General features: G+C 42.4%; 194 protein-coding genes, 4 pseudogenes and 1 other annotated feature (2 of these 199 cut by a window edge). Of the genes and pseudogenes, 154 read left to right on the forward strand and 44 right to left on the reverse strand.

The annotated features are described in order from the left end of the window. From NSQ91_RS15300 to NSQ91_RS15320, 5 genes are all read left to right on the forward strand, one after another. Positions 1-41: the 3' portion of an RNA polymerase sigma factor gene (locus NSQ91_RS15300; RefSeq protein ID WP_076302019.1), read on the forward strand. Its footprint begins 550 nt before the window's first position; only the last 41 of its 591 coding nucleotides appear in the window; its start codon lies beyond the left edge, outside the window; the stop codon is at positions 39-41. Beyond that, positions 19-1,644: a DUF4179 domain-containing protein gene (locus NSQ91_RS15305; RefSeq protein ID WP_076305510.1), complete on the forward strand. Its 1,626-nt coding sequence runs from the start codon at positions 19-21 to the stop codon at positions 1,642-1,644. Before NSQ91_RS15300 ends, NSQ91_RS15305 begins: the two co-directional genes overlap by 23 nt. 89 nt (positions 1,645-1,733) lie before the next feature. Beyond that, positions 1,734-1,961: a hypothetical protein gene (locus NSQ91_RS15310; RefSeq protein ID WP_076190427.1), complete on the forward strand. Its 228-nt coding sequence runs from the start codon at positions 1,734-1,736 to the stop codon at positions 1,959-1,961. A gap of 129 nt (positions 1,962-2,090) precedes the next feature. Then, positions 2,091-3,251, forward strand: a complete 1,161-nt coding sequence (locus NSQ91_RS15315) for an alanyl-tRNA editing protein (RefSeq protein ID WP_076305509.1) — start codon at positions 2,091-2,093, stop codon at positions 3,249-3,251. A gap of 68 nt (positions 3,252-3,319) precedes the next feature. Continuing rightward, a complete protein-coding gene (locus NSQ91_RS15320; RefSeq protein ID WP_076305508.1) occupies positions 3,320-4,462 on the forward strand; it encodes a copper amine oxidase N-terminal domain-containing protein in 1,143 nt (380 codons plus the stop codon). Between the two features lie 74 nt (positions 4,463-4,536). Here the strand turns inward: NSQ91_RS15320 and NSQ91_RS15325 are convergent, their stop codons facing one another. Then, positions 4,537-5,337 carry a polysaccharide deacetylase family protein gene (locus tag NSQ91_RS15325; RefSeq protein ID WP_076305507.1) on the reverse strand — a complete coding sequence of 267 codons (801 nt, stop codon included), beginning with the start codon at positions 5,335-5,337 and terminating at the stop codon, positions 4,537-4,539. Between the two features lie 367 nt (positions 5,338-5,704). Between NSQ91_RS15325 and NSQ91_RS15330 the strand changes: the two genes are divergently transcribed. The 4 genes from NSQ91_RS15330 (at position 5,705) to NSQ91_RS15345 (ending at position 7,651) form a co-directional block, all read left to right on the forward strand. Next, positions 5,705-6,106 carry an NUDIX hydrolase gene (locus tag NSQ91_RS15330; protein WP_076125824.1) on the forward strand — a complete coding sequence of 134 codons (402 nt, stop codon included), beginning with the start codon at positions 5,705-5,707 and terminating at the stop codon, positions 6,104-6,106. A 190-nt stretch (positions 6,107-6,296) separates the two neighbouring features. Next, positions 6,297-6,722, forward strand: a complete 426-nt coding sequence (locus NSQ91_RS15335; protein ID WP_076190424.1) for a DMT family transporter — start codon at positions 6,297-6,299, stop codon at positions 6,720-6,722. A 31-nt stretch (positions 6,723-6,753) separates the two neighbouring features. After that, on the forward strand, positions 6,754-7,212 hold the full coding sequence (locus NSQ91_RS15340) for a DMT family transporter (RefSeq protein WP_076125820.1): 459 nt from the start codon (positions 6,754-6,756) through the stop codon (positions 7,210-7,212). Positions 7,213-7,333: 121 nt separating this feature from the next. Then, complete coding sequence (locus NSQ91_RS15345) at positions 7,334-7,651, forward strand: iron-sulfur cluster biosynthesis family protein (RefSeq protein WP_076125818.1); 318 nt, start codon at positions 7,334-7,336, stop codon at positions 7,649-7,651. A gap of 101 nt (positions 7,652-7,752) precedes the next feature. Here the strand turns inward: NSQ91_RS15345 and NSQ91_RS15350 are convergent, their stop codons facing one another. Next, positions 7,753-8,361 (reverse strand): TetR/AcrR family transcriptional regulator, encoded by a 609-nt coding sequence (locus tag NSQ91_RS15350; RefSeq protein WP_076190423.1) that lies wholly within the window; start codon positions 8,359-8,361, stop codon positions 7,753-7,755. Positions 8,362-8,618: 257 nt separating this feature from the next. On the opposite strand from NSQ91_RS15350, the gene NSQ91_RS15355 reads away from it, so the two are divergent. The 8 genes from NSQ91_RS15355 (at position 8,619) to NSQ91_RS15390 (ending at position 17,490) form a co-directional block, all read left to right on the forward strand. After that, on the forward strand, positions 8,619-9,386 hold the full coding sequence (locus tag NSQ91_RS15355; protein ID WP_076305506.1) for an SDR family NAD(P)-dependent oxidoreductase: 768 nt from the start codon (positions 8,619-8,621) through the stop codon (positions 9,384-9,386). A gap of 211 nt (positions 9,387-9,597) precedes the next feature. Further along, the gene (locus tag NSQ91_RS15360) at positions 9,598-10,398 is read left to right on the forward strand and encodes a GNAT family N-acetyltransferase (protein WP_340918646.1); all 801 of its coding nucleotides are present in this window, start codon (positions 9,598-9,600) and stop codon (positions 10,396-10,398) included. 35 nt (positions 10,399-10,433) lie between these two features. Further along, positions 10,434-11,117: a response regulator transcription factor gene (locus tag NSQ91_RS15365; protein ID WP_076125811.1), complete on the forward strand. Its 684-nt coding sequence runs from the start codon at positions 10,434-10,436 to the stop codon at positions 11,115-11,117. Beyond that, a complete protein-coding gene (locus NSQ91_RS15370; RefSeq protein WP_076305504.1) occupies positions 11,118-12,119 on the forward strand; it encodes a sensor histidine kinase in 1,002 nt (333 codons plus the stop codon). 95 nt (positions 12,120-12,214) lie between these two features. Next, positions 12,215-12,898, forward strand: coding sequence for an ABC transporter ATP-binding protein (locus tag NSQ91_RS15375; protein WP_076125806.1), 684 nt, complete (start codon positions 12,215-12,217; stop codon positions 12,896-12,898). Further along, on the forward strand, positions 12,895-15,498 hold the full coding sequence (locus NSQ91_RS15380) for an ABC transporter permease (protein ID WP_076305503.1): 2,604 nt from the start codon (positions 12,895-12,897) through the stop codon (positions 15,496-15,498). Before NSQ91_RS15375 ends, NSQ91_RS15380 begins: the two co-directional genes overlap by 4 nt. 143 nt (positions 15,499-15,641) lie before the next feature. After that, positions 15,642-17,036 carry a protoporphyrinogen oxidase gene (locus tag NSQ91_RS15385; protein WP_076190419.1) on the forward strand — a complete coding sequence of 465 codons (1,395 nt, stop codon included), beginning with the start codon at positions 15,642-15,644 and terminating at the stop codon, positions 17,034-17,036. 187 nt (positions 17,037-17,223) lie between these two features. Next, the gene (locus tag NSQ91_RS15390) at positions 17,224-17,490 is read left to right on the forward strand and encodes a CD3324 family protein (protein ID WP_038570858.1); all 267 of its coding nucleotides are present in this window, start codon (positions 17,224-17,226) and stop codon (positions 17,488-17,490) included. Between the two features lie 192 nt (positions 17,491-17,682). Here the strand turns inward: NSQ91_RS15390 and NSQ91_RS15395 are convergent. Further along, positions 17,683-18,322: pseudogene (locus tag NSQ91_RS15395) on the reverse strand (DUF2935 domain-containing protein). 326 nt (positions 18,323-18,648) lie between these two features. Between NSQ91_RS15395 and NSQ91_RS15400 the strand changes: the two are divergent. After that, the gene (locus tag NSQ91_RS15400) at positions 18,649-19,200 is read left to right on the forward strand and encodes a GNAT family N-acetyltransferase (protein WP_076184532.1); all 552 of its coding nucleotides are present in this window, start codon (positions 18,649-18,651) and stop codon (positions 19,198-19,200) included. Positions 19,201-19,390: 190 nt separating this feature from the next. Here the strand turns inward: NSQ91_RS15400 and sleB are convergent, their stop codons facing one another. Continuing rightward, positions 19,391-20,032 carry a spore cortex-lytic enzyme gene (gene sleB, locus NSQ91_RS15405; protein ID WP_076184533.1) on the reverse strand — a complete coding sequence of 214 codons (642 nt, stop codon included), beginning with the start codon at positions 20,030-20,032 and terminating at the stop codon, positions 19,391-19,393. A gap of 175 nt (positions 20,033-20,207) precedes the next feature. Here sleB and NSQ91_RS15410 point away from each other — a divergent pair, with 175 nt between their 5' ends. Beyond that, positions 20,208-20,759 (forward strand): YdhK family protein, encoded by a 552-nt coding sequence (locus tag NSQ91_RS15410; RefSeq protein ID WP_076184534.1) that lies wholly within the window; start codon positions 20,208-20,210, stop codon positions 20,757-20,759. Between the two features lie 91 nt (positions 20,760-20,850). Here NSQ91_RS15410 and NSQ91_RS15415 read toward each other — a convergent pair whose 3' ends face one another. Together NSQ91_RS15415 and NSQ91_RS15420 are read right to left on the reverse strand one after the other, a co-directional pair. Beyond that, a complete protein-coding gene (locus NSQ91_RS15415; protein ID WP_076184535.1) occupies positions 20,851-22,485 on the reverse strand; it encodes an MDR family MFS transporter in 1,635 nt (544 codons plus the stop codon). 29 nt (positions 22,486-22,514) lie between these two features. Next, complete coding sequence (locus NSQ91_RS15420) at positions 22,515-22,943, reverse strand: MarR family winged helix-turn-helix transcriptional regulator (protein WP_036678010.1); 429 nt, start codon at positions 22,941-22,943, stop codon at positions 22,515-22,517. A gap of 268 nt (positions 22,944-23,211) precedes the next feature. Between NSQ91_RS15420 and NSQ91_RS15425 the strand changes: the two genes are divergently transcribed. The 7 genes from NSQ91_RS15425 to NSQ91_RS15455 all read left to right on the forward strand — a co-directional run bounded on the left by NSQ91_RS15425 (position 23,212) and on the right by NSQ91_RS15455 (position 31,240). Beyond that, positions 23,212-24,273 (forward strand): AAA family ATPase, encoded by a 1,062-nt coding sequence (locus tag NSQ91_RS15425; RefSeq protein ID WP_076190418.1) that lies wholly within the window; start codon positions 23,212-23,214, stop codon positions 24,271-24,273. A 2-nt stretch (positions 24,274-24,275) separates the two neighbouring features. Continuing rightward, entirely contained in the window at positions 24,276-26,075 is a 1,800-nt protein-coding gene (locus NSQ91_RS15430; protein ID WP_076305502.1) for a vWA domain-containing protein, read from the forward strand. 36 nt (positions 26,076-26,111) lie between these two features. After that, on the forward strand, positions 26,112-26,573 hold the full coding sequence (locus NSQ91_RS15435) for an NUDIX hydrolase (RefSeq protein ID WP_076125878.1): 462 nt from the start codon (positions 26,112-26,114) through the stop codon (positions 26,571-26,573). Positions 26,574-26,645: 72 nt separating this feature from the next. Then, a complete protein-coding gene (locus NSQ91_RS15440) occupies positions 26,646-27,716 on the forward strand; it encodes a stalk domain-containing protein (RefSeq protein WP_076305501.1) in 1,071 nt (356 codons plus the stop codon). 172 nt (positions 27,717-27,888) lie between these two features. Next, positions 27,889-29,754, forward strand: coding sequence for an acyltransferase family protein (locus tag NSQ91_RS15445; protein WP_076305500.1), 1,866 nt, complete (start codon positions 27,889-27,891; stop codon positions 29,752-29,754). Positions 29,755-29,844: 90 nt separating this feature from the next. Next, positions 29,845-30,351 carry an RNA polymerase sigma factor gene (locus NSQ91_RS15450; protein ID WP_076125785.1) on the forward strand — a complete coding sequence of 169 codons (507 nt, stop codon included), beginning with the start codon at positions 29,845-29,847 and terminating at the stop codon, positions 30,349-30,351. Between the two features lies 1 nt (position 30,352). Continuing rightward, complete coding sequence (locus NSQ91_RS15455) at positions 30,353-31,240, forward strand: DUF3298 and DUF4163 domain-containing protein (RefSeq protein ID WP_076305499.1); 888 nt, start codon at positions 30,353-30,355, stop codon at positions 31,238-31,240. A 306-nt stretch (positions 31,241-31,546) separates the two neighbouring features. Here the strand turns inward: NSQ91_RS15455 and NSQ91_RS15460 are convergent, their stop codons facing one another. The 3 genes from NSQ91_RS15460 to NSQ91_RS15470 all read right to left on the reverse strand — a co-directional run bounded on the left by NSQ91_RS15460 (position 31,547) and on the right by NSQ91_RS15470 (position 33,711). Next, a complete protein-coding gene (locus tag NSQ91_RS15460; protein ID WP_143766647.1) occupies positions 31,547-32,473 on the reverse strand; it encodes an IS3 family transposase in 927 nt (308 codons plus the stop codon). Further along, the gene (locus NSQ91_RS15465; protein ID WP_076305695.1) at positions 32,422-32,739 is read right to left on the reverse strand and encodes a transposase; all 318 of its coding nucleotides are present in this window, start codon (positions 32,737-32,739) and stop codon (positions 32,422-32,424) included. The genes NSQ91_RS15460 and NSQ91_RS15465 overlap by 52 nt, the downstream gene beginning before the upstream one ends. 387 nt (positions 32,740-33,126) lie before the next feature. Then, positions 33,127-33,711 carry an AAA family ATPase gene (locus NSQ91_RS15470; protein ID WP_076303792.1) on the reverse strand — a complete coding sequence of 195 codons (585 nt, stop codon included), beginning with the start codon at positions 33,709-33,711 and terminating at the stop codon, positions 33,127-33,129. A 231-nt stretch (positions 33,712-33,942) separates the two neighbouring features. On the opposite strand from NSQ91_RS15470, the gene NSQ91_RS15475 reads away from it, so the two are divergent. Beyond that, the gene (locus tag NSQ91_RS15475; protein ID WP_036677991.1) at positions 33,943-35,499 is read left to right on the forward strand and encodes an ABC-F family ATP-binding cassette domain-containing protein; all 1,557 of its coding nucleotides are present in this window, start codon (positions 33,943-33,945) and stop codon (positions 35,497-35,499) included. 275 nt (positions 35,500-35,774) lie between these two features. On the opposite strand, the gene NSQ91_RS15480 is transcribed toward NSQ91_RS15475, so the two are convergent. After that, positions 35,775-36,641: a helix-turn-helix domain-containing protein gene (locus NSQ91_RS15480; protein ID WP_076190411.1), complete on the reverse strand. Its 867-nt coding sequence runs from the start codon at positions 36,639-36,641 to the stop codon at positions 35,775-35,777. Positions 36,642-36,872: 231 nt separating this feature from the next. Next, the gene (locus NSQ91_RS15485) at positions 36,873-38,540 is read right to left on the reverse strand and encodes a ribonuclease J (RefSeq protein WP_256715769.1); all 1,668 of its coding nucleotides are present in this window, start codon (positions 38,538-38,540) and stop codon (positions 36,873-36,875) included. A 123-nt stretch (positions 38,541-38,663) separates the two neighbouring features. Between NSQ91_RS15485 and NSQ91_RS15490 the strand changes: the two genes are divergently transcribed. The 6 genes from NSQ91_RS15490 (at position 38,664) to NSQ91_RS15515 (ending at position 44,909) form a co-directional block, all read left to right on the forward strand. Further along, on the forward strand, positions 38,664-39,140 hold the full coding sequence (locus tag NSQ91_RS15490; protein WP_076125777.1) for a GNAT family N-acetyltransferase: 477 nt from the start codon (positions 38,664-38,666) through the stop codon (positions 39,138-39,140). Between the two features lie 117 nt (positions 39,141-39,257). Further along, complete coding sequence (locus NSQ91_RS15495; protein WP_076125775.1) at positions 39,258-39,791, forward strand: TetR/AcrR family transcriptional regulator; 534 nt, start codon at positions 39,258-39,260, stop codon at positions 39,789-39,791. Positions 39,792-39,804: 13 nt separating this feature from the next. Next, positions 39,805-40,131 (forward strand): DMT family transporter, encoded by a 327-nt coding sequence (locus NSQ91_RS15500; RefSeq protein ID WP_076125773.1) that lies wholly within the window; start codon positions 39,805-39,807, stop codon positions 40,129-40,131. A 17-nt stretch (positions 40,132-40,148) separates the two neighbouring features. Next, positions 40,149-40,508, forward strand: coding sequence for a DMT family transporter (locus NSQ91_RS15505; RefSeq protein ID WP_076125771.1), 360 nt, complete (start codon positions 40,149-40,151; stop codon positions 40,506-40,508). A gap of 290 nt (positions 40,509-40,798) precedes the next feature. Next, complete coding sequence (locus tag NSQ91_RS15510) at positions 40,799-44,311, forward strand: discoidin domain-containing protein (protein ID WP_076303791.1); 3,513 nt, start codon at positions 40,799-40,801, stop codon at positions 44,309-44,311. A 256-nt stretch (positions 44,312-44,567) separates the two neighbouring features. After that, entirely contained in the window at positions 44,568-44,909 is a 342-nt protein-coding gene (locus tag NSQ91_RS15515; protein WP_036677965.1) for a DUF1801 domain-containing protein, read from the forward strand. Between the two features lie 80 nt (positions 44,910-44,989). On the opposite strand, the gene NSQ91_RS15520 is transcribed toward NSQ91_RS15515, so the two are convergent. Then, positions 44,990-45,412 carry a MarR family winged helix-turn-helix transcriptional regulator gene (locus tag NSQ91_RS15520; protein WP_172628892.1) on the reverse strand — a complete coding sequence of 141 codons (423 nt, stop codon included), beginning with the start codon at positions 45,410-45,412 and terminating at the stop codon, positions 44,990-44,992. A 276-nt stretch (positions 45,413-45,688) separates the two neighbouring features. On the opposite strand from NSQ91_RS15520, the gene NSQ91_RS15525 reads away from it, so the two are divergent. Next, entirely contained in the window at positions 45,689-47,212 is a 1,524-nt protein-coding gene (locus NSQ91_RS15525; protein WP_076125763.1) for an MDR family MFS transporter, read from the forward strand. Positions 47,213-47,291: 79 nt separating this feature from the next. Here the strand turns inward: NSQ91_RS15525 and NSQ91_RS15530 are convergent, their stop codons facing one another. Beyond that, positions 47,292-48,377, reverse strand: coding sequence for a helix-turn-helix transcriptional regulator (locus NSQ91_RS15530; protein WP_076278428.1), 1,086 nt, complete (start codon positions 48,375-48,377; stop codon positions 47,292-47,294). 128 nt (positions 48,378-48,505) lie between these two features. Here NSQ91_RS15530 and NSQ91_RS15535 point away from each other — a divergent pair, with 128 nt between their 5' ends. From NSQ91_RS15535 to NSQ91_RS15580, 10 genes are all read left to right on the forward strand, one after another. Further along, positions 48,506-49,585 carry a saccharopine dehydrogenase family protein gene (locus tag NSQ91_RS15535; RefSeq protein ID WP_076303790.1) on the forward strand — a complete coding sequence of 360 codons (1,080 nt, stop codon included), beginning with the start codon at positions 48,506-48,508 and terminating at the stop codon, positions 49,583-49,585. Positions 49,586-49,620: 35 nt separating this feature from the next. Beyond that, positions 49,621-50,187: an adenylyl-sulfate kinase gene (gene cysC / locus NSQ91_RS15540; protein WP_076303789.1), complete on the forward strand. Its 567-nt coding sequence runs from the start codon at positions 49,621-49,623 to the stop codon at positions 50,185-50,187. A 165-nt stretch (positions 50,188-50,352) separates the two neighbouring features. Next, complete coding sequence (locus NSQ91_RS15545) at positions 50,353-51,123, forward strand: flavodoxin family protein (protein WP_076184551.1); 771 nt, start codon at positions 50,353-50,355, stop codon at positions 51,121-51,123. Between the two features lie 76 nt (positions 51,124-51,199). Then, positions 51,200-53,584 (forward strand): polyprenyl synthetase family protein, encoded by a 2,385-nt coding sequence (locus NSQ91_RS15550; protein ID WP_076303788.1) that lies wholly within the window; start codon positions 51,200-51,202, stop codon positions 53,582-53,584. Positions 53,585-53,750: 166 nt separating this feature from the next. Continuing rightward, positions 53,751-54,248 (forward strand): RNA polymerase sigma factor, encoded by a 498-nt coding sequence (locus NSQ91_RS15555; protein WP_076303801.1) that lies wholly within the window; start codon positions 53,751-53,753, stop codon positions 54,246-54,248. 17 nt (positions 54,249-54,265) lie between these two features. Continuing rightward, positions 54,266-55,747 carry a DUF4179 domain-containing protein gene (locus NSQ91_RS15560; RefSeq protein ID WP_076303787.1) on the forward strand — a complete coding sequence of 494 codons (1,482 nt, stop codon included), beginning with the start codon at positions 54,266-54,268 and terminating at the stop codon, positions 55,745-55,747. A gap of 58 nt (positions 55,748-55,805) precedes the next feature. Next, on the forward strand, positions 55,806-56,432 hold the full coding sequence (locus NSQ91_RS15565) for an HAD family hydrolase (RefSeq protein ID WP_076303786.1): 627 nt from the start codon (positions 55,806-55,808) through the stop codon (positions 56,430-56,432). 223 nt (positions 56,433-56,655) lie between these two features. After that, on the forward strand, positions 56,656-58,023 hold the full coding sequence (gene nhaC, locus NSQ91_RS15570) for a Na+/H+ antiporter NhaC (protein WP_076184555.1): 1,368 nt from the start codon (positions 56,656-56,658) through the stop codon (positions 58,021-58,023). Between the two features lie 94 nt (positions 58,024-58,117). Next, positions 58,118-59,338 (forward strand): GNAT family N-acetyltransferase, encoded by a 1,221-nt coding sequence (locus NSQ91_RS15575; protein ID WP_076184556.1) that lies wholly within the window; start codon positions 58,118-58,120, stop codon positions 59,336-59,338. Positions 59,339-59,422: 84 nt separating this feature from the next. Continuing rightward, complete coding sequence (locus NSQ91_RS15580) at positions 59,423-59,746, forward strand: hypothetical protein (protein WP_036677934.1); 324 nt, start codon at positions 59,423-59,425, stop codon at positions 59,744-59,746. A gap of 44 nt (positions 59,747-59,790) precedes the next feature. Here NSQ91_RS15580 and NSQ91_RS15585 read toward each other — a convergent pair whose 3' ends face one another. Both NSQ91_RS15585 and NSQ91_RS15590 read right to left on the reverse strand, forming a co-directional pair. Beyond that, positions 59,791-60,666 carry a deoxyribonuclease IV gene (locus NSQ91_RS15585; RefSeq protein ID WP_076303784.1) on the reverse strand — a complete coding sequence of 292 codons (876 nt, stop codon included), beginning with the start codon at positions 60,664-60,666 and terminating at the stop codon, positions 59,791-59,793. A 200-nt stretch (positions 60,667-60,866) separates the two neighbouring features. Then, positions 60,867-61,898: a M23 family metallopeptidase gene (locus NSQ91_RS15590; protein WP_076303783.1), complete on the reverse strand. Its 1,032-nt coding sequence runs from the start codon at positions 61,896-61,898 to the stop codon at positions 60,867-60,869. Positions 61,899-62,089: 191 nt separating this feature from the next. Between NSQ91_RS15590 and NSQ91_RS15595 the strand changes: the two genes are divergently transcribed. From NSQ91_RS15595 to NSQ91_RS15630, 8 genes are all read left to right on the forward strand, one after another. Then, positions 62,090-62,845, forward strand: coding sequence for a response regulator transcription factor (locus tag NSQ91_RS15595; RefSeq protein ID WP_076125728.1), 756 nt, complete (start codon positions 62,090-62,092; stop codon positions 62,843-62,845). Further along, entirely contained in the window at positions 62,842-64,593 is a 1,752-nt protein-coding gene (locus NSQ91_RS15600; RefSeq protein WP_076217552.1) for a sensor histidine kinase, read from the forward strand. Before NSQ91_RS15595 ends, NSQ91_RS15600 begins: the two co-directional genes overlap by 4 nt. A 195-nt stretch (positions 64,594-64,788) precedes the next feature. Next, positions 64,789-65,655, forward strand: a complete 867-nt coding sequence (locus NSQ91_RS15605; RefSeq protein ID WP_076303782.1) for an SDR family oxidoreductase — start codon at positions 64,789-64,791, stop codon at positions 65,653-65,655. A 214-nt stretch (positions 65,656-65,869) separates the two neighbouring features. After that, a complete protein-coding gene (locus tag NSQ91_RS15610; protein WP_076278438.1) occupies positions 65,870-66,415 on the forward strand; it encodes a CueP family metal-binding protein in 546 nt (181 codons plus the stop codon). Positions 66,416-66,829: 414 nt separating this feature from the next. Further along, positions 66,830-67,342 carry a DinB family protein gene (locus NSQ91_RS15615; RefSeq protein WP_076125721.1) on the forward strand — a complete coding sequence of 171 codons (513 nt, stop codon included), beginning with the start codon at positions 66,830-66,832 and terminating at the stop codon, positions 67,340-67,342. Positions 67,343-67,621: 279 nt separating this feature from the next. Further along, positions 67,622-68,530, forward strand: coding sequence for an NAD(P)/FAD-dependent oxidoreductase (locus tag NSQ91_RS15620; RefSeq protein WP_340918681.1), 909 nt, complete (start codon positions 67,622-67,624; stop codon positions 68,528-68,530). Positions 68,531-68,831: 301 nt separating this feature from the next. Beyond that, positions 68,832-70,313: an Lsa family ABC-F type ribosomal protection protein gene (locus NSQ91_RS15625; protein WP_340918684.1), complete on the forward strand. Its 1,482-nt coding sequence runs from the start codon at positions 68,832-68,834 to the stop codon at positions 70,311-70,313. A gap of 180 nt (positions 70,314-70,493) precedes the next feature. After that, positions 70,494-73,283: a glycoside hydrolase family 3 C-terminal domain-containing protein gene (locus NSQ91_RS15630; protein ID WP_340918687.1), complete on the forward strand. Its 2,790-nt coding sequence runs from the start codon at positions 70,494-70,496 to the stop codon at positions 73,281-73,283. Positions 73,284-73,512: 229 nt separating this feature from the next. On the opposite strand, the gene NSQ91_RS15635 is transcribed toward NSQ91_RS15630, so the two are convergent. The 5 genes from NSQ91_RS15635 to NSQ91_RS15655 all read right to left on the reverse strand — a co-directional run bounded on the left by NSQ91_RS15635 (position 73,513) and on the right by NSQ91_RS15655 (position 82,502). Further along, complete coding sequence (locus NSQ91_RS15635) at positions 73,513-76,101, reverse strand: ABC transporter permease (protein ID WP_076306443.1); 2,589 nt, start codon at positions 76,099-76,101, stop codon at positions 73,513-73,515. Next, complete coding sequence (locus NSQ91_RS15640) at positions 76,098-76,784, reverse strand: ABC transporter ATP-binding protein (protein WP_076125710.1); 687 nt, start codon at positions 76,782-76,784, stop codon at positions 76,098-76,100. Before NSQ91_RS15640 ends, NSQ91_RS15635 begins: the two co-directional genes overlap by 4 nt. Before the next feature lie 82 nt (positions 76,785-76,866). Then, the gene (locus tag NSQ91_RS15645) at positions 76,867-77,856 is read right to left on the reverse strand and encodes a sensor histidine kinase (RefSeq protein WP_076280659.1); all 990 of its coding nucleotides are present in this window, start codon (positions 77,854-77,856) and stop codon (positions 76,867-76,869) included. Continuing rightward, on the reverse strand, positions 77,843-78,529 hold the full coding sequence (locus NSQ91_RS15650) for a response regulator transcription factor (RefSeq protein WP_076278442.1): 687 nt from the start codon (positions 78,527-78,529) through the stop codon (positions 77,843-77,845). Before NSQ91_RS15650 ends, NSQ91_RS15645 begins: the two co-directional genes overlap by 14 nt. Positions 78,530-79,022: 493 nt before the next feature. Next, the gene (locus NSQ91_RS15655; protein ID WP_340918692.1) at positions 79,023-82,502 is read right to left on the reverse strand and encodes a sugar-binding domain-containing protein; all 3,480 of its coding nucleotides are present in this window, start codon (positions 82,500-82,502) and stop codon (positions 79,023-79,025) included. A gap of 476 nt (positions 82,503-82,978) precedes the next feature. Between NSQ91_RS15655 and spoVB the strand changes: the two genes are divergently transcribed. Beyond that, on the forward strand, positions 82,979-84,535 hold the full coding sequence (spoVB, locus tag NSQ91_RS15660) for a stage V sporulation protein B (RefSeq protein ID WP_339174202.1): 1,557 nt from the start codon (positions 82,979-82,981) through the stop codon (positions 84,533-84,535). Between the two features lie 1,211 nt (positions 84,536-85,746). Here spoVB and shc read toward each other — a convergent pair. Then, the gene (shc, locus tag NSQ91_RS15665) at positions 85,747-87,639 is read right to left on the reverse strand and encodes a squalene--hopene cyclase (protein WP_076303776.1); all 1,893 of its coding nucleotides are present in this window, start codon (positions 87,637-87,639) and stop codon (positions 85,747-85,749) included. Between the two features lie 135 nt (positions 87,640-87,774). Next, positions 87,775-88,221: an OsmC family protein gene (locus NSQ91_RS15670; RefSeq protein WP_076125698.1), complete on the reverse strand. Its 447-nt coding sequence runs from the start codon at positions 88,219-88,221 to the stop codon at positions 87,775-87,777. A 191-nt stretch (positions 88,222-88,412) separates the two neighbouring features. Between NSQ91_RS15670 and NSQ91_RS15675 the strand changes: the two are divergent. The 11 genes and pseudogenes from NSQ91_RS15675 to NSQ91_RS15725 all read left to right on the forward strand — a co-directional run. After that, positions 88,413-88,580, forward strand: a pseudogene (locus NSQ91_RS15675) (formylglycine-generating enzyme family protein); the annotation flags it as partial. A 115-nt stretch (positions 88,581-88,695) separates the two neighbouring features. After that, complete coding sequence (locus NSQ91_RS15680) at positions 88,696-88,920, forward strand: hypothetical protein (RefSeq protein WP_076280656.1); 225 nt, start codon at positions 88,696-88,698, stop codon at positions 88,918-88,920. A 330-nt stretch (positions 88,921-89,250) separates the two neighbouring features. Continuing rightward, entirely contained in the window at positions 89,251-90,606 is a 1,356-nt protein-coding gene (locus NSQ91_RS15685; RefSeq protein WP_076278447.1) for an ABC transporter substrate-binding protein, read from the forward strand. Positions 90,607-90,663: 57 nt separating this feature from the next. Further along, entirely contained in the window at positions 90,664-91,563 is a 900-nt protein-coding gene (locus NSQ91_RS15690; protein WP_038570951.1) for a carbohydrate ABC transporter permease, read from the forward strand. Continuing rightward, positions 91,563-92,402, forward strand: a complete 840-nt coding sequence (locus tag NSQ91_RS15695) for a carbohydrate ABC transporter permease (protein WP_076125690.1) — start codon at positions 91,563-91,565, stop codon at positions 92,400-92,402. Before NSQ91_RS15690 ends, NSQ91_RS15695 begins: the two co-directional genes overlap by 1 nt. 103 nt (positions 92,403-92,505) lie before the next feature. Continuing rightward, the gene (locus NSQ91_RS15700) at positions 92,506-94,272 is read left to right on the forward strand and encodes a cache domain-containing sensor histidine kinase (protein ID WP_076303775.1); all 1,767 of its coding nucleotides are present in this window, start codon (positions 92,506-92,508) and stop codon (positions 94,270-94,272) included. Continuing rightward, positions 94,262-95,866 (forward strand): response regulator, encoded by a 1,605-nt coding sequence (locus tag NSQ91_RS15705; protein ID WP_076303774.1) that lies wholly within the window; start codon positions 94,262-94,264, stop codon positions 95,864-95,866. The genes NSQ91_RS15700 and NSQ91_RS15705 overlap by 11 nt, the downstream gene beginning before the upstream one ends. 201 nt (positions 95,867-96,067) lie before the next feature. Beyond that, positions 96,068-96,460: a hypothetical protein gene (locus NSQ91_RS15710; protein ID WP_076303773.1), complete on the forward strand. Its 393-nt coding sequence runs from the start codon at positions 96,068-96,070 to the stop codon at positions 96,458-96,460. Further along, positions 96,447-96,932 carry a nitroreductase family protein gene (locus tag NSQ91_RS15715; protein WP_076184571.1) on the forward strand — a complete coding sequence of 162 codons (486 nt, stop codon included), beginning with the start codon at positions 96,447-96,449 and terminating at the stop codon, positions 96,930-96,932. The genes NSQ91_RS15710 and NSQ91_RS15715 overlap by 14 nt, the downstream gene beginning before the upstream one ends. 18 nt (positions 96,933-96,950) lie before the next feature. Continuing rightward, on the forward strand, positions 96,951-98,690 hold the full coding sequence (locus tag NSQ91_RS15720) for an ABC transporter ATP-binding protein (protein WP_076303772.1): 1,740 nt from the start codon (positions 96,951-96,953) through the stop codon (positions 98,688-98,690). Beyond that, a complete protein-coding gene (locus tag NSQ91_RS15725; RefSeq protein WP_076303771.1) occupies positions 98,677-100,536 on the forward strand; it encodes an ABC transporter ATP-binding protein in 1,860 nt (619 codons plus the stop codon). The genes NSQ91_RS15720 and NSQ91_RS15725 overlap by 14 nt, the downstream gene beginning before the upstream one ends. Positions 100,537-100,854: 318 nt before the next feature. Here NSQ91_RS15725 and NSQ91_RS15730 read toward each other — a convergent pair. Then, positions 100,855-101,076, reverse strand: a pseudogene (locus NSQ91_RS15730) (TetR-like C-terminal domain-containing protein); the annotation flags it as partial. Positions 101,077-101,196: 120 nt separating this feature from the next. On the opposite strand from NSQ91_RS15730, the gene NSQ91_RS32060 reads away from it, so the two are divergent. Then, positions 101,197-101,424 carry a dihydrofolate reductase family protein gene (locus tag NSQ91_RS32060; protein ID WP_051490997.1) on the forward strand — a complete coding sequence of 76 codons (228 nt, stop codon included), beginning with the start codon at positions 101,197-101,199 and terminating at the stop codon, positions 101,422-101,424. A 76-nt stretch (positions 101,425-101,500) separates the two neighbouring features. On the opposite strand, the gene NSQ91_RS15735 is transcribed toward NSQ91_RS32060, so the two are convergent. Next, positions 101,501-102,631, reverse strand: a complete 1,131-nt coding sequence (locus NSQ91_RS15735) for a glycosyltransferase family 61 protein (protein ID WP_081391795.1) — start codon at positions 102,629-102,631, stop codon at positions 101,501-101,503. 352 nt (positions 102,632-102,983) lie between these two features. On the opposite strand from NSQ91_RS15735, the gene NSQ91_RS15740 reads away from it, so the two are divergent. Next, the gene (locus tag NSQ91_RS15740) at positions 102,984-103,964 is read left to right on the forward strand and encodes an aldo/keto reductase (protein WP_076303769.1); all 981 of its coding nucleotides are present in this window, start codon (positions 102,984-102,986) and stop codon (positions 103,962-103,964) included. Between the two features lie 460 nt (positions 103,965-104,424). On the opposite strand, the gene NSQ91_RS15745 is transcribed toward NSQ91_RS15740, so the two are convergent. Then, positions 104,425-105,288: a helix-turn-helix domain-containing protein gene (locus NSQ91_RS15745; RefSeq protein ID WP_076125669.1), complete on the reverse strand. Its 864-nt coding sequence runs from the start codon at positions 105,286-105,288 to the stop codon at positions 104,425-104,427. Between the two features lie 143 nt (positions 105,289-105,431). Between NSQ91_RS15745 and NSQ91_RS15750 the strand changes: the two genes are divergently transcribed. Beyond that, the gene (locus NSQ91_RS15750) at positions 105,432-106,928 is read left to right on the forward strand and encodes a glycoside hydrolase family 43 protein (RefSeq protein WP_076303768.1); all 1,497 of its coding nucleotides are present in this window, start codon (positions 105,432-105,434) and stop codon (positions 106,926-106,928) included. Positions 106,929-107,420: 492 nt separating this feature from the next. Here the strand turns inward: NSQ91_RS15750 and NSQ91_RS15755 are convergent, their stop codons facing one another. Continuing rightward, on the reverse strand, positions 107,421-108,329 hold the full coding sequence (locus NSQ91_RS15755; RefSeq protein WP_076184576.1) for an AraC family transcriptional regulator: 909 nt from the start codon (positions 108,327-108,329) through the stop codon (positions 107,421-107,423). Between the two features lie 156 nt (positions 108,330-108,485). Here NSQ91_RS15755 and NSQ91_RS15760 point away from each other — a divergent pair, with 156 nt between their 5' ends. The 25 genes from NSQ91_RS15760 (at position 108,486) to NSQ91_RS15880 (ending at position 140,663) form a co-directional block, all read left to right on the forward strand. Continuing rightward, positions 108,486-109,076 (forward strand): SDR family oxidoreductase, encoded by a 591-nt coding sequence (locus NSQ91_RS15760; RefSeq protein ID WP_076190384.1) that lies wholly within the window; start codon positions 108,486-108,488, stop codon positions 109,074-109,076. A gap of 15 nt (positions 109,077-109,091) precedes the next feature. Continuing rightward, positions 109,092-110,075: an aldo/keto reductase gene (locus NSQ91_RS15765; RefSeq protein WP_076303767.1), complete on the forward strand. Its 984-nt coding sequence runs from the start codon at positions 109,092-109,094 to the stop codon at positions 110,073-110,075. Between the two features lie 289 nt (positions 110,076-110,364). Beyond that, positions 110,365-112,179 carry a hypothetical protein gene (locus NSQ91_RS15770; protein WP_076303766.1) on the forward strand — a complete coding sequence of 605 codons (1,815 nt, stop codon included), beginning with the start codon at positions 110,365-110,367 and terminating at the stop codon, positions 112,177-112,179. A 170-nt stretch (positions 112,180-112,349) separates the two neighbouring features. Next, entirely contained in the window at positions 112,350-114,710 is a 2,361-nt protein-coding gene (locus tag NSQ91_RS15775; protein ID WP_081387770.1) for a glycoside hydrolase family 95 protein, read from the forward strand. Positions 114,711-114,889: 179 nt separating this feature from the next. Continuing rightward, positions 114,890-115,783, forward strand: coding sequence for an ABC transporter permease (locus NSQ91_RS15780; RefSeq protein WP_076190487.1), 894 nt, complete (start codon positions 114,890-114,892; stop codon positions 115,781-115,783). An 18-nt stretch (positions 115,784-115,801) separates the two neighbouring features. Next, a complete protein-coding gene (locus NSQ91_RS15785; RefSeq protein ID WP_076184580.1) occupies positions 115,802-116,665 on the forward strand; it encodes a carbohydrate ABC transporter permease in 864 nt (287 codons plus the stop codon). A gap of 171 nt (positions 116,666-116,836) precedes the next feature. Further along, positions 116,837-117,862, forward strand: a complete 1,026-nt coding sequence (locus NSQ91_RS15790) for a response regulator transcription factor (RefSeq protein WP_076125647.1) — start codon at positions 116,837-116,839, stop codon at positions 117,860-117,862. After that, complete coding sequence (locus NSQ91_RS15795; RefSeq protein WP_076276513.1) at positions 117,862-119,688, forward strand: cache domain-containing sensor histidine kinase; 1,827 nt, start codon at positions 117,862-117,864, stop codon at positions 119,686-119,688. The genes NSQ91_RS15790 and NSQ91_RS15795 overlap by 1 nt, the downstream gene beginning before the upstream one ends. Before the next feature lie 208 nt (positions 119,689-119,896). Then, positions 119,897-121,459, forward strand: a complete 1,563-nt coding sequence (locus NSQ91_RS15800) for an extracellular solute-binding protein (protein ID WP_340918708.1) — start codon at positions 119,897-119,899, stop codon at positions 121,457-121,459. A 56-nt stretch (positions 121,460-121,515) separates the two neighbouring features. Continuing rightward, a complete protein-coding gene (locus NSQ91_RS15805; protein WP_076276514.1) occupies positions 121,516-122,718 on the forward strand; it encodes a glucuronate isomerase in 1,203 nt (400 codons plus the stop codon). Positions 122,719-122,734: 16 nt separating this feature from the next. Continuing rightward, entirely contained in the window at positions 122,735-123,766 is a 1,032-nt protein-coding gene (locus NSQ91_RS15810; protein WP_340394309.1) for a glycoside hydrolase family protein, read from the forward strand. Between the two features lie 47 nt (positions 123,767-123,813). Then, positions 123,814-124,980: a glycoside hydrolase family 88 protein gene (locus NSQ91_RS15815; RefSeq protein WP_076309416.1), complete on the forward strand. Its 1,167-nt coding sequence runs from the start codon at positions 123,814-123,816 to the stop codon at positions 124,978-124,980. Next, a complete protein-coding gene (locus tag NSQ91_RS15820) occupies positions 124,974-126,776 on the forward strand; it encodes an alpha-L-fucosidase (protein ID WP_340918716.1) in 1,803 nt (600 codons plus the stop codon). The genes NSQ91_RS15815 and NSQ91_RS15820 overlap by 7 nt, the downstream gene beginning before the upstream one ends. Before the next feature lie 238 nt (positions 126,777-127,014). Beyond that, the gene (locus tag NSQ91_RS15825; protein WP_340921490.1) at positions 127,015-127,758 is read left to right on the forward strand and encodes a metal ABC transporter ATP-binding protein; all 744 of its coding nucleotides are present in this window, start codon (positions 127,015-127,017) and stop codon (positions 127,756-127,758) included. Then, positions 127,751-128,593, forward strand: a complete 843-nt coding sequence (locus tag NSQ91_RS15830; RefSeq protein ID WP_036677866.1) for a metal ABC transporter permease — start codon at positions 127,751-127,753, stop codon at positions 128,591-128,593. The genes NSQ91_RS15825 and NSQ91_RS15830 overlap by 8 nt, the downstream gene beginning before the upstream one ends. After that, entirely contained in the window at positions 128,590-129,510 is a 921-nt protein-coding gene (locus tag NSQ91_RS15835) for a metal ABC transporter substrate-binding protein (protein ID WP_036677864.1), read from the forward strand. The genes NSQ91_RS15830 and NSQ91_RS15835 overlap by 4 nt, the downstream gene beginning before the upstream one ends. A 213-nt stretch (positions 129,511-129,723) precedes the next feature. Beyond that, a complete protein-coding gene (locus tag NSQ91_RS15840) occupies positions 129,724-130,614 on the forward strand; it encodes a hypothetical protein (protein ID WP_340918721.1) in 891 nt (296 codons plus the stop codon). Between the two features lie 221 nt (positions 130,615-130,835). Further along, a complete protein-coding gene (locus NSQ91_RS15845) occupies positions 130,836-132,758 on the forward strand; it encodes a BglG family transcription antiterminator (protein ID WP_340918724.1) in 1,923 nt (640 codons plus the stop codon). Between the two features lie 143 nt (positions 132,759-132,901). Continuing rightward, entirely contained in the window at positions 132,902-133,219 is a 318-nt protein-coding gene (locus tag NSQ91_RS15850; protein WP_036677859.1) for a PTS sugar transporter subunit IIB, read from the forward strand. A gap of 23 nt (positions 133,220-133,242) precedes the next feature. Next, positions 133,243-133,566, forward strand: coding sequence for a PTS lactose/cellobiose transporter subunit IIA (locus NSQ91_RS15855; protein WP_051490993.1), 324 nt, complete (start codon positions 133,243-133,245; stop codon positions 133,564-133,566). 59 nt (positions 133,567-133,625) lie between these two features. Next, the gene (gene celB, locus NSQ91_RS15860) at positions 133,626-134,924 is read left to right on the forward strand and encodes a PTS cellobiose transporter subunit IIC (RefSeq protein ID WP_038571015.1); all 1,299 of its coding nucleotides are present in this window, start codon (positions 133,626-133,628) and stop codon (positions 134,922-134,924) included. Positions 134,925-134,966: 42 nt separating this feature from the next. After that, positions 134,967-136,439, forward strand: coding sequence for a glycoside hydrolase family 1 protein (locus tag NSQ91_RS15865; protein WP_076278465.1), 1,473 nt, complete (start codon positions 134,967-134,969; stop codon positions 136,437-136,439). A 216-nt stretch (positions 136,440-136,655) separates the two neighbouring features. Then, positions 136,656-136,976: an ArsR/SmtB family transcription factor gene (locus NSQ91_RS15870; RefSeq protein WP_038571021.1), complete on the forward strand. Its 321-nt coding sequence runs from the start codon at positions 136,656-136,658 to the stop codon at positions 136,974-136,976. Between the two features lie 2 nt (positions 136,977-136,978). Further along, positions 136,979-137,395, forward strand: coding sequence for an SRPBCC family protein (locus NSQ91_RS15875; protein ID WP_340918728.1), 417 nt, complete (start codon positions 136,979-136,981; stop codon positions 137,393-137,395). A 103-nt stretch (positions 137,396-137,498) separates the two neighbouring features. Further along, positions 137,499-140,663, forward strand: a complete 3,165-nt coding sequence (locus tag NSQ91_RS15880) for an ATP-binding cassette domain-containing protein (RefSeq protein ID WP_340918731.1) — start codon at positions 137,499-137,501, stop codon at positions 140,661-140,663. A gap of 68 nt (positions 140,664-140,731) precedes the next feature. Here NSQ91_RS15880 and NSQ91_RS15885 read toward each other — a convergent pair whose 3' ends face one another. Both NSQ91_RS15885 and NSQ91_RS15890 read right to left on the reverse strand, forming a co-directional pair. Continuing rightward, on the reverse strand, positions 140,732-141,127 hold the full coding sequence (locus NSQ91_RS15885) for a cupin domain-containing protein (RefSeq protein WP_076184592.1): 396 nt from the start codon (positions 141,125-141,127) through the stop codon (positions 140,732-140,734). Positions 141,128-141,148: 21 nt separating this feature from the next. After that, positions 141,149-141,469 carry a carboxymuconolactone decarboxylase family protein gene (locus NSQ91_RS15890; protein WP_076190372.1) on the reverse strand — a complete coding sequence of 107 codons (321 nt, stop codon included), beginning with the start codon at positions 141,467-141,469 and terminating at the stop codon, positions 141,149-141,151. Positions 141,470-141,638: 169 nt separating this feature from the next. On the opposite strand from NSQ91_RS15890, the gene NSQ91_RS15895 reads away from it, so the two are divergent. The 3 genes from NSQ91_RS15895 (at position 141,639) to NSQ91_RS15905 (ending at position 145,322) form a co-directional block, all read left to right on the forward strand. Beyond that, on the forward strand, positions 141,639-142,064 hold the full coding sequence (locus NSQ91_RS15895; RefSeq protein ID WP_076190371.1) for a MerR family transcriptional regulator: 426 nt from the start codon (positions 141,639-141,641) through the stop codon (positions 142,062-142,064). Between the two features lie 208 nt (positions 142,065-142,272). After that, on the forward strand, positions 142,273-144,231 hold the full coding sequence (locus NSQ91_RS15900; protein ID WP_076190370.1) for an RICIN domain-containing protein: 1,959 nt from the start codon (positions 142,273-142,275) through the stop codon (positions 144,229-144,231). 158 nt (positions 144,232-144,389) lie between these two features. After that, positions 144,390-145,322 carry a VanZ family protein gene (locus NSQ91_RS15905; protein ID WP_340918735.1) on the forward strand — a complete coding sequence of 311 codons (933 nt, stop codon included), beginning with the start codon at positions 144,390-144,392 and terminating at the stop codon, positions 145,320-145,322. A gap of 16 nt (positions 145,323-145,338) precedes the next feature. Here the strand turns inward: NSQ91_RS15905 and NSQ91_RS15910 are convergent, their stop codons facing one another. Continuing rightward, positions 145,339-146,397 (reverse strand): PocR ligand-binding domain-containing protein, encoded by a 1,059-nt coding sequence (locus NSQ91_RS15910; RefSeq protein WP_076302072.1) that lies wholly within the window; start codon positions 146,395-146,397, stop codon positions 145,339-145,341. Between the two features lie 203 nt (positions 146,398-146,600). Between NSQ91_RS15910 and NSQ91_RS15915 the strand changes: the two genes are divergently transcribed. Both NSQ91_RS15915 and dhaK read left to right on the forward strand, forming a co-directional pair. After that, complete coding sequence (locus tag NSQ91_RS15915; RefSeq protein ID WP_076099237.1) at positions 146,601-147,737, forward strand: glycerol dehydrogenase; 1,137 nt, start codon at positions 146,601-146,603, stop codon at positions 147,735-147,737. A gap of 1 nt (position 147,738) precedes the next feature. Further along, positions 147,739-149,499, forward strand: coding sequence for a dihydroxyacetone kinase subunit DhaK (gene dhaK / locus NSQ91_RS15920; protein ID WP_340918743.1), 1,761 nt, complete (start codon positions 147,739-147,741; stop codon positions 149,497-149,499). Positions 149,500-149,568: 69 nt separating this feature from the next. On the opposite strand, the gene NSQ91_RS15925 is transcribed toward dhaK, so the two are convergent. Continuing rightward, positions 149,569-150,348 (reverse strand): GNAT family N-acetyltransferase, encoded by a 780-nt coding sequence (locus NSQ91_RS15925; protein ID WP_340918746.1) that lies wholly within the window; start codon positions 150,346-150,348, stop codon positions 149,569-149,571. A gap of 176 nt (positions 150,349-150,524) precedes the next feature. Between NSQ91_RS15925 and NSQ91_RS15930 the strand changes: the two genes are divergently transcribed. The 7 genes from NSQ91_RS15930 to NSQ91_RS15960 all read left to right on the forward strand — a co-directional run bounded on the left by NSQ91_RS15930 (position 150,525) and on the right by NSQ91_RS15960 (position 156,885). Continuing rightward, positions 150,525-151,199, forward strand: coding sequence for a hypothetical protein (locus tag NSQ91_RS15930; RefSeq protein WP_256721502.1), 675 nt, complete (start codon positions 150,525-150,527; stop codon positions 151,197-151,199). A 173-nt stretch (positions 151,200-151,372) separates the two neighbouring features. Further along, complete coding sequence (locus NSQ91_RS15935) at positions 151,373-151,930, forward strand: RNA polymerase sigma factor (protein WP_076125863.1); 558 nt, start codon at positions 151,373-151,375, stop codon at positions 151,928-151,930. After that, positions 151,927-152,832: a hypothetical protein gene (locus NSQ91_RS15940; protein WP_249267687.1), complete on the forward strand. Its 906-nt coding sequence runs from the start codon at positions 151,927-151,929 to the stop codon at positions 152,830-152,832. Before NSQ91_RS15935 ends, NSQ91_RS15940 begins: the two co-directional genes overlap by 4 nt. Before the next feature lie 176 nt (positions 152,833-153,008). After that, entirely contained in the window at positions 153,009-153,983 is a 975-nt protein-coding gene (locus NSQ91_RS15945; RefSeq protein WP_076125617.1) for a helix-turn-helix transcriptional regulator, read from the forward strand. A gap of 130 nt (positions 153,984-154,113) precedes the next feature. Next, positions 154,114-155,103: an ABC transporter substrate-binding protein gene (locus NSQ91_RS15950; protein WP_076141218.1), complete on the forward strand. Its 990-nt coding sequence runs from the start codon at positions 154,114-154,116 to the stop codon at positions 155,101-155,103. A 68-nt stretch (positions 155,104-155,171) separates the two neighbouring features. Further along, entirely contained in the window at positions 155,172-155,765 is a 594-nt protein-coding gene (locus NSQ91_RS15955) for a chloramphenicol phosphotransferase CPT family protein (RefSeq protein WP_340918750.1), read from the forward strand. A gap of 109 nt (positions 155,766-155,874) precedes the next feature. After that, complete coding sequence (locus tag NSQ91_RS15960; RefSeq protein ID WP_076125612.1) at positions 155,875-156,885, forward strand: helix-turn-helix transcriptional regulator; 1,011 nt, start codon at positions 155,875-155,877, stop codon at positions 156,883-156,885. A gap of 99 nt (positions 156,886-156,984) precedes the next feature. Here NSQ91_RS15960 and NSQ91_RS15965 read toward each other — a convergent pair whose 3' ends face one another. Beyond that, entirely contained in the window at positions 156,985-158,067 is a 1,083-nt protein-coding gene (locus tag NSQ91_RS15965) for a GntR family transcriptional regulator (protein WP_076125610.1), read from the reverse strand. Between the two features lie 308 nt (positions 158,068-158,375). Here NSQ91_RS15965 and NSQ91_RS15970 point away from each other — a divergent pair, with 308 nt between their 5' ends. From NSQ91_RS15970 to araA, 3 genes are read left to right on the forward strand one after another with little or no spacing between them, the layout of a single operon-like run. Further along, positions 158,376-159,983, forward strand: coding sequence for a xylulokinase (locus NSQ91_RS15970; RefSeq protein ID WP_076190364.1), 1,608 nt, complete (start codon positions 158,376-158,378; stop codon positions 159,981-159,983). 16 nt (positions 159,984-159,999) lie between these two features. Then, the gene (locus tag NSQ91_RS15975) at positions 160,000-160,695 is read left to right on the forward strand and encodes an L-ribulose-5-phosphate 4-epimerase (protein ID WP_036677359.1); all 696 of its coding nucleotides are present in this window, start codon (positions 160,000-160,002) and stop codon (positions 160,693-160,695) included. 32 nt (positions 160,696-160,727) lie between these two features. Continuing rightward, the gene (gene araA / locus NSQ91_RS15980; protein ID WP_076303752.1) at positions 160,728-162,152 is read left to right on the forward strand and encodes an L-arabinose isomerase; all 1,425 of its coding nucleotides are present in this window, start codon (positions 160,728-160,730) and stop codon (positions 162,150-162,152) included. Positions 162,153-162,234: 82 nt separating this feature from the next. On the opposite strand, the gene NSQ91_RS15985 is transcribed toward araA, so the two are convergent. Together NSQ91_RS15985 and NSQ91_RS15990 are read right to left on the reverse strand one after the other, a co-directional pair. Beyond that, a complete protein-coding gene (locus NSQ91_RS15985) occupies positions 162,235-163,377 on the reverse strand; it encodes a glycosyl hydrolase family 8 (RefSeq protein ID WP_076303751.1) in 1,143 nt (380 codons plus the stop codon). 48 nt (positions 163,378-163,425) lie between these two features. Next, a complete protein-coding gene (locus NSQ91_RS15990) occupies positions 163,426-164,400 on the reverse strand; it encodes a glycoside hydrolase family 43 protein (protein WP_076303750.1) in 975 nt (324 codons plus the stop codon). 327 nt (positions 164,401-164,727) lie between these two features. Here NSQ91_RS15990 and NSQ91_RS15995 point away from each other — a divergent pair, with 327 nt between their 5' ends. After that, positions 164,728-165,627, forward strand: coding sequence for a glycerophosphodiester phosphodiesterase (locus tag NSQ91_RS15995; RefSeq protein WP_076125603.1), 900 nt, complete (start codon positions 164,728-164,730; stop codon positions 165,625-165,627). 121 nt (positions 165,628-165,748) lie between these two features. Here the strand turns inward: NSQ91_RS15995 and NSQ91_RS16000 are convergent, their stop codons facing one another. Next, the gene (locus NSQ91_RS16000) at positions 165,749-166,234 is read right to left on the reverse strand and encodes a nucleoside deaminase (RefSeq protein ID WP_076218115.1); all 486 of its coding nucleotides are present in this window, start codon (positions 166,232-166,234) and stop codon (positions 165,749-165,751) included. A gap of 150 nt (positions 166,235-166,384) precedes the next feature. Between NSQ91_RS16000 and NSQ91_RS16005 the strand changes: the two genes are divergently transcribed. The 5 genes from NSQ91_RS16005 to NSQ91_RS16025 all read left to right on the forward strand — a co-directional run bounded on the left by NSQ91_RS16005 (position 166,385) and on the right by NSQ91_RS16025 (position 170,167). Continuing rightward, entirely contained in the window at positions 166,385-166,834 is a 450-nt protein-coding gene (locus NSQ91_RS16005) for an OsmC family protein (protein ID WP_038571065.1), read from the forward strand. Positions 166,835-166,871: 37 nt separating this feature from the next. Then, complete coding sequence (locus NSQ91_RS16010; protein ID WP_076303749.1) at positions 166,872-167,234, forward strand: hypothetical protein; 363 nt, start codon at positions 166,872-166,874, stop codon at positions 167,232-167,234. Beyond that, complete coding sequence (locus tag NSQ91_RS16015) at positions 167,215-168,162, forward strand: LLM class flavin-dependent oxidoreductase (protein WP_076303748.1); 948 nt, start codon at positions 167,215-167,217, stop codon at positions 168,160-168,162. Before NSQ91_RS16010 ends, NSQ91_RS16015 begins: the two co-directional genes overlap by 20 nt. 18 nt (positions 168,163-168,180) lie before the next feature. After that, positions 168,181-169,206, forward strand: coding sequence for an AraC family transcriptional regulator (locus tag NSQ91_RS16020; protein WP_076303747.1), 1,026 nt, complete (start codon positions 168,181-168,183; stop codon positions 169,204-169,206). A 166-nt stretch (positions 169,207-169,372) separates the two neighbouring features. Beyond that, complete coding sequence (locus NSQ91_RS16025; RefSeq protein ID WP_076303746.1) at positions 169,373-170,167, forward strand: SDR family NAD(P)-dependent oxidoreductase; 795 nt, start codon at positions 169,373-169,375, stop codon at positions 170,165-170,167. A gap of 45 nt (positions 170,168-170,212) precedes the next feature. On the opposite strand, the gene NSQ91_RS16030 is transcribed toward NSQ91_RS16025, so the two are convergent. Continuing rightward, on the reverse strand, positions 170,213-173,272 hold the full coding sequence (locus NSQ91_RS16030) for an ATP-binding response regulator (protein ID WP_340918767.1): 3,060 nt from the start codon (positions 173,270-173,272) through the stop codon (positions 170,213-170,215). Positions 173,273-174,093: 821 nt separating this feature from the next. On the opposite strand from NSQ91_RS16030, the gene NSQ91_RS16035 reads away from it, so the two are divergent. From NSQ91_RS16035 to NSQ91_RS16055, 5 genes are all read left to right on the forward strand, one after another. Beyond that, positions 174,094-174,441, forward strand: a complete 348-nt coding sequence (locus NSQ91_RS16035) for a VOC family protein (RefSeq protein ID WP_076125591.1) — start codon at positions 174,094-174,096, stop codon at positions 174,439-174,441. Positions 174,442-174,786: 345 nt separating this feature from the next. Further along, on the forward strand, positions 174,787-175,350 hold the full coding sequence (locus NSQ91_RS16040; RefSeq protein ID WP_143763841.1) for a hypothetical protein: 564 nt from the start codon (positions 174,787-174,789) through the stop codon (positions 175,348-175,350). A 97-nt stretch (positions 175,351-175,447) separates the two neighbouring features. Beyond that, entirely contained in the window at positions 175,448-176,329 is an 882-nt protein-coding gene (locus tag NSQ91_RS16045) for an aminoglycoside phosphotransferase family protein (RefSeq protein ID WP_076303742.1), read from the forward strand. A 602-nt stretch (positions 176,330-176,931) separates the two neighbouring features. Next, a complete protein-coding gene (locus tag NSQ91_RS16050; RefSeq protein WP_076280622.1) occupies positions 176,932-177,381 on the forward strand; it encodes a DUF1569 domain-containing protein in 450 nt (149 codons plus the stop codon). Positions 177,382-177,501: 120 nt separating this feature from the next. Beyond that, positions 177,502-177,742: a binding site (T-box leader), on the forward strand. 47 nt (positions 177,743-177,789) lie between these two features. Next, on the forward strand, positions 177,790-178,599 hold the full coding sequence (locus NSQ91_RS16055) for a GNAT family N-acetyltransferase (RefSeq protein ID WP_076303741.1): 810 nt from the start codon (positions 177,790-177,792) through the stop codon (positions 178,597-178,599). Positions 178,600-178,646: 47 nt separating this feature from the next. On the opposite strand, the gene NSQ91_RS16060 is transcribed toward NSQ91_RS16055, so the two are convergent. Further along, positions 178,647-179,360, reverse strand: coding sequence for a MerR family DNA-binding transcriptional regulator (locus NSQ91_RS16060; protein WP_076184616.1), 714 nt, complete (start codon positions 179,358-179,360; stop codon positions 178,647-178,649). Positions 179,361-179,517: 157 nt separating this feature from the next. Between NSQ91_RS16060 and NSQ91_RS16065 the strand changes: the two genes are divergently transcribed. The 3 genes from NSQ91_RS16065 to NSQ91_RS16075 all read left to right on the forward strand — a co-directional run bounded on the left by NSQ91_RS16065 (position 179,518) and on the right by NSQ91_RS16075 (position 182,267). Then, the gene (locus tag NSQ91_RS16065) at positions 179,518-180,399 is read left to right on the forward strand and encodes an alpha/beta fold hydrolase (RefSeq protein ID WP_076303740.1); all 882 of its coding nucleotides are present in this window, start codon (positions 179,518-179,520) and stop codon (positions 180,397-180,399) included. Between the two features lie 251 nt (positions 180,400-180,650). Further along, the gene (locus tag NSQ91_RS16070) at positions 180,651-181,286 is read left to right on the forward strand and encodes a glycoside hydrolase family 11 protein (protein WP_076190353.1); all 636 of its coding nucleotides are present in this window, start codon (positions 180,651-180,653) and stop codon (positions 181,284-181,286) included. Between the two features lie 153 nt (positions 181,287-181,439). Next, positions 181,440-182,267 carry a formylglycine-generating enzyme family protein gene (locus NSQ91_RS16075; RefSeq protein ID WP_076303739.1) on the forward strand — a complete coding sequence of 276 codons (828 nt, stop codon included), beginning with the start codon at positions 181,440-181,442 and terminating at the stop codon, positions 182,265-182,267. A 104-nt stretch (positions 182,268-182,371) separates the two neighbouring features. Here the strand turns inward: NSQ91_RS16075 and NSQ91_RS16080 are convergent, their stop codons facing one another. Then, positions 182,372-183,226, reverse strand: a complete 855-nt coding sequence (locus NSQ91_RS16080; RefSeq protein WP_076303798.1) for a LysR family transcriptional regulator — start codon at positions 183,224-183,226, stop codon at positions 182,372-182,374. A gap of 131 nt (positions 183,227-183,357) precedes the next feature. Here NSQ91_RS16080 and NSQ91_RS16085 point away from each other — a divergent pair, with 131 nt between their 5' ends. Further along, entirely contained in the window at positions 183,358-184,347 is a 990-nt protein-coding gene (locus tag NSQ91_RS16085) for a zinc-binding dehydrogenase (RefSeq protein WP_036677456.1), read from the forward strand. 23 nt (positions 184,348-184,370) lie between these two features. On the opposite strand, the gene NSQ91_RS16090 is transcribed toward NSQ91_RS16085, so the two are convergent. The 5 genes and pseudogenes from NSQ91_RS16090 to NSQ91_RS16110 all read right to left on the reverse strand — a co-directional run bounded on the left by NSQ91_RS16090 (position 184,371) and on the right by NSQ91_RS16110 (position 189,269). Further along, positions 184,371-184,940: a hypothetical protein gene (locus tag NSQ91_RS16090; RefSeq protein ID WP_076303738.1), complete on the reverse strand. Its 570-nt coding sequence runs from the start codon at positions 184,938-184,940 to the stop codon at positions 184,371-184,373. Between the two features lie 142 nt (positions 184,941-185,082). Next, entirely contained in the window at positions 185,083-186,330 is a 1,248-nt protein-coding gene (locus NSQ91_RS16095; protein WP_076278484.1) for a sensor histidine kinase, read from the reverse strand. Continuing rightward, entirely contained in the window at positions 186,327-186,608 is a 282-nt protein-coding gene (locus tag NSQ91_RS16100; protein ID WP_340921494.1) for a winged helix-turn-helix domain-containing protein, read from the reverse strand. The genes NSQ91_RS16095 and NSQ91_RS16100 overlap by 4 nt, the downstream gene beginning before the upstream one ends. 75 nt (positions 186,609-186,683) lie before the next feature. Beyond that, positions 186,684-186,911, reverse strand: a pseudogene (locus NSQ91_RS16105) (response regulator); the annotation flags it as partial. 273 nt (positions 186,912-187,184) lie between these two features. Then, positions 187,185-189,269, reverse strand: coding sequence for a subtype B tannase (locus NSQ91_RS16110; protein WP_218641819.1), 2,085 nt, complete (start codon positions 189,267-189,269; stop codon positions 187,185-187,187). A gap of 252 nt (positions 189,270-189,521) precedes the next feature. Here NSQ91_RS16110 and NSQ91_RS16115 point away from each other — a divergent pair, with 252 nt between their 5' ends. After that, entirely contained in the window at positions 189,522-190,025 is a 504-nt protein-coding gene (locus NSQ91_RS16115; RefSeq protein WP_036677310.1) for a DUF1572 family protein, read from the forward strand. Between the two features lie 70 nt (positions 190,026-190,095). On the opposite strand, the gene NSQ91_RS16120 is transcribed toward NSQ91_RS16115, so the two are convergent. Beyond that, complete coding sequence (locus NSQ91_RS16120) at positions 190,096-190,965, reverse strand: helix-turn-helix domain-containing protein (protein ID WP_036677307.1); 870 nt, start codon at positions 190,963-190,965, stop codon at positions 190,096-190,098. Positions 190,966-191,088: 123 nt separating this feature from the next. Here NSQ91_RS16120 and NSQ91_RS16125 point away from each other — a divergent pair, with 123 nt between their 5' ends. From NSQ91_RS16125 to NSQ91_RS16160, 8 genes are all read left to right on the forward strand, one after another. Further along, entirely contained in the window at positions 191,089-192,147 is a 1,059-nt protein-coding gene (locus NSQ91_RS16125) for a Gfo/Idh/MocA family protein (RefSeq protein WP_076125574.1), read from the forward strand. Beyond that, complete coding sequence (locus NSQ91_RS16130) at positions 192,144-193,001, forward strand: sugar phosphate isomerase/epimerase family protein (protein ID WP_076125572.1); 858 nt, start codon at positions 192,144-192,146, stop codon at positions 192,999-193,001. The genes NSQ91_RS16125 and NSQ91_RS16130 overlap by 4 nt, the downstream gene beginning before the upstream one ends. Positions 193,002-193,025: 24 nt before the next feature. Then, a complete protein-coding gene (locus tag NSQ91_RS16135; RefSeq protein WP_076278486.1) occupies positions 193,026-193,919 on the forward strand; it encodes a sugar phosphate isomerase/epimerase family protein in 894 nt (297 codons plus the stop codon). 144 nt (positions 193,920-194,063) lie between these two features. After that, positions 194,064-195,197: an amidohydrolase/deacetylase family metallohydrolase gene (locus NSQ91_RS16140; RefSeq protein WP_076125570.1), complete on the forward strand. Its 1,134-nt coding sequence runs from the start codon at positions 194,064-194,066 to the stop codon at positions 195,195-195,197. A gap of 13 nt (positions 195,198-195,210) precedes the next feature. Further along, entirely contained in the window at positions 195,211-196,263 is a 1,053-nt protein-coding gene (locus NSQ91_RS16145; RefSeq protein WP_370510742.1) for a DgaE family pyridoxal phosphate-dependent ammonia lyase, read from the forward strand. After that, complete coding sequence (gene dagF, locus NSQ91_RS16150; RefSeq protein ID WP_076276547.1) at positions 196,256-197,011, forward strand: 2-dehydro-3-deoxy-phosphogluconate aldolase; 756 nt, start codon at positions 196,256-196,258, stop codon at positions 197,009-197,011. The genes NSQ91_RS16145 and dagF overlap by 8 nt, the downstream gene beginning before the upstream one ends. Beyond that, positions 197,004-198,020: a sugar kinase gene (locus tag NSQ91_RS16155; protein ID WP_076303736.1), complete on the forward strand. Its 1,017-nt coding sequence runs from the start codon at positions 197,004-197,006 to the stop codon at positions 198,018-198,020. The genes dagF and NSQ91_RS16155 overlap by 8 nt, the downstream gene beginning before the upstream one ends. A gap of 213 nt (positions 198,021-198,233) precedes the next feature. Continuing rightward, positions 198,234-200,171 carry a hypothetical protein gene (locus NSQ91_RS16160; RefSeq protein ID WP_340918788.1) on the forward strand — a complete coding sequence of 646 codons (1,938 nt, stop codon included), beginning with the start codon at positions 198,234-198,236 and terminating at the stop codon, positions 200,169-200,171. 104 nt (positions 200,172-200,275) lie between these two features. On the opposite strand, the gene NSQ91_RS16165 is transcribed toward NSQ91_RS16160, so the two are convergent. Further along, complete coding sequence (locus tag NSQ91_RS16165) at positions 200,276-200,815, reverse strand: GNAT family N-acetyltransferase (RefSeq protein ID WP_076125562.1); 540 nt, start codon at positions 200,813-200,815, stop codon at positions 200,276-200,278. A 294-nt stretch (positions 200,816-201,109) separates the two neighbouring features. Between NSQ91_RS16165 and NSQ91_RS16170 the strand changes: the two genes are divergently transcribed. The 23 genes from NSQ91_RS16170 to NSQ91_RS16280 all read left to right on the forward strand — a co-directional run. Continuing rightward, on the forward strand, positions 201,110-202,003 hold the full coding sequence (locus NSQ91_RS16170) for a LysR family transcriptional regulator (protein ID WP_076278492.1): 894 nt from the start codon (positions 201,110-201,112) through the stop codon (positions 202,001-202,003). 119 nt (positions 202,004-202,122) lie between these two features. After that, entirely contained in the window at positions 202,123-202,629 is a 507-nt protein-coding gene (locus NSQ91_RS16175; protein WP_076133225.1) for a GNAT family N-acetyltransferase, read from the forward strand. A 13-nt stretch (positions 202,630-202,642) separates the two neighbouring features. Then, positions 202,643-203,500: a transporter substrate-binding domain-containing protein gene (locus NSQ91_RS16180; RefSeq protein ID WP_076125557.1), complete on the forward strand. Its 858-nt coding sequence runs from the start codon at positions 202,643-202,645 to the stop codon at positions 203,498-203,500. A gap of 33 nt (positions 203,501-203,533) precedes the next feature. After that, the gene (locus tag NSQ91_RS16185; RefSeq protein WP_076218974.1) at positions 203,534-204,319 is read left to right on the forward strand and encodes an amino acid ABC transporter permease; all 786 of its coding nucleotides are present in this window, start codon (positions 203,534-203,536) and stop codon (positions 204,317-204,319) included. Continuing rightward, the gene (locus NSQ91_RS16190) at positions 204,316-205,026 is read left to right on the forward strand and encodes an amino acid ABC transporter permease (RefSeq protein ID WP_076125553.1); all 711 of its coding nucleotides are present in this window, start codon (positions 204,316-204,318) and stop codon (positions 205,024-205,026) included. Before NSQ91_RS16185 ends, NSQ91_RS16190 begins: the two co-directional genes overlap by 4 nt. Beyond that, positions 205,023-205,775 (forward strand): amino acid ABC transporter ATP-binding protein, encoded by a 753-nt coding sequence (locus NSQ91_RS16195; RefSeq protein ID WP_076125552.1) that lies wholly within the window; start codon positions 205,023-205,025, stop codon positions 205,773-205,775. The genes NSQ91_RS16190 and NSQ91_RS16195 overlap by 4 nt, the downstream gene beginning before the upstream one ends. 11 nt (positions 205,776-205,786) lie before the next feature. Then, a complete protein-coding gene (locus tag NSQ91_RS16200; protein ID WP_076303734.1) occupies positions 205,787-206,803 on the forward strand; it encodes an LLM class flavin-dependent oxidoreductase in 1,017 nt (338 codons plus the stop codon). Between the two features lie 53 nt (positions 206,804-206,856). Then, on the forward strand, positions 206,857-208,038 hold the full coding sequence (locus tag NSQ91_RS16205; protein WP_076218973.1) for an amidohydrolase: 1,182 nt from the start codon (positions 206,857-206,859) through the stop codon (positions 208,036-208,038). Then, positions 208,035-209,207 carry an N-methyl-L-tryptophan oxidase gene (gene solA, locus NSQ91_RS16210; RefSeq protein ID WP_076309430.1) on the forward strand — a complete coding sequence of 391 codons (1,173 nt, stop codon included), beginning with the start codon at positions 208,035-208,037 and terminating at the stop codon, positions 209,205-209,207. Before NSQ91_RS16205 ends, solA begins: the two co-directional genes overlap by 4 nt. Next, the gene (locus NSQ91_RS16215; RefSeq protein ID WP_076125545.1) at positions 209,207-209,686 is read left to right on the forward strand and encodes a DinB family protein; all 480 of its coding nucleotides are present in this window, start codon (positions 209,207-209,209) and stop codon (positions 209,684-209,686) included. The genes solA and NSQ91_RS16215 overlap by 1 nt, the downstream gene beginning before the upstream one ends. A gap of 75 nt (positions 209,687-209,761) precedes the next feature. Continuing rightward, a complete protein-coding gene (locus NSQ91_RS16220; RefSeq protein ID WP_076125544.1) occupies positions 209,762-211,108 on the forward strand; it encodes an LLM class flavin-dependent oxidoreductase in 1,347 nt (448 codons plus the stop codon). 207 nt (positions 211,109-211,315) lie between these two features. Further along, on the forward strand, positions 211,316-212,209 hold the full coding sequence (locus tag NSQ91_RS16225) for an ABC transporter permease (protein ID WP_081383282.1): 894 nt from the start codon (positions 211,316-211,318) through the stop codon (positions 212,207-212,209). Positions 212,210-212,215: 6 nt separating this feature from the next. Next, a complete protein-coding gene (locus NSQ91_RS16230; protein ID WP_036677267.1) occupies positions 212,216-213,112 on the forward strand; it encodes a carbohydrate ABC transporter permease in 897 nt (298 codons plus the stop codon). A gap of 30 nt (positions 213,113-213,142) precedes the next feature. Next, positions 213,143-214,828, forward strand: coding sequence for a hypothetical protein (locus NSQ91_RS16235; protein ID WP_076184637.1), 1,686 nt, complete (start codon positions 213,143-213,145; stop codon positions 214,826-214,828). 102 nt (positions 214,829-214,930) lie between these two features. After that, entirely contained in the window at positions 214,931-216,721 is a 1,791-nt protein-coding gene (locus NSQ91_RS16240; protein WP_076309431.1) for a cache domain-containing sensor histidine kinase, read from the forward strand. Next, positions 216,721-218,325, forward strand: a complete 1,605-nt coding sequence (locus NSQ91_RS16245; RefSeq protein ID WP_076309432.1) for a response regulator — start codon at positions 216,721-216,723, stop codon at positions 218,323-218,325. Before NSQ91_RS16240 ends, NSQ91_RS16245 begins: the two co-directional genes overlap by 1 nt. Positions 218,326-218,335: 10 nt before the next feature. Further along, complete coding sequence (locus NSQ91_RS16250; RefSeq protein ID WP_340918800.1) at positions 218,336-221,143, forward strand: glycoside hydrolase family 2 TIM barrel-domain containing protein; 2,808 nt, start codon at positions 218,336-218,338, stop codon at positions 221,141-221,143. Positions 221,144-221,983: 840 nt separating this feature from the next. Then, positions 221,984-224,632: a glycoside hydrolase family 2 protein gene (locus NSQ91_RS16255; protein WP_340034570.1), complete on the forward strand. Its 2,649-nt coding sequence runs from the start codon at positions 221,984-221,986 to the stop codon at positions 224,630-224,632. Next, complete coding sequence (locus NSQ91_RS16260; RefSeq protein WP_340918804.1) at positions 224,625-226,730, forward strand: hypothetical protein; 2,106 nt, start codon at positions 224,625-224,627, stop codon at positions 226,728-226,730. The genes NSQ91_RS16255 and NSQ91_RS16260 overlap by 8 nt, the downstream gene beginning before the upstream one ends. 211 nt (positions 226,731-226,941) lie before the next feature. Continuing rightward, entirely contained in the window at positions 226,942-227,874 is a 933-nt protein-coding gene (locus NSQ91_RS16265) for a carbohydrate ABC transporter permease (protein WP_197740348.1), read from the forward strand. 5 nt (positions 227,875-227,879) lie between these two features. After that, positions 227,880-228,764 (forward strand): carbohydrate ABC transporter permease, encoded by an 885-nt coding sequence (locus NSQ91_RS16270; RefSeq protein WP_051490964.1) that lies wholly within the window; start codon positions 227,880-227,882, stop codon positions 228,762-228,764. 142 nt (positions 228,765-228,906) lie between these two features. Then, entirely contained in the window at positions 228,907-230,337 is a 1,431-nt protein-coding gene (locus NSQ91_RS16275) for an ABC transporter substrate-binding protein (RefSeq protein WP_081383668.1), read from the forward strand. A 101-nt stretch (positions 230,338-230,438) separates the two neighbouring features. Then, on the forward strand, positions 230,439-230,686 hold the 5' portion of the coding sequence (locus NSQ91_RS16280) for an alpha-L-rhamnosidase-related protein (protein ID WP_076184643.1). The gene runs 2,215 nt beyond the window's last position; only the first 248 of its 2,463 coding nucleotides appear in the window; its start codon is at positions 230,439-230,441; the stop codon falls past the right edge of the window.

Raw genomic sequence — 230,686 nt, forward strand, 5'->3', positions numbered from 1 at the left:
TCCAGGAGGTGAAGACCGATGAGGTGCTTAAATTCCTATGAGATCGAAGAATATATTTTAAGCAAATCTATCTTTCGAGATCAAGCCGTAGCTGAACATATGGCAACTTGTACGCATTGTAATATGATCTACGAAGCAGAGCTTGAGGAACAAGCTGAATGGTCGCAGGCTATGTATGAAGAGCGCTTACCAGATTCATTTACTGCTCAAGTAATGGCTTCTTTGGAACAAGTAGAGCTTGAGGAATTTACTCCAACACAAAGGAATCGCAAGCATCCGAAGCGCAATAAGTTGCTGAGATTATTTATGGGTGCGGCGTTGTTACTGGTTGTGCTAAGTGCCGTGATCTTATATTCCGTTCCTACACTGGCAGAGACTTTACGTTCTCTTTTTGTAAAAAACAACATGGACATTGGCCTTCTACGAGCACAAGAATTTGGGTTGGTAGAGCATCCTAATATTAAGGTGAAGGATAAGGGCTACACAATCAAAATAGATGAAGCAGTTGCAGATCCTACACGGGTAATTGTTGCGTTACAGTTGTTTGGACCAGATGGAAAGCATGATAAAAAGCGGTTGGCCCTTAATGATGGGAACAGTATTGCGATTAAGGATGATCAAGGGAAGGTTGTTGGGGAGTTATACGATATAGGATTTACCAGTGACTTTTACTATTTGATCGCTAATTTCACTGAACCTCTGCAAACTGATCGAATTACGGTCGAAGGTCATATTACTGAATTGGGAAGTGAACGCAAGAACATCCCTACTCTTAAAGGCGATTGGAATTTTAATTTTTCGATGGATATGACAGAAGCGAATAAACAAACAACCTCCATGCCACTAACGGGTAGCTACACCTCCCCGGACGGTTTAACTGTGACCTTGAAAAAATTAACTCATATGGTGCAAGGTGTTCGTTTTGAGTTTGATACGCAATTGAGTGAAGAGGCATTGACCCGTTCTCCTGGCGAACTATGGAAGCAACAGGGCTTGAAATTCCATTTTGAGGATACAGCAGGAGAAGAGATTCACAGTGTTAATGCTAGAAAGTTTCCTAATAAGAATAGCGTGATGTCCTACTCTAACCTTCCCGGGGCAACAAAGGGACTTATGCACTGGAGCTATACGTTTAAATATTTACCTCAGGATACGCCTTATACTTTCGTATTGGATGGATATTTCATCCCAGAGAAGGATGGTTCTAGTGTGCAATTTGAGCCTGCCAAGTTGAAAGAACAGCCGATTCCCTTTGCATTTGACGGGGATGAACTGATGTTAAATGATTTTACAGTGGAGTCATCTCCCGATAACAATGTATCAGCGAAGGAAGGTGTATTACATTTTAGAGGAAGATTGAGAAATGAGTTTTTAAATAGTGAATGGATATTTAAGACACTAGATGGCAAGGAGTACAAACTCACTGAACAAGGAGCTTTTACTACTAAAGGGGTAGGATGGAAAGATGGTTATATTGAATTTATCGAGTCTCAGTCAAATAATCAAAAGAAATATTTCCAATTCCGTGCCGATGGCCTTACACAAATTCCCGAGCAGCTTCAATTAGTGCGCACGATAAACAATCGAATGTATTCTAATGTAGACTGGTCCGTTCCTATCATGGAAGCTAGCAAAAAAGAGTAAATATAGTTATTTGGTTTCCGGATTGTACAAGCAAATAAGGGGGAATAAGCATCTCATATACTATCACAATCGAAAAGAGGTGGTAGTTTATGACTGCTGCAGAGAAGAGAAAAATTCAAAGAGCTTTGAACGCATTGCGTAAGCAAAGAGTGGTTCTGAAAGAAAGTCTTAAAAGAATTGAAGCCATTCTTTGCAGGTTGCCTATTGGCAGTCGTGAAAGATTTGAATTGTTAGCAGTAAGAGACTCAATAGTAGAAGCGCTTCGACTAAATGCAATTGCCATTAGAAATTTAAAAGATGCTACTTGTTCTTGTTAATTACCCTAATACCAGTTCTACGCAGTTTTTGCGTGGAGCTGGTTTTTTTGAAATAATAAGATTCAAACTATCCGTTATGATACTATAAACTTAATATGTCGATAACGTAAAAAAGAGAGGAAACCATTTATGACTAACAAACTATACTACAATTCTACATACCAGACTGATTGGCAAACCCGTGTGACTGAAACCATAGAACGAGAAGATGGGCTTTATGTTCTTTTAGAAGAGACGGCTTTTTATCCGCATGGTGGTGGACAACCCTGTGATCTTGGAGCTATTCAGGGAATCCCTGTGCTTGATGTAATCAGTGAGGAAGAGCTTGTACTGCATAAGCTGGAACGTTTACCTAATGAGGAATCGGTAACTTGTCAGATCGATTGGAATAGAAGATTTGACCATATGCAGCAGCATAGTGGCCAGCATTTGCTCTCAGCGGTTTGTCTAGAAAAACATAACTTTATGACCTTAAGCTTTCATTTAGGTGAGGACTATTGCACTATTGATATAGAAGTTTCAGAACTGTCTGCTGATCAACTGTACTCCATAGAGAGAGAAGTTAATCGGCAGATTTACTTAAATCACAATATTCTCAGTTATTTCGTAACAGGGGAAGAGGCTGCACAGCTTAAATTGGTTAAACAGCCAAAAGTGACAGAGAACATCCGGATTGTTGAGATCAAAGATGTTGAATACAACGCTTGTGGGGGGACACATGTGTCCTCAACGGGTGAAATTGGAATGATTAAGCTTTTAAAAGCTGAGAAAATAAAAGCGAACACGCGGATTTATTTTAAATGTGGATATCGTGCTTTAGAGGAATTTAATACTAGTCAGCAAATCCTTGGAACACTGTCTTCCAAATTCAACACAGGCAAAGATGAGATTATTGATCGAATTGAAAAATGGGAAAATGAACAAAAGCTGCTGCAAGCTGAAATTTACCTGCTTAAAGAAAAAAATGACGACTATGTTGTGCAAGAGCTTTTAAATGAGCAAGCGGGAAAGATGATCGCACAAGTATTTGAAGATAAATCGCTAAAAGATCTACAGAGCTTAGCTAATAAGCTGACTTCGAAATGTGATCTTCCTGTATTATTAGCTACTTCTGCGGAGAATAAGGTTGTGTTTGCGCAGAACGGGAGCACGGAGATTTCCTGTGGAGCTTTTTTCAAAGCTCATCTAGGCAGCTATAATGGTAAAGGCGGGGGCAGCGATAAACTGGCGCAAGCAGGATTCCCAACTTGGGAGGATGCTTTGGCATTTTATGAGTTTGCTAGAGGGTGAGAAGAAACTTTTTCCATTATCTTCCGTCTAATTACATATGATTATAAGGTCGAAGGAGACGGATAGAAATGAATAAATGGAAGGTAACACTAGGGATCTTTGCAGTTTTGATTTTAAGTACTGGGTATGGAGCGGTATCTGCGCAAGCAGACAAGCAAATTCAATTCAACTATAAAGAAATTGGAATCAGCAGTAAACAAGTGATCGCGGAGAATACAACTTTTGTACCCTTGAAATCACTTGCAGATGCTATGGGTTATACGTTATCGCGGGATCAAAAGTCCAAAATGGCCAAGCTGGTACGTCCAGAGCGTGAAGTCATCTTCACCGCGGGTGCTGCAACGTCAAAAGTGAACGGGGCAGCGATGGCATTAACAAAATCTCCGCGTATCATAAAAGGTTCGTTGTACATGCCCTTGGTCTCTGCAGTCAGTGTACTTGGGGGTAAAACCGCGTTTAATAAAACGGATGGGGTTATCCAAATCGTAGATGAACCTAGATTTGTTGCTGCTTCTGTAGAAGGTAGATCCTATTGGATATCTCAAAAAAACGCAAATTTATATTACCGGGCTACGGCAGCTGGGAAACCAGTAATTATTGGCCAACTACCCCTTAAGGAGTCAGCTTACAATCATGGATTTGAGATTAAAAAACTTGGAAATGGCACGGACTTACTTCAATTAACGGACAATCATTATGCAATGTTTTATGATTTCAACAGCAGCTATCAGGTACTAGTTCAAGCAGGTACAATAATTAAGCAAATGGATTATCAATATATGATTCCGGCTTATCCACACGCGCCTCAAGTGCCTTCCACTCAGGTGTATATGACCGATGGGAAGAACGTTCAGTATATTACTAAGGATGGCGGTTTGGGCAAGTTGTTTGAGATGGAGAAATTAACCGGGGCAACCGGTGATTTCATAGTGGAGTACGCCGCGGAGGATGTGGCACTCGTTCGCTTATTAGATACAACTCAATTATATATTGTCTACAGCAGTACAGGAGAAATCGTCAATCTCAGTGAACAACTGATTACTAGTGAGGATCGTAAAGAATGGGATAAAGTAAATGATGGCAGAGATCAATACATTCTGAGCAGAATGTTAGGGATGAAAAGCCGTAAGGGGAATGTACTGACATTCACCTATACGCCAATCCTTGAAGAAAAAGCAAAAACAGTGACATATACACTTCAAGCGAAATAATTCGGAATCACATCAATATAATTAGTACAAAAAAAGAGCGATGTTGAACATCGCTCTTTTTTATGTATTTATGATTATTTCGTTGTCATCATACTTCCACCCTTAATCTGAACGGGTTGATCATTTATAGATACCCAAACATCTATGGCAGAATTGTTGCGGATAATCGTTTTGTCGGCACTTAATTTCAGTGAATACAGGGCAGTGACATAATCATAAATCTCAATATTAGTAGCGTACCAAATATCTGAATGTCCACCTGCTTGTTGGCAAAAAGTTTCGATTAGCTCCCAATTGTTCTGCTGTGCGAACTCATAGCTATGGCCCCAAACATAGCAGAGTCTTAGTTTCTGGGAGGGTCCTTCCATTGTGAATCGCTCCCAAACCTGATGCAGATCTTCAATATGGTGGCAGGTTGGATGCCATTCCATGAAATTAAGAGGCATATCAAATTGTTTAGTAGAGTGAACAGTGCGGCTGTATTCAATTCCAACGGACTGAAGTGGTGCAATTATCTCCTGAGAGTATGTACCGTAGGGGTAGGACATGCCTCGCACTGGATAATCCACCAGCTTTTCCAATCGTTTACGGTCTTCGAACAGCTCTTCAATTACCATCGGTAAATGAAGACGCTCTAGATGTGGGTGAGTAACGGAATGGGCGGACACTTCATGATTCCTGAGCGAATGCTTAACATCAGCGGGCGATAAGAACCCAGGTGCATTGATCATTGCACTATTTAAATGGAAGGTCCCTTTGATTCCATATTGATCAAAAATACCAGCCAAGCGGATATCGTGTTTCTGGCCGTCATCATAGCTCATAGTGAGCGCCTTAGATAATCCGCCTGGGAATAAGTTGAATTGAAGTTTCATGAATTCACACTCCTATAATTTGGTAATCTCGAAATTACTTCTTCCAATTATAAACAATTGACGTTATAATCAGATTCCACGTTTGAAAAGGAAAGAGTTTTCAGTGAAAAATATACACTTAAGGAGAGATGCTATCTGCCTGACTTTCTCTACGTTGTAAAGCTACTCTATGTAAAAGACAAAAGAAACTCACTTTTATATTTTATCACTAACCTGCTGAGCCCACCAATTCTATTTGCAGAGCTGTTCATAACGAAATATGTGGTTGACCTAAGCTGCACATACAAAAATCAAATATAGACGTTGTATAAATAGATGGTCTTGGCTGTATGATATAATTATTAGAAAAAAATATGGGGAGAACTGTATGACTACAATCATTGATAAAATTGCATGGATTCATATTCAGAATGGACAAGTTTTGTGTGCGCGTTCCAAAGGGAAAGATACCTATTATTTGCCTGGAGGAAAAAGAGAAGCTGGAGAAACAGACGAGGAGACGCTCGTGCGCGAAATCGAGGAAGAGATCTCTGTTCGTATTAAACCAGAAACCATCTCCTATTTTGGAACCTTTGAAGCGGAAGCTCACGGTAAAGCTGAAGGCGTCATAGTTAAAATGACATGTTATATCGCGGATTTTGAAGGTACACTTAGTCCTGCGTCGGAAATTGAAGAGTTATCCTGGTTATCTTATAAGGATCGAAATCGTGTTTCAGTCGTTACACAGATCATTTTCGATCAATTGCATGAGCATAAATTACTTTCCTAATTCACAATTTAAAGTTCTGAAAGCCCGTTTTAAGCCTAAGAGATGGCTTGAGGCGGTCTTTTTTTTGAAAATATACGAAAGGCTTATAGGGGCAACAACATCGTTTATTTTGGTTTAGGACAGATGTCCTTTTTTAAAGGCCTGAATTGCTTTTTAATATGTAAGAGATCGAAGTTGAGGAGAGAGAGAAATGAGAGGAATTATATTTGCGTTTTTAGCGGGGGCTTGTATCACTCTGCAAGGAGTATCTAATGCTCGAATTAGTCAAGATATTGGGACTTGGCAAGCTGCGACAATTACACAGTTAACAGGATTTATCATGTCGTTACTAATCCTTTTATTTGTTAGAGATGGGAAATGGCAAGGATTAAAAGAAGTAAAACCATTATATCTAATTGGCGGATCTTTTGCCGCAGTCGTTATTTTCAGTGAAGTCACTGCCATTCAACAGATTGGCGTTACTTTTACTATATCGACATTGCTCATTGCACAGCTATGCTTGACCTTCTTAATTGATATTAAAGGCTGGTTTGGGATGGAAAAACGACAAATGAGACTCCCACAGTTTATTGGAATAGGGTTGATGATTGCTGGAGTAGTGATTTTGAAATTCTGAGAATACAATCAACAACTGGAGGAGTTACGTTATGATTTTAGGGTTAATATTAGCGCTTGTCGCGGGTTCATTCGTTAGTTTACAAAATATTTTTAATACGAAGGTTAATCAAAAGGTTGGATCTTGGGCCACAACGACGTTAGTATTAGGGTTGGGTTTTCTGGCTTCCTTTATTATGAGTCTTATCTTTGAAGGCGGCCGAATATTTACTTTGCGAAATATGGAGCCTTGGTACTGGATCAGCGGATTAATCGGGGTGGGTGTAGTAATCTGTCTCGTACAAGGCACCAAACGTCTTGGGCCTACCTATGCGATCTCGATCGTATTAATCTCTCAGCTTGGGTTTGCTTTATTGTGGGATTCCCTCGGCTGGTTAGGGCTTGAAAAGGTTCCATTCACCTGGAAGCAGTTGGTCGGAGTACTCGTGATTGTTGGCGGTATTCTAGTGTTTAAGCTAGGTGGTGCCCGGGAGACTCAAAAGTCGGCTTAATTTATCCTCAGACTCATGTTTGTCAAAATAGAAGTGATGGCAGTCACACGAGAGTGAAAGCAAATCAATCTATACTTTGGGAAAGTAGTAACTCAATTATAAATAAGGAGCAGATCATCCAATGTTCATACAATTGAACTCTCTAACTACAGAAAAGTTAAATGAAAACCTTGGTGAACGACCAGGTTATTTTAAATTGTTCTTCGATACAGAGGGCTGTGGTTGTAATGGCGTGATCGTAATTCAGATTATTAGTGAACCCCATGCTACAGATATTGAAGTTCAGAAAGAGCCCTTTACTTTTTTTGTGGACCGTCAACAGGAATCTTTATTTGACGAACAGATGCGACTTGAAGCAGATGAGAATTACCCGTCATTCAGATTAAGTAGTGATTCGGGCCTGTTAGGAAGCAATATTCGAGTAAAAGATATTCGCTGAGTAGAGCACTGCTATACTAAAAACCAGAGCATTTGAGATCATCTCTCAATGCGCTGGTTTTTTAAATTTCGTTCCTATATATGGCACTTGCAATTCGTTTCTTACCCATTGGATTTTTTCATAAAAGCTATATGGTCTATTTTGCTGTTCACCAGTGTAATTAACTGTTCTGCCATGTAGCTCGCCGAATATTTGAAATTGACTTCAGCCCAGTGCATAATGACACCTACTGTAGCAGACATTTGGTAACTCAACATAATTTCATAATCCACAGGAGCAGCATCAGCTTCTATCTCAATTCGCATATCCTCACGCATGGATTCCCGTAAACGGTCGAACAGTTCAACAGTCATTTTCCCTCGTTCCACTGCGGATAAGGCTAAAAACTCCGCTTTATGCCCCTCAATATATTCGAACAGCTGCAGAATGGAAGGGAAGACCTCCGTTGCCTCAATACGTTCCAATCCCTCATAAGGGTCTAATAGCGCCTCTCCTATACCCTGTAGAAATTCATCATGTATTTCCTTAAGCAAAGCCTCTTTACTCTCAAAATGTTTATAAAAAGTCCCTCGATTGTAATCCGCTCGATTAGTCACGTCCAATATCGTAACTGAATCATAGCTATTTTCCAATATTAGCTCAACGAATGCAGATTTCAGAGCTTGGCGTGTTCTTCTGGTTCTTCTGTCTTCATGTTCTTCCTGTATCAAAAAAACTACCTCCAGCTATGATCTTTTTATCGTTCATTTATAGTTCTTACTTTAAAAGTAACAAAAGATCAGCTAATGTTCAAGATTTAGACATAAGTAAACACGTAGAGCAAGTATGTTGGTTAGGCGACATTACTTAAAATTCTGATTATTGAACAGGTTAACTAATGGGGTGTACTCTAGTAATAGAGATAGGTTATCCCATCTCCTAAGACTATAATATATAGCCAATTCATAACAAAGGATGCGAACATACAATGAGTGAATCATATGTAAAAACTGCTGTAATTACTGGAGCTGCAGGTGGAATCGGTAAAGAGCTTGCCCGTCGATTGTCTGATCGTAAACTGAATCTTGTACTTGTCGATCTGAATGAAGAAGCGATAAAAAATGTCATCCAAGATTTAGGCTTAAATGAATCTAACTCTTTAGCTGTAGCTGCGGATGTCTCTAATGAAGAAGACGTTCAGAATTATGTTAATAAAGCGGTAGAAAAATTTGGAACCATTGATTATTTTGCAAACAATGCCGGAATTGAAGGTCCAGCAGGTCAAATCGAAGAGCTTAACGTTAAAGCACTTGATCTTGTATATAACGTCAATGTACGTGGTGTATTTCTTGGACTACATTATGTAATTCCTGTGATGAAAAAACAAAAATCAGGTGCTATTCTGAACACTTCTTCTCTGGCAGGACTCATGGGTGCACCAGGTATGGCCCCTTACATTATGTCTAAGCATGCTGTAATTGGTCTGACTCGCGTAGCTGCAAATGAGCTTGCACCACTTGGTATTCGTGTAAATGCGGTACTCCCAGGAACGATCAATACACAAATGATGCGTAAAATTGAAAATAATTTTGGAAGCGCAGAAGAATACAAGGCAGCTAACGAAGCTGCAACACCTATGGGACGCTACGGAGAACCGCAAGAGGTTGCCGCTGTGATGAACTTCCTTCTGTCGGATGAGGCTTCATTCGTAACGGGTTCTCTATATACAGTCGACGGTGGTATGATAGGTCAATAATGCAAGCTGATTTCGATCATTAAGGATACTCCAAATAAAGGATTGGGCCTGTGCGTCAAGCATTGGGTCCAATTCTTTTTTATTTAGGATACCCGGATCGGATTTTATAATAAGCAATTTGCTGAATTATCTTATAGAATATACAAAGGGGATTTAATCTTTTTAAGTATTGATCAGTGATTTAGATAAATTGTTGGCGAGGAGTGTTCATATGCATGAATTATCTCAACAGGATTTTAATGAAGTGAAACCGTTACTTACAGGTGCTCCTATTCATCCTGAAATTCTCTCCATTATCGAGGGAAATAATCCGGGCTGGATTTTTGTAGATCAACTTGTAACACCAAAAAGCGCGTTGGTATGGAGTAAGGGGATGCAAGGATTTTATATTATAGGCGATCACACCAATGAGATATTTATTAAAAGCTTAGATAGTTATGTATCCAGTCAGATTGTACCGAGGATGAAAAAGCTTGGGCTGGAGTATTTTGAAGTCTCAGGTCAACACAATGAATGGAATCTGGCATTGATGTTTCCTTCTAGGAAGCTATATCCTTTTGAACAAATGGTGTTCAAGTTATTTCACAAGCCCGTTGAGTCCCTTAATAATGCGATTAGAATTATAAATCTTAAAATGCTGGACTGGGAGGACTTAGATCTAAAGAATATAGAATTTGTACATGATAATATTGATTTATTCTGGTCATCGAAAGAAGACTTTAGGGCAAAAGGCTATGGATATGCTGCTGTTGAGGGAACTGAGATTATGGGTGTATGTTATTCTAGTTTCGTTACGGAGGATACACATGCTATCGGAATTGAAACTCTCTCCAAGTATCAGAATAGAGGAGTGGGGACTCATTTAGCGGCCTTAGTAGCGGAGGATATACTTACAAATGGTTTTACACCTTACTGGGACTGTTCATTAGATAATGAAGCTTCCCGAAAGCTAGCGCTCCGTTTAGGATTTCAGCAAATTCATCAATATAAGTGTAGTGCTTTTTCAATATGACGGTTTCGCAAATTATTAGGTTAGGATGAACATTGATGAGAATATTGCTCGTAGAGGACGATAGAACGATTGCTTCAGGACTTGAATATTCCTTGCAGCAGGATCATTTTGAAACTATTTTATGTTATGATGCAACCTCTGCTAGGAGGGTGTTGGCGGAGCGGTTATCTGAAGTAACACTTTGCATTTTTGATCTCTCTCTACCGGATGGCAGCGGATATGATCTGTGTAAGATCGTGAAGGAGCGGAGCGATATTCCGGTCATCTTTTTAACTGCGATTGATGACGAAGTTAATGTAGTGATGGGACTTGATATGGGAGCAGACGATTACATAACTAAGCCATTTCGGATTCGCGAGCTGTTATCACGCATTAAATCGGTGTTAAGGAGATATAACAAGCAGGCTCAAACTCCATCTAATTTTGAACTAGAGAATATACGGATTAATACGCTTGAAGGAAAAGTTTATAAGAACGGCGATGAAGTTCTGCTAACAGCATTAGAATATCGTCTGCTTCTGATATTTGCTAATCATGTGGGACAAGTCCTTTCCAGAAATCAGCTGTTAGAGCGGATTTGGGATGTCGCCGGAGAATTTGTAAATGATAATACATTGTCTGTGTATATTAAACGCTTAAGGGAAAAGTTAGAGGATAACCCGCAAGAACCCACACTGATCAAAACAGTACGCGGTTTAGGGTATAAGGTTGGTGATTAGATGTTACGAAACAGAGAATTTAGATGGTTATTACTAACGATGACTACGATCAGCCTTCTGGCGATTATAGGAACGGCATTTATTTCATCAGCAGCGATGGGGATCACGGCGGTAACTTCAGTTCTGCTTATAGGTTGTTGTTTATTATTTACCCGCTGGAGATACCGCGAAATTGAGAAGCTTTCAGGGTATCTACGTCAAATTAGCAGCGGTAATTATTCGCTCGATGTTCGTGATAATCAGGAAGGCGAGCTTAGTATCCTGAAAAATGATATTTATAAGGTGACGTTGATGTTATCGGAGCAGCGTTTGCTTTTGCAAGAGGATAAAATAAAGCTTACCAATGCGATCTCCGACATCTCCCATCAGCTCAAAACACCACTTACCTCCATGACCGTGATGGCAGATTTATTAAGCGATCCTGATCTGGACGTTGAGAAAAGAATAGAATTTACGCGGAAAATCAGCCTTCAGCTCGATCGGATTGGCTGGCTGGTTTCTTCATTATTAAAGTTCTCAAAGATCGATGCCGGAACCATTCAATTTAAAAAAGATTCAATAAAAGTAAAGAAGCTTGTTCAGAAATCTATGGAGCCCATACTGATTCCAATGGATATTAAGGAGCAACGGATCCTAATCGAAGGTGAAGACGCTACCTCATTTATAGGCGATTACAATTGGACAACTGAGGCGATGATTAATATTCTGAAAAACTGTGTAGAGCATACACCTGCTGGGGGAGAGATTGCGATTTCTTTTGCAGAAAACACGCTGTTCACGGAAATTGTCATTACTGATAATGGAAAAGGAATTCCTAAAGCAGAGATCCCCTATATTTTCAAACGATTCTACAAGGGTACAAATGCAAACGAAGACAGCGTTGGAATTGGACTTGCCTTGGCGCAAAGTATTATCACTGAACAAAACGGCACGATTGATGTGGTGAGTGAAGTAGGAAAGGGTACACAATTTCGGATCAAATTTTACAAGCAAGTGATTTAACAATTATGGCTTAGTGACTAGAATGTCACTTAAGAGTCACTGAAGAGTCATTGTAGACAGATATACTGATCTCATCAACAAATGGGGGTCTAACAATGGATATTTTAAAGATTGAACATCTGTCTAAAACATATGGTAAAGGCGAGACCGCAGTAAAGGCTCTGGATGATGTATCTTTTTCAATTAAAAAAGGTGAATTCGTAGCGATTATTGGACCATCCGGCTCAGGAAAATCAACGATTCTGCATTTATTAGGTGGGGTGGATAGACCGACAAGCGGTAAAGTATTTGTAGATAACACGGATATTTATGATTTGAATGAAACACAGCTGGCGATCTTTAGACGCAGACAAATTGGTCTTATTTATCAGTTCTATAATCTCATACCGGTGCTGACGGTTGAAGAGAATATCACACTTCCGTTGCTGCTCGATCAGCATAAAGTGGATAAGAAGCAATTTGCAGATACCGTGAAGGCGTTAAATTTGGAAAATCGTTTAAACCATCTGCCGAATCAGCTATCAGGCGGACAGCAGCAGCGGGTATCCATAGGCAGAGCATTAATTAGTAACCCTGCAATTATGCTGGCAGATGAGCCAACTGGTAATCTAGACAGCAAGAATAGCAGTGAAATTATTGAATTATTAAAAATGTTTAATAAAACGTATAATCAAACACTTATTGTGATTACTCACGATGAACGTATTGCCTTGCAAGCAGATCGGGTCATTACTATTGAAGATGGAAGGATCGCTAAAGATGAGGTGATTCGTCCGTGAATATCGTAAACAAATTAACTATAAGACATTTGAAACAGAATAAGCGAAGAACATTGGTAACTATCATTGGAGTTATCATTTCAGTAGCTATGGTAACGGCTGTGGCGACGTTAGGTTTTTCTTTTATGGAATTAATGAAGAAGCAAAGTATCTCTACAAATGGAGAATGGCATGTCCAATATAGAAATGTTACTAAAGCTCAGCTCAAAGCGATAGAAACAGATGATGCGACAAAAGCCCTAGTGATCTCCAACGATCGTGGCTACGCCCCTTTAGAGGGTGGGAAGAATGAGAATAAACCCTATTGGTATATCAAGGAATATAATGCAGCTGGTTTTAAACAATTCCCGATTGAACTGCTGGAAGGTAGACTCCCGAAGACAAACCACGAAGTAGTCATTTCTGAGGAGATTGCAAAGAATGCAAAAGTCTCTTACAAGATTGGTGAAACTTTAACGCTTGATGTGGGTGAACGTGTCACTAGCGATGATGAAAATAGTGGCCAACCCCTATCTCAGAATGAACGATTACGGACTGAAGAGGATACCTTGCTTGAAAAGATTATTCATAAAAAATCAATGAACTATACGATTGTGGGAGTGATAAAACGTCCTACTTGGGAACCAACATGGTCTCCGGGTTATACTGCCATAAGTTATGTGGATGAAAGCATGATTGGAGCAGCTGAAAAAACCACAGCGACGGTTGTATTAAAAAAGGTGGACAGCTCCATATACAAGCATGCAGAGGAATTGGCAAAAGAAAATAAGATCGAGTCGATCTCTTATAATAATAGTCTGCTCCGCTATTATGGTGTGACGAATAACGATGGCTTACGTAACACACTTCTTTTATTGTCAGTAATTATTATGGTTGTGATTATCATTGGTTCCGTTTCTTTAATCTATAATGCTTTTGCAATCTCTGTCTCGGAGCGTGCACGTCATTTAGGGATGCTCTCCAGTGTAGGGGCTACAAAGTGGCAAAAGCAGAATTCAGTGTTTTTTGAAGGAATGATTATCGGTTTAATTAGTATTCCAATTGGGATCATTTGCGGTATAGCAGGCATCGGGATCACTTTTATGTTTATCAATTCGATGATTAAAGATGTATTAGGGATAACTGAGAGATTAATGTTGATTGTTACACCTCTGTCTCTACTAACCGCTTGTTTAGTTTCAATACTGACAATTTTTATATCCACCTATCTTCCAGCCAGAAAGGCTTCAAAGATCTCGGCAATTGATGCGATCAGACAAACAACCGATGTTAAGCTCTCAGGTAAAGCGGTGAAAACATCCAAGTTCGTGCGCAGATTGTTTGGTATTGAAGCAGAAATTGGTTTGAAGAATTTAAAGAGAAATAAACGCAGGTACCAAGCAACCGTGTTCTCACTTGTCATTAGTATTGTTTTATTTTTATCTGTATCAGCGTTCACTTCTAATATGAGAAGATCGGTAGAACTCTCACAGGATGGTTTGAACTATGATATCCAAGTATATATGGGGACTGAGGACGCTCAAAAAGTGGACCGGTTGACGAACTCGATATCCAAATTACCTAATATAACGGAATATAATGTGACTAAGGAACTCAGTGTGAGTTCATGGATTGATGAGAAAAATATGGCAAAAGAATTGCAAGAGATTGTGCAGGCGGATAAGAGTGTTCTAAAGAACGGGAAATATCCTTACTATATTCAGATCTATGCACTAAATGAACAGAGTTTGAAAACCTATGCAGAAACGGTCGGTATAAATTATGAACAACTAACGAAGCTTGATCAGATGACTGCTATTGTGAATGATACGGTTACCTTTGAGGATGAGAAAGCTAAAAAAATTGTTGAGACTAAAGCTTTTCACTCTGAAGTCGGCCAAAAGCTTGAGCTTATTTATACGGATTGGGATACCAAAAAAGAGACGAATTTATCACCAGTAAAAATTGTCGCTCTAACTGATAAACGTCCAATGGGAGTACATTCAGCAATGGTTGGTGGAATAAACATCATCGTCTCTGAACAAGTCTTCGATAAACTAACAAATGATGCGATGAGCAAAGATATTCAAAGCCGGCTTAACTTGAACAGCACAAACCCATTAGCGACACAACAAGCCATAGAGGAAATGAAAGAGCGGAATATCTATGTTCAAAATGTGTATCAAAATAGACAAAATAGTGAGCAGATGATCATGTTAATGTCTATTTTCACCTATGGTTTTATTGCTTTGATTACTTTAATATCAATTGCGAATATTTTTAATACGATATCAACTAGCATATCTCTTCGTAAAAGAGAGTTTGCGATGCTGAAGTCTGTGGGCATGACGCCAAATGGTTTTAATAAAATGATTAATTACGAAAGTGTTTTTTATGGAATAAAGTCACTACTATATGGGCTTCCGATTAGTATAGTTATTATGTACTTGATCTATAGATCAATGATGAGCAGCTTCTCTTATGGATTCACACTTCCGTGGATGAGTATCTTGTGTGTCATATTGGCAGTGTTTATCATCGTTAGCGCAGCTATGTTATATTCAAGCTCAAAAGTGAAAAAAGAGAACATTATCGATGCATTGAAACAGGAAAATATATAACTATTAGCCCATCATTGCCGCGTTTAACGCGGCTTTTTTGTGTCATATCTGACACGTTGGTATGTAAATTCTTATAAATTCCTATGATATAATGTACACAATTGAATTGAACAGATTATAACCACGAGGTAGGTGTCAACGAATTGAGAACAGTTGTCGTGATTGGCGGGGGAATTACTGGATTGTCTACCGCTTACTATTTACAGAAATCTATAGAGCATAACAAGCTAGATGTAAAAATCATTTTGGTTGAAGCCAGCGATAGACTGGGCGGCAAAATCAGAACACTAAAACAAGAAGACTTCATTATGGAGTCTGGGGCAGATTCTATTGTCACTCGCAAAACGAATGTTGCACCTCTGATTGAAGAGTTGGGTATTCAAAATGAGGTTGTATATAACGCGACAGGAATATCCTTTATTTATACAGAAGGTAAACTGAAGCAAATTCCTAAAGATGCAGTCTTTGGCATTCCGCTCAGTATGGAGTCGCTTGCTACAACAGAACTGATCTCAGCTGAAGGAAAGGTTGAAGCACTCAAAGATTTCTACACTCCCAATAATAAGTTTACGAAAAACGATTCCGTGGGTGATTTTCTAGAAGCTTTTTTTGGTAAAGAACTTGTCGAGAAGCAAATTTCACCGGTTCTTTCAGGTGTATATTCCGGGAAGCTAAGCGAACTTACAATTGCCTCAACGCTGCCTTATTTGATTGATTATAAGAATGAATATGGCAGTATTATTCAAGGCTTATCCGCAAATAAAGCCAAATTTCAAGGGAATGGTGATAAGAAGTTCATGTCATTCAAGGGAGGTGTATCTGCCTTGATCGACTCTATGGAAGAACATCTTTCTAATTCGGAGATCATCAAAGGGATTCGTGCCGAAAGAATTGAGAAGCGTGGAGAGCAGTACCAGGTAACTTTGGCAGATGGACGAATCATAGACTCCGATGTTGTCGTACTTGGAACGATGCATTCTACTGCACAAGCGCTACTTCAAGACGAAAAACTAAATGAAGATTTCAATCAGTTATATAATAGTTCTATGATTAGTGTATATTTAGGATTTGATATCCCCGACAGTCAGCTGCCTGCGAATGGCACAGGGTTCATCACTGCCAACAGCGATGATGTTCTATGTAATGCGTGTACGTGGACAAGTCGCAAGTGGGAGCATACGTCAGGACAACAGCGTCTGCTTGTCAGACTCTTTTATAAAAGCTCAAACCCTCATTATGATTCGTTGATCAAGCTATCTGAAGAGGAACTATTGAAGGTGGCTTTGAAAGATATACAGACCAGTCTCGGGATAACAGGACAGCCAGCTACCTACGATGTGACCAAATGGCATGATGTAATGCCAAACTACCATAAACTTCATCATCAAATTGTAGTATCCTTAGAGAAGAAGATGACAGACAGGTATCCTAATGTTATCCTTGCTGGATGCTCCTATTATGGTGTAGGCATTCCAGATTGTATTGCGAATGGAGAAAAAACAGCAGAGCGTATTCTGAAACAAGTAATTACACATTAAAAAGGAGGGTGTACAATCGTGAGAAGATTAGCGATCAGCTCTATGCAAAGTCTAGACTTATAAACAACGGCGGTTGTTTGTATAGAGCGAAAAATTGATTTTACCGCTAGTGCAGTGTGCATGGGTTGTTTAAAGAATAGACTTTGCTACCTTCAAACTCATAAAAAGTTTAAGGAGCAGAGCGATTATGAAATATGTAAATGCAGATACGATTTTCCCAAAAGAATTATTAGAGGAAATTCAGAAATATATCAACGGGGGTATGGTTTATATCCCTAAGCCTGAAGAATCACATGTAAAATGGGGCGAAAAGTCAGGGAGCAGAAAATACTTAAGATCTAGAAACATCGAAATCTGTCTAAGGTTTGCTGTGGGTGCAACGGTTGACCAGCTTTCAGATGAATATTGCCTATCTAGGGATAGTATTAAGAAAATTGTTTATTCAAAAAAATAGCTTATCATCCAAAAAAACCACGTTAGAGGAAACTCTGACGTGGTTTTTGGAATTTAATTATAATTCATCCATCTTTTTATTTGCGGCATTAATAGCTGTACTAGAAACCTTTGTTTTGTTTAGTGCTTCTTTCATCATTGTCATTGCTTCTAATTGCAACATTAATCGCTTTTAAATAGATTTCATGTAATGCTATACGATTTGTTTATTCATATTCAAAGAGGCTTCAAATGCATCAATTATATACAGGAATCGTTCTGCTTCTCGGAATACATGATCCGCAAGCAATGGATGGATGATGCTCTTTATTCGGCATTCCTCAATAAGATCACGTGCCGTTTTCTTAAAGTCACGGAGAGATTTAACTGAGACTTTATTCTCGTTAAGTTGCTGACTGAGCAGGGGTTTGGTTTTCATTAATAATTGCGTCTGATAAAAGATCTAACCTATCTTGATTCAGTTCTTCCAGTCGATTTCGAAAATAGTTGGCTTCCCTACTGACATGATCCACTAATAAGGGGAAGTTCGTTCCGCCTGGAAGCTTACATTGTAGAATTAGACCTAGTATTTTTCTTTTAAACGCCCAGATATGTGAAGCTGCACTATGAACTTCCTCATTAAACTTCCGTATTACAGCTGGATCAGAATCCACAGTAAATCCGAGTGATCTATTCTCTATGGCTTCGAATGTGGCATAGAATTGGTTTGCTTCATTAATTAGTTGCGTGTCTTCACAACGAAACCCTAATTTAAGAAAAAAAGAGTGTTCTTTCATGATTCGTGACCAGAATCTTATTTCATCTAGAGATCTCGAATCAAAAGGATCCGGCATATCTGAGCGCACCTCCCATTTTTATACAATTATAATATGCGTGAGGTTTGTACTGTATCCGCAAAAGTTAAGACGAGTATATAGAAGTACAGTAGGTACGGTTAACTTAATTATCAAATATAAATGGTGACATTATATAAAAATTAATTCTAATCGAATATGGCATATAACTAGAGTGAGGTCCTAATTATACTGAGAAAAGAAGTAATTATTGAGAAGAAATTGTGGAGGTATGATGGAGATTAAGCTTGTTCCAGTAACCATAATATTTGAGTGATCTCCATAAATATATTCAGGAATTCGACAGAAGGTAAGGAGGGAACGACATGAATATTACAATAACCTTAACTGACAGTGCCTCGAAGTTTATTATTAACAACCTTTACCCACTATACTTACACGATCTATCAGAAATATGGGGGACGATTCCTAATCGATATGGGATATTCGAGGAGGACGAGACACAGTCACTGCAGGAACAGAATAAAGTCTTCGACATTTGGTGGGAGAAAGCTGGCATTTTGTATCCTTATTTAATAAAAGAAAATGATATTCCAGTAGGGTTTGCATTAGTTGCTACACCACCATACACACCGTCTGCTTGTGAATTCTATTTGAATGAATTTTTTATTCTACGGCCCTTCCGTGGTAAGGGGATCGCTGAATATGCGGCTAAGGAAGTCTTTAAGCTTCATTTGGGTAACTGGGAGCTGCAAACGAATCCCACGGATACAAATAGGAGAGCACAGCATTTTTGGAGGAAAACTTTAAAAGAATACACTGGTGATAGTTATTTAGAGGAATGCGGGAAGTCATATGATGATGAATTAAAGATGATTTTTACATTCAATAACCAAACAAAATTATCGAATCCATAAAAGGGGATTTCGAAGTTATGTTTAAGATTTCATTCTTAAAAGCGAAAGCTTATAAGTACAATTGACTGCAATATTTGGTAGCTTTAGTGCTTGGAATGGATGCTATCACTATCGAATAGGTTTAATAATAAAAGCCGATCTAACTATCGTAGTTAGATCGGCTTTTGTTGATCTTAGCTATTTGATGCGTTTAACTTGCAAATATATGCTTACCAATTTTTAAGTTTTGCGGACGTGACCAAATCCATGCACTAGTTGCTGTATCGGGATTGAAATAATAGATTGAATGGTTTGTCGGGTCCCAACCTCGAACAGCATCAAGAGCAGCTAAATAAGCTGTCTGATTTGGTGTAAGCCAATACTGGCCGTCAGATACGGCTGTGAAAGCTCCTTTTTGGAATACAACTTCTTTGATATTGTCAGGAAATTGACTAGATTGTATACGATTCATGACTACTGCACCCACTGCAACTTGTCCAACATAAGGCTCACCGCGAGACTCACTGTAGATAACTTTAGCCAAAATATCCATTTCATTAATATTAAGCGTGTGTTTTTTTAAAATATTCCAAGTTTTTGTCCCCGAAATCCCATCAGCGCTTATGCCATAGGCCTTTTGAAATTTAGCAACCGCTGCTTTCGTCTGTGATCCGTATACCCCATCTAAGGGCTCAGTATAGAAATCAAGGGTTTTTAATCTATATTGTAGATCCCATACATCTCCTGAAGAACTTCCTATGGTTAATACCGGAGCTGCATTAGCAGAACCGATCATAGTAGCCATGCTCACCAGACCCAAAAGAAGCAACAAAGTGAATATTTTAGTCTTCATTATAGCAGCCTCCTTTCAGAAAACATTATAAATATAGTTTAAGCATTGAGACAATACTCATTTAATGGAAAATAAATTACTGTTTTACAAACTGTGAATCCTTAGTTCCGTTTGTGATTTTCTGAAATGGGTAAAATAATACTTATAGGCAGATAAAATTTCGGAGGTCTTTTATATGAAAAAGCAATTATTTCTACTAGTCGTCGCAGCTGCTTTCAGCTTAAGTGCTTGTAGTAATGACAATAGCTATGGCAATCAGATGTCTTCTAACGATACACAAATGGAACATAACTCACATTCAAGTTCAGGTGAAGTTCCAAAAGATCTGAGGGTAGCGGAGAATCCTACTTACAAAGAAGGAAGTGAAGCTGTGATCCAAACTGACCATATGGAAGGGATGAAGGGAGCCATTGCGACAATTGTGGGAGCTTATGAGACGACAGCATATAATGTTTCCTATAGACCTACTACAGGAGGTCAGCCGGTCACAAATCATAAGTGGATTATTCATGAAGAAATAAAAGAAGCAGAGGATATATCCTATCAACCAGGCTCAGAGGTCATTATGGAATCTGATCATATGAAGGATATGAAGGGTGCAACGGCTCAGATTAACTCAGCAGAAAAAACCACTGTCTATATGATTAATTACAAACCTACTACGGGTGGAGATGAAGTGAAAAATCATAAGTGGGTAACAGAAGATGAGCTTTCACCTGTAAAATAATAGATCAACACAAAAACTGCAACTTACTCAGTTACGCATGAGTACGTTGCAGTTTTTGTTGTTTTATAGTCAGTTTCAAAGTAATTTGCGGTTAGGCTTTATCCACTGCAAGTTTTGAAGATTTCATGTTTGACGGGTCCTGTTCAGCTTCTTCAGGAACTGGCATTTGGTTAGAAGTACGAAGTGGAAGCTCCTTCAGGAAGAAGACAAGCACGAAAGCTACAACAAGCACAATGGTCCCGGTTAAGAACACGGATGATAATGTCTGTCCTAAAGCGTCACGGATACCCTCAATCATTTGTAAGAAGACAGGCTGCACATCGGCTGGCAGACTAGCTTGAGTCTGTTCAAGCAATGGTTTGTTCATTAATGCCTGTGGATTAGCGAAGGAGAGCATTTGCTCAGCAAGTTTTGGATCAATCTGTGTGAAATCCGGTGCTGATGACGATTGCAGAGCTTCCTTCAAGTTTTTGGTAAGACTATTGGACATAACGGTACCCATGACTGCGATACCGATCGTACCGCCTAAATTACGGAATAATTGTGAGGAGGCCGTTACTACACCCAGTTCGGTGTGTGAAACCGCATTTTGAGTAGCTAGTGAGAATACTGGCATCCCCAATCCCAACCCAAGACCAAACACAATCATACTTAGGACAGCCATCGGTACATTATTCATAAATACCATAATTGTCATACCAGCAATCATAATGGGTATTCCAATTAATGCGTAACGTTTATACTTCCCTTTTTTCGCCATCTTTTGTCCGGTAAGGGCACTGGCTACAACCATAACGATCGACATTGGCATAGTAACATACCCTGCATATGTCGCGGAGATCCCCAGAACACCTTGTACGAAGAAGGAAAGATAGATCATAGCTCCCATCATACCGAAGTTCATAATAAAACCAATAATATTAGATATGGTAACTACACTATTCTTAAATAGATGAAGCGGGAGTATTGGATTTTTAGCTTTGGATTCGACAAAAATAAAGAGAAGTGCCGAAACGACTGTTCCCGCCAACAGGCCGAGAATTTGCGAAGAACCCCAATCATATTCTGTACCTGCCCAGGTGAAGGCAAGCAGTAGAGGAACGATGGTAGTTGTCATTAACAAGGAACCTAAATAGTCGATGCTGGTTGACTCTCCGCGTTTGCCTTTAGGAAATAAGGTAAGAATCATCACGAAGGCCACTACACCAAGCGGTAGGAAGATCCAGAACAGCCAATGCCAATCCATATTGTCGATCAAAAAGCCTCCAAGCGTTGGTCCAAGCACACTGGAGAAACCGAATACGGCCATCATCAACCCCATCCATTTACCACGTTCACGCGGAGGGAATAAGTCACCTACGGCAGTAAATGCGGTGGATTGAATAATACCTGCACCTACCCCTTGTATCCCACGATAAATGATAAATTGATAAACATCGGAAGATGTTCCTGTCAGAAAAGCCCCAACCATAAATAATAGAATACCTGCTAATAGAAAGGGTTTACGTCCGAACATATCAGATAACTTACCGACAAGAACGGTTGCTATTGTTGATGTTAATAAATAAATGTTAATAGTCCAAGTATAGTAATCCATGCCATCAAGAATTGCGATTATACGCGGCATAGCAGTACTTGTAATTGTCTGATTAATCGCTGCGAACAGCATTGCAGCCATAATAGCTATCATAATACTAAGTTTTCGTTTGCTGGATAAATGTTCCATTCGATTGTTTCCCCGCCACTTTTTAAATTTTATCTCTTGTCTAAATCAGAAATTATAACTGCGAAAATTCTTCTTAAATGCTCAATATCTTCATCGGGCAGTATCTTAAAGTAAGATTCCATAAGTTCTTGATGGCGTTCCTGCACCTCTTTAATCGTTGCTTCTCCTTTCTGCGTAATGGTGATGTGTACCACTCTTCGATCATCCTTGGCGCGTTCCTTATTTACGTAATCTTCAGCGATTAATTGGTCTGTTACGCCTGTAATTGCTGCTGAGGTAATACCAAGAGCTGCAGCAATCTGTGATACGTTTTGTGGACCGTTCTTAGATAAAGTCCTGAGGGTTTTGAACTGTGTAATATTTAGGGGGTAGTCTTGTTTGTTCCAATCTTGAGAGATTCCTTTTAAAAAGGATTTGAACATAGTAGATATCTGAAGAAAATCTTCATTATTAGCCAAATCACGCCTCCTAAAGTTATGAAATAGGGCGGAATAAGTAATTCCATTAAATTTTAGATAACAACTAAATGATTAACTACTTAATTATTAAAGCGTGAAACAATATATCATCCTTTTTTATATCTCGTCAAGAAAAGGTTTGTTTTTTCGAATGAAATAGAGTGGGTTGATAATATTGTTGTTGAAGTTCGTTCCTGAGCTAATGAATTATTTGTTATACTGTGTATAGTTATCGTTATTATCAATACATTAAAAAAGGAGCATTTATTTGAATCTAGCAACGCCAGTAACACCTATTCAACTTATGCAAGTACTTCTAAACGTTTCTGTGATTCGCCCTGTTTTTATCTGGGGGGCGCCTGGTATTGGGAAATCTTCGCTAGTAGAAGCTTTTGCTGATCAGGTGGGTCTTCCTTGTGTGTCTCTATTAGGTTCTCAATTAGCACCTGAAGACATCATTGGAGTCCCGCAAATCGTTAACGGTAAGAGCCAATTCTGTCCTCCAAAAATGATTGCTCGGGATGAACCTTATTGTTTGTTCCTGGACGAGCTTAATGCCTGTTCTCAAGAAGTGCAAAAAGCTTTTTATAGTCTCATCCACGAACGCCGCATAGGCGATTATCACCTACCTGAGGGCTCTATAGTAATAGGAGCTGGTAACCGTGCACAAGATAGTGCAATTGTTAAACCTATGTCCTCCGCGCTTATCAATCGGATGTTCCATATACAGTTAAATGTATCGTTTCAAAATTGGATCTCTTGGGCATATGAGCATAACATTCATCCTATGGTTATTGAATATCTGGAATTGCGTCCCGATCATTTGTGGAGTGCACCTCCAAAGACTGAAGAGCCTTTCTCCACGCCACGCTCTTGGCATATGCTTAGTGATGCACTACATGAGTTTGGCGATGATATAAATGCGGATACCGTGGGGATTTTAGCGAATGGTTCACTGACACCTGCTCACGCCACACAATTCAGGGCTTTTTATAAAAATCTAACTGGAAAATATGAACTTAATCAAATTATAGATGGTAAATCCTCATTTCCAACGGCTCCAGAAGATCGGGATCTCCTGTATTTCCTGGCGCAATCCTTGCGTGCCCAGATTATCAAAGAACTCCCTCCGATTAAAGATAACGTACGAGATGGACATCGCCAATTTGCACACACTGTTAAAAAGCTGATTAAAGACTTGTCCGTCATTAGCTTTGAAATTGCACAGCTAGTAGTTGCTAAGCAGGAGCAAAGTGATAATATTCCAGATTGGTTAATGGTTGAAATTGTACGTGATTTACCACGTCTTGCAATAAAAGAGCGGGGGTAAATATGGCTAAAAAAACAACTCCAGATAATCCCGCTTTGAAAAATTTTAATGAAGCATGTTCGTTAATCGCGGATCATCCTATTTTTGCGCCGTTATCTGTTCGAGCTTCGATTATTCATAATGAAAATAGTCCCTATCCTGAAGACGGCTGGGCAATTGTCACTAATAACGGTTATATTTACACTCATCCTAAACGGCGTGGCGAGGTTGCTGAATGGATGTACGTTTTGGCACATTGTTTTCTTCATTTAGGTCTTGGACATTTAAAGATTAAAGAGAATCAAGTGGCGTGGAACGTTGCATGTGATGTGTACATAGCAAAGTTTTTAAATGACTTGAAGCTTGGGAAAGTACCCGCAGATATGGAGTCGCGAATTGATCTTACAATTAAAGATGAACAACAGCTTTACGAGCAGTTTATGATAAAAGGAATTCCGGACACCTCCAGATATTTTGGGACTGCGGGTGTTTCAAAACTGGATATGAATGTTAGAGAAACCACCAAAAGATACTGGGGAAAAGCACCGGATTGGGAAGCCTATTTTGCTTATGGGTTATCTAATGCTGTGACGAATGCAGTAAGTGTTGCTGGAGGCCATGCTAATACTATTAGTGACCCTGCACTTTCATTAACCGCTCCACAACGTGCAAAACGATGGTTTATGGACAGATATCCTTTATTAGGTGCGCTTGCCGCCGGCTTTGAGATTATAGAAGATCCAGCGATATGTCGGCGATTTGATATTTCCATAGCTGCCATTGACGTTATTGAGCGCAAAATATTTATGAACCCTGCAGCCGGACTAAACGATGAGGAGTGTATTTTCGTGATAGCGCATGAGCTTCTGCACGCGGGGCTTCAGCATCACGAGCGATGTCTTGGCCGGGATCATTATCTTTGGAATGTGGCTTGTGACTACGTAATAAATCTATGGCTAGTAGAAATGAGTGTAGGGGAGTATCCGCGAATTGGACTCTTATTAGATCCTGAGCTTAAAGGTTTATCTGCTGAAACGATTTATGATCGTATGGTCGGAGATATCCGCACTTATAAGAAACTGGCAACCTTGAGAGGGAATGGACTTGGTGACATTTTAGATAACGGTTCATCAAGTTTTTGGGATGCGAGAGAAGGACAGACACTAGATGATTTCTGTAAAAATGCTATGCAACAAGGACTTATGTATCATGTAGAGCATAGTCGCGGTCTTTTGCCATCAGGCCTAGTTGAAGAGATTAGAGCGCTGGGCCAGCCACCTATTAAATGGGATGTAGAGCTTGCTCGTTGGTTTGATCATTATTTCTCACCGCTTGAGAAGACCAGATCTTATTCACGAATTAGCAGACGTCAATCTTCTACGCCTGATATCCCTCGACCACAGTGGGTTCATAGCGGTGCTGCAGATGATGGCCGCACTTTTGGAGTTATTTTAGATACCTCAGGCTCAATGGATAAAAAGCTTCTGGCCAAAGCATTAGGGGCCATTTCAAGTTATGCGCAGGCTCGTGATGTTCCTTTTGCACGGATTATCTTTTGTGATGCTTGTCCTTATGATGCAGGTTACATGCCCCCGGAGGCTATCGCGGATCGGGTACAAGTGAAGGGAAGAGGGGGAACGATCTTACAACCAGCTATTGATTTGATTCAACAAGCTGAGGATTTTCCGAAAAAAGGACCACTTCTAATTATTACAGATGGTTATTGTGACAAGCTGACCCTTAAAAGAGACCATGCTTATATCTTGCCCAAGGGAAATGACTTGCCTTTCTCACCCAAAGGACCTGTATTCAGAATTAATTAGGGCTTAGAATAAATTTAGAGCGAGGTAACAATGGATATGAATCCCCCCAAACATATTCTTTCAGCAGCTACAGTTGTATTCAATGATCAAGAAGAAATCTTATTAATAAAAGGTCCACGTAGAGGATGGGAGATGCCAGGCGGACAGGTTGAAGAGGAGGAGTCCCTTATAGAAGCAGCAATCAGGGAAGCCAAAGAAGAATCGGGCATTGATATAGAGATTAATAAGTTCTGCGGAGTTTTTCAAAATGTTGATCGATCTATTTGTACTAACCTATTTCTAGGGAAAGCCATCGGCGGCGAACCTGCTACTAGTTCCGAGAGCTTAGAAGTTGGGTTTTTCTCGATAGAACAAGCATTGGAAATGGTCACATGGAAAAACCTCAGACTGCGGCTGGAGTATTGTCTAAATGATGAGGTGCAGCCTTTTTACGTAGAGTTACGGGGTACAGAAGTTGAGGAAATTATATTTAAATTAGAAAACCAGCAAACTTTTTAGAGGTCCTCCTGCGTCCTAGCTAATGAGTGTCATCGGAAGGCACTTATAAATAGAGATGGAGGATGACGAGATATGAACAAAAGAACAAAAAATCTATTTAAAATGAGTGCAGTTGGATGTGTAGCCATTATGGGAGTGAGTGCAGCTTCTTTACCGGTTCATGCTATGGTTTCCACACAAGTAACAGCTAATGTTTCTGCGGCTTTACCGTTGAAGGCACCAGCCCTTGCTGGCATAAAAGTGCAAGAAAAAGTACTTAACACAACAAGTAAATACCTGATTGCAGATTTAAAAGTACCACAGCTAACAGGAATGCTGGATACTCATTATCAAGATGAACTGAACGATATTATCCTCTCTCATGCTGAAAAGGATCTGGCACAGTGGGAGAAAGACGCCGCAGAAATGGGCAAAAAAGCACAGGCTGATCAAATGGAATTTCATCCTTATACTCTTTATATTACTTATGATCTGAAATCAGATGGAACAGGTTCTCCAGCAGGCGTTATCTCCTTGACTGTTACTACTGAAGGTTCTGAAGGTGGAACAAGCATGCCGCGGATCGATACTTATAATGTGAAAAATATAGCTGAGGCAGAACCTGTTGCACTAACGGATGTACTGGGCGCTAACTACAAAGAGAAGCTCGATACAGACATTCTGACAGCGATTAAAAAGGATTCAGATAAGTATTTCTTAGAAGAGTACACAGGAACTTCAACTGAGCAGTCGTTCTATATCGATAAAGGTGACTTAATAATTGTATTCCCTAAATACAGCATTGCGCCAGGTTATGTAGGTTCACCAGAGTTTCGGTTCAGCTTAAATCATAGTTCAACGGATACAACTAAGCTTGATTTGAAAAAAGTAGCTACTTTCACGAATAAGAAAGGCGTGCTCATGGTATCGCTTCGTGATGTGGCCAGTCAACTAAACTATGAATTGAAATGGAATCAGTCTACCAAAACCGCTGAGTTGATGAAAGGAGCACAGTGGACAAGTGTTACGCTTAACAAAGATTCATACTTCTTCGCAAAAATGACTCCTAAAGCTTTAGGTGCCGCACCTGTTCTGCAAGATAACAAAACCTATGTACCTGTTCAATTCGTATCAGAAATTCTTCAGGTTGAAGTTCAGAAATAACCATTTAGAAGTTTGTGAAAGTAGTTTGATTTATTAAAAACATCCCGCAGGGTAATTCTTGCGCGGGTGTTTTTTTTACTTTTGATAACAGATTAGCCAGTTTAAAGAACTTTTTGAGCTGCTCCTGCGTCCTGCCTATGAACAACAAATTAAGGGTAAGGACTGAAACAGAATGAATGACAACAAGCGTTATATGCCTGGTATTGATGGACTAAGAGCTTTTTCCGTACTCGCTGTCATAGCCTATCATTTGAATTTGAAATGGGCTGGGGGTGGACTGCTGGGAGTGGGAATCTTTTTTGTGATCTCGGGTTATCTCATCACAGACCAAATCATTAACCAATGGGAGCGTCATCGAAGATTGGACCTTCTGGACTTTTGGATACGTAGAGCACGGAGGTTGCTGCCGGCGACGATAGTCATGCTGATCGTTGTCACCATATGGCTCTTAATCATAGATCCCACGAGATTAAATGGGCTGACAGGAGATTTCATGTCATCACTATTTTACGTTAATAACTGGTGGTTAATATTTCATGATGTTTCGTACTTCGAAAGTTTTGGACCTCCTTCTCCGATCGGACATTTATGGTCACTTTCTATTGAAGAACAGTTTTATATTCTATGGCCGCTGCTGCTCGTATTAGGACTAAAGATCATACCTCGTCGAGGTAAACTTATTGCCTGGATTCTGGCTTGTGCTGTTGTCTCAGCTTTAGCCATGGCTATGTTCTATGTACCGGGCACAGATCCAAGCAGGGTCTATTATGGAACAGATACTCGCATATTTGCACTTCTAATTGGAGCGGCGCTTGCTGTTGCATGGCCTAGTCAGAAACTTAAAAATACAGTCACAGAAAGATCTCGTTATATGTTTGATATCATTGGTGCTCTGGGACTGCTGGTATTAATGGTGCTAGTTTACCGGGTTAACGAGTTTGATGAATCACTATATCGGGGTGGATTTTTGATCATCTCTATCATTACTGCAGTAGTGATTGCCGTGCTTGCTCATCCTGCCAGCTCTCTTGGACGGAAAATGGGCTGTAAACCCTTGCGATGGATAGGTGTACGTTCATATAGCTTATACCTTTGGCATTATCCCGTAATAATTCTTACCAGCCCTAATGGGAATCCAGATGAGAGCGGCGTGCTTCGAATTATCCTTCAGTTAGCAGGAAGTTTTCTACTGGCAGCCTTATCATACAAATATGTCGAGGAGCCGCTCCGGCGGGGATCATTAAGAAACATTTGGAACAATTGGAGTGCAAAACAACGCCGCAGCTACCGCCCAGTCTTTCTTATGACCATGATCTTTTTGATTCTTATTCCGATTGCCTGCAATGGATATTTATCCAACGCTGAATCTGACACACTTCCAATCGAAGTTGCAGATAAGCAGAATGTACAGCAAGAGGGAATAGCGCAAGATCCAATAGATCACAACTCATTGGCACCACCCGTAGAAAAAGATACGACTGATGTTGAAAAGCAAAAACCTGACACTGAAGAGCAACAAGTTGAACCAGAAGGAAACATAGCGGTAACCGGGAAAAATCAAACTGGAAAGAATATTACGGCCATTGGCGATTCTGTCATTTTGGATGCAGCACCATTTTTGGTAGAAAGTCTCCCTGGTATTGTCATCGATGGAAAGGTCGGCAGACAGATGATGCAGGCACAGGAGGTAATTGATCAGCTTAGAGCACAAGGACGGTTAGGGGAGCGGATGATCATAGAGCTGGGAACGAATGGAGCTTTTAACTCCAAGCAATTACGTAAACTACTAAACTCGTTAAGCGATGCGGAGCAGATTATTTTGGTCAATACACGTGTGCCGAGAAAGTGGGAGCAGCCTGTGAATTCCACCCTTTCAAAAGTTTCCAGTGAATTCAGGAATACGACCATAGTAGACTGGTACTCAGCTAGTGAAGGAAAAGACGACTACTTCTACAAAGATGGTATTCATTTGAAACGTGAGGGTGCCAAGTATTATGCATCAATTCTAATTAAAGCTTTGGAAAAAGAAAATAAATAATTTATTTGGAATCTCCAAACTTTTTTATACTCACCAAACGTCTTACTCCTGTTACAACACCAGATCACAAACAGAGAAGGATAATCGACCATGTTGAATAGGAAAACCGAGAAAATATTGACGCGATGTATCAAAGAAAACAAAGAAAATGTATACCGGCTTGCTTACAGTTATGTGAAAAACAAAGAGGATGCCCTCGACATTGTGCAGGATTCTATTTATAAAGCGATGACACGAATGGATTTGCTAAAGGATCACGACGCCGTGAAAAGCTGGTTTTACAGGATTGTCGTGAATACTTCCTTAGACTTTTTGCGCAGAAACAAGAAGGTTCAGACGATGGAGCCAGAGATAATAGAAACCTATAGTCCGGCTGTTGAGGATAGCTATACAGATATGGATTTGAAAAGAACACTGGAAGAGCTGCCGGCGAAATACCGAAGTGTGATTGTGCTTAGATATTTTGAGGATATGAAGATTAATGAAGTGGCTGAAGTTCTTAACGAGAACACCAATACAATAAAGACAAGGCTGTATCAGGCCCTTCAGTTATTGCGGGTGAAGCTGAATGATGAAGCCTTAAAGGAGATAAAGTAAGATGGACGAAAGAATACAAGAATTACATAAAGAGTATACCGATATTCCCATTCCGGAAGAACTTGATTTGATTGTAAACCGCTCTATAAAGCAGTCACTTAAAGCCAATAGAAAAAAACACACGACAACTAAGTGGGTGGCTAGTGTTGGTGCGGCCGCAGTTATTTTTCTAGTAGCCATAAACACCAGTACAACCGTAGCAAGTGCATTATCTTCCATTCCAGGCGTTGATCGGATAATAAAAGTGCTGACTATTAAAGAATACGTTGTAGAAGAAGAGAACTACGATGCAAATATCAAGGTTCCAGCCGTTACGGATATGGAAAATAAAGAACTGGAGCTTGGATTGAACAGCAAATATTTAAGTGAGAATAAAGCACTATACGAAAAGTTCCAAGCGGAGATCGAAGCGTTGAAAGAACAAGGTGGGGGCCATTTGGGGCTGGATGTAGGTTATGAAGTGAAAACGGATAATGAGCGCATTTTCTCCATTGGCAGATATGTTGAGGAAACCGCTGGTTCATCTTCAATGGAAGTTACTTTTGATACGATAGACAAAGTGAACCAGATCCTTATTACATTGCCAATGCTATTTAAAGATGATCAATACATTGAACGCATCAGTGAAAATATTAAAGAACAGATGATTGCCCAAATGAAAGCAGACTCTGAGAGTGTTTACTGGATCCCTGAGTATGGCGATGATGTGCCAACGGATCAGTTTACCTCCATTACGAAGGATCAGAGCTTTTATATCAACACCGAAGGTAAGCTTGTGATTGTGTTTAACAAATACGATGTCGCACCTGGTTATATGGGCTCCGTTGAATTTGTGATACCAACCGCGGTGCTTGCTGATGATTTGGTCAGTCAGAAGTATATTCAATAAAAGAATTGTGGGAATAACGTCATCTGCGGTCCGAAACTCTGCGCAAAAGGTGCTAAATGTGGAAATAATGTCATCTAGGTCCGATAGTCTAACCAAAACTCTTTGTCAAAGCCTCAAACATCGTTTGCTCTCGTTATTTGACGCGAACGCTGCTGGTATCGGACTCAGCTGACCCTAAACGCAGCATTATCGTATTTTTGCAATTCTAACGGACCGCATAGTCGCTATTAGCACGAAAAACACGCCCCAAGCACTCTTTTCTATCCAATAGCTGCACTGGTGGACCTCTGTCAAGAAAGTGGACAGTCACGCAACAGACATTCTAGTCAATTGCTCAGCAAAACGAACTGGAGAAAGATACCCCAGCGCGCCATGCATTCGCTTGCGGTTATAGTAAAACTCAATATATTGAAAAAGTGTCTGGTAGGCTTGCTCCTTAGTTTTGAATCGCGGATTACAATAAATGAGCTCCTTTTTCAAAATGCTGTGCCACGACTCGATACAGGCGTTATCATAACAGTTACCTCTGCGGCTCATGCTGGACTCCATGCCATACGCTTTCAACTGCTTCGTGTATTCATGAGAAGTATATTGAGAACCTCTATCGGAGTGATGTAATAGACCCTTTTCCGGTTGTTTAGCTTCGTAAGCATCTTGTAAAGCGCCCGAAATCAAGCTAGTTTCCATATGGTTCTCCAAGCGCCACCCCACGATTTCGCGCGTGCAAAGGTCCATCACACTTGCCAGGTACAAGCGCCCTCCCCGGCAAGGAATGTACGTAATGTCGGTAACCCATACTGAATTGGGTTTGAGTATTTTAAATTGCTGGTTCAGCGTATTCGGGGCAATCGGATGGTCATGATTGGAGTCGGTGGTCTGTACGCGATACGTTTTGGAGACAATGGAGCGAAGCTTCATATGTCGCATGTACACACTCACCGTGCGTTCGGTAACGGTATAACCTTCTTGATGTAACAGGCGGGTGATCTTCGGACTCCCATACCGCTTTTGATGGTCTGCAAAATGATACTGAATTCGCTTCATTATCGCAGCCTTACGAAGCATATGCGTACTGGTTTTTTCTGTCCGCCACTTGTAGTACCCGCTCCGTGACACATGTAGGGTCATGCACATCTTCTCCAAGAGAAACTCGGAGCGATGTTTTTCAATAAACTGGAATCTCAGTTCCTTGGTTTGCTGAAGATGTGCACTGCTTTTTTTACGATCGCTAATTCCTCTTCCACATCGGCAATCTTGTTATCTTTTTCTTGAAGTTGCCGACGCATCTCCTTCAACTGTGCCTCGAGTTCCCGTACTCGATCCACGCTAGCTGCCGGTTCATTCTTTAGTTCTCGATACTGGCTCATCCATTGATGCAGGGTACTTTTTGGGATGTTGAGCTCTTCCGCCAAGTCGCCCACTGTCTTTGTTTGCTCTTGAATGAACTGCACTGTCTGTTTTTTAAATTCTTCGTTATACCGTTGTCGATGTTCTCCCATGTGAACACACCTCCGTGGACTCATTATCGCCAGTCTGTTAACTACTGTCCACTTTTTATTCTAGCTTCATGGGGTCCGATACTCTGCACAAAAGGTGATAAAAGTGGAAATAACGTCATCTGGGTCCGATAGTCTAACCAAAACTCTTCATCAAAGCCTCAAACATCGTTTGCTCTCGTTATTTTACGGGTGATGCAGCAGCTAACGGACTCTGCTGACCCTAAACGCAGCATTATCGCACTTTTGCAATTCTATCGGACCGCATCGTCGCTATTTGCACGAAAACCATCCACCAAGCGCACTTTTCTAACGAATAGCTGCACTGGGGTCCGAAACTCTGCACAAAAGGTGATAAAAGCGGAAATAACATGATCTGAGTCCGAAAGTTTAGCCGTATATAAATTGTTCTACTGCCGCAACAGTAGCATTAATATCCGGGTTAGAATTGTCGATCAACGCAATATTTTCAGCCGGGAGCGGCCATTCTACCGTACGGTTGCCAAGAGAAGTGCGGAATTCATTCCAATGCTGGAACTTCCATTCATCTAGTGGTGATTGTCTGTCTTGAATTCGTTCAAGGTACAATTCCTCGTTGGCTAACCCTACCAAGACAACCTTGACCTCAACATCATGAAGGGAACGCCCGATCCGAGCTAACTCATGGCTGATCCAGTCAGGATTGGCCGCCTCTTTGGTAAAGGGACCAACTACAAAAGCATTGACGTCCAAGCTTATATTATCCAGCGCAGCATCCATAGTGATTCGATAACCTAAATCGCGGCATAACCTTTTGTACTCAGCTGAGTCTCTATCTGCCGGATCCAGTCCGTGTAAAGTCATTATCGCGTCAGCAGCAGGCCGTAGTAGAATATCCATATCGAAAAAAGGTATTTTGCGACGCGAAGCAATCGCTTTAGCTAACGTTGTTTTGCCTGCTCCAGCTGGACCAAGAAAAAATACAAGTTTATTCATTTCTAATTCTCCTTAGTTCTCAAGTCAACTCCAATGTGTATCTATGCATACTATCATATAAAAGATGACGAGCAATCGCCAGCGTAATCCCATTCTCGGCAAATGACGGTCCACAAAACTAAAAATGCTCGCGGATTAGCCCATAAAATGATAATTTTTTGCTTCTCCATTGAGTTTTTAGCTAATCCTGCTTATAATATAGCGAGAAAAATAAGAAAAAGGTGTCCATAAATGAGCATATTAAATGTTGAAGGATTAAGTCATGGCTTTGGAGATCGTGCGATCTTTAAGGATGTTTCATTCCGTCTCCTAAAAGGCGAGCATATCGGATTATTCGGCGCTAACGGCGAAGGAAAATCCACTTTTATGAATATTGTTACAGGCAAACTGCAACCTGATGAAGGTAAAGTCGAATGGTCCAAGCGGGTGCGTGTTGGCTACCTCGATCAGCATGCAGTGTTAACCAAAGGAATGACGATTCAAGATGTGCTCAGAAGTGCTTTCCAGTACCTGTTCGATCTTGAGCAAGAGATGAACGATATGTATGGCAGAATGGGTGACGTTTCACCTGAAGAGCTGGAAAAGCTGCTTGAAGAAGTAGGTACCATCCAAGATACACTTACAAATCAAGACTTTTACATGATCGATGCGAAAGTACAAGAAACCGCGCGTGGACTAGGGATCACTGATATTGGATTGGATCGCGATGTAGCCGATCTTAGTGGTGGTCAACGTACCAAAATCTTGCTTGCTAAGCTATTGCTTGAAAAACCAGATATTTTGCTCCTCGATGAGCCTACGAACTATCTGGATGAGCAGCATATTGAATGGCTGAGACGTTACCTTCAAGAGTATGATAATGCTTTTATTCTGATCTCACATGATATGCCATTCTTGAACAGTGTTATCAACCTGATCTACCATATGGAAAATCAAAAGCTGACCCGATATGTGGGTGATTATGAGCAGTTCCAACAAGTCTACGAAATGAGAAAACAGCAGCTTGAGTCTGCTTACAATCGCCAAAAGCAAGAAATAGCAGAGCTGAAGGATTTCGTAGCTCGTAACAAAGCCAGCGTGGCTACCCGTAACATGGCGATGTCCAGACAGAAGAAGCTCGACAAGATGGAGATCATCGAGATTGCCAAGGAGAAACCGAAACCACAGTTTAACTTTAAAGAAGGTAAAACTGCCGGCAAGATGATTTTCGAAGCAAAAGAATTGGTTATCGGCTACGACTCTCCATTGTCCAGACCGCTTAATTTGTTGATGGAGCGTGGACAGAAGATCGCGTTGGTTGGGGCAAACGGAATTGGTAAAACAACTTTGCTGCGCAGCATTTTAGGTGAAATCTCTGCTTTGTCCGGTTCGGTAGAACGTGGATACCATCAGGAGATTGGCTATTTTGAGCAAGAGATGAAGGAAGGCAATTACAAGACTTGTATTGAGGAAATCTGGGATACATTCCCGTCTCTGTCACAATTCGAAGTACGTGCTGCCCTTGCTAAATGCGGATTGACCACGAAGCATATTGAGAGTAAGATTGCTGTACTAAGTGGTGGGGAAAAAGCTAAAGTTCGTCTATGTAAGCTGATTAATAGCGAAACTAATATTCTCGTATTAGATGAGCCAACGAACCACTTGGATATCGATGCCAAAGATGAACTGAAACGCGCTCTAAAAGCATACAAAGGAAGCATTCTTATGATTTCTCACGAACCCGATTTTTATCAGGACATCGTAACCGATATCTGGAATTGCGAAGATTGGACAACGAAAGTATTCTAAGTATACGAGTTCAATTAACGAATCTTAAACAGGATACCTTACTTCGATACTCCGAAGGGTATCCTGTTTTTTATTCCGAAGCACTATCTGCATTAATTGTGGCGATTAAAATTGGCGTATGAGTAGAAATCAAGATCATCATGTGGAGTGATTCCACTTTCAATGCAGATTCCCAGATAACAAATCCGTCAAAAATTGATGGCCGCCTTAATGATTTTCATAATTAACACAAAGAATAGATCACTCCTCAAAACTTTCCGTCCGATAAGAAGACTTTAGGCTTCAAACTTCAGATTCTGTGGTTCCGTCGGAAATTCTTCTGTCCGTGCACGGGAATCAGTGACGGGAACGTCCAGGCCTACTTCTTCAAATGTGCAGTCATCTAGCCAAATCTTTCCTGATCCCGATAGGAGAATACCAATGTTGATACAATCCGCCTCTGCCGGGATATCCAGCACACAAGCGTAAAAATTCCAGGAAGCAGTTCCTTTAATGCTTCTGTACTGCATGTTGTCAAAACCCAGCATATTCTGGAGCTTGTCATCAATACGCATCCATAAGCCGCACCAGTCGCTGACTTCTTCGGTCCGGATAAAGCCGGCAAACCGCATCCGCTTCCCAAGATAATTTTTTGCATCAAACTGCTGCATTAGAGTACCAAATTCGTTCTCTTCAGGTGGTTCAGTTTCTGCGCATTCCAGTGATACAGAGTTCCTTCCCTTATGGTAAATCTGCATATCTAATGATGCCTTATATTTGCTGGGGGATGTTCCGGTGATGAACCAACCTTTAATTTCGGACATGGTAAATTCCTCTCTTTCCTGAATCAATAGTTTTATCTGCGACCTGTATTGGGCTGGGGGGAGAGCATAAAGTCCTTTAAAAGCTCTTGTAAAAGCCTCTTGACTATCAAAACCATAAAGCAGTGCAATATCTAGAATGCGTTCTTCGGAATAGAGCAGCAGTTGGGCAGCAGAACTCAACCTACGGGAACGAATGTATTCAGCTACACTTTTGCCGACATATTTCTGAAAGAGCCGGTGGAAATGATATTTGGAGAATCCAGCCACTTTCGCAATTCCGTCCAGATTCAATTCTTCTTCCAAATGGTTCTCAATAAATTCAATACTATTGTGAATCATCTTGTAATACAGCCTAATCACCTCCCTGGTATTAATATACCTCACCTATTTAAAGGGATTTTGATAATTCTTGCTTAGTTGTACTTCAGTATGTAGAGATTTGCATCTGAACCTAATACTATCAGCAGAAGATATAAAAGGAGATTATAAAACTATAAAACACAAAAAAGGCGAATTCTTACTCATAATGGAGTAAGAATTCGCCAATATCTATTCGATTGCATTCCTACATTAAACCTCAATGATGATTGGAAGAATCATTGGCCGCCGTTTCGTTTTTTCGTATAGGAACTTACTTAATGATTCTTTGATGGTCTGCTTGATGATATTCCATTGGCCTAGATCCGTTTCGTTCATTTTTTTAAGGGTTGATGTTACATGCTGGTTGATCTCGTCCATTAAATTATCGGAGTTACGGACATAAACGAATCCCCTGGAGATAGTGTCTGGCTCGTTTAATAGACGTCCATCGGTTTGGCTCAGTGTAATCACTGTAATCAGAATACCGTCTGCTGACAGCTGGCGACGATCGCGAAGCACAACATTTCCAATATCTCCGATCCCAAGGCCATCTACTAGAATTTGCCCAGCAGTCACTCGACCGGATTGGCGGACAACACCAGACGATGACTCAACGATGTCTCCATTTTTTAGAATAAAGATATTTTCCGGTTTGACGCCTACCGCCTCCGCTAACAAGCTATGATGATGCAGCATACGGTATTCACCATGAATCGGAATAAAGTATTCAGGTTTCATTAGAGTCAGCATTAGCTTAAGCTCCTCTTGGCTGCCATGCCCGGAGACGTGAAGCTCACTGCGTGAACCATAGATGACTTTAGCACCCAGCATATATAAATTATCGACAATCCTTGAAACATTCCGTTCATTTCCCGGGATGGGATTGGCTGCGAGCAGCACCGTGTCCCCAGCCTGGATCTCCATCAATCGATGGCTTGAGTTCGCTAAGCGGGATAGTGCGGCCATGGGCTCTCCTTGACTGCCTGTACATAAAACAGTTACCTGTGCCGGAGGGAGCTTAGCAGCTTCTGCAGGTTCGATCAGCATATCGTCCGGAATGTTCAAATAACCGAGTTCTTGGGCCACTCTGACTACATTTACCATACTTCTGCCGAGTAAGGTCAATTTACGTTCAGTTAAATGAGAAGCATCAATGATCTGCTGTAGACGATGTACATTTGAGGCGAAGGTAGAAATAAAAATTCTACGGTCTGCTTTTAAAAAGGCTTCTTCTATGTGAGCGCCAACAAGCTTTTCAGAAGGGGTGAAGCCAGGACGCTCAGCATTAGTGCTTTCTGACAGCAAGATCTTTACACCGTTTTTCCCAATATCGGCCATTTTATGTATATCTGGATACTGCTTGTTGACAGGCGTCATGTCAAATTTGAAGTCTCCCGTATGAACTACGATACCTTCAGGTGTATCGAATACTACGCCAAGGCAATCTGGAATACTATGATTTGTATTAAAAAATGTTGTAGTAATGGCTCCCAGGGTCAACGTGGATTCTGAATTAATACAATGGAGTTTCGTTTGTCGTAAAATTCCATGTTCCCTAAGTTTATTTTCGATTAATCCTAAGGTTAAACGGGAAGCATATATTGGGATATTCAACTGTTTAAGCAGGTAAGGAATCCCGCCGATATGATCCTCATGTCCGTGAGTCACCACCAACGCTTGTACCTTATCAATATTATTTAATAAATACGAAACATCAGGAATAATTAGGTCAATCCCTAAGAGACTTTCATCTGGGAATTTAGAGCCGCAATCAATGACAACAATATCATCTGCGTATTGTAGGATATACATATTTTTACCAATTTCATGAACCCCACCTAATGCTGCAATCGAGAGTTGCTTAGCTGCCATTTTCATTGAAGCCCCTCCTAAATAAATTTCTCTATATTATGTTTGAATCCCATTATAATTATCCATTCTGAAGCTTGATACAATATAATAACTGAAGAAAGCTAATCGAAAGATAGGAGAACGTTACTCATGAATATCCGACTATTACAAATGAAAGATAATAGCTCCATTGAAAAGGTCATTAGGGAATGCCTAATTGAGTTTGGCGGGAATCGCTCGGGTCTAGCCTGGGAGGATGACAGCCTGCATCATTTATCAGATGATTATAATCATAGTGAGAATCGGGCTTATTGGGTTGTCGAAGAGGGAGGGGAAGTATTAGGGGGTTGTGGCATTGCTCCTTTCGGGAATGATGACAAGATATGTGAGTTGCAAAAAATGTATTTATCTCAGTCGATTAGAGGTAACGGGATAGCCAAAGAACTTTTAAATACAGCGTTGGACTTTGCTAAGCTTCATTACAACCAATGTTATTTGGAGACACTTCAAAACATGCACGCAGCTAACCGTTTCTATATGAAAAATGGATTTGAGCTTTTGGATGAACCGCTTGCGGGGTCGGAGCATTTCGCTTGTGATGCTTGGTATATTAAAAATTTAATGTGAATTGCTTTAAAAATGTTGGAGGCCTGGATTACCAGGCTTTTTTTGATCTAAGGTAATGATTTTTTATTTGACAATAAAACCGTCCAGACGGTATAGTAAATAACAGAGGTGATTATCGTGAACAGTAATTCAAAACGAAGTAGTATTTTATTAGCAGCTTCTATTGTAGTTAAAAACAATGGGGTGGAGAAGCTTACCCTTGAAGCCGTTGCCAAAGAAGCCGGGGTCAGTAAAGGTGGACTGCTGCACCATTTCCCGAATAAGGAAGCTTTAATAAAAAGTATGGTGGAAGAATTAACAAGTGATTTTTTCAGTAATGTTCAAGAAAGAGTAGCGAATGCATCTAGAGAAACGGGGAAGTGGGGACGAGCGTTTGTTCAGGCGATAGACGACGATCTTAAGGAAGAGCAAGAGATTAGCACCGCGCTTTCGGCTGCTCTTTTTACGAATCCGGATATCCTTAAGAAATTTCAAGATCAATACTCAGTATGGCAAAACAATATAGAGAACGATGGAATAGATCCTGTACGTTCCACAATTGTCAGGCTGGCAGCGGACGGTTTATGGTATTCAGAAATGTTCGGATTAGGAGCTTTAGATAAGGATTTACGAGATAAAGTGATTCAAGAATTAATAAACATGACGGAGTAAGGAGGGGCTATTGTTGAATTCATATCTGTTACTGGCAACAGCGATTATCTGCGAGGTATTTGGTAGCTCCATGCTTAAGGTTTCTAACGGGTTTAAAAAGATTTTACCTTCAATAGGAGTCGTACTCGGCATGGGTTCAGCCTTTTATTGTCTTTCTTTAGCGCTTTCAACGATTCCACTAGGGACGGCTTATGCTATTTGGTCGGGGGTAGGTACGGCTTTAACTGCGTTAATTGGAGTCATCATTTATAAAGAAAACTTCAATCTGAAGAAATTACTCGGCCTGATTCTTATCATTGGTGGAGTAGTCATTATGAAACTTTCTGGTGGATCTCATTAGAGCTTGGAGGAAATGTTATGAACAAGAATAAGGGTTTTTGGGTACTAGGGGTAGCTATTATAAGCGAAGTAATAGGTACAACTATGCTGAAAATGTCAGAAGGGTTCACACAAATATTGCCTACTATAGGTGTTATTATTGGTTTTATTATCGCATTTTATAGTTTGTCCATAAGTCTCAAAGTTTTACCTTTAAGCCTAGCTTATGCGATTTGGGCAGGTGTAGGTACAGTTCTAACCGCCATCGTTGGTATCGTAATATGGGGGGATCCATTTAGTATGCTTACACTTGCAGGCATAGTATTAATAGTTGGAGGTGTGGTTTTATTAAACTCTCCAGATTCAGCTAATGAAAAAGAACTTAAAACCACAAGTTAATCTTCATAAAAAACTAAGGCCTGAGAAATCAGGCCTTTATTTGATGGACGTGATGTTAATAGATTCCATATTTAGGGTAGTTTCGCGATATTGGTATCACATATCTTTTCCGTAGAATTACATCTTATAGCTTGATCCGCTCTTTCTCTATAATGAGAGTGTCTCACATTGAAAGGAGGATCGGTTGTTATTTAATGTGCTCTGTGATGAATTTGATTGTAAACGCTATCATTTGAGCACTCCGATAAGGCGACACGTTAGTGAGTATCTACATTAAGAGGAGGATTATAATGCGCAACAAGTATGTCGTATGGTCGCTTGTAGTAACCCTGTTGATTTCAAGTTTATACCTGGCAGCGGGTCCGTTCACATTTGTTAGTGCCTCTGGTGGCACGAATTTGACGCTGGGCAAAACTGTGACGGCTAGTGGTCAATCACAAACGTATAGTCCAAACAATGTGAAAGACAGCAATCAAGAGACGTATTGGGAAAGCAGCAATAATGCATTTCCGCAATGGATCCAAGTAGATCTCGGTACAGAGACAAGTATTGACCAAATCGTATTGAAGCTGCCAACGGGCTGGGAGACGCGTACGCAAACACTCGCCGTTCAAGGCAGCACAAATGGATCTACATTCACTGACATTGTTGGTTCAGCTGATTATGTGTTCAATCCTTCAGCAGGAGGGAACACCGTTAAGATTGATTTTTCAGCAACCAGCACTCGTTATGTACGCCTGAATGTAACAGGCAATACGGGTTGGCCGGCAGCGCAAGTATCTGAGTTCGAAATTTATGGAGCTAGTACACCAACACCGACGCCAACAGCCACACCAACGCCAACAGTTACACCAACGCCAACAGCCACACCGACGCCTACAGTCACACCAACGCCAACAGCCACACCAACGCCAACAGTCACACCAACGCCAACAGCCACACCAACGCCAACAGCGACACAAACGCCAACGGCCACACCTGTTGCGGGCAGTAATATCGCGGTTGGCAAATCGATTACCGCATCTTCTAATACGCAATCATTTGTGGCAGCAAATGCTAATGACAACAACACCAACACATACTGGGAAGGTGGCAGTAATCCTAGTTCATTGATACTTGACCTGGGGTCAAACTACAACGTTTCCTCCATCGTTCTAAAGTTAAATCCAGCCGCTGCATGGGGAGCACGTACCCAAACGATTCAAGTGCTCGGTCACAATCAGAACACAACGACATTTGGGAATCTGGTGTCAGCACAATCGTATTCGTTTAATCCAGCTTCAGGAAATACAGTAACCATTCCTGTTACCGCAACTGTCAATCGTCTACAGCTTAATATTACTGCCAACTCGGGTGCTCCAGCTGGACAGATCGCCGAATTTGAAGTATACGGTACTCCAGCTCCGAATCCGGATTTGGTGATTACTGTCATGTCCTGGTCACCAACGAATCCGGTTGAGTCTAATGCGATTACGCTGAACGCAATCGTAAAGAATATCGGCAATGCCAGCTCTCCAGCTACTACTGTTAATTTCTATTTAAATAATGAGCTTGTAGGCTCAGCTCCGGTAGGTGTACTAGCAACTGGAGCATCGACAACAGCATCGATGACACTTACCGCAGGAGTTAAGCCTGCCGCAACGTATTCAGTTAGTGCCAAAGTTGATGAAGACAACCTAGTTATCGAACAAAATGAAGCGAATAACAGCTACACGAACCCAGCGTCACTTATTATCGCTCCAGTGTCCAGCTCTGACTTAGTGGGAACTGTTACATGGACACCAAGTAATCCTGTTGCTAATAACAATGTAGCGTTTAATGTAAATCTTAAGAATCAAGGAACCATTGCCTCTGCAAGTGGTTCACATGGTATAAGCGTTGTTCTTAAAAACTCTGCGGGTTCCACTATTCAAACCTATAATGGATCTTATAACGGTGCCTTAGCAGCGGGGGCAATAGTTAATGTAGCGATTCCAGGGACTTGGACAGCGATTAATGGTAACTACACAGTCACCACTACTGTTGAAGTGGATGCTAATGAGATAGCTGCCAAGCAAGCGAATAATGTAAGTGTTTCTAATCTCGTTGTCTATGCTGCGCGTGGTGCAAGCATGCCGTATAGTCGATATGATACCGAGGATGCTACACTCGGGGGTGGCGCGATATTGAAATCGGCGCCAACCTTTGATCAAGCATTAATCGCTTCTGAAGCTTCTGGCCAGCGTTATATAGCTCTTCCTTCGAATGGTTCGAACTTAGAGTGGACGGTCAGACAGGGTCAAGGCGGCGCAGGTGTAACTATGAGATTTACAATGCCTGACTCTGCAGATGGGATGGGATTGAATGGTTCACTGGATGTGTATGTGAATGGAGCGAAAGTAAAAACAGTTTCCTTAACCTCATACTACAGCTGGCAGTATTTCTCAGGTGATATGCCTGGCGATACACCTAGTGCTGGACGTCCACTATTCCGTTTTGATGAAGTTCACTGGAAGATGGATACACCCCTCCAACCTGGGGACAAGATTCGGATCCAGAAGAACAATGGAGATAGCTTGGAATATGGTGTGGATTTCCTTGAAATTGAATCTGTTCCAACAGCAATTGCCCGCCCAGCTAACTCCGTATCTGTAACAGATTACGGTGCTGTGGCAAACGACGGACAAGATGATCTGGCAGCTTTTAAAGCTACTGTAAATGCAGCCGTGGCAAGCGGAAAGTCTATTTATATTCCAGCAGGAACCTTTAATCTTAGCAGTATGTGGGAGATTGGTTCTGCTAGTAATATGATCAATAACCTCACTATTACTGGTGCTGGTCTCTGGCACACCAATATTCAGTTCACCAATCCTAATGCTGCGGGCGGTGGTATTTCACTCCGTATTTCAGGTAAGCTAGATTTCAGTAATGTATATATGAATTCTAATTTGCGCTCACGTTATGGACAAAATGCAATTTACAAAGGTTTTATGGATAACTTTGGAACCAACTCTATTATCCATGATGTCTGGGTAGAGCATTTTGAATGCGGAATGTGGGTAGGCGACTACGCTCATACACCTGCGATTTATGCTACCGGGCTGGTAGTTGAAAACAGTCGGATTCGGAACAATCTTGCAGACGGCATCAACTTCTCGCAAGGAACTAGCAATTCAATTGTACGCAATAGCAGTGTGCGAAATAATGGTGACGATGGTCTTGCAGTATGGACCAGTAACACAAATGGTGCACCTGCTGGTGTGAATAATACCTTCTCGTATAACACCATTGAGAATAACTGGCGTGCGGCAGCGATTGCTTTCTTTGGAGGAAGTGGTCATAAGGCTGATCATAACTATATCATTGATACAGTTGGTGGTTCCGGCATACGTATGAATACCGTTTTTCCAGGTTATCATTTCCAGAATAATACGGGTGTAGTTTTCTCAGACACAACCATTATTAACAGTGGCACGAGTAAAGATCTTTATGGGGGTGAACGTGGCGCAATTGATCTTGAAGCATCAAATGATGCTATCAAGAACGTTACATTTAATAACATAGACATCATTAATACCCAGCGTGATGCGATTCAATTTGGATATGGTGGTGGATTCGAGAACATCGTGTTCAACAACATCAATATTAACGGTACAGGACTTGATGGAATAACAACTTCACGGTTCTCAGGTCCACATAAAGGTGCAGCTATTTACACCTATACAGGCAATGGTGCTGCAACCTTTAATAACCTGACAACCTCCAACATTGCTTATCCGAATCTGAATTATATTCAGAGCGGTTTTAATCTAACGATTCATTAATTTTATGTACGAGGTTAAGGGAGAAGCTCTTAGGAGCTTTTCCCTTTTTAGCTTGTAACGAGCTGGATATCTCTAAATTGCCAGAAGGATAATGACTACATGAACAAGAAATTAATATAAGGGGTATTTAAACTATTAAATTTTTGAAATTCTTTTGCAGATGTGTTGATTTCTCAAAGGACCTCCTGATTTTGTTAAACAACTTACTGCGCTTATTCAGGCAAACCATTTAATTACTTAAAGGGAGAGATGAAAAATGAATCAGGAAGTAATCGATTTTATTGAAGCGCTAAAAGAATCATGGCAGGTGGAGTTGTCCACCTCACTACGTGAGGTTGTTCATCAGGCTATACCGGATGTGCAGGAACGTATTCAGTATAAGAAACCTCATTTTTTGAAAAATGGAAAATACGCTGCGGCCATCTCGACATCAAAAGACGCAGTCAGCTTTGTAATCTTTAATACAACCGAGCTAACGCTTCCTGAGGGAGCATTTGAGGGACCACCTGAAAGGAAAACCCTGAAGCTTCGAAAAGGAGACACATTTGATTCTGCACAATTGGTCTCTTTAGTTGCTCAAGCTTCAGCTTCTCTTTGAGCCATACTTATATTAAAAGGACGATATCTCAAAGTCATTTGACTTCATGGGATATCGTCCTTTTTGACGATTATACAGTTTTAGTTACTCGTTGTAGTGCTGAGATAGTGAATCTGCTCTTCCAGGATGGTACTTGCTTTGCCTAAAAATGTTGTTATAAGCTCAAGCTCCTGCTCAGTAAAGGAAGACGCCAGTTTAACCATCTTAGTGTGCAAAGGAAGGTAGGCATTTCCAACCTCGTTATTCTCATATAAAGGAACAATAATCACCTTACGACGGTCATTGGGATCATGTTCTCTGCGAACAAAGCCGTTTTTTTCAAGTCGATCAACTAATGTGGTAATGCTGCCTGTAGTAAGTCCAGTTAATTTGGATAGCTCGCCGGCGGTGATAGGACCTTTTTCATGAAGGATATCTATAGATAGAAAATCGTTATTGTATAACCCTAGAGAAGTTGCTACTTTTTGCTGATACAAAACCGTTCGGCTGCCTAGACCCCGCATGCGTAAAGTTAAGTCTTCCTGCTGAATTGTAACTTGATTGTGTCGATCTCTTGACAAAAGAGGACCCTCCTTTTAAAATGTTTATATCTTGATAGTCAAGATAATTAATAAACGAGATGCTTGATGAAAATCTAATTAATTGTCTTGATTTTATCGAATTATTCACTAATTTGCAAAGGGTATAACATCACGTGGTTTGGAATGAAGCCTGTGCACAATCCTTTAACAATTAGAGTAGAACTAAACATTTGGGAAAAGTGGAGGAGAAAAAGGAGCATGGAAAAGAAAAATAAAGTTGGGGTTATCATAGTAGCTCTATTGTTGGCTACACTTATGGCATCAATGGATAATACTATACTTGCAACCGCAATGGGAACCATTGTAGGTGACCTTGGCGGCTTTGACAAATTGATGTGGGTTACGTCCGCTTATATGATAGCTGAGATGGCGGGTATGCCGATTTTCGGTAAATTATCGGATATGTATGGACGTAAGCGATTTTTTATTTTCGGTATTATTGTTTTTATGATTGGTTCAGCTTTATGTGGTACGGCAAATTCTATTGTCCAGCTTAGTATTTATCGGGCAATTCAGGGTATTGGTGGAGGGGCACTCGTTCCTATTGCATTCACGATTATGTTCGATGTAGTGGCCCCAGAAAAACGGGGGAAAATCGGTGGGTTATTCGGTGCTGCCTATGGTATTTCCAGTATTTTTGGTCCTCTTATTGGCGCTTATATAGCGGATTATATTCATTGGTCTTGGGTCTTTTATATCAATTTACCCATTGGTGTTATTGCATTCTTTATGATCGCTTTCTTCTACAAAGAATCTGTTGAGCATTCCAAAGAGAAAATTGATTATCTTGGGGCTTTTACACTTGTAGCTTCAATCCTTTGTCTCATGTTTGCGATTGAGCTCGGGGGTAAGAAATATGCTTGGGACTCGACAATGATTCTGGGATTGTTTATGGCTTTTGTTGTGTTTTTAATTGGTTTTATTGTTATCGAACGTCGTGCAGAAGAGCCAATCATTACCTTTGGCATGTTCAAGAATCGTCTCTATTCTACGAGTAATGTTATGGCGATATTTAGCGGAGCGGCATTTATTACAGCCTCGGTGTACATTCCAATTTATATTCAAGGGGTTCTTGGCGGGTCTGCCACAAATTCGGGGCTTGTTCTACTTCCGATGATGATTGGTTCTGTTATCACTGCTGCTGGCGGAGGATTCTTGCTCTCTAAATTTAATTATCGCACGATCATGATTTCTACGTTAGTACTCCTTGTAGCAGGTATGGCTCTACTTACCACACTAACACCAGACTCCTCCCGGTTTATGGTCACTATTTTTATGTTTCTGGTGGGTCTTGGCATAGGTTCATCATTTTCTGTTCTAAGCAATGCAGCGATTCATGGATTTACAGCAAGACAACGGGGTTCTGCAAGTTCGACACTTAGCTTCACACGGGAGCTGGGAATGACACTTGGCATTACGGTATTTGGTATTATTCAAAGTCACATTTTTTCGAATAAACTAGCTTCCATGTTCAGTAAGGGAGGCGCGGCGCCAGAAGGTGTTAATCTAAGTGATCCAAGTACAATTTTGACTCCCGACACACGGGCCAAAATTCCCTCTGAGGTTCTTGATAAAATCACCGAAGGATTATCTTCTTCTCTTGTTCATACCTTTGCTTGGGCGATTATTCCATCTGTTATAGCTCTAATGGCAGCATTTGTGATGAGCAGGGAGAAGTTTGACCCTGCTTCTGAGCTGGAAGAATTTACGGCATCGCATTAAGGAAATAAAAGATAAAAATTAAAGCCCAAGTCCTTTGTTAATAAAGGCTTGGGCTTTTTTGATAAGAAGCTCGGCGATCCTATTTCTCTGAAATGCTATAACGAGAATGTAAATGCCAGATAAGCTCTCTACGACTGCTGACACCTGCTTTAGCGAAAATGGATTTTAAATGATCCTGAACCGTGTAAGCAGAAATATGTAACTCAGCAGCCAATTCTTTAGTAGATAATCCGCGAATTACTCCTTCAAGTAAATGCTGTTCCCGTTTCGTCAGATCATACGCTTCTGCAATGATAGGAAGCATATCTGCTGGACGTGCAGGCTCGAATGAAATGGCAATTTGCGTCTGACCGTCGTATGCATGAAGCCGGCTAGCCCGGATCACTAGATAAGGTCCGTCTGACATCCGGATACAGGACTTAGCCATCCCCGAAGATTCAGAGGGACTATTGATTGCTTGTGTGCTCACCGCCCGAATTGGTCGTGGCAGGATATGGTGATCAATTTTTTCTAATGAACGAAGTTTCTCTAACCAGCGGTCTGCTGTAGGATTGGAGGAGAGGAGCACTAGTTGATCAGAAAGGACGGCAATTCCGGAACCGTAATCTTCTTCCAGCCAAGTCTGATTTCTCTCAGGCAACTCAAGACTGAAAGCCCGCATTCTTGCGGCAATCTCAGGAAGCATTAAGGCTATCCGTACACAATCTTCCTGTGAAAATACAGGCTGACCCGACTTTCTGTAAAGTGTCAGATACCCCCAACACGCATCTCCATGAACAAGTACAGCGCGTAATTCATCTTCAAATCCTGCCGGAGACAGTACTTTTTGATAGCGGGCACTCAAATCTGGCTGCCCTTCGGTTGCTTCATATAAAGTAGCTACGTGCACTTTACTATGAACCATTTGCTCATAGGGATTAATATCGTCTTCACCGTATTCGATCTGGAACAAGTGATGATGAATGGATTCTACGTTATCTTCTGTAACCGCACCTGTCGAGAGTAGTGTCTGTGGATCAACATGGGTACAGCAGGCAGCATCAAAGGGTACAGCCTCGCGTAAAATCGACAGTAATGAAGTACGGTAGCTATGTGAAGAATCAGAAACAGCACCTAACCGTATGATTTGTTGTTTAATATGATTAAGTTGTCTTATGGTTTTCATAGGTCAGCCCTCTAGTCATGGAGTATAAAAACAGGTATCCCACATTTATGGGATAGTGAATGTAAACCATATCCGTATAATTGAGAATGGTTCTTAATTATTTCTATTATATAGGATGCGGTGATAAAATGCAGAGAAAAGAAGATATTGTAGTCGTCGGTGGATATGGCCATGTAGGGCGTACCATTTGTGAAATCTTAGAGAAAAAATATCCTGGAAAAGTATATGCTGCAGGGCGAAGTCTTGTAAAAGCAAAGCAATTCAGTCAAGCAACTAATGGGAAAATTAAGCCGATGCAGTTGGATATTAATAAACCTTTACCTACTGATAAGTTAGAACGAGTGAAATTAATCATTATGTGCTTAGATCAAACGGATACGGATTTTATAAGAGCGGTGTTTCGAAGCGGTATTCATTATGTGGATGTATCTGCGAACGGTTTGTTTTTGAATGAAATTGAGAAATACAAGAGAGAAGCTGAAGACAATGGGTCAAGTGCTGTCTTAAGTGTAGGACTTGCTCCCGGCATCACTAATCTCCTGGCCCTTGAAGCAGAGCGGCAGATGGATCAGATTGAGGAGATAGAAATTGCGATTATGCTCGGATTAGGTGATTCTCATGGCAAAGCGGCGCTAGAATGGACAGTTGACAGTTTAGCAGCTAAGTTCGAAGTGAAGCAGGATAATCGCCAGGTTGAGGTGGAGAGCTTTACAGACAGAAGGTTGTATCATTTTGGTGATGAGATGGGTAACCGATATGCTTACCGTTTTCCATTCTCAGATCAACAGACACTTAGCAGAACACTGAAATCATCGTCTATCTCTACACGATTTTGTCTTGATTCAGCTGTAGTTACTAAAATACTGGCAATAACGAAAAGAACTGGAGCCGTTCGCTTACTACAAATAGGCTGGCTGAAGAATTCAATTGTTCGTGTTATGGGGCGGCTGCATTTGGGGGATGATGGGTTCGCTATTAAGGTTGAAGCACATGGAAGAAATTCAGAAGGTAAAATACTTCATGCGGATTTTTTATTACAAGGAAAGAATCAATCTATCATTACGGCAAAAGTAACAGCGGCAGTAGCAAAACATCTATATGATTCACCACCCCCAGGTGGAGTTTACCATATTGAGCAGATGACTGATATAGCGTATATACAGAAGGAATTAGGATCAGCCATTTCTCTCAAGACTGCGGTAAACTAGTATAATATTAATCATATAGAAAGGGGCGTCTTAGAATGAATAGAAAAGATTGGGAGCTGTTGAACGGTCATAAAGCGGGCGTGTTTTGGTTCACAGGATTATCAGGTTCAGGAAAAAGTACACTAGCACAACAAGCTGAAAAAGAATTGTTTAAGCAAGGCATCCGATGTGCTGTGATCGACGGCGACCAGCTAAGAAAAGGTTTGAATATTGATTTAGGCTTTTCAGAAGAGGATCGTAAAGAAAATATGCGTCGCGCAGCCGAAGTAGCATCTATGTTTTTGGATCTTGGCTTTATAGTGCTTGTCCCGATGATTTCACCTTCTTCAGCTGCTAGAGAAGCGATTAGATATCGTTTTCAGTCTGGCGAGTTTGCAGAGGTTTATGTGCAATGTTCATTAGAAACCTGCGGACAACGTGATCCTAAAGGGCTGTATAAGAAAGCTAGAAAAGGTGAAATTCGTGAGTTTACAGGTATTGATGCTATTTATGAAGCCCCTGAACATGCCGAATTGACAGTTAACACAGAGATTTACGATATGGAGAGCAGTGTGAATCTGCTAGTTGATTTTGTTACACATAATTACGCTAAAAAGATATAGAGGGAAGTTAACAGAAGCCTGGTCAAGTCGGGCTTCTTTTTTTGCATTCTCAAATGGAATTATATCGCATAAAAGGGATCAAGGTGCTACAATATGAATGAATAAAATAATATTCATTCATATTGATAGGTCTTATTCAAAATATGCATATATGGAGGGGTTCAAATGAAAAAAGTTACTGCATTTATTGGGAATCAACAAAAGCATGCGACCTTTGAAGCGGTTTGTGAATTTGGCAATAATTTAAAAGCATATGGTGATATTGAATTTGAGTATGTCTTTTTAAAAGATTATCGGCTTGAATATTGCCGGGGCTGCAAGATATGTTTCAATAAAGGTGAGGAATATTGTCCACTAAAGGATGATCGCGATGTATTGATGGAGAAAATGATCCATTCTGACGGAATTATTTTCGCCACGCCTAATTATGCATTTCATGTATCGGCACCGATGAAGAACCTCTTGGACCGGCTTGCTTTTGTATTTCATAGACCTCGATTCTTTGGGAAAACCTTCACGGCTATTGTCAATCAGGGGATCTTTGGAGGCAGCAAAATTGTGAAATACCTTAGTAATATGGGCGAGAATTTCGGATTTCAAGTTACAAAAGGCTGTGTCTTGACTACTTTGGAGCCAAGAACAGAAGTTGCGCAGAAAAAAATGACGAGAGAAATAAAGAAAGCCTCCGAAAGATTCTATAAGGACCTTATGTCGCCCAAGACTCCAGTTCCTTCTTTTCTCAGATTAATGCTGTTTCGAATGTCACGTACAAGTATAAAAACAATGCTTGATGATCATTCCAAGGATTATCGTTATTACAAAGAACAAGGCTGGTTTGAGTCGGGTTATTATTATCCTGTTTCATTGGGTCCTATAAAAAGGACAGCGGGTCTGATCTTTGACTTTATTGGGAAACGTATGGCGAAGAATTCGTAACCATAAAGACACTTCCCCGTATAAGATATGAACATGACCGACAATTAACCAAAAGAGAAGTTGAGGTAATCCACCTATGAATGTGAATGTAACCGATCATGCCGATTCAGCCTATTCGCTAGCTGAGCAGAGGGCGGCTCAGTATTTTGTTTCACTGCACATGCAGTTCAAAGAAAAAACTTATGTATCTACTCTCACTGAAGATATTCAATTATGGAAAAAACATCATATTCATCGCCGCTCATGGTTGTCATTTTTCTCTAGAGGGAAAAGGAAACCTGATTCGCAGGATTATCATAGGTATATAGGCTGGCTGAATCTTAACGGTAAATTGGATGATTATTTAGATCGCAGCGTGTCCTATTTATATATGAGGGATCTGGGCAAAGCCTTGGATTCTACTGATACACAAAACAGGATTCAGCGAATGGTTGCTGACATTAGATCTCAATTGATCCCAGACGATTCAACAACGATAAGAGATCAATCAGAATTTATGAGCTTGGCAGGAGTATATCGCTGGGCGCAGAAAGAAGGCGTCGAGACCGCCACCATCTGGGTGATCGACAAGCTAAAGAACGTATCAACCCAAATTCCGCAGGAAATGAATGCCGAACAAGCGCAGCGTAAGTTAATTAAGATCATTATCGGGGTCATTCTGCATGTAATGGAGGAAATGGGGGAGAGTACCCCACCTTTGGAACGTTCTAAGAAGCTTAGTGAAGCCATTAGACTTGGTTATTCTTATGGGCTGACTTACCCTTTTATTGATGATCTTCTCGATTCCAGTGTCTTAACGGTTCAAGAAAAAGAGCAATTTTCCCTCATGATACGCGACGCTATCCTTACTAGATCTGTGCCTGAGCTTGGAGAATGGTCCGGAGAGAACATGGAATTCATTCGATACGTACATTCGGAGCTTAGTGAAGCTTTCGAATATATTAAAAGCTATCAACGTCCAGAAATGCAGAACATATTTTTCGAGCAATCCTTTGTGTTTTTTCAATCTCAGGAGCTGGACCGTGTTAAGGAACTTTCCAACGCTAATTACACCAATGAAGAGCTTTATATCCCCATTATCTTAAAATCCTCTTCTTCCCGTTTAATTGTCCGATCCGTTATTAGTGCACCTACAGATGATGGATTTGATCAACGCACTTTTTATTATGGTCTTTACAATCAACTGGCTGATGATTTTGCAGATATGTTTGACGATATGAAAGAGGGAGCGGTAACGCCGTATACCTATTTTCTGAAATACCGTGATCAACGTTCAGATTTGATAAACCCTTTTGAATTATACTGGACCGTCATCTCTCATCTAATCCATTCCGTATATCACTCCGATGCCAAAACCCGTGAAGTGATTCTAGATCGAGCAATTAACGGTTTGAAGCGTTGTAAAGAACGTGTGGGTACTGAAAAGTATAAAGAGATTATGGAGATCTTTGCTTCGGGTCAACCCGAATTTAATCGTCTCGTGCAGCAAATGGTGTTGAAAGCTGATGATGTGGATTTTTTTGACAAACTACTAAGAGATCAAATGCTTACGAATTTAAAAAACAACAAGCAGGAAAAGGTGGATTTTCACAATACGATTCAAAAGGTTCGTGGTGAAATCAACAATCAATTGCCGATTAATAAACCTGTTGGGACACCAGCTATGAAAGAAATGTTAATTGATGCAGCCAATTATAGTTTAGAGGGTGATGGCAAGCGAATACGACCTATTCTGACTTGGGTTATGGGGGTGAACGAATACGGATTAGACAGCGCGGCAATTGTGCCGCTTTTGAGGTCTTTGGAATATATGCATACTGCATCCTTAATTTTCGATGATCTGCCCTCACAGGATAATGCCCCCACTCGAAGAGGCCGTTCAACTCTACATGAGGTGTATAATAGCGCAACGGCGGAATTGACAGGACTCTTTCTAATTCAGAAGTCGATTGAGGAACAGGCATCCCTTTCTACATTCGATGCTAAATCCGTAATTGCTTTAATGCAATATTCAGCTCAAAAGGCGGAAGATACCTGCATGGGGCAAGCGATGGATTTGAATTCTAAAGGGAAAGCATTGACGCTAGAGCAATTAAATATGATTTGTTTCTATAAGACGGGCATTGCGTTCGAAGCTTCACTAGTTATGCCAGCGATTCTCGCACAGGTTAAGGAGACAGAAATTGAAGCTTTGAAGAAATTTGCTTATCATGCGGGGATTGCTTTTCAGATTAAAGATGATTTACTCGACTTGGAAGGGGATTTACAATTACTGGGTAAGCCCACAGGGCAGGATGTTGAGAATAACAATGCAACGTTTGTCTCCATTCTGGGTTCAGAAGGCGCTAGAAAAGAGATGTGGGAGCACTATTGTCTTGCCATGGAGGCGCTAAAAGAGATCCCCCGCAATATCAATTTTTTAAAACATCTATTGAATTATATGGTTAATCGTGATCGATAAATATGAAAATGGAGTGTTGGCATCTTTGCCAGCACTTTTTTATGAAAAAAATCAATCGTTTTTACGTTCAACTCCGTCTTACTTATAAGAACATCAGAACGATGACTTTATCCTAATACCGACACTGACAAAAAAAGAGGGGGTGTGGTGAGTGGTGGATAGGACGATGGACGAGGTCAGAATGGTTGATTTTGCCCGAATGGATGAGGAAGTTTTCTTTAAACGCCTGTATGTGGAGCATCGGAAAATGTACACCGTCGCTTATAGTTATCTACGGACAGAAGCGGACGCGTTAGAAGTTGTACAAGAGGCTTCATGTCGAGCCTGGATGAAACGTAAGAAGCTTAAAGATGAACAGTCATTTACACCTTGGTTGATTCGAATTACGATCAATTGCTGTATGGATGAACTACGACGAAAAAAACGAGTGATTCCTACGGAGAAGCTGGCAGAGGTTGCAACTCAGGAAATGAAAAGTAACGACCGGATTGATCTGGAACGTGCTCTGAACCGATTAAAGCCCAAATATCGGCATGTGGTACTTCTTAAATATTACAATGACATGACTACAATCGAAATCGCAAAAGTGCTAAAAAAACCTGAAGGTACAATCAAAACCTGGTTACGTGATGGACTTAAACAGCTTCGTAATGTGCTGAAGTGATATGGGAGGTGAACGGAGTGACAGATAAAGAAGATCGTATTTTGCAGAAAAATGTTGATGAAATGAATCAGAATACTGAAACTTTACAGGAAATGAAAATTTATAACGCGATGCGAAAGGGAATTATGGAAGGAAAAAAACGTGAGAAACGCCGCGTTTATACCGCAGGTTTGGGAGTGATCGCAGCTGCAGCCGCAGCCCTTTTATTTACATACTCTTCAATCGGGTTACCGGCCAAGGAAGTGGCTGAACCTTCAGTTCAAACCGCCAGCCCTAAAAATACAGATGATTTTGCAGCTTATCGTTCATTTTCAAGGTTAGAACCAGCGCTTGCTAGTGCTCTGGAAGAGAATCTCGTGATGCCGGTGGGTCAGAGCGCGGAAAACAAGGGGTACCGAGTGGATGTAACTGGTGCAGTAACAGATGGAAGGAAGGTGTATATTCTATACAGTGTTCAGAACAATACAGACAAAGAAGTTATACATGCGAATTTTGCGCTTCAATATGAAGGCATACAGGAGTCGAATCTACATAAAGGTGCTGCACTAAGTATGCTTGCCAGCGATAACCGAATTCAACCAGGCCAGTCTAAGGATTTTATATACACTACTAGTCTTTCACCAACGGTTAAATATCCAAAGGAAGTAAACTATAATGTCATTCTCACTGAAACTTCAGATAAGGCGCTACAATCCAGTAGTAATAAGTACCGGACTAATCTGGATGTTGCTTTCGAACTTAATCCTGATATGCTCAAAGCACAGGAAAGAATTCTAAAAACGGATAAAACGCTGACAGTTGACGGGCAAAAGATTAAAGTGAATCTAGTGCAATATACACCGCTTAGTACCTATGTAGATTTGGAGTATGATCCGAACAATGATAAACAAATTTTCCAATTGATTAATCCAGTTCTGATTAGTACAAATGGGGGAGCTACCGAAAAATTATTTTACCCCGACATCATCAACTCTGACAATTCTGAAGTCTATTCGGACAACACCAAGTTTACACTGGTGTTCAGGAACAGCCAGAGCAGTCTAAACCGTCAGCCAGACACCGTTTCATTAAAAACCTTTGGTATCTCGGCAGTGGAAAAGAATAAAATGAAAATTGTTGTCGATCTCAATAAGCAGCAAATCATTGAAGCACCGGGAAGTGGCCTTGAGCTTGTTGTTCCAACGCAAGAGAATTATGCAGATGAAGGAGAGATCTTGTTGCGGCATACAATTACTGATGCCGAATATTTAAAATACTACACTAGACTTGCTGAGACTTTTACTGATGCGGAAGGAAATGTGCATAAAAGAGCAATCAAAACAACTTCGGGAGGAAACTTCGGTGGCTACATGACTTCAAAGGAGGGTACAGCCGTGGATGAAATGCGTTATACTTTTGGAAAGGGAGCGAAAGATTATCCTCAACCCCTAACGATTACGCTAGAGAAATATATTAATCCGATTATGGATACGCAAGCCGTAGAGTTATTTTCTAAGTAATAGATTAAGCTTAACGATTAATAATCTTGTATTTGTTGTAATCCTATAGGAGGTAGTTATGCGTAAATATAACACTGTAATCTTTGATGTGGATGGAACCTTAATTGATACAGAAATCGCTGTTCTGAGTTCTCTGCAAAAGATGTTAAAGGTGGATCATAACAGAGAGTATGAATTGTCAGAGCTCTATTTTGTGTTAGGTATTCCCGGTTCAGCTTCATTACCACAACTTGGGATCGAAGATATTCATGAGGGCAATGAGAGATGGAATGTTTTCATGAAAGATTTCTATGATACTATTAACATCTTTGACGGAATTGTAGATGTAATGAGTTCATTACAGTCAAAAGAGATCGTTCAAGGAATTGTGACTTCCAAGACAAGAGATGAGCTAAATGACGATTTCGTTCCATTTGGCTTAACTAAATATTTATCATATACCGTTATCGCAGAAGATACAGCAAAGCATAAGCCACATCCAGACCCCTTGCTAGAATTTATTAGAGTATCAAAAGCAAACCCTGAATCATCTATTTACATAGGGGACACGATCTATGATTATGAATGTGCAAGAGATGCTGGTGTCGATTTTGGATTAGCTTTATGGGGATGCAAGCAGCATGAGCATATTCCCGCGAAATATAAATTTGAAACTCCGCAGGATATTTTAAAGCTGCAATTGTAAAGTGAATAGGGTGAATATATAGCAGAGCGGCATTTTGCCCTCTGTTTTTTTAATGGAAAAACCTTCATTGTATGTTCTTAACATTGACTCTTCTCTATCTTATCGTTAATATTACCTCTGTGCTTCATTGCCCAAAAGCCTAAAAGCTTAAAAGCTTAAAAGTAAGGAAGCACCGCAATCTCCGAATTTTATCCCAATCACAATGTTAAGGAGCACTATCGTTATGGACCGTCAGCTTAGTTTTTCAAAAAGTATGATTATCATCGCTTTTATTTTCGCACTTCTTTTTGTATCTATTTTCCTATTAAAAGCAGAACCTCATATCCCTCTTCTCGCAACCACAGTTGGCACAGCAGTCTTATTGGGTTTATTTGGCGTGTCATGGAAAGATATTGAGGCAGCTATCATTAAAGGCATCCAAACAGCTATAATGCCCATTCTTATCCTCATGTTGATCGGAATATTGATCGCTGTATGGATGATGAGTGGTACGGTGCCTACACTTTTATTTTATGGTATGGATTATATTAATCCGAACTACTTTGCAGTAAGCGCGTTATATGTCACAATTGTCGTCTCTATGTTTACTGGAAGCTCATTCACCACCGTTAGCACGATCGGTGTAGCTTTGATGGGTATTGCTTTGACGACAGGGATTTCTCCCACACTTGCTGCTGGAGCGATCATTTGCGGAGCTTGTTTTGGTGATAAAATGTCACCCTTATCCGATACGACGAATTTTGCACCTGCAGTGGTAGGTATATCCTTGTTCACACATATTCGTAATATGATGTACACAACGATTCCAGCGCTTATTATAACTACTGTCTTTTTCTTGTTCGCACCAAAAGCCGATGCGATTGATTTATCGTCGATTCAGGGGATTAAGTTTGCTCTACAAGATGGATTTCATATCCACTGGTTAACGTTGATCTCACCACTTGCCGTTATTATTTGCTCAATCAAACGAATCCCAATCCTTCCTACACTGATAGTTGGTATTGTTACTGGTCTTCTAGTGACCGCTATTATTCAGCAGCAGGCAGAAATCGGTGTCTGGTTCAGTGTGATGCAGAATGGATACGAAAGTACTATTGCCAATGAAACCGTTGCTTCTATCGTTAACCGAGGTGGAATGCAATCAATGATGAGTTCCGTTTCACTTATCTTGATTGCTTTATCATTAGGCGGGCTAATACAACATTGTGGTGTCATAGAGGCTTTTTTTCGCAAAATCATTCAACCCCTCAAACGTAAAAGCAGTATCGTGCTTATGAGCGGCGCATCATCCATTGCGGTTAATGGGATGACTGGTGAACAGTATCTTTCTATTTTGTTGCCTGGTCAAATGTTCAAAGATGAATATAATCGCCGAGGCATTCCAGCAAAGACACTATCCCGTACGTTAGAGGATTGTGGAACCCTTGTTAATCCTTTAATTCCTTGGGGAGTTAGCGGTGCTTTTTTCGCTGCTACACTAGGTGTGCCGGTAATTGAATATATACCTTATGCCACCCTTCTGTGGTTAAGCCCATTCATTACGTTTGCGTATGCTTTGATCCCGCAGCTGCAAAAGAATTCGCTAGGCTAACCTTCTCTGAAAGAATGTATTTATTGAACGGATATAAAGAATAATAAGAGTGATTTCTGATTTATATCTGGGGAATTCAGCGGGGGTATTGCTAGTGAGTCGCAATAAGTTACAGGACAGAATCAGGTTAGCAAATGTCGAGACTAAACATGCAGAGCAATTTAATAATTTATTGCGTTATGTATTTCAAGTGACGAATCGTGATTTACAAATCTTTGGTTGGGAAAATCGTGAAATCACCCAAGCGAAGCTGCCAGTTCTAAAGTATGCTGATGTGGTCGGTTGGTTTGATGGTGATAAATTGATTTCACAGTTAGCAGTATACCCATTTCAAGTAAATATTTTTGGGCGAATTTATGAGATGGGTGGCCTGACGGGTGTTGGAACCTATCCCGAATATGCTAATTTAGGTTTAATGAATAAGCTGATGTTGCATGCATTAACTAAAATGCGGGGCCGCAAGCAATCAATTTCTTATCTATTTCCGTATTCTATTCCGTATTATAGGCGGAAAGGCTGGGAGATCATTACCGATAAAATCTCATTTGAAGTTCCGGATACCCAGCTGCCGAAAACTAAAAAAGTTCCTGGGAACGTGGAGCGGGTAACTATTGAACATCCAGATATCAAGGAGATATATGATCAGTTCTCCATGCAGCATCATGGAGCTATGCTTCGAAATAAGTTGGCTTGGGAAGAATATTTACGCTGGGATCTGGATGAAATGACAGTGGGCATCTACTATAACAATGATGATTTGCCCACAGGGTATTTGTTGTATTGGGTTGCTGAGGAGATCTTTTACATCAAAGAAATGGTATATATTAACGAAGAAGCTCGCGTGGGATTATGGAACTTTATAAGTGCACATTTTTCGATGATTACTCTTGTCAAAGGGGATATTTATAAAGGGGAGCCGCTTTCCTTCGTTTTAGATGATGGTGACATCAAGGAAACCATTGCTCCTTATTTTATGGCCCGGATAGTGGATGTGCAATTATTTATCGAACAGTATCCGTTTAAAAAACAGGATAAAGATGGTTGCCTTATCTTCACCTTGAGTGATCCGATGCTGGAATGGAACCGGGGTACATTTACGCTTAATGTGGATAAAGATGGAACAGGTGTTTTGCACGCAGGAGGGACTAACCCTTCCTTGTTGATTGACATTCCTACTTTAACCACGATGTTAATGGGCTATAAGCGACCTACCTATTTGGCTAGGATCGGTCGGATCCAGGCAGATGAAGCTACAGTTCAATTCCTGGAAGGGTTAATCAGGCCAGAACATCCTTATTTCTCTGATTATTTTTAAAAAGCATACTCTAATGAGTGTGCTTTTTTCTTCTTTTATAGTAGAATTGATTCTCGGCAACACTAAATGATATGGGGTGTAAGAATGGCGATTAATTTCACCAAACCAATGATCCAAAGGTTAGAACAAGAAATCATAGAGGTAGAGAGCAAGCTCAAAAACGTGAAGAACAAAAAAGAAAAATCCAAATTCAAAATTAATCAATTAGAACAGGATATGAAATTTAGCAAGTCTCACACAGATTTGAGCAGTAAAATGACGCGAATCAAAAAGCTTAACGATGAAATTAAGAACATGAATCGCCTGCAAGCTGATCTTTCCAAAGAATTAACAGCAAAGAAAAACTCGTTAAAAAAACTCCAGGTAAATGGAACCGCACCTACTACAATTGATTCCACAAAAGGATAGTCGATCATGGCTGCACAGATGAAAAACCGCGTAATTGGCGGTTTTTATTTTTTTACCAGCTCATCTGTTTCTCCCCTTAACAAGGAAATCTCATGCTTATAGGGTGCGTTTACATATTTCTTTTCACCGATGGAGGGAGTCTCTAGGAGTTTGGGAATGGTTGATAGTTGAGGATGGTGGACCACATATCGAAGCGCCTGAAGGCCGATATATCCGTGTCCTATATTTTCGTGCCTGTCTTTATGTGAGCCCATAATATTCTTTGAATCATTGACGTGAATTACCTTTAGTCGCTCTATTCCGATCAATCGATCAAATTTATCCAATATGCCATCAAAATCTTCTTTTACGTTATAACCGGCATCATGGATATGGCAAGTATCCAAACAAATTGATAGGCGCTCATTATGGGTCACTCCATCAATAATAGCTGCAAGTTCTTCAAAAGAGACTCCACATTCACTACCTTTTCCAGCCATAGTTTCTAATGAAACCTGAACATTTCGTTTATCTGTTAGCACTTCGTTTAAGCCTTCCACGATCCGAGAGATTCCAGCTTGAGAGCCAGCACCAACATGGGAGCCAGGATGTAGGACGATTTGGGTTGAACCCAAAGCTTCTGTTCTTATGATTTCTGATTGAAGAAACTCTATACTATGCTCAAAGACCTGTGCCGAAAGTGTATTTCCTAAGTTAACAATAAATGGAGCGTGTACAATAATATTAGAAATACCGTTATCTCTCATATGAGCATGTCCTGCTTCAATATTCAAAGCTTCAATGGGTTTGCGGCGTGTATTTTGTGGGGCTCCGGTATAAAAAAGGAAGGTGGTCGCTCCATAAGAGGCTGCCTCTTCACTAGCTCGAAGGAGCATTTTTGTTCCGGTCATAGACACATGAGAGCCTAGGAGTAAAGACATCGGGGTTGACACTTCCTTTCCTCTGAAAAGAGAGCCATATTTAGTCACTATATATCCTATATGTCTATTATTATTTGTGAATTACCCGGATTATATGTATTGGTATTACAAGAAAGTAGGATGTTTTTTAGGGAAGATCAAGGTTGTCTCATCTGATTTATTATTTATGAGAGACAACCTTAGCGACCCGGAATTTAGCGCTAATTAGCGGCGGAAATAGTCTCACCTTGAATTGGTTTTAAATTTTTCTCCCATTTAACTCTGATTGCCCGGGAAGTGAATAGATCAGCTCCATCTGAGATTTGGAAGTGTAGATGGGCCTCGCTCGTATTACCAGAATTACCTATTAAGCCAATAACTTCACCTTTTTCGACTTTATCCCCCGGTTTTACAGTAACTGACCCTTGTTTGAGATGCGCCAAATGACTATATTCCCCGCCATGATCAATGACAACGATATTTCCGGTAGCTTGATTCGGATTCATGACCCCAACTGGCTCATTGTCTTTAATGTCATTCACGACCGATACAACGGTGCCGTCCGCTGGAGCGAGAATGTTTTTGCCAAAGGCATAATAGCTTTCATTTTTTAGTGGATCTCCTGTATAGGAATAGTTATCTTTGGTTTGTATAAAATCGTAAGCGTACCGCTGGATTTCTAACTCATAATGATAATTCACAAGCACATTTTCACCACCCCAAAATACATACCAATCTCCCTCAAACGGCAGTGCGTATTCATGTTTGCTTAGTACATTGTCGGTTTCAGGAGAAGGGGTAAGCTCTTGAACTTGAATTAATGTAATCGTCCCATCCGGATCAAACATCCCGACAAGCCCCTTATTGCCAGCATCACTAACCCATGTGCGTCGATCAAATCCATTAAGCTGCATGGTCGATGCCTTTTCCAATGTATGGATACCCTTAGTGAATTCTTTTCCTGTCTCTGTTAATTCTGCTTCACTTATTTCATCTTTTAAAGGCTGATTAAAGCGGGCATACAACTCCTTGTACTTCCCGTCCAGTAGAATCTTTGATAGTTCATCTGGAGCAAATCCGCTCAGAATGGCAGCTGTGGCCGGGCTTGTTGTCTGCTCCGCCTTTTCAGTAGTCGGCACATCTGCATTCTCTCCTCCACAGGCAGCCATTAATAAAGACAGTGACCCTACAGCCAAGGCAGTTCTTGTATTCAAAATAACTTTATGAATGATTTTTTTAGGTTTTTTGTTCATATATATCGCCTCCCAGTATTACGATTGTAGCAGTCTATCCTTAGCTCTTCTGAAATTCTATATTAACACTTACATAATTTACTAGCTATTTAATGAATACGAATTAAGCTTCCGTTAAGATTAGTAAGATTGCTAGCCAAAAAAATCATGCTATGATGTTAAAAACGTCTATTGTGAAAGGGAAAATTTATATGAATGAGGCTTCAATTTTATTGGTTGATGATGAGGTATCGCTTTTAGACATTATGGAGACAGTGCTGCGTAAGGAAGGCTACGCCAATATAGATACAGTGCAAACAGGTGAAGAAGCAGTAAGTGCCTGTGAATCCAAAAAATATGATTTAATTGTGCTGGATGTAATGCTGCCCGGACGAAGTGGTATCGAAATCTGCCCTTTTATCCGTCAGACGACGGATGCCCCTATTCTTTTTCTGACTGCTCGAACGTCTGATTTCGATAAATTAACGGGATTTGCTATAGGCGGAGATGATTATATTACCAAGCCCTTTAACCCGCTTGAAGTGGTGGCTCGTATAAGAGCACAGCTGCGGAGATATTTTGCTTCTGCTAACCAACAGGCTACTGGCAAGAGTGTAGAAATAGTCCCCCATAAATCTGCAAATGTATATGATTACGGAAGGTTTAAGCTAGATGAGACAGCGGGAGAACTCCTGGTAGAGGGTCAGTCTGTTGCTTGTCCGGCACTTGTATTTCAACTGCTGGTCTTCTTATGCAAACATCCCAATCAGATTTTCAGCAAAAGTGAGTTATATGAGAAAGTATGGGGCGATGAAGCACTGAGCGATGATAATACGGTCATGGTTCATATTCATCGAATTAGAGAACGTATCGAAGCAGACCCGTCCGATCCAAAATTTATTGTTAACGTTAGGGGTCTTGGTTATAAGCTGGTGAAGGTAGACCGCCAGGAGTTGTCCATGCCATGAATATCAAACGTCGGTTAACGTTAAGGTTCGTTCTACAGCTAGCAATTACGGGAATGGTTGTTCTCGCTATTGCAGCAGTAACGTTTACTTGGATGCTGTTGCGTTTTCTCGATATCAGTATTACGCGTGATTTTGCTAATGTTGGCTTAGAGCAACTGGTTGAATCCTCCAAAATTGATGAGAAGGGCATTCAATTTTCCCCGAGCTTGCTGGAGCAAGTGAAGAAGAATAAGGGCTGGCTGCAAAATATCGATGAAAATGGAAAAGTTGAAAGTGCCTACAACACTCCAAAAGATGTCCCAATTCAATATGGACCGGGTGAAGTAGTCGCCTATTGGACAGGGACTCAGCCTTTTCCGTATACTCTGGCTGTATGGATTCAAGAGAAAAATGGGAGACAATTCACACTTCTTTATGGCGCGCCAAATATACTAGATCCTCTGTTAAAAAAAATGAGCGATGGTACATTTGATGCAGTAGATGGAGATCTGGTTCTGCCTGATTCGATTGAAAGAGAAATTAAATCATCACAGGCTTTTGTTCAACTCATCGATTCATCGGGTACGGAGCTGCTCTCCTATAATAGGCCAAAGATGATTCCCACCAAGTACTCAGTGCCAGAGCTAGCACTACGCACTCTCTACAGTGAACGTTACGGCTATCATGTCCGATCTTCTTTTGATAAACAAACGGGCCAAACATGGATCGTTGGACAACCGAACGTAAAGGGTGCAGATACAGGACAAAAGGTATGGGTACCTGAAGAGGTTAAAATTGTCATTAAAGGCTCATTAGCAATGCTCGCGGCTTTATTGCTTGCATTTATATTGCTATCTTTATGGCAAGCTCATAGGTTTGGAGCGCCAATGCTGCATATGCTTGTATGGCTCGATTCTATTGGAAATGCCATATATACAGAGCCTTTGGACCGTAAAGGAAATCGTCGTAGTCGAACACACGTAGGTAAATGGAGGCGGAGATACCGGGTTTTTTCTGATGTAATGGTCTCCATAGAGAAATTATCTGCTAATTTGCAGAGAGATCAGGCGTTGCGGCAACAAACAGAGAATTTGAGGGAAGAATGGATCGCAGGTGTTACACATGATTTAAAAACTCCTTTATCTTCTATAACTGGTTATGCTCATTTACTGGCGGAGCCTTCGTATGATTGGTCGAAAGAGGAAGTTCGCAAGTTTACAAGGACGATGCTGGATAAATCAGCCCATATGGACATGCTGATCAGTGATCTTGCCATGACCTATCGGCTAAAAACAGGGATCAAGCCACCAGAGCTGATGGAAGTGGAATTGAACTCTTGGTTACATCAAACCCTTGATCAAGCTGCTGCAAATCCCGAATACGGGAAGCAGCGAATTATATTTGTGCCGGCACCAAACGAAGTAAGGGCCCGATTGTATACTCCATGGCTAGAGCGGGTTGTGAACAATTTGACTGCGAATGCTTTACTTCATAACCCCTCGGATACGATTTTAACGGTTTCGCTTACTATGAATGATTTGGACAGTGGATTTACTATTCAATTCTCCGATGATGGCGATGGAATGGATGAAGTCACACTTAACCGATTATTTGAACGTTATTATCGAGGAACGGACACGGTATCTAGCTCCAACGGATCCGGCCTTGGCATGGCGATCTCCAAGGGATTAATCGAATGTATGGAGGGCAGAATTGCTGTTGAGAGTAGCCCTGGACAAGGGACCATTATTAAGTTGAGTTGGAGCTAATCATAGAACCAGCGTTTTTCCTAACGGAAATGACGGTGGTTTTTTTGTTCTGAATATAATTTTTTAATTCTCCTGTTTATTATCCAGCCAGAGTTGGGATCATAAATAAGTTGACATCCAAACTGATTGTAACTACAATAGTTACAGGTAGTGGTTAAAATAAATTTATCATCCTAATTTGAGGAGGAAGTAAAAATGAAAATAGCAATAACAGGAGCAACAGGTCAATTCGGATCATTGGTGATAGAAGCTTTACTTAAAACTGTACCTGCAGGTGATCTTGTAGTTAGTGTGCGGAACCCAGAAAAAGCAAGTGATCTTCAGGCACGTGGAGTGGAAGTCCGTCATGGTGATTTTGATCAACCTGAGACGCTGGAATCAGCATTTGCCAGTGTGGATCGATTATTAATTGTATCTGCAGATGGTGATAATGAAACCCGGATTCGTCAACATAAAGCAGCTGTTGCTGCTGCGGAAAAAGCAGGCGTCGGCTTCATTGCCTACACAAGTGTAGGACAAGCAGACAAGAGTGAACTATTTCTTGCTGAAGTTCACCGCATCACCGAAGAAGCTATTCGCGCAACAGGCATTCCTTACAGCTTCCTCCGTAATAACTGGTATTTGGAGAATGAGATCGGCTCCATTCAAGGTGCTCTAGCAGGTGCCCCATGGGTGACTTCAGCAGGGAATGGTAAAGTTGGCTGGGCTACACGCGGAGATTATGCAGAAGCTGCAGCAAATGTTCTGACAGGTGACGGACATGAGAACACAGTGTATGAATTGTCTGGCAACCCTTTAACACAAGAGGAATTGACTGAGATCATAGGCAGTGTAATCGGTAAAGAAATCAAAGTAATCCAGGTTGACGACGAGGCTTATGCCAAGACCATGTCGGAGGTGGGTGTCCCAGAAGCTGCGCTTCCAATAGTTGTAGCTATACAACGTGGGATTCGTGAAGGTTGGCTTAATATTGAAAGTAGCGATTTAGAGAAACTGCTGAAACGTTCAGCTACTCCTCTTGCGGATGTCATTCGTGTTATGGTCGGTAATTTACAAGCATAATAATATAAAAGATAAAAGGCTTCCTCGAGGTTGAAAAACCAGTGAGGAGGCCTTTTTTTCTGTGTTGATAGAGGATGAATCAAATACATAACTTTTCACTATTTTGCCTTGTTCATAATTGTGTTAGTTTAGTCTAACTAGTTATACTAAAAGAAATGGAAGATACTTTGAGTGAGTACATAATCTGGCGAATAAGCGAAGGAGATGATTACAAATGAAAAGAAATATCTTGGTGGTATCGGGAGCGGCGGTTGTTGCATTAGGTGCGTATTTGTTATTGGGAGGTATCGATAAGGATACGCCTTCAGCACAAGATACAACCGACATTAAGCAATTAGTGCAAGAATATAGTTCAAGCAGTCTGGAAAACCTGTCCGCGTCTATCACTTCTGAGCAACTTATTGTAACCGATAGTAACAATAAAGAGAAAACTTACGACTTGCCTAAAGATGAGTTTTTTGTTTCTATAGCTCCATATGTGGAGAATACGCATCCTTGCGCAACACATAGCTTGACTGGCTGCCAAGGGGAATTAACGGATGATGAGTTTAAAGTATATATCGAAGACAGCGAAGGCAATGTGATTGTGGATCAAGAAATGAAATCGCTATCTAACGGATTTATTGATCTTTGGTTGCCCCGGGACAAACAATATAACGTAACCATTGAGCAGGACGGAAAAACAGCAAAATCTGAGCTTTCCACTTTTAAGAGTGATAATACATGTGTTACCACTATGCAATTGGCAGAAAGTATCTAAAAAGTTGCAGAGAGAAGACTTGAAAAGCGAATGCTCAGCAGGATGTTTCTTAAGCGATGTCGAAGTCGTTATTGATAATCCAATTAGATCTTCCTTCTGATGTATTCTGTATTGGACTTTCGCCAAATGTCCATCGTATCGGACTCCATTGCAGCTATTTTAAATTTTCGCGGCATTTCTCAAGCTTATCGGACTGCATAGCTCTTATTGGCTTGAAATGGCGCAGAATTGGAGTGTATTTAGGGAAATAACTGCATCTGGGTCCGATAACCTCGTGAAATGTCATAAATCTACGAAATAAGTGCACCTCGGTCCGATCCACCGGAGAGTTAGAAAGTGTTTGGGTAAAAGGAATCCAAACTATCACACGAATGATCAAAAGAAATTGCTTTACAGAAGAGAGGAGAGAGATGAATGGTTAAAGAGCTGATCATTGGGGATGTTTTGCAAGAGCTGGCTGGTACACGTCGGATACTGGAGAAGCTGCCTCAGGAGAATATGACATGGAAACCACACTCTAAGTCAATGAGCCTGGGTGGGCTGGCCACACACCTCGTTAATCTTCTGAGCTGGCAATCCGCAATTCTACTTTACTCGGAGTTTGATTTGGCATCTGTGGCATATCGACGAGAAGCACTGGAGAGTCCCGACGCGGTTCTACAAGAGTTCGACCTGAAAGCTCGTGAGATTGAGGAATTAATTACTGCAAGCAATGTGGAGATGCTCGGCGCGGAGTGGACCTTGCGGAACGGGGAGCAGATCATCCGTCGTCAGACACGGGCAGCTGCGCTTCGTACCATCGGATTGAATCATATGGTTCACCACCGGGCGCAGCTTGGAGTTTATCTGCGGCTGCTTGACGTGCCGGTACCTGGTCTTTACGGACCCTCGGCTGATGATTTAGAATTAGCAAACGGTGAAGGTTGATAAGTGAGGAAGCCCTGCACTGCCAAGTAAGTTCAACATATAGCTCTTACCTGATATATTGGAGTATTAAGTTACCTCCAAACATACGGTAATGGGCTTATTTACTTTTTTCTATTATTACACTAAATAAAACTCACGGAGGATCGGAAAGTTTGGGTTGACACTTTAGCTAATTTGGAGATATTATAGATTCATTAAGTCTATGATGTGGCAAATATTTTTTTGGTTTAATAATAGACAAAAAGAGTCTTTAATATCTGCATATAGGAGATGATTCATATGATTTACGATTGCATTATTGTTGGTGGTGGACCCGCAGGCTTGAACGCAGCCCTTGTTCTTGGTAGGGCAAGAAGAAAAGTAGCTTTAATTGATAATAATCAGCCAAGGAATGCTGTTACCCATGCATCACATGGTTTTATTACAAGAGACGGGGTTACACCAGCCGAGTTTCGTCGCATTGCGTATGAGGAGGTACTACGTTATCCGTCAGTTGAGCATATCCAGACTGAGATTATTTCGATTAACAAAAATGATTCTGGATTTGCGGTACATGATTCGTTTGGTCGTCACATTGAAGCTCGCAGATTGATTTTGGCGACCGGGTTAAAGGAGGTCCTTCCTGAGATAGAGGGCCTACGACCATTATACGGAAAAAGTCTGTTTAATTGCCCGTATTGTGACGGCTGGGAATTACGAGATCAACCCCTTGTCGTTGTTTGCGAAAATCCACATGTTTTTCATATGGCAAAAATGCTGCTCAATTGGAGTAAAGATTTGGTTATCTGCACGAACGGCAAGACATTCCTTTCAGATGAACAGAAAAAAAGTCTTGAGGCTAAGGGAGTTGTAGTCAATGAACAAACAGTTTCCTCTTTTATGGGTCATGACGGGCAACTTCAGGCGGTTCGCTTTGCAGATGGTACTGAGATCTTAAGAACGGGAGGGTTTATTTCTCCGAATTTGATCCAAACGTCATCAATGGTAGATCATTTGACTGTAGAGCGGAATGATTCTGGTGGGTTTAGCACGGATGGGTCGGGGAGAACCTCGATTCCAGGATTATATTCGGCTGGAGATGTTTCTTATTTTATGCCTTCTCAGTTAGTGTTTGCCGCGGCTGACGGGAGTCGGACAGCTATGAGTGTAAATATGGATCTTACAGAAGAAGAATTTGAACTTTTTTAACGAATTATGGGTAGGAAGTTGAAAATAATAAGTATGCATGATAACATAATTACAAATTAATGATCGGAGTTGAAAAGTATAGTGTAGTAATTATTCTTGCGTCCCATGATGAATAAAACAACAACAATGGTTTATTTCGTTTGTTTTATTCTTTGTATGCAAGAAAGTTACTACTTCTTTTCACTCGAAAATATATCCATATCTAACTCCATTTGGGGCTGGATTTGCTGTATTTATTTGAGTCACAAGAAAGTAACTTTCTTGTGGCTTTTATTTTGTTAAAATACAGGAGGATTATTTTATGTCATTAATAAATGTCACAAATCTAACCTTTGCCTATGAAGGCAGCTACGATAACATATTTGAGAACGTAAACTTTCAAATCGATACCGATTGGAAATTAGGTTTCACAGGGAGAAATGGTCGAGGAAAGACTACATTTCTTAGCTTATTGCTTGGAAAGCATGAATACAGCGGTAATATTTCTGCTCATGTCAGCTTTGAATATTTCCCCTTTCAGGTGAATAACAAGGAGTTTAACACCATAGATGTGATCAGCGAGATTTTTCCGGATTATATTCATTGGAAATTAATGCGAGAGCTTTCTTTGCTAAAGGTTTCTGAGGATGTGTTATATCGTCCCTTTGATTCATTGTCTAACGGAGAGCAAACGAAAGTGCTGTTAGCCACATTATTCATTAAGGAAAATAGCTTCCTGTTGATTGATGAACCTACAAATCATTTGGATATGACGGCAAGAAAGATTGTCAGTGATTACCTCAATACGAAAAGTGGATATATTCTGGTCTCTCACGACAGATCCTTTCTTGATAATTGTGTGGACCACATCTTGTCAATTAACAAAACCAATATAGAGATTCAAAAGGGCAATTTTTCTAGCTGGTGGGAGAATAAAGTCAGACAAGATAACTTTGAGATAGCGGAAGACGAAAAACTTAGAAGAGATATCAAACGCTTGTCAGCCTCATCTAAACGAACAGGTAACTGGTCACATGAGGTGGAAAAAACTAAAAATGGAACTAGAAATTCTGGATCTAAGTTAGATAAAGGTTATGTTGGACACAAGGCCGCTAAAATGATGAAACGCTCTAAAGCCATCGAGCAGAGACAGCAATCTGCCATCAACGAAAAGTCTAAGCTTCTTAAAAACATCGAAAATTCTGAGAACTTAGAGATTACGCAGCTTGCTTATCATAAACGTCATCTTGCGGAGCTGGACAATGTTTCGGTTTTTTACGGAGAGAAAAGGGTGTGTTCAGAAGTAAGCTTTACCATTGAGCAGGGGGAGAGAATTGCACTCTCGGGTAAAAATGGTTCCGGAAAATCAAGTATCATCAAATTGATCTGCGGTGAGGATATAGATTATACCGGCACCTTCACTAAGGATAGCCAGCTTATCATTTCCTACGTATCACAAGACACTTCAGATCTACGGGGCGATTTAACAGATTATGCTAGAGAGAATGGGATAGATGAAAGTCTTTTTAAATCTATTCTGCGAAAGCTTGATTTCTCCAGAATTCAATTTGATAAGGATATATCCACTTACAGTGGCGGCCAAAAGAAAAAAGTCCTGATCGCCAAAAGTCTTAGTGAAAAAGCTCATTTGTATATTTGGGATGAACCGCTTAATTTTATTGATGTTATTTCACGTATGCAAATTGAGGAGCTATTGCTTGAATATACACCAACACTCGTTTTTGTGGAGCATGATCGCGAATTTTGCCATAATGTTGCCATGAAGATCATTGAACTTAGCTGATATTTTTAACACCGATTGAAAATTTCCAACTCTAACAGACCAATATTATTATATTAATAAAGATAATTATTATATATATTACAGTTATCCAATGTACTATAATGGTATAGTTAAACTTTATGATATGTAATTGATGCCTAAAGAAACAACCTATAGAATTGAACAACAGGAGGAAACAAGTTGAGTACACAGAGTGTGGGAATTCCATTAGAAGGTTTTGCAGAATTTAGCCGGACGGTAGCAGCAGAAGGTGCGGTACTGTTGAAGAATGATCATCAGGTGCTTCCACTTGGTGAAAGTGATAATGTTGCTGTTTTTGGCAGAACTCAAGTGAATTATTATCGCAGTGGTACTGGTTCGGGCGGTAGTGTTCATGTTACTTATACGACCAACCTGCTGGGCGGTCTTCGCAGTAAAAAGAACCTTACGGTCAACGAAGATTTGGCAGCATTATATGAGAAGTGGATTGAGCAAAATCCATTTGATAATGGTGGCGGCGTTTGGGCTGCAGAGCCATGGAACCAGAAGGAAATGCTTTTATCCGACGAATTGGTAGCTGAGGCTAGAAGTAAATCGAACAAAGCAATTATTGTAATCGGACGTACAGCAGGAGAAGATCAGGATAATGTCGATGGTTCAGGAAGCTACCAACTAACAGCTGATGAAAAAGCGATGCTGAAGCAGGTAACTACATATTTTGAGCAAACGATTGTTGTACTGAACGTCTCTAATATTATTGATATGAGCTGGCTGAACGATGAAAGCTATAAAAATCCAATTTCGTCTGTCATCTACTCTTGGCAGGGGGGAATGGAAGGTGGTAATGCAATTGCGGACGTGCTGGCTGGAGAAGTAACTCCAAGCGGTAAATTAACAGACACGATCGCATATTCCATCAACGATTACCCGTCAACACACAACTACGGTAATGAATTTACAAACCTTTATCAGGAAGATATCTATGTTGGTTATCGTTATTTCGAGACATTTTGCCCAGAAAAGGTTCAATATGAATTTGGTTATGGAATATCGTATACCACGTTTAAGCTCGAGCCAGAAGAAGCTAAACTTATTTACAAAGCTGGCGAACTTAATGTTGAAGTCGGCGTAACCGTAACTAATACAGGAACTACCTTTGCTGGAAAAGAGGTTGTTCAGGTCTATTATGAAGCTCCACAAGGAAAATTGGGACAGCCTGCTAAAGCTTTGGCAGCCTTCGCAAAAACAGAAGTCCTTCAGCCAGGCGAAGCTCAACGTCTTACCGTGAGTTTCCCTGTTCATTCAATGGCTTCCTATGATGATGCTGGTGTGTCAGGGCATGCTTCCGCTTATGTGCTAGAAGAAGGCACGTACCGCATATTTGTGGGAACGAGTGTTAAAAAAGTGGAGGAAGTCAAAGTTGAAGGGAATAGCGGCTATGTCGTGGAAACTCTTCAAGTTGTGGAACAGTTACAAGAAGCTCTTGCACCCACGCAAAGCTTTACAAGAATGCAACCTGGTGTTCAAAAAGCAGACGGTTCATATGAACTTGTTTATGCAGAGGTTCCAACACGCAAGATTTCGTTAGCAGAACGGATCGAGAGCAATCTACCAACAACGATCTCCCAGACAGGCAATCAAGGGCATAAATTAAGAGATGTATTTGAACAAAAAGTTAGTATGGAAGCTTTTATTGCCCAGCTTAGTGACGATGATTTGGCTGCCATTGTACGGGGTGAAGGTATGAGCAGCCCATTGGTTACACCGGGTACAGCTTCTGCATTTGGAGGAGTAAGTGATAGTCTATATAACTTAGGAATCCCTGTTGCATGTACGGCAGATGGTCCTTCAGGAATTCGTATGGATAGTGGAGCAAAAGCGACTCAGGTTGCGATCGGAACGCTTCTTGCAGCTACTTGGAATGCCGCATTAGTCGAAGAGCTGTATGTGTTAGAAGGACAAGAGTTGGTACGAAACAACATAGACACCTTGCTTGGACCAGGTCTAAATATTCGTCGCAGCCCGCTTAATGGCCGCAACTTTGAGTATTTTTCTGAAGATCCTTTGATCTCTGGGGTGTTTGCGGCTGCATGTACACGTGGGATTATGAAAGGTGGCTCTAATGCCACGCTGAAGCATTTTGCCTGCAATAATCAGGAGAAACATCGCAGTAAAGTGGACGCTGTTGTGTCGGAACGTGCGCTTCGCGAGATTTATTTGAAAGGTTTTGAAATTGCAGTGAAGCAGGGTGGAGCGAATTCAATTATGACCTCCTATAACCCTGTTAATGGACATTGGGCCGCTTCAAATTACGATTTGAACACTACAATTCTCCGCGGAGAATGGGGCTTCAAAGGTATTGTCATGACAGACTGGTGGGCTATCATGAATGATGTCGTTAATGGTGGAGCTGCAGACCGGAAATTTACAAATTGGATGGTCCGTGCACAAAATGACCTGTACATGGTTGTAGCTAACTATGGCGCCGAAATTAATGGATGGAATGACAACACCATTGAATCCTTGGAAAATGGATCTTTGACTAGAGGAGAGCTGCAACGTTCTGCAATGAATATTTGTGAGTTCATCATACATGCTCCAGTATTCTCGAGAAAACAGCAAATTGTTGAAACAGTTGAGTCCTTTAAGGCTAATCCTTCACTTACTGCAGAACAAGTACAATCCTTATCTCAAAATCCACAGGTTAAGCCAGCCGTTGAAGGATCGACTTTCTTTGAAGTTGGCCAAGCTGGACAATATCGGATCCTCGTGCATATCATGTCAACAGAACCTGAGCTGGCTCAAAGTGCATGCAATGTTAATTTGAATGATCAATTGATGACAACCATTCAAACCAACGGGACAGAAGGTCAATGGATTAGACAAAAGCTTGTGAAAGTAGAACTCGAAGCAGGTCTTTATGAAATGAAACTGGAATTCATTAAACCAGGTTTACAGATCGACTGGATCGAATTTAATAAAGTTGACTAAGTAGCTCTAAATATAAGTTAAAGGAAAAACCCTGCGCTAATGCAAATCCTCCAATAAGGATGTTTACGATAAACATAATTGTTTAGGCACACAGCCGAACGATTACTGTTGAATTGTAAATAATCTATATTGGAGGATTTACTTTTTGGTGAAGTTTAAATTTGAATACATAGAAAGCCGTATGTCCACAATTTTGCAGTAAAACCTGATCTTAATATCGGTATTAAAATCAAGCCAAATCATCCCGAAGCGCGTCAATGATATTTTCTTTTTTTATCTTGCTAATGGCATACAACATTGTAATAAACACGATAAAGATTACGCCAAACACGCTAATTGCCATACTGCCCCACGGGAATACAAAATTAAAGTTATCTATCCTTTCTACGGCCACTAACCCTTCATAAATCAGCCACGAGATGATTCCCGCTATTGGAATTCCGAACAGCAACGTCCTCATCCCATAAAAGAAACACTCAAAACTCATCATCTTATTGAAATCGCGGTCGGACATCCCCAACGAGCGGAGCATGGCAAGTTCCCGCCTGCGCAGTCTGATATTTGTGGAAATAGTATTGAATACATTTGCAACCGCAATCAGGGAAATCATAATAACAAAAACATAGGTGAACACATCAATAACAAATATTAAACTGCGGTATTGTTCAACTATTGTATGGACATTGTAAAGGGTATAAGCAGACATCATTCCCGTGTCCTGAATGATCGCTTCCATTTCAGCCACCGATTGCGAGGGATTATTTGAAAGAAAGGCCAGGCCCATTTCCGCATGGGTATCCGGGCTTTTAAAGTTCTCTTTGAGTGAATAGGGAGCTACCACCATAAAAACGTATGGCCGCTGCTCTAAAGATTGCCTTGGAGGCGGATCCACCGGGTACGTATCGACAAACGTAATGTTTATGCTTTGCCCCTGTTCCATCATTTGCTTGTCATTTGTTTGGGGGGCGACACTAAATGTCATGGAATGATTTGCAAACATATTAAACACTTCGCTTGGCCTTTCATTATTATCAATCCGCTTTTTGGCAACGGCAATCATCTTCGCGTCCTGCCCGGTATATTCATCTGCAGACAAACCCAATTCTTTGATAAAACTCAGATATTTGCTGTCCTCAATAAACTGGATGTCCATGGGTAGTTGAACCGTTTCGTCCGGCGTAGTATACCCCGCGTATTCCCGGTAACGGTCTGAAAAATCGCTTGCCTTAATTACGGATGTATACATATAAACGATTTGGTACGAGCTTTCATAAACCCCGTCAGAGGTTTTAAGTTTGTTGTAAAGCGGGATCATTTCGCTGTCGTCCGTCACCTGAGTGGTAAAAAGAATGTCATAGTCCATATCCATTATCAACTGTTCTGAAAGTCGTTTTAGAGTTGTTCCAAAAGCACTTCCCGATACAAACAGCACGACGCTTAAAGTGAGCGATAACACAATGCTGCGATAACGTTTTTTGTTTCTTTTAAAGTTTTTTAACGCAAGTGTACCCTCCAAACCGTAAATACGCTGTGCAAATTTTGATGTTTTTACCGCTTTCGATTCGGTTTTAACCTCGTTGGTCTGACGAATATTCTCCATCACGGGAGTATTTGCAGCTTTTCTGGCCGGGATATAGGCTGAAATCAAAATGGTAACTAAACTGACTGCTGTAGCTGCGACAATTGCGGGGACAGACAACGATAGGGTTAAAGGCACGGTGCTGTGGAAAGTTTTCCCGAAATTCTCGGCAACCATAGGAATTACAAGTCCGATACTGCCTATGCCGACCATAATGCCAATAGGTATGCCGACTGCACCAATGCAAAGTCCCTCAAATAGCACAGAATTTCGCAGTTGCCTTGCCGTTGCACCCACCGATGCGAGAATCCCGAACTGGCGTGTGCGTTCGTTCAGCGAGATGTTGAACGAGTTATAAATCAGAAAAATCGAGCCTATCATTATTATGGCAACCAAAATGCCGCCAACTGAGTACAGAAGCGTGTTGAACAGTTTATTGTCCGAAGCGCCCATGAAGCGCAGTACATCATCGTTAAAGACATAAGCTCCTGCTCCGACTGTACTGCTTGCGTAAGCCGTTACACCGTGCGGATTTTTCAGTGTGACAAATATACTGAAGTTGTCCGCTTGGTCTTTAGGATCTGCTTTCGTTATCAAGGTGTATCCCGGTGCGGAATGTTCCTCAAAACTGGGTCTTTCGCAGATACCTACAACCTTGTAGGTTCTCTCTGATTTTGGAACAAGGGTTTCTTTGTCCTCTCCCGATTCACCCCCGGTCTGATAAGGGTCGTGTTGGCCGAGATTCTTGTTTCCATTCAATCGGCTTCCAACAGAAAGTGAAAGTGTGTCGCCTAACTTAAATCTAACACCGCCCTTTGCAGTAACGTGAGACGGGACGAGAATCTCCTTGCTATTTTCAGGAAGCCTGCCGGAAATCAGGCTTGTGGGTAAGGTATCAAAGGCTTCCTCACTGAATCCGGCGATGAAAAGATAGGGCTTTTCAGGGCTTTTCCCGCCTTCAAGCGTTGCATAACCGATATTTTCAAATGCTGCGCTGTTTGCAACTTTACTGTCATGGGTTCTCTCTTGCACGAAAGAGGAATCAACATCCAAAAACTCAACGTGCCAACCGCCGTATTTCGCAATAGAACCGTTTACCAGATAATTTAACAGGGAAGTGCCAAAGGTAGCGACAGCCGTAATCATGGCGGCGGACAGAACAACTCCGATCACCGTGACAATCGTTCGGGAACGGCTTTTTTTCATACTTTGCAGTGTGACTTTGTTAAAAATATTCATGGCCGAACCACCTGTTCATCCCGCGTTACTTTGCCGTCTGTTATACCGATAATACGGTCTGCTTGCAGGGCAATATTTTCGTCATGGGTGACGAGGATCAGGGTCTGCCCATATTTTTTATTGCTTTCTTTGAGCAGCTTGATGATTTCATGTCCATTTCGGCTATCTAAGCTGCCCGTGGGTTCGTCGGCAAGCATGACCGCCGGGGCATTCATCAAAGCGCGTCCTATGGAAACACGCTGTTGCTGACCACCTGAAAGCTGATTGGGTAAATGCGTTTTTCGATCTTGCAACCCAAGCATTTCGAGCAGGTCATTTAGCCTTTCCTCGTTGACCTTGCGCTTGTCCATAAGGATAGGCAAGGTGATGTTTTCCACTACATTCAGAGTGGGAATGAGGTTGTGAAATTGGTAAATCAGTCCAACTTGCCGTCTGCGGAAGATCGCGAGTTTTTCATTGCTTTGGCTATATACATCTTGCCCGTTCAAATATACCTTTCCGCTTGTCGGTACGTCTACGCCCCCGACGCTGTGAAGCAATGTAGATTTGCCCGAGCCGGACGAACCGATGATTGCGGTGAATCCTCCCTTTTCAATTGTAAGTGAAACATGGTCAAGCGCAGTAACTTGATTATTTCCCTTACCGTAGACTTTGCATAAATTTTCAATTTTTAAAAACTCCATTATGTGAGTCTCCTTTCTGATGGGTTACCCATATAATAGAACCTTCAACTTACATCTCTGTGACTTTCAGGTGAGAGATCTGTCACTTTGAGAAACGAATGGTAAAGATTGCGCCGCCTTGCGGGTGGTTTTTTGCGGTAATCGTTCCTCCTTGCCGCGTTATAATCATCTTGCAGAGAGCCAATCCAATCCCGTATCCTGTAGCGTTTGGGTTTTTCCCGCGATAAAACCTGTCAAACAAGCAGTGCAAATCTTCTTTCTGAAAACCCGCACCGCTGTCGTGGATGGCAATCTCGGTAAATAACCGGTTATCCGTACAATCAATCTCAATCCTCCCGTGCTCGCCTGCACTTTCTATACAATTTTTGAGGATGTTTTGAATTGCTTGCGAAATCCAACCTGGATCGCCTTGAATAAGTACTACTTTCGGCACGTCTATTTGCAAATCAATATAGCGCAGTTCTATTGGGATTAGGAACGGGCGAAGGGCGGAGCGTATCAAGCTATCTACATCTATCTGCTCGTTTTGGAATACCACAATGCCCGCGTCCAAGCGAGATAATTTTAGTAGAGAAGTAATCAGCCAATCCATCCGCACAAGCAATTCTTCTGTTTCTCGTATAAATGCTTTCCGTTCGTTTTCATTAGGGCTATTCTCTAACAAAGACAGAATGAGGTTGGCTGATGTGAGTGGGGTTCGGAGTTGGTGGGCTATGTCGGCCAGCGAATCGGCAAGATGTTCTTTTTCTTTTTTCAGCGCATCGTTTTGCTCCCGAATGCGCAGTAGCATTTTTGTTATCTCGCTGTGCAGAATAGAAAGCTCGCCCTCGTCCGACTCTTCAATGTACAGAAGGTCAGCATTATGAAGCACAAGGTCGATTTGATGTGAAATCCGTGCAATGCTTATGTATCGGGCTTTGGTAAACACGAAAAACGCTATGCCAAAAGCGGCGGTAGAGGTAGTGGTAAGGATTCCCGCCGCCATATTGATTGCAAATCCCAGCGTCACAGCGGAGGTGGCAATTAAGGAGAACAAAATGACAAAATGTCGAAACTCTCTATTCCGAAGCATACTCGTTCCCCAATCTATATCCCGTCCCACGAACAGTCAGAATAATTTGCGGACTTGCTGGATCGTTCTCTATCTTCTCCCGCAAACGTTTGATGTACACGGTCAGTGTATTGTCATTGACAAACTCGCCTGCAGCGTCCCACAATTCGTCAAGCAGCCTGCCTCTCGTGATAATACTTTTCGAATTGCTAATAAACATCAGCAACAAGCGGTATTCTAATGCTGAAAGAAAGACTTCGCTACCGTTTTTCTCCACAATGCCACTTGCCATATCGACATGAAGCCCGTGAATTTTAAAATCAGATATGGAACGCCCACTTTTTCGCAAGGCGGCTCCAATTCGTGCAATCAATTCACGCGGACGAAAAGGCTTAGTGATATAGTCGTCCGCGCCCATGTTCAGCCCGGTAACAACACTTGACTCATCGCCAGAAGCCGTCAGAAAGATTATGGGAATATCTTGCGTTTTTTTGATTTCCGTGCAAACCGCAAAGCCATTTCCATCAGGCAAAGAAATATCAATCAACGCCAAGTCAAATTTATTTCCGGCAAGCGCGGTAAGGGCTTCACTCCGCGTAGGGACATGAGAGACTGTAAATCCCTCTGAGCGGAGCAGAAGCACAAGGTTTTTAGCGATTGTCTTATCGTCCTCAACCAAAAATATCTGGTTCATTTATTTGCACCGTCCTTTACTTTACTGCAACTATATCGTCCGTTAGCCGGGTTTTTAGCGTCAATTGGAACAAGGCAAGTATTTCCCATTTTTTCGCTGATTCCTTTGTCGTTATATAATCTATGCATAACACCTCCTTAGATCTATTATATTTCTTTTGACAGAAACATACAGTCCGAGGTATAAACAAAAAATATAGGGTGTGTAAACTTATATTAAAGGCAGAAATATGAACGCTAAAATGTAATAGGGTTAAATAGTATGAAGCTAAATGTAACAGGAAGAAATCTCTCGAAAGAAAAGAGTCTGCAAATTAAGGATGAATTTCAAAAGCAATGTCTGATAAAAGGTTTAAAACAAGAAAAAAGCCGTAGGACTTGATAATCCTACGGCAAATCTCAAAAGCCGAAAACATCCTTATTGAACCGTGACAAATGCGCAGGGGATTTGTTCTGTAATAAAGCTATCCATCTAGTTTAAAGTTGAAAATACCTTACTCTGCTTGGAACTGGAACCACTTAAAATCAAACTGGCTCCCCGGTAGAAATATAAAGGTGACGGTTTGCGGACCGGTTATGCGCTCCAATACAAATTCTCTTTCGCAATAATCACTTGACTGTGTAAACTCCACAAGCTGTCTCTTTTCACCCTCTGGTCCGCTAAATAGAATATGCAGAGTATTTTTATCGATAGGCGAATGCCCGCATAAGGTTAGTTTAGTGCTTCCAGTATGACCGAAGTCCATATCTTTAAAGATGAGAGAGACGTTGTTACCAATATTTTTGATTTGTCCATCTGCCAGCGTAAAGGAATCCCCATAAATCTGATTGTATTCTAGAACGTTAAGTTGTTCGTACGCTTTTAAAGGCTTGTTAAACTGAAAGCCCTTGAGATGAATCTTTTTATGAAGAACAAAACAAAGGGTGGTGACACCTTTTATTCGCTCAGGTAATGGGTAGGTCTCCTCTTGATATACATTCCATATGGATGGTTTTTGATAGGTTACCTGTGTCAGCAGAGCTGCGTTTGGAGCATCCGGTGTACCTTTCCATATATCAATCGTATATTTATCGTTATCTAGCGCGAAGATAGGAAGGGTAAGTTCAGTAGCTCCATAATCACCGAAATCGATGTTGTCAAAACAGATCCAGCTTTCTCCTTCTCTTGCAGTAGCCACTCCGCGTTCATTCCCATTTGTTAAGTTCCGGCTCGTATTGCTATGATAACCAGCGGAAACAAACTCATAAGGATTCAAAAAGGCAGCTCCCATATCTCGAATATGAAATTCCATAAGCGAATACAGGCGCACTTGATCTGCACCGTTTTTCGTTGCACACCGTACATAAACGTCTCCGTCTCCCAAAGCCGAAATTACTGCTTCATGCCCATTTGCCTCAAGAACGGCTATATTAGCGTCAATACCGGCAGCATTCGTAACTCGCCATTCAATTTCCTGATAGGTTGCGTTCTCTGGATGAATTTGCACACGAACCGGAAGTGAACGGGTGTCCTTCGTTAGTTGATTTCCTTGCGGGCATATGATTTCCAGCTTGCGAACGGGAATTTCATCTGATAAATAGTTTTGGGATAACTCGCTCACATCCGATAGTGATTGTGATGAGTGTTGATAAAGTACAAGCTCTTCGTCCTTAGAATGATCTAGCTCTCGTGCTTCCGAAGTCAGTGTAAGCTCAGCAGACTGTAAGCCATGGGAAGATGCACGTACAACGATTGTACCTGACTCCAATGAAGAGGCAATGACCGCAAGCAATTTGCCGCTGAACATCCGGCGACTTGTTCCTTTATATGAATCGTAGTCAGTGCTGTCACCATTATCCAAACCAACAAGACGCCCCGGTCCTTCTACAGAGATTTGAATACGATTATTGGCGTTCTCCACGGGACGTCCTTCTTGATCGAGGGTCGAGATCTCCACAAATACCAAGTCCGATCCGTCAGCAGTCATCTGAGTTTTATCAGGATTCATGACCACAGTGGCCGAATCTCCGAAAGAAGTTACCGTATCATCAGCGATCTGTACTCCGTGTTCATCATAAGCGACTGCTCGGAGAGTACCTTTGCTATAGGGGAGCTGCCATTCCCCAAGCAGCTTTTTACCATGTTTATGGTCAATGTTAACCGTGCCCATGGATTGATCATTAAAGAACAATTCGATTTGTGGTGCGTTGGAGCATACTCGCACATCAATAAGCTGCCCTTCAGAGAAATCCCAGTACGGAAAAATATGAATCATCGGGGCGACCTTGTAATCCGTCCATTCTGCTTGATAAATATAATAGGAATCCTTTTTGAATCCTGCGGTATCCAGTTGACCGAAATACGAGTTTTTAGTGAAGTACGGAGTCGGCTCCCCAATATAGTCAAATCCAGTCCAAATAAATTGTCCAGGTGAGTAGGTCGCATCACGATCTGCGATGATGCAAGCTTCTGTGTTTTTGGCACCCCAGCTAGTAGAACTGTTCCCTAAGGCTGAGCATTGTTCATCATCGTCAGACAATACAGACTGAGCATAAGGGAAGTGGTAGATGCCTCTGCTCTGTACAGTAGACGAAGTTTCACTACCATAAATAATCCAGTCGGGATGTTCCTCATGATGCTGGTCATAGTATTTTTCGGCATAGTTATACCCTGCGAACTTCACTAGATCTGCGCATTTCTGTGCATTCTCCCATGGCATATAGTTTGAACCGATAGTAACCACTGCATTTCCTTTAGGGTCATGAACCTGCACCAGATCACGTAATTCTATGGTTAACTCTTGGCCGCGTTCATCGGCATGGGTGTCGTATATTTCATTTCCGATACTCCACATGAGCATGGAGGGGCGATTTCTATCCCGGCGTACCCAGCTGGCAATATCTTGTTTCCACCAATCCGGATAAAATCTGGCGTAGTCAAAAGGAGTTTTACTGCGTTCCCACATATCGAATGCTTCGGAAACTATGAGCACGCCCATCTCATCCGCTAGTTCCATCAGTTCAACGGCTGGCATATTGTGGGCCGTACGAATAGCGTTTACGCCCATCTCCTGCAGGAGGATAATCTGTCTTTTTAGAGCTGCCTTATTCACCGCAGCCCCCAAACATCCCAAATCATGATGTTGGCATACGCCATGAATCTTCACCTTTCGGCCATTCAAAAAGAAACCTTGTTGGCTGTCAAACTCCATCGTACGGAATCCGAAGGTTTGGATTTCTTCTTCTATTACCTGATCATTCTCCAGCAGTTCAGTTTTTAGGGAATAGCAGTAAGGCTGGTTAATATCCCAGAGCATTGGATTATTGACGGATAAGAGGGCAGAGCTGGATACAGCAGACCCGACTTGTACTGGACTTTCATTTTCTGCATGAGAGATACAGATACCTGAAGCGTCCAGTATACTGTGACGAATTATGTAGTGTTTTTCGCTTTGCAATAGATCATTGCACAAGACTTCGGTATCTACCTCAACATTCCAGGAATCCTCTTTTTTGTGAGTAGAGATATAAATACCATCAGGCACAATATGTGTCCCTGGATACGTCTTCAGCCATACACTGCGATAGATGCCCGCACCGGAATACCAGCGTGAATTAGGAGACTCATGAACCACTTGAACATAGATTTCGTTGATACCTTCAATAATGTATGGCGTGATATCTAATTCAAAAGTCGAGTATCCATTTTTCCAGACGCCTGCGATATGGCCGTTCACATAGAGAGTGGAGTCCATGTATACGCCTTCAAAACGAAGCGAGACACGACTATTTGGCACTTTCTCATCTATAACTATGCTTTTACGGTACCAGCCTTCTCCGTTTTCATATAGATTATGTGTATCAAAAATTAGCCAGTCATGGGGTAAGGTTACGTCGATCCACTCCGAATCAGCTGCTATCACCGATTCTAAAGTGGACTTAAGCGGCTGTTTGCTGAATAACCAGTCATTATTTAATCTTGTTTTCTGACTCATGAATGAAGTTCTCCTTTATCTTTGGAAAATTTAGAAGTGGTTATTAACGATGTGAATGATTTCCGTAAAGCCTTTTGTATTCTTTTTTATCATATCAAAGATTTTACAAAAAGACATTCACGAAGAAGAGTGAAAAAACTGTTATAACAAAGCTATTGAAATCGCATTCAAAATGATAACATGCTATTGGTAAATTATCTATTTATTTCTTAATATATCTTTTATTGCGGAGGATGAAATTTATACAAAAACAGTACTAATGAATGATGCAAAGAAGTATCTCTGATCTATGAAAAAGATTTTCGCTACAGAAGCTAATGAAAGTGAAGTGAGGGAAATTGCCTGGTACACCGGCTAAGATGTGTTGGGCTTATCGCTGATTTAATACTTTACAAATACTTGTCTGCATGTACTTGTGTTTGTTCGAATAAGTTAGAAAGAAGGACAGGACAAACCATAGGTGGAGATGCGTATAAATGGGGATGCGTAAACAAAGTTTTATTCGTGGCACGTTCATATTAACCGTGTCGTCATTTTTCACAAAAGGGCTTGGTTTTTTGAACGGAGTCTTGCTGGCACGTTTTTTGGGAGCAGAGGGAGTAGGGCTGCTTATGATTGCTCATCCACTGCTTCCCTTATTCATTACGCTGACAGAGCTGGGGCTTCCTGTTGCGATTTCAAAGCTTGTATCGGAAGCTGAGGTTAAGCAGGATGAAGCGCGAGTAAAGCGTATTCTCACAGTATCCTTAAGCATTACGGGTACGTTGAGTATTATATTAACTTTAGTGGCTCTGTTTGGCTCCAAATGGATCGCATCGATTTTTTTGGCCGATCAGCGGGCGTATTATGCTATGGTTGCTATTACGCCGATCATTCCAATTATTGCGATGTCTGCTGTACTGAAAGGTTATTTTCGTGGAAAACAGAACATGAACCCACTTGCCTTTTCCGATATTATTGAGAATCTGGCGCAAATCATTGTCATTATCGGTGTGGTCAACGTTTTGTTGCCCTACGGTATTGCCTATGCGGCTGCTGGTGCAATGGCTGCCTCCGTTGTTGGGGAAGGTTTTGGTTTGCTCTATTTATTCGCTGTTTTCAAATGGGCAAATCGAGGTAAGGTCAAAACCTCTTCACCACCTACGACAAGAATTTCACTTAAAGGAGACAGTACGTTGAGAGATTTGCTGCGCATCGGCTTACCGATGACAGGCAGCGGTTTTATTCATTCTCTCTATCATGCCTTTCTACCACTGCTGATTACGAAAAGTCTAGTACTGTTTGGTGTGGGTGTTGAGATGGCGACCAAGCAATTCGGACTTCTGGCGGGTTATGCTCTTCCCATGTTGTTTCTCCCCAGCTTCTTCACACAATCGTTGTCGACTGCATTAATTCCGGCGATCAGCGAAGCAAGTGTGAGCAACAATAGCAAGCTTATGCATAGTCGGATGGATATGGCTATGCGATCCGCGCTTATAGTAGGTTTCCCATGTACAATCATCCTGTACTTATGGGCTGTACCCTTAACAACCATGATCTATCATTCGCCAGAAGCGGGCGAGCTGTTAAAGTTAATAGCACCCTTATTTTTTCTTTATTATTTCGGAGCGCCACTGCAAGCAATTTTGCTTGGTTTGGGGAAAGCATCAACGGTTATGTGGAATCATATTCTTACGAATGTCTTTGAAGTGATTGCGATCTTTGTTCTAGGTTCTAATATTGGAATCGAAGGGGTGGCCATGGGATTCGGACTGGGGCTCTTGCTGCTGACACTGTTGAATTTTTTATCTGTGGCAGGAACGATCGGGTTTTATTTTGACTTTCGTATTGTATTCAAGGTTGGAGCAGGAGGAATTGTCATGGCGCTTAGCGGGTTGGCGGCTCACGGAATTCTGGAGCGATTGGACCTGGGGCAGATTATTCAACTGTTCGGAGCGTTGCTTGTTTCGTTAATCACCTATGCAGCAACATTGCAGGTAACCCATGCGTGGGAAAGGGCACCGAAACCACCAACGATTACACCTGTTTCTTGAAAGAGGAGGGGATATTCCGGTACCGTGCTCCAAAAAGTAAATTGACTGATTATGCAACCCTCTGTGTAACAGTATGGAGGCGGATGAAGGTAATGGATGGGGAGCAGCGAGGTGTTTAACTGTATTTTGTGCAGCTATAATCGTTCAAAATAGTTGTGCATTGAAAATAGCTGTATTTCTTACATCTATTCTCACGAGTTAAAGCCTATTAGGTGATTTCTCTTGATTTTAATTGTATAGAATGCAGTTAAAGTCGGAGTTATTCCCTAGCAATATGGATTAAGTGTATAAAATACAGTTATCTCATTAGATTGCGTTAAAATCTTGCGCTACAAATATACGGAGTGGGGATATCAGAAGTTACAGTCATAATTTGCTCAGGCAAACCGCCAGTGATCCAAAATATCAGGCAATGATCCTTGATTATCGGAGATTGCTGCCTAATTGACCATGTGTGAACTACGCTCAATTGCCTCAAAGCAAAAATGGAGTCTATCTCATAAGTAATTTAAGTAATTCCTATAGGGATGATTCATATGGCAAGTTGGATTGATTAGGTAACATTTTGCGCACACGTATTTGCTATCGGACACAGCTGAGCTTAAGAGCAGATTTAGCTTACATTTGGAATTTTAACGGACCCCATCGCAGTTATTACCATGAAAAACTCCCGAAATGACTCTCTTTTTAAGGAATAGTTGCACTGGAGTCCGTAACCTAACTCAAAAGCCTAAAAACAAGCAAATAGCGTCTTCTGAGTCCGAAAAGTTCAAATCTTGATTAAGACTGGGTGATTTAGGTAGGTGCAACGGATAAAAGCATTCGACCCCCGGTTCATAACAGCAAAGCAACAATTCTCCTATAACGGATATTCGCTGCTCTGCTGTTTTTTACTAAAAGAAAAAGCAGGTGGTCTTAATGGAAAGAAAACATGTAGTTTAGTTTGAACAAAGGAATACGTACTGGAGCAAGTTATTGGAGAGGGTAGGGGAGCTGATATACCAATCCCTATGGCATTTAATGAATGATTTGGTTGCGTTACTGGTTCGTACCCGTTTACGGACTGACTGTAATGGAGATGTAGACTATTAAGTAAGTACTGATAAGGAGAGTTTGTCGTAAAGGACGGCAAATGGTGCGATTCAAGCTTTTACGAGACAGTTAAAAAGTGGAGCAGGACAACGCTAGTTATTACCGAGTATTACCGAGTACTAACCTTGACCGTATTTTTTTCTGTAATGACTCAGTGTGAGTAGTGGCCAGATATACCGATAACTATGATAATTGGAATAGAAATTACCGGGGAGACCAGCGCCAGTGGGATAAGAAGTTTTCCAATCCTCTTCATGAATAGACGTGATTAGTCTTTGAATTCCTTTTTCCACCGCAGCTGTTGGCTCTGGCTGAACGGCGATAATCGCATCAAGTGCCCAGGCGGTTTGTGAAGGTGTGCTTTCTCCTAAAGGAACATATTGTAGTAGCCGGTCGCTGTGACAAGACTCCCCCCAACCGCCGTCCGAGTTCTGAATGCTTAGAAGCCACTTCACTCCTTTTTGCAATGTATCATGATTTATAGGGAGCCCAACAGCCTGCAGGCCTGTTAATGATGCCCAAGTGCCATAAATATAACAAACACCCCATCTTCCGTACCACGAACCATCCTTCTCCTGATGTTGAATCAGCCATTTTGTACCCCTTTTAATGAACTCGTGTTGTGTATTTAAACCAGCGAAGTTTCCGAGAAACTCCAAAGTTCGTCCGGTAAGATCTGCTTCCGAAGGATCAATGGCTGCAGATTTAGCACCATCGATAGCGAGCCATGTGAGCATTTCTTTATTGGTGTTTTTTTCGAATGCCGGCCAACCGCCATCGTTATTTTGCATCGATAGGACCCAATTCAGTCCGCGATTCCATGATTCCAGATATGAAGGGTGAATGGTTGATAAGCTTCGGATGGCTCGCAAGGCTGCCGTTGTATCATCTACGTCCGGATTGATTGTATTAGACTCAGAGAATCCCCATCCACCGGGAACTATATCCGGATTATGGATGCTCCAATCAGCAGTTTTATGATGCTGTTTTTCCAGAAGATAAGAAGCAGCGTGTTTTATTCCTTTGTGATCAACTGGAATTTGTGCCTCTTGTAAAGCATAGGAGATTAACGCTGTATCCCATATTGTAGATGGAGAGTTTTGAATTGTAGTATTATGATTTGATTGGCATTGCAGCGCGGTGAGACCTCGAATGGCCTGTGTAATTATCGGATGCTGCCGATCATAATCGAGAGCAAGCAGGGCAAAAACCATAAGAATTGTACTGCTGGCATAGCTGTAAAAGGTACCGTCGGATTCGATTCGCTGGAGCATATATTGCTCCGCTTTGTTTTTGGCAGCTTCATGTATGTAGTGTGGACTCCCGAGTAATCTGCTCAAACCCATTTGAATAACATCCTGCATCTCCTGATATCCACGGGTAGGCGATTCATCTCTATCCAATCGTGTCTCCATAAGATCTGACAGATCAGGAGCATGGGTTGTAGTGATCGAAAATCGCCGATCGGCCATAATGAGCATAGGAGTGAGGTGTACCCTAGAGTAGCCAGAGAATTCGAAATAGTTAATTGGGAAGTAAGACGGAAACAAAAGCACCTCCAGTGGAATCGAAGAAATTGCTAAAGGCCACTTGCTTTGACCCGTTGCGGCGAGAATGACTCTAGTTAAGATACTTGTGACCTTGCCTAAACCACCTTTAGACAGTATATAACGCTTAGCCCGAAGTATTGGCTCGTCTGTTATCTTACTGTATCCAGAATAGAGCAGGGCATAATAAGCTTCGACTGATGTGGATAAGTTCCCAGCTTCTTCGTCCTTATATAACTGCCAGCAACCCTCTCGCTGTTGTGCATCAAGAATGCGATCATGTAGCTGCCGAATGAGCGTTTCATTCTGTAGGTTCAACACCCTAAAGAGAATGATCATATAAGCATCGATCACAATCCCGTTCTCAAAACAAAAATGCCATGAGCCGTCATCCTTCTGCTGTTGTAGCAAGAACGTTGACAAACGTTCGATTTCTTCATCTACTTTACTTAGTATATCCGTCATGTTTTGGGTTCCTCCGAAGGGCATCATTTTTAACATTATATGAAGTCGGAGAACAGGACATGAAAAAGAGCTGCTTAGTCGCTTTTACGCAACTTTGCAGCCCTTTTTACATTCCCTCTTAGAATTATTAAACGGTTAATTTTCAATCACAATACGATTTAGCTTGAGATTAACCGGAGCTGCAATGGTGTCACCTACAGGGCATTTGCTCTCCAGAAATTGTACGAACTGTTCGACCTTCTCAGCAGGGGATGGAGTCTTTATGTAGAATGTATACCGAATATCGGAATAGCCAGGACGTACTTCAGAGCGGTTGAAGAATCCGTCGAGATCCAAGTCACCTTCCACATCTACTCTGAAATCTTCAAGCTCCACCTCAAATTTAGAGGCGTAGACCCGAGCTACAATGGATTGGCAGGCACCCAAAGAAGCGAGCAAAGCTTCAACAGGATTCATTCCTGTATCCGTGCCCCCTAGACTTGTCGGTTCATCGATGACCAGCTCGAATTGTCTTGCATTAGTAACGACCTTTACGCCGTCTTGCAAATGAGCAGTTGCTTTGAAAGTTTGAACATTTGGCATGTGTTTACACTCCTTCTTGTGGACAAACTAAGGATGATTTAATGTTTCTTATTTTTTTGTAATTCATAGTATGTTTCTAGGAATTGTATAGATTATAGTTCTATTCTGTATACCCGTCAATACATGATTAAAATTATAGTTAGGAGGCAGCTAGAGTGTCGACCGAAATTGAGGGCTATTTGGACTATCCTATGGTTGCAATTCCAGGGGGAGAAATAGAATTAAGAGACGATCGGATAAAGCGTAGTTGGAAAGCACAATTCAAACCGTTTCTTCTTGCACCCTATCCTGTAACTATGGATCTATCCAATGCTATAATTAATAACTCATCTCAGGGAGATCTAAAGCCGTTTGTGAATATAAAGGTGAAGATGGTATACACATTACTTGGATAAGGAGTCAGACGGCTTCCATCTTACCCGGTCTTATTAATGGGCTATGGTTTTGTAAGTGGAATTAGAGGAGGGAATAATTATGCGCGAAGGGCACATAGATAAGCACGGTTATAACGAGCATCGAGAATACGGAGAGCATGAAGAAATGAATATAAATGGAGTCAAGGAGGGTTCGGAGCATCCTCACAAAAGCGCTCAGACCTTTCGTCGTGCTAGGGCTATCGCATTTTTGGACAAGCTAATGATTAATCGTTCGGCGTTGCAGCAGCAGCTAAACGAGTCAGAGATTGAATCGGCAAAATAAGTCATTAGTGGTGAACTAAAAGCTACGGAAGCGATCATCGATGAGTTCATACATATGTTTCAGATTCATGAGATAACTTCTGATAATAGAGAAGAGAGAAGATAGAACCTAAGCCACTCAGCTATATAGAGGTGTTCATTCCCTAAGTTTTGATATGAATGAAAAAAAGACTTCTGAAGAAATCAGAGGTCTTCTTTATGTGTAGCTAATAAAGAAAAATGTCTAATGTAAAGAGAATACATCATTAAGTAAAACGCTTTCATGTTCACTCGATAAATTGATTTATATAATTAGTCCTGTAAGCAATATAAAAATGGGGGGCGAAAAAGAATGAAAAAAGTCAACAAAAAAAGGATTAGCCTAACTCTAACAGTGTTGATGGCTATGTCCATACTTATCACTGCTTGTGGTGGGAACAACGGGAATAACGTGAATTCTGAGGCTAATGCAAACGCAGGCAAAACGGGAAAAACCCCTGCGGCGGAAGAGAAGCTCAAGATTACTATGTGGTCCCAATTCGCGGATCCAAATTCTAAAGACGGCGGGTTTGTTGGTTTTTATAAAGCACTTGAAGCAACCCAGGCTAAATTTCCTAATGTTGAAATCGAGCATGTGGGTGTTGGGGGCGAGTCTTATAAAACAAAAGTGAAAGCGGCTTCAGCCGCCAATGAGCTGCCCGACATTTTTTACACCTGGGGTGGCGGATTCTCTGAGCCATTTATAGCGGGGAACCGGATTTTGTCCATTGATGATCTCGCAAAAGATGGAACGCTGGACCAAATTGTACCAGGTACGACAGACAATTTCATCTTCGATAGCAAGCTTTACGGTCTGCCGATCAATATAGCTACTGCTCAAATGTACGTCAATAAAGAACTATTTGAGCAAGCAGGAGCGAAAATTCCGGAAACATGGGATGAGCTTGTTGCTGCGATTGAAGCACTAAAAGCAAAAGGCATTCAGCCGATTGCACTTGGGGCTAAAGACAGATGGCCAGCAATGCAATGGAACGCGATTCTAGCCATCCGGATGGCAGGCGTGGATGCTGTAAATGCCGCTTTAACGAAAACAGGATCATTCGACACAGCTGAATTCACAGAAGCTGCTGCGAAATACAAACAATTGATTGATGCGGACTCCTTCGGAAAACATTTTGTTGGAACTTCTTATGATGACGCGACAAATATGTTCCTATCAGGCAAAGCAGCTATGATGTTCATGGGCGCTTGGGTCAACGGACAGATTGAAGATGATAACTCTCTGGTCAAAGGTAAAGTGGTACCGATTAAATTTCCAACCATTCCAGGGGGGAAAGGAAATGCTGACGAGTGGTTCGGAGGTTCGGGTGAAACATTCGTGCTCAATGCCGATCTGAAAAACAAGGAAAGAATATGGGAAGTATACAAGTTCTTTATTGAGACCATGTCTAAAGAAGTATTTCTGGCTGGTTCAGGCTCCTCAGCATGGAAAGTTGATGTAGGTGACACTTCTCAAATGAATCCACTGGCTCTGCAAATTGGTGAATTGTCCTCTTCAGCAACTGGTTTCTCCTACTGGTGGGATCAAATGCTGAATGGTAATGACACTGAATCTATGTTTGGTTCGCTGATGAAATTCGTCGCCGGAAAAACAACACCTGAAGACTACACGAAAGAACTACAGAGCAAGGTCAATCAAGGACAATAATCTGCGTCAGGCGGCGAGAATTGTTCGCCGCCTGATCGATTTAAGGTGGAGTGAAGCATGCATCAAGTATTCGGAAACAAAAAGGCTATCGCCGTATTTGTTGTTCCTGCTTTGATTTTATACATTCTTGTTGGTTTTTTCCCGATCCTTCAGTCTATGTATTACAGTCTGCTGGACTGGGATGGGATACAACCGGCTAAATTTATTGGTTTAGCTTCTTATAAGGATTTATTTTTTACAGATACGTACGGCATGGATTTTAATCATTCGATACTTAATACGTTGTATCTGGCAGTTCTTTCTGTTTTCATGCAACTTCCGATAGCTCTGGTGCTCGCTCTGGTTCTTGCCAGAGGGGTGTGGGGTGAAAAGCTGTATCGTACTTTGTATTTCATTCCAGTCTTGGTATCCTCCTCTGTCATCGGGGTTATGTTTCTGAAAATCTATCAGCCTGAATATGGCTTGTTGAATACGATACTCAATCAACTAGGCTTGTCCTCCTGGACACATGATTGGTTAACGGAAAGCGGAACTGCACTAATAAGTGTTATGATTCCAATCGTTTGGCAATATATCGGCTACCATATGCTTCTAATGTACGCTGCCATCAAAGGGATTCCTGAAGATTTGTACGAAGCTGCAAAAATTGACGGAGCATCAAGTATAAGAACCGCCTTCTCTATCACTATTCCACTTATTTCACCGATCCTGAAGGTATGTGTCATATTTGCTGTTTTGGGATCATTGAAGTTTTTCGATTTAGTCTTCATTATGACCAATGGCTACCCAACACCGGAAACTAGTGTTCCAAGTACATTGATGTATTCGTCGATTTTTAATCGCAATATGTATGGGTACGGCAGCGCGATGGCCGTGTTTATGGTTGTGGAATGTCTCTTTTTCTACTTAGTTCTACAAAAACTGATCAGAACCTACGATGATAAGGAGGAGAGCTAATGACAACAACACATAACCGCCGCTGGCCAAAGGTTGTTTTGCAGATTGCATTTCTAATCTTCGCAGTTATTCAACTGTATCCGCTCGTGTGGCTTGTATTTTCCTCCTTTAAAACAAACATAGAAATTACAGGCTCAAATGTGATGGGCTTGCCTAATGAGTGGCGGTGGGCGAACTACGACTACGCACTTTTTAAGGCGAATATCGCACGTAACTTTTTGAACAGCCTTATGTATACAACGGTAACTGTCATTATTTCTGCTCTGTTATCGGCAATGGTTTCTTTTGCTGTCGCAAGAATGAAGTGGAAGCTTAATAATGTGGTGCTTACTTTCTTCATGCTGGGATTGATGATCCCCGTTCATGCTACGCTGCTACCTGTCTTTCAGATGTTAAAAATGACAAGCTTGCTGAATACGCCTTGGGCCTTAATCATTCCTTATACCGTTAGTGCACTTCCTACTACAATCTTTATCATGATTGGTTTCTTTAGAGCGCTGCCAGGGGAGTTGGAAGAAGCCAGCGTTGTAGACGGCTGCAATATTTATCAGGTTTTTTTCCGTATTATGCTTCCGCTTGTAAAGCCGGCTATCGTAACCACTTCCATCTTTACTTTTTTATCCGCTTGGAACGAACTGATGTTTGCCAATACATTCATTAATGATCCTGACTTAGCAACAATTACCGTCGCCATCAATTCGTTTAAAAGTGCCTATGCCACAGAATTTGGACCTATGTTCGCAGGAATGGTTGTGGCTACACTACCCATGATCATTATCTACTTGTTCCTAAGTAATCAAGTCCAAAAAAGCATTATTGCCGGGGCAGTTAAGGGTTAAAGCAATGGGATAGGAATCTTTCGAAAAATGCTATACTAGTGTCGTATTGAAGAAGCTATAAATAAAAGTCCGTATTCGCTTAATGTCGGCCAGGAGGTTACCGATGAGGTTTGCACGTATCCGATCACAAATCGTTTTTTACTACTTGGCCTTATTAGTGGTTTCCATGATTGCAAGCGGTATTATGTACCAACGAATCAATGAGAAATTCACCGAGGAAAAGGTAGGTGAGGTATCGCTTCAAACCTTAAACGCCATGAATTCCGGAATCGAATCACTTCTTGACAGTACGAATAATTATTCCAAGATGATCGTGTCGAACAATACGGTTCAGGAAATTTTGGGCAGTGATCTGGCGGGTAACGACATCGGAATTTTAACTTACAAGCTAGAGGTGGCTCTGTCAGATTTTATGCTCGCAGAGCCCTCTATCTCTTCTGTCTATCTATTCGATAATGCAGGACGTAAGTTTGCGATTGATTTGCAGTCTGCAAAACCGATCAGAACAGATGGGATCGAGTCAGCGGAATGGTACTCCGAGGCAGTCGCCTTGGACGGAAAAGCAATTTGGAGGAAAAATGCCGGAGGTATCTTCAATTTTGAGACGAAGGAACCCCAGCAGGATCCACAATATATTTCTCTGATTCGTATCGTAAACGACATGAACACTTCCAAGAAAATAGGAGTATTAGTCGTGAACATTACGGTTCAGGAGCTGAAAAAAAGCTATGAACGTTCGATCAACGATAATAAACCTGATTTAATGATCGAAACTGGATATGAGACACTCCTTGATTTTACACGGCCTGAATTATCGAACTATACAAACTCTTCTATGCTTGATGTGCCGCTCGGCAGTAGCAAAATCGTAAAGATCAAAGATCATAATTATCTGATCTCTTCTCTGGTTTCAATGGATCGTGGTTGGAGGTTTACTAGCGCTCAGCCTTTGGGGGAATGGGAAAGCCCCTATCGTCAATTTAATCTGATGCTGTTAATGATTATGTTGTTTAATTTCATTTCTATATTTTTAGGTTCCGTCTGGATTTCTAGATTCATTACTACACCTATTTTACATATGCTGCGATCCATGAAAAAAGTGGAGATTGGAGATTTCAGTTTGGTTCGGTACGAGGCGAGAACGGATGAGCTGAACCAGTTGAAAGATAGGTATAACAATATGATTATGACCATTGAGCAAGCGCTGAAGCGGGAGAAAGAAGAACAGAAATTGATTCGGAAACTCGAATTGGATATTTTGCAGCAGCAAATTAAACCACATTTTTTATATAACACGTTAGAATCAGCTGGCTATTTAACTTTGTCAGGAAATAATAATGAGGCGTACCAGATTATTTCTGAGCTTGCAGCCTTCTATCGTCAGAGTCTTAGTAAGGGCAGTGATGTAGTAACGTTAAGAGAAGAAGTAGAGATCACTAAAAGTTATTTGAGTATACAAAATATTCGCTATCCAGAAATTTTCATCAGTGAAATTGAGGTGTCGGAAGAAGCTGAGTATGTTCGGATACCCAAATTGACGCTTCAGCCGCTTGTAGAAAATGCGCTTTATCATGGTATTCGCCCTTTAGGGGAGTGTGGTAAGATTCGCATCCTTGCCCGTATTCAGGGGAATCGACTGAAGCTAGTCGTGGAAGATGATGGTGTGGGGATGAATGAAGACAAACGTCGGGAAATGCAAGCTGAGCCCTATGGGCAAAATGAGTCCAGTTTTGGGTTGCGCGGTACTTTGATGCGTTTGAAGCTGTACTATGGGGCGGACATGAATTGTAGTTTGGTCAGTGCACCGGGAGAAGGAACTCGGATTGAATTGGAACTACCGCTTGAGGAGGGGAATAGTCATGGAGCTTGAACTGCTCAGAGCCATTATTGTGGATGATGAAATTAATGCGAGAAAAATTGTTCCCATCATTATAGATTGGCAAGCAGTTGGTTACAGATTCGTAGGTGAGGCCTCGAATGGAAGCGAAGCGTTAGATCTGATCGAAACCATGAAACCGGATGTAGTATTTACAGATATCAGTATGCCTTTTATGGATGGACTGGAATTAAGCCGGTTGATAAAAGAAAGGTATCCGCTAGTCAAAATTGTGATCATCACTGCACATCCCGAATTCGAATATGCAAAAAGAAGCCTGGACATTGGAGTGCAAAATTTTATCTTGAAGCCGCTCCAAGCCGAGGAGGTACGAAGAGTTGCGGTAGATCTTCATGGGAAAATCCGGGAAGAGACAGAGCGGTGGAACGAATATCAGGAGCTGAATCGACAGTTAAAAGAACACGCCGTTCAACTAAAAGAAAAATTTCTAAATGATTTGCTATCAGGCCTCTGGGACCCCGATCAGCTGGATAGCCGATTCCATTACTTTTTTCCTGAATCAGCGAACAGCTTGTTTTCAATCATGCTTATTGAACTTCAAATTCCCTTAGAAGAAGGGGAGGAACAACGAATCCTGCAGTCTTTGCGTTGTAAGAGGTTTATTGATTACGCGCTTGAAGAGTATGAGGGAATGGAAGTTTTTTTTGATAACAGTCAACGGATTGTCCTTCTTAATAGAAAAGATAATCAGAATCTTACGAAGATTGGAGAGTGGCTGGCCCAATCGCTCCATGAAAAGCTTGGATGTAAAGCTTGCATTGGCGTAGGTAGTACCTGTACGGATTTCAATAGGATCAAAGAATCCTATAAAGAGGCGCTGGAGGCAGTTAGATATGGTAAGTTAAAGGGCAGTAACGCCATCTATTTTTTTAATGATGAAATTCATTTCGGAGGCCGATCCTGGGAAGTTAAGACGAATGAAATTGAGGAAATTTTGTTTTTTGTAAAAGCTGGTGTCTTAGATAAGGCTGTGCAATCCATTGAGAAAATGTTTCAGGATTTGGAGAAGTCCAAGGCTTTTTCTGTGGAACGAGCTAGGCTGGTTTCGGCCCAATTTGTCTCCACATTAATCAATTCACTCGCTGAAATGGGAGTTATACTAGATAATAATCTTTCTTTCGATATTTCGCCATATAAAAGGATTTTTGAGCTCGATAGCCTGCCAGACATGCAACAGACATTACTTGAACTCACAGAGAAGGTAACCTCTCAAGTAATTCAGGCACGAAGCAAAAAAACTAATAATATTATTCATGAAGTTAAAGATTTTATTCAACAGGAGATGCACATTCCGGAGATGTCTTTATCCTATGTATCGAATAAATTCCACATGAATTCCAGTTACTTTAGCCGGATCTTTAAGCAGGACACAGGGATTAGCTTTACGGATTATCTTCTCAAGTGCAGAATGGAAAAAGCGGTGAAGCTTCTGAATGAAACGGATTGGAAAGCTTATCAAATTGCTGAAAAGGTCGGCATTAAAGATCCATTTTACTTCAGTAACTGTTTTAAAAAAGTAATGGGAGTATCCGTTCAGGAGTATAAGAAAAATAGTTTCCCCCTATAAATTGCTTCGTTGAATTTGATATTTTTTCTCTATAAGCCCGCACTTTATGCGGGTTTTTTATTGTTTTTTAAGATATAAAGTAAGCAATAATGATGTTACAAAATGGAAAAATGATCTTGACAGAAATGGTTTCTATCGTATACATTTGTATACATGAAGAGTGCGTATACAAATGTATACACTGCAAAAGGAGGAAATAAAATGCGTGAAGGACATGTCGGCAAACGTGGCGGTCATAGGGAGCATGGAGAGCACAGAGATCGTGAGGGACGTGGCGAACACAGAGATCGTGGCTTTATGAAACATGGGATGACAGAATCAATGGATCCACATCCTAAAAGTGCTCAAACTTTTCGCCGTGGCAGAGCCATCGCTTTTTTAGATAAGCTTATGGTTAACCGGGCTACATTACAGCGGCAGTTAAATCAGCCTGAGCTTGAATCGATTAAACAAGTGGTTAGCGGTGAATTAAAAGCAACGGAAGCGATCATTGAAGAGTTTAAACAAATCTTTCAGATTCATGAGATCGTTCCAGAAGATACAACATCAAATGTTAATAAAGAGGAGAGTAAAGAAAAAGATGAAAATAACTGAGCTCATTAAAACCCGCAGAAGTACAAAACAATTCAAACAGACTCCAATTCGTGAAGAGGAGTTACATTCATGGCTGGAGGCTGCAAGTTACGCTCCTAATCATCGTATGACCGAACCTTGGGAGCTTCTTTTCATCGGACCCAATACTAGAGCGAAATTAAAGCATAAGACGGATTTTGGCAACGCACCTGTTGTTTTTGCAGTTCTGTCTAAGCCTGCCGCAACTGCGTTTGAACGCGATGAGAATGTTATGGCTGCTGCTTGTTTCGTACAAAATTTCTTATTAGCTGCACATGAAGCAGGTGTAGGTACGTATTGGGCTTCGCTGGGGGCTTTGCCTCATAATCGTGAGATTCTTAGTGTTCAAGAAAATTACGATGTTATTGGGATATTTGGAATGGGGTATCCGGAGGAAGTGCCGAATGCGAAACCCAGAACACCGATTAGTTCTAAAATCACGTATTTATCTTAAACAATTGAAGGTGGCGGAATGTGGAAGCTTAAGCATTATTTGAGGCCATATTGGGTGTGGTGTGTGTTGGCACCATTGCTGATGCTGGTCGAAGTAACTATGGATTTACTGCAGCCCACGCTCATGGCGAGCATTGTGGATAAGGGTGTCATGACAAAAGACTTGTCTCATATTTTCTCGACCGGACTGATCATGCTTGGTGTAGCATTTATCGGTCTAATTGGTGGGGTGGGCTGCACTATTTTTTCGAGTATTGCTTCTCAAAACTTCGGAAATGATTTGCGGATTAGCTTGTTTGAACATATTCAGAAATTTTCTAATAAGAACCTGGATCAATTGAAGACGGGCTCACTGATTACACGATTAACAAATGATGTGGTACAGCTGCAAACCTTTGTGCAAATGATTTTGCGGAGTATTCGATCTCCCTTGCTATTAGTCGGAAGCTTGGTGATGGCGATTCGGATAAGTCCTATGCTGACCCTCATCCTAGCCGTTGCTGTGCCACTCTTGAGTTTAATTTTGTATGGGTTAATCCGACTTTCTTTTCCTTTGTTTCAGAAAATGCAGGTCAAATTAGACGGTGTGAACACAGTGTTGCAGGAAAATTTATCAGGCATTCGTGTAGTCAAAGCATTCGTCCGCGCTAACCATGAACAGAAACGCTTTAATACAGCTAACAAGGATTATACAGAAATTGCGATAAAAGCGGTACGGTTAATGTCATTAAATATGCCGCTAATGATGCTTGTACTAAATGCCAGTATTGTTGCTGTACTATGGTTTGGGGGAGTGCAAAGCTGGAACGGTGGGCTGCCAGTTGGTCAGCTGATCGCTTTTATTAACTATATAACCCAATTGTTGATGTCAATGCTGATGTTAAGCAATATGTTGACCTTCTTCTCACGAGCCAAGGTTTCTGCCGATCGGGAGAATGAAGTATTTTCCACCATTAGTGATATTACAGAAGTTGCTAACGCTAAAAAAGATGCCATACACAACGGTCGGATCGTATTTGACAATGTATCTTTTGCTTATGATCCTTCGGATGAAAATCTAGTGTTAGACGATATTAATTTCACTGCGGAGCCAGGAGAAACAGTGGCCATTCTTGGTGCCACCGGTACTGGTAAATCATCATTGGTCAGCCTCATTCCCCGGTTTTACGAAGTGTCCTCTGGATCCATTACAATTGATGGCTCCGACACTCGTATGATTGCTCTGGAAGATTTGCGTAGCAGAATCGGATATGTTATGCAGCAGGCTATTCTGTTCAGCGGTACTATCCGCGATAATATCCGATACGGCAGACCGGATGCCACAGATGAGGAAGTGGAAGAAGCAGCAATAGCCGCTGAAGCTCACAGTTTCATTTTAGAACTTCCACAGGGTTACGATACAGAGCTCGGCCAGCGTGGCATTAACCTGTCCGGTGGGCAAAAGCAGCGCCTTTCGATTGCACGGGCACTTTTAATTCAGCCAACAATCCTCATTATGGATGACAGCACTAGCGCGCTCGATGCAGCGACAGAGTCACGAATCCGGCAGATGTTAAAAACACGGCTGCGCAGCAGCACGAATATTTTGATAGCTCAGCGTGTCACCTCTGTAATTGATGCTGATCGTATTCTGGTATTAGAAAACGGCCGAATTGCTGTACAAGGTACACATGATGGGCTTATGAACAGCAGTGAAATATACAGAGATATCTGGAGATCACAGATGAAGGGAGAGGAGGTGCCTTATGTCAAAGCTTAATAATGGCATGAACACCACTCCTTTTAATCGATCAGGCGGATTCGGACCTGGATCTGGACCGGGATCTGGCCCTGGACGCGGCGGAGCTGTGCCGATCGTACGCGCTAAGAATCAAGCGGGAACACTCAAACGCATCTGGATGTATTTGAACCGCCAGCGGTTCGGGTTAATCATTGTGTATGTATTTACAGTGTTGAATGCAATCCTTTCGTTGATCGGGCCTTATCTAATCGGTAAAGCGATTGATACTGCCGTAATTCCTCACGATTATCAGGGTCTTATTCGCTTTTGTCTACTCCTAATAGGTATTTATGGTCTAAGCAGTGTGGTTGCTTGGGTGCAAGCCTATGTTATGACATCCGTCTCACAGAATACCGTGTTTGAGCTGCGTCGTGATCTGTTCAGCAAATATCAACAGCTACCGATTAAGTTTTTTGACACGCAAGCTAAAGGAGAACTAATGAGTCGGGCAACCAACGACATAGAGAGCGTATCCAGTACACTTAATCAGAGTGTGACCCAGTTATTAAACAGTTTGATCACCCTAAGCGGTTCACTAGTGATCATGTTAATGATGAACGTTCCGTTGACCGTAGTTTCACTGATAACGATCCCTCTTGTGTTATTGTCCAGCCGTAAAATCATAGGTTTAAGTCGAACTTATTTTAAAAATCAGCAACGCCATCTAGGTGAGTTGGGTGGATTTATCGAAGAAACCATCAGCGGACAAAAAGTAGTCAAACAATACAGCAGGGAAGAGACAGAAGTGAAACGGTTCCGCAAAATCAGCGGAGAGTTGAATAAAGTCGGCATTAAGGCACAAATTGTTTCCGGATTAGTGGGACCGGTCATGAACATGATTAATAACCTTGGATTTGCGATCATTGCCGGGGTGGGTGGCTGGATGGCTTTTCATAACATGGCTACGGTTGGCGTAATCGTTAGCTTCCTTACGTATTCCAAACAGTTCGGACGACCGATCTCCGATCTTGCTAACCAGTACAATCTAATTCAGTCGGCAATTGCTGGTGCGGAGCGTGTGTTTGAAGTTATGGATATGCCATCCGAATATGGTGACGGTGATGAACAAAGTGACGATCTGCCAAGGTTAAAAGGGAACGTTGTTTTCAAAGACGTTTCATTTGCTTACAAGCCGGATTCACCAATTCTGAGCGGGGTTACGTTTGAAGCAAAACCCGGAGAGAAAATTGCGCTTGTTGGCCCAACGGGAGCTGGAAAAACGACCATTGTCAACTTGCTGATCAGATTCTATGATTTAAGCGGCGGCTCCATATTCATTGATGGCCGCGATATTGGAGAGCTGGATAAAAATGCACTTCGTAGTCAATTGGGAATGGTATTGCAAGACGCGCATGTATTCTCGGGAACGATTCGGGAAAATATTCGCTTTGGACGTCTTGATGCGACAGACCAAGAGGTAGAGGAAGCGGCAAGATTGGCCAATGCAGATGCCTTTATCAATAGACTGCCGCATGGATATGAGACTATTCTCCATGCGGAAGGCAGTAATTTGAGCCACGGCCAGCGTCAGCTTTTAACGATTGCCCGCGCCATTCTAGCTGATCCAGCTATTTTGATCCTAGATGAGGCAACCAGCAGTGTGGATACGCGTACGGAAATGCATATTCAACAGGCGATGGAAAAGCTAATGAAGGGACGAACAAGCTTTGTGATCGCCCATAGGCTTAGTACCATCCAGGATGCTGATCGTATACTCGTTATTCAGGGTGGCGGAATTGCCGAGCAAGGCAGTCATAAAGAGCTTCTTGCGCTGCAAGGTGTTTATTACGAGCTGTACAATACCCAGTTCAAACGAGCGATTTAAAAGAATCTTTACTTGAACTGATAACATTTGTAAGTAGATGCTTTTATCGGACTCCTCTGACCTTAAAGGCAAGATTTTCTGATTTTCAGAAGATTAAAGGACCCCACTGCAGCTATTGGCATGAAAAACACAAAATATAAGTCACTTTCTAAGGAATAACGTCCTTGAGGTCCGAAGCCCTGTTTCAAGAGCTGAAAACTACCAAATAACGTCATCTGGGTCCGAAGTCCTTAAAAAGATGTGTAATCTATTGCCGTAATTAATGCCCGATAAAAAAGAGCGGCGATTCACCTATTATAGGAGAATCGCCGCTTTTTTTTATAAATTCCTCTCTAATAACGTTCCGAGTTGTTCAGCCAAGACTTGATAGGTCACAGGTCTTTCATTCTTGAACCACCATTCCACTACCCCTGCATAAGCCGATGCAACAAAACTAATAATAACCTCTTCATGTAACCCTTCGTTTATGCCTTCGGTGGTAGTTACTTCATGTCTAAACTCATCGAGAAGAAAGCTTAAGAAACGATTTCGGAAATAAGGAGCACCTTTACAATAACAGCCTTTTTAAGCGCATCTTGAGTTTTGAATTTCAGAAGGAAGTCACAATAGAACAGAGGATCATATCATTGAAGTAATCAATTATTCTCAATCGATGAATTGATGCTGGAGGGTGGGGGCATTTTAAACGGGTCTTTCCTGAATGAAGATTTAATTGATGAGTTGAGCCTGGTTATAGTTCCCATCGCAGATGGTGCCTCTAATTCTGTGACCTTATTTGAAATGGATGCATCTATGAAACAACAGCCCCCAGCAAATTTTAGCTTGAAGAGTGTAGAAAAACTTGCGGATGATGGGCTATGGTTGAAGTATGTAACACGGCGTGATTAAATCTATGTTTCTTAAAAAGCGCAAAGCAAAATATGCTTTGCGCTTTTTGAATTCGAGAAAGTAGTAAGCAATCTTCTCATTCCAAGCCTGCCAGATGCATCGTTTGTTTCAGACGATCTACGTTCACATAGATGTCCTCCAGTCCTGGAAAACGAATCGCAGGATCGGGAACACCTTGCCCGTACACCATATAATATTCGAGATTATTATGGTTGCTGATCATCCAATAGGTTGGAACAACGTGCTGGGCATGGAAAATTTCAATGACCTGTGTTCCAGGCTGGCAAAAAGCCAGATTAGCGAGTCCAGCACCATGTGGACCTACGATTACTTTCGCTGAGGCGAATAATTGGATTTGCTGGGCAACCGTCCAGTCCTCTAGACAAATCGGTACGATATTAAAATTCTCAAGGCAGCGGATGACATCATCTTCATTAACCAACCGTCTTGAGCTTGCTTTTTTTCGTGAGATATAAAAACGTTCTGGAGTGACTAGTGTTGTTTCTCTATGCGGCAACAAAAATCTTCGCAGTGTATCCGTGGTCCAAGGAGGATAATGTGAATTCATCATTAAGGAAGGGACAAGTAGCCGGTCAGCCTGAACATATACTTCTGAATTCGTCCGGATCACCAATGACTCGGATATCCCAAGCATGGTCCACGTTTGTTCCACAAAGGGTCCATACGGATTTGGATTCATGATAATAGTGGAATAAGTGATTCCGCTCGATTGAAGCATCGCTAATCTAGGAAGCACATCATACATCCAATGAAAATAGTTATGGGCTCCGCAAAAGGTTAACACCGCCGCGGTCCCGGCAAAATATTGAAGCTGCGGACCGTTCCACCGGTGAAACACTGAGTGCTCATCTGCTTCAAGCATCCTATATTGCTTGGCATCATATTCTTGGGAAAGATCAAAGATCAATTTCCCTTCTGGTGTTAGAACGGCACCAGATTCTCCCCATACCTTCCCTCTGGAAATGGTGGCAACGTATCCGCCAAAGGGCTTTAAACAATAAGGTGTTAGTGCTGGAGCAATACTCGTTTCAATGCTTTTAGGCGCTCTGAACTCAGCCGCCCGTCCGAAGTCAAAAGGAACGACATTCCCAGCTTCCTTTGTACTGTTTTCGTTGTGGGAAGTAAAGTCCCAGATGCTTTGGTAATATCCTTGGGGTGGTACCCCTTGTGCAGAAAATAACATCATGTCACCTCATATTCCCAAGTAGAAGCGCAGAAACCTTATTAAGCTATTTTATGAAATGAACAATCTTCGGACACAGACTTACACGGAAAGAGGCGGATGAACAAGATTTGATTCAAATGCTGTTATTACTTGATTAATAGGCTTGACATGGACTAGGATTGAATATAAATTCAGTTTATTCAAACGCCGTTTAAATCATCGATTAGGTGCAATGTACTGCTGGAAGTGTTAACTATTCCCCAGTTCCTTTTCATCGGTATGCGTTGGAGCTGTTTTATGAATTAATATGTACCCCTTTAAGACAGGGCATTAGGATATTACAATTTAATTGGAAAGTGTGGATTCGAGATAAATGAAGTATACAAAACTTGGAAAAACGGGGCTGGACGTATCCCAACTGTGTTTAGGTTGTATGAGCTTTGGCGTTGCCGAACGTTGGATCCATCAATGGGTGCTTGATGAGAAGCAGAGCCGTGTTATCATAAAAAAAGCGCTTGACCTGGGTATTAATTTTTTTGATACAGCGAATGTATACTCCGATGGAACGAGTGAAGAAATCGTTGGACGAGCGCTTAAGGATTATGCCAATCGAGACGAGATTGTTTTAGCAACTAAGGTCTTTAACCGTATGCATGAAGGTCCGAACGGAGCAGGATTATCCCGGAAAGCAATTATGAGTGAGATTGATAAGAGTCTCAAGAGATTGGGAACAGATTATGTAGATCTATATCAGATTCATCGCTGGGATTATCACACACCTATCGAAGAAACGATGGAAGCTCTTCATGATGTAGTGAAGGCTGGTAAGGCAAGATACATAGGTGCCTCAGCAATGTATGCTTGGCAGTTTCAAAAAGCGTTATATGTAGCGGAGAAAAACGGTTGGACCCGATTTGTATCTATGCAAAATCATCTCAATCTTATCTATCGTGAAGAAGAACGAGAGATGTTGCCGCTTTGTAAGGAAGAGAATATTGGTGTTATTCCCTATAGTCCCCTTGCATCAGGAAGACTTACGCGAGACTGGGCGGTATCAACTCATCGTTCAGAAACTGATCAGATTCAAAAATCTAAATATGATGGAACTGCCGATACCGATCAATTAGTCGTGGAGCGAGTTGCGACAATCGCCGAAAAACACGGTGTTCAACGGATTCATATCGCTCTTGCTTGGTTGCTTCAAAAAGAACCAGTTACAGCACCTATCATCGGGGCTACAAAAACATCGCATCTCGAAGATGCAGTAAGTGCGTTATCCATTACTTTAACCTCTGAAGAAATTGCGTTTTTAGAGGAGCCTTATGTACCACATTCCATCGTTGGTTTTAATTAATAAATAATCAATGGGGGAGGATAATCCCGTAGAGCCGAAGTCAGCGTTGTTTACCAACGTTTAACTGTATTTCGTACAGCTATATTCCTTCAAATCACTCAGCTCGTAGATATAAGTGTACTTCGTACATCTATTTCCTTGATTTTCAACCCATTAGGTAGGTTTGGATGTTTTTAGTTGTATAAAGTGCAGTTAAAGTATGAAGGTTCTTTCTGCGTACGGAATAAGTGTATAGAATGCAGTTATTTTCCAGATTCCATTAAAACGTAGAGCTACATGAATGCGGAGAGTAAATTCCGATCGCCTCAAGTTCAAGGTTTGCTATAAGCGATTAGCGACCATTAGTCTGTTTATATTCACTTGCCCATAATCTGATCAGGTAATGCGCATTGATTCAAAAACACCAGGGAGTGATTTTCCAATAATAGGAGAATCGCTGCCTGGTGTTCTTTTTTTACCCTCAAAGCTTGTTCCTATAGACCTTGGGTGACATCCCATAGATTTTAGTGAATTGGCGAGTAAAATAATTACTATCACTAAACCCGCATTCATGTGAGATTTGGGTGATACTGAGATTAGAATGCTTTAATAACCCGCAAGCCCGTTCCAGACGTAAACGATGAAGATAAGCGATCGGGGTTGTCTGATAGTAGGAGCGAAAGATCCGGTTTAAGTGTCTGACTGATATGTCCGAATGTTTGGCGATCTGATCCAGTGTTAACGGCTCAAGATAACGATCTTCCATATATGAGAGTGCATTCGCCAAATGCATCAGATGGTTCCCCTGAATTCCTTTTTCCTGTGGGTCATAATGTCTGGACAAATAGACGACCAGTTCCATAAACTTGGAGCCCAGCATGGTCTGATAACCCTGTAGCTTGTTGTGATATTCTTCAATCATACCCGCAATGAGAAAAGAGACATACTCCAGGTTAGGAATCGGCAAGCTGAGTTTGCTTGTGTAGGAATGTTTATGACGATACAGGGGTTCCAACACAAATAAGGCTTGAAAGCCGTTGGATGTCCGCAAATCCGCTCCGGCCGTCGATAGCAATTCAGGCTGAAACATAACATTGCAGATCTTGAAATCCTGAGGATCTTTAAAAGCATGAGGGGTCGAACCATTAATTACAAACACATTTCCCTTTTTGATAAAAGACTCCTCAGTATTAACAATATGTGTAGCTGTGCCACTCAATACAATTACGAGCTCTGAAAAGTCCGCATGTCTATGTAGATCGGTGTCTTCGTCGTGATAGCCGTATTGAATAAAAAATGGAAATTGACGATCAGATGTAAACCATTTTAAATAAAATTCACTCAACTCGTTACCCTCCAAAAGCTTGTCCAGATGAATGTCTATATCATGCTATTTTAGGACCGAATAATCAAGGCTTTCTATCCAGTGGAAGCAGTATAATCCTTGACATAGGTTTCAGTGATTAAGATAGAGAAGGAGAATACTACATGAAATATAACAATCCGATTATCCCGGGGTTTTATCCAGATCCAAGCATTTGCAGAGTAGACGAGGATTATTATCTGGTAAACAGTTCATTTGCCTATTCTCCGGGAATACCCATTTGGCACAGCAAGGATTTGGTGCATTGGAAGCAGCTTGGGTACTGTTTGACTCGTGAGAATCAGCTTCAATTTGATGAATCCGTGGTGTCCGGAGGTGTTTGGGCGCCGACTCTTCGTTATTATAACGGTCGTTTTTATATGGTTACGACAAATCAGGATAGCGGGGGTCATTTCTACGTTTGGGCGGATGACCCGGCAGGCGAATGGTCGAATCCACTTTATGTGGAGCAAGAAGGCATTGATCCCTCCTTGTTTTTTGAGGATGGAAAGGTTTATTTCACAAGCACAGGCTCCGAGCAAGGGATGGGGATCTACCAATGTGAGATTGATATTGAAACGGGTCAAAAGCTTAGCGATACACGCTTGATCTGGACTGGTAGCGGAGGAAAATTCCCTGAGGGTCCACATCTTTACAAAATAAACGATTACTACTATTTGATGTGTGCGGAAGGTGGGACAGAATATGGACATATGGAGACTATTGCAAGAAGTAGATCGCCATATGGGCCTTATGAATCGTCTCCTCACAATCCCATTTTGACACATCGAAGTTCAGATTACCCCATTCAAGCTACAGGGCATGCCGATTTAGTTGAAGCACAGGATGGTAGCTGGTGGGCGGTATTTCTGGGGATTCGACCAGTAGGTTATCCTTACCGTCATCATCTTGGCAGAGAGACATATTTGGCTCCTGTTCAGTGGACGGAGGAGGGGTGGCCAATGATTGGTGATAACGGAGAGGTTGGTTTAGAAATGGAAGCTGACCTGCCTTCACCAATGCCGTGGGAAGAAGAGCCTGAAACCGACGATTTTGATCAATCTGACCTAAGAATAAGCTGGAATTTCATACGTAATGCTAATAAGGTGGATTGGTCATTGCAGGAACGGGGAGGGTGGCTAGCTTTACGTGGATCAGATGTGAGATTAAATGAGAAGGGTACGCCTGCTTTTATTGGCTGTAGACAGCGGCATTTGAATTGTGAAATTACCACCAAAATGGAATTTAGCCCTCTTGAGGGTGACGAAGCTGGTCTTGTAGTTTTTATGGATCAGAAGTATCACTACGCAATTGGACTAACGCAGATGGAAGGTGAAAATGTTATTACGCTGCGCAGACAGGTAGGGAGCATTAGTGATGTGGCATATTCTTCGGCTTTCGAAGGTACAGGGGTAGAATTGAGAATCCAGGCATTACCTGAAAAATATATATTTTACTATCGAGGTGTGGATCAAATATGGCATCTGCTTGGCGAAGCCGAGACACACTTGATATCTACTGAAGTCGCAGGCGGATTTACTGGAGTATTCTTCGGCATGTATAACTACTCTCCTTATGGAACAACTGCTTATTATGATTGGTTTAGCTATCAAAAGAAATAAAAGGCGGTCGGCTACGTGATCGTCAGAAAAAGCAGTGTTAGCTTGTGAAAAATACAAAGCAGCGATTCTCCAAGTATGGATGAATCGCTGCTTTGTGTTTTTTGGTTGTTGTTGTTTGGATATCGTTGTTTTTTTGTCGTCGTTGGTTGTCTCCATCAGCTTGTATTTATCAACCTCTTAGGCTTAAGGACTCAGAGGACGTTATTTGCATATTAATCCCTTTTTAAGCATAGTTTCGGACCCCAATGCAGCTATTACTTCGAAATAGATTCATATTGAGTGTTTTTTGAGCCAATAGCGGCTATGCGGTCCTTTAGCATCCCAAATGTGAGATAATACAGCGTTTAAGGTCCCCTGGGTCCGATAGTGATCAGCAGATAGGATAAACCTGATAGGACCAGCCCGATAGAATCAGCGTGTGCGCAAAGGTTACCTATACATGTTGGTCTTTAGCGGATAGTTCCATATTGTGAATGAAGAACACGTTCGCTTTTATCCAATGAGCATATCTTCCTTCAAACGCTTGATGTCTGCTCTAGGTGGTGAACCAAACATCCGAGAATATTCGCGGCTGAATTGTGATGCACTTTCATAGCCAACACGGAACGCGACATCCGCTGCATCCGCTGATTCAGATAATAAAAGGCGGCGAGCTTCCTGTAAGCGCAGATGCTTTTGAAACTGAATAGGACTCATGGCAGTTACCTCTTTGAAGTGTCTATGGAACGAAGAAATACTCATACTGGCTGTTTCAGCAAGCTCTTCAATCCGCAAAGGTTTATCACAGTTCTCGATAATCTGTTCGATGGCCTCCCGAATGCGGTAGGTGCTGCTACCTTCCATCGCAATTTGAGCGAGTGTAACTCCATAGGGTCCCTGCAGAAGCCGGTATAGAATTTCATCAGTATAAATCGGAGCCAAAAACGGAATGTCCTTGGGATCATCCAGCAAACGTACCAATCTCAGGATCGCATCCAATAGTGGTAACTCTATCTGCCCGACATACATAGCGCGCTTAGCATTTTCTTTCGGAGCGAGTTTAAATTCGGAATCATTTAGTACTTTCAAAATCTGACTCTGCGTGAATTCTAGCTTAAAGCTTAAATAGGGTGCGTTAGGAGAAGCTTTTATAATCTGACCGATAACGGGTAAATTCATTGATGATATTAGATAATTTGCGGGACCATACTCAAAACGCTCCTTGGCCAATAAGATCTCCTTTGTTCCCTGCGCAATGAAACATAAAGAAGGTTTGTATACTCTGTATACTGGCTCGGTCACATTGGAGTTACGAATCACAAATAATGAGGGGATAGCGGTCTCATATACTCCATCCTGGCTCGAATGATGTTCAATCAATCTGGCGAGTTCTTCTTTCCGCTCTAGTAATTCTTTAGACATGTGCTCCTCCTAATGTTTTGTTCTTATTCAATTATAAAGTAAAAACATCTTTTGTGTTAGTGATAGTGAGAGGAATAGGCAATCATTTAAGATAATTGAGATAACGGCGTTCACTTCATTTATCGCATAATTAGAACTAAGAAAGGAGTTTTAAAATTGAGCAATGTTTTGATCTTAGGCGCTAACGGCGGAATTGCACGACATGCGATTGATTTGTTTTTGAACGAAACCGATGCCCGGTTAACACTTTATCTCCGTAACTCGGACAGATTAAGCCATATAACATCCAGCCGTGCTCGAGTAGTTGAAGGAGATGTGTTGGATAGTGAGCAATTAAAAGAAGCGATGATCGGGCAAGATGTTGTTTATGCTAATCTGGCAGGTAATTTGGAGAAAATGTCTAAGACTATCGTTGAAGCAATGAACACCACTGGTCTTAAACGTTTGATTTTTATCAGCTCAATGGGCATTTACGATGAAGTTCCAGGAGAGAAGTACAGCAGTATATTGGATCCATATCGTAAATCTGCAGAAATTATTGAAGCTTCAAATCTTAACTATACAATTCTGAGACCTGGATGGTTTACCTATAAAGACGAGATAGACTACGAAACAACTCAGAAAGGTGAACCTTTTAAAGGGAGAGAAGTGTCGCGAAAAAGTGTGGCTGCATTAGTTGTTAAATTGGCCGAGTCACCAGATATGGAAATTCGCCGCAGTTTAGGAGTAAACAAACCCAAAATCTAAAGGAGACACATACTAATGGAATATACAAAACTTGGTCGTACTGGTTTGGATGTATCTAGAATTTGTCTTGGTTGTATGAGTTACGGAGTACCTGAACGTGGAATGGCTCCGTGGTCGCTAAATGAGGAGCAGAGCAGACCCTTTATTAAAAGAGCACTGGAGCTTGGCATCAACTTCTTTGATACGGCTAATGTATACTCTGACGGAACAAGCGAAGAAATTGTCGGACGTGCCTTAAAAGAATTCGCTCGCCGCGATGAGGTAGTCATTGCTACAAAGGTGTTTTTCCGGATGCATCAGGGACCAAATGGAGCAGGACTTTCACGCAAAGCAATTATGACCGAAATAGACAACAGTCTAAAACGGCTTGGCACAGATTATGTGGACCTATACCAGATCCATCGTTGGGATAATGACACTCCTATCGAAGAGACCATGGAGGCCCTTCATGACGTAGTAAAGGCAGGTAAAGTTAGATATATTGGAGCGTCCTCTATGTATGCTTGGCAGTTCTTGCAGGCACAGCATGTTGCTGAGCGTAACGGTTGGACTAAATTTGTCTCTATGCAAAATTACTTGAATCTACTCTACAGGGAAGAAGAACGGGAAATGTTGCCTCTTTGCCGGGAAGAAGGAATCGGTGTGATCCCATGGAGTCCGCTTGCTAAAGGTCGACTAACCCGTGATTGGAATGAACAAACAGCTCGTTCAGAGATAGACGAAGTCGGAAAGGCATTTTATGCAAAAATGGCTGAGGCTGACCGCAAGGTTGTTGAGGTAGTTGCCGAAATTGCGGCAAAGCGCGGGATTCCACGTGCCCAAGTAGCGCTTGCTTGGGTTCTGCAAAAAGAGCAAGTAACATCGACTATCATTGGTGCAACCAAAGCAAATCATCTGGAGGACGCCGTTGCAGCGGTATCAGTGAAGCTGGAGCCAAGTGAAATAGCGAGTCTGGAAGAGCCTTATGTGCCACACCCAGTTATAGGAAATCTAAGCTAGATAAAAAGCGTGATACCCTTGGGGATCGCGCCTTTTTTTTACCTAAGCTAAACTTTCATCTACCATTTAGTGCCTTTAGAAACTTGTCTTTAGTTTGGCTTAATCGTTGCTCAGCACCATGCGGGTGCAAGGGTTTGCATAAATAGGTGAATAAGAAAACACATTCCAATCGATAAAAATGACATGTTAATTCTTCTTAAGCCAAGGTAATATGTATCCGATATGTGAGAGTGAATATAGAAAAGGAGATGAACTCTTTATTATTAATTCCACATTGAAGCATACGCACATGAATACTGAAATTGGCCAACCAGCCATCCTCAATCCAAGTCAGGTGTACCCGACGGTTTACTTCACACCGTGTGTTAACGGAAGGGTTGCCGGTGAATTGATTTTTGATAGAACGAAACTGGTGACTGAGTTGCCTGAGACTCCTATGGTTAAAGACTCGTTAATGGAATGGACACCGTTAGGCACGGCTGATCTACTGGGTACTTATGAACTGCGAATGACCCTCAAGCAGGACGGAAAAGCTCCTCAGTATGACTCATATTATTTTACCGTGCTGGATCCAAAGAGCATCCCCGCGGGACAGAGCACAATCGCTTTCCTTGGTAACGATGGAATGATGATGTATATCGGTGATTATCGAGGTAATCGGATCTTGGACTTTTCTAATGCGGGTTATAGGGGTGGTGGTGTTGAGATCCCGAATATTCCCGTTAAGTCGACCGTTCTACCCTTGGACGGAGACGCGACGGACCGTATTCAGGTGGCAATTGACCAGTTGGCTAAGCTCCCGCTCGATAAGAATGGATTCCGCGGGGCAGTCCTTTTGAAAAAAGGCAGATATGAAGTCGGAGGCACGTTGTTCATTAAAGCAAGTGGGATCGTCCTTCGCGGTGAAGGTCAGGACAAAGAGGGCACTATTCTCTATGGTACCGGAGCGAAACTGCGAAATCTAATTGAAATTGGTGAAAATGCAGATCTTATGCTGGACAGCAACTCGAAGCAGATGATTTCAGATTTGTATGTGCCCTCAGGCTCGCGTTCTTTCCATGTAGAAGACGGGGGTGCTTACAATGTAGGCGATCAGATCATAGTCCGCAGAATAGGTAATAAAAACTGGATTCACGAAATTGGTATGGATAACATATATAAGCGCCCGGGTGGAACCGTAACCCAATGGTCACCGTTCAATCTGGATTTTGACCGAGTCATCACTGCTATTGTAGGTAATACGATTACGGTCGATGCCCCATTGGCGAATGCTATCGAACGTCAGTGGGGCGGCGGAGAGATCTATAAATATACAGATCATGCCCGCATTCAGCAGGTGGGGGTAGAGAAAATGAGGGTAGAGTCCGATTTTGACCCAAGCATTATAGATATTAAGATGGATAACGATACAACAGATCCTTATTATGCGGACGAAAAACATGCTGAACGTTTCGTCGTGTTCAACAGTGTGAAGAATGGCTGGGTTCGAGAGGTGAGAGGTTACCATCTGTCCTATTCTCTCGTTCAAATGAAGCGTTATTCCAAATGGATTACGGTTCAGGACTGTCAAATGTACGATATGATCAGTGTGGTTACTGGGGGTCGCCGTTATGTCATACATCAGATGGGCCAGCTAAATCTCGCTCAACGTATTTATACAGAGACGGCGCGGCATGCGTTCACCGTCGATAGCTGGGTACCGGGGCCGAATGTATTTCTGGATGGAGAAGCTGTTAAAAATTATAACACCAGTGAACCTCATCATCGCTGGTCAGTCGGAGGCCTGTTCGATAATATCAAAGCTCCCATCTCTATTCGGGATAGGGCGTGGTTAGGCAGCGGACATGGTTGGGCAGGTGCGAATTATGTTACTTGGAATACACACGGAGAGCTCACTTTACAGCGGCCACCAACCGCTCAAAATTACGCCATTGGCCATGTTGGTAGCAAGGTACCCGGACTGGTTCCTAACGATTATGATTCCCGGCCCCGTGAAGATGGATATTGGTGCAGTTGCGGTCAACATGTCGTCATTAATAGTCTCTACAAGCAGCAGCTGATGGAACGTTTAGGTCGAAATGCGCTCAGTAATATAAAAAAATAATTTACAGTAGGGTGCGGAATTTTCCGCATCCTTTTTAGTGTGGATCATAAAAAAACACAACCCCTAACAATCTATGCCATGGAGAGACATCAGGATCAAGAGTAGCATAGGAAGTGGAGTTACTGACGAATGATATGACCTGAAAATAGGAAAGGCCAGGTGAACAAGAGTTGAGTGAAAGAAGACGAGCGAAACAAGAGGTGGCATTACCGGCAACCAAGCAGGAATCAGAACGTCTTCGATTATGGTATACAAGCCCGGCGTCAAATTGGAATGAGGCTCTTCCCATAGGAAATGGGCGCCTCGGGGCAATGGTGTCCGGTATGATCGGCCAAGATAAAATCCAGCTTAACGAAGATTCAATTTGGTACGGCTGCCCTGGACGCGCAGCTAATCCTGCAGCTCAGCCATATTTAACAGAGATTCGGCAAATGTTGAAAGACGGCAGGCAGGCGGAGGCAGAACATTTGGCAAGAATGGCTATGACTGCTTCACCAAAATATGAGCAGCCGTACCAGCCACTTGGAGATTTGATTTTAAAGTTTCTGGATTCTAGTGAGGTTATTGAAGAATACGAGCGGGAGCTCGACTTAGAGCAAGCAGTCGTTACGGTATCGTACCGTTGTGGCGGGGTTCGCTATTACAGGCAATATTTTATAAGTGAACCGGACGGTGTATTGGTAGTCCGACTGACAGCTGACAGACTTGGCAAGATCACGTTGGCTGCGAATCTTATGCGTCGTCCGTTCGATACCGGCTGTAGCACTGGTCCTGCAAACACAGTTTTAATGAATGGGGAATGCGGAGCGGATGGCGTTCGCTTTTGCACAGCACTAAGGGCAGTTCAACAAGGAGGCCGCCAGAGGCTCATCGGGGATTTCATCTCTATTGAGGGGGCAGACTCCGTCACCCTTATGCTGGCAGCGCAGAGTACCTTCCGCGTAGATCAACCTGAAAAAGCCTGTCTAGAGCAATTGGATCAAGCTACGGCTCAGTCTTTTGCAACTCTAATAAAGCAGCATAAGGAGGAATACAAGTCCCGGTTTGCTCGATTTTCAATCGATTTAACTAGGGGTGGAGACCTGTACGCTGAGCTTCCTACCGATAAGCGATTACAGCGGTTACAGCAAGCAAAAGATGAAAGAAGCAATCCCAATGAGTCTGGTGATCCGGGACTAGTTGCACTATATGTACAGTATGGGCGCTACTTACTGCTTTCCAGTTCTCGACCAGGTACGTTGCCTGCTAATCTGCAAGGCATATGGAATGATAGCTTTACCCCGCCATGGGAATCAAAATATACAATTAATATTAACCTCCAGATGAATTACTGGCCTGCCGAAGTCCTAAATATGGCTGAATGCCATGAACCGCTGTTTGATCTGATCGAACGGATGCAGTTGAACGGTCAAGAAACGGCAAAAGAAATGTATGGCTGTCGCGGTTTTGTTGCTCATCATAACACTAACTTATGGGCGGAAACCCGACCAGAAGGCATCCTAATTACCTGCACGGTCTGGCCAATGGGTGCTGCTTGGTTATGCCTTCATTTGTGGGAACACTACCGGTTTGGACTGAATCTTTCTTTTCTCAAGGAAAGGGCCTATCCAGTGATGAAGGAAGCAGCGATTTTTCTGCTTGATTACATGGTAGAGGAAGGTGGCTTACGAATTACTGGGCCTTCAGTCTCCCCGGAAAACCGCTTCCTTCTTTCGGACGGAAGCAGCGGCAGCCTCTGTATGGGACCATCCATGGATTTGCAAATCGCATATACATTGCTATCCGCCTGTTCGGAAGCGGCATTAATTATTGGAGAAGAAGATACAATGTTTATCTCTGAACTACATGAGACGCTTGAACACATTCCACAGCCGAGTGTGGGCAGTCATGGACAGATTAAGGAATGGCTGTTTGACTACGAAGAGCAAGACGCAGGTCACCGGCATATTTCTCAGTTGTTCGCATTACATCCGGGGGAACAGATTGACATGAGGCACACCCCTGAGCTTGCCGCAGCAGCCCGGCGAACGCTTGAACGCCGCCTTGACGGAGGTGGAGGTCATACCGGCTGGAGCAGGGCATGGATCGTCAACTTTTATGCCCGTCTCGGTATGGGTGCGGAAGCCTATGAGCATTTAATTAAACTGTTAGCCTCCTCCACGTATTCGAATCTTTTAGACTGCCATCCACCCTTTCAAATAGACGGCAATTTTGGTGGAGCAGCAGGGGTAGCAGAAATGCTGCTGCAATCCCACCGAGCAGAACTTCGACTATTACCTGCCCTTCCTAAGGAGTGGTCTTCAGGCAGCATAAGGGGGATGAGAGCAAGAGGTGGTTTTACCGTTGATCTTTCTTGGAGCCAAGGAAAGCTGGATGAAGCGACGATTCACTCTACGGTTACCGCTGAATATCGAATTTGGTCTGCCGTTCCGCTCGATCTGCCAGAACAATCTCTTATTAGCGATGGTCAGGGATTTGAATATACTTTTTCTTCAGTTGCAGGGAAGTCCCGCAAGATTCGTGCACAATAGTCAATCGTAATAAAACACAGGCAAGCCGAAAAATCTCCATTTTGAAGACCTGGATATTGGATTAACATTAGCCATACAACAAAATCCAAACTGCAACCAAAGGAGCGATAATTATGCCACAACAAGTGCCAGCCGCATTGCCAGCGAGCAGGCCAGATCTTTCCCCATTCCAAAGACGAATGACCAATTTGCGCAAATATAAGGCGCTATATCTCATTTCACTTCCAGGCATTATTTTTTTTATCGTATTTAAATACTTACCCTTGGCGGGTTCCATCATGGCCTTTCAAAACTACAACATATTCAAAGGTTTTACAGGCAGTCCGTGGGTTGGCCTTGATCAGTTCCGGCGGATGTTCACCTATCCAGAGTTTTTGAGAATTCTTGAAAATACTATCCTGATCGGCCTATATGATATGGTCTTTGCGTTTCCGGTTCCCATAATATTCGCCCTCCTTCTTAATGAAGTGAGAAAAGCTTTCTATAAACGGATTTTGCAGACCGTCGTTTATTTGCCCCATTTTCTCTCATGGGTCATTATTGGGGGGATTATGATTGGCATTTTGTCCCCAACGACAGGTATCGTGAACCAGATCTTAAATACTTTTGGGCTCGACTCCGTTTATTTTCTGGGCGAGGACTCGTATATTCGTACCATCCTGGTTGGAACAGGCATATGGAAAGACAGTGGATGGGGAACTATTGTTTATTTAGCCGCACTCGCTGCTGTGAATCCTGAGCTGTACGAAGCGGCCCGGATTGACGGAGCAAATCGTTGGAAACAAACCTTATCTATAACGATCCCGACGATCTTGCCTACTATCATGATTATGTTCCTGCTTCATATCGGTAACTTCCTTGATTTTGGCTTTGAGCGAGTGTTTGTATTTATCAATTCGCTTAATGAGACCAATGGAGATATTCTCGATACTTATATATACCGAGTGGGTCTTATTGATCAGCAATACAGCTATACAACAGCTATAGGCCTCTTTAAATCGGTCGTCGGACTGTTGCTAGTCATGATCGGGAATACGCTTAGTAAAAAAGCATCAGGGGATGGACTTTACTAGAAAGGAGTCGAAGAGTAAATGAAAAATAAAGGTCGCCTATTTGACGTTTTCAACTATATGTTTCTGATGCTGGTCGGGTGCTTGATGGTCTTCCCTCTGCTGCATGTGCTCGCCAAATCATTTAGCAGCACTCATGCCATTAATGCAGGCGAGGTTAAGCTATTCCCTGTAGATTGGACGCTCATGAATTATCAAGTTATTCTTGGGGATACCTCCATCTGGAGAGCTTTCATGGTAAGTATATTTATTACAGTTGTCGGAACGCTTATTAATCTGATTTTAACTGCATCACTGGCCTATCCTTTATCCAGATCCGAATATTCGATGCGCAAAGGAGTTCTGATTTTAATCCTAATTACGATGATATTTCACGCTCCGCTCATACCGAACTATATGGTCATCAAAAACTTGCACTTGATCGACTCTTTATGGGTATTAATCATCCCATCGGCCATCAGTGCATATAACCTGTTCATCATGCGTTCTTTTTTCTCAGCCCTGCCTACTGAGCTGATAGATAGCGCGCGAATGGATGGAGCGGGAGAGCTGCGCACGATGTGGAGCGTCATCCTTCCTTTGTCCAAACCAGTTATGGCAACTATGGGCTTGTTTTACGCGGTATCCCATTGGAATTCTTATTCATCGGCGTTGTATTTTATCAATACACGAGCGCTTTATCCACTTCAGCTGCGGCTTCGGGAAATCGTACTGAGTAACGACCTTGGGCAAGCGGGCAGCTTATTAGAAAACGTAAATGAAGTATCTCCGGCAGGTGTGCAAATGGCAGTTATTGTCGTCTCCGTCATACCGATTATTATCGTGTATCCGTTTCTGCAAAAGTATTTTATCAAAGGGATGTTAATCGGATCTATTAAGTCTTAAATCAATCAGCTTGCATCATCCTTTAAAAGAAACAGCCATCTGCTTATCAAAATATGGTAAGATATAATCCAAACTCAAAAATGGAAGCGTTGCCAAATATCGCAACTTCAAATCAATTTCATACCACAAGACAACTGATTCTGATTCCATTCCGGAAGGGATTTGATACAAGTGCGAGTATTGATTGTAGAAGATGAGCCTGTCATTCAAAAAGGATTGGTGAAGATGGTCCAGCGTTATCCGGTCTCATTCACCGCGATTTATACAGCCGACGACGGCGAAGCAGCCTTAGAAACTATCCAAAAGGTAGAACCGCATTTAGTGCTGACAGATTTGCGCATGAAGCGGATGGATGGCCTTGATTTATGTGAACGAATTCACCGTGATTACAGTCATGTCCAGGTGGCAGTCATTTCCGGGTACAATGACTTTCAATATGCACAACGAGCAATGGCCTATGGCGTTAAACGGTATTTACTGAAGCCGGTTCTCCAGCAGGATGTGCATGATATGCTGAGAGAACTGATATCCGGCATGACAGGCAGCATTATTCCTGTTCATAAATACGTGGATTGGGCCGAACAGCTGGAACAACACATCTGGCTGCTGCAACGTGATGAGACAAACCGTCTGCTTGATGAAAGAGAAACATCGGGTTTATTTGAAGGATTGAACGTCTTTAGCATGGATGCAGTGCTGAATGATTGTCTGCAAATGATCGTAGATCGCTTGGAACGCCGAGGCTGGAAGCCTCCGTCCCGGTGCTGTGGAGATGTGAAAGCCGCCAATACGAAAAAAGAAACGATGTTAGCATTTGTCGCGATAATAAACGGTATACTTGCGGAGCTGCAGCTTACTCGCAAAGGCAACTATAAGGACCCGGTTGAAGAAGCAAAAGCTTTCATTGATAAACATCTGGCTGAGGATGTGTCGTTAGAAGAAGTAGCCAAACGGGTGGGACTTGCCCGCACCTACTTCAGCGCATTATTCAAAAAAATGACGGGGGAAACCTTCGTACACTATCGGATCCGGAGACGAATGGAGGAAGCGCGCAGACTTCTTGCCGTACCCACCATGACAATCAGTGACATCTCGATTCATGTAGGTTACGAGGATTATCCTCATTTTACGAAGACATTTAAAAATCTCGTGGGTGTGTCACCTTCGGAATACCGTGCTTCGTTTGGCATTGAATAATGAGAGCAACCCTCAGCCGGAAGCTGCTATTTTATTTTACCATTGTCATCTTACTTTCCCTGTCAGCGCTGGGGATTTCCTTTTACAGCATTTCTGCCAAGCAATTGCAGTCAAGCACTGAAAACCAAATGATTCAGATCGTAAATAATGCAGTTCATCATACCAATCTCTATATTTCATCCTATCAACGGTCGACCGTGGCGCTACTAACGGATTTGAGAGTTAAAAGATATATTGATCTATCAGCAGATCGTGAGGAATATGAAAATTACCGCTACACGACCGATATTCGCGATGCTATTGTTGAACCTGTATGGATTCGCAATCCCGAGATTGAAGCCCTATATATTATCGGGTATTCCGGGAATGCGCTTTATTATTATAATGGCGGTTCAGCGCCATCTTTTACACAGGAAGACACCGCTAGACAGATCCGGTATTTCAAAGAACATACAGATGTCAGTGGACAGTTGAATGTAATCAATTACAGTATCCGTGGGGATCAAACGCCGATGTTGACCTTAATCCGCAGCATTCGCGGTCTTCAGTCACCAGAGATGAAAGGATTTGTAGGCATCGAAGTCAAAGCAGAGGAGCTCTCTACGTTATGGAAAGGAATCGATCTTGGTCCCGAAAGCTATTTTTTTATTGTAGATGGCGAAGGCAGGATTCAATATCATAACGATCAAAACAAAGTAGGGACGTTGATTCCCGATAGTCTTGGCAAGCAAATTGAGCAAGCAGGAGAGGCGATGTTCCGCAGCTCGGCAGAGGGCGTGGAAAAATCTTATATCAGCCGTAATGCGGAATATTCCGGTTGGCATCTGGTTGTATCCATCCCAGACACTCAGCTGCAAAAGCCGCTAATTACCATCCGGAATTATATTATTGTTGTCGCGATTTTGACATTTATGATAGCGCTGTTTCTGGCAAGCCGATTTGGTAAGTCCGTTACTACACCCATCCGTATACTGATGAAAGGAATGAGCCAGACCGAAAAAGGAAATTGGGAATTAATCTCCCTTCCGAAAAGCCAGGATGAGGTCACTGGGCTTATCGTTCGTTACAATCTGATGGTAACCCGCCTGTCAGAGCTTGTGGACACCGTGTATCAGTCAGAACTGAAGAACAAGGAAATGGAAGCTGAGCGGCAGAAGGCCGAATTCCAATCCTTACAGCTGCAGATCAACCCTCATTTTTTATACAATACGCTCGAAACGGTGGTCTGCTATGCAGTAATTCAGGATTCAGATGAAATATCAGAAATCGTCGGAGCCCTGTCCTACATGCTGCATTATTCGGTGCGCACCAATCTTGAAGAGATAACCGTAGCAAATGAGCTGAAGCATGTCATCCATTATATGGTCATTATCAATCACCGGATCGGAAGGCCGTTTGAAATCGATGTGCGGATAAAGCCTGAAATGCTTCTGCGCAAAATGGTTCGCTTGACCTTACAGCCACTTGTGGAAAATGTGTTCCAGCACGCCTTTCGTTATGGTGTTGAAGATTATCACACGATTACGATTGATGCTGGAGAGGATGGCGATATCTTCTGGGTCAGCATTACGGATAATGGCAGCGGGATGACCCCGGAGCGGCTTGAAGAACTTCGCCTCAAACTGAGTGAAAATCGACTCGCCGATGTGGAGGAAGGGAAAGGAAGCCCAGGCGGCATCGGTGTGCAAAATGTTCATCGCCGGATTCAGCTTGTCTTCGGAGAAGAATTCGGAGTTGACGTAGAAAGCAGTCCAGAATGCGGAACACGCATGATCATGAAAATGCCGATTTCCGGAAGGAAGGAACAGCAAGTGCTTAACGCATAGGCGCTTCTCGCCGAAGAGAACGAGGATCAAAAAGCTGTCCTGAGGTCCGAGCCGCGGACTTTTGGGATGGCCTTTTTTTATAACGATAACCGATCACAAAAAAACACATCCCACAATAATCCACCCCATGGGAGTGCTGTTGATACAGCTTTATGATGGGTACAGGTAAACCAAATACCTTTTTATACTAATAAGGGGGATTATCCAGATGAAAAAATGGGTTAGTCTGATCCTATCCACGGCGCTTGTCTCAAGTCTCGTCGCGGGATGCGGAAGCAATGAAACATCGGACGGTAATGTCGATGCAGCAGGCGAATCAAAACCGCTTAAATTTAGTATTTCGTTAAACACAAGCGGAAACGCTTACACGGAAAGTTCTAAAGACATTAACACCGATAAGTGGGTCAAGGAGTTAGAGAAACGGGCGAATGTCGATTTAGACATTAAGTTAATTCCTTTAAAGGACTTTGATTCCAAAATGGCTGTTATGTTCGCCGGCGGTGATATTCCGGATGTCGTACAAAATGTCGGAGGGGCTACGGATAAATCGATGGCTGGGTCGGTTCAGGCTGGTGTTTTTATGCCGCTGGATGATCTGCTGAAGGAGAATGCGCCCAACCTGATGAAGGTTGTCCCACAGGAAGCATGGGATGAAGTCAGCTACGACGGAAAAACATATGGCATTCCGACTTGGCTCAGCAATCCGTCTCGACGTGCCACTTTTATCCGAACTGATTTATTGGAGAAAACAGGCCTTCCGGTACCTGTGACGATTGAGGATTTCTTGAATGTGCTGCGCGCTTTTAAGAAACTCGGTGTGAGCGCTCCTTATCAGATGCGTGAGAACTTCAAGTATGCAGATATCGCATTTGGTGCATATGACGCGCTTGGCTATCAGTTTACAGAGGATAATGGAGAGATCGTACCCAAATTTTATAATTCCGAGAATATGGAAAAAGCACTGAACGTATACAAGACGATGTATGACGAAGGCCTCATTCAGAAGGATTTTGCGACAATCCAAACGGCACAGTATGGTGAAAATATTGCTGCAGGCAATGCAGGGATCTGGACAGCTAATGCGCAGAATCTCCTGGATTTCCGGACCCAGATCGCCGCGTCCAATCCGGAAGCGAAAGTGGATATTATCTCGTCGCCAACCGGTGACCATGGACAAAAAGGATACGGCTTGTATAGTTCGGTCAATACCTCACTGTATATCAACAATAAAGTCAGTAAAGAAAAGGCTGCCCGGATTATCCAAATGTTTGAATGGATGCAGACCCCGGAAGCCAGTAATTTCTATAGCTTTGGGATTGAAGGCGAGAATTACACGGTAAAAGACGGAAAAGTTGATTATAAGCTGCCAGAGAACAAGGCTGCCCAAGATGAAGAGAAATTCCGCACACAGCTGCGCTGGGTAGGGGACGGAACAATCAACCGCGAACGAACTGAGCTGCTTACGGGTGGTAAAGATGTTTTGAAAGCATTGGATGAAACTCTGAGTAAAGAAGGCTTAGGGGGCATCGGATTTGTACCTGATCTGGAGTCTTTCAGCAAATTCCCTGATCTAGCCTCCAAACGTCCCGATCAGGCACCAAAACTGATCATAGACCATATGGTCAAAATGATTTATGGCAAAGAACCGATTAGTGATTTCCCAAAAGTCATCGAGGAATATAAGCAAAAGGGCGGCGAAGAAATCTTAAAAGAAGCAACAGAACGCTACAAAAATAATGAGGGAATCCTTAATCAGCAAAGCCGGAAATAGAAAGATTCTCAGGAAGCCTCTTCATTCGAAGGGCTTCCTGCCAGTTAGGAGGGAGTATGATGAGTCAAACTGCTTTGTGTGATGAAATCATGCGTATGCCTGTAATCGATACACATACCCATCTCGTCGGCGATAAGCTAAACGCGGCTGACTTCTGGGAAATAGCCGATTATTTCTGGTTGAACCAAGAGCTTCAGTCAGCAGGATATCCGGCGGATGCGGACCAACTTTCGAAAGAGAAACGGACTGACTCTTTTGTTAGAGCTTACCACGCTTCCCGTAATACGATGATGAATCGTGCTTTTACAGCAATCATGAAAGATTTGTACGGTATCTCCATCACTGATTCAGAGTCGGTGTTCAAAGCGGATATAACGGTTAAACAGCAAAGTAACGATCCCGGCTGGGCGCAAAACGTAGCTGACCGTCTGCATGTGCAGCGGTTTATTGTAAACCGTCCGGAGCATGCCAACTTTGCACACATGAGAGAAAATGCTCTACTGATTCCTCGAATTGACTCCTGGCTGCCTGAGCTGGCAAAGAATATTGCAGATGCCTCTGATCCCAGCCGGGAAGCGGCTTATACTCAAGCGAAAAAGTTTATTAGCGAGCAGTTGCACTCATATCAGACGATGGGCTGTCCGGGAATCATGACTACGTTGCCAGCCTTTGAAGCCAATGCTCATGATGTTTACAATCTTAGCAGCGTAACTGAACCGGATGAAATCATGATGCTGCTCCTTCATCATATCTGTTCGGAACTGCAAGTAAGAGGAATGTTCTTGCAGCTGTTTCTCGGCGTCGAACGGAGATGGTGTAATACATCGGCTGCGCCAGTTAACGATCCGCTACGGATTGTTAAACTGTATGGTTTGTTTGAACGGTATTCCATTCCGTTTGAGCTGGTGGTGGCTTCAGAATTAAATAACCTGGATATTGTGCAGGCTGCATGGAATTTCCCTAACGTTCATGTAGGTGGGATGTGGTGGTATAACTTCAGACCCAGTACTTATTTGCAGAGCATGCAGTATCGGTTGGAGGCACTCGCCCCGCTCAAGTGTTCGCTCATTGTCTCGGATGCGCGCTGTATCGAATGGACATATGGCAAGCTGCTGATCGTTAAAAAAATACTTGCGCGCTTTTTGGAAAGTCAAATAGCGGAAGGCTGGATCAGCCGGGAGGAGGCGCTGAATATTGCGGCGGAATGGCTACATGGCAGTGCTGCTAAACGTTATGGACTAACAGATGTAAAGCAATAAGCCGTGGAGGGAGAAAATGACTTTTTCATTGATGGACCGAATGTTGCCTGCTCCTTTGAACGGAGGGTTCCGCATGGAGGATTGGTGGGTGTGGTGCGGATCAGCTGTGCGTGGCGAGGATGGGCGTTTTCATTTATTTGCATCCCGTTGGCCGAAGTGGCTGCCGATGCATCCGGGATGGTTACTCCGCTCAGAAATTGTCCGCGCATCTGCCGATAACGCGGAAGGACCTTATACGTACGAAGAAACCGTACTACCCGCAAGGGGAGCGGAATACTGGGACGGACGAAGCACCCATAATCCGCATATCCTTCGTTATGGTGATAAGTATCTGTTGTATTATATGGGTTCAACTCATCCATTCGCTGAGCCGCAGCCTAATGAAACAGTGGAACTTGACGACTATCGGGTGATTGCCGCTCGTGCCAACAAACGTGTTGGCTTAGCTATAGCCGACAGTGTATTCGGACCATGGATAAGGATGGACGCACCTATTCTGCCTACACGTCCGGGCAGGTTCGACAGCTTTCTCACATCCAATCCGGCTCCTTGTATCCGCGAAGATGGCTCCTTGCTATTGGTATATAAAGCCCGCAAATACGAGGGCAATTCCTATGGACAGATGACGCTTGGCATTGCCGGTTCATCTAAGGACGAAGGGCCATATAAAGTAATTAACAACGCACCGCTGTTTCCACCAGAGCGGTCTCATATTGAAGATCCATTTATCTGGCGGACCACGGACGGGTACCAAATGATCGCCAAGGATATGGATGGCCGGATATGTGGAGAAAAGCACGGTGGGATATTTGCATCATCTACGGATGGAACCGACTGGCAGCTGGCTGATTCAACGCAATCGTATTCCCGGCGGGTACTCTGGGAGGACGGCACAGAGCAGTGGATGGGAAGCTTTGAACGTCCGTTCCTATTATTTCAAGAAGGGGTCCCTACCCATTTATTCGCTGCAGTAGCAGATGGACCGGGAGGGTTTCGAAATGCGAAGCACACTTGGAATATGGTAATTCCACTACGGACAACGCTTTAAGAAATTAAATTTCATAAATATCATCAGTGTTTACAGGAGGAACTAAAATGAGTGAAGTTATACCAACTCAACAAACTCGCGGACTGGTAATTTCGGAGTCTACTCTGGAATGGGCGGATGGCGCTTGGCAACAAATTGTAAATAAAGTGGAAAAGACTAGTAAGCGAATTGGTGTTAGTTTTCCGCATGCTTCCGTGAGCGGAGTATACGACAACATGCGTCCATCGTGGTGGACAGCAGGGTTCTGGCCGGGTATTTTGTGGCAGATTGCCGCAGAAGGTAATCATCCGGCGCTGCAAGAAATCGCCGAGCAAATTGAAGAGAAATTGGATGAACCTCTTTATGCCCTTACCGTACATCATGATGCTGGTTTTATATGGACACTCTCAGCTTTGGCCAATTACCGAGTGACTGGTAATGAACGCTCCAAGCAGCGCGGGTTGATGGCTGCTGCTCAACTGGCCAGCCGCTTTAACCTGAAAGGGTCATTTATCAGAGCCTGGCATGACACGGAGAAGATAAACCGGGCGGGATGGTCCATCATTGATACTGTAATGAATCTGCCCTTACTATACTGGGCATCGGAAGTTACAGAGGATCCGCGTTTCCGGCATATCGCCGCTGCGCATGCGGAAACGGTAGTTGAGCATTTTTTACGTCCGGATGGATCAAGTTATCATATTCTGGAGTTCAACCCGGAATCAGGCGAAAAAATCGGCGCTATGGCCGGCCAAGGTTATGCGGAAGAATCCGCTTGGGCACGGGGCAGCGCATGGATGATTTACGGTCTTACTTTGTCTTTTCACTATACCGGAGATAATAAGTTTCTAACGGGAGCTAAAAGAGCTGCGCACTTCTTCTTAGCTAATCTTCCGGAGGATCATGTACCTCACTGGGATTTCAGGGCACCTGATGCAGGCGAAAAGCCGCGTGATACCTCTGCTGGTGCATGTGCGGCATGTGGCTTGATTGAGCTGGCAAAGATCGTACCACAGGCGGAAGCCTCTTTTTACCTGCGAGCCGCAGAACAAATCGTTCGCTCACTTTATGAGAATTATGGGACTTGGGACATTCCGGAAGAGGAGGGTTTGATTCTTTCTGGAACATCCAATCTTCCAGGGGGTGTGCACATTGATACGCCACTGATCTATGGCGATTATTTCTTCGTCGAGGCTGTATCTAAACTCCGCGGAGCCGTTCTTCAGTTATGGTAAGGAACGGAAAAACAACAGAAAACCTTCTCGATGATCCGTATAGTATACAGTCGGTCGAAACTCCGATAGATAACGAGCAGGCTCGGCGTATGGAATGGTGGCAGGAAGCCAGGCTCGGCTTGTTTATTCACTGGGGCCCTTATGCCCTGCCTGCGGGTGAATGGAAGGGAAAAGAAATACAAGCTTCTTACAGTGAGCATATTATGCTACGCGCGAAGATCCCAGTGGCTGAATATGAGGAAATGGCCGCAGCGTTCAATCCATCAGCTTTTGATGCAATGAAGTGGGTACGGACTGCCAAGCGTGCTGGCCTAAAATATATCATCTTTACAGCTAAACATCACGACGGCTTCGCGATGTATGACTCAAGTGTATCCGAATATTCGATCGTCAAGCACACCTCATTGGGCCGTGATCCCCTTCGGGAACTAATGGAGGCATGTCGTGCGGAAAAAATGGTACTCGGAATTTACTACTCTCATGCGATGGATTGGCATGATCCAGACTCTCAAGGGAATACCTGGGATTATCCACTGAATATCGGCGCTTACGATGACGTTCAAACGTGGATAAATGATACCGATAAACGCACCCGCTTTGAACGATATTTGCACAGCAAATCAATCCCTCAAGTCCGTGAGCTACTGACGGACTACGGCAAAGTTGGTTTAATGTGGTTTGATTGCGGAGGCAAACTGACCCGTGAGCAAGGAGAAGCGTTTTTGGCGGCGGTTCATGCAATTCAGCCAGAATGTTTGGTCAATAGCAGAGTATGGAAAGCACCACTTGGAGATTATTCAAATACATCTGATAATCAACTTACGACTCGTAACCTTGGTAAGTACTGGGAGAATATTATTACGTTAAACGACTCATGGGGGTATAAGAGATCCGATCACCATTGGAAATCCCCTGTAACTATCATCCGCCAGATCATCGATGTTGTAAGTAAAAATGGAAATCTGGTAATCAATATCGGCCCAACAGCAACAGGGGAATGGGATCCGGTATCCGAATCCATTTTGCTTGATGTAGGAGATTGGTTAAATACCAATGGGGATAGCATTTACGGTGCTGGAGAATCGCCCACAGCCAAACCGTCATGGGGCAGATGCACTCTGAAAGGAAACACATTATATCTGCATGTTTTCGATCTTAAGAAGAGAAATAAGCTAATCGTCCCCGGTCTGAAGACCGCTGTTCAAAAGGTATTTGCTTTAGATGGAGGGGAGGAGCTGATTTTCACAAAGCTATCTGAGCAGGATCTGGAAGTCGAACTCCCCAGCTTACCGAACTTTGCCGAAAATTCTAACAACATGCCGCTGGTCATCGCAATTGTCTGTGCAGAACCTGTAGAAGGTAATCCAGTCCGATTATTGGAATTTGGAGAAGATACCTTACAAGAATTAGGGGTATTTGAAAGTGAGATCGTTGGTCCAACCCTCCGTTACGATACAGGAAAAAAAGACCATGATAATCTGTTGGACTGGAAGGATAGAGAGGATACCGCAATTTGGCATGTCCGGACATTAGGTCCGGTAAGATTTCAGGTTAGTATCGAATATCGCAGCGAAGAAGGAGAGAATGGTGGTGGCGGAGACTACCTCATCAAGGCAGCGGATCAAATTTTACAAGCTAAAGTTCATTCTACTGATGGGGTTAGTAATTTTCAAAGCTTTCAAGTAGGTGAGCTGTATTTCCCCACGGCAGGAGAATATACGATTCAATTGCAGGCAGAGCGTATTACAGGGGGGTATTTGATGCAGCCTAGATGTTTAAAACTACTGCAACTATGAGATTTTTATATTGAAATAATGCAAAAGAACTCAAATCACTTGGGTTCTTTTTTTTGTTGATTTAAGGAATGTTGTTGACATATTGCCCTCGGGTAAATATATTGTATATAAGAATAAAAGTTTACCTAGGGAAACAAATTGGATCATAGGAATCATTGTTTCTATTGGGAAATAAATTAACAGGATGAACAGAACAGTGCTACATATGAACTTAACAGAGATAAGGAGTTTTTTTATGATTGAAATCAGAAACCTAAACGTAGATTATTTCGGTAATTCTGCACTAGAAAATGTAAATATTGATATCCCCTTTGGGTATACAATCGGAATTATCGGACCAAATGGTGCGGGAAAATCTACATTCATCAAGTCATTGTTAGAGGTGATAAAGAAGAGAACAGGATCAGTTATGGTGGAGGGAAAAGATATTTCTGAGTACAAACGGAAGATCGCATATGTGCCGCAAAAGAATGACATTGATCTTTCTTTTCCAATCACGGTAAGGGATACAGTGCTGACTGGAACTTACCCAAATTTGCGAATCTTCCAGCGTCCCGGAAAAACAGAGCGGCAAAGAGTCGAGGAATGTATGGCGATGGTGGATATAAGTGATCTTGCGAATAAACAAATCAGCAATCTGTCCGGGGGACAACTCCAAAGAGTTTTTATCGCCAGGGCACTTGCACAACAAGCAAATGTATTTTTTTTAGATGAACCTTTTGTTGGCATAGATTTAGTCAGTGAGAAAATCATTGTAAAGCTGCTAAAACAACTTCGCGAAGAAGGAAAAACCATTCTCATCGTTCATCACGATTTGCATGAGGTCGAAGAATATTTTGACAAAGTCATCATTCTCAATAAGAAATTAATTGCTTTTGGTGATGTTAATGACACCTTTACCCCAGAGAATATCCTCAGCGCCTATGGTGCCTCCTTAGGTAATCTGGTGATCAAAGGGATGGGGGCGACAGATCATGATTGATTATTTCTCAGGAGTATTAAACATTCCGATATATGCACTTAACGCGGGATTATCTGCTATCATTCTTGGAATTGTATCAGGGGTTTTAGGAAGCTTTATTGTACTTAGAAAGATGTCATTAATGGGAGATGCGTTATCACATGCGGTGTTACCCGGGGTGGCATTATCTTATATCTTAGGAATCAACATTCTTCTTGGAGCTTCACTATTTGGACTATTAGCAGCGGTTCTCATTCAATTTATTACAAGTCGCAGCAATATTAAAAGTGACACCTCTATCGGCATTATTCTCAGCTCATTTTTTGCGCTAGGTATCGTCCTAATTACTTTTGCCAAAAGCGGGCTTGATCTAACTCACATTCTGTTTGGTAATATTCTGGCCGTCCCACAGTCGGAGTTAATGCAATCCTTTATTATTATGATTGTTGTTATTGCCATCATTTCATTGCTATATAAAGAGCTTTTAATGAGTTCGTTTGATCCGGTTGTTTCCAAAGCCTATGGGTTAAAAACAGGGTTCTATCATTATTTATTGATGATGCTCCTATCTGTGGTTACCGTATCTTCGTTATCTCAAGTAGGAATTGTGCTTGTGATTGCAATGCTGGTTATACCGGCTGCTACATCCTATCTCTGGACGAATAAGCTGTTCCACATGATTATCCTGGCTTCTACAATCGGCGCTGTATCCGGGATTATAGGTGTAATTGTAAGCTTTAAATTCAATTTACCTACAAGTGCCACGATTGTTCTGGTCGGCGTAAGCATGTTCGGAATTTCATTTATAATCTCACCCAAAAATAATTTTTTCAGGAAAGGGTTGAAACAAGGATGAAGACCATAAAAATACTCTCTTTGACAATGTTTATCGTACTTCTTACCGCATGCTCAAAGATTAGTGAAGGAGATGCAGACCATGATAAGCTGCAGATTGTTGCAACATACTCCATTATCGCTGATATGACCGAAAACATTGTAGGGGAGAAAGCTGAAGTTTACAGTATGGTACCCATCGGAACAGATCCGCATATGTACGATCCATTACCCAAGGATACAAGTAAGGTTTCTAGCGCAGATTTAGTGTTTTATAACGGTTTGAACCTAGAAACAGGTAAGGGGTGGTTTCAAGATCTTCTAGATGTGACTAATAAAAAGGATGTTGCTTTTGCAGTCTCAGATGAAGTATCTCCGATGTACCTAACAGAAAAAGGAAAAGAAACACAGGTAGATCCTCATGCCTGGCTGGATATTCAGAATTCAATAAAATATGTAGATATCATCACAAAACGTGTAATCGAAAAGGATCCCGACAACAAAGAATTTTATCTTAATAATCAATCGGAATATGTTAAGAAACTGAATGAATTGGATCAATATGCAAAAGAAGCAGTCGAAAAAATTCCACAAGAGAAACGTATCCTTGTTACCAGCGAAGGAGCATTCAAATATTTTTCCAAAGCTTACGGATTTGAATCAGCTTTTATCTGGGAGATCAATACGGATAGTCAAGGAACGCCTGAACAAATGAAAAACATAATTAAGATCATTGATGAAAATCAAGTGCCTGCATTATTTCTGGAAACTAGCGTAAATCCAAAAACAATGGAAACTATCGCAAATGAAACGGGAGTACCGATACACTCTAAGATTTTCACCGATTCTTTAGCTAAGAAAGGCGAAGAGGGCGACACATACATTAAGATGATCAAATGGAATATTGATAAAGTTATAGAAGGTTTATCTCAATCCTAAATGCCGGCTCCAAGCCTATATTAACCGACCTAAGATTCAGTTTTTTAGCTGATGATTATGTCGGTTTTTTATTGAATAAAATCTACATTCGAGCCTCGAAATATTACGTTTACGCCATGGGATAACCTGCTACAGGAAATATCTTCTTGTCTACTTTTCAAAAAAATCTTGGTAAGGTAGAGGCTAACACTTAATAAGAGGTGAAGAGTTGTCATGATTAAGAAACACTGTTTGTTCTGTGATGAGATTGTTTCCATTGAACCAGAAGGCGATAACGATAGATATATAGGCTGTTCTTGTTCACCAGGCGGGTTTTATAGTCTACGAAGAGACAGCTACGAACCCATTAATTCGCTCCCGCATCAAAAGAAACGCGACATGCTTCATGTAGTATCTGCTTACATACGTGAGCTGACTGATTGTGATGAAAAGATCACTATATGTGCTGATGATTTAGAGTCCATTGTAAATTCACCCAAAATACCTGTGAGCATTGAAGATAAAGGAAACCGTCTACTGCAATATTTATATAGACATTCTGAAGGCCCGGGGAAAGCGGTTGTCATTCAACCCCTCTCTAGCAGCTATAACTTGACGTATTCTCCCAATCTGCAAGAGCTGGTATACATCATAGACAAGTTGATAAGTGATCAGCTTCTAATCAGGGAAGGCATGACCTTTAAGCTTACTGAAACCGGCTGGAATGAAGCTGCGGAAAGCGCTGGAGGTAAAAAACTAAAACCTTGTCTCGTGCTCGTGTCGGATGAAGAAAATTTGTCTACAACATGGCTGGAGAAGTTATTGCCCAAAATAGAACAGTGTGGTTTCCTGCCGCGCTTATTAACACATACGAAAACTCAAAACGGCGAAAAATACGAGTTGGATCAAATCGCAGAAAGCAAACTGATTATCGCAGATTTAACGGGGCAATCCCCAGAGGTGTATTTTTCAGCGGGATATGCACTTGGTTTAAACATACCCGTATTATGGACCGTAAACAGTATTGAGGCGGATAAACTTTTTGTACAGCTTAAGGATATTCGTCCTATTGTGTGGGATTCAGCAGAAGAGCTAGCAATTATGCTGCAGCAGAAGTTGAGTTAACCCGCAAATTTCTTGCCATGACTCGTCAAACGAAGCTTAAATTTAAACAGGTGTCTTCTTAAATGAGGACGCCTGTTTCTTATGTTACTGTAAGAACACTATCAAATTTTCTTAGGAAGTGATATTGTAACCGATATAAAAAAATGAGCAAATGTATGTAAATGTATGCTTCAGTTAATATTAGCTCATATTCATACTCTGGATAAGAAAGAGGGATACAATTGTTTTCAAAACGGCAAAAAGAAATACTTTTATACTTAATTAATTCTAATCAACCTGTCACAGCTGCATGGATTTCTAAGGAACTGAATGTTAGCGATCGAACGATCCGTAATGATTTGAAAGAGTTACAAAATATATCCGCCATAGTAGGACTAAAAATAGAGTTAATTCGTGGGAAGGGCTTCGTTGTAAGAGTCTTCGATAAAGATATATTTTCCCAAAAATTAAATGAGTTAACTAATGATAAAATCAATCCTTCTACAGTAGACTTTTCTGAACAAGATAATAGGGTTCTTTATTTGTTGAGTCGGTTTTTATTAGAAAATAAGTATATCAAGTTGGCCACTATTGAAGATGAGATGTTTGTATCTAAATCGACAATCCAAAACGATCTAAAAGAAGTGCGTAAGATACTGGAAAAATACAACCTGAATTTAGTTAATCGGCCTCATTATGGCCTGTTTATAGAGGGCGATGAATTTAAGAAACGAATATGTTTGTCTAATTTTTTATACAAAAGAGAAGAAAACTCCGATCCAACTTTCGATAACTTTACTTTGTTTGACAAAGAGGTATACACGAAAATCAAAGAAATAATCATCGGCAAAGTAAATAAATACAAAATTGACATTTCAGATATTTCCTTGGAAAACCTCGCTATTCACTTAATAATAGCTTGTAAACGTATCGAAGAGGGATTTTTAATCGAACAACCGTCGGTAAATCTTATGGAAGAGTATCCTTTTGAAAAAATTGTTGCCCATGAAATTGTTAAAGACATTGAAGATTTCACAGATCTGCTCTTTTCCGATTCAGAGATTAATTATATTATCATCCATTTGGTTGGAACAAAATTGCTGCCGAAAGAAAATCTAACGGAGTACAGTAAGTTCGATGAAGTGGACTCCATTGTCAGCTGTATTTTGAAAAGTTTACAAACTGAGTTGAATTGGGATTTTGGCCATGACCATGAATTTATTCAAGCCCTGACCCTTCACATTAGGCCTGCGATGAATAGATTAAGATACAACATGAATTTTAGAAATCCTCTGTTAAATGATATTAAGACGAGTTTTCCAGCCGCATTCGAAGGAGCACTTATTGCGAGTAAATGTATTAACTACTATTTAGATTCAGAAGTTGGAGAACATGAGGTTGCTTACATTGCCTTGCACATTGGGGTTGCTTTAGAAAGAATGAAAAATAAAAACAAAAAAATAAAACGAGTTATTCTTGTATGTGCGTCTGGTGTTGGAAGTGCCAAATTACTTTATTACCGATTGATCAATTCATTTGAGAATCTATTGCAGATTGTAGACACAATTAGTTTTTACAAATTAGCAGAAACGGACCTATCCTCGATTGATTTTATTATCAGTACAGTTCCGATCAATGAAGATATAGGTATTCCCGTCTATGTTGTAAATACCTTTCTAGAAGCTAAAGACCTCAAAAGAATCAAGGACGTCTTACTGTCTTCAGAACAGGTGGCAGAAACTCATTCTTACCTTGACGCATCTAGAGTATTCGTGAAAAAAGAATTTACCACAAAGGAAAGTGTGATTCATTTTTTAAGCAATGAGCTAACAAAACAAGGACTTGTACCAGAGCATTATGAATCCTTAGTAGTTGAAAGAGAGTCCTATGCACCCACTAGTTTTGGAAATCTTGTCGCTGTTCCACATCCTTCACTTCCTGTTACCTCGGAAACCTTTTGGACAATCTGTACGTTAAAACGTCCTATTCGTTGGAATGATAAGCAAATGGTGCAATTAATTTGTTTATTAAACATTAAAGAAGGAAACAATGTCGACCTAGATAAAATGTATAAAAAGCTAGGATCATTGATAGAGGATAAAGAGATTGTTGTGCAGATCCTTGCTAAGGACTCTGTGGAAGAAATTATACAATTACTAAACTAGAGTGAGTGAGAAATTAGGTACTGCCTTACTATTTGCAATGTAACCGTTTCCTGTTGATTTGGAAAAAGGTTAGCTTAAAAAGAAAGCGATTTAAGTTTACACTAAAGGTGTTCAATAAATGATAATTTTAGGGGGAAGTCAATATGAATACAATTATGTTAGTGTGTTCAGCAGGAATGAGTACAAGCCTTTTAGTAACAAAAATGCAGAAGGTTGTTGAAGAAAAAGGGTTGGATGTCGATGTTTTTGCTAAATCAGCATCTGAAATTGATATTACTTTGCAAGAGAAAAAGGTTGATGTCTTATTGTTAGGACCTCAGGTGAAATATATGAAAAAGCAATTAGAAACAAGATTAGCAGATAAAAACATTCCTATAGAAGCTATTGATATGTTGAATTACGGAATGATGAACGGTGAAAAAGTACTTGAACAAGCCTTGCAATTAATTGAAAGTAAATAGAGATAAGAGAGGAGTAGAGAGAAATGGTAGATGAAGTGAAAGAGGAATACTATACTGTGGCTTTTAACATTATCAGTAATGTAGGCGCAGCTAAAAGCTTAGTAATGGAGGCGCTTTACGCAGCCAAAGAGGGAGAATTTAAAGAGGCACAAGAAAAATTAGAAGAATCAAAGCAATTTTTTAGAGAAGGTCATAAAATGCATAAATCATTAATCAAAAGAGAAGCAAATGGCGAACAGCTTCAATTCTCACTGATCCTTATGCATGCTGAAGACCAACTAATGAGTGTAGAGACCATTTCTTTACTTGTTACGGAAATCATTGAACTTTATAAGCTTTCAAAATAGGATCAAAAAGAAGTGGCATCGCAATAAGAAAATACTTCTTCGGGAGCGTGCAAGAAACTATGGATAAAATAACGAAATTTTTAGAAGATAAGGTAATGCCAGTTGCAGGTAAAATCTCTGGTCAGCGGCATTTACAAGCGCTTCGCGATGCAATGGTTTTAACTATCCCGTTTATTATTATCGGTTCCATTTTTTTAATCTTAGCAAACCTGCCAATTCCAGCCTATTTAGATTTCTTGGTCGCCCATCCAAATATCAAAACAGCCTTACTATATCCGTACAATGGTACATTTAACCTTGTCGCATTAGTTGCAACATTTGCCGTGGGATACAGACTAGCAGAGAGCTATAAAGTGGATCCGCTTTCTTCAGGGGCTGTGGCATTATGTTCATATTTTGTAGTCACTCCATCAACTTCTTTCACAGTAGATGATGTTGTCACAAAAGCAATGAACGTGAATTATTTTTCGAGTCAAGGTTTATTTGTAGGATTGTTAACCGCAATCTTCGCAACAGAAATATATCGCAGAATCGTACAAAAAAATATAGTTATTAAAATGCCGGATGGTGTGCCGCCAACAGTTGCTAAATCCTTTACAGCGATTATTCCTGGTTTCTTTGTTATCGTGAGTGTCTGGGGAGTTCGCCTACTTGTTGAGAACTTTACTGGTTTTGATAACGTGCATACCATTGTTGCCAAGCTTCTTCAACAACCATTAACCACTGTTGGAACAAGCTTAGCGGGAACAATTGTTGTGTTCTTGTTAATCAACTTATTATGGGCAATCGGATTACATGGTTCCACCATTGTAGGTTCTGTCATGTTGCCTATCTGGTTGCAATTGACCTCAGAAAATGCTGCAGCCTACGCAGCGGGTTCACCCGTCCATAATATTGTTACAGCAGAATTCAGATATCTTATCTTTATCGGTGGATCTGGTGCAACTCTAGGACTAACGATTGCTATGTTATTCTTTGCGAAGAGCAAACAGCTGAAACAAATGGGTCGACTGACGATTGGACCAGGACTATTTAATATCAATGAGCCGTTAATCTTTGGGATGCCTATCGTATTAAACCCAATGATGTTAATCCCATTTCTTATAACACCGATTGTTACTGTTTTGATAACCTATCTCTCCATGGATTTTGGATTAGTAGCGTTGCCAATAGGTGTACTGCCACCGGGAACAATGCCATTAATTATCGGCGGATATTTGATGACAGGTAGTATCTCGGGAATGATCTTACAAATTGTACTGTTTGCAGTAGCGTTTATTATTTACTATCCGTTCTTTAGAATAATGGATAATCAAAAATATAAAGAAGAACAAGATGCCCTTATCCAACAGGTTTAATCCGTAGCATATGTTTTATTTAACAACAAGGAGGGTTTACACATGTTTGAATTGAAAACGACATTTCCAGAAAACTTTTTATGGGGAGGAGCAGCAGCTGCCAATCAACTAGAAGGAGCAAGTAATGTTGGCGGTAAAGGGCTTTCTCTAGCAGATGTATATATTTTTGACGAAAACACCCCTAAAAAAAACTGGTCTGACCAGTGGCACCTCATGACTCATAAACAAATAGAAGAAGCACAAGATCCCGCAAGTGAAAAGTATTATCCCAAAAGACATGGGGTGGATTTTTATCACCACTATAAAGAAGATATTGCTTTATTGGCCGAAATGGGTTTTAAAGCCTTCCGTATGTCCATTGCTTGGACTCGTATTTTTCCAAATGGGGATGAATTAATCCCTAATGAAGAAGGTCTTGCATTTTATGATCGTGTGTTTGATGAATTGAACAAATATGGAATTGAGCCTATTGTTACTTTATCCCATTATGAAATGCCACTTCATCTAACAACTAAGTATGGAGGTTGGGTGAACCGGAAAGTTATAGATTTCTTTGTTCGCTATGCAACCACTGTAGCTGAAAGATACAAGCATAAAGTGAAATATTGGATGACTTTTAATGAAATTAACTGTGTAGTACACCACCAATATGTAAGTTTAGGGGTTATCGAAGAAAATCACCCGAATATTGAACAAGCAATGTTTCAAGGAGCGCATCATCAATTTGTCGCAAGTGCACTTGCAACCAAAGCGTGTAAAGAAAGTAATCCTCAAGCAATGGTTGGATGTATGGTTAGTTATCAACTTCTTGTTCCTTATAGCTGTGATCCTGACGACGTTCAAGCCACAGTTGATAAACAACGTACCTCTTTATTCTTTACTGATGTTCAAGCGAGAGGTTACTATCCGGCTTATACCGCTCGAATGTTTGCAGAAAAAAATATAGTTTTGAAAACAGAGCCCGAGGATGAACAAATCATGAAAGACTATCCAGTGGATTATGTATCCTTTAGCTACTATATGTCTGGTGCAGTCAGTGCACATCCAGAAAAGATAGAAGGCGCAGAAGGGAATTTGCTTACAGGCGGAGTGAAAAATCCTTATTTACCATCGAGTGATTGGGGTTGGCAGATTGATCCTAAGGGTTTACGAACTGCAATAAACCAATTGTATGACCTCTATCAAAAGCCGGTACTTGTTGCAGAGAATGGCCTAGGTGCCTTAGACGTATTACAAGAAGGCGATGTTATAGAGGATGATTACCGAATTGATTATTTAAAAGAACATATTAAGCAAATAAAAGAAGCCATTGCAGATGGTGTAGATGTAATGGGCTACACAAGCTGGGGTTGCATAGATATGGTGAGTGCAGGAACAAATCAAATGTCCAAACGTTATGGTTACATTTATGTGGACCAAGATGATATGGGCAGAGGTACAAAACGTCGTATAAAGAAAAAATCATTTTATTGGTACAAAAATGTTATCGCTACTAATGGAGAACAATTAGATTAATTATTAAATCGTAAAACGAAATGATTTATCTGGAGGCATTATCAAAAGCAGTCCTAAGCTGGACTTGCTTTTGGTAATGCTTTTTTTACTGAATTGTTGACATGTGACCATTTGGTGTCTTATAATCAATTAGACACCAAATGGTGTCCTATTAGGTAATAATGATGGATACTAGGTGACATTACAGGAAATATTACGGAAAAGGTGGGGGTGGTTGTGAGCGACAATAGTCAAGTGAGGGATGTTTATGACGCTGTTGCGGATCCAACAAGAAGAAAACTTCTTCAAATTCTGGCTGATGTAGATGAATTACCTCTGTATGAGATAACGATTCATTTTGAAATGGGTCGTACAGCCGTTTCGAAGCATTTAAATATACTTAAAGATGCTGGTCTCGTAATTGCTCGGAAGGTTGGCAGAGAGACGAGGTATCGGTTGAATGCCAATCCTTTGAAAGAAATTCAAGATTGGGTATCTTTTTATGAAGGATTCTGGAAACAAAGAATTGATAAATTAAAACTTATATTGGAGGAATAACTATGAAACCAGATGTATCATTAGATTTTCAATTTACAAGTTCGATCGAGAAGGTATGGAATGCTTTAACGGATTCGGATATGCTTGCGAAATGGATCTGGAGTAATGATTTTAAACCCGTCGTTGGTCATAAATTTCAATTCCGTGCTGAGCCAAATGAATGGTGGGATGGAATTGTAGATAGCGAAGTACTCGTCGTGGATGAGCCGCATACGTTATCTTATACTTGGAATAGTGCGGGAGAAAGTACTACTGTTACTTGGACTTTGAGTCAAGATTCAGAGGGGAAGGTTAATCTCCATCTAGATCAATCCGGATTTAGTGAAGAGACGAAAGCCCGCCAAGGAGCTATCGAAGGTGCTAAATATGCTTGGACAAATATGGGTGGTCAGCTCGAAAAGGCATTAGCAGAATTGTAATTTCAAGAATAGGGCGCTTTTCTGGAATAAGGAAAGTGCCCTTTTTAATGGAATAAATCATGGCAATACTAGATGAAGAGAATGGAGATGAGATGAGCTTACTATGAAAATAAATCAATTAATTGCGAACAATATTAACAGATTAGAAACGGTACTGCCAGTTGATGAGTCGTTAGGAATTGCTGGTTTGTCTGGATCTGGTAAAACAACTTTTTGTCAAACGATTGGGGAAGAATCAAAAAAACGTCTCGTTTCCTTACTGCCAAAAGCTGAATACCAGTATTTATTCCCCAATATTATGGAGACTAATTTCAGTGCGATCAAAATGGAAGCAATGCCACTTGTTCTTTTTCTTGGTAGATCATCCATATCTTCAAATCCTCGGTCAACCATTGGCACACATACAGGTGTGTTTACTGAAATCCGTGTCACTCTTGCTGAACAATATAATCTCTCTCCAGAGGTTTTTTCATTTAATAATGAGTTGGGTTGGTGTCCTGATTGTAAGGGTCGTGGAACTACAAAAAATGTCGAGTGTAAAAAGTGTCAGGGGAAACGCTATAATCAAGCAGCTGAACAATATAAAATTGAATTATTGGATCAAGCAAAGAGTATTTCTGATCTAAACGACTTAAGTATAGAGACCATTTTATCACAGGCAGATATTCTAAAAATAAGTGAAGGTAAACAACAAATTCTGAAAAATATAATCAATATGAATATTGGTTATTTAACATTAAATCGTATTATGGGTACATTATCAGGCGGAGAATTAACACGACTTTACCTGGCAGAATTCATGGCAACAAGTGAAAATACCGTGATTATCATTGATGAAATCTCCGTGGGTCTCGATCACCAAACGCTATTGAAGATTTTAGCGGAGATTAAACAATTGGGATATAAAAATCAAATTTGGCTCATTGACCATTCTGACACGGTGCTGGACACAGCGGATAAACACTTGTTCTTTGGACCTGGCAGTGGCAAATACGGCGGGAAAATAGTTGAGGAATCACCACGTCCTGAGCCCATCAATAGAGAACTAAATCAGGCAGCACCTGCAGAATATTATCAATTTCATGATCTTTATTGTCGTAATATTCAAATGGCCGAGATTCAGATTCCCCAGAATAGACTGGTAACTTTTACAGGTGAGTCCGGATGTGGTAAATCTACACTGGTTAATGAGTGTATGGTCAAAGATTTTCTAAAGCGTTATTCCAAAGATAAGCTGGTGATCGTAGGGCAAGATCGAAATCAGTCGATTACCAGTCGCTCGACCGTTGCCACTTTTCTTGATATTAAAAGGAAACTCACAAAGTACAGTGAGGATATTGATGATATTTTTGAGCGCTCGATTGAAGATATTATTGTTGAACTGCCAAATGAGGACATTGCTCATAAAAGACTAAGCTTATTGATCAAGCTTGGACTTGGTTATTTGACGTTGGAGCGAAAAACACAGTCCTTATCCACGGGTGAATTTCAATGTGTCCATTTAGTTTCTGAGCTGTTTGCGGGCTCAAGAAATCCACATACACTTTTTATTTTTGACGAGCCTTCCAAAGGTTTATCACAAAATATTTTAAATCAATTCATTGACAGCATTAGGGACATTCTGCAGGATGAATCTGTCTCCATAATCATGATTGAACATAATTCTTATATGTTAGAGAACTCTGATTTTATCGTTGATTTTGGCAAAAGACAGCTTGCACCTGTGGAGCATCTTGATGTTCTCAGTCATGATGATTATTATCGTCAACAAAATCCTGCTGATAGTGTGGCACCTGCGCACATTTCTTCAACACTCCAGCTACAAAATGGAATTGACTATTTAAAAGAAAGTCAGATCCCCTATTTTAAAAATGCAGAGAACATCTATAAAGGTGGCATCTTAAAAAGCTTATCCTCCATGGCCCGCCTGATTTATGGTGAATATGAATCGGATACGATTGCGCCTGTCATCGCCATTGATCTGGAACGACACTTGTATAGTCAGTTTACTTTCCTTTATGAAATGGGTGGCTTGATCAACCATATTGTGGCAGCGCATCCCACTAATAAAGATACAAAAAGCTTTGATTTCTATCAATCAGACAATCATTGTCCAAGCTGTAAGGGCCGCCGTGTGATTGAAGAATTTGATTTTGATATTGTACTTCAGGACAAGAACGTACCCTTTTGGGACGGCTCATTACATCCAGATGCGATGGAGATTCTGAAATTCTATCAATTACCAAAAATAAAATTCATCTTTGATGAGTTAAAGAATGAGCTCGGACAGGATATTAGCAAAAGTTATAATGAGATGACAGAAGCTGAAAAACACACCTTTTTATACGGGTATTGGGAAAAGTCCTTTTATGATAAAGCAGCTAAAGCCTCGAGAACTTGGGATGGCTTTAATACCATTATCGGGAACTATATGGTTATCTCGAAATCGATTATTAAAGAGCATATTAAAGCATCCAAAAAAATGATTACCTGTCCAATTTGTCAAGGAACGGTATTAAATCATCATAAAAAGCTTAAATACGGCGACACTGATATTCGTGAGATTATCGGGATGCCCCTTGATCAAGTTATTAGCACTGTTGGCGAATTACAGGTACTAGAAAAAATGAAAGCCATCGTGGGCGGCGATATGGTTTTGACAGAAGAGGTCTCTCTATTACCTAGGGAAACACAAGTCGCTCTAAAAATGCTTGAACTAGAGTTAGGAAGTTTTGCGCAATATGAAATGGTGTTACAAAATGCCATGCCATTCTGGGACAGCATTAGCGGCAGTATCGAAACCATCAGCAGGAAAAACCGGATTACGATCTGTGATTTTGCCAATATCCACGAAACAAGAGAAAATATCATAGATAAGTATTTCACTAATGGAAAATATAAAAAGCTGACTTATGTCTATGAAGCGTTTGGTTACAAAAAAATCGTCACCTTAATTAATAAGGTTAAAGCAAGCCATCCCTGTCCATTCTGTAAAGGGAAAAAAGTTATTTCGGAAGATGGACTTCATGATGGCGTATATAAATTAACGATTCCCTGTGTGAGTTGTTATGCCAGTGGAATCAATGATGAAGGGCGTAAGGAAGTCGTTGAAGGTATAGATGTTCAAACTTGGCTAACGGGTAAAGTAAGTGACGTTATTTCTGAAAGCTTAAATATTGAAGCTGTTGCTGATATTCCAATTTTCAATCGTATTCGTGAGTTGAATAAACAAGAGATGATGGCAGTTTACCAATTTCTTGAGCAATAAAGTTTAGTTTTCTCAAAAAGACGATATAGAAAAGAAACGCATCGAGTCTATAGACTCGATGCGTTTTTTTATAATTGATTATAAAGCTCATCATCAACAGGTTCTAACCATTCTGTTTCTCCGGGTGAAATGGCTAAGTGGACAAACCAACTGTCTTTTGTAGCACCATGCCAATGTTTTACGTTCGCTGGAATATTCACAACATCCCCGCTTTGGAGGAATTGAGCGGGTTTGCCTTTTTCTTGATACCAACCCTCACCACCGGTAACTAATAATACTTGTCCGATTTTATGGAAGTGCCAGTTATTGCGAGCTCCCGGGGCAAAGGTTACGTTCCCAATAGGCGCATTCAAAGGTGTCGCATCAGTATAAATCATCTGCAAGTATGCATCACCTATAAAATTAGCTTCAACCTTTTGTCCGAGTGGAAAGATAGTACTGTTGCTTAGTTGCTCATTAGCCATAATAAAAAAAACCTCTTTCGTTTAATTTTTATAAATTTCTTTGGCAATATTAAATGCCGACCATGCTTTAGGCCACCCTACATAAAACGAAAGGTGCGTGATGATTTCCGCTACTTCATCTTTTGTGATTCCGTTTGCCTTTGCTTTATGCAGATGTGGAGTTAATTGTTCAAAGTTTCCTCCTGATATTAATGCTGAAACTGTAATCATGCTGCGGTCACGTGCAGATAATTCTTCCTCTCTTGACCACACTTCACCGAATAAGATATCATCGTTCAGTTCAGCAAATTTCGGAGCGAATTCTCCTAACAAGTCTCGTCCTGCTGTTTGTTTTTCAGCCATATAAGAACATCCCTTTCATCGATGATTAACTGCTTTAAAATGAAGTATAGACCTTAAAGTACACTTTAAGGCAAGCCATAAAAATGGATTGATACTCCGACATTTGGTTTTTTATTAATTTAAGTATATCCTTTGAATAGAAACAAAATTAGAAATGGAGGTGGGGATCATGCCTTATTCCATTGGAGAATTTGCAGAAATCGTCGGTGTTAACAAGAGCACGCTCAGATATTATGAATTGGAAGGCTTACTTACTCCACATCGAAGTGACAATAATTTACGTGAATATACAGATCAGGATATAGGTTGGGTTCAATTTTTGCTTCATTTAAAAGATTCAGGAATGACGATGGCAGAATTGAAGCAATATACCGAGTGGCGGGCTATGGGGGACGAGACAATTCCTGAACGGAAAAATTTACTTGAACAGCGTAAGCAACAAGTGGAACAAGAAATTAAGGCATTGCAACAAAACTTGGATATACTGAACCGTAAAATTGTATTTTATAATGATCAACTAACGGGGAATAAATACGAATTCGTCCTTTATCACAATGAAAAGAAATCACATCAAGAAGAAAAAGTAGATTCCTAACAAGTTAAGAGGCAGATGAACAACTTTTGATTATCAAAGGTTGTTCATCTGCCTCTTCTAATTTCAAAACTTGAAATCGAAGATGAGAGTCTATTTGTGTAATCATATTGCATGATCCGGTCGAGATATTACATTCTCATTTATCCGTTTATTAATTATATTGAAGCTGTATTCGTTTAAAAAAACCAGAGTAAAGGAGAAATTACTTTTGAGAAGAGAACTGAGGAAGTTTTTGTCTTTTTTGTTGGTTTTAGTGACAGTGGTTGGCACAGGGATTAGCTTTGACGGCAATATTGTAAACGCTTTCGGTCCTAATGTCTTATATGTACCACCAGCAGATTCACCATCCTATGGGGCTTTATCACCTAGGGCAATCCAGCTTAAATATAGTGGCATCAACAATAATAAAATGTATGCTACATTTGAACAAACCTCTAATACCACCCCTGTTTTCCCTATTTATGAAAGCGTTGACAATGGTGTCACTTGGAATCAGGTTGGAGAAGTGGAGGATACTCAAAACGGTTGGGGAATGTTAAATTGCCCTGAATTGTTTGAACTCCCCCAATCTATAGGTAACATGCCTGCAGGTACTATGCTTCTTGCAGGAAATTCTGTGCCAAGCAACAAAGCAGCTACCAAGTTGGAATTATATAAAAGCAATGATTTAGGTAGAACATGGACATATGTAAGCACTATTGCTGAAGGTGGACGAAACGATATTGGTTATGATCCCATTTGGGAGCCTTTCTTTTTGGTTCACAACAACAAACTCATTGTTTATTATTCAGATGAACGTGATCCTGCCCATGCCCAGAAGTTAGTTCATCAGACTACGTTGGAGGGTACGAACTGGGGACCTGTGGTAGTTGATGTGGCATTTGCAGACAGTAAATTACGTCCAGGAATGCCTACAATCGCTAAGCTGGGCAATGGTAATTACGCAATGACCTATGAGATGGTCGGATACCCGGGCGTGCCCAATTATTTGAAAATTTCAGCAGATCCTGAGAGCTGGAATCCAACTGAAGTAGGATCTCTTGTAGGGTACGGAGGAAGTCCCTATATTTCTGCTTTGGGAGATGGGAGACTCGTATTAAACGTTGCAGGAAAAAAAGAAGTGCTGATCAACTCTTCTAGATTGGATGCATCCGGAAGCTGGGTTCCATATAATCCGCCCGTAGATGCAGGGTATAACCGCCAACTACTGCCGCTTAGCAATGGCCGCTTATTTATCCCTCAAGCCGGATTTTTTAGTGGGAAAAACACGGTGAAATATGGTGATATGTCCGTAGGTTACTACAAATTAATTAATGTGAAGAGTGGGAAGGCTTTAGGTGTATTGGAAGGTGGAACTGCGAATGGCAATCCGCTCGTCCAATGGAGCAGCGGGACTAATTCTTTGGATCAATATTGGCTCATTTCCACAGCGGAAAGTGGTTATGCTCCTAACGGTTACAAATCCATTGTGAATGCAAAGAGTGGAAAGGTCGCCGGAATATTAGAAGGATCAACAACAGAAGGAGCTAAAGCCGTATTATGGACTGAAAACCATTCCGATGACCAGCAGTGGACTTTACAAGCCTCTGGTAACTACTACAAGATTGTTAACCGTAACAGTGGTCAGACGTTAGGTATAGCGCAGGGTTCTACTGAAGAGGGTACCCAAGTTATACAGCAGACTGATGCAGGCAGCACTGATCAGCTGTGGGAGTTGGTTCCAGATGAAGGACATATTATGGTGGACAGTTATCGATTAGTTAATGAGAACAGTGGTAAAGTGTTGGGTATCTATCAAGGTTCGATGGCGGATGGAGGGAAGGCGGTTCAGTGGACCAGCGGAATTTCATCCCATGACCAAAATTGGTTTGTAGTCAGCACAGCTGATGGTTATACGAAGCTGGTCAATACTAATAGTCGTAAAAACCTGGGCATTTTAGGAGGTTCATTAGCTAACGGTGCTCAAAGTGTACAATGGAATGATAACGGATCGAATGACCAGCAGTGGACTTTGGAGTCCTCAGGTGATTTTTACAATATTATTAATCGTAACAGTGGAAAAGCTCTGGCAGTAGATCAGGGTTCGACGACAGAGGGGGCAAATATTATTCAAACAAATAATACAGGTTCTGCTGGCCAGCACTGGAAACTAGTCTCGAATAGATAATTTATGTAACCAAAAGTCATCGACCTTAAATTAAGGGTGATGACTTTTTGTCGATATAAGCTTTGAATGACTAAATCGTCACCTTCAGTGTCACGGGAATGTCACTTTGGAGAGATATACTATTTCCATCGACATATGGAGGGAATTGTGAAGTTATTATGGGAGTGAAATTACGAAAGATTCTTATTATAGGAACTATGTTGTATACACTGTTGATCTTATATTTTTTGTTTTTTGCTTTCAATAGAGTAGAGCATGCAACAAGCCAGTATGAATATACGTTTATGTTGATTCCAGAAAGTGTTCCGCTTCTTTTTCCTGATCTCTTTGACCTATCCTTTTCTTGGGTTTATGACTTTGGGAACATCGCTGCTTTTATTCCTTTTGGCGTATTATTCCCTTTGCTGTATCGTACACATTTTAAGAAGTTTATTTGTTTGTTTATCTTAACAATTTTTGTGCTGGAAAGTCTTCAAGCTTTAACTTTTTTGGGTTCCTTTGATGTAGCCGATGTCATCTCCAATACGTTAGGGGCAATGATCGGATTTTGTGCATATAAGATTGGATTTTCCCCGGAAATCACCAGGAGATCACTTTTTACTTCGGCATTATCTGTTGTTGTGCTATTGGTTGGAATCATGGGAATCTCTGAGATCATTGATTTAACTCTGAAGAAAAGTGAAAGACCTGTGCAGGGATTACAAACGTTGGAAAAGCTTACGGGAAGCATGCCTACCACGCATAATCTTCCCAGTTTCACTATCGCAGGTAAAAATATAATACCAAAAATGAATTTGTACAGCAGTGAAGGTGAAGATATTAAAAAATACACCTATACTTTGGGTGATAAAAAAGAGGTATGGTTATATTTCAGCTTTGGATTCCCGCAAAATGAAAATTCTAGCAGTGAACTAATGATTATAGCTGATGGTAACATGATCCTTCAATCCAGTGAACAATATAGTTCCCAAGCTGAACTCAACAATACGGCATTAGTTACCGTAAAAGAAATAACCTTTATCCTTAAAGGGAATGTGAAGTTATGGGATGTAGGATTTAGTGAAATGAAGCATTGGTGGGAAAGGAACTAACCCTTCGTTAATTTTATTAACGGAGGGTTTCTTTTGCTGATCGCCTCATATACATATTCCGATATACAGCCGGGGTGAGGTTCTCGTATTTTTTGAAGGTTTTAATGAAATAGCCCGTGTCGCAAAAGCCCAAATCATCACTGACTTGATTGATCGGGGAATCCGTGGATTCCAGCAGTTGCTTAGCCCATTCAATCTTGAGTCTGGCAATGAAGATGGAGAAATTCTCTCCAGTTTCTTTAGTGAAAATACGGCTGAAATAACTGGGGCTGATATGACAAAGTTTAGCCATCTCTTTGAGGCTGAAATTCTCATTTTTGTGAGCATAAATGTAATTAAAAGCAGGCTGAAGCACAGAATTTACTGAGACGAACTTTTGTACACCATTCTTTAATTTGGTCTCGATCAAGGCCCCGGATAACTCCTGCTGTATGGATTGGATTTTTCGGTACGTACGGTCTGACTCGTCCATTGCTTCAGCAGAAGTGGGGTCTTCTATATTGGTGGTCAGAACCTTTTTGTACAAATCCACAGTAGTATGCTTTTGAATGGCTTCCTCCACGATATAGGTACTTAACTGCAGCAGCAGCTCAACACACTTTGTTACTTCATCGTAGGATAAAACAGGCAGTGCCTGGTAATCCTCTTTGAGTGCTTTAAATTTCATGTTCGTCTCCACATTCGGCGGGCGAGAGACAATTTGCTCCAGTTGTGGCACGTCAGGTTCACGAAGCTTGAGCTGTCCGGCCATAATTGCACCTAGATATTGATTATCTATAATGATGGGAATCGCGATATCTATAATATTGAAATGACATAAATAAATAAATGGTTTGTTCTGGCGAACCGCTTCAATCCCAGCGCGGGCATCACATTTTTGACAATATTGAGAGAGATGGGAGTCCTGGCGCACACCTTGACAGAATGGCTGGCAATAGCTGTGCTTGGTCACAGGAACACCCTTGTAATCAACAGTAAGAATAGCCATTTTGGTTACAAGAGATAAGGAATCCTGGAGCTTTTCCCATTTCTTCAAATCAATAATTTCTTCTAGATTGAACCGGGATTTTGACATCACAAAATTCTCCTATGTAAGTTATAGAATCTTAATGAACATTATACAGAATAATTCAACACAATGACATGAAAGTTCGATTTTTCACGATTATGACAAAAAAATACGATAAGAAAACGCTTTAATAAGCTTTTATTGTTTCATGTTTCTTAAATTAGAGCAATCTATAATGATAACTATAAACAACTGAGGAGGAACGAAAAATGAGAAGAGCATTTATCAGTCCGACGAAATATGTACAAGGTGAGAATGAATTATTGAACTTAGGTTACTTCGTAAAAACATTTGGTGATTCTGCTTTGTTAATTGCCCATCCAGATGATGTAACACGTGTGAAAGACAAACTGGAGTCAACTAAACAGAAATTTAATATAACTCTTGTTGAAAGCGGCTTCCACGGGGAATGCTCAAGACAAGAAGTCGCCAGATTACAAGCGCTAGCCAAAGAACATCAATGTGCATGTACGATTGGCTTGGGTGGAGGTAAGGCGATTGATACGGCAAAATGTGTAGCTGAAGGAGAAGCGCTGATTATCGTTCCAACGATAGCAGCAACTGATGCTCCGACAAGCCACTCAGCGGTGCTCTATACTCCGGAAGGTGAATTCGATGATTATGCTTATTTCAAGCAAAGCCCGAGTGTAGTCATGATTGATACAACAGTTATTGCCAATGCACCTACAAGATTTCTTGTGGCAGGTATGGGAGATGCACTTTCAACCTATTTTGAAGCAAGAGCTACTGCAAATTCTTACTCCAATGTGAATGCAGGTTTACCTTGCGGAGTTCGTGAAGGGGTTTGCGGTGAAGCTAAAGGAACAGTAACAGCGTTGGGACTTGCGAAGCTCTGCTATGAGACATTGCTTGAGAATGGATTCAAGGCGAAGCAAGCTTGCGATCTGAATATCGTAACCCCAGCTTTGGAGAATATAATTGAGACGAATATTCTTTTATCGGGTCTTGGGTTTGAAAGTGGTGGTTTGGCAGCGATTCATGCGATTCATAATGGGTTAACTGCTTTGGAAGGAACTCATCATTATTATCATGGTGAAAAGGTTGCCTTCAGCACGATTGCTCAATTGGTTCTTGAAAATGCAGACCGGACTGAATTAAAAGAAGTGTTGGACTTCTGTCTATCGATTGGCCTCCCAGTATGCTTAGCGGATATTGGTGTTGAGCATGTAACCTATGAGGAACTGCTTGAGGTTGCTAAAAAAGCTTGCATTGCTGAGGAATCTATCCATTCGATGCCGTTCCCAATTACGGAGGATGCGGTTGCATCAGCAATTATGGCAGCCGATCAATTAGGCCGTCAATATAAATCAAGTAAGGAGCTTTAAGATGAAAAAAATAATAAACAAGCCGGAGACTCTGGTTAGGGAAATGTGTAACGGGCTTGTCTTGGCGCATCCCGAGCTGGATTTCGATCCTAAATTCAAAGTGATTTCTAAGAAAGAGATCAATCAAGATAAAGTTACCCTGATCAGTGGTGGCGGAAGCGGGCATGAGCCGGCTCATGCCGGGTTTGTAGGAACCGGGATGCTGGATGCAGCTGTATGCGGTGATGTGTTTGCTTCTCCATCCCAAATTCAGGTTTATCAAGCGATTCGCCGCACAGCAAGCACCAAAGGTTCGCTGCTTATTATCAAGAATTATAGCGGTGACATTATGAACTTTAAAAATGCGGCCCATCTAGCAACTGAAGACGGTATCGAAGTGGATTATGTCAAAGTAGACGACGATATTGCCGTTGAAGACAGCCTTTATACAGTAGGGAGAAGAGGCGTAGCCGGAACAGTGCTTGTTCATAAGGTAGCCGGAGCAGCAGCAGAAGCTGGATTGTCCTTAGCGGAAGTGAAAGAAGCGGCGCAACATGCAATTGATCATGTGCGCAGCATAGGCTTCGCCTATACCTCTTGTACCGTGCCTGCCAAAGGTACTCCGACATTTCATATTGAAGAGAACGAGATGGAATACGGGGTTGGCATCCATGGAGAACCTGGAATACGCAGGGAGAAAATTGTACCCGCAGATGAATTAGCACAGCGAATGGTTACCTCTTTGCTAGACAACTTCCAAATGAATGATCAGAAGCAGGAGGAAGTAGCCGTATTAATTAATGGTTTTGGAGGCACCCCGCTGCAAGAGTTATATTTGCTGAACAATTCTGTCATCCGCGAATTAACCGCTAAGAATAAGCAAGTGTTTAAAGTGTTTGTTGGTAACTACATGACCAGCATTGACATGGCAGGTGCATCGGTGACGATAATGAAGCTGGATGAGACACTGAAGAAATGGTTATCTGCGCCTTGTGATACACCAGCCTTGTCGATTAAAGGCCCTTTTGAGTCTGTGAAATATACTGAAGTAATCCAAGAAGAGAAAGCAGACAGCAATGTATCCTTTAAGAATAATACGGATGCTGCTGCAGCGGTGATTAAGAACAATCGCTTTACTTTGCAAAATATCGTCTATCTGCTCGATCAAATGAGCCAGGTTATTATCGAGAATGAAGTTCCGTTCTGTGAGCTTGACTCCCACGCTGGAGACGGCGATTTCGGGATGAGTGTAGCTAAGGGCTTTAAACAGCTGAAAGTCGAGTGGGAAGATATTTTAGCTCATCATCTCACTAATATCGGTGAGTTCCTTGACGCCTGCTCCATGGTCATTATGGAATATTGCGGCGGAGCATCCGGACCGATCTGGGGATCAGGCTTCCGCGCAGCGAGCAAAAATGTTCAGCAGAAGGAAGAGCTGACCATTCAGGAGTTTGCTGATATGATGCAGTCTGTTGTCAAAGGGATTCAAGATACGGGTGAAAGATCTTTTGGCAGAGGGGCTGTCGTCGGAGACAAGACATTGATTGATGCGCTTGTACCGTTTGCAGATGCCTGGACCCAAAGTGCAGAACAAGGCGACGATATCAAAGTGGCGGCAAATAAAGCAGCGGAAGCAGCTGTCCAAGGTTCTAAAAATACTATAGAAATCGTTGCCCGTATGGGAAGAGCCGGCACAGTGGGGGAACGCAGCATCGGTTATCCAGATGCGGGTGCTCATGCGCTGGGGGTTATTTTCACAGAGCTGGCAAAAGCAATGAAATAAACAAGGTTAACTGGCGTATCACCTAAAATTAAAAAAAACGTACTGCATTAGCTGCAGTACGTTTTTAATTTAAATCATAAATTCAACGATGTATTGTTGGCAAATGAGTTCATATCCCAGCGATTGATATAGAGAAATGGCTCCTACATTCTCCTCAAAAACATTCAAATATACGTTAGCTGAAATGGCATGTCCTTGGCGTGTTAGCTCTGCACAGACTTTTTTTCCATAACCATTTCTTCTCCAGGCTACATCTGTTCCGATATTTCCTAGTTCAACGTAATCCTCACTATATATATGGTATCCTCCTACAGCAATCAGCTCGTCTTGTGCCATCACACCATAGAACGGATTCTGTAATTCTTCTTTTGAAAAAGCCATGGTTTGCAGCTCGTTCATCTTTGCTTCAATTCGCTGGAAATGAGCAGGTCCTAAGTGCATAACATGCTTGTCCGCTGTTGGTAGAACATCTTCATGAATATGTTTCATAAGAAACAATTTTTTGGGAGGGCTGTAGAACTCAAGCTGAGAAGCAAAGACCTGCAGCTCTTGTTCGTTAATAATAAAGCTACCTACCGCATGGTTATGTAGATGTAATTCATCTTTCATGAACGCCAACATTGAGCTGAGACAAAAGGATTGCTGAACTGGATATACAGAAAAAGCATTAAACGGAAGGCCACTTAAAAAGGCTAATACTCCAAGCAACTCGCCCTGGTCAGAATACTGACCGTAATGCACTGTGTTTTGTCTGCGAAAAGTAAGGTATGAATAATATAAAAAATGCTGTTCCTTATTAATCGAGCTTAATATAACATCTAACTCTGCTGCTGTTAATTTTCTATACATATACGACCTGCCTCCATTAACAATTGCTGTTGCTATTTCCTCTTGCCGAATTTGCACAACCTTTTCTAATATATCATAAATCAGAACTTTAATTGCTTTATTGCTGGGTTGAGTCAAGTATGATACTATTGTCCCCTTAGAAACATAAAATGAGATATGAAGGTTTTCTTGAAAGGATGATATATATTAAGGCAATCTTAGTTCGGTACTTCGGAAATCCGCAAGATCGAACCGCCATGTTCAACGCTGCTTCCTTAGTCATCGATGCTTTTATTGGTATAGGCAAGTTAATTCTTGGGTTATATCTATTGTCCGGATGGTTCATCACAAATGCACTTTATTATCTGATCCTGTGTATAGCCAAAGGACAGGTGCTTCATAAATATACATTAGCTAAAAAAGTCAGTTCAGCACAGCAAAGGTATTCCATGGAGCTTTATGTTTATAAGCGTGGCGGTGTTTTTCTTTGTCTTCTAGGGGTTTCATATCTGTTGGTCTGCCTGCGGATTTATCTAGTCGGAGACGCTTTGGTTTATGAAGGTTACATTGTATATCTGGTAGCACTGATCGCTTTTACAAAACTTGGTTTTGCCATTCATGGAAATATTGTTAACCGTCATCTCAAAAATCCCATTATATCAACATTAAAAATGATTAGCTTTACTGATGCCTTAGTCTCCATTGTTGTCACTCAAATGGCTGTGCTTACAATGAAAGGCTCACCTCAGGCATTAAACGCCAGCGCGTTGTTTGGCATGGGATGTAGTGTTTTATTTTGTCTGGGGGGGATCTGGATGATGCTCCGTAAGACAAAGGTTCCAATGAAGGAAGTAGAATTAATTAAAAATTAGATGATATCATAACTTCCCCTTATCCCTTAGGATGAGGGGTTATTTGTATTTTTATGTCATATTATCAGCGTTGAATGCCGAAGCTTATAGAAAATTATATTTTTATGCAACCTAAACACTTCTTTTCCTACTTTATAAGTGAATGCTTAATCAAATCGAACGGAAGTGATGGAGTGGAAGATAGTGAAATCATACAATTGTATTTTGCACGTAATGAAAGGGCAGTAGAAGAAACATCGAAAAAATATAGAAATTATTGTACTCGGATCGCTCATAACATTTTGTCTAATGCTGAAGATTCGGAAGAATGTGTTAACGATACCTTTCTTGGTGCATGGGAAGCAATACCGCCGAAGTCTCCTGCAAAGCTGTCCTCTTTTCTGGGGAGAATCACACGAAATATTGCTTTGAACAAATACGATTATTACATGGCTAAAAAACGGAATAAAAAATTCGATACGATTCTTAATGAATTAAACGATTGTTTATCCTCTTCAGACAACGTTGAAACCCAATACGAGGAAGCACAAATAGCCGAATCTATAAGCAAATTTCTACACAACATTAAGGAAGATCAACGGAATGTTTTTTTGAGGCGTTACTGGTATTCTGATTCTTTGGCCGATATTGCCGCACGCTTCTCAATCAGTGAAAGTAAAACCAAATCAATTCTTTTCAGAACACGCAAAAAACTCCAAATATATCTTCAGAAAGAGGGTTATTTCCTTTGAATAATAAAGAGCTCTTCAAAACAATCGGTTACATAGACGAAAATCTGATAGAAAAAGCCAACTCCGCGAGACGCACTAATAAAAAAGCTTATGTAAAGTGGGGCTCACTCGCAGCTTGTGCTGCATTGGTGTTAGGTGTGGCCGTTTATAAATTTCCGCAGACTCCGTTGCCTAATTCACCACAAATATCACAGCAGACACCAGTCTCGTCTCCCACAGGGGTTCGCAAAATTCTGAATTACAATGGATACCGTTATGCATTCGTAGCAGATGGCGCTCAGTTTAAGTTCACAGGTATGGAGCCTGACAAATCGCTTGGTGCATTAGAGTTTGATCTCAACCAAGAGCCCGGAAAGAATGACGGGGATAAGAATGCGGAAAAAGATTATGCCGCTACGTTCGCTATGGGTGGAAAGCTGTATGAAATCCCAACATACCCATCCCATTTTCGTATTGCAGTTAAGGATGAGCAATATTATTATCTAGCTGAAATTGTGGCGAAGGTAGACGATTCTGCAATGAGCGCGAAGGAGTATCTAGATCTGGCTAATCTGAAGGAGCATGCAAAAGATATCTATATTCTGAATCATGTGGGGAATGACGTGCAAAAGACTATCACTGATCATCCTATTGTTGAGTCCATTATCGAAGGTTTGTACAGCGCAAAAAAAACAGAGCTAAGCATTAAGGAATATGAAGCTCTTGCAGCGGCGCAATCCCAAGGAAAATCATATCAATTACAGTTCAACCTCAAAGACGGGACTTATATCGCCATGTATATCATTCCCGAATTAAAGGTGGTGTCTATGGGTGATGCTTATTATTATTTGCCTGATGCCTTTTTTGATCAAACCAGCGACCTCTTTTCAGGGCTGACACAAGAAGTGCTACCGCTTTACTGAGAAGGCGGAGATAAGAGATCCTTAAAAACTGTACATTGCAGGTTATCTAATATCTCGCATATAATGATCTAAATGATAATCGTTATCATTTAATAGAAGAGAAAAGGTGATCTGCTCATGATAAAACATAATATTGGGATTACGGAGTGCAGCTTACCTGCTGAGTGTATAACAGAATGACAAGTTCATCTATTCATAACATCTATAACGGGTATTTCGATGCTTTGTTTGAGGCTCCGTCTATGAGGGGCACTACAGAGAGGAAACATTTTGCACAATCCAGTACACAAGGATACGTCGATAGAGTGATCACACCCTCCGGGATCGAAATTGTTGATAGTGATTACCGTTTTGCTGATGATCGCCTAGTTCGGGTTCAATCCGAAGCGGCGATGATTGAGTTAAGCTTTTGTCTGCAGGGAAGCGGGGAAGTTCATGTAACAGATACCAGCCATGAGTTAATGCCCGATAGTTGTTCATTGCAGTTCATGCAGGATTTCCAAGCGGAATTTCACTATCGCAGTGCTGAACCTATCCGTTTATTGTCCATAGGTGTACCGGTTACACTATTCGATTCATGGATGGCGGATCAAGGCTCTTCACATGCTCGCAGCTTATCCGGGCTGTTAGATTCACGTGCTTTTCGAATGTTCCGTATGCCTATTCTTCCAGAAACCACCCGATTATTGGTGCAATTGAGAGACTGTCCATATCATACCTCCATGCGCCGGTTGTACGTAGAGGGGAAGGCATTAGAACTCCTATCTGTATATTTTGACGCATTTCTTTTTGAGCAGAAACATACTAAACGGAGTTTGCATTTATCACGTAGTGACCGAGAAAACATTCGAAAAGCCAGGGATATCATCCTTGACCACATGGCAAACCCACCTTCGCTAATCGAATTGTCCAAGCTGGCAGGCATTAACGAATACAAATTAAAAGTTGGTTTTAAGGAAGAGTACGGAACAACTGTATTTGCATATTTACGGAACAAACGTTTAGAAAAAGCATGGGAAATCATAAGTACCGGGGAGATTAGTGTCAGCCAAACAGCGACGATGGTAGGTTACAACAACTTTAGTCATTTTGCCGAAGCTTTTCGGAAGCAGTATGGAATTAATCCTTCAGAAGTAATTAAAAAACGATAAAAATTAAATAAATATCCGCCAAACCGTTATTCAATCCCTCTGCCGGTAGTTCTGTCCTATCAGCAGAGTGTATGATCGGACTTGCTAGAAGTGAGAATGATTATCAGTAGATTGGAGAGGGTTGGAAAAAATGTTCAGTTTAAAACAGATCTCTTTTGTGGGAATCGCCTTAATCATGATGGTGATGCTGTACGGGTGTGGGAATTCAGGTCAGGAGGCTAAAGTAGAAAATTCTCAACCTGCGGTAAATTCAGAACCCGTCGCTACTAATTCGACCGAAACACGTACCCTCAAGGATGCTAAAGGGGATATTGTAATACCGGTGAACCCGGTTAGAATTGCCGATGTATCCGGCTCAACGGAAGAACTTCTGGTGCTTGGATATAAACCTGTTATTACTGGGAATACAGATATGGCTAATTCATTAGAAATCACTCCTATTCTCAAAAAAGAACTGCCTGATGTAACTCCCGCTGGATGGTTTCAGACGGAAGTCAACTTAGAAGCGATCATTGCAGCAAGCCCTGATTTGATACTGGCAGGACCTACCCAAGAAAAAATCTATGATCAACTAAATATGATTGCTCCAACAGTGAGGGTGCCTTATGGTTTTAACGCTTTTAGAGAGCGATTTGCATTTGTTGCGGAGGTGCTTGATAAGAAAGCGGAAATGGAAACGTGGCTGAAGGCCTATGATCAACGTGCTCTACTACTACATGATCAAATCACTGAGATAACCAAGGAAGAGACGTTTGCGGTAATCGAAGCTACAGAGAAAGAAATACGCATCTATTCCCGCACAGGTATTGCGGATATGATTTTTAATGATCTAGGATTACCCATCGCGCCAGGTACACCGGAGCCAGATCCATGGGGAGGGAAAGTGACAAGTCTAGAAGCACTGTCCACCTTTAATCCAGACCATATCATTTTATTATCCGATAATGACCAGAATGTTCTTGACCAAAGCAAGGTCTGGAGCAATCTGAAAGCTGTAAAATCGAATAATATATATCGTATAACAAGCAGACAAAATTATAATGAGGCTTTCTTTGCTTTAGGAAAAGAAGCATTGTTGGAGCAAATAGCCGAACAAATCAAGGAACATATCAAACAGTAAAGGATAATTTAATCTTTTCTCGAATATTCTCTGAGTTGCAATGATTATTATTTGAAGGGATGATTAAATTGAAGCAAGGGATATTAGTTTTTCTAAATGGAACTTCAAGTTCCGGAAAGACCTCCATATCGACTGAACTGATAAAACAGAAAGAGATTCCTTTTTATCATTTATCAATTGATGATTTTTTTAATAATTACAATGATTTTATTAATAATAAATTTCCAGATGAACCTCCAAGAGAAATAGATCATCAAGTCGTTTCCCAAATATTGGATGATTCCATATTCTCAGTGTACCACTCGACAATTACATTGTTAATAAAAATGGGTTTTAATGTAATAGTAGATACCGTAATCGACAATGATAAGAGGTTTAATGTGTTTCTTGAGCAATTTTTCGATCAGCCTACGTTATTTATAGGTGTAATATGCTCGAAAGAAGAACTCATAAGAAGAGAGCAAACAAGAGGAGATAGAAAGATTGGACTAGCAGCTTCACAGTTTAGCAAAGTATATTGCTTTGATGAATATGACCTCGAAGTAAATACGGAAGAGATGAATTCAATAGAATGTGCCGAAAAGATATTAAGTTTTATTAAGTCCAATAAGGAATACTCGGTATTTAAGAAATTAAGTAAAAGAAATGTTAGTGTTTCCTAGATGGCGTATCCAGATAACACCATATTCAAGCGGGTCAAAAAAGAGAGGATCCTTTATAATAATGAGAATTATTCTCAATATTATAAAACTTGATCGGAGAGCGGTAGCAATGACTGGAATAGATTATCATCACAATTTCAATCTTTTTTTCGATGGACTTGAGCTGCCGCGGCAGAATAGAGATCGTACAGAGCACATGGCACTACATTCGCAAAGGGGAGAAGGGTTCGTTCGTCGATTCGTCCCACGCTTTGATATCAATGTGGTGGTATCCGATTTTACCTTTCGCCAGGATTACAGCATGCCTTTGGTAACCAAAACAGCAATGGTTGAACTTAATTATTGTTTACAAGGGAAAAGAGAAGTCTCTGTAGATGGTGTCCAGTATGAGTTTGTTCCGGGAAGCTGTACGCTACAACTCATGAATGAAGTTGGCTCTCAATTTGAGTTTCAGGGGAATGAATCTTATCTTATGTTAGGCATAGGTATTCCTGTTTCGACTTTTCATCACTTCATGGAAGAAGGCGGGGGTGGGAGATCCGCTGATTTTGACCGCATTCTTGGCCAAGCGTCTTTTCGTGTATTCCAGGAAACGATGCAACCGTCTACTGCTATCGTGCTTGAGCGAATGCTGGCAGCTCTTCAAAACCGCAGCACCAAAAATCTGGAGATCGAATGTAGTACATTAGAGCTTTTGTCGTTGGGCTTTCAATCGATTCTAACAGAAGGTACTTCTGGGACAACAAAGCTGTCGAAAAGCGACATGACAAAAATTAGTGAAGCGCGGGACATCATGATGCAACGGATGATAGATCCGCCAAGCCTGTTGGAGCTCTCCCGATTGATTGGCATGAATGATAACAAATTAAAATCTGGCTTTAAAGAAATGTTCGGAACAACTGTATTCGGCTATTTGCGGGATATAAGGCTGGAGAAGGCTCTACACCTATTGCAGCAAGGTGATTTGAACGTTAATGAGACATCCTGTGCTGTGGGTTATTCCAACTCAAGTCACTTCTCGGAGGTGTTTCGGGAGAAATACGGGATCAATCCCGGCAAGCTTGTGAAACAGTTTGCTTCTTCTGTACTGATGACTTCAAAACACGAATCGAACCTTTAAAGAATACGGAGATAACAGTTGCAAATAACCCACCAGTCACGACTGGTGGGTTATTACATTTACATATGAAGAGAAACGCAAAATCCCTCAGAATTTATTCTATCTCTCGACTACTGTTTCTCCTTCAATTAACACAGGTTGATAATAAGTATTGTTGGGAAGATCCTTTTTTCCTTGTAATTTTTTAATGACCCAATCCGCTGCATCACGGCCCATAGTTTCTTGGGGATGTGTTAAAGTGGTCAGTTTGATGTTTGCATTTTGGGCAATATAGGAGTTGTCCTGGCCAATAATTGATAATTCCTCTGGTATAGAAATGTCTAGCTGTCTGCAAGCATTGACCACTTCCAGACCAACCTCGTCGTTGTAGCAGACAATCGCAGAGAGGGTATCTCTATTTTTATTTAGGAAATCCTTCAAGTTCGTAGCTAAGGTTTGTTTGGTCTCGGTGTTGAACGAAAATATTTGCTCTGGATAAAACCGCAATTTAGCTTCTTCGAGGGCTTTGATATAACCCTTCATTCGATATTTGCCCTGTAAATCATCCATTTTTGCGATAAGTCCAATTTGAGAGTGGCCTTTGGAGATCAATTCTTTTGTTGCCAGATAACTGGACTGCACATCGTCAAGACAAAGGAAGGGGAGCTCTATTTCCTCATAAAAAGCATTAATCATAATGAGTGGAATATCTTGCTCCTTAAACGACAGATAATACGCAATATTGGGATTATACAGATTACTTTTCGTAGGTTCAATAATTAAACCATCTACGCCGTAGGACAACATCATTTCGAGAGCTTTTTTTTCTTGCGCAACATCGTTATTGGTACTAGCCAATAGTAGTGAATAGTTATCCTCATTCATTCGGCTTTCAATCCCCCGGATAATAGAAGGGAAGATATAGTCAGAGATATAGGTCGTAATTACACCGATCGTCTTCTTATGGGAACTCCCGCCGGTCTTTGTGCGATATTGGTTGCTGACATACGTGCCAGAACCTTTTTCGCTGCGGAGGAATCCTTCGTTGGATAGCTCTAAAATGGCTTTTCTAACAGTCTGTCTGCTAACCTCGTACAAGGACTGCAAGGCAGACTCCGTAGGAATTTGTTCGCCTACATTGTAATCTCCTGAAAGGATCTTGCTTTTTATATCCTCTATAATCACTTGATACTTTGGTTTCATGTAATTCCTCTTTCCATACTTGTTCGCTTTATAATTCGTACATTTCGTTAAGTTGTATGTACAAATTATAGCATGACTACGAATTAAATATAAAGGGGCTCTTTTTTTATGAAAAAATGTAAATATTTCGTACCTTTAGATCATCATAAACAAACTAAGTCCGGAGTTAAATTATTATCTTCTCCATATTTGTATGTATATATAACTATTTTATTGACAAATGTACGTACAAAAATTTATACTAAAGCTGTCAATTAAGAAAGCGAATTCTTTTATATTAAAAAAGCGCTGTCAGAGAGGTGACCAACGTGATATCGAATCGATTAAGCATCGAAGAAGCAATCAATAAGGGAGAAACTTCGCTAGGGATTGAATTTGGATCCACGCGTATTAAAGCAGTACTTATTGATCATAGTTTTCAAACGATCGCTTCTGGAAGTTATGAATGGGAAAATCAGTTGAAAGACGGCTTTTGGACGTACAGCCTAGAAGATATTATCAAAGGTCTACAAGATGCTTATCGTGAGATGAAGCAAGAAGTTCAACAAAATTACGGAATCACCCTCCAAACCGTTGGTTCAATCGGGTTTTCTGCAATGATGCATGGATATATGGCTTTTGACGAACAGGATCAATTGCTCGTTCCGTTCCGGACTTGGCGTAATGCAACAACGGGTAAGGCAGCCAAAGAACTGACAGATGTATTTAAATTCAATATTCCTGAACGTTGGAGTATTGCTCATCTTTATCAGGCGATCTTAAACAAAGAAGAACATGTGCCGCAGATTCGGTTTGTTACAACGTTAGCAGGATACATTCATTGGTTATTGACCGGCAACAAAGCACTTGGTGTTGGAGATGCTTCAGGTATGTTCCCGATTGATGAATCCATAGGAAATTATAATGAATCTATGATACAACAGTTTGATGAGCTTATTGCTGGCAAAGGTTATTCGCTGAAGACCAGCGACCTTCTTCCTAAGGTGTATGTTGCCGGTGAGCAAGCAGGTCTATTAACCGAAGCAGGAGCCAAAATTCTGGATCCATCATTGCAATTACAAGCTGGGATTCCGCTTAGTCCTCCAGAAGGGGATGCAGGAACCGGTATGGTTGCTACCAATAGTGTAAGAAAACGTACCGGGAATGTCTCCGTAGGAACCTCTGTTTTTGCCATGATCGTATTGGAAAAAGAGCTTTCCAAGGTTTATCCGGAAATCGATATGGTGACTACGCCAGACGGAAGTCCAGTAGGTATGGTTCATGCTAATAACTGTTCAAGTGACCTTAATGCCTGGCTCGGATTATTCCGTGAATTCTATGAAGCGATGGGGCAAAAAGCCGAAGCTGACAAATTGTACAGCGTACTGCTGAATAAAGCTTTGGAAGCAGACCCAGATGCCGGTGGATTGCTCAGTTACGGTTATTTCTCGGGTGAGAACATTACGGGGTTAGAAGAAGGTCGTCCGTTATTTGTACGTTCGCCTGAGAGCAAATTTAATCTGGCTAACTTTATGCGTACACATTTGTTCAGCGCCTTTGGTGCTTTGAAAATTGGAATGGACATTTTGACGAAAGAAGAGAATGTAGCCATAGATAGTATTTTAGGACACGGCGGTATATTTAAGACTCCGGTTGTTGGCCAAAGAATGATGGCAGCTTCACTGAATGTTCCTGTTTCCGTAATGTCGACAGCTGGAGAAGGCGGCGCATGGGGAATGGCTATTCTTGCCTCCTACATGATGAACAAAAATCAGGAAGAAAGCTTGGAAGACTTCCTCGATCAAAAAGTGTTCAAAGATGTAAAGGGAGAAGAAATTCATCCCGATGCAACCGACATTAAAGGTTTTGAAACCTTTATCGAACGTTATAAAAAAGGTCTGGCGATTGAGCAATCCGCTGTTGATAATTTAGTCTGAAAATGGAGGGACCAAGATGTTAGAACAACTTAAAGAAGAGGTTTTTCAAGCCAATCTGGAATTGCCGAAACATGGACTAATCAAGTATACATGGGGAAATGTGAGTGCAATTGATCGCGAAAGTGGATTATTCGTAATCAAACCTAGTGGTGTAGATTATGAAACAATGAAAGCCAGCGATATGGTAGTTGTTGATCTGGATGGCAATGTGGTTGAAGGGGAGATGAGACCTTCCTCCGATACACCTACTCACGCAGTACTTTATAAACATTACTCCGAAATTGGCGGAATCGTGCATACACATTCCACTTGGGCGACTATCTGGGCACAAGCAGGACTTGACGTTCCTGTAATGGGAACTACGCACGCTGATACATTCTATGGCTCCATTCCTTGTGCGCGTTTCTTGACGCAAGAGGAAATCGATCGGGGTTACGAAGCGGAAACAGGTAATGTAATCATCGAAACCTTTGAACAACGCGGGATAGATATTATGGCGGTTCCCGGTGTTTTGCTTAAAGGCCACGGACCCTTTACTTGGGGGAAAAATGCAAAATCCGCTGTAATGAACAGCGTAGTGTTGGATGAAGTATCGAAAATGAATTTATTTGCTAGAGAGTTGAACCATTTTGCGGAAGAATTGCCACAACGTATTCTAGATAAACATTACTTGCGCAAACATGGGAAAGACGCTTATTACGGTCAAAAATAATCAAACCACAAAATTATGAAAAGAGGATGAATATGTCAACAGCAGTAGCAAAAGAATTTTGGTTTGTCGTAGGTTCGCAACATCTTTATGGGGAAGAAGCATTGGCTGAAGTTAAAGCGCACGCACAAACGATGACAGATGCTTTGAATAAAAGCGGAGTTTTGCCTTACCCACTAGTATTGCAGGATTTGGCTGTCAGCGCAGATAAAATCACCAACATTATGAAAGAAGTTAACTACCGTGACGAAGTTGCAGGTGTCATCACTTGGATGCATACTTTCTCACCTGCAAAAATGTGGATCCGCGGAACAAAAATGCTGCAAAAACCTTTGCTTCATCTAGCTACGCAATATAATGAAAGTATTCCATGGGCAACAATTGATATGGACTTCATGAACTTGAACCAAGCAGCTCATGGTGACCGTGAATATGGTTTTATTAACGCCCGTTTGAACAAACAAAACAAAGTGGTTGTAGGCTATTGGGAACGCCCTGAAGTCCAAAAGCAAATTGCAGAATGGATGGACGTAGCCGTTGCTTATAACGAAAGCTTCAATATCAAAGTTGCTCGTTTTGGTGACAACATGCGTAACGTTGGTGTAACTGAAGGAGATAAAGTTGAAGCCCAAATTCAATTTGGCTGGACGGTTGACTACTTTGGTATTGGTGACCTGGTTCAAGTCATTAATGAAGTTAAAGAAGAAGAAATCGATGGTTTGTTTGCTGAATATGCAGAGCTGTATGAATTCGACTATGGCATTAACAGCAAAGAAGCTTGGGAAGCTAGCGTAAGAGTTCAAGCAAGCTATGAAATTGCTATCAAACGTTTCCTTGATCAAGGTGGCTACAATGCCTTCACCTCAAACTTCGAAGATTTACATGGAATGAAACAACTTCCAGGACTTGCTGTTCAACGTTTGATGGCACAAGGATATGGTTTTGCTGGAGAAGGAGACTGGAAGACTGCAGCTCTCGACCGCTTGCTTAAAGTGATGAGCCATAACCAATCGACTGGCTTTATGGAAGATTACACTTATGAATTGACAGTTGGACAAGAATCTATTCTTCAATCCCATATGCTTGAAGTAGATCCAACTTTGGCAAGCAACAAACCAAAAATCATCGTGTCTCCACTAGGTATTGGTGGTAAAGACGATCCAGCCCGTTTAGTATTTGACGGCAAAGCAGGAGACGGTGTAGTGGTTTCCATGGCTGACTTCGGTACGCATTACAAACTTTTGATCAATGAAGTGACTGCTTTTGAACCAACTGTTCCAGCTCCAAACCTTCCAGTAGCTCGTGTGCTTTGGAATGTTAAACCAAACTTCCAAGACGGGGTAAAAGCTTGGATCGAAAATGGTGGCGGTCACCACACCGTTGTTTCATTAACTCTTACAACAGACCAAATTATTGCTTACGCAAAACTTGTGAACTTGGAATATGTAGTAATTAAATAATAGCAAAGCTTTATTACGATTAATAGGACTCCATTCCTCGGCTTTTTGAGGAATGGAGTCCTATTGTTTTGTTCGATATACTTCAATAAATGCGATAGTTTCCACTTAGGGCTAGTAAACTAAAGAAGTACAGACAGTTATCATAATAACGACGTTGTCCAGTTCGCAAAGGTGTATCCCAAAACAAACGGACAAAATGCTCTGCCTCCGGGCCTTCCGAAGCAAGCGAAGCCATGGCATTAGTCGCCAAAAGGCCTACTGGATGCAGCGCCGGTTCGTCGAATGCCTGTCCCTCAATGGTATACCGCTTGTAATTGGAAACTTCGATATTCCTAAAAAAAGCTTGAATCCTGTTACATTGATCGACCTGCCAGCTGTCCTTTTGGAACCATGCCCAGTCCAAACCGATATTAGCCGCAACCCGGTAAGCATCACTGAAAAAATGACTGAAATCACCATGAAGCTGGGGTTCTGCCGGGGTGCCGTTAAAATTAGCATATTCGGGAGCGAGACCAGTTATAGGATTACATGTAGTGTGTAGATATGAGCGGCTGGCTTCCGCCGCTTCTCTCCAAAACATGTGGTCACCTGCATCAGCCCACAAAGCGAACAAATCATAGAAATGGGGGAGATGGTAAGATGGATCACTGAAGGTGGATTCCGGTACGAATTTAATCAGTTTCGTTTCCGCGTCCCACATTGAGTCACCAGCGCCTGTTTCAGTTTTATGTACACAAGCACGCAATATTATTCGAGCCTGCTCGGAATAATTATAAGGTGCCGGACCGTTCCCCCAACGTTTTGAGGCAAAAAACAAAGCCATGGCGAAAAACTCTTCCCCGTCCGGTGCGGGTCCTTGAGAAATTCTTGTACCGTCAGGCTTGCAGTGCCAAGCAAAGTAATCGGCATAACGGCCTTCTTTGTGCTGCATAAACGTCTTAGAGAAGTTCCATAAACGATCAAACTCATCTTTTTTATTCATTTGAACAGCCATCATCATCCCGTAGGACATTCCTTCAGACCTAACATCCAGATTACCTGTATCCAGAATATAGCTTTTATCCTCGTCCAGCGGATAGTAGATTCGTACGTTCGGATCTCCGTAAAACAAATCACTCCAAGTTTCTTCGAGTTTAGCGTTGATTTCATCTTCAGAAAAGCCGAGCTCTTTAAATAAATTGCGATATTTCCCCGTATAAAAAGCACCTTGTTGTGTTATTGGCATGATATTTCCCCTCCTGTGCACTACGCATGCACTCCATTTCAATAAAAACTAAGGATGGATGGTTTGAATGGTGCAATCATCGTTGTATTTCAGCTCCGTATATTTTACAGAACGCTTGTTGTCAGCACCACCAGATAAAGAACTATCATGATAAAATAAATACCATTTCTCTTTAAACTGAACAATAGAATGGTGTGTTGTCCAGCCCAGGACGGGTGTAAGTATTTTTCCTTGATATACAAAAGGCCCAAGCGGATCTTTACTGATAGCGTATACAATATTATGGGTAGTACCCGTGGAATAAGAAAGATAATAATAACCGTTATATTTATGAACCCATGGACCTTCAAAATATCTTCTCTCTTCATCTCCAGCAAGAATCGGATTTCCGTTCGTATCGACGATGGATATTTCTCTAGGCGCACCTTCAAAGCTCAGCATGTCCTCGTTCAGCTCCGCTACGATAGGTCCTAGAGCAGGTGCCGTTTCAGCCGGTCCCTCTGCATCCGCAACAAATGAGCCGGTTTGCCATTTTTCAAGTTGACCGCCCCAAAGACCCCCAAAGTATATATATGATTTGCCATCATCATCAACGAAAACAGCGGGATCAATGCTATAACTGCCGGGAATGTAGTTCGGTTCAGGTGTAAAGGGTCCCGAAGGTGACGCTGAGGTTGCAACCCCGATTCGGAAAATATCGTCATGGTCTCGGGCTGGGAAAAACAAATAGTAGGTATTGTTTTTGTATGCTGCATCCGGAGCCCACATTTGCTGTTTAGCCCATGGGACATCCTTCACATGAAGCACTTCACCGTGGTCGATACAAGGGGAGCCATCTCCATCAATAGACAGAACATGGTAATCCTCCATATTATATTGGTCACCGTTGTCATTAGAGATCATATCGTGATCCAGGTCATGAGAGGGATAAATATAAATCTTGCCTTCAAATACATGAGCAGAAGGATCCGCAGTATAAATATGAGTTACGAGAGGTTCATTGGGTTGCACTGGCTTTGTCAAGTCATTTCCTCCTATAAAGTTAATCGCTTACAAAGTTAATGGTATAAGAACTTTAGGACTCTGTATATATAGCAACTATAGTTTATACCCCACAAAGTTTAGATGTTGCTTTCTTGACCTTGCAGACCCTTTCCCATTTATGCTGCCTCACAATATTTTCTCTAGATAATCTGGTACAATAGAAATCTCCAAACTTTGACCTTACAAATACGATGAGGTGAGATTAACATAAGGGAATATAAATCATAATTTTACACAAGAATGAATGTTAGAGCGAAAGACACCAAGTATTCTACATTATATTTTTAAAAAGATGAGGTCAGCTTAATGCAAAAAATTCAAAATTCCAGAATCTACTTTATAGGTATACATGTGCTTTTATTAATCTTATTGTTCACCTCTTTGTATGCTTATTCCCCCTGGATTCGCATTAAAGTAAAGGAAATTATCATGCCTGCGGATAAAGTATATACCATCGCTCACCGTGGTGCTTCAGGATATGCTCCTGAGAATACAATACCTGCATTCGAGCTAGCCATTGATATGAAGACCGATTATATCGAGTTAGACATTCAGTTAACAAAAGATCATGTTCCTGTTGTTATTCACGATGGGACCGTAAACCGTACCACGAATGCTAAAGGGTATGTAAAGGATTTTACTTTAGAGCAGATCTCAAAATTAGACGCGGGTTCATGGTTTAATGAACAATATCCCATGTTCGCTAGAGATAAATATGTAGATTTACGTATTCCGACACTAAAAGAGGTATTTGAAAGGTTCGGAAAAGAAGTGGACTATATGATTGAGATTAAAGATCCCACGTCGAATTCGAACATCGAGGCATTGTTAAACGAAGAAATTTTAAATTATGATCTGTCGGCTCATGTTGCTATTCATTCATTTAGTGAAGCGAGTTTACGTAGATTCCATTCCATAAATCCAGCAGTCCCTCTTTATCAAATTGTATGGTATGATTTCCCTGTTTATAAAATATCAGAATCCTATGTGAATAGATTAAAAACTTATGCGGTAGGCATAAGTCCTAACTTTCAAAAAATAAATGCGGCATATGTCGCGCAGGCAAAAAATTCAGGGCTAAAGGTGTTTCCATATACTGTGAATTATCAAGTGAATATGGATAAAGCCGTAATTTGGGGTGTAGATGGTGTACATACAAATTTCCCTGACCGCTTTAGCGAAGTAATTAAGAATAATAAAAAGTAAGGGATGTGAAATCACCCTTTTCTGGACATAAATAAAGCTGTCGAGACTTTCTCGACAGCCTAAGAACCTTTATCCAAAGGTTCTTTTTTTACGGAAAATCAATTATTTTTGTTTCTTCTTTCTAATGAAGTCTTTTCTCGTGAAATTGTAGATGAAGCTCCCGTACTTGTTCTGCAAGATCGGGTACAGGGCCATCTACGAACGCATCGTAAATAACCTCCTGAATACTTAAATTACGGACGGGTGATGCTGCAATTCCCATATCATTTAACCACGCCGATAATTGCTTCGAGGAACTGGCATATACAATTCGTCCTAAATGAACCCACCCGTGTGCCGCTGCACACATAGGGCAATGTTCTCCGGAGGTATACACTGTTGCCTGCTTACGTTCTTCCAGTGTCATATTCTGAGCTGCCCAGCGGGCTAAAGCGAATTCGGGATGCTGAGTATGGTCACCGCTACCTACATGGTTGCGGTCTTCCGCCAGCACTTCGCCACTTGCTGATACAAGGACGGAACCAAAGGGTTCGTCCCCAGCTTCGAGTGCAATTTGGGCAAGTTCAATACAACGCTTAAGATGTTTGATATCCGTGTCGTTTATCATGATGGTAGAACCTCCTGAATTCTAATTTATAGATAAGTTTCATGAATAGTAGGCCTGAGCCTGTTTGTTCACCACATTCTTCTATGTTAGCATGTAAAGTATTCGATGAAAAATATAGCATGCATATCAAGCTAGGGAGGATATATAAAAATGAAGCACCCATTTATATTGAACGCCGTATGGAACGGTGGCCGTAACAGTGACGGAACTATTGAAGCTGGACAGCTTAAGACTCAAATTTCCATTCCGAAGGAAATGGGAGGACCCGGAGTAGGAACGAATCCGGATGAGATGCTTTTGGGAGCAGCAGCAACCTGTTATCTCATTACACTTGCAGCAATGCTGGAGCGGGCAGGGCTTACGACTTCAGAGCTGACGTTAACCTCAGAGGCGACGGTCGATGTAACGAATAACATTTTTACATATGAAGCCATCAAACATTCACCCCTAATCACCCTTACCAAAGATGCGTCACAGGACGATATCGATAAAACCATCCGAATTGCCCATAAAGCAGAAGGCTCCTGCATGATCTCCAGAGCCGTTGCAGGAAATGTAGAAATCACGACAGAGCCAACGGTGCTGACTGCAAGCCTATAAAATTGAGTCCTAGGTAATCAGAGAGGAGACGTTAACTTTGAACGTTGAGTTATATAAGGATTTGATCAAGGATGAGCGCGGAAATTATTACGTGGCTGTACAAAAAGAGGGCAACGAGCTGACTTTGGTAAACGCAATGCTAGAGCGTTCTTACCAAGAGGTGTGGGAATTTAATGAAGCTTTCAAAAAGAAGTACGCGGAATACGAGCATCAGTTCATCGGCAAAATGATTATGGACAAGCTGCGGCACGATGTTGTTTTTGCCTCCAAAGAAGACGGCCATGGCCGAATGTATGATCTGGCTGCGGTGACAGTTGATTACAAGCTTATTTTTATCGATATGATCGAATTTTACCGAAACCCTCGAGTAGGACTTAATCATGACAAGAACATCCATTAAGCTTAGTGTATTAGATCTTGTACCTGTTTTTAATACGGTGGATGCTAGTATCGCATTGGGACAAGCAGTGAAGCTGGCTCAGACAGCAGAAAGACTGGGATATACTCGTTATTGGGTTGCTGAACATCATGATATGCCAGGATTAGCATGTACCTCTACGGAGGTGCTTTTATCGCATATTGGAGCGAAAACAGCACACATTCGCCTTGGCTCAGGCGCTTTATTGCTGCCACATTATAAGCCGCTAAAGGTGGTGGAAGCATTTCATTTGTTGGCCAGTTTGTACCCGGGACGCATCGACCTTGGATTAGGCAGAGCTCCCGGCGGTACTGCTGAAGTAAGTTTAGCACTAAGTGGCAATTTTCTCGAAAATGTTTGGAAAATGCCAGAACTCCTTAAAGGCGTCACTGAATTATTGCAGGGTAACTATTCCTATGAAGGACGTTCAATAACCGCCCGTCCGGTCCCTCCCGTATCTCCAGAGCTATGGCTGCTGGGTACAAACAAGAAAAGCGCGGCATATGCTGCCGAGTTTGGAGCAGGTTATGTGTTTGGCCAGTTCATGAGCGATGTAGCAGGGGAGGAGGTTTTGCAGGCTTACCGTGAAACCTTTACTCCTTCTTCACTTTCTCCTGAACCGCAGGCCATGGTTGCTGTTGGCGTCATTTGCGCCGAGACTGAGGAAGAGGCAGAGCGATTGGCCTCATCTGGTACGACATTATTCCAACAAGAAGGTTCTGCCGAAGCGAAGTCTGAGCCCTTGGAACGTAAGCTGCTGGTAGGTACTCCGGAAAGTGTTAAAGGTAAGTTGGAACGGTTATCTCTTTTGTATGGAGTTAATGAATTCATTATCGTTACCATGATTCCAGATTATGAGAAACGATTGCATTCGTTCGAACTGCTTGCCCAAGTGTGCTGGAGTTCTTAATAAAGGAGGTCCATATGTATGAAGTTTCATACCTCTGATCAAATTAAAATCCCACCAGGATTTTGGGCTGGATTAAGTCAATTAGGAATAACTGCACAAGATGTAGCCAGCAAAGCAAATCTTCCACTTAGCCAGATCACAGAGTCAGAAGTCACCACCGCCCAATATTTCGCAGTCTGGCAGGCATATTCCGATTTCATTGGGGATACAGCCGAAGGAATCATTAAGCTTGCAACCGTCTTTGAAACTACACAATATCCGCCTACGGTCTTAGCAACATACCATGCTAAGGACTATCGCGATGCTCTTAACCGAATGGTACGATACAAACAAATGTGCCCTCCTGAAAGCTTGCGTTTTACCGAAGAAGGCGAGCTATGTACAATCGAATTGGAATGGCAGCATCCCGGGCATTTTGGTCCACCGCTGCTACTAGGCCTCACTTTGGCATTTCTTCTAGAGCTTGGGCGGCGAGGCACAGGTCTACCTTTGACAGCACAGCTTGTCGAGTTTTCACAGCCTATAGGAAATGTAAAGATTCTTGAAGATTATTTCGGCTGCCGAATTCAGATAGGTGCTCAATATAATCGTTTGACGTTGCTTCGAAATGATTTGGATCGGCCTTTTATCTCGTACAACGAAGAGCTGCTGGAGATTCTGACTCCCGTTTTGGACCGGACGCTTGCTGAACAGAAGGGCACTCGCTCTATAACCGAGAGGGTCAAATGGATCATGAAACGCAGCTTCAGCGGAGGACGCCCTGACATTCATGCTGTTGCGAAGGCATTAAGTATGAGTGACCGTACGTTGCAACGCAGGCTTACTGAAGAAAACACAAGCTTCAAGCAATTGCTGACACAAGCTAGACATGAGCAAGCACGAGAGTATCTGGCAGATCCATCGCTTGATATTAAAGAAGTGGCTTTCTTGATTGGATATGAAGACCATAACTCGTTCTACCGTGCCTTCCGTCTTTGGGAAGGTGATACTCCTTCAAATTGGCGTACTGAACATTTAGGTTTAAACTCGGTACCCTCTTCATAAAGACAGTATTTTCAGAGATTTATCATTGGCGTGTTAAACAAGAACTTTGGCGCAATCCGCTAGTTACTGAACAACCCCGGTACGATAATATAATCCTAGCCGGCACACAGGACTGTTCTTAAAATGACAACTACTCAGCACGCCGTGATAAAAGGAGAAATGTAATATGGATATGGGATTAAATAATAAAACAGCTTTAATTACAGGATCAACAAAAGGTATTGGCAAAGCAATCGCCTTTGAACTTGCTAAAGAAGGAGTTAATGTACTAATTAATGGACGGAATTATAATCAGGTAGAACAAACTGTAAATGAAATAAAGTCAAATTTCCCGGCTACCTCTCCACAAAATGCTACAGCGGATATTGTGAATATTGAACAAAGAGAAGCCTTATTCGAAAAATACCCTAATATAGATATTTTAGTTAATAATATGGGTATCTATGAAATTATGAAATATGAGGACGTTGACGACGAAATATTCGAAAAATACTTCCGTACTAATGTCCTTGCTGCGAATGGATTAACAAAATTCTATTTACCTAAAATGTTACAAAAAGATTATGGCCGCATTCTCTTTATTGCTAGTGAAGAAGCCATTATGCCTTCAGGCCAAATGCCTCAATATGCAATGACCAAATCAATGTTATTATCATTGTCAAAAAGCTTATCTAAGTTAACGATAGGAACTGAAGTTACAGTCAATACAATCATGCCAGGACCAACACTTTCTGAAAATGTGCATCAAATTATCGATGGGATATACTCCAATGAAGATATGACTTTTTCAGAAAAAGAAAGAAAATTCATGACTACAAATCTTCCTCAATCTGAAATACAACGATTTATTAAACCTTTTGAAATAGGCAGACTAGCAGCATTTGTATGCAGTCCTTATGCCTCTGCATTTAAAGGTTCTCCAATTCGCATGGATGGGGGAATGGTGCCGACTATTTTTTAAGCTTACTCTAAAAGGATATAGATAACGATACAAAAAAGCCACTCCTTATGGAGCGGCTTTTTTGCTTGAAAAGTTATCACTGTCCTCTGGTACAACAAAGGATACCAAGGTGCCTTCTCCAGGCTTACTCTGGATCGAGAGACCTTGACCATATAATTGACTTAACCTCCTATGGGTGTTGGCCAGCCCGATGCCACCTTTGCCTTCCATCATTGGCTTCAGCAGTAAAGAGAGGGTCCCGGAATCCATACCTTGCCCATTATCCTCCACCTCAATCTTTACAGCGTTGTGCAGACGGATAATACGTATTTCAACAGTCCCACCCTGTTGGCGCTTAAGTATACCGTGCTTAACAGCATTTTCTACCAACGGTTGGATGGATAGAGGAGGAATTAGGATGTCAATATTCGGATCTACCTTCCAGACAACAGATATCCTTTCTGCAAATCGAGTCTGTTCAATATACAGATAAGATTCTACCAATTCCAGTTCATGGGAGAGGTTCACGAGCTCTCCGACATTTAAAAAGTCAAAACTGATTCTTAAGAAAGAAGTAAACGCGCCAATGAGCTCCTGCATTTTTTTAGTATCCAAATCACTGAGTGCGGCAATAGAGTTCAACGTATTGAATAAAAAATGCGGTTGTATCTGTGCTTGTAGATAGGCTGCTTCTATGCGCACCCGTTCATTGAAGGATAGCTTCATCGCAGTTAAAGCCCGAATACGGTATTTAAGCTCCACTGCATCCACAGGTTTTGTGACATAATCATTGGCACCGGACAAAAATCCAGTATAAATATCCTCAGGCTGACTACGGGCAGTAAGCAGTAGAATCGGAAGCTCATATAAGGAGTAACGAGTACGAACCTTCTGTGTTAATTCGTATCCCGACATCTGTGGCATCATAACATCGCCAATAAGTAAGTCCCAGTTCCTTTTATCCAACAATTCCAATGCTTCATGGGCTGAGTTCACGGTAGTTATGATATAAGGTTCGGTTTCAAGAATACCCTTTAGTACATTCAGATTGACAGGATCATCATCTACCACCAGAATATTTACCTTAATCTCTGTAAAAAGCGGCGGAATTTTTTCAGAGTGATTACTTGGCTGATGTTCGGAAATTCCCCACTCAGTCATCTGTCTATGAATCTCATCTGCCATATACGAAACTGTAGGTTCCGTCTGTTTTATTATCTGCTCGCTGTAAGAATCGGCAAGAGAGAGTGTGAAACTAAAAGTTGAACCTTTACCAAGCTCTGATTGAATGCTTAGGCTGCTTCCATGCAGTTCTACCAGCTGCCGGCATATGCTTAATCCCAGCCCAATTCCACGCCCGTCATTTATTCCGTGAGGGCCTTGCTCATAGGGTAGAAATATCCGTGCCATAGTCTCTTCAGTCATGCCTACTCCGGTATCTGTCACATAGATAAGAACCTGTCCGTCCTGTTCCTCAGCCTTAACAGTTACAAGTCCTGCTTCGGTGTATTTGAGCGCGTTGTGCACCAGATTTAATAAAACCTGCACCAGCCTTTTCTCGTCCGCACGAACTGGCGGCATAGCTTCCGGGATATCCATAGATAGCTGTACTGGCTTACCTTCAATCATATATTGAAGCATACTAATCACACCGGGAACTACCGATTGAACCGAAATAGGTTCCTGTTGTAAAATAACACGATGCTCCTGAAGACGGACCACATCCAGTAGATCACCAAGCATATGAGACATACGGCGGCTGATTGTAATCAGCAGTTCCATATCTTGACGGCTACTTTCGTAAAGTCTGTCCTTTTCTTTTGTGACAATATTTTGCGCGATATTCATGATTCCGTGAAGCGGTGTACGCAGCTCATGTGAGGTATTAGCGAGAAACTGGTCCTTAAGTTTGTCTGCTTTTTTCAGCTGCTCATTTAGTTCCATGTTCTCTTTAGCATTTTGAAAATACTTTTTAAACCAATAAGCTGAGAAGCCCACGATGGCTGCGATAATATCCAAAGGATAATAGACAATTGAATAGTGTCCGTTACTATCCCACAAATTCCATAACAAATTAGAAACGATCGCCGCACCTGATAACAGCAGAAAAACAACATCTTTATCATCTTGCTTTTTGAACAATAAGCGCCCTAAGCTATAGAGCAACCAAATGAAGGGAATATACTGGAACACTTGAATGATTCCCAAATGAATGGATGTGCTGACTAAATAAGCAGGGACAATAAATATAAACAAGGTATAAAGGAAAAGACACCATGTGTAAGCACGTAACCACTTGTTGACTTTGGTACCTGAGGTGAATTTCCTGAAAACAAGCAGAATAAAAAGGTTTTGCCATAAGAAGGCGATCAAACGGATTTTTAAGGACCAAGTATAATTAATCGGCAGTAATGAAAGCACTAAGTTGTCATTTCGAGCTAAAAGGATTACAGCTACAGATAAGGTCATTAACCCTACAAGAAACAGAGCACGTTCTTTAGGATTAAATAAGTACAGAATACAGGCATAAAGCCCATGCAGTAGTAAGATAATTGCTGTAAGCATTTGAAATCCGACAGTGTAAAAGTATGTCCGGTCAATGAGTTCCTGAGAGCCAAAGAAAATAGGGCCTTTTATACCGCCCTTATAGGGGTGATCAAAGTTAGCTACGTGAATAAATACATCTATCACTGTGGTGTTTTTTGAAAAATAAGCTGCTGTATATGAGGTGGTTTTGGGTACATATGTATCGGCATCAAGAGCTATTACCCCATTATTGAGAATAGGAGTGCCGTTAATCTCCACACTGGAAGCGGAATAAATTTGTTTGATCCAGAAAGAGACAGGTTGCTGAAGCGGGTCTACCAAAATTCGCAGACGATACGTACCATAACCATAAGAAGAATTCTGATCGCTTCCCATAACATGGCTCCAATTTCCAGGAACTTGAAGCGAGTGGGATAGCTTTGGTAGAGTAGAAGTCTTCGATGAAACGAATTGCGAAGGATAGAAGCTCCATTCACCATCCAGCCTGAATAAGTTAGCCTGCTCCAGATCCTGGCCGCGTAAATCCAGTACCCCATTGTTAATCACAGGTACAGTGTCGGAAACCTTAAATAGACTCAACCAAATGCAGCGTAGGCCAAAGAGAATGCTTATAAAAAGTAGAATGATAGCTAATTTGTTTAAGATAGTTTTATTTTTCATGAGAACATTATAGCAAATAATTCTAATCTAGAATCTAAAATGAAGATTATTTACATAAGAAGGAGAAGTAATGAGCAAAGGACACTGCGTGGGGCTAAGAGGAATGTTCTCCACATGGAAGATGCATGATGTATCTCCTTGAACATTTGCGTACTCGAATACACGAACACATGAATACACGAACACTCCAATACTTGATTGGTGCTTCTCTGTTGGGCGTCTGGATTACCGAATGTGCTATTTGGCTGCTGGTTTGGCGTTTGTGTTACCTAATTTGTGACTATGCTGCTGGTTTGGCGTCTGTGATACCGGATGTGCGACTATGCTGCTTGTTGTGCGTATTGTATTCCCACACGCTCTCTTCACCATGAGCGATCGGACTCAGATGCAGCTATTCGGCTGAATTTTGACTTTTAAGAAGTGTTTCGGACCCCAGAGGCGTTATTTGTTCCAAACATGCGCGATATGAGGGCTTTTCGAGCCAATAGCGACTATAGAGTCCGATAGGTTCTCAAATGAGCCGAATTATGGTTAATAGCGACTATAGGGTCCGATACACTTCACTCCTGCTTCCAATATCATTTTTCATAAGCTTGGCTCCTCGTTTATTGGTGAATGTGATTTTGAATACCCCGTTAGAACTAACCTTCGGTGTAATGAGTGGAGGTTAACGGTGGATTCTCCTTAATCCTAAAGGGTATATTATTAGAAAATTCAATGCAGACAGGAGTGTAGATACGATGATTAAAGGTTTCGGAGGAATATTCTGGAGAACTAAGAATCTTGAAGCTACAAAAAAGTGGTACAGTGAGGTGTTGAAGCTTGACATAGAGAATTGGAATGGGACTGTGATAAAACCTCAAGTGGGAAATGAGACCATCTTTTCTTTCTTTACCGAGGATGACAGTTATTTTCCAATAGAACAACAAGTGATGTTGAATTTCCAAGTTCATGATCTAAACGAAACGATTAAGCATTTTGAACAGATTGGTGTACCTCTTGCAAAGAAAATAGAGATTAGTGAATTTGGAAAGTTTATTTGGATTGAAGATCCAGAAGGTCGACTGATCGAGCTTTGGGAGAAGTAAGGAGTTGCAGATTATTGCTATTGAGCTAACAGGTGCGTTTTTTTATAAAAGCTCAGTTCAATATCTAATTGTAAATGTATTAGGGAATAAAGTTGTCAAATCCGTGGGGAATATTTCTTCAAAGCTTTCAGCTCCCAGGAAGAACTTTAACTTCTATATTCTGAGGTGCGGCGCTTGCGCTGCATCCACGGTCAACGAAATACTATTGTCAACCCAAATAGGGAGCATACCGTCGAGGTGTACTCCCTATTTCATTGAAGGAATTGGAAAATTAGTGCAACATTTCACCTATAACTTATGTCAATAAAGAAGTTATGTAATAAAATCATAAGAGTAGGTGGTAAATTGAAACTTCGTTTAATCACGTTAATATGTTTATTCACATTCGCATTCTTTATTGCAAATGGACAAGATGCTAAAGCTTTATCCTGTGTCGAGTTAGGAAGTCCCCAAGAAGCCCTAGAGGTCTACGGTGGAGCAATTTACGGTGAAGTAAAACAAATAAAGGTCGATTTGAAACAAGAAGGATTTACGGGGCCAAAAGAGAAAATCAGATATATATTAGTGGATGTTGAACGAAGTTGGAAAACTGAAGTTGACTCTCAAATTATTGTGAGAATAGACTACACTTGGGGTTTTGATTTCAAGGAAGGTAATAAATACTTAATATACATTAGCGAAGTGGATGGCGAATCAAGCAGTAGTCCATGCAGTTCAACAATTGAAATGAATAACCTTAACCAAGCAACAGAACTATTCGGTGAAGGACTTCGACCCAAACAGCAAGTACACCTAGAATATAAGATGTGGTTAATGTTTGAGCAGGATATTGATTTGTATATTGTAATTGCAATAGGACTAGTAGTGATTTCGGTCATTTACCTGAGAGCAAGAAGGAAAAAGGGCTAAGTGTAATTTTATTACACAATGGTTAGGATAGTTCAATAAAATTAAGAATAAGATAGCTGAACTAATTACTATTCATTCATAACATGTGAGGTGCGAGTTGAACTTAGTAGAAACAATCATAAAAAGATTTAACCTTAATGTATTAAGTATAGATAATGTTCCTGAGTCCTTTAGTTCACAAGTATACAAGCTGAATCTTACTAATGGAGAAACGGTGTATGCGAAGATCCCTTATAACAGGGATAAAGTATATCGCGAATATCGTATGCTTGAACTGTTGAGGGAGGTATTACCGGTTCCAAAGGTGTTAGACTTCTGGAGTGGGGATGACTTAATTTCTGGTGCATTACTTTTATCTGAGATTAAAGGTATACCATGTACAGGTGCTATTGACGATGAATTAGCATTTCAAATTGGGGTACTTCACGCAAAGCTGCATGAAGTTAAAATGCCGGGATATGGTGTGGAAGGATTAGACGGTTTTCAATTTTTTAATCAGAACAATTGGAGACTTTATATAAGAAATAGCTTTGAAAAATTTATAGAACCTTGCAAGCAAGTCCTTGAGAGAGGACTTTTCGAAAAATGTATTAATTACTTTGAGGGTGCTTTCTCAGTTTTACCTCCTCCTGATGGCCCATGTGTTGTTCATATGGATTTTCGACAAGGTAATATACTAACAAATAATAATATGGTTGTTGGAATTATTGATTTTGAGAGTGCACGGAGTGGATCCTCTGAAATTGATTTCACAAAAATTAACCGATATGTTTGGGAAGTGAATCCTCAAAGTAGAATTTCGTATAAAGAGGGATATTCAACAATTCGTCCTCTAATGGATTTGGAAACAATACTACCCTTTTATGATTTTTACGATGCTTTTGGTGCTGTTGTCTGGTGTAAAAATAGAGGGATTGAAAAGAATAGGGCGTTCCTAAAGGAAAGTATTTCTGTATTGCAGAAATCCGTAGGTTGTTGAACTGACGGACACGTTAGTTTGCGAAGGATATTCCTTGTTTTACGGAGGAGATGATAATCTGAAACTAATTATTGAATGGCTAAACCGCGATCGAATACGTCGATGTGAAGCCTGTAACACTGAGCTTAATATTTATTCATATTTCTCCGATGAATCGCAGATTTTGTACTGTGTTGTATGCAATAAGTATTATATTAGGGCGGACAAAAGCTCTCCCATATTTAAGTATGAAGTTTCCGAGGGGCTTTTAAAGATATGGGAAATGGACCCTTATCATAGTTATTATACAGGGATTCCAATTAGTGAAGCATACGAGCCGAAGTGGATTAAATTTCTCCGTAGTATATTAAGCTAAAGGGAAACAATAGTTCAATAACAGTTTAAGACGAGGAGCTACCTCCATGATGGATAGCTTTATTACATTAAAGAACATGATAGTGAATAAAGGATAGAATAATGGAAATGGCGAATATTTGATCGGCAGTATACTGTAAAATTATTATGATGCAATCATGAATACAATAGCTTATCGTGATATATGGATCATCAGACCTAATAATGAAAAAATCGAAAACCCAAAAAACGCAATGGGAAGTGTGTTTATGGAAAGTATATATAACAATTTACATACAGCGGAGATACTGTGCCGTATCGAGAATTTAAGTCCTAATTCAAACCCACAGTGGGGAAAAATGAATGTTTCTCAAATGTTGGCTCACTGTTCAGCATTTCAAGACATCGCAAATGGAAACTCCTTTCCTCCTAGAAGTTGGCTAGGAATATTAATAGGAGGGTTTGTGAAATCTATTTTTTACAATGACAAGCCAGTACCACATAATATGTCAACAATTCCGACCATACTTATTTTAGATGATAGAGATTTTGGAAAAGAAAAAGAAATACTGAAACAAAAAATTATAACTTTTCAAAGTAACGGTCCGGAGAATTGTTCATCCCATCCACATCCTTTTTTCGGAAAATTCACTCCGGAGCAATGGGGTAAAGGGATTTATAAACATCTAGACCATCATTTAAGACAATTTGGTGTTTAGTCTTTTTTCGCAGTGAATAATAATTGTTTAACGGAGACGAGCACTCATAATCGCCAACTCACATATTTTTTATTGACATAAAATCCCTATTACTTTATATTGTATCTAATTATATTGCAATCAAATGCGACGAAGAGGACATGTAAATCCGGATATGTCGATCAGAGAACTGCCGGTTGGTGCGAGGCAGAGGACACCCGAATCGAACAATCGCCTCAGAGCTGGCTCCCGAAATCATAGTAGGCGGGCCCGGGATTCTGCCGTTACAAAGAAGCATCGTTGTTGGACGATGGCAGCAGAGAGGGTGTATTCATAAATACACCAATCAGGGTGGTAACGCGGAATCTACTCCGTCCCTAATGGGACGGAGTTTTTTGCGTTCTTATAAATAAATAAGGAGGAGTAACAATGTTTCAAAAAATCAATGTCTCCGATCGAATACTTAGCCAGGATATGTTTATTGCTGATGAGGTTCAATACAACCTGATTCACCTTATTTGCGAGTCGAAGAGTTCTACTTGCTTAAAAGATTCTGATGAAACAATGATTTATGCCCAGTCAACGGGACATAACGCATGGCTTTGGAGTTCTAAGGATATTGTCGAGGATAAGAAGGCCTTTCTCTACGAAGAACTTATAGAATTTCTTAAAGAGACTACATTACCGGGAGTATCTGGAGAACAAAAAACAACAGAACGTTTTGCACAGCTGTATTCTCAGGCAAATCATCTTCAATATGAGTCCACGATGACTATAGAATCTTATTTCTGTACAGATCCAAAGAAACCTTTGAACGTAAAAGGTACAATGCAACAAGCAACGAGAAAAAACCTGGCCATTGTAGCAGAGTTTTTGGCGGGTTTCTCAGAGGGGGCTTATGGGGTTAGGGTGAACCCAGAAGCTAAAATTCTAGATGCCAAGAGGATGATTGAGACAGGGGACTTGTATATATGGTTTGTAGACGATAAACCTGTATCGATGGCGTACATTGCACATAGGTCGGCAAGATATTCCAGATTAAATGCGGTATACACACCACCGTCTTGCCGGAAAAAGGGTTATGCAAGTGCACTAGTAGCAGAGTTATGTTCCGTTCTTTTATCGGAGGATTTAGTGCCCATGCTTTATGCTGATTTAAAGAATCCTGACTCGAATAAGGTTTATCGAAATATTGGTTTTGTGGAAAGCGGGAAGATTGTTGACATCAAGTTCAAATAGGCACAAAAGGGCTACCGCAAGGTAGTCCTTTTTCTATGATCAATATGTTACTCGGCATTACTTTTATACAATTTCACATAGTTTGTAAGTTCAGCTATCGCGAAAAATTGCTTCATTAATTGAGAATTCAATTTTTGTAAGGCAAGCTGAAAGGATATCTCCACTTTTTTGTAGTTATGTGTTTCTATTTCATTCAAAAGCTGTTTCATATTCTCGATATAATAAACAGTTTTCCTTAAACTGCTGATAAGAATAATTTTTCTTAATTCCGTTAAAGTGAAGACTCTGTAGCCATTATCTTTGTTCCTATTCGAAGAGATTAGCCCTTCTTGTTCCCAATGCCGAATAGCTGATGGATTAACTCCTGCCATTTGTGCAACTTCACCAATCGTCATTGAATCTGATACAGTTAAATCTTTGTATTTAGATAAATCAACATCCCGAAACATGCGTAAGACTTCCTCTAACCTTTCTTTTTCCACTTGGGTATTATGTTGCTCTTGATTGATTGCCCAAAGAGCAGACTCCATCTGCTGGCCTTTAATCTTCCTCATCACATCGTACACAACCGGAATTTCATATCCCTGCAATAATGACCGAATGGTAATAAAAGCTTGCACATGGATGGAAGTGTAACATCTGCGGTTGCTGGCGGTCCTTGGTACATCTGGAATTAAACCTTGATCTTCGTATCTCCTTAAAGTAGTGGTACTCACATTTAATTGCTTAGCTATCAGTGTAGGTGTATATATCTCTTCCATAAACATCATCACCCCAAAACATTAAAGTTGAACATTCAAGTGCTACAACAATATTAAATCGAATTTAGGTAGATATATCAAGGGAGGTAGAGGGATAAACCGAAAGATTGCATGAATGTTATATGATACTTTTATAGAACATAAAGGAGTGAGTTCATTGAAAAAGATAATACAATTAGCAAATCAATCAGAAATAGAAGTAGGTATGGCAGGACTTCCAGATTGCCCAACCCTCATGTTACCCATCGCTAAAAAATCTGTGTACAATCAGGAAGCAGAAAACTTAAAGCTGTGGGGAGTAGATCCCGAATTAGGCAAACATTTTGTTGAAGGACTTGCGGATACGTTTCAAGTGCTTTATTTCGATTATGAAGGTCATCTATTTCAATATCCAGAGGAAAATCTAACAGCAGATCATATTGTGAAGGATCTTCTCCACATTGCGGATGAAATGAATGTTACAAGCTTTAGTTACTACGGTTATTCCTGGCTTGCGTTGATTGGATTGCAAATGGCTATAAGAACAGATCGCTTGGAGAGTTTGGTAATGGGAGGTTTTCCACCCTATAATGGCCCCTATCAAGAAATGAGGGTTGTAACCCATAAAACACATACACAAGCTTTGAGTAACCAAAATGATCCTGTGGAAAGCCCAGCAGGACCGGAGAGTCCAAACGAAATGGATTGGGACAATATAAAGGTTACCATAGATACCCGTGTTACAGCACAATTTGTCACTCTATATCAGAGCCTCACAGCCTTTGATGATCGCAGTATTCAACATTTGCTTAGTCTCCCTAAACTAGCTTTTGCAGGTGGAAATGATACGATCGTTTACGGTGAAAATTTCGGGAACGTTACCGTTGACATCGTCGGGTTGTTAAAAAGAAATAAGGAGACGCTGGCTGATTTAGGTTGGGATGTTGAAATCCTTACGGGAGCCCAGATGGACCATACAAAAGCTATGCAACCAGCAGTAGTCTTACCACTGATTAAGCCTTGGTTTATGAACGTGTTACTAAAAAATACTGGATTGTAATTGTGGCAGATACAAAAATCCAGTGAATAAGGTATCCCAAAAGAACAATACTTTTTAGGGTAAAATCTTTAATTTGAAGAGATTAAATAGTAAACGATCTATGATAAGATTCCATATGTAATCGCTTACATTAATATATATGGAAGGAAGTGGTGTTGCGAATCTGCCCCACAAGGAATTGCTTCGACTACTAGAAATACAGACAAGCAGTATGTAGGTATGTAGTGACAAAAAATTTCAGGAGGTAGATTATGTTTAAATTTAACAAGAAAATCGTGACTGTAATTATGGCAGCTACAATGAGTTTCAGCTTGTTTGCAGCAACCTCAAGTGCAGCGACAGACTATTGGCAAAATTGGACCGATGGTGGCGGAACAGTAAATGCTACTAATGGATCTGGTGGGAATTACAGCGTTACATGGTCAAATACTGGTAACTTTGTTGTTGGTAAAGGTTGGAATACTGGATCCCCATCTAGAACAATAAACTACAATGCAGGCGTCTGGGCACCATCCGGCAATGGGTATTTAACTCTGTATGGGTGGACGAGAAACTCCCTCATAGAATATTACGTCGTTGATAGCTGGGGCACTTATAGACCTACTGGAACTTATAAAGGTACCGTGACCAGTGATGGAGGCACATATGATATATATACGACTACGAGAACGAACGCCCCTTCTATTGATGGTACGGCAACCTTCACACAGTTTTGGAGTGTAAGACAATCCAAGCGAGCAACGGGAAGCAATGTTGCGATCACTTTTGCCAACCACGTTAATGCTTGGAAAAGTTACGGAATGAATCTGGGCAGCAGTTGGTCTTATCAGGTGTTAGCGACAGAAGGATATCAAAGTAGCGGGAGCTCAAACGTAACAGTATGGTAACTTGAGCATCGGACCAGCTCAGGCATCTCCAGATTATTAAAATAACTATTAATCACTATCATTGCTAAGGTTGTCGGTCCACAGCCGGCAGCCTTAGATCATTCAACAAATGATACTTAACTACATACCAGTGGTTGGAAAGGAGATATATCCATGAGAAAACTATTAATTTCTCTTTTAATAGTAGTTGTTATCAGCGCTTGTTCGCAAGAAAAGCCTGAACAGAAGGATACTTATGTATTAGTCAAAGGCGGGACTTTCATTAACACAAATTCCAACTACAAAAGTACAACTATATCAAATTTCTATATCGGCCAATATGAAGTGACTCAGAAAGAGTGGGTTGAAATAATGGGAAGCAACCCTTCAGCATTCAAAGGCGACAACTTGCCAGTAGAAATGGTTAATTGGTATGACGTAATAGATTACTGTAATAAAAGAAGTATAAAAGAGGGGTTCAAACCCTATTACAATATAGATAAAAATAAAAAAGATCCGAATAATAAGAGTGATAACGATAATTTAAAATGGACAGCAACGCTCAATGCAGGAGCTAATGGTTACCGATTGCCTACTGAAGCAGAGTGGGAATATGCTGCAAGTGGAGGACAGTTGAGCAAAAGTTACACCTACAGTGGAAGCAATAAAGCAGATGAAGTAGCATGGTATTGGCAAAATGCTGGAGACAAATACTTATCAGGAGATTGGAACTGGCCGATCATAGAAAACAACCACAACAAAACAAAATCTATCGGTGGCAAAAAACCTAATGAGCTAGGTCTTTACGATATGTCAGGGAATGTAAGGGAATGGTGTTGGAACTGGTACGGAGATATAGATAGTAACAGCGGTTCTTTCCGGGTTGTAAAGGGTGGCGGGTGGATCGGCGGTATCAGCAACAACGAGATTTCTTTTCGGGGAAAGTTCGAAGCGAATGGTATGGGTCCTGATCAAGGTTTTCGAGTAATTCGTGGTGAGTAGAGGGGAACAAGACATACCAAGTATAATCGGAAAAAGCTGAAAAGGGTTTGATTAATAAACAAGCTTTGCGCTCGAATATAATCAAACCCCAATATGTATGTTTGCTATATTTCTTCGATCATTTGGATTAATTTTGACAACGCACTAGAAAAAACCGCGTTCCGGCGATACACAAACCATACCTGCAAATCTCGATATCCTTCAGGCAGACGGTGGGAAGTAATTACTCCCGCCTCTTCAGCCTTGGAAATCGAAGATTGGGGCAGCATAGACACGCCGAGTCCTGCGGTAACCCCACTTAGAATTACATCTAACGTTCCGTATTCCATAATCTTATGAGAGCTCATCCCGCTTTCATTTAGGAAACTCTCAGCTTTGGCGCGATGTGTACATCCGACGTCGAAAAACAACATTGGCTTTGTAAGCAATTCGCGCATATCGCTCTTACCTGGTTGTGAGATAAGCACCAGCTCCTCTTCGAAAGCAACAACATGTTCTATATCAGGCTGGTCAATGGGCCCATAAACAAAGGCTCCATCTAGTTGGTAATCAAGCACCTTTTGTAAGAGGTTATGCGTTTCTCCCGTTATAAGCGATAGATTAACCTCGGGATATCGTAAGTGATATTCGGTTAGCAGAGGCGTTAGATGAGTAGCCGCTGTTGTTTCGATGGAACCTAGACGGAGCGGACCAGCAGGGTGCTCAGAGTATTGTGTGGTTATCACAGCCTCGTCCATTAGTAATAATATTTTGTCTGTATATACCAGTAAGTTCTCACCTGCCGGCGTTAACGTCATCCCTCGATTGGATCGACGAAATAGGGGGATTTTCAGCTGAGCTTCTAGATACTGAATCCGGTTCGTCACATTTGATTGGACATAATTCAAGACTTGAGCAGCCTTCGTTATGCTACCCTCGCGAGCAACCGCTTGAAATATTCTCAAATCTCCACTTTCCATTTCCTTTGCACCTTCTTGGTATGATGATTTATGATAGTCACCTTCAGTTTTGATCATTTTACTGGATTACACCCACTATGTAAAATTTATTATAGATTCATTAATAACAACTTGAGGAAGGGGCTTAGATGATGAAAGCCATTATACATGCTGGAGAAGGTGGCCTGAAGGGCTTGAACTATAAAGAGATTATGGATAAAAGACCGGGGATTGGAGAAGTGAAGGTTAGGTTAAAGGCTGCAGGGCTAAACCACAGGGACTTGTTTATCATGGATGCCAGAACAAAACAGGATGTTCCTTTGATTATCGGTTCTGATGGTGCGGGGAGAATTGAAGCAATAGGTGAAGGTGTGCTTGATCATAATGTAGGTGAAGATGTCATCATTAATCCGTGCATCGGATGGGAACATACCGATAATGTTCCAAACGTTCCAGCCATTGTTGGGGGACCTTCAGAAGGCACATTCGCTGAGTCAATCATCATTCCTGCGCAAAATGCCATCAGCAAGCCAGCTTACCTGTCATGGGAAGAAGCCGGCGTGCTGCCCTTATCTGCCTTAACAGCCTATCGGGCGCTATTCACTAGAGGCCGCTTAAAGAAAGGTGAACATGTTCTTATACCTGGCATTGGTGGTGGGGTTGCGACTTATGCCATGATGATGGCTTCAGCGGTGGGTGCACGTATCAGTGTCACTTCACGCAGTGAAACGAAAAGACAAGCTGCTCTCGCTCATGGAGCTGATCATGCGTTCGACAGTCATAGCAACTGGAAGGAAAGCATGAAAGGAGACACCGTTCATCTCATCCTCGACAGCATTGGGCCTGCGACGTTCCCACATTACTTTGATATTATTAAACCCAATGGACGTATTGTTACGTTTGGTGCAAGCTCAGGAGATCGAATCGAAATCCCGACGCGAGCCATATTTTTCCCGCAAATTAGTATCATAGGTAGTTCAATGGGAAGTAGTGAAGAGTTTGCGGATATGCTTCAGTTTATGGAACACCATTCGATTCGACCTATCATTGATCGAGTGTATCCTTTACAAGACACAGTTCAAGCCTTTCACCGAATGCAGCAGGGAGAACAATTTGGTAATATCGCGATAAGAATAGAATGAGCGGAGTCCATTATAACTGGAATTCAAATGCCAAATATATCGATTTCGGAGACAGGAAACCACTTTTTCGAAGCCACATCTTTAAAAAATACTTGAATAGTGTAGGTGCCCTTTGTAGTAAAGGAATATGTATACTCATTGGTTTTGAACCAAAAGTTTTCTTCGCTGTTCTTAATTTGTTGAGCATCAATGGTTTCTGTTTTATCCGCAGGATCGGTGATCACAACCTTAATATCTGAAATTTCAGTTTTTAAATGATCCACCTGTAATAGAGTAGAAAATGCAAAACGTGACGGGCTTTTTACTTTACCAAAAATCTCTCCGTTATTATCGAGCATTACCATGTTTATGTTAGGCTTGTAGATTCGAACGGTTTTACCTGATTCATCCAAGGTGAATAGTGCAAATAAATCTTTAGACAATTGTTCAGTCGTCAAGGAAATCGAACCTTCGGACAATATTGCGGGCTGTTTTTGAAGCACATTATTCAAATATAATGAAACTTCAGATGAGCCAGCTGCAGCATAAATTACGGTTCCCGGTAAAATCATGATGCAAAATCCTAAAAGAATCAGCTTCCTTATTTTTCTCAATGATTTTCCCTCCTATAGAGCTTTATGTTAATTATACCCATAAGATGGAAGATAGTTTCTTTTACACAATTAATAAAATATAAGAAGGTCAGTAGAGGGAAATACCCTTACCTGACCTTCTTGGTGTTAAATGAGAGAGTTATTATTTGAACCGTCTAATGGTAAATTGAAAAGCTGTTCCTTTTCCCGGTTTGCTTGTAACCGATATTTTTTCTCCCAGACCATTTACAATTTCCTCGGCGATAGCAAGCCCAAGACCACTTCCTTTTTCATTATGGGACTGTTCGCTTTTGTAAAATCTTTCAAAGATATAAGGGAGGTGCTCTTTTGCAATACCGGGTCCATTGTCTGATATCTGCACAGTTACAACCCTCGAATGCACAATAGCATCAAAAGTTATTTTCCCATCCTCCTGAACGTATTTCATGGCGTTATCCATCAAAATATTGACTAATTGCAACACTTTATCTTTATTAGAAAAAACATCTGGAAGGTTTCTGGCGTTATCTGTAATCTCAAATACAATGCCCATTTCATCGGACAAGAAAGAGTATTTAGACTCAATAAGCATGACTAATTCCTGAGTATCTATTTTTTCTTTATTCCAAGTTTCTTTTTTATTTTGCATTCTTGATAATTCCAGTACATCATAAATCAATCGTTGCAAGCGCGCACATTCGGATAAAATAATTCCATAGTATTTATTTGTTTTTTCTTCATCTTGAATCATTCCATCTGCCAGCGTCTCCGTTAAAGCTCTGATAGAGGCAATGGGAGATTTCAGCTCATGGCTAATATTCGCTATATAATCCCGACGAGTCTTTTCAAGCTGCTTCATCTCCTTTAGATAGGAGGATATAAAGAAGCTGATTATTAGTGTGCCTAACAGAAGGGTACCTGTAAAAACGTAATAGAAGCCATTCAATACCGCCTGAAATTCACTACCAGGTTCTAATAAAAAGACGACTCCGACCGCTTGTTTATCCTGAATAATAGGTGCACCTACGACAATGGATTTACTCGGAAACCCCTTAATATTTTTAATCGCAGCGAATTTATTGTACTTAATTACTTCGGGAATATAATCTATAAGGGCATCCTTGAATTCTTCCGATGTAACATTGAAAAAAAGATGCTTATTTTCGTCACCAGGTGAAAGGTCATTCCCCTCTAAATCATACACCTTCATAAGATACGGTTTAAAACCTCGAATGCTCATCTCATTTTGTGCCATTTCAGCAGCTATAGCAGAGGCCTGAGGCAGCATATCTTTTAATTTATAATTCAAAAAAAGCTGTTTAATAATCAAGGTTCCTCCAAGTTGTCCTAAAATGAAACAAAAGAGGATGGCCAGATAAATCACTTTTTTGTTGGAAGTTACTTTTTTCATGTGGAAGTCTCCATTTTGTAGCCCATCCCATAAACAGACTTGATTTCAAATCCCAAATTCTTTTCAGGCAGTTTTTTTCTCATTCTTTTAATGAGATTATCAACGGCTCTAGTATCACCGAAATAATCATAACCCCAGACCTTATTTAAGATTTGTTCTCTTGAAAGCACCTTGTTTTTATTAATTGTAAAATAGATAAGCAATTCGATCTCTTTAGGTGTAAATTCCATTCGTGATCCATTAATTTTGATATTAAAAGCATTTCGGTCAATCTTCATTTCTCCCAGCGTCAGGATGGCGTCTTCACTTGGAAAGGTGTAATGAGTGCGTTTTAAAATGGTTTTTACTCTTGTGACGACCTCCCGGGGGGAGAACGGTTTTGTAATATAGTCATCTGCACCAATTTCCAAACCTAATATGCGGTCAGTTTCCTCACCTTTTGCGCTCAGCATTATAATCGGGACGTTACTAGTCAAGCGAATCTTACGACAGACCTCTGTCCCAAAAAGTCCAGGCAGCATAATATCTAGAATTATGAGATCAAAATGCTGATCTTCCAATTTGTAAAGAACTTCCTCACCATTGTATACGGATTCCTATTCCATATTTTCCGCCTGTAAATAAGCAGATATGCTCTCATGTACAGCTATATTGTCATCACAAATTAGTATGTTCACTTTACCCTGCATAGCTACCACCTTTATTCCGATATCTTGGACCTTATTGTATGTAAATTGTCTAAAAGGAGCAAGGAAGACTGCATGTTCGTGAGGGAAATAATCGCATTCTACATGGAATGGAAAGAGACCGATTGAAGGATCGGCCTCTTGTAACCAGAATAAGTTACTGTTCTATTATTTATTACTGTCCTTATAGATGTTAGAAGTATCTATACTTATGGTGTGCGTTCCAGCATCCCATTCCAAATTAAAATCAAGTGATTTTGCAATATCCCTCAGCTTAAAATACTCACTACCGCCGATATTATAGCCCGTTACTGAAATCTCTTGTCCGTTCAAAGTTATCTTAGTGGCTGTCATAACACCGGTCTTTGAACTAGTATTTACAGATGCTGAAAGTTCAATGCCCGTCGGAGTGTACGTTTTGTCAGATGTAATGTTTAAAGTATTTGTATTTTCATCCGATGTCACTTCAAACTGTTGTGTAGTGTTGTTTACAACCATAGCAATGTCCCGTAATTTAAAATAGTTGCTGCCGTCGATATTGTACGCGTTAACAGATATCTTGTTACCATTCACCAACAATGATGATTTGGAAGGAATGGCAGCTGCGGATGCTTTTGGTGAAGTAGCACTAACCTTGTCCGCCCAAGCAAAAAGCTCATCCAGATCGTAATCTCCGCTGTGTGGAATATCCCAAGCCATTGCAAAGTCAACGTTTGAACCTTTGTTCTCAAGCTCTGTTGCCAATATAGTAGAAACAGCGAGGGAGGTATCACTATCCTTGGTTCCCATCCGAATCCGCCAATTATTTGTAGTGGTTGTTCCCTCAGTGCTGATATAGTTCATTGGATTCATCATTTTCACTAGATTCTGGTCAGCAAGTGTTCCCCCCGCTGTATCATGCTCCAAACTGAACTGAGTAAAATGCTGTGCAGCGACATTCGCTGTGCCGAATAGATCGTTTTCACCATTGCTCAGGTCTAAACCGTCAAAGGCTCCAGGCAGTTTCATTCTGCCCAAGTATGCAAGATATTGATCATAGTCGATATCCGTAACAGTGCCATTTTCAATGGTGATCCAGGTTTTGTCGGACAGATCTGTACCCGATTTTAACGCTTTTTGCGCTGAAGCGATCACAAAAGCTTTGATGTAATCTTTAAAGGTGCCATTGCCGTCCGCATCCATCTTCAAAGCTGTTCCGTCAGTATTCGTAAGTCCTAGACTATTGACGTATTCAGGGAACATAGCTTCCAGTTCGTTAGATACCTGAATCTGATCCTCCGTCAATGTTCCTTCTACCAACGTTCTTTCCATGTTAAAATCCGTATTTCCGGAGAAATCAAGTTTTTCATAAGTGTTAATTCCGTTGAATTGCCACTCATAAGCTGCATCTGCGTTATCTAGATTCGTAATCGGCGTGTAGGCCGAAACGGCAAAAACGTCGTCACGCTCATCAGCTGCTCCGATCGCTTCCAAATAAGGCTTATATTCCGCATTGTTGCCGGTAGCACCCAGTAATGCGGAGAGCGCGCCGCCAGCACTTGTGCCGTTAGAGATGATCTTCTCGGCGTCACCAGGCATAATGTCGTCGTTAAAGCGAAGGTAGCGGACAGCCGCCTTCAGATCTACGATAGCTGCGGGTGCCTTACCAGTGTAAACACCTTTTTCGTCCTTTGTAGTTCTACCGCGAGCGCCTGGAGATGCGACCACATAACCTTTGGACAGGGCAACTGCGATAGCACTGGGAGATTCAGATGAAGGTGTTCCTGCGTTTTCGTCTTTACCCGCAGCGGGTTTATTCAATTCCGTTCCTGTATCGGCGCCTGGGGCTGCTGCGGATTCCTTGTCTGTTTTCGGAGCGCCGTTCTGTGGACCTGCCCCCATACCCATTCCTTTACCTGTTTCAGTACTACCTGGCTGAGCAGGCATATACCCGCCAACCTGGTTTGGGAAGAAGATAGGTGCGGTATCGGCGGTGTAACTACCGATCGACTTACCCTGGAAGTATTCCTCAGGGACATAGACGTTCATAGTTTCATAATTAATATCTACAGGGTTCTTTACATAAACGATATTCTCATATGCCCGATAAGTGACGGATTGACCATCCACCGTTATGGTCTTTGTAGTATAGTTAGTCGCATTGAATTTCAAGCTATACTCGCTGTTAGTTGCTGCACTTGCAGATCCTGTAGCGAAAGAGAGGCTCATCAGAGAACATGTGAGGATAGGGGCAATCCATTTTTTAAGTTTCATTTCGTATCTCCTTTTTCTAAAAATAGTAGATAATCTCATCAGTCTCTTTTGTACTAATCTGAATTAAACAGTGTCATATACCAACTCCTTCTTTTAAGGCCAACAAACGTTATCAATTAACTCTACTCAGGAGCTCGGATAAGAATGTAACAAAACATTGTGGCATAAAAATAGCATTGGTACTGGATTTCATTTGACAGTAGAGATGAGTTTGGTAAAATTTACATAGGTTATATCAATAGGAGGTTAGCAATGGATATCGCCATTGAGTTAATTGAAAGTATGTTGGTTAAATTTAGATCGGAAAAGAAATGGACGCTCCAAGCAATCGAGCAATGTACCCAAGAGGATATTACATGGTCCCCAACCGTGGAAAGTAACAGTATTGCAAATTTGGTTGCTCATATTAGCGGAGCAGTACACTCACGAATTGAAACCATTCTTTTAGATATTCCTGATACAAGAGATAGAGAGAGGGAGTTTGAAAGAGGTCTAGAAATGACTAAAGAACAAGCTATAACCATGACCAGGGATGCTTTTGATATTATTATCCAATATCTTGAACGGCTCCAATCTAACCCGGAGTTATTGATGTCACAACCCTTTCTTAATTTGCCACCACTTACATATAGCCAAGTAAATAACGAGACCACTGCTCTTAATCTCATGATAGCGATGGTGAGAGAAGTCCATTATCATACAGGCCAAATCATCTATGCAGCAAAAATAAGAAAGGGACAGCTTGTATGGCAATAATAGTTTAACTAGAGGAACGCTGCATACACTAACAAAGGACTGCCAAGAGGCAGTCCTTTGTTCATTCTAACTAGAATCCCCTCACACTGCTAGGGGTTACTTTTTTATGCTTTTTGAAGGTGCGGCTGAAATAGTAGATATCGCTGAAGCCAGTAGTGGTAGCGATTTCAGAAATCGTTAGCTGGGTATGGCGGAGCAAATAATCTGCACGGTCTAAACGGACAGCATTTACATATTCCGATATCGTATGCCCAGTTAGTTCCTTAAAGAGACGGCTGAAATGGAAGCGGCTTAGCCCCGTTAGCGCCGCAAGTTCGTCAACTTGAATCGGTTCCTGGTAATGGGTATCGATATAACGCAAAACAGGTGCGAAGCGTTCAACGGTCTGAATACGCCTCTCTTGCTCAGCTTGTGAGAGTACGGTGACGATATGTCTGCGCAACAACAGCGTTAACAGGCGGTATAGCTCGGACTTGACGGCCAGCTCGTAACCAAATTCGCGACGTTCCAGTTCCCGAATAATCGCCAAAGCACAGTCAGTAATATGCTGATCCCCCCGGATATGGTTACGTAACAGCAGCTGGTTCCGCTGAATCGGGGCGATGAACTTAGTTTCGGCAGCGTCGCTTACCGCACTATGCAGCAAAGAAGTATCTGCAATAATCGCATAATACAATAAATCAGAAGAAGCGCTTACCCCATAATGCAGCTCGTTGCTGTTCACAGCAACTAAATCGCCAGCCCGAACGTTGATCGGTGTTCGTCCGCACTCAAAAACAGCCTCACCACTTTCAATAAATATAAACTCAAGATGCTCATGCCAATGATGGGGGAACAACATAACTCCTTCTTGGTTGAAACGCTGGGTATGTACTTTAATCGGAAACTCGGGATCCGGCATGTCCATGGGTTCCTGTAGATGTTTATCATAGTCCAACATTTATAGACTGCACCTCCTATAGCACAATTGTACAAATGAAACCGCAAGGCTCTGCATGGTGTTTAGGGTTGAAATCATTATAATACGAATCATAACCTATGCAAAATAAAGGAGCGAGTGTTAATGGATAAGATCAAAATTGGCGTAATAGGTACGGGCTCTATCTCCGGCATGCACTTAAGTGCTTATCGGAATAATCCGCAGACAACCATATATGCGGTATGTGATCTGAATGAAGAACGTGCACGCGAAGTGGCTACAGAATATAACGTCGAGAAAGTATACACGGATTACCGTGAATTACTGGCCAATTCCGAAATAGATGCAGTAAGCATCTGCACATGGAACAACTCTCATGCCGAGATCAGCATCGCGGCGCTTGAGGCAGGCAAGCATGTGCTTGTGGAAAAGCCGCTTTGCCGTACGGTTGAAGAAGCGCTTCAGGTCCAGCAAGCTGTGGAAAAGAGCGGCAAGATTTTGCAAGTAGGCTTTGTACGACGTTATGACTCCAATGCCCAGCTCCTTCAGACGTTGGTGGAACAAGGAGAATTCGGCGAAATCTATTATGCAAAAGCAACGACGTTCCGGAGACTAGGCAATCCCGGCGGCTGGTTCAGTGATATTGAACGCTCCGGCGGCGGACCGCTGATCGATATTGGTGTCCATGTGATTGATCTATGCTGGTATTTGATGGGCCGTCCGAATCCAGTATCGGTAAGTGCTAATACCTACCGGAAGCTCGGCAATCGTTCTAATATTAAGAATCTCTCATTCTATAAAGCCGCCGATTACGACGCAGCGAACAATACGGTGGAAGATTTAGCGAATGCACTGATTCGCTTTGAGAATGGAGCTTCGCTAATGGTCGATGTCAGCTTTACACTGCATGCCAAAGAAGACGAGCGTTCGGTACGCCTGTATGGTGACAAGGGTGGTTTTGAAATTGATCCTGAGATAGTCATTGTTAAAGAACAGGCGGATACGATCGTCAATACCTATCCGCAGACCGATAATAAGGGGTTTGAGTTCAACAGTGCATTCCAGAATGAAATTAATCATTTTGCGAGCAACATCAGTACCGGCTCTACACCAATTAGTCCTGTGCAAGACGGCGTTACAATCATGAAGATACTCGGCGCGATCTATGAATCCGCAGCCAAAGGTGAAGAGGTGAAACTATGAAGTTAGGAATCAGCACTTACAGTTTGCATTCGGCTTTTTCAACGGGTGAGCTCACGCTTGAAGGAGTCATTGAGACGATCGCCGATCTGGGCGCAGAACATGCGGAGATTGTACCTTTGGGTATCAATTTGGTTGAAAATCCTGAGCTAATAGATCAGATTGTACGAACAGCAGCGGGTCGTGGACTAGAGTTATCCAATTATGCTATCGGGGCGAACTTTGCCGGGCTGGAGACAGCGGAAATGCAGCGGGAAGTCGAGCGGGTAAAGCGGGAAGTAGACGTGTGCGCGGCATTAGGCATTCAGCGGATGCGGCATGATGTAGCCTCCTCAAACGATCTATCCATCACGCATTTTTTGGAAGAGCTTCCACGTTTGGCTGAAGCCTGCCGAGAAATTGCCGATTATGCCGCAGGTTTAGGCATTACGACCAGTGTGGAGAATCATGGATACTTTATTCAGCACAGCGATCGTGTACAGGCGCTGGTTCATGCGGTGGGTAGAGACAACTTCCGTACAACACTCGACATTGGGAACTTCCTGTGCGCAGATGAGAACCCGCTAATAGCTGTACCTAACAACATCAAGCTTGCTTCAATGGTGCATTTCAAAGATTTCTATATTCGTCCGCAAGACCGCCAGCCTGGCGAAGGTTGGTTCCAATCCTCCGGTGGGAACTGGTTGAGAGGTGCCATCGTTGGTCAAGGAGACATCGATATGCCGAGTGTAATTCGAATCGTTAAGGAAAGCGGTTACGATGGATATATCTCTGTAGAATTTGAGGGAATGGAAGAGTGCCGTAAGGGAACAAGACTGGGGCTGGAATACATCAAGCGGGTTTGGAACCAAATCTAATTCATTATACTGGAGGATTATGCCATGGTTAAACCAATTATCACTAATAAAATCGGTGTTATCGTAGACAGCTTTCAGGTTGGAGTGAAAGAGGGATTGCGCAAGGCAAATGAAGCTGGGGCAGATGGAGTTCAGATTTATGCGGTACAAGGCGAATTTGATCCCGCTACTCTCTCTCAGTCAGCACGCCGTGAATGGAAGGATTACATTGCATCGCTGGGTTTAGAAATCTCTGCCCTCGTTGGAGATTTAGGCGGACATGGCTTTCAGGACCCTGCCCAGAACCGTGCCAAAATTGAAAAGTCCAAGCGCATTATGGAGCTGGCCAAGGAGCTAGGTACAGATATCGTAACTACACATATCGGTATTGTTCCTTCTAACCCTGCCAGTAAAATCTATGAAACCATGCACATTGCCTGTGAGGAACTTAGCAGATATGCACATGAGATGAATTCTTATTTTGCGATTGAGACTGGGCCAGAACCCGCTGCACGTCTGAAGACGTTCCTCGACGGTCTGGGTTCCAGAGGGGTTTCCGTTAATTTTGATCCGGCCAATATGGTCATGGTGACTGGTGATGATCCGGTGCAAGGTGTTCATACTCTAAAAGACTACATTGTACACACCCATGCTAAAGATGGTCTCAAGCTTGCCGATATCGATCCTCGCGATGTTTACGGTCAATATGGTTATGAAGCACCAGCATTAGACCATGAGAAAATCGCTGAAATGGCCGAGACCGGCTCGGCATTCCGTGAAGTTCCGCTCGGAGCGGGTTCTGTTGATTGGAACAACTATCTGCAAGCACTGAACGACATCGGTTATACAGGATTCCTGACCATAGAACGGGAAGTTGGCACTAATCCGGAGGAAGATATCCGCCAGGCTGTGAATTTTTTAAAGGGTTTTCGGGTCTGAACACGGTAGTGATAAAGAATAAATAGTTCATTCAAACAGTCCCTGTGAAAAAAGATCCTACATCCATTGGGACTGTTTGTGTTATAGATTGTGCGGGAAAGACCTAGGACGGTAATGTTCTGAATTTGGAAAGAAGGTGTGACGATGACAGCAGAACGTTTGCTCCTCCGCCGGGCGAAAGTCCTGAATGGAGCGGAAGTGGACATTGTCATAGCTGATGGCAACGTAGTCCAGATTGTTCCCGGAGGCACCGCCGAAGACCATGGTTTCAAGGTCGTGGAAGCCAATGGGGCGTATGTCTCTAGCGGCTGGATCGACTTGCATGTACATGCGTTTGCAGAATTGAATCCGTATGGAGACGAGATCGATGAAATCGGAATCAAATGTGGCGTGACTACCCTCGTGGACGCAGGTAGCTGCGGAGCGGAGCGTATTGGTGAGCTGGCAGAGGCGGGGAAAAAGTCAGCAACGCAACTGCTTGCTTTTCTTAACATTTCAAAGATTGGCCTGATGCGAATTGACGAGTTGTCCCAATTAGAGTGGATTGATCATGAAAAGGTGCTTCAGGCGGTAGTTGCTTATCCTGAATTTATCGTAGGCTTGAAGGCCAGAATCAGCAAAAGCGTAGTGGGTGACAATGGCATTCAACCGCTTCAACATGCACTGGAGCTTTCGGAAAAGACCGGGCTGCCACTGATGGTACATATAGGCTCTGCACCGCCGGATATCCGTGAAGTTTTACCGCTACTTCAACGCAACGACGTGATAACCCATTATCTAAATGGTAAAAGCAACAATTTGTTCGATAAGGAGAATCGACCGCTCCAAGTGCTGAGAGATGCTATTGAGCGTGGAGTTCACTTGGATGTGGGACATGGTACAGCTAGCTTCTCGTTCGCTGTGGCCGAGGCGGCCAAACAAAACGGTATTGATCCGGATACGATCAGCACAGACATATACAGAGGCAACCGTATCAATGGTCCCGTCTACTCCATGGCGAATCTGTTGAACAAATTCCTTGCACTGGGATATTCCCTTGAAGATACAATTGCACGGGTGACAAGCAGAGCAGCCCAGTGGCTGGGACGCCCGGAACTTGGGGAGATTCGGATCAATAACAAGGCGAATCTGACCCTTTTTCGTGTGACGGATAAGAAGATTGAACTGGTAGATTCTGAGGGGGAACGCCGGGTAGCACAGCAAACCATTCAAGCAATAGGAGTGATCATAGGTGACAAATACATGGAATGCGAAATACGGCCTGAAAAGAGTTATTAATGCAAGCGGCCGGATGAGCATCCTCGGGGTATCGGCACCGACCGATACGGTGATGGAAGCTATGCGTCAAGGCGGACAGAGTTATGTGGAAATCGCCGATTTGGTGGATAAAGCGGGGGATTATGTTGCACGTCATACAGGTTCTGAAGCAGCGGTGATCGTGAACTCGGCTTCCAGTGGAATTGCTTTATCCGTGGCGGCGCTGGTAACCCGCGGTAATATTCGTACAAGTCTGCGGCTCCATCAGGATAGCATTGTTAGAAATGAAATTGTGATGCTAAAAGGTCATAACGTACAATACGGTGCACCAGTGGAAACCATGGTTTATCTCGGCGGCGGTAAAGTAGTGGAAGCAGGTTATGCCAATGAAGGACGGGCGGAGCATTTGGCTGCTGCGATCTCGGATCAGACTGCGGCTATCTTGTATGTCAAATCTCATCATGCCGTTCAGAAAAATATGATCTCTGTAGAGGAAGCTTGGGCTGTGGCCCAAACTCATAACGTCCCGCTTATTGTAGATGCTGCAGCAGAAGAGGATCTGCAGAAATACGTGCAAATATCCGATCTGGTCATTTATAGTGGCTCCAAAGCCATAGAAGGTCCAACATCCGGACTTGTGGCGGGAAAACGTCTTTATATTGAATGGCTGAAAGTGCAGCTTCACGGCATTGGCCGCAGCATGAAGGTTGGTAAGGAAACATCCTTCGGCCTGATGCAAGCGTTGGATGAATATGCTCACAAACAGGATACAAGCGAAAAGGAAAAAGCTACGCTCCAATTGCTGATGCCGCTCGATGGGCTTCCCGGAATTCGGGTAACTATCGTGCAGGATGAAGCAGGCCGGGCGATTTACCGTGGACGCATCCATGTGGACCCGAATCAGTGCGCAATAACAGCACTTGAGCTGTCCCAGCAGCTTCAACAAGGTGAAGTGGCTATTTACACTAGAGACTATGGGGTAAGGCAAGGTTATTTTGATATTGACCCGCGTCCGCTAATGGGTGATGACATAGAAATGATTACAGCGAGGATAAGGGAATTGACAGGAGGGCCAAGCAATGTCTGAAATTAACAAGCGGTTCTATAAAGGTCGGGTGGCCTTAAACGTATTGGCTAAGGATATAGAAAATGCCAAAGAGGTATTTGCTGCTGCCGAAGGTTATGTACTGGTCGGTGTATTGTCCAAAGACTATGCAACGGTAGAAGAAGCTGTGCAGGCGATGGAGGCATATGGGCGGGAAATTGACGGTGCGGTATCAATAGGACTAGGTGCGGGTGATAATCGGCAAGCTGCTGTTGTTGCAGAGATTGTCAAATCCTATGCTGGCAGCCACATTAATCAGGTATTCCCAGCAGTTGGTGCGACCCGTGCCAACCTTGGAGCGAAAGATAGTTGGATTAACAGTATGATCGCACCAACGGGACAACCTGGTTTTGTGAATATCTCCACCGGCCCGGCCAGTGCGGCACAATCTGTACCCGCTGTAATTCCCGTAAATGCGGCGATTGCATTGGTTCGGGATATGGGCGGAAATGCTTTAAAGTATTTTCCGATGCAGGGGCTGAGCCGTAAAGCGGAGCTAATCGCAGTGGCCAAAGCCTGTGCGGAAGAGGGGTTTGCGCTGGAGCCGACCGGCGGTATCGATCTGGACAACTTTGAAGAGATCTTGTCTATTATATTGGAAGCGGGAGTGCCGCAGGTGATTCCCCATGTCTATACATCGATCATCGATCCGCAGAGCGGAGCAACGAGAGTGGCGGACATACAACAGCTGTATCGGACGATGAAAAAGCTGGCGGATCAATATGCCTAAACATATCGCCGCTTTTGGTGAAATAATGATGCGGCTACAGGTACCGGGCTTTGAACTGTTATCTCAGGGTAACCTGCTGAAGTATTCGTTCTCCGGCACCGGAGTCAATGTACTGTCCGCATTGTCCCGATACGGACATCAAGGAAGCTTGGTGTCGAGGTTGCCTGCGAATCCTATTGGTGATGCAGCAACAGCCTATCTTCGGCGACTGGGCATCCAGCCGGAGCATATCCAGCGTGGGGGCTCAAGTATAGGGATGTACTTTCTTGAAAACGGATTCGGGGCTCGCCCCTCCCGAGTGACTTATTCCGGTCGCCCGGAGAGCAGCTTCAATACTGCTCCTCCGGGTACTTATCCATTCGCAGAGCTGGCAGACCTCGCGGATGCTGTTCATTTCTGCGGGATAACACTGGCAATGAACGATGATGTGCGAAAAGCGATGAAAACTTATGCAAAAACGGTTAAGCAACACGGTGGCCTTGTCGTTTTTGACTGCAATTACCGCCCATCGCTCTGGGGGGAGAGAGGCTATGAGCTGGCGCGCTCCCATTACGAAGACATGCTGCATTTGGCCGACATCGTGCTGATGAATGAAAAAGATGCAATGCTAATCCTTGGTATGAAGCCCGAAGGAACTTCAAGAGAAGAACAACTTCAGGAGCTGATTCCCACAGTAGCTTCACACTACAGTCTAAGTACGGTAGCAGGAACGCATCGGTCCATTCATGATGATAACCACCACTCGTTGCGCGGTTATATCTTCAAAGCCGGTTGCTTCGCTTATTCCGAGACCTTAACCTTTCCGGTGCTTGATAGAGTCGGGGCTGGAGATGCATATGCCAGTGGTATAATTCATGGTGAGCTGGAAGGTTTTGATCCTCAGCATTCTGTAGCCTTTGCGGCCGCGGCCGGAATGCTAGCCCACACAGTAGAAGGAGACTCTCCGCTGGCCTCCGAGCAAGAAGTTATTGGTGTACTGACGGGTGCTGTAAAAGATATATTGAGATAAAGAAGAAGCTGCCTTACAGGAGAACAGGCCTGTGCGGTGGCTTTTTTTATCGCTACAAACACTGTACTTTTGTTCAGGCCAAGAATCAGATCCAATGGTTACAGGCTAGATTTGGCTTAATTAGATCTTTTTAAATAGGTGCAAAATCTCATTTTTTGCAACTTTATCCTCTATCCGGCGTCAAAGAAGAGAGAATAAGAAGGGGGAGCCTATATGAAAAAGTTAAATCTACTAGCCCTTTTAGCAGTTATTTCAATAATCTTTGTTGGATGTACCAATACAGGGAATAAAGATAAAGGGAATCAAACGCTAATCGATCTGAGTTCTGTGGACTCCATTACAATCCATAATGATAGCGGCGGATTAATAACCATAACGGACCAAAAGCTAATAGAACGTTTCAATAAAGCTATACATACTGCTGAGTATGACAACGCGAAGCTTGATATTGCAGCACCTGATTATGAGGCTATTGTTGAATTGAAGAATAAAGAAAATGAAAAGTTCTCATTCTGGATTATGGGCAGTAATAATGGTCTTTTCACCAAATCAGGAGTAAATGGGCATTACAAGTTATCTGAAACGGATAAGGCTGCTTTGCTTACCTTATTTCAATCAAATGATCAGCATGTAGAATCCGATAATCTAAAGATAGATGAGACCATCAAGCGAATCACATTAGCAAACGCTCTAGCACATGGTTCAGTGAATGCTAACATAAAGGATGAATATACAGATCATGAAACCATAGATATTTTCGTCCGAGCCATCCGTACCGCTGAACAAATACCAGGAAATTTAAATACCGCAACGCCTAACTACGATATCGTTCTAATTTCAGATAATAATAAATATGCCTTTCATTTATGGATTAACGAGACAAGCGAGCAAGGCATGTTAATGAATGTGAACAAAACGGATACAGGCTACACACTTACTAACGAATCAACTGCCAAGTTAAAAAAGATTCTGTTCTCGGAAGCAAAATTTAATGGTTTGGAGTTTAATACAGAACGGAACTCTATTGGAGATCTGGTGGCCAAACCGATTGGCCTATCCGAAAATAACTATCTATTAAACGGTGGAGAAGTAGTTGAACTGCAAGGAATCGCTTATCATACCATTCATCTTTTCTATGGCGACCATAATGCTGTCAACGCTTTGTTAGCCCATGATCCTGCTTCGGATGAGGTAAAGGTGAAATGGAGCGACGAGCTCAACGATTCCAATAATCGATGGAATAATGCTTTTATGAGCAACTATAATATGCTAATCCCGCTGGATGAGGATCATCTATTATTTCTGGAATCGGATGTGACGAAAAAAGCTGGGCAATATCATTTGTCCTCATATAATGTTCTTACAGGAAAGATTGAACGACTTCGGGAAAACTTCTGGCCGCTTTCTGATGATTATGATTACATCTATAAATTTCAATGGAAAGCTGATGAGCAAAAATTGTTTATGCAGAGTTATCTCGGCAATGTATGGATCTTTGATCTGAAAACAGGAAAGGACGATGTTCATCTTCTGAAATATCGCGTAATCCCACATTCGACGACCGGGGCGCCATCCCTGTTCCTCTCACCAACTTTTAAAAGATTTGTACATGATGATGAGAGCGGCGAATTAACCTTTTACGATAATAAAGGAGTTTCTCTTCGTACTGTACCGTTACCACAAGAGCAATATGTACCTTCTGAGAAAATAAAGTGGAACCCGGCGGGCACGATTGCCTGGATGGATACAGCAGAAGTCAACGAAAACCGAATTCTTGACATCGATATCGATTATCTGAAAATAGCTGCACAAAAAATTAATTTTTATAATCAGGATGGTCTTTCCATCGGCTCCATTAAGACTGAAGGCAACCATGAAGATACAGCTATTGAAGTTGTAGGGTGGATGGACGCTAATGTAGCCGTGATAAAATCCTATACTGTAGAACTTATACACAAGGATAATGTAGGGCTTAATGTTAAGGATGTTTCTTATTATCTCTATGATGTAAAAAAGAAGCAGAAGGGGGCAAGCTTTTCGTCCAACCCTTCCCGTGCTACCGTTACTACAGATCTTCGAATGGGCGATGCCGATAATACGGGGGAAATCACTGTGAGTTTTAAAGAAATCACTTATAAAAAAGAAAAATAAAGAAGCCTCGGGAGTTCACCGTAACGATCACACAAGATCATTGGGTAAGCTTTCCGAGGCTTCTTTTTATATTTAAAAGACAAATATTTAAGAATTCTCGAATTCTATATTTGTCCCGCTGTAGAACGGACGGAGGACAGCAGGTCTAGCCGGAAGCCTTGTACTAGAGTGTCACCGTTCATAAGATCGGTCTCATACGCACGATTAAAGCCTAAGCGCTGGTACAGTTTGATGGCTGAAGACATCATTTCCGAGGTGTGCAGGTTCAAGGTGGTGGCACCCAACTGTAGTGATCTCCGTGCAGCATCGCGAATCAGAAGGGTTGCAACGCCAAGACCACGAGCGGATGGAGATACGGCTAGCAGACGTAGGATCGGGGAGTGAATCCCTAGCTCCGGTTTCCCGTAAGCCGTTTCCGAGGAGCTGAACAAGAGTGCGCTACCAACGATTTTCTTGTCGATTTCAGCGATGATCCGTACGAGCGGAGTATCACCATGAACGGAATCAAGAAGCGATTTTCGATACTCCAGCCACAACGGCTCAGGCATGATCTCCGAATATTGATGGTATGCATCTAACAGCACTTCGGCGATAGCATTACTATCTTTATTCTCAGCTTCACGGATAATGATCTTTTGTGACATGTTTTCGCTATCCCCTTTCAGACAAATGTAATGTTCATTCGAATGAAATTATTATATATGATAATTCCCAGTGGAATAAGAGGGGTTTTATAATTCTGATATAGGAATAGAAAAGTTCTATATGAAATAAACATAACGTTTGATTCAAAATCCGATTGATTTACACGGAATTAATTGTTGACAAAAAATAGGGCGATGACTAAGATATAAACAAAATCTATAGGAAAGCATCACTATAATTCATTGTTTTTTCATCGGAATAGTAAAATTAATAAAAGCATAGGGGGATTAGGGATGAACATTGAAAATATTGAGGCCTTTGTCTACATCAATCATTATGGAAGCTTCAATAAGGCGGCCGAAGTCCTATATATCTCACAGCCGACAGTAACGGCCCGGATCCAATCGCTAGAAAGGGAACTGGATTGCAAAGTGTTTGATCGGTTGGGGAAGCAGATTAACCTGACGGATAAAGGTAAACAGTTTCTACCCTATGCCCAGCAGATTCTCCAGATTTATCAGAACGGAAAATATCAGGTTCAGGCTAAGGGGCACATTCCAAATGAACTGAGAATCGGCAGTACGGTCTCGGTTTCCAATTATTTAATGCCCCATCTGATGCTTCATTTAAAGCGCAGATATCCTCATATCACAATCAAGCTGATGACAGCTTCTACGGAAGTATTGACTGAAAAGTTAAAATCGAAGGAGCTTGATTTGGCTTTTATCCGTAAGGTCGTTAATCCGGCAATTCAAACCTTTCCTTTCTGCGAGGACCCCATCTCACTGTATGTACATGAGGGACACCGCTTTGCTAAAGCACAGCGGGCTTCACTGGAGGATATCCGCCAGGAAACGTTGGTTTTTTTTGAATGCGGATCTTTGGATTGGATGCGGCTGCATCGTGTATTTGAGAGTATGGAACAACCACCGAAGATTGAATATCAGGTAGATAACCTGGAGACAGCCAAAAAGCTGGTATTGAAAAAAGCAGGCATCTGTTTCCTTCCCGCCCTCAGTGTGCAGGAGGAAGTGGCGGTTGGGTCACTGATCCGGGTGGATATTGCGGAGACGGAAGGTATCTCCTTGCGAACCAGCCTGATTTCGCTAAATGGAGAGAACGCAGAATTCATCGAAACCCTGCTTGAACTCGGGATTGGAAAAGTGGGAGATCGACTAATTGTATAGATGTATTAAAAAACTCTATTAGCGCATGGACACATGCAGTGATAAAGTTAATTGCATATAATCACGACTATTTCGATAGGGATTATAAAGTTACTTTTCGAAAGGCTGGAGGGCATGTGATGAGTGAGGTATACAGGCTGGCAGAACTGAAGGATGCGGAGCAATTGCTAGATGTTACATATCGTGCCTATCAGCTGATTCGTGAACTCGGGCTGCATTGGCCGGCGGCCACAGCCGACTTGGCGCTTATTGAAGACAATATAGCTACGAATGAGTGTTATGTGCTTGAAGTTGACGGAACGATAGTTGCGACCATAACCCTTTCAAAGGAAGAAGAGATTAAGAAGATTAGCCCATTGCCTTTTATCAAATGGTTTGCTGCCCATCCAGATTATAGTAACAGAGGTTATGGTGGAAAACTTTTGGATTGGGTGGAAGAGAACATTATTGCTGGTCAGTTAGGTTCGGCTGCAGTCACGCTGGCAACGGCGAAGAAACATCCGTGGTTGGTTCAAATGTATGAACGCCGGGGGTACGAACGTTTTTTAGAACTGGATCAGCAGAACGGTGACGGCATTATGTATCTGATGAAAAAAACACTTACAGACAAACCACAGTTCATTTAAAGGGGATAAAACAATGAAAAAGTCCATTTCACTAGTATTTGCATCGGTATTGACACTGGCGATTGCTGGCTGCGGAAACAACAGTAACAGCGCTAGCAGCAATCAGAATGGAAATGCAGCAGAAGCTGCGGCACCGGCAAAGGATTCGGCAAAGGTAACTAAGATCATTGTGGGCACGGGTACTGCTTTTCCGAAAGTCTGCTTCATAGATGAGAATGGTAAACTCACCGGATTTGATGTGGAACTGCTCAAAGAAATCGATAAGCAGCTGCCAGAATATGAATTCGAATTTCAAACCATGGATTTCAGCAATCTGCTGCTGAGCCTGGAAACCAAAAAAATCGATTTGGTCGCCCATGTCATGGAGAAAAATCCGGAACGGGAGCTGAAATACTCTTTTAACAAAGAAGCCTATGCCCACTGGAGAAACCGCATTGTAGTGGCAAAGGATAATAATTCAATCCAATCGCTTGATGATCTCAAAGGGAAAAAGGTGCTTGTAGGTGCAACGAGTGCACAAGCACAAATACTCGAGAACTACAATAAAGAGAATGACAATGCGATTGATATCGTGTATCAGAATGGTGCAGCGAATGATACCGTCGCACAGATTAGTACTGGGCGTGTGGACGCTACGCTGGCTGCAGATTTTGTCCTGCCGATCATTGATCCGCAGAGTCAGCTAAAAGCTACGGGCGACGAGCTATCCTCCGCGGACATTCTCTATGTTTTCCGTAAGGATGATGCCGATTCACAAAAGCTGTCAGATGCGATTGACAGTGCGATTAAAGAGCTGAAGACAGACGGCACACTAGGCAAGCTTAGTACGGAATGGTTGGGTGCGGATGTTACAGCGGATTCGGTGAAATGATTGAGCCGGTGAGCACGGGAAGGGGGGGGATATATGGGCGCACAGTTTGATATCAGCTTTGTATTTTCGTTTTTGCCTAAGTTACTAGGGACTTTAAGCACCACGCTTCTGATTGTCGCCTGTTCTCTACTGACAGGAATTCTTGTCGGCTTTCTCGTAGCTCTGCCAAGACTTTATAAAGTGCCTGTGTTAAAAACCATCTCCGAAATCTATATTTCTTTTTTTCGGGGAACTCCGATTCTTATCCAGCTCTTCTTGTTTTATTATGGTCTGCCCGAAATTATGAAGCTGGTTCATGTCGATATGACCCGGACTCCGGTGCTTGTTTTTGTGATTCTTACTTACGGGCTGCATACGGGGGCATACATGTCCGAAATGATCCGGGCTTCTGTAATGGCGGTGGATAAGGGGCAGGTAGAGGCTGCTTATGCTACAGGGATGACGGGGTTTCAAGCCTTTACGCGAATCGTGCTGCCGCAGGCGCTCGGAATCGCAGTTCCGGTATTCTCCAATCTGGTGATTGCTCTACTGAAAGATACGTCATTGGCCTTTACTCTTGGGGTGATGGAAATGTCAGGTAAAGCACAGACGCTAGGCAGCTTAACTCAGCACTTTATTGAAACGTATATCGCGCTTGCGCTAATCTATCTGGTCATTAGCTTTACAATCGAGAAACTGCTGCTTATAGCAGAACGCCGGCTGCTGCGGCATGAGAAACGGAATACACCGGAGAAAAAAACGTTCAAAATCAACAAAAGCTGGTCCTACCGCCGCATCATTGCTGAACTTGGACCGGGTAAAGGAGGTAGCGGATTATGAAGCTGGACCCATCTTTTATCTGGACTGCTCTGGTGCAAATTTTAAGTGCAATTCCTGTGACCTTATCTATTACTGCTGTCTCAGTACTCATTGGATTTGTGATTGGTGTGGCTGTAGCGTTGATCCGGATATACAGAATTCCGCTGCTGTATCCGCTGGCTGTCGGTTATGTTACGTTCATCCGCGGGACACCCATGCTGACGCATCTTTTGCTTATCTATTTTGGACTTCCCGTGTTAATCGATGGTCTGGCAGTGCAGTTCGGCTGGAGCTTCAGGTCGGTAGCCATTCCGATGATCGGTTTTGCCTATATTTCGTTCTCGATTACAGCGGGAGCCTATATGTCCGAGGTTGTCCGTTCCGGTCTGCTTGCTGTGGATCGCGGTCAGCTGGAAGCGGCCCATTCTATCGGAATGACCACGCCCCAGGCACTGCGGCGGATTGTTTTTCCTCAGGCGCTGGCGGCGAGTCTGCCTAATCTGTCAAATTCGGTAATTGGTATGCTGCATGGATCTACCCTTGCTTTTACCGTTTCGGTGGTGGATATCAATGCTAAGGCGCAAATTGTAGCTTCAACGAACTGGAAGTTTTTTGAGGCTTATCTGGCGGCAGCACTGATTTTCTGGGGACTTACGTTCCTAATCGAACGCGTGACGTCGCTGATTGAAAAAAGAATTAATCTGTACAATCGAGGTGGAGTAGCATGATCAAGCTTGCGCAAATTTCGAAGTCATTTGGTCGGAATCAGGTGCTCAATAATATAGATTTAACGGTGACGAAGGGTGAAGTTGTCGTCATTCTCGGTCCCAGCGGCTCAGGAAAAACGACACTTTTACGCTGTGTAAATTATCTGGAGAAGCCAAGCAGCGGAGAGATCGCCATCGGCGATTTCAAAGTGAACTGCAAACATCCCCGCAAAAAGGAGATTCATCTGCTCCGGCAAAAAACGGCAATGGTGTTCCAGCAGTACAATTTATTCCGCCATAAAACTGCGCTGGAAAACGTGATGGAGGGACTGCTGATTGTCAAAAAGCTTCCGAAGGACGAAGCGAAAAATCGGAGTATTGCCCTGCTTGAAAAGGTTGGTCTTGGCAGCAAGCTGGACGCCTATCCAAGTCAGCTGTCCGGAGGCCAGCAGCAGCGGGTTGGCATTGCCCGTGCCTTGGCGCTCGAGCCGGAGGTTATATTGTTCGACGAACCCACATCGGCGTTGGACCCAGAGTTAGTGGGTGAGGTGCTGGCCGTCATCCGTAAAATTGCCAAGGAAGGCATCACAATGATTGTGGTGACTCATGAAATGGGCTTTGCTCGCGATGTGGCGAATCATGTGGTTTTTATGGACGGAGGCGTCATTGTTGAAGAAGGGACTCCGGCAGAGCTGTTTAACCATCCGCGCGAAGAAAGAACGAAGCAGTTCCTGAAGCGGATCACACCTGAATTTAACTATTCCATATAGGAGGAAAAATAATGGCTATTACAATCAGCGTACTTGATCAAAGTCCGATCTATCCGGGAGAAACGCCGGAGGAAGCATTCCAGCATACGATCAAGCTGGCACAATTGTCCGAAGAGCTTGGATTCCACCGGTTCTGGGTTTCGGAGCATCATGACTCCGAGCAGGTAGCCGGCTCTTCCCCGGAAGTACTTATCTCACATCTTCTGGCTAAAACAGAGCGAATCCGCATTGGCTCCGGTGGCATCATGCTCCAGCATTACAGCCCATATAAGGTAGCGGAGAACTTCAATGTGCTGTCTACACTGGCTCCTGGACGAGTGGATCTCGGTGTGGGACGTGCTCCCGGTGGACTCCCACGTAGCACACAGGCACTACAGCAGGGAAAAGCTGAAACCCCAGACCTGACGGACAAAATCATCGAGCTGGAAAACTATGTACATAACCGCCTCGAAGAAAACCATCCGCTGGCAGGGTTGAAGGCAGGTCCCCTTCCTGGTATTCCTCCTGAGTTGTATGTCCTTGGCGCGAGTGTAAGCAGCGCGGAAATTGCCGCTGAACTGGGGTTACCGTACGTATTCTCCCTGTTTATTAACAGCGATAAGGCGGTAGCGCTGGATGCCATTCGTGCTTACCGCAGCGGTTTCGCTTCTTCACAGGGCAGACAACCGCAAGCGATTATCGCTTTAGCGTTAGTGGTGGCTGAGACTGAGGAGGGAGCGAAAGAACTGGCAGGTGCGCATAAGCTGATCCGGATTCAACTGGCGAGCGGGAAGAAGCTGACAGTAGGGACCTTGGAACAGGCGGAGGAATTTGCCCGCCAGAGCAATGAAGCCTACACGATTGAAGAGCTGGAACCGGAGATTACCAAGGGAACAAAATCATCTGTCCGTGAACAGTTGTTGGAACTTTCAGAGGCATCCGGTGTCGAGGAGTTCATCATAACGACGAATGTACAGCCCTTTGACAAACGGCTCCGATCCTTTGAGCTACTGAGCGAAGCAATCGCTGAAGTGGCTGCAGAGGCATAAAGCGGGCGGGCTCGGTATCACACAGGAAATCGTGTAAAGGAGGGTGACTGTATATGACAAGTAAAGCTAAAGAGTTGAGTGCGGAAGCGCTTGAAGAAGAATTAATCGGGATACGCCGTCATCTGCACCGGCACCCGGAACTGTCCAATGAAGAATATGGCACAACAGAATATATTATTTCCTTGCTGGAGCGGGCAGGAGTCAGGATCGTAGAATACGGTCTGTCTACCGGCGTGATCGCAGAGATTGGCGGCAAAAAGCCCGGTTCGGTCATCGCACTGCGCGCAGATATTGATGCCTTGCCAATCCAGGAGGAAAGCGGAGTATCCTTCGCTTCATTATATCCCGGCAAAATGCATGCCTGCGGGCATGATTTCCATACGGCTGCCTTGATTGGTGCCGCCTATCAATTGAAACAGCGAGAGCAGCAATTACAGGGAACGGTGCGCCTGTTATTCCAACCAGCCGAGGAGAAGGCGCAGGGTGCACAACGAATCATTGCTAGCGGGGCACTAGAAGACGTCCGGGCAGTGATCGGGCTGCATAACAAGCCAGACCTGCCAGTCGGAACCATCGGTATTAAGGGTGGTCCTTTAATGGCAGCAGCTGACGGGTTTGTGATAGAAGTGCAGGGTGGCAGTTCTCATGCTGCCGTTCCGGAGGCTGGCATAGACCCGATTGTAGCGGCTTCGCATATTGTGACGGCATTCCAGTCCATTGTAAGTCGCAATGTCAGCCCGCTGCAGAGTGCGGTGGTCAGTGTGACGCAGATTCACAGCGGCAATTCATGGAACATTATCCCCGAAAAAGCGGTGCTTGAAGGGACGATCCGCACCTTTGATGAAACGGTGCGCAGCAAAGTGCTGGACCGGTTTCAGGAAGTGGCGGTCGGTGTAGCAGCGGCTCTTGGAGCAGAAGCTACCGTTCGCTGGATAGAAGGGCCACCTCCGGTTATCAACGATCCCTCCCTAGCAGCGCTTGGAGGTGAATCGGTCGATGCTCTTGGCTACCGAGCGATTCAGCCAGAGCTTTCTCTGGCTGGAGAGGATTTCGCCTTCTATCAGCGCGTGGTACCCGGACTGTTCGTTTTTGTAGGTACTGAAGGAAGCCAGGAATGGCATCATCCGGCCTTCAATCTGGATGAACGCGCACTCCCTGTGGCAGCACGTTTCCTTGCGGATGTAGCTGTACGATCCCTAGTGCAGTACAGTCCCGATGGAGGTGCAGAATTATAGCTGAACATAACAGTTACGATGTAATTATCGTCGGCGCAGGCTCGATGGGCATGAGTGCCGGTTACTATCTTGCGAGGCGCGGAGTGAAGACGCTGCTAATTGATGCCTTTGATCCTCCACATACACAGGGAAGCCATCACGGGGAAACGCGGCTGATCCGGCATGCTTACAGTGGTGATCCCGCCTACATTGATTTGGCTCTGCGGGCAGATCGTTTATGGAAAGAAGCTGAGCAGTTGAGCGGAATAGAACTGCTTGTCCGCTCGGGTGTATTGAATCTCGCAGATAGTGCAGTGTATTCCTTCAGCGGTCGTCTCGCGGAAGCAAAGATACGGAAGGTGCCGGTCCAGCAACTGGATGCCGGAGAGATCCGGCGGCGCTGGCCGGGATTGAACATTCCGGAAACATTCGCAGCAATGTATGAACCGGATGCCGGGTATTTGTACAGCGAGCGCTGTATCACCGCCTACCGCCAGCTTGCCCTTGGACAGGGTGCGGAACTGTTGACGAACACTTCGGTAGTAAACATCACCGCCCGCGAAAGCAGTGTAACAGTTCATACAACAAACGGCGATTATCACGGAGCGTCAGCTATCCTTAGTGCCGGAGCCTGGTTTGGTGCGTTAGCGCCTTTTGTGCATTTGCCAATCAAGGCGATCCGCAAAGTTGTGGGCTGGTTTGAGAGCTCACCTGCTTTTGCAGCCGGTAACTTCCCTGGCTTCACGCTAGGAGCTGAGGAAGGTGGCTATTATGGCTTTCCCAGCATTGCTGGAGCCGGTCTGAAGATCGGCCGGCACGATACGGGGCTGGAATGGAAACCAGGCACACTACTTGCTCCCTTTGGCAGTGAAGCCAGCGATGAGCAAGACCTCCGAAGAGTACTGGAGACTTACATGCCGGGTGCAGCTGGCCGATTACTTAAAGGCTCTGTATGCAAATATGAGCATACACCTGATGAAGATTTCATTATTGACCGCCATCCGCTCCACTCCAATGTGCTGGTAGCCGGAGGGTTCTCAGGGCATGGTTTTAAATTTTCTAGTGTTGTAGGTGAAATACTTGCTGATTTGGCGACAAGTGGAGCTACCAACCACAACATTCAACCTTTTGCGTTATCACGTTTTACACCTGATCATTCGCAAGCAGGCCTTATTTTGGAGGGGATTTAATGAGCAAAGTTCAAATTAGCAATTTTTTAAGTACGCACAACCAACTGGTGCATGCAACCGCAGGGTTATCAGAGGAACAGCTGAAATGGAAGGCAGCACCAACGAGTTGGAGTATTACTGAGGTTTTAGCCCATCTAGCTGATCACAGCATTGTGGTTTCGTTCCGTATACGTGATATTCTCGCTGCTACAACTGCGCAGCTGCCAGTCTTCAATCAGGACGCTTGGGTCAGCGGCCAGTACGCCAATAGTGGTAGTGCTTCCGATAGTCTGGAGTTGTTCCGCAGCCTGCTTTATTATAACAGTCTATTGTTTGAACGGCTCAGCGCAGAGAATTGGGAGAAAAGCGGGGTTAACTTCAAGGGGGAAAACGTTAAAATTTCCGATATCGTCCATAGCTTCACCGCACATGTAGAGAGACATCTTGGTCAGATTGAGCGAATCAAGCAGGGCGCAGTCAATGCATCGTTCGTGCAATGAATACTTTCATTGTTAGTTTTGCATGAAGTAAAACCTGGGAATCGTATGCTCACAAAACTTTTAGGAGGAATGAACATGACCAAACCAAAACAACTGAAGCTAGGCGCACTGCTGCATGGAGTAGGAGGCAGCACGTCGATGTGGCGCCATCCTGATGCTAAGCCGGATGCAAGTGTAAACTTTGAATTATACAAGGCGTGGGTACAGAAGGCAGAAGAAGGCAAGCTGGATCTGATCTTCATCGCAGACGGTTTGTACATTAATGAAAAGTCCATTCCGCATTTCCTTAACCGGTTTGAACCGCTGACCATTCTTAGCGCACTCGCCGCCGTCAGCACCAACATCGGTCTGGTTGGTACCCTGTCCACCTCCTACAGTGAACCGTTTACCGTCGCGCGTCAATTCGGCTCACTGGATGTAATCAGCGGTGGCCGGGCCGGCTGGAATGTGGTGACTTCACCACTGGAAGGCTCTGCCTCGAATTACAGCAAAACAGAGCATCCTGACCATGGCAAGCGTTACCGTATTGCTACCGAATATTTGCAGGTGACCCGCGGATTATGGGATTCCTGGGAGGATGATGCGTTTGTTCGAGACAAAGAAACAGGTGTATTCTTTGATCCGCAAAAAATGCATACCCTGGACCATCAAGGAGAGTTCTTCTCCGTGAAAGGACCGCTCAATATTGCTCGTTCGAAGCAGGGGCAGCCAGTCGTGTTTCAGGCAGGTTCCTCAGAAGTTGGTAAAAATTACGCCTCAAAGGAAGCGGATGCTATCTTCACTGGCCACGAAACGCTAGAAGATGCCCAGGCATTCTATAGCGATGTTAAGACACGGGTAGCTTCATTTGGCCGGGATCCGAATGAGGTGCTGATCTTTCCTGGTATTGCACCAATCATTGGCGACACATCAGAGGAAGCAGAGCGTAAATATCAGGAGGTTGCTGGTCTCGTGACGATTGAGAATGCACTGAACTATTTGGGCAGATTCTTCGAGCATCATGATTTCTCGCAATATCCGCTGGATGAACCGTTCCCTGAGCTTGGCGAGTTGGGGCGCAATAGTTTTCAGAGCGGCACGGATAAAATCAAAAAGGACGCGAAGGAGAGAGGCTTAACACTAAGACAGGTCGCCTTACAATCCGCTACCCCGCGCAGCAGCTTTATTGGCACACCTGAGCAAGTGGCTGATCAGATTCAAACCTGGTTTGAGGGTGGAGGAGCAGACGGATTTATGATCGCAGCTGCTGTTCCTAATGGACTGGAGGAATTCGTCGATCGGGTAGTGCCGATTCTGCAAGAGCGGGGCCTGTTCCGCACTGAATACGAAAGTAGCACCCTGCGTGGAAATCTCGGTATTCCATTGCCAGAGAACCGCTATTCCAAGGCTTCACAACCGGTAGGGCAAAAAGCCGTACATTAACAATAATAATTTGAATCGAATAATTAGCTTTCGTCATAAAAAATGTAACGCAGCCGTTTAAGGCTGCGTTTATTTGCGTGCGAGCGGAGCTTGTCTAACAACGTAAGCGCTTTAAAGAACCAATCAGAGCAATAGATAACCAATCACTGTTATATAGGCAGGGTTCCCGCTGCACCTTATGATAGAAATATCAAGGAGGGATGTAAATTGTACGCTAAGTTCTACAAGTACCGATGGCAATATTTAATGATTCTTCCGGGAGTGCTGTTGCTATTTTTGTTCAGCTATATTCCGATGGCAGGGATTCAGGTCGCCTTCCGCGACTTTCAGATTGGCACCTCGATCTGGAACAGCACATGGGTGGGATTAGACAACTTTTCTTTCCTGCAAGATCCCCAGTTTTTAACTGTCGTCAAAAATACGTTATATATATCTGTGCTTAAGTTCATCTTCGGATTCCCGGCACCGATTCTATTGGCACTGGTGATTAACGAGGTAACCCGGCCTGTATTTAAGCGATTCGTGCAATCGGTCAGCTATTTGCCTCATTTTTTCTCATGGATTGTAGTCGCTTACATCCTGCAGTCTTTTCTGACTTTGGATGGTGGGCTGGTCAATCAGTTCATCGAGAAAGCAGGCGGTGATCCTGTATTTTTTCTAGGTTCCACGGAGTGGTTCCGGCCCATGGTTATATTAAGCGGCTTGTGGAAAGAGACCGGATGGAACACGATTCTCTATTTGGCTGCGATCACAACGATTGATCCGCAATTGTATGAATCCGCCAAAGTAGAGGGTGCAGGAAAGCTAGCCCAGATTCGGCATATCACCTTCCCGGGTATTCTACCGACAATATCGATTGTGCTAATTCTGAGTATCCCAAGCCTGATTTCAGTAGGGATGGATCAGATTTATCCGCTGATGAATTCTGCTAATCAAGGGGTCGCGGATGTACTGGATACGTATATCATCCGCAACGGATTGCAGCAGGGATATTTTGGAATGGCGACCGCAGTGGGGTTGTTATCCTCAGTGATCAGCTTGATATTGGTTGTTTCGACTAATCAGTTATCCAGAAAAATAAATGGTGAAGGATTATGGTGATGGCATATGAAGCTCAGCAGAGGTGAAAAAATAGCTCAATACGTCATCGTCATAGTACTGGCAGGTCTGTGCTTGTCTGTACTATATCCATTCCTATACATGCTGGCCATCTCACTGAATGACGGTGCAAGTGCGGCCAAAGGTGGCGTGTATCTATGGCCCAAAAATTTCACATTAATTAATTATGAGATTGTATTAGGAAATGAGATTATCCGCCAGTCTTATCTAATTACAATCGCTAGGACAGTCATTGGCACATTCGCAGGACTTATCGTCACACTTCTGGTGGCCTTTGGCTTGTCCTACCGCGGCCTTCCATTAAGAAGCACGATTCTAGGCTATATTCTTTTAACCATGCTATTCAGTGGAGGACTGGTTCCTTTCTATATTCAGCTTAATAATCTTGGGCTTATCAACACGTTCTGGGTGTATATTTTTCCCGGGCTGTTCTCGGTCTGGAACATGTTTGTCATGCTGAAGTTTATACAGGGAATCCCTGAAGCTCTGGTAGAATCCGCTGAACTAGATGGAGCCGGTCCTGTTCGTACTCTGATTCAGATTATTATTCCACTCTCTCAACCTATGCTTGCCGCACTTGGATTGTTTACCGCAGTGGGACACTGGAATGACTGGTTCGCCGGTGCTTTCTTCGTCACGAAGCAGAACCTGATTCCGGTGCAGACCTTCCTGCAGCAATTGCTCGCTGCTCAGGATTTATCCGCTGTCCTTGGCTCGAATACCAACCAGGAAGCTTTGGCGAGAAGCTCACAAATGCAGAATATTACACTGATGTCGATTAAGATGGCAGTCGTTATGGTGAGTGCAATCCCCATCCTGTGCGTGTATCCGTTCCTGCAGAAATATTTTGTGAAAGGAGTTCTTGTAGGGTCAGTAAAAGGTTGATTTTCAATAATAGAACAGGGGGAAAAATCAATGATATTCAAAAAAACGGGTCTAGCCGCTTTGGCTGCAGCAACCTTACTGATGTCTATTGCCGGATGCTCCGGATCAGGTGGGAATACTGCGAACAAGCCTGGAAGCGACAATGAAACGTCAAGTAACCAGCCCGCCAGTGGCTCGACTTCCTTTAATCTCTGGCTTGGATGGACGGCAACCATCAATAATGATAGTTTGGTCCAGAAATATTGGCGTGAACAGGAGCCTGGAGTAAATGTGAAGCTGGAAACCACTCAAGGCGACGCAATGACTGCACTTAATTTGAAGATAAACACAGGCGGCTTTGAAGATGCAGCTATCTTCAGCCGAAACGAAACGGTCAAAAGCGCGATGAACCGGTCGAAACAGCTTATGCCGCTAGAGCAGTATTTCGACATGCCTGACAAATATCCAGGACTGGCGTCTATTCCAAAGCAGTATCTGGAACTTATGAAGGATAATGAGGGTCATATCTGGTCCATTCCTACCTGGTTTGACCAAAACCCGGAAGATCCGTGGCCAGGCTGGGCATCTCAAGCCTGGATTGTCAGAAGTGATGTGCTGGAGAAAACAGGTATGACCAAAGAGGACTTAGCAACGTTAGAAGGAGTTGAGACCTTCCTTCGGAAAGCTGCAGAAGAGAAGGATGCTTCCGGCAAATCGCTTATTCCTCTATCATTCCTGATGGACACTAGTGATAATCTGGGCTGGAGCGATGAAAACGCGATTTTGACAGCATTCGGGGTGACTACAGCAGGTAATGGCGTTGACAAACGCGGCGATGATTTTGTATTCGCTTACGACGATCCCAATTATAAAGCAGCTTATCAATGGATGAACAAGATGTACCAGGAGAAGTTGATCGATCCAGAGGTCGTCACCAGCAAAAGAGAACAGTATACAGAAAAGAACAAATCGGGTCGTATTGCCTTCAATGTCGGCAGCTTCTGGAACATTCCTGCCTCAGCCTGGGAGACATTGGACGGCCCAACAGAGCCAGGGTGGTTTTACGAAGCGATCCCTTTTCCTAAAGTGGATGGTGTAGAGAAAGTCGGAATTAACCAGGTTACCAATCCGAATCCAGGCTATGATGTCTATGTTAGTGAAAAAACTAAAAATCTGGAAGCTATTCTGAAATTCTTCGATTATACCTTGCAGCCAAAACCCGAGCAGCAGCAGGTCATTAATGAAGGACCGGCGGGATTATACTGGGATTGGATTGATCAACCGTTGGGCAAATGGAAATTCACAGACGAAACCTACAAGACGAGCCGCAATTCCGGAGACACCGCACAAAAAGCTAAAGTCACCCCTGAGCTTTACATGACTGCCTCTTACAGCAATGAATGGTACCCATGGTGGAACACAGAGGATGCAGGAAAAGCCGGAGCTGCTAAGACCATTAAGTTCACTGAAGCTATCGGCAAAATGGGAACGATCCGCGTGGCAGAGCCTTATGATCTATTCCAGATGAAACAGGGCGGCGCATGGGAGAAATATTCACCGGAGATCGAAAATATCCGCAAGGAATATCGAGCCAAGCTTTTAATGGCCAAAGACGAGGGGCAATTCGAAAAGAATTGGAGCGATTTCCAAGCAGCACTAGAGAAGCGTGGGCACTGGAGTGAAGTCAAGCAGGAGTGGCTGGATACGTACAAGGAGGAAGTAACAGCCTTGCAATAGACAACCGTGATGCTCTTTCAGTCGCGGATCGTAAACGATAAAAAATTAATGGAGCACCTCTCACTTGGAGGGGGCTCCCTTTGCACTTCATGGGGGGAATCTATGATTAAACAACAAATAGAGAAATGGATCATCCGTATGACCCGTTCCATGAACCTGAGGAGTAAAATTGTATTATTCTACGGACTAATTGTATTTCTCCCCACCGTACTGCTGGCTGCAGGTGCAGGGTATATGATGCTTCATACGGTGCGGGCCAATTATATGCTTACGATCAGGGAAGCCGTTCGGCAAAGTGCGCAGAGTATTGAATTCAGGAAGCAAAGCTATGATCTGCTGGCTACCCGGACGGCTACGGATGGTGAGCTGATCTCTAGATTAGCCAGGGACTATGCGGATATCGATGAACAATTGGGTACGGTCAATTATGTGGACCGATCCTTTCTGCTCACCAGCAAATACTTGCCAGGGATTGAGAATTTCCGAATCTATCATACCAACGATACACTAGTGCAAGATGGAGGGCTTCTGTGGAAGCCGGAAGAACGTAGCCTTTCGGGAATTCGAGAGCGGGATTGGTATACGAAAATGCTTCGCACAACAGACAATCTGGTATGGACTAATGCAGCTGACGACAGGACTAAGCTAGTGGTATCCCATAAAATTCTGAACGCGTATGGAGATGTTTACGGGATTGTGTACCTGTTACTGAACTATAACGGTGTCTTCATGGAATCGTTCGAACATCCTTTTGAAGGGGCCGGAGAATTGTATATCGTTGACGACAACGAACGCATTATTGCATCCTCGGAGCCCTCTGAAATTGGCAGCCGGTTATCCTCATCCTCCTTAGGTCAGTACTGGAACAACTCGTTGGAAACCTCAGCAACAAAAAGCGGGATGATGCTGATCACTCAGGAGATTAAGTCTGGCTGGACGGTTGCCGCACTTGTGCATCTTGACCGACTGGAGGAGCAGTCTACGCGGATTATGTACTATATCGGAGCAGGTATTGCATTTTTCCTGCTGCTGTCCATCTTTCTAATCATGATTGTACTTAAAAATGTGATTTGGCGGATCCGCAAGCTGGGCACCAGGATGACAGATATCTCACAGGGCTATTTCGAAGTTACAGTGAGAAACCGTGACAACGATGAGCTGGGGGAGCTTGAGGTATTGTTCAATTCCATGTCTGGCCGTTTGAGAAAACTGGTCGAAGAACATACAGAGGCCATGCTCAAAGAGCGGGAGCAATCATTCAGGGCGTTGCAGGCACAGATTAACCCTCATTTTATTTATAATTCGTTAAGCCTGATCCGTTGGCGGGCATTAGATCAGCAGGACGAATTGCAAATCCGAACCATAGATGCGCTGACGACATTCTATCGGCTGGCACTCAATAACCGGGTTAATGTGACGCTGATCCGTGACGAAATTGAGCATCTGAAAGCGTATATCGAAATTCAGCAGCTGCGTTATCCCGGTCAGGTATCCGTAGAGTGGCTGGTAGAGCCGGACGTTCTTGACCTGTACAGCATTAAGCTGATCCTACAGCCAACGGTCGAGAACTGTTATCTGCACGGGGGCATCACAACTAGAACTCATGCTTTTATACAAATTACGATCAAACGAGTGGAGAATACGGTGCAGTTTCAGATTTTTGATAATGGAAAAGGGATTGGCAGTGAGAAGCTGGAACAGATCCGTACCGGCAGCTACACGGGTACGCAAAACGGATTCGGGATGAACAATATCCGTGAACGTCTTGCATTGTATTTTGGCACAGAGGGCCGCTTTGAGATTGAAAGTGTAGAAGACGAATGGACTTGTGTAACCATTGATATCCCTGTTTGCAAGGAAAGTCCTGAGATAAAAAAGGGGGATGGAGCTTAATGCGGGCATTAATTGTCGACGACGAGCCTATGCAGATTCAAGGGCTTCTTCGTCATATTGGCTGGAAAGCTCTGGGGTATGAGGAACCGTTAACTGCATTATCTGGTGAAGAAGCACTAACGATTCTAGGAGAAACTCCTGTGGATGTGCTGATCGCTGACGTCTCGATGCCCGGTATGACAGGGATCGAACTGCTCGCCAGATGCAGAGCGGATTATCCGACACTCCAGTCTTTACAGACTGTGATGATCAGTGGATATGACGAGTTTGAATTTGTGCAGGAGGCTATACATCTGGGAGCTAAGGCTTACGTTCTGAAGCCCATCAAGACGGAAGAACTCGAAATGAAACTGGCTGCGTTCAGAGAAGTAGTTGAGAAGAAAAAACAGATTGAACAGGAAACCACTGTACTTAGGGAGAAAGTTACAGAGAGCTATGAGGTGCTGCAGGAACGTTTCGTCAAAGATATGGTTGAAGGCTGGATCCACAGTGAAGAGCTGCTCGAATCCTGGCAGCGCCTGCTGGATCTGCCTAATGGGGAATGGCAGGCAACATTATTCCTGTTCGGATATGACCGCAGGTTCCTAGATAATCCGCATGATGCCAAGGATCGGATCCTGCTTAGCGAAGGGCTATTGAACTGCGTTAAGACTGGTCTATCTGGTTTCTCCGGTACCTATATAGGGAAGACAGGAGCGGATGAACTGGCCGTCATTGTGCTGAACGCAACGCCATTGGTGCGGGCAAGACTTGAGAAGCAGCTTGCGTTTATCCAAGATATCCTAAGAGAGCAGTATAAAGCCTCCGTCTCGGTCGGAATCAGCAGAGAGTGTTTGTTCTGGACGGAAATACCGTTGCTGTATAAGGAAGTAAGGCATATGATGAGCGGTGCCAGGCTGGCCGGCTACGGACAAATCCTCTATTTCGACCGGAACTTGATGAATGAATATCATGATTTCAGGTTGCGTGAAGAATACATTCCGGAAATCGTTAAGCTACTGGACAGAGGAGAGAGCGATAAAGCTTCCGCTTATTTCAATCATGCTTTCGAAGTGTTACTTGCACGAGAGCCTGTATCCTTCTCCTATGTGCAGGCTTTCGGAATGGGGTTGCTTAGCAAGCTAGCCAGAAAACTGAAGCGTGTACATGAGAAGGAAACAGAGATGAACATCCTCATGTGGCAGCGGCTGATCGACTGTACAGGCGTAGATGAAGTCAGGAAGGTCGTACTGGAATATTTGGCGCAATATGCTAAGCTTAATCAAAGAGAGCAGGTCGCTCAGCAGCATAACCTTATCCAGCGGGTCGCCCGCCAACTGGAGGAGCATCTGCATGAGAACATGACTGTTAAGCAGCTTGCTGAGCAGTTCCACTTGAATCACAGCTATTTAAGTGTTCTCTTCAAGAAAGAAATGGGCCGGACGATTTCCGACTTCGTGCAGGAAGCGCGTATGAACAAAGCCAAGGAACTGCTTCGTGACCCCAATATTAAGGTTTACGAGGTTGCCGAGCAGGTGGGCTTTCAGACCGCGGCTTATTTTGCCTTCCTTTTTAAGAAAACAACCGGCACTACACCTCAGGAGTTCAGAGATTATCATTATTAGGAGTGATATTTTGCAGACAAAGATCAGCCTGGAAGGCGAATGGAAGTTGCAATTGGATGAGGGAAAACAAGGACTGCTGGCATTGCCTTTTACAGATGTTATCACACTGCCCGGAACAACGTCCTACGCACGCAAAGGTCCGAAGAACGAGGATGTTTTAGTAAGCGCATTAACGGATGAGTATTTGTTTGAAGGGCAAGTCTGGTATTCAAAAGAGGTCGTCATTCCGGAAGAACTAGCCGGCAAAGTCTGCTTCCTATATTTGGAACGCACGAGACTGACGACTCTATGGCTGGACCATCAGGAAATAGGCAGCCGTAACAGTCTAAATACCCCACATATATATGAGTTGCCGCAGCTTCATCCTGGGAATCATACGCTCACCATCCGCGTGGACAATACTGGTTACCCAACCAAAGGTGGACATTTAACGTCGCAGGATACCCAAACCAACTGGAACGGGATTACCGGACGTATGGAGCTTCAGTTCTATGGTGAGTCACGGCTCAGCGGCATCCGGCTCGATCCGGATCTCTCAGCCCGCTCAGTCCGAATCACGGCAACCTTGGACAGCAGGAATGAATCTATACTTACAGTGTCTGCTCAGAGCTTCAACAGCGACAATACACATGCTGTGGACGAGCGGGAGTACCCAGTCTCACCGGGTAGTTTTTCCGTCAACTATGAGCTAGGTCAAGACGCGCTGCTCTGGAGTGAAGGCGCTCCCAATCTTTATAACATAAACCTTGTTTTGAAAGACAGCGATGGATATATAACGGACCGACAGGAGCTCGTTTTTGGATTGAAGGAATTCCGGGCAGAAGGCGATAAGTTTACAATCAACGGAGAAAAAACCTTCCTCCGCGGCAAACATGACGGCCTGATCTTCCCGCTTACCGGTTATGCCCCGACTGACGTCGAGGAATGGGTAAGAATCCTGGGCATCTCCAAGTCTTACGGCATCAATCATTATCGCTTTCATACCTGCTGTCCGCCGGAAGCTGCTTTCACCGCAGCGGATATGCTCGGTATCTACATGCAACCAGAGCTTCCCTTCTGGGGAACAATCACAGAAGAAACCGACGAGGGACATGATCAGGCGGAGCAGGACTATCTGATCAGCGAAGGCTATGCCATTCTTCAGGCTTTTGGCAATCACCCCTCCTTCGTGATGATGTCGCTTGGCAACGAGCTATGGGGCAGCAAAGCTAAGATTGATTCCTTCCTAAAGGACTATAAAGCATTTGATAATCGGATTCTCTATACACAGGGATCCAATAACCACCAATGGGTGCCAGAAATTCTGGAACATGACGATTTTTTCAGCGGCGTGCGCTTCTCCAGAGATCGGCTGTTCAGAGGCTCCTATGCGATGTGTGATGCTCCATTAGGTCATGTCCAGATTGATCTGCCAGGCACGATGAAAGACTATGACGATCAGATTGTCCCTCAGGATTTCTTCAACGAAGAGGGGTTGGAAGCTGCCGCTGGCGGCGAGATCCAGATCCAGTATGGTACGGAAGCCAAGACGGTGAAGGCTGGAGACGCTTCCGCAGAATGGATACCGCACATTCCGGTAATCTCGCATGAGATCGGACAGTATGCTACCTATCCTAATTATGAGGAAATCGATAAATACAACGGTCCGCTCAAAGCTGAGAATTTCAAAATTTTCCGTGAACGACTGGAAAGTAAAGGGCTGAGTCATTTGGCCGCCAAATATTTTGAATCCTCGGGGCAACTGGCAGTAGCTTGCTACAAAGAGGAACTCGAGTCTGCATTCCGCTCCCGGCGGCTTGCGGGCTTCCAACTGCTTGATTTGCAGGATTTCAGTGGCCAGGGAACGGCGCTGGTGGGTGTCCTCGACGCCTTTATGGATTCCAAAGGAATGATAAGTGCTGAGGACTGGCGAACTTTTTGTAATGATGCCGTTCTGTTGGCAAGATTCCCCAAGTATAACTATGTCTCTGGTGAATCGTTCGATGCCCATGTCGAACTGAGCTGTTTCCGCAGTGGTATGCCGAGTGCATTTGAACTGCATTGGGAGCTTACCGAGGATAACGGTATACTCGCCTCAGGTTCAACCGAGGTGGACGTACCTGCAGGAACGAATTATATCGATATCTGCGATCTGGCAATAAAACTACCTGTAGTTGAACGGATGAGTACTATCGTATTATCCCTCTCCATACAGGGAACAGATATCCGCAAGAGCTATGACCTGTGGATTTATCCAGTGAGGAGTAGCAATATACTGGAGGGTGTCCATGTCTTCGACAAGCTATCTGATGATGCGCTTGCATTGCTGGAGCAAGGTGAGAATGTACTTCTTATGCCGAAACCGGAATCTCTCAAAAATGCTGTTGAAGGTTATTACTGCACAGATTTCTGGTGTTATCCAATGTTCCGCTCGATCTCAGAGAGCATGAACCGGCAAGTACCCATTGGTACTATGGGGCTGTTGATTGATAACAACCACCCGGCGCTGCGTGAGTTCCCGAGCGAGGAATATTCTACTTATCCTTGGTGGAGTATTGTTGAGAATTCGAAATCGCTCATCATGGATGCGGCAGACCGCAACTGGAATCCCGTAGTGCAGACTATCGATAATTTTGAACGCAATCATAAGCTGAGTTTCCTAGTGGAATGCAGTGTAGGAGCAGGAAACCTGCTGATATGCGCATTGGATGCTGATAAGGTTAGCGATACGCCGGAAGGCAGACAGTTCTTATCCAGCCTTGCGGGTTATATGAAATCAGACGATTTCAAACCACAGTACAAGGCCAATGTTGCGGAGCTACTAGAGCTGATCCAATAGGCAGAGGCAGGCGATTACTAAGGCTCCTTATCGCATTTCATATGAATGAACAGTCCAAGGGCGCTATACTAAAAACTACTTTCTTCATTGAGTAAGACAGAAGGTTTCATCGTAAAAACTCTAGAGCAGCGTTTCTCATAATAAAGAGAGATTCGCTGCTCTTAGTTTTTTGCTGCTTTTAGTTTATTGGTAGCCGCCAGCTTTAACAGTGTATCGTTATCTGAGTCTCTGAGGGTTTCGGACCCAGATGACACTATTTGCTAATTTTCAGTCTTTTGAACAACATTTCGGACTCCAGTGACGCTATTGCTTATAAAGAGGTCCATATGAGTTGTATTTCATACAGATAGTGGCTATGGGGACCGTTAGCCCACCAAAAGTACAATAATACTGCTTTTAGCGTCATCTATGTCCGATAGGTGGTGCTACATTGTTGCAATAGTTCTTAAAACTTCTATCGAACAAAAAGTAAAGGAGTTCACCAAGCAGCCTTTCGCGGCTGAAGGGAACTCCTTTTTTCGCGTTCGACGTATTATACGTATTGGTAAAGCACGGGAGTCAGAGGCTCCGAAACAAAACAAGCCTTAAAAAGTCACCTCTATAGATGATTGCTGATAACCCTCACTCCAGCCTAGAGGGGTTGTTTGTGTTTATCAGCAACTGAGCAGTTTTACAAACGATTTCACAGGGTTGGAGACCTTTGAAAACATTAACCCGGTGCTATCATTGGTAATGAAGCTGCACACCTAAAGTTGTAAGCGCATTAACGAATGGCGCCAGAGCCGCTCATCGTCAGGAACAGCGCCAAATTTAGCAGGGTTTGGGGGAACGGGAGAAGACATGAATGAAATTCTATTGAACGATTTGAAGTGGGAAGTCAAAGGGTATTGGCCCTGGGTTCCGCTAAAGGGCACCAGTATGGAGCTGGGACAGGAATTGATGGGGGTTACGGACTGGATGCCTGCCACTGTGCCGGGTGGAGTTCACTATGATCTCTTCAGACAGGGCTGGATTACCAACCCTTATCAAGAGTTAAATAGCCTGAGTTGTGAATGGGTGGAGAGCCGCTGGTGGGTTTACCGTACGACCTTGAAGCAGCCTGAGCTGAGAGCAGCCAGAGTTGAACTGGTCTTTCAGGGACTGGACTATGAAGCCTCGGTATACGCTGATCATTTACTGCTGGGTGAACATAAAGGTATGTTCGAGCCGACTGTATTTGATGTTACAGACCTGCTCTCCGGGCGGGAAAGCCTTGAAATTTCAGTGCTGTTGAAGCAGGCGCCAGATGAAATGGGGCAAATCGGCAAAACCTCGGCTACCTTCACGCAGAAGAGCCGTTTTAATTATAAATGGGATTTCTCTACCCGGTTGGTCAATGTCGGAATCTGGGATGATGTGGTATTGAGGGTACATCAACAGTGCTCTTGGGATGATGTGTCGATCACTACAGATGCGGAGTTTGGCGAGAACGATAGAAATCAGATCTCGTCTGGTCGAATCACCATTCAAGCAGGAATCAAGCGAATGGCTGGCTCTGAAGATGATGGGACACTGACAGCGAGCATCACCTGTACTGATCCGGAGGGGGATCTGCTGCTGGTTCAATCGCGACCAGTTCGAGCTGGAGAGCTTCTGAACGCGGAGCTGGAAATACCCGAACCTGAGCTATGGTACCCAAACGGTTATGGAAAGCAACCACTGTACAATCTTGAACTAAAGCTACTGGATGAAGCTGGAACGGAATTGGATACCCAGACTTTTCAAACGGGCATTCGCAAGCTCGATTATATCCACAATGTAGACAGTCCAGACAACGCCCTACCATATACAGTGGTGATTAACGGAAGCAAGATCTATATGAAAGGGGTAAATATGACCCCTCTGGACCATCTCTACGGGAATGTAACGGTTGAACAATATCAACTGATGATTCGTCTGATGAAAGCAGCTCATATTAATCTCGTTCGGGTATGGGGCGGTGGAATCATTGAGAAAAAGGCTTTTTACGACTTATGTGATGTAAACGGCATTATGGTCTGGCAGGAGTTCATTCAGTCCAGTTCAGGTATTGACAATATCCCTTCGAAGCAGCCGGAGTTTTTGGAGCTGCTTCACAAGACTGCCTGCACAGCGCTCTGTGACAAACGCAATCATGTATCGCTAACGGTATGGAGCGGCGGCAATGAATTAATGAGTGAGCCAAATAAGCCTTCCGACAGCAGCGATTCCAATCTGGCGATGTTGAAAGAACTGGTAGAACAGTATGATCCGCAGCGACTCTTCCTACCGACCTCAGCTTCCGGCCCGGTAGAATATATTACGGATGCAAAAGGTCAGGGGCATGATGTGCACGGTTACTGGAAGTATATGGGAAACCCTTATCACTACGAGTTATATGGCAGCAACGATAATCTGCTGCACAGCGAATTTGGGGTGGACGGTCTGAGTTCTCTCAAAAGTCTGGAGAAATTTCTGAGTGAGACCAACCGGCGACCGGTTTCTATGGAGAACAACGCGATATGGAGACATCACGGGGAGTGGTGGGATACGCTGAGCCGTGAAGAAGAAATGTTCGGCAGCATGACAGATTTGGAGCAGTTCTCTGCCTGCAGCCAGTGGATACAGGCGGAAGGAATCCGGTTCGTGCTGGAGGCTAACCGCCGCCGTAAGTTCCGAAACAGCGGCAGCATTGTCTGGCAATTCAACGAGCCGTGGCCGAATGTGTCCTGCACTAACCTTGTCGATTATTACGGTGAAACGAAGATGGCCTACCATTGGGTGAAATCTGCCTTCCGTCCGCTACATGTTTCGCTGGACTACCGCAGTCTACTGCTTACACCAAGCACCGGATTTCAGGGAGATGTATACGTGCATGGAGGAAATGGACGCAGGGTAGAAGTCGACGCGGAAGTCTTCGATGCAGTCGGACGGTGCATCTATCAGCAATCATTTGAGGCAGAGGGAAACAAAGATCAGGCTGTCGGCGCTGGGGTGCTGAATTTCAACGTGCCAGAGCATGAGGATGCTTTATATTTCGTCAGATTGTCCTACCAGGAGGTCGATGAAGCACCACAGCAGAATTTATATGTATTCTCTACCAATAAAAAGCATCCATATGCTCCCGCGCTTGCACTTACAGGAGGCAATCTTGAGGTGCGTCAGGATAGTTTATGGCAGCCGACGGGTGCTCAGGAGAAGAGCCAGCAGGCCCGTTTCACAGTCCAAAATACCGGTAGTGAAGTTTTGCTGCATATCCATGCAGAGGAAAAGGGAGACCGCTACTGGATGGAAGCGGATGAGCAGTTCCATACCCTCTTTCCGGGTGAGACCAAAACAGTAACGGTTACTTGCACTCCTAAACTCTCAGGAGGATTCCTGTCTGGGGAAAATTATAGGATCACAGATGGCTTGCCAGAAATTAGATTCATGTCGTTCCTAACAGCACAGAGCAGAATGATACAGGTTGGAGGAGAAAAAAATCGTGAGTAAAACATTGTGTTTTGTACCGGAGGCATATGTTCCGCTAAGTCGGTTTATTCAAGCCGAGGGATCTACACCTGTCGCTATACCTGTTAGCAGAGCAGTGGCTGATTACTTAAGGCTGCACAACGCTCCACTGCTGCTTGCTTGCTTGCGAGGCGGCGAAGTAGCTTATCAGAAAGCGAATTGGTCAACCCTCCATGAAGACACTGTTGAAGCTGAAGCAGCAGAAGAGATCTCCGAGAAAGGGGAGGGGGTATTTGTATTAGTCAGTCCTTTGCTGACCAATATGCTTCCTGTAGTGTCTCACTGGGATAATAGCGTTGCTGAGGGAAAAGGCGGCTTCCGTTATGGCGGAACAGATGGCATAGGGACATTGCGGATGGACGAAGCCGGGGAAAAGGTTGTTTCCGAGCATGCGCGGCTCTACAATAGCGACCCAGATAGCCCTTATGTATACAATACGGAAGATCATCAGCTTTTCGGAGGCAACGAGGGGAATAAGAATCTTAAAACTCCGCAATTCGAGCATTATATCGGTGACCGCTACAGTCTCTATGCTGTAGATGATCTAGTTGCAGTTTCCCTGAGCGACCGCATCCTTAAGACCTTCGGATTTCCGGTGGTTTTCCGCAATGCATCCACAGACAATGCTGCACTTTTAAGCAATGCGCCTGTATTTCAGCTCATCAGCGGCAGTCTGCTAGTTATAGAGAATGACCAGCATAGCCTTGCTTCCTATATTCTGCCGCCCTTCTGGAGTGCGGCAAATGTTAAGGGATATCCACTGTTGTTCAATGGTTATTATGATGCCAATGAGAATACCTTCAGCACGGTAGGTCCCTCATTTCTGGAAATCATCGGCAAGACTCTGGCCAGCACCGGCAAAGGTGTTGTCGGCATTCTGTGGAACGGAGGAGGATATATCGGCAGCCGTTCCTTGCAAGGCTCCATCTATGCTGGCATTGGGGCGGCAATTACCAGAGGTCAAGAAAGTTATGGCGGTGATGCAGAGCAGGTAGTGGCTGTAGGTGGTTCGCGCGGCGGCTTAACTGCGCTGCTGGCTGGAGGCAATCCGCTTTGCTTACCCTATCGGGTGCGCTACACACTGTGTTATGCACCGCCGTTGATTCTGAACGGGCTCACCCGTGAGTTTGCCGAAGGAGCTTGCCCACTGATCTGGCATGTGGCGGAAGTAGACACCGGTTACCGGGAAATCTGGAAGAAAGATTGGCAGCATCCACAGAACGGCAGCACGGAAATCGAGACTCTGCTACAGACTCTGACGGGAACTATTGACTCTGCAAGTCTAAAGGAAACGACCGGACTGGAATCCGAATTTTTTCTGGAGGGTCTTAAAGCGAGTGGCACAAAGCTGCTGATTAACCATGGCACGCATGATGCCTTTACCCTTAGCCGCTTCAGCTTTTCCTTCGCGGCTTTGGTTCGGAGTCACGGGATACCGCTTCGCCATGAGATCGGATACCGCTTCGGCCATAACAACTGCACGGATCTTTACGAGCAAGCTACTCTATGTCTAATAGCTCTGCTACAGGAACAGGAGCTCGAATTCACGGGCACGGTGCATTATCGCAGACGCAGTCCGGCTGCGGGAGAGTGGGAACAGACCGAACGTTTTGTCCCAACTCATCAACCCGTTTTTCTGGAAGCACCTAAGTTCGTAGCGGTGGGTAGCCCTGTGGCTTGGACTCTTTATGGAGAGCCGGGAATGGAATACCGCCTGGATCTGGGAATCCTAGATCAGCAGGCTTGGGAACAGAAGCAGCAGGTAGTTCGAAATGAGCGCATCACACTGGCGTCCGGTGTATTGCCGGACAAACAGCATCCGCTTGAACTCTGCTCGTGGCAGGATGGCGTAAGCCAGCTCACTGACGGACAACATGCGGGCTTTTATCTTTATGAGCTGTCATACAGGCTCAAGGGTGAGCAGAAGTGGAGCGTAGTTTCTCCCTCCCGTGTGCCACAGCCCGGCGTAGAGCCTCAGTCGGTGCTTCGTATTTTGGAGGAGCAGCCCAATCCGGCGAGCGAAGCGTTTCGGGCGGAAGCGGCCGTCCTCTGCATCAGCGCAGGGTTAAGTGAGGCCTAAACGATTCACCATAACATGAACATAAGCGGTGTGCGGCCATTCCGGTGCGTGCACTGCTTTTTTTTTGCCAACAAATAAGTAGCTTTACAAACGCTTTCGCAGGGTTACCGGATTTCGGCGCTCAGTAGGAAGCGCTATCATTTAGGTATAACAACTATACAACGCCTGACCGGATTAAAGCTTGATTCCGGGAGGAAGGAAGGACAGGAGCATGATTGGAAAAACCAGTGAACTAAATCCTTTAATGACAGAGAAAAAGAAAGGTTATCCTGTACGGCGTTTATTCAAAGATTGGTCATCCTGGATATTAATTGTACCCACACTGTTTGCCTTTTTCTTTTTTTCCTGGCAGCCGCTCGTGAAGGGCATTGTGCTCTCTTTTTTCAATACTGAGGGTTATAATGCCGTAAGCTTCGCCGGACTGCAGAATTACAAGGACGTTATACAGAACTCGGCGTTTCAACAGACATTGACCAACTCTTTTGTGTATGTGTTCTGGTCACTACTGATCGGTTTTGCCGTACCCATTATTGTCGCTGTCGTGATTAATGAATTGAGACATGGGAAGTCATTTTTTCGCTTTTCGGTCTTTTTTCCGAGTATGGTTCCCGGCATTGCCGCTTCGATGTTATGGATGTTTTTGTTTGAGCCCGGAAAGGGTGGCGTGCTGAATATTATGCTGAGTGCCATGGGATTTCCGGTGCAGCAATGGCTTCAGGATCCGCAAATGACGATAATGCTGATTATCTTCACGATTACCTGGCGAAATTTCGGGGGAACAGTGCTGCTTTATCTGGCAAGTCTACAGAGTATTAATCATGATCTGTACGAAGCAGCCTCGATTGACGGTGCGAATGTATGGCGGAGATTCAAAAGTATCACCATTCCGCAAATCTCTAGCATGATCGGACTGATGATGATTTTGCAGATCAGCGGTGTATTCCAGATCTTCAATGAACCCCTGGTAATGACTGAGGGTGGACCGAACAATGCCTCAATGACCTTGATGCTGCAAAGCTATTATTATGCGTTCCGGAGTTTTGAAGCAGGCCATTCAATGGCGCTCGGGGTTATTACTTTTCTAGTCCTGATGGTGCTTACCATTATTTATTTCCGGCTGGATAAGAAATTGAACAGGGAGTAGAAGCTATGAAAACTAAAGAAGCATATGGCATTATCGGCAATATAGAATACAGATCACCTTGGGTGCGCCTGCTGTATTGGTGCATGTTCATTCTGATGATTGTGCTGGCCGCTGTCTGTATTTTGCCTCCGGTCTGGATTATGGTCTCAAGTCTGAAGGACATCAAAGAGTTTTATGCAATCCCGCCCACCCTGATCCCCCGCTCGTTCAATGTTGGCAAGCTATGGGAGACCTGGCAGGAGTTTAACTTCCTCAGTTATTATCTGAATACGGCTTATCTGGCCGCAGGTTCTGTACTGTTCTGCCTTACTTTTAACGGACTGGCCGGATATTTCTTCTCCAAGCTAAAGCCGCGGGGCAGTGCCCTGCTGTTTGCACTGATCGTGTGGACCATGATGGTGCCGAATACAGTGGGCATGGTGCCGCTGTTTAAGAATCTGATTGATTTTCCGCTGTTGCACTTGAACCTGACCAATACTTACTGGCCGATGTGGTTTATGGCTGCTGTGAATCCGGTGGTAATTCTGATCTTCAAAAACTTTTTCGATACCATCCCACAAGCGCTGCTGGAAGCCGCCAAAATTGACGGAGCGAGCACAATCGGTATTTTTATTCGAGTCATTCTCCCGCTCAGCGGACCAGTTATGGCTACAATTACAATCCTTACGATGAACAGTGTTTGGCAGGACTTCTTCTGGCCCTTTATGGTGCTGAAGGATAAATCGACCTGGTCGGTCATTGTGGCTATTTACAATCTGAAGGCGACATTGCCGCAGGACATACAGTTTATTGCGTTGACTTTTGCGATTCTGCCGCCGATTATCCTGTTTATTTTTTTCCAAAAGTACATTATGAACGGGCAATCCTTCGGCGGCAGTATTAAAGGGTAACATCACCCGATCACAAACCATTTCACAGTTTTGCCCCGTAGGGTGCTGCAGAAGGTGCATGTTAAGATGATTTCAGATTCAAAAAGAAAGCGCTTTACATGTTGCGAAGAATGCTTTAACAATAAGACTAGGGGGAATTACATTGAAAAAAGGACACACCAAGAACCTGACAGCTACACTGGCACTTACGCTGCTTTTTTCTGCCGGACTGGCTGGCTGTGGAGGCGGCTCCAATGAGAAGAATGCCGGAGGAAAGACGGAGACAGCGGGCAATCAACAGGTGACGATCAAGGTCAGTAACTGGCCAAAGCCGAATGAGGAAGCCAAAATCGCCCAGTATGAGCAGGTCATGGCGAAGATGAAAGCCAATTATCCGGAAATTATTGTGGACAAAGATGAATGGGGTTATGATGTCAGCTCATTCCTGCCAAAAGCGGCCAGCGGCCAGCTTCCGACGGTATACGAAACCTTTTTTACAGAAACAAGCAAAATCATCAAGGCAAATTACGCGGCTGACATAACGGATACGATGAAAAAATATGGCTACGACAAGGCGATCAATCCAGATCTGCTGAAAATGGTTACCAAGGACGACAAGTATTATGGGATTCCGAAGGACGGATACGTCATCGGTATGCTCTACAATATGAATCTTTTCAAGGAGGCTGGACTGCTGGACGACAAGGGGATTCCTAAATTTCCTAAAACATATGAAGAGCTAGCAGAAACTGCGCAGATTATTAAACAAAAGACCGGTAAAGCCGGAATGTTCTTGCCTACAAAAAGTGGTCAAGGCGGTTGGATGTTCATGAACATTGCCTGGGCATACGGAGCAGAATTTGAAAAACAGGTAGACGGGAAATGGCAGGCGGTGTTCAATTCGCCGGAAGCAGCAGCGGCCCTGCAATATGTGAAGGACTTAAAATGGAAATATGATGTACTGCCCGACAACAATCTGGTCGATGTTACGAACGATATGTTCCGCTTGTTCGGAACCGATCAGGTCGCTATGAGCTTCGGCACGAATGACTGGTCACCGGTCATCCAGCAACAGACTAAGATGTCCAAGGACAATGTGGCAATGTCCGCGCTTCCAGTAGGACCAATCGGGAAACCTGTAACCCTGCTCGGTGGCGGCCTATATATGTTCTCGCCTAATGTAACACCTGAGCAGATTGATGCCGGATTCAAATGGCTAAAAACCTACGGATTTACACCAGAGTCCTCTGAAGAGGCACTGACCGGTTGGGATATTGAGAAGAAGACACTGAGCGATCAAGGGCTGATCGTAGGGCCTTACGGGCTGCGGATTTGGACTGATGAGAAACGGATTGGAGAAGAACAAAAGATTCTCGACAAATACAACAACGTCAATCTGGATTTGTTCCGTGATTATATGGACAATGGCAGCAAAGGCATGCGGGCGGAAGAACCAGTCAACGCACAGGAATTGTACCAAAAGCTGGATATCGTACTGCAAACCGTACTGACGGACAAGAACGCAGATCCGCAACAGATCTTGGATAGGGCTGCCGAAGAATTCCAACGTGATTATCTCGATAAGGTTAAATAAAACGCAGACCAACGGCGACGTCGTCCTTCTGAAGGGCGGCGATGCCGTTTCTGCGTAGATTGCCTTAACTACTTAAATGAGATAAAGGAGATATGCATAACATGGCAGCAAAAGAATGGGGAGACTGGGGAGCACGCTGGATCTGGCCGCAGGAGGAGCAAGGATCAGCGGATAGGGAACAGCAGCACGAGCGTGCGTACTTTCGCAGAGTGTTCGAACTGCCAGCTGGTATCGGAAAGACCTGCACCCTGGATGTGGCCATTACCGCAGACAGCCGCTACAGGCTGTTCGTCAATGGGCAGCGTTTATGGGCCGGTCCTTGTAAAGGACATGGTCATATACAGTATTA

The organism is Paenibacillus sp. FSL R7-0048 (genome assembly GCF_038004505.1).
Classification (GTDB): Bacteria; Bacillota; Bacilli; order Paenibacillales; family Paenibacillaceae; genus Paenibacillus_AQ; species Paenibacillus_AQ odorifer.

Excerpts from the sequence above, each read along its gene's own strand:
- NSQ91_RS16000 (WP_076218115.1), bottom strand. The coding sequence starts at position 166,234 with ATGATAAACGACACGGATATCAAACATCTTAAGCGTTGTATTGAACTT.
- NSQ91_RS15565 (WP_076303786.1), top strand. The coding sequence starts at position 55,806 with ATGCGTAAATATAACACTGTAATCTTTGATGTGGATGGAACCTTAATT.
- NSQ91_RS16155 (WP_076303736.1), top strand. The coding sequence starts at position 197,004 with ATGCCTAAACATATCGCCGCTTTTGGTGAAATAATGATGCGGCTACAG.
- NSQ91_RS15930 (WP_256721502.1), top strand. The coding sequence starts at position 150,525 with ATGATATATATTAAGGCAATCTTAGTTCGGTACTTCGGAAATCCGCAA.
- NSQ91_RS15765 (WP_076303767.1), top strand. The coding sequence starts at position 109,092 with ATGGAATATACAAAACTTGGTCGTACTGGTTTGGATGTATCTAGAATT.
- NSQ91_RS15915 (WP_076099237.1), top strand. The coding sequence starts at position 146,601 with ATGAGAAGAGCATTTATCAGTCCGACGAAATATGTACAAGGTGAGAAT.
- NSQ91_RS15595 (WP_076125728.1), top strand. The coding sequence starts at position 62,090 with ATGAATGAGGCTTCAATTTTATTGGTTGATGATGAGGTATCGCTTTTA.
- NSQ91_RS15590 (WP_076303783.1), bottom strand. The coding sequence starts at position 61,898 with ATGAACAAAAAACCTAAAAAAATCATTCATAAAGTTATTTTGAATACA.
- NSQ91_RS16055 (WP_076303741.1), top strand. The coding sequence starts at position 177,790 with ATGTTTCAAAAAATCAATGTCTCCGATCGAATACTTAGCCAGGATATG.
- NSQ91_RS15410 (WP_076184534.1), top strand. The coding sequence starts at position 20,208 with ATGAAAAAGCAATTATTTCTACTAGTCGTCGCAGCTGCTTTCAGCTTA.
- NSQ91_RS16095 (WP_076278484.1), bottom strand. The coding sequence starts at position 186,330 with ATGAAAAAAGTAACTTCCAACAAAAAAGTGATTTATCTGGCCATCCTC.
- NSQ91_RS16140 (WP_076125570.1), top strand. The coding sequence starts at position 194,064 with ATGACAGCAGAACGTTTGCTCCTCCGCCGGGCGAAAGTCCTGAATGGA.
- NSQ91_RS15735 (WP_081391795.1), bottom strand. The coding sequence starts at position 102,631 with ATGATGTTATTTTCTGCACAAGGGGTACCACCCCAAGGATATTACCAA.
- NSQ91_RS15885 (WP_076184592.1), bottom strand. The coding sequence starts at position 141,127 with ATGGCTAATGAGCAACTAAGCAACAGTACTATCTTTCCACTCGGACAA.
- dhaK (WP_340918743.1), top strand. The coding sequence starts at position 147,739 with ATGAAAAAAATAATAAACAAGCCGGAGACTCTGGTTAGGGAAATGTGT.
- NSQ91_RS15360 (WP_340918646.1), top strand. The coding sequence starts at position 9,598 with ATGCATGAATTATCTCAACAGGATTTTAATGAAGTGAAACCGTTACTT.
- NSQ91_RS15580 (WP_036677934.1), top strand. The coding sequence starts at position 59,423 with ATGGCGATTAATTTCACCAAACCAATGATCCAAAGGTTAGAACAAGAA.
- NSQ91_RS15355 (WP_076305506.1), top strand. The coding sequence starts at position 8,619 with ATGAGTGAATCATATGTAAAAACTGCTGTAATTACTGGAGCTGCAGGT.
- NSQ91_RS32060 (WP_051490997.1), top strand. The coding sequence starts at position 101,197 with ATGCTGGAGGGTGGGGGCATTTTAAACGGGTCTTTCCTGAATGAAGAT.
- NSQ91_RS16175 (WP_076133225.1), top strand. The coding sequence starts at position 202,123 with ATGAGTGAGGTATACAGGCTGGCAGAACTGAAGGATGCGGAGCAATTG.
- NSQ91_RS15895 (WP_076190371.1), top strand. The coding sequence starts at position 141,639 with ATGCCTTATTCCATTGGAGAATTTGCAGAAATCGTCGGTGTTAACAAG.
- NSQ91_RS15850 (WP_036677859.1), top strand. The coding sequence starts at position 132,902 with ATGAATACAATTATGTTAGTGTGTTCAGCAGGAATGAGTACAAGCCTT.
- NSQ91_RS15325 (WP_076305507.1), bottom strand. The coding sequence starts at position 5,337 with ATGAAACTTCAATTCAACTTATTCCCAGGCGGATTATCTAAGGCGCTC.
- NSQ91_RS15520 (WP_172628892.1), bottom strand. The coding sequence starts at position 45,412 with ATGCGGGGTCTAGGCAGCCGAACGGTTTTGTATCAGCAAAAAGTAGCA.
- NSQ91_RS15905 (WP_340918735.1), top strand. The coding sequence starts at position 144,390 with ATGGGAGTGAAATTACGAAAGATTCTTATTATAGGAACTATGTTGTAT.
- NSQ91_RS16200 (WP_076303734.1), top strand. The coding sequence starts at position 205,787 with ATGGCTATTACAATCAGCGTACTTGATCAAAGTCCGATCTATCCGGGA.
- NSQ91_RS15965 (WP_076125610.1), bottom strand. The coding sequence starts at position 158,067 with ATGAAACCAAAGTATCAAGTGATTATAGAGGATATAAAAAGCAAGATC.
- NSQ91_RS15975 (WP_036677359.1), top strand. The coding sequence starts at position 160,000 with ATGTTAGAACAACTTAAAGAAGAGGTTTTTCAAGCCAATCTGGAATTG.
- NSQ91_RS15505 (WP_076125771.1), top strand. The coding sequence starts at position 40,149 with ATGAACAAGAATAAGGGTTTTTGGGTACTAGGGGTAGCTATTATAAGC.
- NSQ91_RS15835 (WP_036677864.1), top strand. The coding sequence starts at position 128,590 with ATGAAGACCATAAAAATACTCTCTTTGACAATGTTTATCGTACTTCTT.
- dagF (WP_076276547.1), top strand. The coding sequence starts at position 196,256 with ATGTCTGAAATTAACAAGCGGTTCTATAAAGGTCGGGTGGCCTTAAAC.
- NSQ91_RS15335 (WP_076190424.1), top strand. The coding sequence starts at position 6,297 with ATGAGAGGAATTATATTTGCGTTTTTAGCGGGGGCTTGTATCACTCTG.
- NSQ91_RS15750 (WP_076303768.1), top strand. The coding sequence starts at position 105,432 with ATGAAATATAACAATCCGATTATCCCGGGGTTTTATCCAGATCCAAGC.
- NSQ91_RS15625 (WP_340918684.1), top strand. The coding sequence starts at position 68,832 with ATGTCATTAATAAATGTCACAAATCTAACCTTTGCCTATGAAGGCAGC.
- NSQ91_RS15475 (WP_036677991.1), top strand. The coding sequence starts at position 33,943 with ATGAGCATATTAAATGTTGAAGGATTAAGTCATGGCTTTGGAGATCGT.
- NSQ91_RS15445 (WP_076305500.1), top strand. The coding sequence starts at position 27,889 with ATGAATGACAACAAGCGTTATATGCCTGGTATTGATGGACTAAGAGCT.
- NSQ91_RS15515 (WP_036677965.1), top strand. The coding sequence starts at position 44,568 with ATGAATCAGGAAGTAATCGATTTTATTGAAGCGCTAAAAGAATCATGG.
- NSQ91_RS16060 (WP_076184616.1), bottom strand. The coding sequence starts at position 179,360 with ATGGAAGAGATATATACACCTACACTGATAGCTAAGCAATTAAATGTG.
- NSQ91_RS15755 (WP_076184576.1), bottom strand. The coding sequence starts at position 108,329 with ATGTCTAAAGAATTACTAGAGCGGAAAGAAGAACTCGCCAGATTGATT.
- NSQ91_RS15305 (WP_076305510.1), top strand. The coding sequence starts at position 19 with ATGAGGTGCTTAAATTCCTATGAGATCGAAGAATATATTTTAAGCAAA.
- spoVB (WP_339174202.1), top strand. The coding sequence starts at position 82,979 with ATGGGGATGCGTAAACAAAGTTTTATTCGTGGCACGTTCATATTAACC.
- NSQ91_RS15875 (WP_340918728.1), top strand. The coding sequence starts at position 136,979 with ATGAAACCAGATGTATCATTAGATTTTCAATTTACAAGTTCGATCGAG.
- NSQ91_RS15700 (WP_076303775.1), top strand. The coding sequence starts at position 92,506 with ATGAGGTTTGCACGTATCCGATCACAAATCGTTTTTTACTACTTGGCC.
- araA (WP_076303752.1), top strand. The coding sequence starts at position 160,728 with ATGTCAACAGCAGTAGCAAAAGAATTTTGGTTTGTCGTAGGTTCGCAA.
- NSQ91_RS15545 (WP_076184551.1), top strand. The coding sequence starts at position 50,353 with ATGAAAAAAGTTACTGCATTTATTGGGAATCAACAAAAGCATGCGACC.
- NSQ91_RS15525 (WP_076125763.1), top strand. The coding sequence starts at position 45,689 with ATGGAAAAGAAAAATAAAGTTGGGGTTATCATAGTAGCTCTATTGTTG.
- NSQ91_RS15780 (WP_076190487.1), top strand. The coding sequence starts at position 114,890 with ATGACCAATTTGCGCAAATATAAGGCGCTATATCTCATTTCACTTCCA.
- NSQ91_RS16240 (WP_076309431.1), top strand. The coding sequence starts at position 214,931 with ATGATTAAACAACAAATAGAGAAATGGATCATCCGTATGACCCGTTCC.
- NSQ91_RS15785 (WP_076184580.1), top strand. The coding sequence starts at position 115,802 with ATGAAAAATAAAGGTCGCCTATTTGACGTTTTCAACTATATGTTTCTG.
- NSQ91_RS16265 (WP_197740348.1), top strand. The coding sequence starts at position 226,942 with ATGATTGGAAAAACCAGTGAACTAAATCCTTTAATGACAGAGAAAAAG.
- NSQ91_RS16145 (WP_370510742.1), top strand. The coding sequence starts at position 195,211 with ATGAGCATCCTCGGGGTATCGGCACCGACCGATACGGTGATGGAAGCT.
- NSQ91_RS16205 (WP_076218973.1), top strand. The coding sequence starts at position 206,857 with ATGACAAGTAAAGCTAAAGAGTTGAGTGCGGAAGCGCTTGAAGAAGAA.
- NSQ91_RS15670 (WP_076125698.1), bottom strand. The coding sequence starts at position 88,221 with ATGCCAAATGTTCAAACTTTCAAAGCAACTGCTCATTTGCAAGACGGC.
- NSQ91_RS16185 (WP_076218974.1), top strand. The coding sequence starts at position 203,534 with ATGGGCGCACAGTTTGATATCAGCTTTGTATTTTCGTTTTTGCCTAAG.
- NSQ91_RS16050 (WP_076280622.1), top strand. The coding sequence starts at position 176,932 with ATGGAAAGTATATATAACAATTTACATACAGCGGAGATACTGTGCCGT.
- NSQ91_RS15810 (WP_340394309.1), top strand. The coding sequence starts at position 122,735 with ATGACTTTTTCATTGATGGACCGAATGTTGCCTGCTCCTTTGAACGGA.
- NSQ91_RS16070 (WP_076190353.1), top strand. The coding sequence starts at position 180,651 with ATGTTTAAATTTAACAAGAAAATCGTGACTGTAATTATGGCAGCTACA.
- NSQ91_RS16110 (WP_218641819.1), bottom strand. The coding sequence starts at position 189,269 with ATGAAACTTAAAAAATGGATTGCCCCTATCCTCACATGTTCTCTGATG.
- NSQ91_RS15615 (WP_076125721.1), top strand. The coding sequence starts at position 66,830 with ATGGTTAAAGAGCTGATCATTGGGGATGTTTTGCAAGAGCTGGCTGGT.
- NSQ91_RS16100 (WP_340921494.1), bottom strand. The coding sequence starts at position 186,608 with ATGAAGATTGACCGAAATGCTTTTAATATCAAAATTAATGGATCACGA.
- NSQ91_RS15805 (WP_076276514.1), top strand. The coding sequence starts at position 121,516 with ATGATGAGTCAAACTGCTTTGTGTGATGAAATCATGCGTATGCCTGTA.
- NSQ91_RS16215 (WP_076125545.1), top strand. The coding sequence starts at position 209,207 with ATGAGCAAAGTTCAAATTAGCAATTTTTTAAGTACGCACAACCAACTG.
- NSQ91_RS16220 (WP_076125544.1), top strand. The coding sequence starts at position 209,762 with ATGACCAAACCAAAACAACTGAAGCTAGGCGCACTGCTGCATGGAGTA.
- NSQ91_RS15705 (WP_076303774.1), top strand. The coding sequence starts at position 94,262 with ATGGAGCTTGAACTGCTCAGAGCCATTATTGTGGATGATGAAATTAAT.
- NSQ91_RS15535 (WP_076303790.1), top strand. The coding sequence starts at position 48,506 with ATGCAGAGAAAAGAAGATATTGTAGTCGTCGGTGGATATGGCCATGTA.
- NSQ91_RS15910 (WP_076302072.1), bottom strand. The coding sequence starts at position 146,397 with ATGTCAAAATCCCGGTTCAATCTAGAAGAAATTATTGATTTGAAGAAA.
- NSQ91_RS16230 (WP_036677267.1), top strand. The coding sequence starts at position 212,216 with ATGAAGCTCAGCAGAGGTGAAAAAATAGCTCAATACGTCATCGTCATA.
- NSQ91_RS15685 (WP_076278447.1), top strand. The coding sequence starts at position 89,251 with ATGAAAAAAGTCAACAAAAAAAGGATTAGCCTAACTCTAACAGTGTTG.
- celB (WP_038571015.1), top strand. The coding sequence starts at position 133,626 with ATGGATAAAATAACGAAATTTTTAGAAGATAAGGTAATGCCAGTTGCA.
- NSQ91_RS16165 (WP_076125562.1), bottom strand. The coding sequence starts at position 200,815 with ATGTCACAAAAGATCATTATCCGTGAAGCTGAGAATAAAGATAGTAAT.
- NSQ91_RS16135 (WP_076278486.1), top strand. The coding sequence starts at position 193,026 with ATGGTTAAACCAATTATCACTAATAAAATCGGTGTTATCGTAGACAGC.
- NSQ91_RS16025 (WP_076303746.1), top strand. The coding sequence starts at position 169,373 with ATGGATATGGGATTAAATAATAAAACAGCTTTAATTACAGGATCAACA.
- NSQ91_RS15800 (WP_340918708.1), top strand. The coding sequence starts at position 119,897 with ATGAAAAAATGGGTTAGTCTGATCCTATCCACGGCGCTTGTCTCAAGT.
- NSQ91_RS16190 (WP_076125553.1), top strand. The coding sequence starts at position 204,316 with ATGAAGCTGGACCCATCTTTTATCTGGACTGCTCTGGTGCAAATTTTA.
- NSQ91_RS15740 (WP_076303769.1), top strand. The coding sequence starts at position 102,984 with ATGAAGTATACAAAACTTGGAAAAACGGGGCTGGACGTATCCCAACTG.
- NSQ91_RS15635 (WP_076306443.1), bottom strand. The coding sequence starts at position 76,101 with ATGAATATTTTTAACAAAGTCACACTGCAAAGTATGAAAAAAAGCCGT.
- sleB (WP_076184533.1), bottom strand. The coding sequence starts at position 20,032 with ATGAAGACTAAAATATTCACTTTGTTGCTTCTTTTGGGTCTGGTGAGC.
- NSQ91_RS15555 (WP_076303801.1), top strand. The coding sequence starts at position 53,751 with ATGGACGAGGTCAGAATGGTTGATTTTGCCCGAATGGATGAGGAAGTT.
- NSQ91_RS16270 (WP_051490964.1), top strand. The coding sequence starts at position 227,880 with ATGAAAACTAAAGAAGCATATGGCATTATCGGCAATATAGAATACAGA.
- NSQ91_RS15795 (WP_076276513.1), top strand. The coding sequence starts at position 117,862 with ATGAGAGCAACCCTCAGCCGGAAGCTGCTATTTTATTTTACCATTGTC.
- NSQ91_RS16170 (WP_076278492.1), top strand. The coding sequence starts at position 201,110 with ATGAACATTGAAAATATTGAGGCCTTTGTCTACATCAATCATTATGGA.
- NSQ91_RS15945 (WP_076125617.1), top strand. The coding sequence starts at position 153,009 with ATGACAAGTTCATCTATTCATAACATCTATAACGGGTATTTCGATGCT.
- NSQ91_RS15370 (WP_076305504.1), top strand. The coding sequence starts at position 11,118 with ATGTTACGAAACAGAGAATTTAGATGGTTATTACTAACGATGACTACG.
- NSQ91_RS15315 (WP_076305509.1), top strand. The coding sequence starts at position 2,091 with ATGACTAACAAACTATACTACAATTCTACATACCAGACTGATTGGCAA.
- NSQ91_RS15450 (WP_076125785.1), top strand. The coding sequence starts at position 29,845 with ATGTTGAATAGGAAAACCGAGAAAATATTGACGCGATGTATCAAAGAA.
- NSQ91_RS16195 (WP_076125552.1), top strand. The coding sequence starts at position 205,023 with ATGATCAAGCTTGCGCAAATTTCGAAGTCATTTGGTCGGAATCAGGTG.
- NSQ91_RS16120 (WP_036677307.1), bottom strand. The coding sequence starts at position 190,965 with ATGTTGGACTATGATAAACATCTACAGGAACCCATGGACATGCCGGAT.
- NSQ91_RS15550 (WP_076303788.1), top strand. The coding sequence starts at position 51,200 with ATGAATGTGAATGTAACCGATCATGCCGATTCAGCCTATTCGCTAGCT.
- NSQ91_RS15645 (WP_076280659.1), bottom strand. The coding sequence starts at position 77,856 with ATGCTTCGGAATAGAGAGTTTCGACATTTTGTCATTTTGTTCTCCTTA.
- NSQ91_RS15820 (WP_340918716.1), top strand. The coding sequence starts at position 124,974 with ATGGTAAGGAACGGAAAAACAACAGAAAACCTTCTCGATGATCCGTAT.
- NSQ91_RS15510 (WP_076303791.1), top strand. The coding sequence starts at position 40,799 with ATGCGCAACAAGTATGTCGTATGGTCGCTTGTAGTAACCCTGTTGATT.
- NSQ91_RS15690 (WP_038570951.1), top strand. The coding sequence starts at position 90,664 with ATGCATCAAGTATTCGGAAACAAAAAGGCTATCGCCGTATTTGTTGTT.
- NSQ91_RS15600 (WP_076217552.1), top strand. The coding sequence starts at position 62,842 with ATGAATATCAAACGTCGGTTAACGTTAAGGTTCGTTCTACAGCTAGCA.
- NSQ91_RS15695 (WP_076125690.1), top strand. The coding sequence starts at position 91,563 with ATGACAACAACACATAACCGCCGCTGGCCAAAGGTTGTTTTGCAGATT.
- NSQ91_RS15485 (WP_256715769.1), bottom strand. The coding sequence starts at position 38,540 with ATGAAAATGGCAGCTAAGCAACTCTCGATTGCAGCATTAGGTGGGGTT.
- NSQ91_RS16255 (WP_340034570.1), top strand. The coding sequence starts at position 221,984 with ATGAATGAAATTCTATTGAACGATTTGAAGTGGGAAGTCAAAGGGTAT.
- NSQ91_RS15770 (WP_076303766.1), top strand. The coding sequence starts at position 110,365 with ATGAATACTGAAATTGGCCAACCAGCCATCCTCAATCCAAGTCAGGTG.
- NSQ91_RS15365 (WP_076125811.1), top strand. The coding sequence starts at position 10,434 with ATGAGAATATTGCTCGTAGAGGACGATAGAACGATTGCTTCAGGACTT.
- NSQ91_RS15720 (WP_076303772.1), top strand. The coding sequence starts at position 96,951 with ATGTGGAAGCTTAAGCATTATTTGAGGCCATATTGGGTGTGGTGTGTG.
- NSQ91_RS15310 (WP_076190427.1), top strand. The coding sequence starts at position 1,734 with ATGACTGCTGCAGAGAAGAGAAAAATTCAAAGAGCTTTGAACGCATTG.
- NSQ91_RS15320 (WP_076305508.1), top strand. The coding sequence starts at position 3,320 with ATGAATAAATGGAAGGTAACACTAGGGATCTTTGCAGTTTTGATTTTA.
- NSQ91_RS15330 (WP_076125824.1), top strand. The coding sequence starts at position 5,705 with ATGACTACAATCATTGATAAAATTGCATGGATTCATATTCAGAATGGA.
- NSQ91_RS15470 (WP_076303792.1), bottom strand. The coding sequence starts at position 33,711 with ATGAATAAACTTGTATTTTTTCTTGGTCCAGCTGGAGCAGGCAAAACA.
- NSQ91_RS15610 (WP_076278438.1), top strand. The coding sequence starts at position 65,870 with ATGAAAAGAAATATCTTGGTGGTATCGGGAGCGGCGGTTGTTGCATTA.
- NSQ91_RS15340 (WP_076125820.1), top strand. The coding sequence starts at position 6,754 with ATGATTTTAGGGTTAATATTAGCGCTTGTCGCGGGTTCATTCGTTAGT.
- NSQ91_RS15415 (WP_076184535.1), bottom strand. The coding sequence starts at position 22,485 with ATGGAACATTTATCCAGCAAACGAAAACTTAGTATTATGATAGCTATT.
- NSQ91_RS15435 (WP_076125878.1), top strand. The coding sequence starts at position 26,112 with ATGAATCCCCCCAAACATATTCTTTCAGCAGCTACAGTTGTATTCAAT.
- NSQ91_RS16020 (WP_076303747.1), top strand. The coding sequence starts at position 168,181 with ATGAAGTTTCATACCTCTGATCAAATTAAAATCCCACCAGGATTTTGG.
- NSQ91_RS16160 (WP_340918788.1), top strand. The coding sequence starts at position 198,234 with ATGAAAAAGTTAAATCTACTAGCCCTTTTAGCAGTTATTTCAATAATC.
- cysC (WP_076303789.1), top strand. The coding sequence starts at position 49,621 with ATGAATAGAAAAGATTGGGAGCTGTTGAACGGTCATAAAGCGGGCGTG.
- NSQ91_RS15585 (WP_076303784.1), bottom strand. The coding sequence starts at position 60,666 with ATGTCTTTACTCCTAGGCTCTCATGTGTCTATGACCGGAACAAAAATG.
- NSQ91_RS15855 (WP_051490993.1), top strand. The coding sequence starts at position 133,243 with ATGGTAGATGAAGTGAAAGAGGAATACTATACTGTGGCTTTTAACATT.
- NSQ91_RS15840 (WP_340918721.1), top strand. The coding sequence starts at position 129,724 with ATGATTAAGAAACACTGTTTGTTCTGTGATGAGATTGTTTCCATTGAA.
- NSQ91_RS15715 (WP_076184571.1), top strand. The coding sequence starts at position 96,447 with ATGAAAATAACTGAGCTCATTAAAACCCGCAGAAGTACAAAACAATTC.
- NSQ91_RS15620 (WP_340918681.1), top strand. The coding sequence starts at position 67,622 with ATGATTTACGATTGCATTATTGTTGGTGGTGGACCCGCAGGCTTGAAC.
- NSQ91_RS16245 (WP_076309432.1), top strand. The coding sequence starts at position 216,721 with ATGCGGGCATTAATTGTCGACGACGAGCCTATGCAGATTCAAGGGCTT.
- NSQ91_RS15400 (WP_076184532.1), top strand. The coding sequence starts at position 18,649 with ATGAATATTACAATAACCTTAACTGACAGTGCCTCGAAGTTTATTATT.
- NSQ91_RS15345 (WP_076125818.1), top strand. The coding sequence starts at position 7,334 with ATGTTCATACAATTGAACTCTCTAACTACAGAAAAGTTAAATGAAAAC.
- NSQ91_RS16180 (WP_076125557.1), top strand. The coding sequence starts at position 202,643 with ATGAAAAAGTCCATTTCACTAGTATTTGCATCGGTATTGACACTGGCG.
- NSQ91_RS16115 (WP_036677310.1), top strand. The coding sequence starts at position 189,522 with ATGGATATCGCCATTGAGTTAATTGAAAGTATGTTGGTTAAATTTAGA.
- NSQ91_RS16130 (WP_076125572.1), top strand. The coding sequence starts at position 192,144 with ATGAAGTTAGGAATCAGCACTTACAGTTTGCATTCGGCTTTTTCAACG.
- NSQ91_RS15985 (WP_076303751.1), bottom strand. The coding sequence starts at position 163,377 with ATGCCAATAACACAACAAGGTGCTTTTTATACGGGGAAATATCGCAAT.
- NSQ91_RS15650 (WP_076278442.1), bottom strand. The coding sequence starts at position 78,529 with ATGAACCAGATATTTTTGGTTGAGGACGATAAGACAATCGCTAAAAAC.
- NSQ91_RS15830 (WP_036677866.1), top strand. The coding sequence starts at position 127,751 with ATGATTGATTATTTCTCAGGAGTATTAAACATTCCGATATATGCACTT.
- NSQ91_RS16080 (WP_076303798.1), bottom strand. The coding sequence starts at position 183,226 with ATGGAAAGTGGAGATTTGAGAATATTTCAAGCGGTTGCTCGCGAGGGT.
- NSQ91_RS16125 (WP_076125574.1), top strand. The coding sequence starts at position 191,089 with ATGGATAAGATCAAAATTGGCGTAATAGGTACGGGCTCTATCTCCGGC.
- NSQ91_RS16075 (WP_076303739.1), top strand. The coding sequence starts at position 181,440 with ATGAGAAAACTATTAATTTCTCTTTTAATAGTAGTTGTTATCAGCGCT.
- NSQ91_RS15725 (WP_076303771.1), top strand. The coding sequence starts at position 98,677 with ATGTCAAAGCTTAATAATGGCATGAACACCACTCCTTTTAATCGATCA.
- NSQ91_RS15465 (WP_076305695.1), bottom strand. The coding sequence starts at position 32,739 with ATGGGAGAACATCGACAACGGTATAACGAAGAATTTAAAAAACAGACA.
- shc (WP_076303776.1), bottom strand. The coding sequence starts at position 87,639 with ATGACGGATATACTAAGTAAAGTAGATGAAGAAATCGAACGTTTGTCA.
- NSQ91_RS15530 (WP_076278428.1), bottom strand. The coding sequence starts at position 48,377 with ATGAAAACCATAAGACAACTTAATCATATTAAACAACAAATCATACGG.
- NSQ91_RS16235 (WP_076184637.1), top strand. The coding sequence starts at position 213,143 with ATGATATTCAAAAAAACGGGTCTAGCCGCTTTGGCTGCAGCAACCTTA.
- NSQ91_RS15880 (WP_340918731.1), top strand. The coding sequence starts at position 137,499 with ATGAAAATAAATCAATTAATTGCGAACAATATTAACAGATTAGAAACG.
- NSQ91_RS15925 (WP_340918746.1), bottom strand. The coding sequence starts at position 150,348 with ATGTATAGAAAATTAACAGCAGCAGAGTTAGATGTTATATTAAGCTCG.
- NSQ91_RS16015 (WP_076303748.1), top strand. The coding sequence starts at position 167,215 with ATGACAAGAACATCCATTAAGCTTAGTGTATTAGATCTTGTACCTGTT.
- NSQ91_RS16035 (WP_076125591.1), top strand. The coding sequence starts at position 174,094 with ATGATTAAAGGTTTCGGAGGAATATTCTGGAGAACTAAGAATCTTGAA.
- NSQ91_RS15605 (WP_076303782.1), top strand. The coding sequence starts at position 64,789 with ATGAAAATAGCAATAACAGGAGCAACAGGTCAATTCGGATCATTGGTG.
- NSQ91_RS16005 (WP_038571065.1), top strand. The coding sequence starts at position 166,385 with ATGAAGCACCCATTTATATTGAACGCCGTATGGAACGGTGGCCGTAAC.
- NSQ91_RS15640 (WP_076125710.1), bottom strand. The coding sequence starts at position 76,784 with ATGGAGTTTTTAAAAATTGAAAATTTATGCAAAGTCTACGGTAAGGGA.
- NSQ91_RS15960 (WP_076125612.1), top strand. The coding sequence starts at position 155,875 with ATGACTGGAATAGATTATCATCACAATTTCAATCTTTTTTTCGATGGA.
- NSQ91_RS15995 (WP_076125603.1), top strand. The coding sequence starts at position 164,728 with ATGCAAAAAATTCAAAATTCCAGAATCTACTTTATAGGTATACATGTG.
- NSQ91_RS15655 (WP_340918692.1), bottom strand. The coding sequence starts at position 82,502 with ATGAGTCAGAAAACAAGATTAAATAATGACTGGTTATTCAGCAAACAG.
- NSQ91_RS15440 (WP_076305501.1), top strand. The coding sequence starts at position 26,646 with ATGAACAAAAGAACAAAAAATCTATTTAAAATGAGTGCAGTTGGATGT.
- nhaC (WP_076184555.1), top strand. The coding sequence starts at position 56,656 with ATGGACCGTCAGCTTAGTTTTTCAAAAAGTATGATTATCATCGCTTTT.
- NSQ91_RS15480 (WP_076190411.1), bottom strand. The coding sequence starts at position 36,641 with ATGATTCACAATAGTATTGAATTTATTGAGAACCATTTGGAAGAAGAA.
- NSQ91_RS15430 (WP_076305502.1), top strand. The coding sequence starts at position 24,276 with ATGGCTAAAAAAACAACTCCAGATAATCCCGCTTTGAAAAATTTTAAT.
- NSQ91_RS15455 (WP_076305499.1), top strand. The coding sequence starts at position 30,353 with ATGGACGAAAGAATACAAGAATTACATAAAGAGTATACCGATATTCCC.
- NSQ91_RS15710 (WP_076303773.1), top strand. The coding sequence starts at position 96,068 with ATGCGTGAAGGACATGTCGGCAAACGTGGCGGTCATAGGGAGCATGGA.
- NSQ91_RS15950 (WP_076141218.1), top strand. The coding sequence starts at position 154,114 with ATGTTCAGTTTAAAACAGATCTCTTTTGTGGGAATCGCCTTAATCATG.
- NSQ91_RS15680 (WP_076280656.1), top strand. The coding sequence starts at position 88,696 with ATGCGCGAAGGGCACATAGATAAGCACGGTTATAACGAGCATCGAGAA.
- NSQ91_RS15390 (WP_038570858.1), top strand. The coding sequence starts at position 17,224 with ATGAAATATGTAAATGCAGATACGATTTTCCCAAAAGAATTATTAGAG.
- NSQ91_RS15865 (WP_076278465.1), top strand. The coding sequence starts at position 134,967 with ATGTTTGAATTGAAAACGACATTTCCAGAAAACTTTTTATGGGGAGGA.
- NSQ91_RS15490 (WP_076125777.1), top strand. The coding sequence starts at position 38,664 with ATGAATATCCGACTATTACAAATGAAAGATAATAGCTCCATTGAAAAG.
- NSQ91_RS16085 (WP_036677456.1), top strand. The coding sequence starts at position 183,358 with ATGAAAGCCATTATACATGCTGGAGAAGGTGGCCTGAAGGGCTTGAAC.
- NSQ91_RS15815 (WP_076309416.1), top strand. The coding sequence starts at position 123,814 with ATGAGTGAAGTTATACCAACTCAACAAACTCGCGGACTGGTAATTTCG.
- NSQ91_RS15890 (WP_076190372.1), bottom strand. The coding sequence starts at position 141,469 with ATGGCTGAAAAACAAACAGCAGGACGAGACTTGTTAGGAGAATTCGCT.
- NSQ91_RS15375 (WP_076125806.1), top strand. The coding sequence starts at position 12,215 with ATGGATATTTTAAAGATTGAACATCTGTCTAAAACATATGGTAAAGGC.